Source organism: Enterococcus sp. LJL128, assembly GCF_056924295.1.
Genome location: NZ_JBXPBP010000002.1, coordinates 169,460 through 398,699 on the forward strand (window position 1 = coordinate 169,460; position 229,240 = coordinate 398,699).

A 229,240-nucleotide genomic window follows, 5' to 3' on the forward strand; every position below is an offset into this window, starting at 1 on the left:
TATGCTTGAAAAAGAAACTTAAAACAACTAAGACGTATTTTTGATTTCTTATGATAAATAAAAGCAATTATTAAATATGTTATTTAAAACAAAATGTTTTCAAAGATAAAATTATTAGTGAATGAATTTGACTAGTTAATTGAATAAAAAAGTATAGAAAAGGTCAAAAAAAAGACCCTAATCAGACACTTCTCCGACTAGGGCAAACAACTAATTGAGAGTAAAAATTTTTTCAAAAAAAAGGGGGGATTCCAGCTATTTTTCTTCATAAATATTTTTTTCTATTTCCGCTCGCTGGGATTCTAGAAATGGCGGGAGAGCAAAATGTTCACCTAGGCTTTCCAATGGCTCGTCAATGGTAAACCCAGGAGCGATAGTTGCAAACTCAACCCTGTTTCCTCCCGGCTCCCGAATGTACAAGCTTTTGAAATAACCGCGACTGATAATTTTTTCAATCAGCCAGCCTTGTTCCTTAGCTTTGTGATGTAAGACATCAAGAGCGGCATCGTCCTTCACTGCAAAGGCGACATGATCCATGCTGCCTCGTCCCATGCGCATTTTTTCCTGTCCTGAAGCTTGAAGAATATCGATGAAATCTGTCTCATTCAGCATAATCCGCTGATTCTCTGTGTGCCAGCCTAGTAGTTTTTCAAAGAAAGCAGTAGTTAGCTTCGGTTCCTGCACATGAAATTCAGTGGATAATAACCCTAAAATCTGATTTAAAGGGGGAATATCTCCAGCAGTTTGAAACTTTTCTGTTAGAGGCGGCTGATTGACCTCCACTAGACGGATAGCCACTTGGTCAGGATCATTAAAATGAAGTTCTTGTCCGAAATCCTTATAATCTATATGATGCTCTGTCAATCTGTTTTTCCAAAATGATAGGCTGTCCTTAGGAACTTTAAGTCCAATAGTGCTTAAATAATGGTCGTTGTCATAGCGCTGTCCAAGCAGTGGTACAAGAAAAAAAGTGATAACTGAACCAGGAGCACCGTAATAGTTCCCGTAATAATCATGAATCATTCGATGGTTATCCTGATTGACAGTGTGCTTCACAAAACGCAATCCCAGCAGTTTGATATAAAAGGCCTGATTTTCTTTACTGTGTCTAGTTAATAAAGAAACATGGTGGATGAAAGGTTTCATCATATTTTCCTCCTTTAATTACACTTACTAAAAATAAGTATATAGAAATTCCGACAAATAGCCAAGAGAATAGTCTTTTACTTTTGCAATGTTTAAATTAGTCTGTAATTTTGTTTTTTTTTAGGAAAATGTCCATGCATTATTTTTACTAAACGATCATAGCTTTATTTGGATTAAGTTAGGGAGATAGTATGTTTGAACCATAGTCCTAAGCTTTTCAATTTCTGCCGTTGTCAGTTGATTTTTTGGAACAGCTGTAATTACTTTTTCAGAGCGGAAGAAAAGGAAATGGTTATTTGTTTCATTAATTTTTGGAAATAATGACCAGTCTGAAAAGGAATGCGCAGTTTCCGCTCCACAGGTTACACCTGTCTCGTCAAGCGTCGTTTCCAATGGATTGAAAATATGCCTGTTTTCAGGATTATTATAGTAGTTCCCAGCTCTTTCCTTTGGTAAAAAAAGGCCGCAAATAGCAGAAGAGATGCAAGAGCCAGATAGCTTAGTGCTAAAATATAGTCCTGGTTCATTACGAAAACAAACATCATAAAAGTAATAATGATGATTAAAGCAAAACGAACCAGCATGGAGCGTTTATTTTTGGGGAAATTTTTTGAAAGACTGCACTAATTTTCAGCCAATCCTGCAGCTGTAAGTGATAGTTGATTTTCATTCACTCACTCCTTTTATAATAAGTATAAGCTATCTCGGTAAGGAGATGCAATAATGGTTTTGAGTTAGGAGTGAAAAGTAATAAAAGGTGATGTAAAAAGACTTGAAACGAGACTTCGTAGTTTTTGTACTTGGTGTGTCAGAGGAAAAATGATAGAATAGCGGAGGATATGTAAGAGAGTGAAGGTGAACATAATGCTTAGTACAGAAGATTTTGATTTTGAACTGCCGGAAGAGCTGATTGCTCAAACACCATTGGCAGATCGAACAAGCTCCCGGCTTTTAGTGTTGGATAAAGAAACGGGAGAAATTGAGGATAAACATTTTAATGAAATCATTGAAGAGCTGAATCCTGGCGATGCTTTAGTAATGAATGATACACGTGTGCTTCCAGCTCGTCTTTATGGCGAAAAGCCTGAAACTGGTGGACATTTAGAAGTGCTGCTGTTGACGAATAAAGAAGGGGATACTTGGGAAACGCTAATCAAACCAGCCCGTCGTGCTAAAAAAGGCACACAGATTAGCTTCGGCGATGGCCGGCTGAAGGCAACGGTTATTGAAGAGTTGGATCATGGCGGTCGGATTATCACCTTTGATTACGAAGGGATTTTTCTGGAAATTTTAGAGTCGCTGGGTGAGATGCCGCTGCCGCCGTATATCAAAGAACGGCTAGAAGATCCGGAACGCTATCAAACTGTTTATGCTAAAGAAAACGGTTCCGCTGCAGCACCAACGGCCGGTCTTCATTTCACGCGGGAACTATTGGATAAGATTGAAAAAAAAGGAGTAGTGCTTGTCTATTTGACACTTCATGTCGGATTGGGAACGTTCCGACCAGTCTCTGTAGAGAACGTGGAGGAGCATGAAATGCACAGCGAATTCTATCGCTTGACTGAAGAAGCAGCTGAAAAACTGAATGCTGTAAGAGCTGACGGCGGAAAAATTGTAGCTGTAGGAACAACGTCAATTCGTACACTGGAAACAATCGGCACAAAATTTGATGGAGCAATTAAAGCCGACAGCGGCTGGACAAGTATTTTTATTACACCAGGCTACGAGTTTAAAATTGTGCAGGCTTTTTCTACTAATTTTCATTTGCCAAAATCAACATTAGTTATGCTGGTCAGCGCATTTGCAGGGAGAGAACAGACCTTAGCGGCATATCAGCATGCGGTTAATGAACGATACCGCTTTTTCAGCTTTGGCGATGCTATGTTTGTAAAATAATGAATCAAAGCAGCCGTATAAAATTCTATTAAGCAATAAACCAAAGACGCTGTTCCGAAGAATGGTTAGGAGTATTTGCCGGAATAGTCAGTTTAAATAAGGAAAGTTTATCTAAGAAAAGGAAAAGCTCAACAGCTTTTCCTTTTCTTAGATTTTTTTATTCAGATAGGACTGAGCTGTATTGATATTAAATAGAATATAAAAAAATATATTGTATTTTTTAAAAAATAAACTTTACTATAAGACGAAGAACGTTTATACTTATTCTTATATGATTTTTGTTCTTTTATGAAAAATCTATAGTATGACTAGACACCTTATAAATGAATATAGATTTGATTGAGATAGCGCTGGGTAAAAGACCGAACAAAAAAGCGAAAAACCGGCTAAGGTTTTTCGCCTCTTTGTATCTCAGTTAGTTCAATTTCTTCAGTGTTACAATCATCAGTGCTTCTGTTGCAGAAACAAGAAGTATGATTGAATTGATTATCCAAAAGTAGGCCACCAAATTATGAGTAGCTATTTCATAAAAGACATTGCTAAGTGCGATTAGCAATATAATCGTTACAAAGAAATGAAACTAGCCGTTGAGATAATTTTCTTTCCCCGTTTATCTCGTCCTTCTTTACTGAAAAAGAAATAGATAGAGTAAACCAGAAAAGCAATTGATAATATTACCACTAATAAGCTAGACCAATGATTTACAGGTAAATTATCGAAAAAAGATTTTAAAGAATCGGTCATACCGTGCGAGTCCTTCCCGAAGGGAGGTGTTCTAGTTTGATTCTTCTTGTGACTGGTCTGTTAATCTTTTGAAAGTAAATATTTTTTCAATAGGAACTTCAAAGACTTCAGCAATGTCATGAGCTAATAGTAAAGAAGGGTTATATCTATTCCGCTCAAGTTGAATAATTGTTTGTCTTGATACGCCTACTTTATCAGCTAATTCCTGTTGGGTCATACGCTTCATAGCTCTGTAGACGTGGATGGAACTCTCAAATGATGAGTTCTTCTTTTTTGGCAATGCAAATCCCTCCAATATTTAGATTATGGTTAAATAATAGAAAGTGCATAGTCAATATACCATATCTTTGTTTTTGTTACAAATATAATATAGCAAAAAGCCAAGCTTCTCGAATAGCTTGGCTCATTTAACTGGAAGGATTCAACATATTGAATTGTTAAACTTCTGTTACACATGTAAAGCATTACTGAATTTCTTTTTGATTCAACAAAACTTAGCTTTTCGTTCAAGGTTTGAAACTTAAAACACTATCAAGTTTATCTTGATAAATAAACATACTTTCTAATAGTTTGCACTTTTGATACTCTACACATATAAACTGATTAAAAGGTGAATATTTTACTTCCAACAAACTTTCTTAATTCTTTGATATGATCTATTGAAACTCGAGAAATTCTTCAATATGTTGTAGTTCCTCCTTCCCTCATCTATATAATACCATTAAAAGAAAGCGTTTTCAATAAATTTATACCCTTTTTTTGAAAAAAATAAATAAACATCTATTTTACGAATTGTCCGAAAGAAAAGCGTATTTATTGATGTCTAAAAAATTTTCATGTTATAGTTAATGTATAGTACTACTATTTAAATAGGAAGAAATTGAAGTGGGGGATAGGATGGATATTTATCAGAAATCAATCGAAGATGTTGTAAAAGACAGTAAAACAGACGTGGAAAACGGGCTAACACAGAAAGAAGCAGAGCGCCGGCTGCAGGAAAACGGCGGAAACAAATTTGAGGAAGAAAAGAAGACCTCTATCGCTAAAAAATTCTTGCTTAGCTTGAAGGATTTTACAACAATTATTTTATTAGCTGCTGCAGCAATTTCGTTTTATACAGCAATTGCGACAGAGCACGGCGATTACTTTGAAGGTATTCTAATTATTGCAATTGTCATTATTAATTCCGTTTTGGCTATTGTCCAAGAAGGAAATGCTGAAAAATCCTTGGATGCATTGAAGGATATGAATAAGCAGACTAGTACGGTATTAAGAGATGGCAAAGTTGAAAGTGTGGATGCAGAGGACTTGGTAGTTGGGGACATTCTAGTATTAGAATCAGGCTCAATGATTACTGCAGATGCCCGCTTGCTGGAAGCCTCTCAAATGAGGGTGGAGGAATCTGCTTTGACAGGAGAAAGTGAACCTGTTGAGAAGGACGCAGCGTACATAGCCTCAGAAGAGGAATCTCTGGGCGATCAAATTAACATGGTATTTAAAGGCTGTACGGTTTCTAACGGCCGCGGTCGGGCAGTCGTTACCTCTACTGGTATGGATACGGAAATGGGTAAAATCGCTGGGCTTCTAAGCGGGAATGAGCAGCAGAAAACACCGCTGCAAAAGAGACTGAATCAGCTGGGAAAACGAATCAGCATTTTAGCTATAGGTGCGGCTGTTTTAGTTTTTATTATTGGTGAGCTTCAAGGGGAGCCGATGCTTGATATGTTTATGACTGCAGTTTCGCTAGCCGTTGCTGCGGTTCCAGAGACATTGACGGTCATTGTAACACTGACGCTTGCTTATGGTGTTCAGAAAATGGCGAAAAAGCATGCGATTATTCGGCAGCTGCCCGCAGTAGAAACTCTAGGTACAGCAAATGTTATTTGTTCAGACAAAACAGGAACCCTAACACAGAATAAAATGCGGGTCCGTCGTGTCTGGTCCCGTGGGGATGAAGTAACAGACACAGAAGATGCGATGACAAACGAGGCAATGGAAGTATTGAAAATGGCCGCCTTATGTACCGATGTTACTGTTGAGAGAGAAGACGATGATTTGACTATCAAAGGCAATCCAACAGAAGCTGCCATCGTTCGGGCAGTTGAAGAAAATTATCATACAAAGGATGAGCTGGAAGAAAAATATCCGAGAATTGCAGAGTTGCCTTTTGATTCCGAACGGAAAATGATGACGACTGTCCATAAAATGGGCAAGAAATACATTTCTATTACCAAAGGAGCCTTTGATGTCTTGCTGGCTCGTTTTCGCTATGGCGATGTAGATCAGGCAGCAATTGTTAATGACCGCTTTGGTAAACGAGCTTTACGGGTAATTGCAGTAGGTTATGCAATTTATGATGAAGAGCCTCAGGAAATCACTTCTGAAGCGTTGGAAAAGGGACTGCGTTTATCTGGTTTGATTGGGATGATTGATCCGCCGAGACCAGAGAGTAAAGGCGCTATTGAAAAAGCGAGAAAAGCGGGCATTAAAACAGTAATGATCACAGGAGATCATGTAGTAACCGCAGGAGCAATTGCAAAAGAATTAGGTATTCTAACAACTAAAAAGGAAGCAATGACAGGTGCAGAGCTTCGTAAGCTAAGCGATGATGAGCTGGATGAGCGAGTGAAGGATTTGTCTGTTTATGCTCGTGTGACTCCGGAAGATAAAATTCGAATCGTTAAATCCTGGCAGCGGACAGGCGCTGTAGTTGCGATGACTGGCGACGGGGTCAATGATGCTCCGGCACTTAAAGCTAGTGATGTCGGCTGTGCGATGGGAATTACTGGAACGGATGTGGCTCAGGGTGCTTCAGATATGATTCTTACTGATGACAACTTTGCAACCATTGTCGATGCAGTTGCTCAAGGACGTACAGTCTACCGGAACATTCGCAAGGCGATTAATTTTCTTTTGAGCTGTAATGTCTCAGAGATTTTCATTGTACTTATTGCGATGCTGTTAGGTTGGGGAGCGCCCTTTACAGCTGTTCAGCTGTTGTTTGTTAATGTGGTAGCGGATGGACTTCCTGGATTTGCGCTAGGAAGAGAGCCTGCTGAAAAAGATATTATGACAGAAGCGCCAATTCCTCGGCAAGAAGGGATTTTTGCCCGCGGCTTATGGAAGAAGATTGCGATTAATGCTGCGGCATTTACAGTAGTGACCCTGTTCGGTTTCTATCTAGGAGCATTTGTTGACGGTGTTTCTCATTGGGTGAGTGCCAGTCATGAAGTAGGTCAGACAGTCGCTTTTCTAGTCTTAGCTTACTCGTCTATCCTACATGTTTTCAATGTTAGAAGTACAAAATCAATCTTCCAAGTGAAGCTTTCTTCTAATAAATCATTGTTCGAAATGGCTGTTTTAGCAATTGTCATTACGACAGTTATCGCCTTACTGCCGATCACTCAGGAATTATTCTATTTAGTCCCAATCGGCTTAACTCACTGGGTACTAGTTGCAGCACTATCTATTGTTCCGATTTTTGTGAATGAAATGATTAAGTTCCACTTCTCGACAGAGGAAGAAGAGGACTAAAAAATCATGAGAAATTACTGTTGAATAATTGAAAATCAGATTATTTTTTCTACTTTTGATAATATAAGTTGCTAAATGACCTTAAGAGTATTATAGTTTAGTTCAAATGAACGTGATTGGCTGTTCCGGCTGTTACAAACAACGGCTAAAAACAGATAGTTCACAAGGTCTCAGCTTGATATTCAGCATGTTAAAAAGACCTGAATGAACGATTCTTTAGCGCGTTCATTCGGGTCTTTTATTTTGTTAGTCATTTAGTGAAACTGTTGTAGGAGGAGAAGAGTGTGAGCAAGGAGTTTAAAGCTTCAAACAATCACCGCAAGTTGACAGCTGCGGGAGTGTTGGTGGCGATGGGTGTCGTCTATGGAGATATCGGGACGAGTCCTTTGTACGTAATGAAAGCAATTGTTGGAGATAACGGCGGGATTACTGAGGTATCAGAAAACTTTATTATTGGTGCTGTCTCGTTGATTTTTTGGACATTGACGATTCTAACCACTGTAAAATATGTCATGATTGCTTTGAACGCAGATAATCATGGCGAGGGAGGAATTTTTTCTCTTTATACATTAGTAAGGAAGAGTGGTAAATATTTAATTATACCCGCAATGATTGGCGGGGCAGCACTGCTGGCTGATGGAGTATTGACACCAGCGGTAACCGTGACGACAGCTATCGAAGGCTTGCGGGGGATACCCATGTTTTTTGACCGTTTCGGTATGGATCAGAACATTATAGTCATTATCACATTAGTTATTATTTTGGTATTATTTTCTGTTCAGCGGTTCGGTACAGATGCGGTAGGAAAGGCCTTTGGTCCAATCATGTTTCTCTGGTTCACATTTTTAGGCTTAATGGGCTTAGTGAATTTCAGTCAGGATTTGACAGTGATTCGTGCATTAAATCCTTATTATGCTGTAGAGCTGCTTTTTAGCTCCGAAAATCATTTGGGGATATTTATCTTAGGAAATGTTTTTCTGGCAACAACAGGGGCGGAAGCATTGTATTCTGATTTAGGACACGTAGGCAAGAAGAATATCCGCTTTAGCTGGCCATATATAAAAGTTTGTTTGCTGCTTAATTATTTAGGTCAGGCTGCTTGGATTCTAAGTGCAAAAGAAGATCCAGCAATTGCTGCTTTGGAAAACCTTAATCCATTTTTTGAAATGATGCCCAATTCCTTAACGCTAGTGGGGGTTGTCTTTGCGACCATTGCGGCGATTATTGCTTCACAGGCGTTAATTTCCGGGTCATTTACACTAGTTTCAGAAGCGATTAAGCTAAAGCTTTTGCCTAGAATGAAAATTATCTATCCAGGAGCCAATATTGGTCAAATGTATATTCCTGCGTTGAATATGCTGCTGTGGCTGGCTTGTTCAGCTGTTGTTATCGGTTTTCGAACGTCCACTCATATGGAAGCAGCCTACGGTCTATCCATCACAGTAACCATGCTGATGACCACGATTCTGCTGATGTTCTTCTTAAAACAAAGAGGAGTTCCAAGACCCTTCGTTTATCTGATTACGTTGTTTTTTGCCAGCATTGAAACGGTCTTCTTTATTTCCAGTATTGTCAAATTCTTCCATGGCGGCTATGTAGCTGTAGCCATTGCCTTGCTGATTCTAGCGGTTATGACAATTTGGGAATGGGGCAACATTATCAAAGAGAAAACGGCTGATACTGTGCCGATTAGGGATTATATTGATCAGCTGGATCGGATGCGGGGAGATACGCGGATTCCGATGTATCAAACAAATGTAGTGTTTATGACGCCAGATTTAATCAGCGATGAAATCGGCCGGGCGGTCATGTACTCTATTCTAGATAAACGTCCGAAGCGGGCCAAAGTCTATTGGTTTGTGAATGTAGAAGTAACGGATGAGCCCTTTACCAAAGAATATTCTGTAGACATGCTGGGTACGGATTTTATCGTTCAGGTTCAACTATATCTAGGCTTTAGAGTAGCACAGGAGGTCAATGTTTATCTTCGTCAAATTGTTCATGATTTGATGAAGGAAGGACGTTTACCAAAACAGCCTCAGGAATATACGATTACTCCTGGCCGTGAAGTCGGCGATTTCCAATTCATTTTGATTCGGGAAGAGCTCTCAAAAGTGACAGAGCTGAAAAAATGGGACCGCCAGATTATGCAGCTGAAGCTGGCAATAAAAAAATTGACTATTCTACCAGAGAACTGGTTTGGTTTAGAGTACAGCGATGTTCGCTATGAGTCGGTTCCATTAATTATCGGAAATACGAGAAAAACACATTTAATTGAACGGTCAAGAAAAATAGAAAATCGTGATAATCGCGATTAATAAAAAAACAACTAGTAAGCTAAAAAATTATTTTGGCTTGCTAGTTGTTTTTTATTAGGGAAATTCGACTTTTCCCTGAGAAAGTCTGCTATCGATTAGCAGAGCATTATTGTATTTTTATCAAATGAGGCTGCTAGTTCGAATAGAATTTAACTGGAACAGAACTAGCAGCTGTTTGCATTTTACACGCTATTATCCCAGGTTTATTGAAGGAGGAAATCCTAGGAAAAAAAACAAATAGAGTAATATTTGGTCAAAATAAAAGCTTGCCGGCTGTTCAGTAAAGTTTGTTTTTTTATGAAGATAATAATTATTTTACTAATAAAAAACTTCTTGTTTCTAATGGTATCTTAATTTAGACTGTAATTTGAGAGGAGTAAACAAATGAATGGTCTAAATGTAAATTATACAGTTGCTGGCGTTGTTTCGCAGCGGTTAAGCCAAGCGGCCAGTGTGCTGGCAAATAGCTCGGCACCAACAGCTACTGCCAGTAAAACAAACGTATCTGGAAATAAGAATGCACAGCGATGCCTACAGCGAATGCCTGCATCAAGCCAGGCAGTTTCTAATGCACTGACGAGAGATGGGAACAATATCCATTCTGTTTCACAGGAATTCGCGGCAATCGATCAAAAGCTAAGTAAAGGCTTTGATGGTTTGAGTCAATTACCTAGACCAGGAAAGAGTGGTTTTTAGATGACAGATACTGAAGAAAAGATAGCACAGCAATTATCAGAGCTTGAACAACAACAGGATACACAAAGAAAAAAGCAAAGGCTGCTGGAGGAGCTAGAAGCAGACTATCAGAGACTTTCTACCGATCAGGAAGAATTTTTGCTAGATATTATTTATAGTAGTCACGGACGAACACAGCAGTTTGTACTAAATCTGGAAGACGAGTTTCTTCAGCTTCATCGAGCAAACCTGCTGACAATAGACACGAATAGAGAGGAGCTTCAACAAGAGCTTCAGCTGTTTGCGGCTAAAGAAGACGAATTAATTAATGTAAGGCGGCAACTGTATTCAGAAGAAAAAAAGGAGGGTGATGATGGGACTTAGTTTTTTTGTTGGAGAAGTAGAGGCGCAAACAAGTGCAGCAGTACAAATGGCACATGACTATTTACGAAATACAGGCACATTAAGGGATAGCATCAATGCCTATTTGAATGCACCGTTATCTGGGAAAACCTATAATTCCGCTCGGAACTATTTCAGAACTGTCTATCCGCCAATTGCTACAGCCATGGTTTTGGTAGGGGAGTCAATGATTGAGGCACAGACACAGTTTCCGGCAAAGTTTGAGGAAATTGTGGGCGGCGGCGATATTGAAGAGGATCGGATTAAACAGCAGATAGAAGCTGGTAGAGAGCTGCTGCGCTCCTATGCGGCAGCGATGAATAAAGAAGAAAAACCAAATTTCCGTATGGAAAAGGCATATATGATGAACCAAGACATAATAGGAAAGCTAGAGGAACGATTGGAGGATCTCTACTTGTTTAATAGTATTTCCCCTGCACTCTTTTCAGATGTAGAAACAAATATGGATAATCTGGACAGAGCCATTGCGGCCTTAAATAAAGGCGGTGCCTGGAATGCTGCTTCAGGAACCTTTGATATTACCAAACTGGATATGACTTGGGTCAGACCAATTAATGAAGCGTGGAAAAAACGTCAGGAAGAGCTGAGTAAGAGACCTGAGGTGCGTGAGGCGCTGGACAGTGTCAATTACGATGTAGAAATAACCGTAGACGAATTTGGTAATCCGAACTATTATGTTTATAAGAATGGTAAGCTGGATACAAAGCTGACTGCGGAATACGTCTATTTAATGGCAGAATTTCGCTTAGCAGAATATAAAAAGCTGATGGATAGTCCAGTTGGAAAAGTCTATACAACCATTACCAGTGTGTTGTTTATTGTAAATGGCACACAATATGTGATTAACGGCTTGAGAACTTTAGGGAACGGCTTATCTATTGGCTATGGAGTGAATGCTGTAACTGGCGAGCCAGCGACCTTGCTATTACGTGCAGATGGCAGTGTTGTCAGCGAAGCCTTAGCAACCGTATCAGTGGGAATTGTTGAATTACTTACTGGTGTGTCAATCAGTACAATAAATTGGGGCGAAAGCTCAGGCGGCGATAATCCTAAGGTTGTATCGAAGATTGATGAAAACGCAAGGTTGAGAAAAGAAGCAGAAGAGATGGGGAAAAACGAAGGAGTACAGAAAGAAGCAGATCAATTGATAGAAAAACTAGCAGCTGGCAATACAAATCCTGGTATTGGGTATAGAAATTTATTTAAAGATGTTATATACATCAGAGGGAAAAAAGGAGCACGAATTTTTTATCGAAAGGTTGATGGGGTAATCGAGATACTTGGAAAAGCATATAAAGGAAATGAAACAAAAGTTATTAATATTTTGATAGATTTATATAAATGATTTAATTGGAGGAAGCTATGGAATGAAGGTTATAAAAATTAGTTATCCAACAACCTTGGATAAAATAGAAGACATCACAGATGATAACATTGATGTGTTTGTAGAGTTAGAAGATGGCTTTTCCTATACTATTATTGTAGCGACTTTAAAGAACATAGAGACATTGATGAGAGGGAAAAAGTTTTTAGAACCAGGATTGGCACCACAATTTGTGATTGTGAAAGAATTAAATGAAGAAGTAATTGCAGAAGCTATCGAGGCACATGCAATCGAAGATGATGGGTATTGGATAAAATTGAGCCATGTATCAACAATGATAGATGCTGAACTTTTGGATAAGAGTCTTGAAGGTAAGCGTGAATTTTGTAGTGATGATGAAGAGTAACGTTATGAAAGTCTTAAATATTGAATACCCCACAACCTTAGATAAAATTAATGATCCAACGAATGATAACATTGATGTATTTGTAACATTAGAAGATGGTTTCTCTTATACAGTAGTTGTAGCAACAATTAAAAACATTGAACATATGATGGAGAACGGATATCTAGAGGAAGGACCACCTTTTATTATTGTAGATGAACTTCAAGAGGATACCATTCGAAGAGCAATCGAAGCTCATGCAAAAGGCAATGCTTACTGGCTAAAGCTCCATTACTTATCCAATTCAATTACTGACGATTTGTTTGTATCAATGCTTGAAGAAATTGAAAAGAGCAACAACAGTTATTGAAAAAAAGTTCTTTGGGTAGTAGAGATGCTGGTAAGACTACAGCAACTATAGAAAAATGAGAATATCGCTATTAATATTTAAGCAAGTATAGGTAAAGGGGGATGATTGAAATGAAGATAAAGGCTATACGCTACCCAACAACCTTGGATAAAATAGAAAACATCACAAATGACAACATTGATGTTTTTGTGGATTTAGAAGATGGTTTTACATACACTGTTATTGTATCTACTGTCCAAAATATTGCAAAATTTATGGAGGAAAAAGGGTACTTCAGTCCGGGATGGGTTCAGCAGTTAATCGTGGTAACGGAATTGAAAGAGGAGCTTATTAAAAAAGCAATAGAGGCCTATGCAGAAGAAAATGCTTATTGGCTAAAATTTACTCATTTATCCACTGGATACTATTTGGAAGATTTAGATAGAATGCTTGAAAAAGAGCGACGATTTTATGACGATGATGAAGCGTAAATAGATGTTCAAGAAATGAAAATAAGGTTATCAAAATATTGATAACTAAGCATCAATAGTTGGAGGAATGATTAAGTGAAAGTTCTTAATATTGAATACCCTACAACGCTAGACAAAATAGAAGACATCACAAATGATAATATTGACCTATTTGTTACATTAGACGATGGTTATACCTATACACTAGTAGTTTCTACCCTTAAAAATATAGGAACATTGATGGGGGATAAGGGTTATTCAGAACCCGGCTGGCCCCAGCAGTTAATTATTGTAGAAGAACTGACAGAAGAATTAGTAAAAAAAGCAATAGAGGCTTATGCGGAAGATGAAAACGGATTGTATTTAAAAGTATCAAACCTGGCAACAGGATTCAATGTAGACGAGTTAGATACTGTACTAGAAAGAAGGCGCATAATGTATAGCGATGATAAGGATTAGTGGTATGAAAGTCTCAAATATCGAAGCTTATATCCTTTATCAACATATTAAGCAGTAGATCAAGTAAATTTTGGTCTGCTGTTTTTAAAGTATTTTGTTGGATGTCATTGCTAATTACGTAGAAATCTTTTAATAGAGGATAAAAAGCTAAATGTAATAAATAACAGCGCAGAATAAAGAAGTAGAATTCGCGGTGCTTTCTTTTACAAAATTTATACATATATTAATATTTTTTAAATTAAATTCGCCAGATGTCAGGTTTATAAGTATAATAGGAATATGTGAAAAAGGGCTGTCCTTGGTATGGGATTTTAATAGAGACAGGTGGACATATATATGAAGAATAGGAATCGACGTTATCTTCAGTTAAGTGTGCTGGCTATCGCCCTTTTGCTGGTTTCGTTTTTCTACTATGAAAATAACCGCAAAAAGGTGGAGCAGTCAGTAAATACAGCCTATTCCTTATCTGTGGATAGTGAAGAGCGTTCAAGTGAGACAAAGGCAAGCCAGACGAAAGACACAACCGCTTCGACTGAAGTAGCTGAAAGCTCTGAAGAAGTGCTTTCTCCTCAAACAATAAAAGAACCGAAAATAGTGAAGGGAATTGTGGTTGTCAATAAGCGCTATCCACTACCCGAAAGCTATGATCCCGGGGAAAATTCAGAAGCGTTAGCAGCCTTTAAAAAAATGAATGAAGAAATGCGTAATCTTGGGCTAAATATTTCAGAAGAATACAGCGGCTATCGAAGCTACAAAGAGCAGGAAGAGCTGTATAAAAATTATGTTGAAGGGGATGGTCAGGAAACGGCAGAACGTTATTCCTCACGTCCAGGCTATTCTGAACATCAAACAGGTCTTGCATTTGATTTTATTGATACTGCTGGTGAATTAGCAAACACGGAAACAGAAGCTGCTTGGATTCGTGATAATGCTCATCGGTATGGGTTTATTGTCCGGTATAAAGAGGGACAGGAGTCGATTACCGGCTATATGGCTGAAGCTTGGCATGTTCGGTATGTAGGGGAAGAAGCCGCAGAGGAAATCCATGAAAAAAATCTGACGCTGGAGGAATATCTGGATGTTCAGGGCGGAGACTATGAAGAGGAACAATAAAGATGCTTAATATACTTGAAATTACTGAGAAAATGGCACCAAATCAAAAAATTAATTATGACCGTATACTGAAAAAGATGATTGAGGAATGGGAAAACGCTGCTGTTAAACCGACGATTTTACTCCATAGCTGTTGTGCGCCATGCAGCACGTATACGCTGGAATACCTAACCAGCTATGCAGACGTCACAATTTATTTTGCAAACTCGAATATTCATCCGCGGTCAGAATACAAGCGCAGAGAAATCGTTCAGCAGGAGTTTGTAGCTGCGTTCAATCAGCAGACTGGTAATCAGGTCAAATTTTTGGCAGCACCGTATGAACCAAATCAATTTATTCAAATGGTTCAGGAAAAAGGGTTGACGGAATCTCCCGAGGGAGGTAAGCGATGTGCTTCATGTTTTCAGATGCGTTTGGACATTGTTGCAGAAAAGGCACAGGAATTAGGCTACGATTATTTTGGCAGTGCGTTGACGCTGTCGCCTAAAAAAGATAGCCAGCTGATTAATTCAATTGGCATTGATATTCAAAAATTCTATCAAACCAATTATCTGCCTAGTGATTTTAAAAAGAATAATGGTTATAAACGTTCGATTGAATTGTGTAAAGAGTATGATATTTATCGACAGTGTTACTGCGGCTGTCTGTTTGCTGCCAAGCAGCAGGGAGTGGATTTAAAAGAGATAAATCAGGCTGCTCAGGGATTTTTGAAAGAAAAAGGGAAAGCTGAACAACTGGAGAAATCTCAACTAGAAGTAGAATAGCCGCCGGCTGAAAAATAAATTCGCTTTCCATAAAAAGAAAGGATGACAAAGATGAAAATTGCAATGATTGCCCATGATCGAAAAAAAGACTTGATGGTAAAATTTTCTTTGGCATATAAGCATATTTTAGCGGAGCATGAACTTTTTGCTACGGGGACTACCGGCGGTCGAATTGCTGAGGCTACAAAGCTTCCGGTTCACCGCTTTAAATCCGGTCCCCTTGGAGGAGACCAGCAGATTGGAGCAATGATTTCTGAGGATAATCTGGATATGGTGATTTTCTTTAGAGACCCGTTGGCTTCCCAGCCCCATGAACCAGATGTAAATGCGTTGATTCGTTTAAGCGATGTCTATGAAATTCCCCTTGCCACAAATATCGGTACTGCAGAGATATTAATTCGTGGACTGGAAGCAGGCTTTGCTGATTTTCGGGAAGTCATTCATGAAGGAGACAACCGTCCAATTTCCTTATAGAGAAATCGGCGGTTGGATTGCCTTTAAGCGCAGTCTATGCTATAGTCCTTTTAGGCTTTATGCCTAAAAATAAATACAGAGTAGAAGATAAAGCGTTAAGTGCTGCGGGGATGGGATGTCGCCCTGTGGACGAAGGATGGAAATCCGCGGTTTTATTTTCGCATTCGCTGCATTGATTTGTAGCAGCTCTTAAAGGAGATGCTAAGGATGAAGAAACGAGTTTTAGAAACAAGAAAGTTAACGGTACTGGCATTATTGATTGCATTGGTAGTCGTATTTACCCGTTTTCTTTCGTTTGAAAATCAAGATTTGAGGATTAGTGCGACCTTTATTCCGGAAACCTTGATGGGTATGCTTTTTGGCCCATTTTGGACGGGAATCGGCAGTGTAATTGCTGATACAGTAGGTATTCTGTTATTTCCAAAAACAGGAGCATATTTCCCGGGATTTACCTTGAATGCTTTTATTACTGGTGCGATTTATGGTTTCTTTTATTATAAAAAGGAAATCACCTGGCCCCGGGTTATTACAGCGACATTGCTGGTAACCGTGATTGTACATCTGATTTTAACGCCGTTGTGGCTAGGAATGCTTTACAATATTGATTTGAAAATTTTAGCCTGGTGGGTACCTAGAATTATTAAAAACCTTATATTTTTCCCAATACAGGTAGCAGCAACTTATTATATGGGAACCAGAATCTCATATAAGCAATTGATTGAACGAGTAACAGCTTCATATAATAAATAAAAAAACAGCTTTCCGCCATCCCCGGAAAGCTGTTTTTTTATGATTGTTTCGCGAATTGAGCATTATAAAGTGCTTGATAATGCCCATTTGGAATCGTCAGAAGTGTACGATGATCCCCAATTTCGACGATTTTTCCCTGCTCCATTACTAAAATCTTATCAGCATTTTTAATTGTAGATAATCGATGGGCAATCACGAAGCTAGTTCGCCCTTTCATGATTTCCAGAAAAGCGGACTGGATTTGCTTCTCGGTCAACGTATCTACAGAGCTTGTTGCCTCGTCTAAAATAAGCATTGGCGGATTGCTGATCATTGTTCTTGCAATAGTTAAAAGCTGCCGCTGCCCCTCTGAGATTTTAATTCCCTGGCTGCCGATTTCCGTTTCAAGTCCTTTGGGCAGACGTTGAATAAATTCAGCAGTATGTGTCTTTTCAAGCGCAGTCTTGATTTCGCTAGCTGTCGCCTGAGGATTCCCGTAGGTCAGATTCTCCCTCAACGTACCGTCAAACAGCCAGGTATCTTGTAGAACCATGCCAAAGCTTTTTCTAAGACTGTCTCTGGTAATCTCAGCGATGCTGTGTTCATCAACTGTAATGCTCCCCTGATCAACATCATAAAAGCGCATCAGCAAATTGACCAAAGTTGATTTCCCTGCACCAGTTTTCCCGACGATTGCTACTGTTTCTCCTTCCTGAACAGCGAGAGAGAAATCTTCTATCAATGGCTTGTCCGGAATATAGGAAAAGTATACATGGTTGAAGGATACATCTCCCTTGGCTTTTGTCAGCACGAAAGCATTCTTTTCATCTGGTTTTTCCGGCTGCTCCTCTAATAAATCAAAGGATCTGTCGATTCCTGCTATAGCTGTCTGAATTTGGGTAATCATGCCGGACAATTCAATGAATGGTTTTGAAAATTGAGCACTATAGATAGTGAAGCTGGAAATAACTCCGACAGAAACGGCTGTATTTCCGGAAAGAATCAGGAGTCCGCCTGTTAACCCAATTGCAATGTAGGATAAATGATCTACGAAGCGGGATAAAGGATTTGTTAAAGAAGAAGAGAACTGTGCTTTCTGTCCTTCAACATATAATTCTTGATTCAACTGCTCGAACTGTGTTTGTACGTGAGCTTCGCGGCGAAAGGCTTTAACAATTTTTTGATTCCCTACCATTTCGGAAACAAATCCGGAAATGGAGCCGACAATTTTCTGCTGTGCTGCAAAGTTTTTTTGAGACGCATTTGCAACCAGCCAGTTGACAATAAAAATAATTGGTGTGGTAACCAGCACAACAATTGTGAGGGTAACACTAAGACGAACCATAAACACCAGGGCAATAAGCACAACCGCTACTCCAGAAAAGAGTTGATTAAACACAACTGAGCAGGCGATGGAAATATTATCCATATCATTTGTGAAACGGCTGACTATATCACCATGTGCTTGTTGATCGTAATAGTTTAACGGCAGCTCGTTAAGCTTAGAAAAAGTGTCTTTTCTTAATCTAGCTACAGATAAATAGGAAACACGATTTCCTAAAAGCTGAATTAGCCATTGGCTGATGACAGTAACGATTAAAATACCTAAAAGCAGTCCCAGAATTGCATACAATTTGGAAAAATCAACATTTTCTTCGCCAATCATGGTATCAACAGCCTTTCCAAAGGCATCTGTCATCCAGACTGTAGCAAAGCCGCTGACAGCCCCCAGTAGAATCGATAAAATTAGCTCGCGGCGGTAATAAAGCAGGTAAGGAAGAAATTTTTTTAATGATTGAGTAGGTGTTTTTTTAGTCATCATGGTCATTTTCCTCCTGCGAAGTTACAATTTCCTGATAGTGTGGAGAATTGGTCATCAGCTGTTCATGTGTTCCCAGTCCGACCATTTTTCCTTCATCCAATACAAGAATCTGCTGAAACTGCCGAATAGAGCTGATTCTTTGAGAAATAATAATAAGAGTAGTTGCACTCATTTCCTTTTTTAATGATATGCGCAGGTTTAAATCAGTCTGATAATCCAATGCACTTAAAGAGTCATCGAGGATCAAAATAGCTGGTTTGGCAATTAACGCGCGTGCAATTGTCAGCCGCTGCCGCTGCCCGCCGGAGAAGTTTTTCCCACTTTCATAAACAGGTGTATCCAGACCAGCTTCAAGCTGTTCAACAAATTCACTGCATTGAGCAATAGCTAGAGCCTCCCAGCATTCTTGATCTGTAGCATCTTCTTTGCCCCACTGCAGATTTTCCCGGATTGTACCGCTGAATAAAACAGAGGTTTGAGGCACAACTGCAATGTTTCTGCGGAGCTCATCCAGCGACCAGTCACGAACATCTCGTCCTTGAACGACGACGCGTCCTTCGCTGACATCATAGAAGCGGGGGATAAGCTGAATCAAGGTACTTTTTCCACTGCCTGTGGCACCGGTTATGCCAAGTGTACCTCCCTTTGGAATCACTAAGTCAATAGCTGTTAATGCTAACCCGGCAGACTCATGATAACGAAAAGAGACCTGCTCAAAGGCAATTTCGTCATTCGTTGGTTGAGGCGCTGAGCTGGCATCTGTTTTTTCCCTGATGCTGGGATCAACAGTAAGTACTTCGTTGACCCGTGCGGCAGAAGCAGAGGCACGAGTGAAAATCAGTACAAGATTTGAAACCACGATTAAGGCCAGCAGCATTTGATTCATATAGTTGATTAGCGCCAAGACTTCTCCTTGCTGGAGATTCCCCACTGAGACTTTAAAGCCGCTGATATAAAGCAGGAGAATGATTCCCAAGTTCATAATCAGAGTTGTCGCAGGTGTGAGGAAAGCAGAAATTCTTGATACTCTTACATAGAGGGCTGCTAAATCATCTGTTGTTTGATCTACATGTTCAATTTCAGTCTCTTTTTGTGCGAATGCCCGAATTACACGAACACCGGTCAAATTTTGACTGATTTTTTGATTTAGGCTATCCAGCATTTCCTGAACTTGTCTATATAAAGGAACAGTTAGTCTGATAATAATAAATAAAATAATACAGAAAACAGGAAGCAGAAGTAAAAAAATCAATCCGGCGCTAAAATCAATGTAAAAAGCCATGATGACTGAGCCAATGCTTAAAAACGGTGCCCGGATAACTAAGCGGATTAGCATAGCCAGAGCCAGCTGGAGCTGATTAATATCGTTGGTCATGCGGGTAATCAATGTATCTGTTCCAAATAAGTTCAGCTCATTATGAGATAAACGATTGATTTTCTTCATCAGCTGATTTCTAAGCTCAGTACCAAATCCTTGGGAAGCAATGGAAGAATAGTATTGACAGATAATCACACAGATTAATCCAATCACAGACATAAGGACCATCCAGCCAGCCATCTTTATAACGTAGGCGGAATCATTATTCTGAATGCCGTTATCGACCAGCCGAGCCAGCATCAGCGGCAGAACCAATTCAAAACAGGCTTCTAAAAACTTAAAGAAAGGTCCTAAGATAATCTGTTTTTTATAGTTTTTTGCGTATCTTAATAATTGAATCATTTTCTTCCCCCTTTATCTGTTCTATTGTATCTCAACTTATCGGTCAAATAAAGTTGCTCGCTTTTAGCCCTGACAATTTGCTACAATGTTGAAGAGGAAGGTGGCAACGAAATGAATCAATGGATTGAATTAGTCTTGCTGTTTTTTATTTATTCATTTATCGGCTGGCTTTGGGAAACGGTGTACTGCTCGCTTCGGGCAGGGAAGTTTATGTATAGAGGATTTTTAACAGGGCCTTATTGTCCTATTTATGGATTTGGTATTTTAGGAGTACTTTATTTTTTAGAACCATTTAAAGGAAATTTGATTCTATTGTATTTTCTTTCAGCTCTACTAGTGACTGTCTTGGAGTATTTGACCAGCTTTGTTTTAGAAAAGCTCTTCCATGCTTCATGGTGGGATTACAAAGATGTGCCTTTAAACATCAACGGCAGGGTCGCACTGCCTGTTTCTGCATTCTGGGGATTGGCCTGTGTGCTGATTGTTAGAATTATTCATCCTAAAATTTTGCTGGCAACTGATTTTCTAACAGAAGCATTCGGCTGGATTTTACCAGCTGCTCTAACCGCAATGATCCTTATTGATCTTATCTACACAGTAACGAATATGCAGGCGTTCAAACATATTACAGATGAAATTAATACGGTACTAGAAACGAAAGCCAAGGAAATATCTGAAAGTATGAATGCTCGGGGAGAAGTCTTGTCAGAAGATGTGGCCGAACTGAAAAAATCTATTGAAAAAGGCTTTGCAGAAAGAACAGCGAAATCTCAAAGCTATTTTGAGGAGCTTAAAAAGAATAGTGAGATTACACAGCGGCTGCAGCGTTTAAACCTTAGCCAGCGCCGTTGGATTAAAAACTACCCTAATTTGAAACTGAAACGCATCGATAATTCCGAAACAGTAAAGCAGCTGATTACGTCTATTAAGAAGAGAACAAGAAAAATGTAACAGATAGCTTCAGGTGTACCAATGAAGTTAAGACTGGTGTGCAGGGATAGATTAAGCTCTTTTATGAGATTCACCAATTAAACTGGTAAAGCTCAATGTTACAGAGAATATTAAGTTTTCTTTAAAACGTAATAATTTGTAACACTGTTGAAACAATATCTACTTTCAAGATTAGTATAATGAATAGAGTTAGGATTTATTATAGGAAAGGTGTTGGATTCAGTGGGTATTAAAAAGCTGATGCCGTTTTTGTCGGCAATCATCTTATTAAATCTAGCCTTCCCTTCTGTTATGGTTACTGCGGAATCATTGGACTCTTTGCAACAGGAAGAAGAGCAAGCGACAGAAATGGGACAAATTCTTAATCAGGAAATAGATACAGCACTTACAGATGTAAACAAGAAATATGCTGAGATCGAAAATTTGAAGGCAGAAATCACCAATGCAGAAAAGACTCTCGAAGAATCTGAAGCAGAAATAGCGGCTACAGAATCAAGTATTGAGCGTCGCAAAGCTGCGGTCGGCGATCGTATGAAAACGATCCAGCTGAATGGTGAAACACGTACATGGCAAGTCTTGCTTGAATCTGAAAGTCTTTCGGATTTTTTCAATAGAGCATATGTGATGACAATTTTGCAAAATGCTGAAAATGAAAAAATTGAAAGTCTAGCAGAAGAAAAAGAGCGGCTGGCTGAACTTCAGGAAACTGTTAGAACGACTCAGGAACAGCTTCAGACAAACGAAGCAAAGCTTGAGGAAGAAGCGCAGGCAATGGACATTGAAGTCGTTGCACTGAAGCAGCAGTTATCTGAGAATGAAGGAACTATTCAACTGATTGCAAATAAGAAAATTACAGAACAAAATAGATTGGCAGAAGAAGCAAAAGCGGCTGAAGCGGCACAAGCTGCAGCAAAGGCAGCAGAAGAAGCACAAACTGCTGAAACTGCAAATTCTTCTACAGAATCGTCTGATCCATCAAGCGAAGCAAGTACAGAGCCTTCTACACCAGAAGTTCCTAATACTGGTGGAAATGAAACAGGCGGTACAGGTCGTGTCTTGTATGTGGAGTCTACTGCGTATTCGTATACGGAACCAGGTTCAGGCTTTATTACGGCTATCGGAATCGATTTACGCGTGCAAAGCAATGTGATTGCCGTTGATCCAAGTGTGATTCCCTTGGGATCATTAGTGGTGGTAGACGGTTACGGCTATGCAATCGCCGGAGATACCGGAGGCGCAATCAAAGGGAATATTATTGATGTGCATTTCAACTCAGTTGCCGAATGTGTGAACTGGGGACGCCGTCACAATATTCGTGTAGAAATTCAATAAAATTATCTGTTTGAATTAGACCATTTGAAAAGAGTTGGAACTTAAGTTGTTAAGTTTCAACTCTTTTTTCATTTTCAAAAATTTTATTTTAAGAATTACTGAAAGTAGATTACAATAGAAGCAAATGAAAAAATAGGGAGTGTTTTTGAATGATTGTTGGTGTGGAGTTGGTAATGGTATTGCTTATTGTTACTTATGGAGGTAACTTCTTTCTTTACAGATTGCTCAAAGCAAAGAAGCAGATACAAGGATTGGAAAAACTTGCCATTATTTGTGGCGTAAATATGCTGATTTTACTTTTTGATGGTGCTTTTATTGTTATTGCAGCACTGATTAGGCAAGGCTCTGCTCTTTCAAGCATTTAGACTAAGAAAACAGGTAGGAGAACAATGTTTAAAATTGGTGAATTTTCAAAATTAGCACAAGTATCGATTCGAATGCTGCGCTACTATGACGAACAGGGCCTGCTGCCGCCCGCAAAAATTGATCAGGAAAATGGCTATCGGCTGTATCACGTAAAGCAGCTGCCGCTACTCCAAAAAATCATCTTATTGAAAAATCTAAAATTTTCAACAGCTGAAATTAAATCACTGGTTGGAGAAGATTTAGGAGATAGCTATTTTCAAGAACAGTTAAAGAATAAATATGAACAAATTGAACAGGAAATCGCAGCAGAGCAGCGACGCTTACTGGAGCTTGCGAATACAATTGAACGAGTAAAGGAACCTCAAAAAAGGGATCTCCATGTCATTTTTCGAACACTGCCGCAGGAAAAAATTGTTAGTTTACGCAAAGTGATTCCTAGCTATTATCATGAAGGAGCTTTATGGCAGGAGTTTTTAGGACTGCTGAAGAAGGAACAGGTTGACGTTGTAAAGCAGTCTCCGGATAACTTTACTATTTTTCATGATGAGTGTTATAGAGAAGAAGGCGTCGAAATTGAAATTTGTCTAAAGATAAAAGGGCTAACTGAGGTAGAACCGCCCTTGAACTGTTATGAGACAAAAGAGATTCCTTTGGCTGCTTCAATCTTTGTCTTTGGTTCTTATGACAATATTAAGGGGGCATACCACCATTTTGCGCATTGGTTATCTGAGCATGAAGAGTATGAAATGCTGATTCCAACACGTCAGGTTTCCCATCGTGGACCAGATACCGAAGACAACCCGGATAATTATTTAACAGAAATTCAAATTCCAATTAGAAAAGCTGAACGAGCTCGTACAGCTATCGAGCAATAAGCGCGAGGCAGCCACATGATGCTCTTTATCATGAGGTGGCCTCGACTTATTGTTGAAGAAAGCTTGCTCGTGAAGCTAGACAGATTAGAAAAGCTGAACGAGCTCGTACAGCTATCGAGCAATAAGCGCGAGGCAGCCACATGATGCTCTTTATCATGAGGTAGTCACGACTTATTGTTGAAGAAAGCTTGCTAGAACTTGCCCCAATGCTTCCTTCGCTGTCACTTGATATTACAGAGCAGGCAACTGTAAAAATTTTATAATCTTTTTATCAAAAAAATCCTTGACCCTACCATTATGTGAGGGTCTATCCTGTAGGTACAGGAGGGATGATTATGGAACAGAAAACATTTACTGTACAGACAATTGGACACATCGAAAATGGTGAGCAGGGAGCGTTTATTCAGCTGTTGCCTAAGTATGCCGAGGCATTAGAAGGGCTTGAAGGTTTTGGACATTTAAACATCATTTATTGGTTGGATAAGCTGGATCAGCCGGAAATGAGAGAAATTTTACAGGTTGCTAGTCCGTATAAGAAAGCACCGGATGTTCTGGGAATATTTGCAACGCGTTCTCCAGTAAGGCCTAATTTGTTGGCTCTTTCTACTGTAGGAGTTCTTGAATTGGATAAGGTAAACGGACGGATAAGAGTTGACTATGTTGATGCTGAGGATGGCAGTCCATTGCTAGACATCAAGCCGTATACGCCAAGCGAGGATCGTGTAGAAACGCCCAGTGTACCAGAATGGAGTGCGCACTGGCCAAAAAATATTGAAACATCTGGGGATTTCGACTGGGCCGATGAATTCAATTTTTGATTCAATGGAAAACTTGGAGAAAATAGACTGGGTCATTTAACTTGAATACTCAGAGAGAGTCTGGAGCAAAAGTGTTTTGCTTCAAGAACCAGGGAGGTACTGTTCAACATCGGCTCGTCCTTCACTGTGTTTCTCAGCAATAAGCCAAACCATACGAAAATAGCTACATGAGGTGTGCCCCTATGTTAGACCAAAAAATCTAACTTAGGGGTTTTTTCAATGTGGATTAGGAGGATACATTTAGCTATATTCCAGTCTCTTTTTTTACTGATTTCTAAGAATCCTTTCAATAAAGCCCGCTATAAATGAAAAAATAAATTGGATAGGGTAAAATAAAAGGGAGAAGAATGATGGAGGGACAGGACATGGCTAAGATCATGATTGTTGAGGATGAAGCAACTATCCGCAGCTTAGTAATGAAAGAACTGGAAAAATGGCAGTTGGATGTCTTTGGTACAACTGATTTTCATCACGTACTTGAAGATTTTCAAAAAGAAGAGCCCCAGCTGCTGCTGCTGGATATTAACTTGCCGGTTTATGACGGATATTACTGGTGTCAAAAGATTAGGGAAGTATCTAAAGTACCAATTATTTTTATTTCCAGCAGAAATACTAATATGGATATGATTATGGCGATGAATATGGGAGCAGATGATTTTGTAACAAAGCCTTTTCAGATTGATGTTTTGGTTGCTAAGATTAATGCGTTGCTGCGCCGTTCGTATAATTATTCTGAACCAGGAAGTGAAATTCTTGAACATAACGGAATTAAACTGAATCTAGATAACGGGAATATGGATATCAACGGTGAAATGATTGATTTGAGCAAGAATGAGTATCGGCTACTATATATACTAATGAAGAAACACGGCAAAATTTTAACTAGAGAAAAACTGCTGCGGGCCTTGTGGGAAGATGAACGTTTTGTGGATGATAATACTTTGACTGTAAACATCAACCGTTTAAGAAAGAAGATTGAACAAGCTGGAATCAAGGATTATATTGAAACCAAAATTGGTCAGGGCTATATCGTCCCATAGTATGAATGGAGAAGACAATGACAGCTAGAAAGTATTTAAAGGACCATTGGTTATTTTTAATTGGCTGGCTGCTTTTCATTGGGGTAACCTGCCTGATTTTATGGTTAACACCTAGTGTAAAGCTAAGTACCGCCTCTATCAGTTATCTGATTTTGTTGGAATTTCTGGTACTGGTAGTTGTGCTGGCGATTGATTATTTGGTAAGAAGACGCTGGTGGAAAAAATTAGACATTACAGATCCCTCGCAAAGGCTGGAGGAATATCTGAAGGATGCCTCAAGAGAAGATGAGCGGCTTCAGCAGGAATATATCAACAGTATACTTACTGAGCATCAGAAGGTGATGGAGCAGGTCATTGACAATCAGCAGGAGCATAAAGAGTATATTGATTCCTGGGTTCATGAAATCAAAGTTCCTTTAGCTGCTGTCAACTTGCTGCTGGATTCACTGGAAGATGATATTTCTGAGGAAACGTATTCTCTATTGGAAAACGAGTTTTTGAAGATTGATGAGTATGTTGAGCAGGTGCTCTATTATTCCCGTCTGGACAGTTTTTCAAAAGATTATCTGATTCGTGAATACTCTGCTAAAAAGATTGTTCAGTCTGTTATTCGCTCTCAAGCCTATTACTTTATCCAGAAAAATATTCGTTTTTCAATAGAAGGAGAAGATCAGACTGTTTTAACTGATGGCAAATGGGTAGAATTTATCTTTCGCCAGTTAATCAGTAACGCAGTTAAATATACCCCTCAAGGCGGAGAAATTAAGGTTAAGATTAGTAGAAGCCGAGAGGGCATCACATTATTGCTGGAGGATTCTGGAATCGGTATTCCCCAAAATGATTTACAACGAATTTTTGACAAAGGCTTTACAGGGACTAACGGGCGTATGCTGAATCAGCATTCCACTGGTTTGGGTCTGTATCTTGCCAAAAAACTGGCCGATAAGCTGGGACATCAGCTAAGTATAGCTTCTGTAGAAGGGGCTGGAACCACTGCAGAAATATTTTTTCCGTTTGTTACGTATTATCATGAGATTCGCTAATCAAAAAGAGATTACTTTTTCTCATGTAAGGCTGATTAGTGACAGACAGGCATATGTTGATTTTAAATAAAAAGGCAGGAATAAATTTCCCGTTTTTTTATGTGTCAACCAGAAGTAGTTGCAAATCCCAAGCTTTATTCAAATACAGCAAATGGTAAATACGTATTTTTATCTGTGGTACAACTAGGGAATTATGATAAATCCTATAGATCAAGTATTTTCCTTTCATTTCTTAGCATATTTTTATTGTATATTCCTCCTTTTTCTTGTTAGACTGTTGAAGGAATGTTTTTCAGCAGGAGCTGTGCACTTTTCAAATGGTCTGTGAGGAACGAATGAACAGTCGATTTTCGTCACAACTGAGGCTGGAGGAAAGAATCAGCTGCTTTTGAACAGTATTTAGCTGTATAATTATGGAGTTTTTGGAGGATAGGTATGTCGATTTTTAGAAAGAAAACACTAACTGCTCAGCCGATACAGGAAACTGGCATGAAGCGGAATTTGAAAACAATGGATCTGATTATGCTGGGGATTGGAGCAATCGTAGGAACAGGGATTTTTGTTATCACCGGAGTCGCTGCTGAAGAAACAGCAGGACCGGCGCTGACGCTTTCTTTTCTAGTAGCAGCCGGAGCGATAGTTTTGTCTGGTTTATGCTATGCTGAGTTTGCTTCCAGGATACCAGTGCTGGGAGGACCATACGCATATATGTACGTAGTGTTTGGTGAATTCACTGCATGGATGACAGGCTGGCTTGTTATTTGTGAGTTTTTCTTAGCGGTTTCTTCGGTTGCCTCAGGCTGGTCTGGTTATGTTCAGGGATTTCTGAGTAGTTTGGGTATAGCATTACCTCAAGCCTTAAGCGGAGCTTATAATGCGGCAACAGGAAGCTACGTGGATTTGATTGCGGTACTAGTCCTTATTTTCGTCACTTTTTGGGTTTCATTGGAAGCGAAGACTGCTTTACGTTTAAATAATTTAATGGTTTTTGTAAAATTTGGTATTATTTTACTTTTCATTCTTGTGGGAATATTTTATGTAAAACCAGCAAACTGGCAGCCGTTTATGCCTTTTGGTTTTAATGGTGTGCTGGGAGGCGCAGCCATTGTATTCTTTGCTTTTCTAGGATTTGATGCAGTCAGTATGGCTGCAGAAGAAGTAGAAAATCCTCAAAGAGACATCCCAAGAGGGATTATTGGTTCGATTGTTATTGCTACAGTTCTTTATATCGTTGTAACATTGATCCTAACAGGAATCGTTCCTTATACTTCTTTAGGGGTGAAGGATCCGGTAGCTTTTGCAATGCGCTTTATTCAAAAGGATGCTGTAGCCGGGATTATTTCAGTCGGCGCGATTTTGACGCTGCTTACAGTAACCATTGCAATGATGTATAGTCTGGCTAGAATCGTTTATGCTATCAGTAAAGATGGACTATTGCCGAAGTTTATGGGAAAAATTGATAAGAAGCACCATACGCCTAAGAATGCGACCTATGTTTCCGGCGCAGCTGCGATGCTGTTTGCAGGTTTCTTTCCTTTGAGTCTGCTGGCTGAGCTGACCAACATTGTGACCTTGATGTACTTGATTTTTATGGGACTAGGTATTATTAAGCTGCGGCGTATGCTGGGGGAACCAAAAGAAGGGGAATTCCGCATACCTTTTGTTCCTGTGCTGCCGTTAATCTTGGTCGTAGTTAGTATTGGTTTAATGCTGAAGCTGCGGTATGCAACATGGCAGGTATTTGCCATTGCTTTGATAATCGGAGTGGCTATCTATTTCCTATATGGTTACAAGCATAGCAATATGAACAAGAACGTTGAATAGACAAGTGAAGCTGCATGTTTTAGCAACTGATTTTGACTGTTCTAAAGAACAGCTCATTGAAGAAAAGGGAGTTCCATTAACTTCTCATCAAGAACATTCGCCTGCTGTTCTGCTGGATGCCTCTTCATGTATCTGCGGGACAAACTGATGCATATCCGCTGAGGAAACTGATAAAACAGCGCTCAGGATAGAATCTTTTACAGGAATTATATAGTTCAGATATTGCTAAATATGTTATACTGTTTAGGAGCAAAAAGAGGGACTTTGGAAAAAAATAGAAGGAGGACGTTCCTAAATGACAAAAAAGGAAACATTTTATATTACAACACCTATATACTATCCGAGTGGACAGCTGCATATCGGAAATTCTTATACAACTATTGCCTGCGATGCGCTGGCACGCTACAAACGCTTGATGGGATTCGATGTTCTTTATCTAACAGGTTTGGATGAGCATGGACAAAAAATTGAACATAAAGCGAAGGAATTAGATGTAACCCCTAAAGAATATGTTGATAAAATGGCAGCAGATGTTCAAAAGCTTTGGAAAACCTTGGATATTAGCTATGATAAGTTTATTCGTACAACGGATGAGTATCATGTGAAAACCGTTCAGCAGATTTTTAATCAGCTGCTGGATCAGGGAGACATCTATCTTGGCGAATATGAGGGCTGGTATTCTGTTTCAGATGAAGAATACTTTACTGAAACACAATTAGCTGAGGTATATCGCAACGAAGATGGAAAAGTAATTGGCGGAAAAGCGCCAAGCGGTCATGAAGTAGAGCTGGTTAAAGAAGAATCTTACTTCTTCCGTATGAGTAAATATGCTGAACGACTGGTTGACTACTATAATGAGCATCCGGAATTTATTCAGCCGGAATCCCGTAAAAATGAAATGATTAACAATTTTATTAAACCAGGTTTGGAAGACCTTGCTGTTTCCCGGACAACCTTCTCCTGGGGAATTCCTTTAACAAGAGATCCAAAACATGTTGTATATGTTTGGATTGATGCACTATCCAACTATATTACGGCGTTAGGCTATGGTTCAGAGGATGATAGCTTGTTCCAGAAATATTGGCCGGCAGATGTTCAAATGGTCGGAAAAGAGATTGTCCGTTTCCATACAATTTATTGGCCGATAATGCTGATGGCATTGGATCTGCCATTACCTAAGAAGATTTTTGGTCATGGCTGGCTAATGATGAAAGATGGAAAAATGTCTAAGTCTAAAGGGAATGTTGTTTATCCTGACATGCTTGTAGAGCGTTATGGACTGGATGCTTTGCGCTACTATCTACTGCGGGCAATACCTTTTGGAAGCGATGGTATCTTTACACCAGAGGATTTTGTTTCCCGTTTGAATTATGATTTAGCTAACGATTTAGGCAACTTGTTAAACCGGACAATTGCGATGGTTAATAAGTATTGTGACGGTCAAGTACCAGCGTATAAATCTAAAGTGACGCCATTTGACAGTGAACTTTCGACAACTGCGGCAAATGTTATTGGCCGGTATCATGAAGCCATGGAGAAAATGGAATTCAATACAGCAATTGCTGAAGTCTGGACGCTGATTTCTCGTGCAAATAAATACATTGATGAGACTCAGCCATGGATATTGGCGAAGGATGAAGAGAAGAAAACTGAACTAGATAGTGTTATGGTTCATTTAGCGGAAACGCTGCGGATTGTAGCGATTCTTCTGCAGCCCGTGATGACGGAAACACCTAAGAAAATTTATGAGCAGCTGGGACTTGATCCTGAAACTATGAACATGGAATCTATTCATTTTGGTGAATTCCCTGCAGATGTAAGAGTAACTAGCCAAGGTACGCCAATTTTTCCTCGTTTGGATATCGAAACAGAGGTTGCTTATATCCAGAGAAAAATGTCTCAAGGCGCTAAGAAAGAAGCCGAAGAGATTAAATGGAACCCAGAGGAAACAACCTTAGAGTCTGTTAAAGAAAAGCAGATTAAATATGAGGATTTTGATAAAGTAGAAATTAAAGTAGCAGAGGTTATTGACTGTAAAAAAGTTAAAGGGGCTGATAAGCTGCTGCAGTTCCGCTTAGATGCTGGTGACAATCAGCACAGACAGATTCTCTCAGGGATTGCTGAGTTCTATCCAGATCCTGCTGCATTAATTGGTAAAAAGGTAACGATTGTTGCGAACTTGAAGCCTAGAAAGATGAGAGGCGAAATCAGCCAGGGAATGATTCTTTCAGCAGAGGACAAGGAAGGCAGACTTCAAATTGTTGAAGCACCAAAAGATATGCCGAACGGTTCAATCATCGCATAATAGAAACACGCGAAGAGCGGCATAGAAATTTGAGCCCGTAAACATGAAAAATCCCCTCAGTTTAGAAAATTTTTCAAACTGAGGGGATTTTTTATTGTAATCAGGGATTAGATATCTTCAAAAATTTTTTTATAGTTCACTACAATTTTGTAATTATACTTTTCTCTATTCTCTCTTGACAGCTCCTGACAGGCAGAGATATCCACTAGACAGCTATTTGTGTATTTTTTTGAAAGGATACCATGAATCGAAGAGTTGAATAGTTCAGAGTAAAAGGTTATCATTTGACCTTCCTTGTAATTCTGGTTTATGGAAGTTTCCTGATAAAGAGTAAATGGTGCATAACTTGTTTTAGAAAATGAACTCATTGCCGCTCTCCTTCTTTCTTTAATCGAATCAGCTGCTGCAGCTGTTCTGTATTATTAGAAAACTCTTTTTGCATTGCTGAAAATTTTTTACAATGGGTACAATCAGAAGCATCTCCAGCCTCATGGGCTAGGGTTTCTTTATGCAGCAAAATTAAATCTGAACAATGGCGAGCTAAAAGAATTTGTCGGGATCTAATCTTTTGCAGCATGGTTATTTGGGGCGCTGAAGGCATCATTTCAACATCTCCTTTTCTCTATTATACGACGAATATAAGAGTAGTGCTGATTAATCTTAATAAAAAATTAATATTTTCAGTGAGAACTCAATTTTTAATGGAAAATAGCTAGAAGGCTGATTATAAAAAAATTTATGAATTTGTCAAAATTTACAATATTTAGCAAAAAAAGTAGTGGGAAATTCTCAATAACAGGAAGGAATTAGAGTATAAGTGAGGATTTTGCTCGAAAACCAGTTTTTATAACTAACTGTAGTCCAGTATGAAAAAATGTTGGAAACTAAATTTTTCCAGATTTGCACCAAGTTACATTGATTGGTTGATGTTAAAATCAGGAGAGGCTAAAATAAAAAATTAATTAATTTATTTGCTCGAAAGCTAGTCCTGATTGCTTCGAAAATTGGCTCTCAAAAGTATTTAGTAGCAGTTAGAGATGGATTTGTAGGCATCAGTCGTTGATGACTGTGGGGGCGCTGACAGTCTTAATTAATAATCTGGCAAGAGATGCCCTATCAACCTTTGATGAACAATCTATTTGGCGGAGACAGCCTGTACAATTGCCAGGAATAGAAAAAATACAAAAGAAGGAAGGAAACGCATTCGTCATTTAAAAATCAAGGATATAGTTGACAAGGCAGATGTTTTAAATAAAATTGTTTCCCATTTATAAATGAAGACTTCAAGTTTATGCGCGAAGAGACAAAAAATAAAATAGCTCAAATCGTTAAAGAACCAATTATTTAGTTTCGAACCAATCATTATTTCATAAAATGATGACTGCGTTGAAATTTTTTGTGTAACTATAGAATCTCCTATAAACTCCGTTCAAAAGCAACAAGATTAAAAGAGTTTTGCTTCAAGAGCCAGTGGGGTACTGTTCAACATCAGCTTATACTTCACTGTATTTCTCAGCAATAAGCCGTACTATATTGAAAATGTGTGATGAAATCCATTTTCGTATAGTACGGCTTATTGCTGAACTTTTTATTTGTTGGTAAAATTTTTATAGTAGTACTATCGAAGGAAAGCACGGGTAGCTAGCAGTTAAGACCTCGTTCATGAGTAGTATTCTTATACCTATTGCTCAAGAACTGAATATGTTCGTTCAGTCTTTCCAATTAAAACCTGTTAAGAATTGATTTTTTTAGATTTGCGTAGACCGCGAATTTTCTTTGGTAAGAATACTAGGAATAGGGAGTAAGGCATGCTGATGATAGCGCCGGCCAGACTTCTGCTGATAAAGCTATATTGATACAGCCATTTCAACATAAAATGAAAAGCCGTGATACCGATTAAAACTAATACAAGTGTTAGCCAGCGTGAATCAAGCGACAGCAGCGCTTGCCCCAGACGAGCCATGAGAGGATACAGGTAAAAAAAGACTCCCACTAGAGTAATTCGCCAGTTTTTAATAGCAGCGCCAATATTTAGTATGAAAAAGAGGACCGACAGCAGTAATGCGATAGGCGGAAAAAAGGCAATCAATGCGGAATAAAGACTTCCCCAAATAAGCATCAGCGGTCCCTTAATAAATGCTGTTAGAGCGATTAAGAATAGAATCAATAGTACCTGATGGGTGATGCTGGCGTAGACGAGTAGCGTAAATAGCGTCAACAGTCCCCAATGCCAGATTGTTTGAGTCTGATCCTTTCTGCGGCTGATTACTTTTTGTTCAATAGACGATTTTAATAAGTCAGAAGAGAAAATGGTTTGCTTTATATGTTTCATAAACATCAACTCCTAACAATAATAGATGATTTCTGATAAAGAAGCGTAGCTGGCTATGCATTTTTGTCTATACTTTCCAAAAAGCTTCTTTTGACTAGATAGTCTGAGAAAAAAACAATTGGGCTGCATTGGCGGGGGAGCAGCCTGTTTTTTAAGGCAAGCTATCCTACTGGCTTGATACAGACAACCGTTTAAAAGATTTATCTAGTAGATGAAGTGTAACAGGAACTGAAGATATGTACATCAGACTAGGGACTGATAAGACAGCAGCTGTAAAATGGTTTGTTACTAATCTTGAATAGAACATTTTTTCTATTTCAAGTGTTTTATTCAGCTTTCTGGTAAAATATGATAGAGTAGAACAGGCAGGGAGGAAGAAAAATGATTTTTGATACACATACACATCTGAATGCAGAACAATTTGCAGAAGATATTCCGGAAACTGTTGCACGAGCAACAGAATTAGGTGTAACAGAAATGGCAGTTGTTGGTTTTGATACACCAACAATTACGAAATCGCTGGCTCTTAGTCAGGAATATCCAAATATACACAGTATCATTGGCTGGCACCCGACAGAAGCTGGGAGCTACACCAAAGAGATAGAAGCACAGCTTCAGCAGCAGCTGACTAAGCCAAAAGTTGTGGCTCTTGGCGAAATTGGCTTAGATTATTACTGGATGGAGGATCCAAAGGAGCTTCAGGCTAAGGTGTTCCGCCGTCAAATCGCTATTGCCAAAGAAATGAATTTGCCAATCAGCATCCATATGCGGGATGCTATTGAAGATACTTATCAGATATTAAAAGAAGAAGATGTTCGGGATATTGGCGGTATCATGCACAGCTATAGTGGAGATGATGAGTGGATGAAACGCTTTTTAGATTTGGGCATGCATATTTCTTTTAGCGGTGTAGTATCCTTCAAAAAGGCAACTGATGTACAGGAAGCAGCTGCTAACGCGCCAATTGACCGCTTATTGGTTGAAACGGATGCACCCTATTTGGCACCAGTTCCTTACCGCGGTAAAAGAAATGAGCCCGGCTATACCAGATATGTAGTAGAAAAAATAGCGGAATTAAGAAATATGGAGTGGGAAGAGCTTGCAAAGCAAACAACAAAAAATGCACACAAGCTGTTCAGAATAGCAGAATGATAGATAAATTGAAAATTGAAGAAATTATTGTTGTTGAAGGTAAGGACGATACAAGACGGTTACAAGAAGTCGTTGAGGTGGATACAATCGAAACAATAGGTTCAGCAATTAATGAAGACATCCTGACTCAGATTGAACATGCCCAAGAAACAAGGGGCGTGATTATTTTTACTGATCCGGATTATTCAGGAGAAAAGATTCGGAAAACCATTATGGAAGTGGTGCCGGACGCCAAGCACGCTTTTTTATCTCGAAGATTGGCTGAACCTAAGCGCCGGGGAAGTAGTCTGGGAGTAGAGCACGCCAGTGATGAAGCAATCATTGAGGCTCTTAAGTTAGTAGTTACACCAATTAATGAAGAAGATGATTATGAAGACATACCTAGACAAGTATTGCTTGACTATGGTTTAATAGCAGGAGCCAATGCAAAAGAACGCAGAGAAAAGCTGGGTGACGAGCTGCGGATTGGGTATACCAACAGCAAGCAGCTGATAAAAAGGCTGCAGATGTTCCGTATAACAGAAGACGAGCTGAAAGCAGCGATGGCTAAAGTGGAGGAATCACTGTGACCGATTATAAAGATATTGCGACCCCTTCCCGTACGAAGGAGATATTAAAAAAGCACGGCTTTTCATTTAAGAAAAGCCTAGGACAAAATTTTCTGACCGAACCCAACATATTAAGAAAAATCGTCGAGACTGCGGAAATTGATCGACAGACAAATGTGATTGAGGTTGGTCCTGGTATTGGTGCTCTCACAGAGCATTTAGCTCGTCATGGAGCAGAGGTTCTAGCCTTTGAAATTGATGATCGATTGATTCCTGTACTTAAGGATACGTTAAGTCCTTATGATAATGTAACTGTTGTTCATCAGGATGTGTTGAAAGCGGACTTAAGTACAGAGATAAAACGGGTTTTTAAGCAGGAGCTGCCCATAAAAGTCGTGGCAAATCTGCCGTATTACATTACGACACCGATTATGATGCACTTTCTGGAATCGGATTTAGAAATAGCCGAAATGATTGTGATGATGCAAAAAGAAGTAGCAGATCGAATCTCTGCAAAACCGGGAACCAAAGCCTATGGTTCGTTGTCCATCGCCGTTCAGTACTACATGGAAGCGGCAGTAGCTTTTATCGTGCCGAAAACAGTCTTTGTACCGCAGCCGAATGTTGATTCTGCGATTATTACATTGAAAAGACGGGCTCAACCGGCAGTTCAAGTAACGAATGAAAAAGAGTTTTTCAAACTGACAAAGGCATCATTCCAGCTGCGAAGAAAAACGCTATGGAATAATCTGACTCATTTTTACGGGAAAGATGAAAAAACAGTGACTTGGTTAAAAATCAGCTTGAACGAAGCTGAAATTGAACCTTCCCGCAGAGGTGAAACACTAAGCTTAGAAGAATTTGCCCGTCTCAGCAATACACTTGAAAAAAATAAATAGAAACAGCTGTTTCTTATTAAAAAACACATAAATAGATGAAGGAACGTACCGATTCAAAAAAGTTAGACCAAAAATCTAGCTTTTGGGAGTCGATACATCTTCAGAATGATTCGTGTGTTTTTTTATATTTAAAATAAAAGGGTTTTCAAAGCAACGTGTGTCTTGACACCTCTATTTTTTTTGATTAGAATAGGATTCATGATATGTGTCAAGACACATTTAGGAGGAAGAAAATGAGAAAAAACTCTGTCAGACAACTGACAATTTCAGCGTTATTAATTGCGATGGGAATTATTATTCCAATGGTAATGCCCCGAATTACTATTGGACCAGCATCATTTACACTAGCAAGTCACGTGCCATTATTTTTAGCTATGTTTATTTCACCTGAAGCAGCAGTAGCTGTGGCCTTGGGAACAGGTTTTGGTTTCTTTTTATCAGCCACACCAATCATTGCACTACGGGCATTGTCCCATATTGTTTTCGCAGTTATCGGCTCAGTTTACTTGAAAAAGCATCCAGAAGTAGCACTGCAATCTAAACAGTTTTCTTTATTAAACGGACGGTTTCAAGTGTTTAACCTAGTCATTGCCCTTATTCACTCTGCTGTTGAACTGGTAGTCATCACTGTTTTCTATACAATGGGGAATCTACCGGAAACCTATTACTCTGATGGATACATTTATTCTATTTTGCTGTTAATGGGAATCGGCGGAATCATTCACAGCCTTGTGGACTTCAATATCGCTTATTTTCTTGCGGGCAGTCTTAGTAAGGCTTTTGACATTCCAGTGTTTACGAATGCAAAAAAATATTTACAAAATAATTTATAACAAAAAAGACGAGACAACGTATTCATCTTATTCCTGCCAGTATAATTTCTGTAGCAACTTACTGTAAGCAAGTGAGGATAAGTCATGAATTTTGCACTGTTGTTTATATGAACTTGAAAAGTATTTGGTGAGTCTGTCTAAACTGGAATAATCGGCGGTTCAAAAGCTGCTTCTTCAAAAATAAGCCGTACTATATTGAAAATGTGTGGTAAGACCCATTTTCGTATAGTACGGCTTATTTCTGAGAAACACAGTGAGGTATGAGCTGATGTTGAACAGTACCTCACTGGTTCTTGAAGCAAAAGACTATTAGCCCTGCCTGTTTAATTAAACGTCAACTTTTCAATCCGGTCAAAGGCTTCTTTTAAAACGTCTAGACTTTGTGTTGCCGCTAGACGCACATGCTGATCTCCTGTTGTTTCACCAAAAGCTTTTCCGGGAATAACCAAAACATTTGTTTCTTTCAGCAGCTTTTCAGTAAAAGCGACTGAACCGAGCTGAGTCTGTTCAATATTAATAAAGGCGTACATAGTACCTTGGACTGGCAGCATCGATAAGAAAGGAATCTCCTGCACGCGTTTTTCTACATATTCCAAGCGCTCTTTAAAAACGGACACAACCTCTGGTATGAGAGTTTCTGCATGAGCTAGAGCATAAATGCCAGCTTGTTGGGAAGGTGAAGGTGCTGAATAAGTAACACTTTCATTAATTAGCTTAGCAGCTTGATTAATATAGGAAGGAGCAATCATATAGCCAATCCGCCAGCCAGTCATAGCAAAGGCTTTTGAAAAGCTGCTAAAGGTAATTGTATGCTCAGGGGCAAAGACTGCCATAGGAACAAAATCTTCATAGAAGGCAAAAGCTTCGTAGACTTCATCTGAAAGAATATAGAAATCATGAGCAATCGCCAGCTCAGCTATCTGTTTGAATGTTTCTGGAGCAAACACCGCACCTGTCGGATTGTTCGGCGAGTTAATAATAATAGCTTTCGTTTTATCCGTGATGGTCTGTTTTAAGCAATCAATATTGATTTGAAAACCATCTTCTTCAAAAGTAGGAAGAAAAACAGGTTTTCCTCCTGCAAACAGCACCTGATCCTTATAGGGAGAAAAATAAGGTTCATGGATAATCACCTCGTCGCCGGGATCAAGAATTACCTGTAAAGCGAGATACATGCCATGAAGAGCTCCAACTGTTGCTCGAACCTGATCAACCGAAAAATGGAGGTTGTACTGCTTTTGATAAAATTGGATAACAGCGTCTAAGAATTCGCTGCTGCCGCCGGAAGCAGTATATTTGGTGTGTCCTGCTTTGGCATCTGCAAATGCCGCATCAATAATCTTTTCAGAGGTGATTAAATCAGGATCTCCTATAGAAAGGTCAATTAAATTAGGTATTTGCTTTGCTAGTGTAGCAATATCCATTAAAATATTTTCAGCCGGCTGCTGATGCCGCTTTGCAATTTTGGAAGAATCCATCCAAACATCTCCTTACATATTCTTGAATTGAAATACAGTTTTTAGTTTAGCTGCTTATTGAAAAAGACGAAACAGAGATGCAGCAGACTAAAATGGTGCTAAGAAATAACAGAAGCATTTACTGCTGAAATCTGTCTTTTTCTATGTCTGACACTTCTGTTTCGACTTACTATCTGTTTTTGGTTGTTTTACAAAACTTTTCTCAAAAAGTCCTGTGTTCTAGGATTTTTTGGTTGACCAAAAATTTCTTCAGGCGTTCCTTCTTCTTGAATAACGCCTGCATCCATGAAGATGACGCGGTCTGCAACTTCACGAGCAAAGCCCATTTCATGAGTAACAACAACCATAGTCATTCCTTTTTCAGCCAGAGCTTTCATAACGGCTAGAACTTCTCCAACCATTTCCGGATCAAGAGCAGAGGTTGGTTCATCAAAAAGCATCACATCCGGATTCATGGCTAAGGCTCTAGCAATTGCTACACGCTGCTGCTGTCCGCCTGATAAGCTAGCTGGATAGCTGCTGCTTTTTTCTTCTAGCCCCACTTGTTCTAAAAGACTGAGTGCTTTTTGTTTCGCCTGTTCAGGGTCTTCTTTTTTTACCTTAATAGGGCTAATTGTCAGATTTTCAAGAACAGTCTTATGAGGAAACAGATTGAAGCTCTGAAAAACCATGCCCATTTTTTGCCGTAGTTCATCTATATTCGTATCTTTATCTAAAAGATTTTTACCTTCAAATTCAATTCGGCCTTTTGTCGGCTGTTCTAATAAGTTCAGACAGCGCAGAAAGGTACTTTTTCCACTTCCGGAAGGGCCGATAATTACAACCACTTCGCCAGCATTTACAGTTAAGTCAATTCCTTTAAGGACTTCATTTTTATCGAAGGATTTATATAAGTTCTCAATATTAATCACTAGTGCTCATTCTCCTTTCGGCTACACCCAACAGACGGGAAATTGTAAAGGTTAGGACAAAGTAAATCAGTGAAACGACCAGATACGGCAGGAATGGCTTGAAGCTTGCACCCTGAACATTCCCAGCTTGGAAGATTAGTTCGGAAACACCGATAACAGATACAACAGAAGATTCTTTAATAACTGTAACGAATTCATTTCCTAAGGCTGGTAAAATGTTTTTAATTGCCTGAGGCAGAATAATAAAGCGCATGGCTTGAGATTGATTCATACCTAATGAACGGGCCGCTTCCAGCTGTCCTTTATTCACCGCGTTAATTCCAGCACGAACAATTTCAGCAACATAGGCGCCGCTATTCAAAGTTAAGGCAATACAGCCGGCTGCCAGTTTTGATAAGTCCAGACCTAATACACCTGTACCAAAGTAAACAATAAAAATCTGAACTAGCAAAGGTGTTCCTCTAACGTATTCAATATAGATAATCGCTAAAGCACGTAAAATTTTGGATTTTGACAGCTTCATAAGTGCTAGTAGACCACCAAACAACGCACCGAACAACACACCGATAAAGGCTAGAAAAATAGTATAACCGGCACCGTTCAAGTAGAATTTGCCATATTTTTGAAGGAAGCCTTCGTTGTCGTCAAACATTAATTCAGCAGCTTCTTTTTTATAGCCATCCAAAAGATTATTGTCATTAATCGTTTTGATGGAAGCATTCACTTTTTCATTTAAGATAGGTGTGTTTTTAGCCATCGCAATCGCTGTTTGCTTTTCACCTTCAGTGAAAGATACATCAGCAAAGACTAAATCATCATTTCGATCAACATAAGCTTCGGCGACAGGACCTTCAAGTATAATTGCATCAACCTTTTTATTCTTCAGGTTCATCACTACATCAGGTACTTTTTGTAGAGAGGTTGGTATTGAACCAAGCAATTCATTTTTTGCAAGATCTTCCTGTGTGGTCTGTTTTTGAACACCGACTTTTACATCTTTAAAGTCACTCGTTGAATGAAACTTATCCTGATCTGTTTTACGGACGATAACCCGTTGCTGGACAGTCATATAAGGATCTGAGAAGTCGACTTCTTTTAGCCGTTCAGGAGTGGGAGCCATTCCTGAAATAATCAGATCGATTTTGCCGGTTTTTAAAGCACCTAACAGGGCATCAAAGCCAAGCTCTTCTATTTTTAGCTTAACACCCATATCGTCTGCGATTTTTTGGGCAATCGAAACATCAAAACCGACGATAGTATCTTTTCCATCAACATCTGTGTGGAACTCATAAGGGGCATAGTCAGCGGACAAGCCGACGATTAGTTCACCGCGTTGAATAATCCCGTCATAGATAGAATCTGTTTCTTCTGCTGCTGCCGTCTGAACAGTCAGCAAAGGAATGAATGCCATTAAAAGCGGCAGAATAAAAGCAATTATTTTCTTCCATTTTTTCATGTGCCGAACTCCTTTAGTTATTTAATAAATAATTATGCTGAAAAACTGAATAAATGTATAAAAATTTATTGTTTTTCGATGTGATTTATCATATCATAGTTTGTAATAAACGAAAAGATATAATGTTTAACTAATCAAAAAAATGAATAAAAAATTAGGTCGTATCTAAAAATATCGGCGGCATCCGGATTTTTCAGATACGTCTCAGCCAAGGAGTAGAATGTGCATGGAGCAATCATTAATTGTTAGAGGAGCACCGCAGGAGTATGAATGTCGTTCCGGAGCCTGGAAAGGACTGGAAAATCATTTACAGAGAAGGGGCATCGAACGGGTGCTGGTGCTGCATGGAAAGTTTTCTTGGGAAGCTGCAAAGCCTTTTTTCCCTAAACTAGTGAACACGTATACCAGCTTTATGACATACCGGGGAGAGTGTACGGATGACGAAGTTGAAACTGTTTCAACTCTCATTGAGGCTGAGGCTTTGACTGGTATTGTTGCTGTAGGCGGCGGCAAAGTTGCTGATTTAGGCAAAGCAGTTGGAAATAAATGCAGGATACCAGTTTTGATTCTACCGACGCTGGCTGCTACCTGTGCAGCCTATACTCCTTTAAGTGTTATGTACAATGAGGATGGTTCGATGGACCGTTATGATATCTTTCCAGTCAGCAACGCACTGGTATTAATTGAACCGGAAGTACTGCTGCATTCTCCAGTAGATCTAATGATTGCTGGAATCGGTGATACATTAGCAAAATGGTATGAAGCAGATACTATGATTTCTCAGCTAGATATACAGCCGATTGAGATTGGCGTAGCGGCTTATGCAGCTCGTCAGTGCCGTGATGTTTTGCTGAGAGATAGCCAAAAAGCTATAGAAGCAATGACAGGCGGACGTATAAATCAGCCCTTTCTAAATGTTGTCGAGACTAATATTCTTCTTGGGGGTATGGTCGGTGGCTTCGGTGATGATTACGGCCGAACCGCAGGTGCTCATTCCATCCATGATGCATTGACGATTTTGGCAGACAGCCACCATCAGCTTCATGGTAATAAAGTAGCTTACGGCGTTTTCGTTCAGCTTGTAATTGAAGAAAAATGGGAAGAAATAGAACAGCTACTACCTTTTTACCGCTCATTAGGTTTACCTGCTTCTTTGAAGGATATGGACTTTTCTCTGTCTGAAGAAGAGTACGATTTGGTCTCTACTCGAGCAGCAGCTCCCGATGAGACGATTCATTATATGAAGGAAGTTATTACTCCAGAAGTTGTGAAACAGGCTATGCTTAAATTAGAAGAGTATATGGCAGCAAAAAAATTAAGATAATTTCATAAAATAATTAAAAAAGACGACTGGTGATTCTAGAAAACGCAAGTCGTCTTTTTTATAAACTATACCTTAAATAGTTAGATATATCTCAATTAACTAAAAGACAACTGCTGCTGTAGCCTTTGAGATAAAGAGGAACTATAGCCTCTCCTTCCACTCCACTAGAGGTTCCTACACCAGTGGAACTGGCAAAATGCTTCCTATTAAGTGGACAAAGAGAAATCTTGCAAAGCGACTGGAAAAACAGTATTATGGGAAAGGACTAATTTTGTATAGAAAGTAGGGAAATGAATGACGGAACCAGCCATTCGTTATCGTTTAATAAAGAAAGAAAAGCATACAGGAGCTAGACTAGGTGAAATAATCACGCCCCATGGCACATTCCCGACACCAATGTTCATGCCTGTAGGAACTTTAGCAACAGTAAAGACCATGGCTCCGGAAGAATTAAAAGAGATGGGTGCCGGTATTATCTTAAGCAATACCTATCATTTGTGGCTTCGCCCCGGAGAAGACTTGGTAGAAGAAGCAGGGGGACTGCATAAATTTATGAACTGGGATCAGCCTATTCTGACAGATTCCGGCGGCTTTCAGGTATTCTCACTTAGTGATATGCGAAACATTACTGAAGAAGGGGTACATTTTAAGAACCATTTGAATGGTTCACCAATGTTCCTTTCACCGGAAAAAGCTATTGACATTCAAAATAAGCTGGGCTCAGATATCATGATGAGCTTTGATGAGTGTCCGCCATTTGATGAAAGCTACAGCTATGTGAAGGATTCAATCGAAAGAACCAGCCGCTGGGCGGAACGGGGATTGAAAGCACATAAAAATCCTGACCGCCAAGGCCTATTTGGTATTATTCAGGGAGCTGGTTATGAAGATCTTAGAAGACAAAGTGCAAAAGATTTAATCAGTATGGATTTTCCCGGCTATTCAATAGGAGGACTATCAGTAGGGGAACCTAAGGAAGAAATGAATCGTGTGCTTGAATTTACAACACCATTGATACCTGAGAATAAACCACGTTACTTAATGGGTGTCGGTACCGCTGATTCGCTGATTGACGGTGTCATTCGCGGCGTGGATATGTTTGATTGTGTATTGCCGACACGGATTGCCCGCAACGGAACTTGTATGACTTCTCAAGGACGCCTAGTTGTTAAGAATGCTCAGTATGCCAGAGACTTTCGACCGTTAGATGAGAAGTGTGATTGCTATACATGTAAAAACTATACGAGAGCGTATATTCGCCACTTAATTAAATGTGATGAAACCTTTGGTATCCGCTTAACTTCTTATCATAATCTATACTTCTTGCTGAATTTGATGAAGCAGGTTCGTCAGGCAATTATGGATGATCAGCTGCTGGAATTTAGGCAGGCATTTTTTGAAGAGTACGGCTTTAATAAAGAAAATGCGAAAAGTTTCTAAAAATTATGGTAAATCACTAGTGTTATCAACGTTTTTTTGTTACAGTTAAATGTGATTATATTAATTAATGAGGTGAAATGAATGGGCGGCGGATTTTCAATGATTTTAATGCTGGTAGTTCTTGGAGGAATGATGTTCTTTATGACACGTTCTCAAAAGAAACAGCAGAAGGAACGTCAGGATTTATTAGGTAGTATGAAAATCGGAGACAGTATTGTAACGATTGGCGGACTACATGGCGTAGTTTCAGAATTTGACGATGTGAACAGAACGGTTTTTGTCGACTGTGAAGGGATTATTTTAGAGTTTGACCGTCAGGCAATTCGTACTGTAAAACCAAACATCACTGCGGACGCACCAATGGTAGATGTTGTAGAAGAAACAACAGAAATTGATTTAGATAAACACGAACCTTCTGTTGACGAAGCACCAAAAGAAACAGAAACAAAAGAATAATGCTTAGGTAGAAAAGCCTGTTCATTGCTTGATCAGCTTTGAGAAAGCAAAAAAACTTAGAATTGACAAGGCTGGAACTTAATAACTTCCAGCCTTATTGTTTGCGGCCTATGTAGTGCAAGATTTTAGTGTTAGGCTTTTTTAGAAAGCTAAGGATGCTAAATGACCAAACTACTTTTAGGTGTAAATGATACGGAGAGGGGAACATGATGAAAAAGCTGTCTTGGCATCAGAAGATGCTTTTATCAAAAGAAATAAAAACTAAATGCCGTTCCTTTCATGAAGATGGCTATACGTCTGTAAATGAGCAGGAGCTGTTGAATTATCTGCTTTCTTATCGATGGAAGAGTAAACCAAAACTATCAATTAAAGAATGCAAAAATGATATTTTACATATTCAGCCAAATGATTTTTTTGATTACCAGCAGCTGATTGCACAAACCAGTCCCTTTCGTTTTAACGACTGGCATGATATCGAAGATTTACTATAGTAGTTTTTTAGCAACGAGTCAAAGGCTGGAAGATGCTGCTTGAAAACAAATAGTAGGAGTCAAAAGGAACTCACAGCAGTTCCTTTTTTTATTTAAATAATAGAAAGCAGGGGAGAACTTTGATGAATCAAAAGGTACAGCTAACGAATAAGAGACCCACACCCGAGCAATTTCAGCAATTACGAGTAAACGCCGGACTTTCACCGAGAAATATAGATTCTATTGCTAAAGGACTTGAAAACAGCTGGTGCTGCATAACACTTTGGAATCATCTGGATGAACTTGTTGGAATGGGACGATTGATTGGTGACGGGGGAACTGCCTTTCAAATTGTTGATATAGCGGTTAGACCTGATTATCAGGGACAGGGATTAGGAAAACAAATTATGAGTGCACTGAAAACCTACATAGATGAAAAAATCCCTTCAGCTGCCTATGTAAGCTTAATGGCTGATGGTCAGGCAAAAGAGTTATACCGGCAATATGGCTTTAGTGAAACATTACCCGAATCAGAGGGGATGTATTATAAAAGAAGAAAATGAAGGTTGTGTTTAATTGGACTGTCCAAACTTTTTAAAGGCTGGTGTGTGAAAATATACAGCTAATTGTACACTAATGAGCAAATTGAAAAGTCTTGGATAACAATTGCTTGACTGAATACCTTGCAAAGCAAAGAGGTTGTGACAGAAGTGTTCAGCTTCAAGCAATAATGCGGAAATTCCGAAAATTGTTCTACAAATTTTTGCGAATTTCCGCCTTATTATCGAAGAAGTTACTTCTGAAACACCGTTTATCCGGGTTTAAGGGACTGAGGCATACTAATGTCACAGCCCCTTTACTTTTATATTATTGCCTTTTCTAATGAAAACGATTTAAATAAAAAAACTGTGAAAAAAATCACAAAAAACTATTTACAAGAAAAAAAGAATGGTGTATGATGTGTATGTGAAATAGTTAACAAGTAAACTTTTGATAAATTATTTTAGGAGGATTACAATGGCGAAAACAAAGAAAAAAGAGGAAGCTAAGACTCTTGACGTTCAAACAATGATCGACGAGCTGGCTGCCAAAGCAAATGTTGCATTAAAAGAAATGGAAAGCTTCGATCAAGAAAAGGTTGACCATATTGTTCACGAAATGGCAATGGCTGCGCTAGATCAGCATATGCCTCTAGCTAAAATGGCAGTTGAAGAAACTGGCCGTGGAATTGTGGAAGATAAGGCAATTAAGAACATGTATGCTTCTGAATATATCTGGAACAGCATTAAACATGATAAAACTGTTGGTGTAATCAATAAAGATGACCAAACAGGTATAATTGAAATTGCTGGACCAGTCGGCGTTGTTTGTGGAGTAACTCCTACAACAAACCCAACTTCAACAACAATCTTTAAAGCAATGATCGCCTTAAAAACTGCTAATCCAATCATTTTTGCCTTCCACCCAAGTGCACAAAAATGTTCTGCTGAAGCAGCTCGTATCGTTCGTGATGCAGCTATCGCAGCAGGAGCTCCTGAAAACTGTGTACAATGGATTGAACAGCCGTCAATCGATGCAACTTCTATGCTGATGAATCATCCTGGCGTTGCAATCGTATTAGCAACTGGCGGTCCTGGAATGGTTAAATCTGCGTATTCAACTGGTAAACCAGCTTTAGGAGTTGGTGCCGGTAACGTACCAGCATACATTGAAAAATCAGCAAAAATCAAACGTGCGGTGAACGACTTAATCGTTTCTAAATCTTTCGATAACGGAATGATTTGTGCATCTGAGCAAGCTGTAATTGTAGATAAAGAAGTTTATGCAGCTGTAAAAGCTGAATTTGAAGCGCATCAAGTATACTTTGTAAAACCTAACGAATTACAAAAACTTGAAGATGCAGTAATGAACGAAGGTAAATACGCAGTAAATCCTGCAATTGTAGGTTATTCTGCTGAACATATTGCAAGCTTAGCTGGAATCAAAGTACCTGCTGGAACGAAGATTCTGATTGCTGAACTTGAGGGGGCTGGACCTGAGTATCCGCTATCACGCGAAAAACTTTCTCCAGTTCTAGCGATGATGAAAGCAAAAGATACAGACCACGCTCTTGATTTGTGTGAAGCAATGCTTGAATTGGGTGGATTAGGACATACTGCATGTATCCATACAGAAGATGAAGATTTACAGGTTAAATTTGGTATCCGCATGAAAGCTTGTCGTGTTTTGGTTAACACACCAACAGCTGAAGGTGGTATTGGTAATATCTACAACGAAATGATTCCATCATTGACATTAGGTTGTGGGTCTTACGGTAAAAACTCTGTCTCTAAAAACGTATCTGCAATCAATTTGATTAACATCAAAACTGTAGCGAAACGGAGAAATAATATGCAATGGTTTAAATTACCACCAAAGATTTTCTTTGAAAAGAACTCATTACAGTACCTGCAAAAAATGGAAAACGTTGAGCGCGTAATGCTGGTTTGTGACCCAGGCATGGTTCAATTCGGATATGCAGATACAGTTCGTAAAGAATTACTAAAACGTAAAAATGATGTAAAAATCGAAGTATTCTCTGACGTGGAACCTAACCCGTCAACAAATACAGTATACGCTGGAACAAAAGTAATGACAGACTTCCAACCAGATACAATCATCGCATTAGGCGGCGGTTCTGCAATGGATGCTGCGAAAGGTATGTGGATGTTCTATGAGCACCCAGATACATCATTCTTCGGCGCAAAACAAAAATTCCTGGATATCCGTAAACGTACGTATAAAATTGATAAAGCAGTTAAAACACAATTTGTATGTATTCCGACAACTTCAGGTACTGGTTCAGAAGTAACACCATTTGCGGTTATTACTGACAGCGACACACATGTGAAATATCCATTGGCTGATTACGCATTGACACCAGACGTTGCAATCGTTGACCCGCAATTCGTTATGTCAGTTCCTGCATCTGTAACAGCTGATACTGGTATGGACGTATTAACACATGCGATTGAGTCTTATGTATCCGTAATGGCATCTGACTACACACGTGGTTTGAGCTTACAAGCAATTAAATTGGTCTTTGACTATTTAGAAAAATCAGTGAAAACTCCTGATATGGAATCTCGTGAAAAAATGCATAACGCTTCTACAATGGCTGGTATGGCATTTGCGAATGCATTCTTGGGAATTTGTCACTCAGTAGCTCACAAAATTGGTGGAGAATATGGTATTCCTCACGGACGTACGAATGCAATTCTATTGCCTCATATTATCCGTTACAATGCCAAAGATCCTTCAAAACATGCAATGTTCCCTAAATATGACTACTTCCGTGCAGATACAGATTACGCGGATATTGCGAAATTCTTAGGTCTGAAAGGTAAAACGACTGCGGAATTAGTAGATGCTTTAGTTAAAGCAGTTGCTGATTTAGGTACTTCTGTAGGAATTGACATGAGCCTGAAAGCACAAGGTGTTACTCAGGAAACTCTTGATTCAACAGTTGACCGTATGGCTGAATTAGCTTATGAAGACCAATGTACAACTGCGAACCCTAAAGAGCCGTTGATTAGTGAACTGAAACAAATCATTATCGATGCTTACAACGGATAAGCTAAACTAATGAACAAGATGAACCGAAAGGATGAGAGATTCATTCTTTCGGTTTTTTTGTTATGCCAAAATTATGACTTCAAATTTTAATTTTTACACCAAATAATTTTGTCTAGGAAACAGTTGTTTCTATTTCTAGCTCTTTTAATTAAAGGAGAGAAACTTTGCCAATGTATTTGAATGACAGGGTGTCAATTTGACTCTAATAATCGCAGAGTCAGGATTAGTCTTATGATAATATCATAAGGAGTTTTAAACAATATAAAATAGTCTAGAACGATTTAATTGAGAAATACATAATATCTTAGCGTTTTAAAACTTACTCTTATTAAAAAATTTTTACCATATTATTTGCTTTTAAAAAAGGTAACTGCTATTCTCTTTGAGAAATTATTATTAACAAGGAGGAAAAGAAGTGAAGAAGTATGTAATTTTTAAGGGAATGGCAGCACTGCTGCTGGCCGCAGGTATTTTTAGACCATTAATCGTTTATGGGGAGACAGCTACGTATAAAGAGATAAGTCCCAATGTTTTTTCAGTAGATAAAGAAGCGGCTCAGGTTAAAGCAAATGGGTCTGAAAATGGATGGATGTCCAGTTACTTTTTAGATGGGAAGCAAAGTCTTACGCCGCAAGAGCAAGCGGTTGTGACGTATATCGAACAATACTTAACAAGCTATCTGTCAAAGCAGCCGACAAATCGGGGTTTGATTGGAGATGTGATTGATGGAGCAATAGTTGAACTAGCTTTTGATACGGCTTTTAAAAGAGAGAGTGTTCTCTTCACGCTGATTCAAAATCTAACTGGTTCTAATAATGAAGAAAAGCCTTATACAGACTGGTATAAGGCACTGACGAATACCTCGGAACGATATCAAACTGTGTACGATGAGCCTACGGGTCAAAACATTCAGCTTTATGCCCGTTACATCGACAATCATTCCGAAAAAACAGTCGTTGTGCACAGCGGATACAGAGACGGACAAAACTCTAATTTAACCCATGTAAAGCTGTTCTCTGATATGGGCTACAATGTACTAATTCCGGATACCCGCTCTCACGGAGATAGCGAGGGAGAATATATTACGTTTGGACACTATGAGAAAGAGGATTTGACTGGCTGGATTAATCAGGAGGTACAGAGCAGACCGGATCAGGAGATAATTCTTTTTGGAATATCTATGGGTGCAGCAACAACTATGCTCTCTCAAGCTACCCCCCATCCCAATGTGACGGCTTATATTGAAGACTGCGGTTACTATTCAACTGAGCAGCAATTCCACGATATTCTAAACCTGTTTACCCAATTTTTTAAATATATTCCATTAGTTAAGGATTACGATTGGACTGGAAAGGAAGGTCAGCTGATTAATAAGCTGAATGAAGAGAAAACTAAACCAATCCTGAAAATGGATATCTATCAAGTTGCTCCGATTAATGCTGTAGACAAAACGGGTGTACCAAAGCTATTTATTCATGGAGATGCGGACTGGTTTATTCCACCAGTGGCTCAAGAGGTTCTGTATGATAAAGCAATCGGCTACAAAGAAAAGCTAACCGTCGCAGGGGCGGAGCATGGTCAGTCGATTTATATTGATGAGGCTTTATATACCGCAACGGTTCATTCATTTTTAGAAACAGTTGATAATATGACTGTTAAAAATCCAGTAGTAGCTCTGGATGTGAACTTATTGAAAAATACTGATTTTGAAACGAATGAGACCCACCTTATTGATTGGGAAACCAGTACTGATAATCAAGCGTTTAGTAATGCTCCGCTCAGCAAGAACGGGTTAAACGAATTCGTTTTGAAAAAGCTTTTACTTACGGATATGGTTACTGTTTTTCGTGAGGAGGAAGGTTTGCGCTTTTTTAATAGGCAGTATAATAATATAGGAGCTATTGGTCAGTTGCTTGCAGTGAAAGCTGGTGAGACATATGAGCTCTCTTTTAATGTAAAAAATGATACAGAAGCCTTGGTGACCTACCCGAATGTTCTATATAGTTTGGGAAACCAGAGGATAGATGAAGGATTGAGTGCAACTCAGAAACAAAGTAAAAAACTGTTATACACAGCAGAAACAGATGGTGAGATTCGTGCCAGTATAGGAGCTAAACTAGGCTATAAAACACTCATTTCCAGAGATTATACCTTTACAACATTTTCCGGCATACAAGTTGTAAATGCAGATCGTACGCCACCAGAGGTACCAAGTATTACTTCAATCACCTTAGCTGGTGACAGCTATCAGATTGAAGGCACAGGTGAGGCCAACACAAAGCTTTTACTTGAAACTTCAGATGGAGTTGTCATAAGTACTTCTGTAGTAACTGAATCCGGCAGCTTCCAGCTCATGGTAGATAAGGAACAAAAGGAGCTGCTGCATTTAATCAGTCAGGACGATAAAGGCAATCAAAGTCAGTCGGTAGTGATTGTCTTCCAATAATTTAGAAGTGTTTAAAAGATGAACGTTCGTGCTGAGTAGGCATTGACGTTCATTTTTTGATAAAGAAATTACAAATTATTTTTGTTTGTTTGACAATAAAGGTAACTGGTTATATAATTATGTAACTAGTTATCTTTATTGAAGGAGTGTTTTGATGGATTATACAGCGATGGGTGAACAGGAATATATTTTTGCAGGGATATTTACTTTAGCTAACCGACTTCAAAGGCTAGGCGACAAGCTGGATGACCATATGACGATAAAGCAATGGATGTTGATTGCTGTAGTTACAAAAGCGGAAAATCAAATGCTGACAATTAGTGAAGCTGCAGCTGTTATTGGCAGCTCACATCAAAATATCAAAAAAATGGCAGTTATTTTGGAAAAACAAGGATTTTTAACGCTTTCCAAAGCACCAGAAGATGGCAGAGTGGTCAGGCTTAGTCTAACAGATTACTGCAAAAACTATTTTGCTGAACGAGATGAGAGTGAACAGACATTTTTAGCTGCTGTTTTTCAGGGGTTTGATGAAGAAGCGACAGCAGGTTTGTACAAGGGGCTTAGGCTTCTCCAACAAAATATTGAAGAGCTTGAAAAGAAAGATGATTTATGAGGAGGGACATTATGATAAAGATTGTAGGAGGACTTGGACTAGTCGTTGTGCTGCTCTGTATTTACTTGCTAATACCGGGAGGAAAGCTGTGGCAGAAGTATCTTGCAGACACAGAGCAGTCTTTTGCAGAGATAAGCGGCAGCCGTGAGCCTTCCGGAAAGTTTTCAAAGGATACTGTTGCTCAGCTGCCGCCGCTGCTTCAAAGACATATTACCAATGGCGGATATTTAGAGAAACCGCTAATGAGCAACATGTTTATCCAATTTATCAATACACAGTTTCGGTTATCACCAGATAAGAAAACAATGCCTATTCAATTTCAACAGCTGAACTTTGCCGGACGCCCTGATCGTCATGCTTTTCTAACAGCCAAAATGGCAGGTGTACTGCCGCTGCAGGCAAAAGACAGTGTGATTGCTGGCATTGGATCAATGACCGGAGTTTTGTCAAAGCATTTTCAGTTGTTTCGGTCTACTGGGGCAGAGATGGATCAGGGGCAGTTGATTACGGCCCTGGCAGATGCCGTTTATCTGCCGTCGTTGTTTGTACAAGATTTCGTTACTTGGAGAACCATTGATGAACAAACTGTAGAAGGCTGTATTACTTGGGAAAATATCTCAGCAGCCGGGCGTTTCAGCTTCGATGAGCAAGGGAATATCATACGATTTGATACCGACGACCGCTACATGGATGATAATGGAAAAGGTAGCAAGCTCGTGCCTTGGTATGTGCTTTATACGAATTATCAAAATCAAAATGGATTCTGGCAGCCGGGGAAGGTTCAGGTTAACTGGCAGCTGCCAGAGGGAGCTTATACGTATTTTGAAAGTAATCAAATAAAAATTGAGTATTCTGTTGAGAAATTTCCTGAAAGCTGAGGGTTCTATGACTGTTGAGGGATTAAACAAAGCAATGGAGCCTGAAAATAATTAGCAGAGTCTCAGCTGATAAAGTATAATTTTTATCAAGAGTAATTATTTTAGGAGGAGTATATGTCTCAAGAAGAACAGTTTAAACAGGAACAGGAAAAGTGGCAGCCTGGTATTTCTTTGCAAAATACATTTCAGCTAGAAAATCTAAAGCTGGTTGCAGGGGTGGACCTTGCCTATTGGGAACATGAAGGCAAGGAATACGGGGTCTGCTGTATCGTATTGATTGACTATCATACAAAGGAAGTTGTAGAAACAGTGGATCATTTTTCGAGGATAGAGGTTCCATATATATCTGGTTATTTAGCCTTTAGAGAGCTGCCGCTTATTTTAGAAGCAGTAAAAAAGCTGACGAAAAAACCAGACCTTTATATGTTTGACGGAAACGGTTACCTTCATTATCGACATATGGGGATTGCCACTCATGCTTCTTTTTATTTGAATACACCATGTATTGGTGTAGCGAAAACCTATTTAAAAATTGCTGGTACAGACTTTACAATGCCTGCAAATGAAGTAGGCGCAAAAACAAAGATTCTTATAAATAGTGAAGAATACGGAGCAGCAGTTCGCTCTAGAAAAGATGTCAAACCTATTTTTGTTTCTTGTGGAAATTGGATTGATTTAACAACCGCCTGTAAGATTACCATGCACTTTATTGAAAAAAACAGCAGACTACCGCTGCCGACTAGATATGCAGATCTTGAAACACATATAAAAAGGAGAAAATACCAGCAGTCACTTTAGCAGGAAAATGCGGATTATTCGATAAATCATCAGGCATAGCTGAAGAATTATAGACGAAGAAAAAATGTCGGATGAAGTGGTTATCAATTAAGTAAGACTTTATTGAAAGCACAGTAAATGAAACTGCTAATCTTGCCTTGGAGATTTTTCGTTGACTATCTGTATTTAGTAAAGGAGAGCTCCCACGATTTATTCAGATAGCAACGAAAAAAAGAGTTCAAGGCTTTGAGAAGGTCCTGAACTCTTTCATTTTGGATTTAAATAACTACTATGTTCACACGATTTACTGCATCATCAGAATCATTGCAATTGCTGAAATGGCATTATTGACGAAGTGAACCGCGATGGAAACTTCCAGCCGTTTCGTTTTATAATATGGGTAAGCCATAATCAGACCAAGTAAGGCATAGAGCATGAAATCAATAAACGTAGTCGCTGTATGAATCAATCCGAAAACAATTGAGCTGACAGCCATTCCGATAAATGGCTGATTTTTAAACAGCAGACCCATAATGCCGCCGCGAAAAACGATTTCCTCCATAATTGGTGCTGAAACTGCAATCAACAAAAATAACAGAACAGAGCTTTCACCGGAAAAGATAGAATCAATAATCGCATCATTAGCAGTAGTTTCCTGCCCATTTACAAGTTGCCCCAAATAAGTACCGCCAATCGCTACAATTCTTCCTGCAAAATACAGAACAGCAATCATTAATACATTTTTTTTGTTTATCCAGTCAAATGTAAACTCACATAGACCCAGTTTTTTTGCCAGCCACATCAATAAAACAATATTGGCAACTGTAATAAGAATAAGAATTAGCGTATTAACGCTGGACATTGCTGCCTGCCCGCTGGCTAGAGACATCCCCTTGAGCACACCAAAAACAGTCATACTCACCTGACTCAAAATAAATAAACCGACAACAATAAAAAAATTCTTTACATAGTTCATTTCTTCACTCCTTTATATAGCTATGCTAACTATTAATTCTAACAAAGCAGGTGGTTGGTTTTCAAGCATTAGAATAAGAAACTTACTTTTGCGGGAAACTGTAAGTCAGCGATTTTTTTAAAAGTAGAAAATGAAATTAATGTTGACAGAGGTAAAACTGACATGATAGTATAAAATAAATAACGTGCAGAGGAGGAGAGAGTATGATGACAACTACAGTAAGCAAATCAATGCGTCAAAAGACAAAAAATGATCGAGTATATGCTAGTGTTTTTGAGTTATCCGTATGTTGTTTTCATGCGCTCTCAAAAAACTAAAACAGGTATACAGCTGGTTTTTAGCTATCTATTGAGCTAGATAATTTATTTGTTCAATCGGTAAGTAGAGAAAACAAGACGAAGAATCGTCTCGTTATCAGTCTGTGTGTAGTTTTAGATTAGTAGACCTGACAATCATTTTTTGTGGTTGTCAGGTTTTTTGTATGCCCCAAAATTAGCGGAGGTGCTACCCATGAGTGGAAAAAAAGGAAAATTTAGAGAAAAATAACAGGAACGCAGGCATTCTGCGTTCTAATTTAAAAGAAAATGAGGAAACAGAATGTTAACAGTACAAGGAAAATACAACGAGGCAGTCATTTATACTGATCAGGTTAGTGATGGAACGATTGGTCAGATTATTGGCTTATGTAATCAAATAGCTGCTAAAGATAGTAAAATTAGAATTATGCCGGATACGCACAGTGGAACAGGCTGTGTAATCGGTACGACAATGCAGATTAGCGATAAGCTTATTCCTAATCTGGTTGGAGTGGATATTGGCTGCGGCTTGTATGCGGTAAAAATCAAAAAGAATATTAAACTGAATTTTGATAAGCTGGACCGAATCATTCGCTCTAGAATACCAAGTGGTAATCAGGCTCATAAACAACCAGTCAGTGATTTTGAATTAGGCGAGGTATTGGCGCCAATTCATAAAGGCTGGGTACTTAGAAGCTTAGGAACACTCGGCGGAGGTAATCATTTTATCGAAGTAAATGAAGGGCAAGACGGCTATTATCTCGTTATTCACAGCGGCAGCCGGATTTTAGGGAAAGAAATTGCCGAATATCACCAGGAAGCAGCATATCAGGAGCTGTCTACACTTAGAAAAGAGCTAAAGCTTCAAATGAAAACCGCAGAAAAAAATGGCGAAATTGAAGAAGTCCAAAAGCTGAAAGAAGAGCGGGAAAGAGCAAAAATACCTTACGAACTGTCCTACTTGTCTGGTCAAGGATTAACTGACTATTTGAACGATATGAAAATTGCCCAAGCCTACGCTGCTGAAAACCGCCGCTTAATGGCAGAAATCATCTTAAAAGGGATGAAGTGGAAAAAATCAGTAGTTGAACAATTTGATTGTCCACACAATTATATTGATTTGAAGCAGAGTATTTTGAGAAAGGGAGCAGTCTCTGCTCAAAAAGGAGAGCAGCTGATTATCCCTTTGAATATGAAGGACGGCAGTATCATCGGACGAGGTAAAGGAAATCCTGAGTGGAACTATTCAGGACCTCATGGAGCTGGCCGTCAGCTAAGCAGGTCGGAAGCGAAACGCCAGATTAGTCTGGAAAGCTATCAACATGTTATGAAAGGAATCTGGACAACCTCGGTTTCCAAAAAAACAATAGATGAAGCACCTAAAGCTTATAAGCCGGTGAAACAGTTATTGGCTGATATCGAACCGGCAGTGGAGGTACAGGAGATTATTCGCCCGCTATATAATTTTAAAGGATGAGGTAGAGAAATGACACAGACAAGAAACAGAAGCATCATGAAAAAGGATTTGTTGATGTTGGAAGCATCGGCTGAAAAAGCCGGGCTAAAATTGAATACAATGGTAAATCTGTCAAATGATAAAAAGCTGGAGTTAGGCAAGATGCTCTGGCAGGCATTTCAGGGAACAGAGGATGATCAGGGAGAAACGCTGGAAGAGATGAAGCAGGAAGTAGCAGAAACCTTTTCTGGAAAATACGGTGAGCTTCTCGAGGAGCATTCCTTTATAGTGATGGACGCTTCGGGGCATATTGAGGCAGCAGCAATGGTAACGGCTTTTCGTAAAAGACTGCCACTTCTGGTCTATCTGGCAACAGCTCCAGAGGCTCGGAAACAGGGATTAGCGGGCGTTTTACTAAAAACTGCAGCAGCATCTTTAGCTAGTATGAAATACGATGAACTCTATTTAGTGGTCAGCAACCAGAATTCCGCTGCTAGAAATATATATAAACATGCTGGTTTTGTAGATGTAGGTACAGATTGGGCAGAGGTACTGAAAAACAAAAAAATGGAAATGGGGAAATAGAATGAAAAATGTTCATTTAGAACCCATTAAACAGGAGAATATAGAAGCTGCGTTCCAATTAAACGTGGCAGAAGAGCAGCATAGATATGTTGCACCAATTGAAAAGAGTCTGGCGTATGCTTATGTAAACAGGGATCAAGTGCAGCCCTTTGGTATTTATGCAGAAGAGCAGATGGTCGGCTATGTATTAACAATTTATGATCCTTCCGACGGTATGTACTGTGTCTGGCATATGTTGATTGACTCAGCCCAACAGGGGCAAGGATATGGCTATGAAGGATTGAAGCTGGTGCTGGACTATTTCCGCTCGGAACCATTTGGCAAAGGAACAAGTATTGGACTTTCCTGTCATGAAGAAAATACACAGGCTTTGCAGTTATATCGTAGACTGGGATTCAAAGAGACTGGTGAAAAGGATGATGAAAACGAGCTGACTATGCTCAGGGATTTTAGCTGACTAAATGAGATTCTCAGATAGTTGAACCGTCAATCATCTTGCTTTAGCAGACTATAAATCAAGCAGTTTAGAAAAAATGGAGCCACCCAAAAAGTGTTATACGTTAACTTGTTTTGATAGGCAAAAAATAATAGGTATCGTAGAGTCTGGGAGATAAATAAATTCCCAGACTTTTAGTATACCTAAAATCGAATCAGCGGTGAGGCATAAATAACTCCTGCCAGGCTAAGCAAAATTGATGAGGTTATTTCAGTTATAAAAAGAACTTCTTTTTCCTTAGCTTCCGTATAATGCAGCATATCTTCGGGTAAAATAGTCAAAAAAGAATGTTAAAGGATATGTGCCAATCTGGACATAATTTTCTGTTGTGACATGAATTGTCTGACTAAACTGATTTGTCAGCATATTTTTGGTATTTTGAGTAATGAAAACCGATTTTGCAGGACTTTGACTAATCATTTGAACCAGTTCGGGGGATTTTGTCAGCAGCGTCCCGTATGAAGAAATGACAATAATAACCGATTGTTTATCAAGGGATGTAATCAGCTTCTGCTGCAAATCCTCTGTTTCACCTAAAAAAACAACTTTCTTACTAGATAAAAGTGAAGTTTGTATATCTTTGGCAAGCTCAAGTGTTGCACTATAGCCGATTAAAACAACGGTGGAGGCATTATGAATTTCCTGCAGCAGTTCATCAATGACACGAATATCTATCGTTTGCAAAACATCCTGCACAGCAGTGGTAATCTCTTCACTGTAATTTTTTAGATAGCTTTCGGGCTCTTCCTTCAACAGCTGAAATTGGACGGTATTCATCCGTAATGCGTTGTAGGGAGACAAAGAAATAAGGGCAGTGAGTGCTTTTCTCAATGAGGCAAAGGAATCAAACTGAAAATGGCGGCTAAAGCGAGTCAGCGTTGCCGGAGACACATAGCACTGTTGGGCAATTTCAGAAATTGTCAGTTTTGGTACTTCTTCTGTATGAGTCAATAGATAAAGAATGATTTTTGAATAGCTGGTTTCTCTTTCGTGGGTATTCAAGTAAGTCAGAAAATTATAGATATCAAACATCAGTGAAGCACTCCAATCACAAGTTCATTTTCATCATGGTGAAAATGACGGATAAATTTGAAAATAGAAAGACAAACAGGAAAATCCCGCGAGGTTTTCCTGTGCTATGATAACTAAGATGATTCAATTATACACTAGAACGGAAAAGAAAGGATGAAAACTATGAGTGGGTTTCCTCAAAACTTTTTATGGGGCGGTGCAACAGCTGCCAATCAATTTGAAGGTGCTTTTTTAGAAGATGGAAAAGGCTGGTCAACAGCTGACACAGCTCGCTATATCAAGGAGAATGGAACAGATATTCATGCTATTACTAAGCCAATGACAACAGCTGACGTTAAAGCAGCGATGGCTGATCAGGAAGGCGTGTACCCTAAACGCCATGGGATTGACTTTTATCATCGATACAAAGAAGATATCGCGTTATTTGCAGAAATGGGCTTCAAAACGTTTCGACTGTCTATTTCCTGGCCGCGGATTTTTCCAAATGGTGATGAAGCAGAACCGAACGAAGCCGGTTTGGCTTTTTATGATAGAGTCTTTGATGAACTGTTGAAATACGGAATCGAGCCTTTAGTAACAATCTCTCATTATGAATTTCCATTAGAATTAGCTTTCAAGCAAAATGGTTGGGAAAGTCGGAAAACAATAACTGCTTTTGAAAGATATGCCCGTGTTCTTTTCAATCGTTATAAAGATAAAGTGAAATATTGGCTAACATTTAATGAAATCAATATTATCGGTATGACAGGGTACTTGAGCGGCGGTCTTTTAGCTGATCAGACAGATAATATGTTACAAGCACAGTATCAGGCAGCCCACCATCAGTTTGTGGCTAGTGCACTGGCAGTAAAGGCTTGTCATGAGATTATCCCGGATGCAAAAATCGGTTGTATGCTTGCTAGAATGGAAGCTTACCCTGATACGAGTAATCCGCTTGATGTAATGGAGAGTATCAATAGTGACCATACAAACTTGTTTTATTCAGATGTACAGATTCGCGGTTATTACCCAAGCTATATGAAGAAATTTTTCCGGGACAATCAAATTACTATTAAGAAAGAAGCAGGAGATGATGCTCTGCTTCGCGAAGGAACAGTAGATTATATGTCCTTTAGCTACTATATGAGCAGCATCGCCACTCATGAAAAATCAGCAGATACAGTAGGTGGTAATTTGCTGGGCTCTAAGAAAAATCCATACCTTAAAGCCAGTGACTGGGGTTGGCAGATTGATCCAGTAGGATTACGCATTACAATGCATAAACTATATGACCGCTATCAAATCCCGTTGTTTATCGTTGAAAATGGACTGGGAGCGAAGGATGTTGTTGAGGCAGACGGCAGCATTCATGATTCTTACAGGATTGATTATTTAAGAGATCATATTAAAGAAATGGAAGCAGCCATTGATGAAGGTGTAGAGTTGATGGGCTACACACCTTGGGGCTGTATAGATTTAGTTAGTGCAAGCACTAGTGAAATGTCTAAACGTTACGGTTTTATTTATGTAGATTTGGATGATGAAGGGAACGGCACACTGGCACGCTCGAAAAAAGATTCTTTTGATTGGTACAAGAAGGTTATTTCAAGTAATGGAGCTGATTTAGCATAAGAAAAAGGATTTCGGAATTTTTCCGAAATCCTTTTTTATTGGTAAAGGGAATCTAGACTAGTTGTATTTATAGACTCAGTAATATCAAGAAATAGTAAGGGGGATACTTAGAGAGTGCTTATTTTCGAAGAAGTAGCTTTTGCGTCTACAGTTTCCCTATTCTTGTTCACCAACCTTAAAAGGACGAGCTTCGTTGACTGTAGTATTGGTAAGGAATACCCCGGCTTTCACACCAGTCAATTAGTGAACGGTCAAAAACAAGGTCGGTGGTCGTCAGTTCCTCAGTCGTACGTTTTCCAAGCAAGGTGTAAAGCAGTGTTAATTCTTCCTGCCATTGCCGGACAAGAGCGATAGCAGCATCCAGACCATTACTCATAAGATAAGTAAGAATAGTCCCCGAAATGCCTACGCCTTTAGCACCTAGACTTAGAGCTTTTATGATATCAAGAGAATTTCGAATGCCGCCGGAAGCCAAAATTGTCATTTTATCACGATGACCAGAAGACTCCAATAGAGAAATAACTGTAGACTGTCCCCAGTCGTTTAAGAAACTAAGTTCTCTTTTTTTTCTACGGGCATTTTCAATTTGTGTAAAGCTGGTTCCACCACGGCCGCTGACATCAACAGTTTGAATACCAATCGAAAATAGCTGTGCAAGAGTTTGACTGCTCATACCAAAGCCGACTTCTTTAACCATTAAAGGACAATCAAGCTGCTGATTAATTTCTTCAATCTGCTCAAGCCAGCTGGTAAAATCGCGGTCCCCTTCAGGCATAACTAGTTCCTGGGGGGCATTCAAGTGAATTTGCAGACCATCCGCTTTGAAAAGCTCTACAGCTCTCTTTGCATCGTCTAACGAAGTACCGGCTCCAATATTTGCAAGGATTTTCCCGTTAGGGTTCTCTTTGCGGACAATACTGTAGGAGTCTGACAGAGTCGGATCTTTCAATGCAGCACTGACAGAGCCTGTAGCCACCAACACTCCTGTTTCTCTGGCAATGATTCCTAGCTGCTGATTGATTTTCTTGGTTTTTTCACTCCCGCCAGTCATGGCATTGATATAAAAAGGTAGTGGAAGAGAAAAGCCGAGAAAATGCGTGGTTAAATCTACAGTCTCTGTACTCGCTTCTGGGAGTGAATGATGGACAAATCGTAAACGGTCGAAATCATTCTCTTGTTCTTTATGAAAAGCTTTAGCTAAAGATAAATGTTCATCTTTGCGGTTGTTCATATTCATGACCTCCATAAAAGTAAACATGTAATGGCAGTAAAGTAATTTCCTCTTTCTCCCAAGCACTGACTAAAGGCAGAATACCATTTTTTTGCTTGAAAAGAACAATCCCGCAATCGCCGCCGCCAGCTCCAGAAGATTTCGCTGCTCCGCCGAATTCCTCGGCTAAATCACACAGTTTTCTGAGTGCGGGAGTCTCAATGACTACACCTGTCAGAGAAGTCAGCTGTTGTAAGAGCAACCGGTTCTCTCTAAGAGCCGTCTGAATAGCAGTGAGATTATTTTCCTTGAAGCCTCGAATCATTTTTTCAACGCAGCGTTTGCTGCTGGAGAGAAAGGACTGATAAGAAGCTTCGCGTTCTTTCTTCGAATGATGTACCTGATCGACTAAATCAGAAGTAGAAGCAGGATTGCCTGTCCAGCCAATGAGCAGCCGCAGCTGCTCGGGAACCGGAAGAGGCTCAATCATTAAATTAGGCCATTGCTGATTCAACAGTTTAGAAAGAGAGGCTTGATGACTTTGTTCCCTCACCCAATGATGATCAAATGTAGAAAAAGCAATCCAGCCGCCGTAACAACTGGCGGCAATATCCCCACAGGAGCCGTTCCCCTGAACTTCCAGATGAGCTAATGCGGAAAGCTTGAATATTTCCTCATTAGCCAGCTTCAGCTGATAAAATTGGTTAAGAGCCTTCACTGTAGCTACAGTAACAGCACCGCTTGATCCCAGTCCATATTTTCTACCGCTGGCGCTGTCTAGCTCGCTGGTTACTTTTAGGTGGTAAAACGATAGTGAACGCTGTTGTTCCTGAGCATATTTTTCTGTTAAACGGATAGCTGCAAGAATATAGTGAAAGGGGTTCTCCCGAGTATCTAAAACCAGCTCGTTATCCTTTCTAGTCCAGCGCACAGGAATTGAACGATATTGTTCCGACTGAATGCTGCCATTCTCCGTTGACTCTTCCAGGCGAACGGTAACAAACTGATCAACCGCCACAATAACTGCTGGATGACCAGGTTCTACTACAGCATATTCTCCAGAAATAAATAACTTTCCGGGAGCAGATACTTCAATCATTGTCCATCAACCTTTCCGGTTTAAGTATTTCCAAACCAGGACCGGTATTGGCTAAAATCAACTGTTTTTCATTAAAATGCTCAGAAAAGAAATGATAAAGCTTTTCCTGATCCTTCTTCTGAACAAGTACTTTAACATTTGGTCCGGCATCCATTGTAAAGTAGCAAGGGATGCCCTGCATCCGGCAGCTTCTAACCAGATTCATCGCTTTGAGAGAATCTGGTGACCAGTAAGTAAAGGGAGGGACAGCACCTAGTGTTGTACCGTGCATCCTAAGCGCATTTGATTCAGCGACTTCACCTAGTGCGCTGAAATTATTTTCTGCAATCGCCTGTTTAGCCAGCTCCAAATCGTCAGCTGCCCCTGTTAGCCAGCCTTGATAAAAAATCGAGGTATCAACCGTTCGCTTCATTCCATCACGGCTGGAAACATCCTTTTGTGTGTCATTTACAAGAATAAACAGCATAGACAGTTCATTTTCCCACGAAGAAGCAGGAACTTGAACTGCGAAAGAGGTATCATCTGAATCACCTTTCCGCCATTCAGCAAATCCGCCGAAGATACTGCGGCAGGCGGAACCCGAACCTCTTCTTGCCAGCTTAGAAAGCTCTTGAGGAGATAGCTCCAAGGATAGAGCAGCGCTGCAGGCACCTGCTAAAGCTGCCAGACCACTTGCAGATGATGCTAAACCAGCCGCTGTAGGAACAAAATTACGGCTGTCGACTGAAGCATAGTGGCTGATAGAGTATTTCTTTCTAAAAATTGTCAAAAATTTACTGATTTTTTTTGTCTGCTCTTTATTTTGAAGACGATCATTTAAATAGAAGCAATCCTGTGAAAGGGCGGAGTCAAAGGTGACCTCTGTTTCTGTATAAAAAGCGTCCAATGTTAGGGATAGACTGCTGTTCATAGGTAGAATCAGCTGCTCATCTTTTTTCCCCCAGTACTTAATCAGGGCGATATTTGTATAGGCCCGTGCTTTTCCAATGTGTTTCATGCTAGATCCCCCAGTGTCTGTATCCAGGTATTTACAGCGCCATGCTGCTTCATTGCCGTAGCAATCTTTTCTGCAATAATTGGTGTCTCCGCTAGAGCGATAACACAGCCTCCGCGTCCGCCGCCAGTCAACTTGGCTCCAAGTGCCCCTTGTTTATGAGCAGCTTCCAGCAGCCGGTCAATCATTGGGTGGCTGACAGTCAAATCAGCCAACAACATTTGAGCTTGGTTCATAATAGTGCCAAGCCTGCGAACGTCATTAGCTAAAATTGCTTCTTTCGCTTCAATTGTCAGCTCTCCCAGCTGCTGAATTTTTGGGCTGATTTTTGCTTTATTAGTATCAAAGAGATGAGCGACGTCTTTGACAGCTTCTCTTGTCTGCCCTTTGATGCCAGTGTCTGCGACAATCAGGTAGGCATTTTCCAGCTTCATAGGAAAGGTTTCAAGCTCGCTACCCTTGACAAAAAACAGTGGCTGGGAGCCGCTGGTGGCGGCTCCGTCAATCCCGCTGGGATTCCCATGAGCAATTTTTTCCGCCCGATTAACTAAAACAGTTAGTTCCGCTTTGGTATAGCTATAGCTGTAGTAGTCAAACAAGCTGCGAATCACAGAAACTGCAACTGCGGCACTTGAGCCCATACCTCTTTCTGGTGGAATTGTACTATCTATAGTAAAAGTAAAAGACTCAGCTTTTTTTAAGTAATTTAGTGTTTGATAAATGCTTTCTTTAATATTTTTCAGTTTTGCCGGTGCATCCGCCAGCAGTCCTTTATAATAAGTGCAGTCAATTGTCATTTCTTTTGCAGGAACTGCTGTAGTTGTTACCTGCGCCGCTTGGAAGGGAAATGCAACAGCTGGTTCGCCATAGACGACAGAATGCTCGCCAATCAAAATGATTTTTCCAGTTGCATGACCTGTTCCGCTCGTTAGCTTATTCATTTATAAAAAACTTCCTTTATCTAAAATATCAAATGTGAGGTAATCCATGGTGCCGCATAGAGAATCATGAACTGGACACCATAGTTGACGCCCATCTTGTTTAACGTCCCACAGACAATCCCAACTAAAAGAACACCGAATATATTAACAAGTCCTGCATCCATAAAAGCCAACAGCAGGATAAAGCCGATGAATAATCCTAAAATTGCTTCATGAGGGATTTTCTTTAAAACAAAAGCAGTCATCTGCTGGGCGTAGTTCATTGCGATGAAATAGGTAATAACAGAAGCAATTACGGCAGCAAAAAGAATCGCAAAAACAAACTCTCCCTTTGTAAGCAGATGATGAATGTTTCTATCCAAAGTAAAGACTGGCGGGGCATTAAATAATGCATTTGCTGGTCCTACTGCAACTGGCGACAAAGGAATACCCAAGGCAATTAAAGGAATGATTACACCTGAAAGATACGTTGCATGAGATAAAGCACTCATCGAAGTAATTGCCATACTGGCTTTTTTTACAGGATCTTTTTCCTTGTTAGCAGCGATTTCTCCAAATAGAATGGTCAGACCCACTGGGCTTAGAAAGAACAGGAAGTTAGACAATAGAGAAACAACAGCACTTGTACCAGCTTCTTTTTTTGTAATTGTCTTAAGAGGATGCTTCAATGCAGCTTCTTCATCCACATGCTTAATGGTTATCTTCTTTTTAGCGTATTTCGGTAAGGCTGCCCGTTTTTGCTCATTTAATAGACCAAGCAGGGAGACGATCAGCGGTCCGATAGTAATACCTAAAAAGAAAGAAGTGGTAACGGTTTTTTCCTGTGGAACTGCACCAATTCCCCAATAAAGATAGCGCAAACCTTGAAATAGTAATGCCAGAGGAATAATGCTGATTAGAGCAAATAATTTATTTTTTCCGATAAGAGCTAAAAAAACAGCGCCAAACACGAATAGAAGTGCGGCATAGGATTTTACAGATTCGGAAAAAGGCGCAAGAATATTTGCCAGCAGCAAACTGACTGGAATAGCAATTACTGTTCCAATAATAGAGCCGGTTGCCATTTTTTTAATACTGGTAGCAGCCATTCCCTGATTTTTTAGAAAAAGTGCATGCTCAATCATTGGAGTGGACATTACACCACCCGGCAGTCCAACTAAAGCAGTCGGAATTGCATTCATCAGGTTTAGAGTCACGATTGCAGCGATAAAAAAAGTTAAGACTACGATAGGTTGTACCCCTGAAAGAACAAGGGCTAAGGTCACCGGCATTAAGACAGAAGTTTCATCTGTACCAGGAACAAAACCTATAAATGTATAGAGAACGACTGCTCCAAGAACTGCCAGCAGCATTTGAAGTAAGAGAGAAGCATCCATACTAATTTTCCTCCTCCACTATGCGCTTTGGCTTAATTAAAAAAGTCGATAGGAGGAAGCCCAGTACCGCACCGCCAAGACCGAAAAATAGTTGTTTTGTCTGGTCAGCAGCAGGGGCCAGGAAATAGCCGCCCATAGTTAAGCCGCTGCAGATTAGAACGGAAAGAATCAAGTCGCTGATTTTTACCAGATCTCCCCAAATCTCAATAAATTCTTTTTTCACTTTTTTCTCCTTTCGATAACCATAACAAAGGAAGTGTCTAAAAAATACAGACTTCGTTAAGAACCACTATCCTAAATTATTTAATCAGGCTGCTTACAAACTTGTAAGGTCAACCTTCATTAGTTTATCGAAAAAGGAATAGCAAGTAAAATTCTTACGCTCATTTCTAAAGAAAACGTTAAGCTGTTTTCTTCCTATATAAATGCTGCGTTGGTTTTATGGCAAGCTATTTAATTTTTACACCTAATGTTCCGGCAATAACTAAAGCCTGTTCGGCATTAATTATCAGTCCACGAATCGATTCTGGTGAAAAAGCAATGGCATCGAAACGGTTTTCCGACAAATCAAGCTTATTCAGCTTAGTATGGAACCATTGGCTTTGTGTTAGTTCACAGTCTGTCAGCTTTAAATGCTGCCAGTCAACTTCAGTAAAGTCACTTTGATTCAGACGATTCTTTTCAAAATGGGTAACTTTTAAGGTTGAGGCAGCAAAAGAAGCATAATCCAGCATGCAGTCGTCAAACAGACAGTCTTTAAAATAGCCTTCAGCAAAATTAATACCAGTTAGTTTGCACCCTCTAAACTCTACCTGATGGAAGCTCGACCCTATCCAGTCGGCATTTGAAAAATCACAGTTTTCAAAGACAACATTTACACATTCAAAATGTCGAAGTCGGCTGCCGGGAAGCAGCAGCTTTTTAAAATGACATTCTTTGAAAAAAAGGTGATGAAAATCAATCTCTGTTAACAATTGATTCTCAATAAAAGACGCTTCAACAATGCCTTCATCTTCTAGCTCAAGGTCGTGGCGTGGCAGCTTTGCCGGCAAAACTGGCAAAATTCGTTTCTTTTCTTTCATATTTGAACCTTCTTTCGAAAATAATTGTCTTTCTATTATATACTAAAATTATTTTTCTCATGGAACAGGAAAAAAGCCGTTGAAAAGGTTTCTAAGAATAAGATGAGTGAATAATAAGAGGGAGGGAGTTTATTGTCGACAGCAAGAAAAAAGTATTAAAAGTCATTTTTTTAGGGAAATATGCTGAAATACGAAAAAAATTAAAGGAATGAACGGTAATTTTCGATAGATGCGATAGAAAAGACAATAATTTATACTATCATTCGGGTTATTGGAAATAAGAAGGCTGAATAATATACGATAAAAAGTAAGTAAATAATAGCTGGAAGTATCACGTTTTTATAATTATTAGGAGAGAATAAGATTTTTCTTGATTTTTTAATGTTATGCGGGTAAACTATACCTCATAGCAATAAATAATTATTAAATTCTGAGTTTTCAGAAAAATGAGAACAGAATTTTCTAGGAGGACATGGGAATGAAGTTTAAAAAGTCATTTGCTTTAGGGACAGTAACTTTACTTAGCGCAGCAGTACTTACTGCGTGTGGCGGCGGTGGAACAACAGACGACTCTAAGTCTGCAGATTCATCATCAAAGGGTACAGCAAGCGGAGAACAAATCTATCGTGTGATTGAGCAGCAAGAAATGCCAAGTGCCGATTTATCTATCGCAACAGACGTAATTAGTTTTACTGCATTGAATAATGTATATGAAGGTATTTACCGGTTAGATTTAGATAATAAAGTTATTACAGCAGGTGCAGCAGAAATGGCTGAAGTCAGCGAAGATGGAACAGTTTACAAAGTGAAGCTGAATGAAGACTCAAAATGGACTGATGGCGAACCTGTAAAAGCAGAAGACTATGTATATGGCTGGCAACGTACGGTTGATCCGGCAACAGCTTCAGAATACGGCTATATGTTTGGTGCTGTTAAAAACGGAACTAAAATTGCTGAAGGTGATGCAAAACCTGAAGAACTGGGTATCAAAGCAGTTGGTGATTACGAGCTTGAGATTACATTAGAGCAAGCAACACCTTACTTTGACTATCTGTTAGCATTCCCATCATTCTTCCCACAAAGAAAAGACATCGTGGAAGAGTATGGCAAAGAGTACGCAACAACTAGCGATAAAGCAGTTTATAACGGACCTTTCGTATTAGATGGATTTGATGGACCAGGTACTGATACAGAATGGTCTTACAAGAAAAATGCAGACTACTGGGATGCAGACACTGTTAAGCTGGACGAAGTAAAAGTAAGTGTTGTTAAAGAAGCACCTACTTCATTAAACTTATTCCAAGATGGACAAGCTGATGATGTTATCTTGACTGGTGAGCTTGCACAGCAAATGGCAAGTGATCCTGAATATGTTATCCAAAAAGAAGCAAGTACACAATACATGGAGTTCAACCAAAGAGATGCGGATTCTCCATTCAAAAATGAAAACCTGAGAAAAGCGATTTCTTATTCAATCGACCGTGATGCATTGGTTAACCAAATCCTAGGTGACGGATCAGTTGCTCCTCAAGGATTGGTTCCAGCAGACATGTCTCATAACCCTGATACTGATGCTGACTTCGTTAAGGATGCAGGCGTGGAAATTGAATTTGATCAAGATAAAGCAAAAGAATATTGGGAAAAAGCGAAGAAAGAATTAGGGATTACTTCATTCGAGTTTGACATCCTTTCTTCTGATACTGATTCTTCTAAGAAAGTAACTGAATACATTCAGGGTGCTGTTACAGAAGCCTTGGACGGCGTGAAAGTAACATTAAGTCCAGTACCATTCTCTGTACGTCTTGACCGTTCAAACAAAGGCGACTTTGATGTAGTATTAAGCGGATGGGGCGCTGACTATGTTGATCCAAGTAGTTTCCTTGATTTGTTTATCACAGACAACTCATATAACCGTGGACGCTATAGCAATACAGAGTATGACAAATATGTGAACTCTGCTGCAACAACAAATGCCAACAATCCTGAAAAACGTTGGGATGACATGGTGAATGCAGAGAAGATTATCACTGGCGAGCTAGGTGTTATGCCAATTTACCAAAAAGCAGAAGGACACATGAGAGCTGCGAAAGTGAAAGATGTTGGCTTCCACCCTGCTGGAGCGCAATATGATTACAAATGGACATACATTTCAGAATAATCTGAAATGACCCGTTCATAGCAAAAGGACCCTTGCCATTTTTAGGAAAAGGCAACGGTCCTCTTGCTATCTTTGCTTAGAAAAAGTAAAATAGTAAGGAAACAATAGCTGGAATCAGCAGAAATCCTCCGGTAACGAGCCAGAAATACCGATGGGCAATGCCGATTTCTGAAAACGGGATGAATTCTTTCGGCTCGTTTTTCTTTCTTAAATGAAACGCGTTTTTCATAAAACGCTGAAAGTTATCAAAAAAGCCAGAGGACATAGTCCAAAGTGCGATTCCGATAATGAGAAAGAAAAGAGAGACGATAAAGAAGGAGTCCGATATTGATTGGGCAGTAACTGATTTTTTAGTTAAAAATAAATAGATAAATATACCAAAACTGGAAATGAGGAAAGTGGCAAATGGCCATTTTAAATTTTTCATGGGTTCATCCTTGTCTATATTAGTTTTATTGTCTATACTTTATCGAAAACAGCTGTTGAAGTCAAAATAATTTCGGAGGTGTCATTCTTGAACAGTTTTGGGAAGTATTTTCTTAAACGTGTCTTTTTCATGATAATCACATTGTGGTTAATCGCAACGATTACGTTTTTCTTAATGCAATTATTACCAGGTACTCCATATACCAACCAAGAAAAACTTAGTCCAGAAACCATTGCCATGTTGAACAAACAATCAGGACTGGATAAGCCGGTTCTCGTTCAATACGGAATCTATTTGAAAAACCTTGTAGTCGGTGATTTTGGGATTTCATTCCAATTTAAAAATCAGCCGGTAGCTAAATTATTAGTAAACCGGATTGGACCTTCAGTACAACTGGGGGGACAAGCCATTCTATTCGGAACATTAGTCGGTATTTTACTCGGTGTTATTGCAGCAATGCGTCAAAATACTTGGGTAGATACATTAGCGACTTTAATGGCCATCTTAGGCCGTTCAATTCCGAACTTCGTCTTTGCCGTACTGCTTCAATATGTATTTGCAATGAAGCTGGGCTGGCTGCCAATCGCAAAATGGGAAACCTTTGCGTCTACGATTTTACCGACACTTGCCTTAGCAATGAGTCCATTGGCTGACTCGGCCAGGTTTATTCGAACCGAAATGGTAGAGGTTCTTCATAGTGACTATGTAGAACTGGCGAGAGCAAAAGGGTTGAGCCGCTGGCAAGTAGCATTTAGACATGGATTAAGAAATAGTTTAATCCCATTGATTACATTATTAGGACCTTTAGCTGTCGGTTTGATGACAGGGTCGCTGGTTGTAGAGAACATTTTTGCAATACCGGGTATCGGTGAGCAGTTTGTTAAATCGATTATGACCAATGACTATCCAACAATTATGGCCGTAACAATTCTTTATTCTACAATGCTGGTTATTGTTATTCTTGTTGTTGACTTGCTTTATGGATTAATCGATCCAAGAATCCGTGTTTCAGGAGGTGACCGTAGCTAATGGAAACAATCAAAAGAAATGCAGTACCGGAATCAGTAAGCGGGATTCCTTCTGGAGAGTTTGAGCTTTTAGATGCGTCGACTTCCAAAGAAAGAGAACGAATTGCTGCGCCGTCGTTAAACTTTATTCAAGATTCATGGCGTCGTCTAAAGAAAAATAAAGCCGCTGTTATCTCAATGGTTATCTTGATTATAATCATCTTAATTTCAATCGGTTCTATCTGGATTTCCCCACAGGATCCGACAAAACAGAATGTGGCTTATATTAACCTGCCGCCGAAAATTCCAGGTTTGGAAAGTGTTGACGGTCTGAATGGTAAAGCCGTTGTAGCAGGTAAAATTGTTGATAAATATGAACAAGCAAAAGTTCCCGAAAATCTGAATTTCTATCTTGGAACTGATGGCTTGGGACGGGATGTTTTAAGCCGTCTGCTGATGGGAACACGAGTATCATTGCTGATTGCTTTCATCGCTGCTATTCTCGATATTACTATCGGGGTAACATATGGTCTGATATCGGGACTGTTTGGCGGCCGAGTAGATACTGTAATGCAGCGGATATTAGAAATTCTATCTGGTATCCCAAATCTGGTTGTAATGATTCTGATGCTGACAGTTTTTGATCCGGGAATTCTTTCCATTGTATTAGCGATGGTTGTAACGAACTGGATATCCATGGCCAGGATTGTCCGAGCCCAGACCTTGAAATTGAAGGATCAGGAATTTGTATTGGCTGCACAGACTTTAGGGGAATCCCGTCTGAAAATTGCAGTTAAACACATCCTGCCTAATATTTCAAGTATCATCATTGTGCAAATGATGTTTAGTATTCCGTCTGCTATTTTCTTCGAAGCCTTTCTGAGTTTCATTGGATTGGGCTTGAGACCGCCAACCGCTTCACTAGGTACACTGTTGAATGAAGGGTACAAAACGTTCCGCTTCCTGCCGTACCTGATGTGGATTCCGGCAGCAACACTATCTGTGATTATGATTTGTTTCAATTTACTGGCTGACGGTTTGCGTGACGCCTTAGATCCTAAGATGAAAGAGTAGAGTGAATGACTATGGAAAAAGTATTAGAAGTAAAAGATTTACACATCTCTTTTGATACATTCGCAGGAAAAGTTAAAGCTATTCGCGGCGTGAACTTTGACCTCCATAAAGGTGAGACACTAGCAATTGTTGGTGAATCAGGAAGTGGTAAGTCAGTAACGACAAGAACAATCATGCGCCTGCTGAGCAGTAATGCGAATATCGACAGTGGTGAAATCCTGTTCAAAGGATCAGATATTGTCCATAAAACAGAAAAAGAGATGCAGAAAATTAGAGGAAAAGAAATTGCAATGATCTTTCAGGATCCAATGACTTCTTTAGATCCGACAATGCCTATCGGCAGACAAGTTGCAGAGTCTTTGATTAAACATAATAAAGTATCAAAAGCTGAGGGCTTAGCTCAGGCATTGGAACTGCTTAAATTAGTAGGGATTCCTAATGCTGAAAAACGACTGAAAAACTACCCTCACCAGTTTTCAGGCGGGCAGCGCCAGCGGATTGTTATTGCAATTGCGTTGATTTGTTACCCGGAAGTCCTGATTGCAGATGAACCGACAACAGCTCTTGATGTAACTATTCAAGCGCAAATTCTTGAATTATTAAAAGATTTGCAGCAAAAAATCAGCACCTCAATCATTTTTATTACCCATGACTTAGGGGTGGTAGCAAATGTAGCTGACCGTGTAGCTGTTATGTACGGCGGTCGAATTATTGAAGTAGGTACCTCTGAAGAAATTTTCTACAATCCGCAGCACCCATATACCTGGGGATTGCTAGGCTCTATGCCGACTCTTGAAGGAACAGAGGATAAGCTGTATGCAATTCCAGGTTCACCTCCGGATTTACTGGACCCTCCAAAGGGAGATGCCTTCTATCCGCGGAATGAATTTGCGTTGAAAATTGATGCTGAGCAGGAGCCGCCATATTTTGAGGTTTCTCCAACGCATAAAGCAGCAACATGGCTGTTGGCACCGCAAGCGCCGAAAGTAACACCTCCGGCAGAAATTGAAAGACGCTGGGCTATCTATAAAGAGCGTCATAAAGAATCTGAAACAGGAGGGCTGAACAGTGAATCTTGAGAAACGTAAAAAACTGTTAGACGTTAAAGGATTAAAGCAGTATTTTAATATTGGACGTCCTGATGAAGTAAAAGCGGTTGACGATGTCAGCTTTCATATTTATGAAGGAGAAACGTTTGGACTGGTAGGAGAATCAGGAAGTGGTAAATCAACTACTGGACGAAGCGTAATCCGTTTATACAACCCAACCGGCGGAGAAATTATCTTCGATGGGGAAAATATTGCAGACATTCGTTCAAAAGAGAAGATGCAGTCCTTCCGCAGAGAAGTTCAAATGATTTTCCAGGATCCATATGCATCTCTTAATCCCAGAATGAAGGTTAATGATATTATTGCTGAAGGTATTGATATCAATAATTTGGCTAAAAATGATAAAGAACGCACAGAAAAAGTTGAAGAGCTGTTAAAAGTTGTAGGACTTGATCCAAGTCATGCTTCTCGTTATCCTCATGAGTTTTCAGGTGGACAGCGTCAGCGGATTGGTATCGCTCGTGCTTTAGCAGTAGATCCAAAATTCATTATCTGTGACGAACCAATTTCTGCCTTGGATGTATCGATTCAGGCACAGGTTGTAAACTTGCTGCAGGATTTACAAAAAGAAGCGGGATTAACTTACCTGTTTATTGCTCATGACCTTTCTATGGTAAAACACATCAGTGACCGTATTGGGGTTATGCATAGCGGTAAACTGCTGGAAATGGGTTCAAGTGATGACATTTATAATTTTGGTGTTCATCCATATACAGAAAGTCTGCTTTCTGCAATTCCGCTTCCGGATCCAGATTATGAGCGGTCACGTAAACGGATTGTTTACACACCGCAGAAAGAAGATGGAAAAGATCGTCAGCTGCGTGAAGTGGCTCCGGAGCACTACGTATATTGTTCAGAAGATGAAGTGGAACAATTCCGTGAAAAAATTGCAACCAAAAAAGCTCAGGCACGCCGTTAATCGGTATAGTTAGTGAGTCAATAATCTGGAGAAACGGATGGATGTGGGTCTGTTTCTTCAGATTTACTAATAGATAATTGCTGAAAACGGACAATACTAATTTTAGAAATAGAGAGATTCAGCCTATTTTCAAAATTGCTGTTTTTGTTTCAGCTATTGTTTGTATCTAAAGATGAAAAGGGAGTGGGCATTTGGTTGTCCCACTTACTTTTATATTCGGGCTTAATAAAGGAAAAAATGAAGAAGTGGTCTGACCAGGTGTTTATTAAGCAGCGGCCGCAACCAATGAAACAACTATAGCATGCGGATCGGTGTCGGACTGTTCGAACAGGACGGTGGACTGGTGAAGGTACTAAAAGCGTATAAATACAGAATTTATCCCACGCCGCCTCAAATCGATTTTTTTGAAAAAACTTTTTCTTGTGTCTGTATGGTTCATAACTTGCTGCTGCAGGATAGGATTCATTTTTACAAAGAATCAAAAACTGGGAATGGGAGTAAGTTCCAGAAAATTCCTACACCGGCAAAATATAAAAAACGATATCCATTGCTGAAGGAAGTGGACAGCTTAGCCTTGGCTAATGCTCAGATACATTTGGAAAGAACACTGAAGCAGTATTATAATGGAAAAAATATCGGTTTTCCCAAACTGAAAACTAAAAAAAATCCTGTGACCTCCTATACAACGAATAATCAAAATGGAACCATAAAATTTGTTGCTTTAAATTATTTGAAAATTCCAAAATTAAAGTCGTTGATAAAAGTGAAGGTTCACAGAGAGTTAAAGGGAAAAATAAAATCAGCAACAATTTCACGGTCAACCAGTGGAAAATACTTTGTATCAATCTTATGCGAGGAAACTATTGCCTGCAAAGAGAAAACTAATCAAGCTGTAGGAATCAGTCTAGGCTGTTCTCATTTTGCTGTCTTATCAAATGGGAAAAAAATAGATAATGATCAGCTGACAGAAGAAATCGAACGGAAAATTCGACGTGAGGAAAAGAAACTAGTCAGGAAAAAGAATCTGGCAGTTGCAAGAGGGCTGGATTTATTAAAGCAGAAGAACTATCTAAAGCAGAAAATAAAGGTTGCTAAGTTAAGAGAGAAGCTTTTGAATCAGCGTCATGATTTCCTCAATAAGGTTACGACAGAGCTGATTAACCAATATGACTTTATTTGTGTAGAGGATATTCATAAAGAAGATTTCTGCCGTAATGATAAGCTGAATAAACGAGTTTCTGATGTGTCATGGTCTTTATTTGTGTCCAAGCTTGAATACAAAGCATTGTGGCATGAAAAGCAATTGCTGAAGCTCAAAAAAAACGGGGAAGCAGTCACATCTAGTGAAACAATCAATCCTCATCTGATTTGTGATATTGATGAGGAGCGGGGTCTAGCAGACAGGGAGACTGCGGCCAGTATTCAGCTGTTGCGGCAGGGCTTGAGGAAATAAGTATGAAAAACTGTAGGGACTACAGGGTTAGCCCAGGGCATATAAGGTAGCAAAGACCTCTTTCTGGGAAGCTTTTGATTGGATTCAAGGCAGTTCACTAATTATTAAATGGGATATAGTCACTCATCTTTGGTAAAGGCTAAAGATGAGTTTTTTGTTATAAGAAAGAGTAATTTCAGGTGCTGAACATGATACAATAGATGAGAGCGGATTATTTGCTAAACATATTGGAGGTAGAGAATAATTATGACAGTTAAAATGATAGCAGTAGATATGGATGGAACGTTTTTGAATAGCATGCAGGATTATGATAGGGAACACTTTGCTGAGCTGTATAAAAAAATGAAGGAGCAAGGCATACGGTTCGTTGTTGCCAGCGGGAATCAATATTACCAGCTGAAATCTTTTTTTCCTGAGATTGAAAAGGAATTGTCCTTCGTTGCAGAAAATGGCGCATATGTAGTTAGTGAGAATCAGGAAATTTTCTATGGTGAAATGATGCAGGAAACAGTTGATGATGTGCTGGATGTACTTTATCATTTTAACGGCGCTCATACAATTCTTTGCGGGAGAACTAGCGCCTATGTTAGAGAGGATGAATCTGAAAGCTTTGTAGCCTATGGCAGTAAATACTATCATCGTTTGAAAAAGGTGCCGGATTTAAAAAAAGTAGAAAATGATGTATTTTTTAAGTTTGCGTTGAGTTTTCCAGTTGGTCAGGTTGAACAAGCAGTTGAAGAGTTGGAACAAGTGCTGGAGGGGAGATTAGTCCCTGTATCCAGTGGTCATGAGGATGTGGACTTGATTATTCAAGGCACGCACAAAGCCAGCGGACTTGAACGGCTGCAGCAGCTGTGGGGCATCAAGGCCGAAGAAATTGCCGCCTTTGGCGACAGCGGTAATGATATTGAAATGCTGAAGCACGCAGGCTATAGTTTTGCGATGGCCAACGCACATCCCAAAGTAAAGGAAGCGGCAAAAGAAGTAATTCTTTCAAACGATGAAAGCGGCGTGCTGAAAAAAATTGAAGAGCTGCTTGCAGCAAATTAATTTCCGATAGAATCAAAGCATGAGATAAATACTACTCAAAGAAAAAAGAGTGATAAACATTTGTTTGCATGTTTTATGTGGTTGCTGTGATTTTTACAAAGTAGTTATTGACAAGTTGAGGACTATCGTATATACTATTGAAGTTGAGAAAATAAAAGCAGAAGCACCCGCTTCTCGCCTTAGTTGAGAACATCACTGGGCTAGATAAGAGGATTCCTTATATCAGTTAGGATATGAGTCAGACTTTACGCGGGTTCTTATGGAGCCCGCTTTTTTATGCGATTATCTGCTGACTTAAGGAAATGATAAAGCTTTCCGCTATACTTTCTCTTAAAAAACTTGGAGGTGAATGACCATAGCAAAGGATATGATGGTGAACGACGGCATTCGTGCACGTGAGTTACGTTTGATCGGGCAAGATGGGGAACAATTAGGTGTAAAGACAAAGTCAGAAGCGCTGCAAATCGCTGAAACTGCAAACCTAGACCTAGTCCTTGTTGCACCAGGCGCTAAACCACCTGTGGCACGAATCATGGATTACGGAAAGTTCCGTTTTGAACAGCAGAAGAAAGAGCGCGAAGCTCGTAAAAAGCAAAAAGTGATCAGCGTAAAAGAAGTTCGTTTAAGTCCGACTATTGATGTCAATGACTTTAACACAAAACTTCGTAATGCACGTAAGTTTTTGGAAAAGGGAGACAAAGTGAAAGCTTCGATCCGTTTTAAAGGCCGTGCCATTACCCATAAAGAGATTGGTCAAAAAGTTCTTGATCGCCTGGCTGAAGAAACTGCAGATATTGCTACAGTGGAACAGAAAGCGAAAATGGATGGACGCAGCATGTTTCTAACGCTGGCACCTAAAAACGACAAGTAATTTGAGAAATATCGATGGATTTGTTCGAGAGAGCAAAAGATTTTGAGGAGGAAAATTAGTCATGCCAAAACAAAAAACACACCGCGGATCAGCAAAACGTTTCAAACGTACTGGTAAGGGCGGATTGAAAAGATTCCGTGCGTTTACAAGTCACCGTTTCCACGGCAAAACAAAAAAACAACGTCGTCAATTACGTAAAGCAGGAATGGTATCAGCAGGCGATTTCAAACGTATTCGCCAACAGTTAGCAGGGATGAAATAAATCGAGGTCGTGATAAAAGCGATTAGCTCTGAGAAATAAGCCAGTACAGCATATTTCCGAAAGAGCTGCTTTAGGAACACCGTTCATTTAAACTTTAAAAAGTTTAAAAGGCTGAACTTGATTTTCTAACCAGCCAATTCTTGTAACGAAAAATAAAATCCAAAAAGAAATGATAGATATTTAGGAGGAATTCAACATGGCACGTGTTAAAGGTGGAACAGTAACCCGTAAACGTCGTAAAAAAATCCTTAAGTTAGCGAAAGGCTACTACGGATCAAAACATACTTTATTTAGAACAGCTCAAGAACAGGTAATGAAATCTTACAGCTACGCATACAGAGATCGTCGTCAAAAGAAACGTGATTTCCGTAAATTATGGATTGCACGTATCAATGCGGCAGCTCGTATGAATGGTTTAAGCTATTCTAAATTGATGCACGGTTTGAAATTGGCTGAGATCGATATTAACCGTAAAATGCTTGCTGATTTAGCTGTTAATGATGCAGCTGCTTTCACTGCATTAGCTGAGCAGTCAAAAACTGCTTTAAGCAAATAATAACCAATCAATAAGTAGCGCCCTGCTCAATTCGAGCAGGACGCTTTTTTATGATTTTCAAAACATCATTAGATTCGGTTCTACGTCAAGTTGTGTTGGTAGGACAAAAACTGAATAAAATAGAAGGACTTGGAATGAAAAAACAGAGATTCTCTGATTTTGTTCCAAGTTTTTTTGAAAAAGCGAGAATAAAGCGAATGATTTTGGCAGCTAAGCCTATAAATTTATTATGCTTTGCCTCGAGTAATCGCAGAGGCAGGCTCCACAAGGTATATTCGTAGCTGGACAGCTAGCTCTAATATAAGGTATGAATGTTACACATTCATCTATCATTGTACGCATACCATCCCACTAAATGTTCCTACACAAGTGGAACTGGTAATTCCCGATTTACCTATAAAGCTGCGGAGATAGTCGCTTGTTTCTCTTTTTCATGCTCTGAAAAAATAAGGCCTTGAATACTATAGATACCTGAGCGAAAATGATAAAAATTGCGATAAGCATAGGCAACACGTTTGATGACTTTAATCTTGTTGTTTAGCCCTTCGGTCACACCATTGGAGAAAGAATAACGAAAAGCGTTAGTGATTCCTTGTTTGTGTTTTTTGAAGAAGGTCAAGCGCTCATTAAACACAGGAAGTTGAGCGTTGGTTAGATGATGATCATTCTTAATTATTTGCCCTTGATTTTTTACCCCACATTTCTCACAATGCATTGGGCGATAGGTAAGGGTAGCCTTAATTACCTGAGCCTGAACACTTTTCATTGATCTATATTCAAGCCAATCCTCTCCAAAGGAGAGGTGGTTATCTGTTAGTCCGAGCAATTTTCTGGTATTCTTATCCATGGGGAACAACCTTTCGGATGATTTGTGGTTTTGGACGATTTCATTTTATCAGTTTGTTGTTCCTTTTTTGTGTTTGAACACTCAAAAAAGTGTTGGCAGATTTTCCACCAACACAAAATATTATAGAACCTTAGATTCGGCTGTTTATTACTTTGGACTGTTGTTTTTTTCGAACGGAGACTTGAAAAACTAATACAGGAAGGGTTACACATAATAGGACAAAGACGAAGCCGATTATGGCTAATGGAACAATCGGGAGTAAAAAGTCCATCTGATAACTGTCTGTGATTTTGAAAACCAGCCAGGTAGTGAGAACACCAAGTGTAGCTGTTGTAGCTGATAGTCTGGGCTTCGGAATTCTTTGTATTCTTAGCTTCCAGCGATAGTCGAATTCCCCGGGATAGTGTTTGTTCATCTTCTAAGATTAATAGATTACGCATACTTTATTCCTCCTGACTAGAAGGTGTCGGAAAACTCTAGAGGTGAATCGTGATATAGACAGATAAGTGGAGCTGGTTTCTTTCAAAGAATATCTTATGAAGAGCCTCGCAATGGTTAGACAAGCAAAGCTAATCATTGTGAGGCAATTTAATAAAAATCCGATTTTCTTACTACTTATTTTTTGTAAAAGTGTCGTCCCAGCGGCAACTCTTCTTCAATCATTTTTGAAGAAGAACTAGTTGCCCCTGTCTCTTCAATGGGGGAGGCAGCTTCTGTTTCGGCAGTAGTAATTGTTTTTCCAGTGTGAGCTCCCAAAGCTAAAGCAATACCAAGCATGAGAAGGGTGACTACTAAATAGATAAAAGTGTCTCTCTTTTTCCGCTCATGTTTTGAAGCAATAGCTTCAAGGCGATTCTTTATTTCATTTGCATTCTCATAAAGAGTGACTGAAGCAACCTTCTCATTATAGGTACCAGAAGATTTCGTCATTTCGATTAAAGTTAAACCGTATTGATAGTGTTCCTCCTGATTCATTAGAGCAATAGCTCCTTCATCACAGGCATATTCACAGCTTTTATTTACTGTTTTGCTTAATTGATAAACCAGAGGATTAAACCAATGAACACAGATAGTGAATTGTACTAGCCACTTGTAGATAAGATCTTTGTTTTTATAATGGATCATTTCGTGCGATAAAATGGCATATAGCTGTCCTTCCGTTAAATCGTCTGTTGGAAGAACGATACAGCTTTTATTTATACCTAAAAGTAAAGGTGAGGAAATTAGAGGCGTGACATAAAGCTCAACAGCCCCTTTTATATTGTTCTGCTCACATACTGTACTTAGGATATCTAATACTTCCGGGCGTTCTACTGGGCGCCAGTCAGAACGAATATATTTTTTAAAGCTCTGATACTTTGTCCACTTTTGTACCAGCAGGAAGAAAGCAATGAGCAGCCAGCCATAGAGCAGGTATTGATCGTAGTTATTGCTTTCACGCCCCAAAACTATATTATCGCCAATCACCACATTATCGCCGACAATAATTGGGGGAGCCGGCTGGTTTGCCGGACCGCCTAAGATGGCTTCATAGGCAGAAGTTGATTGAATAAAAGAGTAGAGTGTACCTACGAAACTATACGCAGGCGTGATAGGTAATAAAAAGCGAAGAACGACAATAAGCAGCAATACATATTGAAAACGCCGCGAAAAACGCTTTTTCATGAATAGCTCTGCAGCTTTCCAAACTAAAAACAGGAGAGAGCCAGAAATACTGAGAGAAAAAAGGATACTTAAAAAACGTTCAGCTGTCATTTTTTCCTATTTTCCCAGTAGTCTTTCAACTCATCGATTTCTTTACTGGAAATCAGGTCATTTTGAACTAATGTTGCAATTAAGTCTTTTACTTCTCCCTCGTAAACTTTTCCTACAAACTCTTTTGTTGTTTCCCCTAAATAATCTTGTTCTGTCAACAAAGCAATATATTCATTTTTTCTACCCTTTTTTTTAATTTTTAAAAATTTTTTTTCAGTTAATCGGGATAGAAAAGTCAAAATCGTGTTATTTTTCCATTCAAAGCCTTTCTTATGAAGCTCTTCAACAATTTCAGCCAGCATCATCTTGCTGTCGTGTACCCATATAATTTTCATGATTTCTAATTCAGAATCAGAGATTTGAGAATTCATATTTTCCTCCTTATTATTACCGCAAGCTGAGATAGCTTTCAAAGCTGTATGTCAGCTTGTTTTCTTAAAATCATTATACCAGAGATAATTATTTAAAAGAAACCTGGATTTTAAAGTCAAGAAAAATGTATTTGAAGCGGTTGACAGAAAAGAAATACCTATGTTAGTATAACTACATGATGTAGGTGTTAAAAGATAGGAGGAGGATTGTGACAAAAAAGTACAGTGCTATTATTTTTGTAGCAGCTGTTTCCCTGCTTTTTTCAGGATGTGCTAAGAGTTGTATTGAGACAGAAGAAATGAACAAGTTATCTTCAGTCCAATCAGCAGAGACAACAGATGACGGGAAAATTTCAACGGAAAAAGATATGAATAAAGAAGCGATATATGAAAATTTGGCGAATTATGCAGGAATGCCCAAGATGATTGCTTATTCAGAAATTATAGATGAAACAATCACCTTTGTTGCTCAAATGAGAGGGGAACCTGAAGAGATTATATCAAGCGATGAGACCTTGAATGGTCAATGGTATATTCCTGTTTATTTAATGAGAAATCGTGATACACCCATTTATTTGAATATTTCGAATATTCAGAAAGAAAAATGGCCAAAAAATGGTGATATTCTACAGATTACAGGAAAGCCAGTTGGTTACTTGTTTACTGTGCACAACAATGAACGAGTAGATGTTTTAGACATTGAAGTAAGTGAACTAAAGGTTCATCTAACAGATTCAGAAAAGGCAGCGGACGGAAAAATTATTGAAACGGATACCTATAAAATAACACTGATTGACACAGCAGTAATCAATGACAGCTTTGAGCGGCTGACGTTAATCTTGTATTACAATTTTAAAAATAAAAAGGAAGTTAACGCCGTACCACCTATACGAACCTATTTTTTCTTTAAACAGGAAGAGGAATTAACTGCAAATTTTTTGGCTAGGGAACACGAATCCTTGAATCCTAGTGCATTAAATTATGAAGTGTTGGAACCAAATGTTGAGCTGCTATACTATACCGCTGTATTACTGTCCAATCAGAATGAACCGGTGGAATTAACCGTTTATGATGACGAATACAACTTATTGAGCAGAGTCGTTCTCCCAGTACCAACTTCAGAGGAACTAAGCAAAAGGTAAAAAGATTTGACGAAAAAGAGCTTTTCTCTTTTTTTATAAAAAGAAACGACAAGATTAGTTAAGATTGGGAGCGAATAAAGATGAAAAAAACAATAATTTTAGGTGCCGTTTTATTAAGTTTAACAGGTTTGGGATTAGCCGGCTGCGGATCAAATGAAAGTCAAAGCGGGAACAAGGCAGAGCAAAGTACTAAAGCGGATCAAAAGTCGAGGGAATTTGATGAGATTCAGGTAGGGCTTAGTAAAGATGATTTGACAAAAACATATGGAGCGCCAAAAGAAACAATAACAGATATGACAAAGGTTATGCAGGAATTTACTACAGACATGACTACGCTGCAAAGTGCTGCTGAAGACCAAAAAACACAGGAAAAGCTAGTTAATTTTTTTGGCGGCAGTCAAGAGAAAATGCAGGAAGAATTAACAAACATGCTGGCAAATGCTGATGAAGGACTTGAAATGCTGGTTTATGAAAACGCTGGAGAAACTATTCGGATTTATCTAACCGGAAGCAAGGTCTTATTAAGAACCTTCTAAGTAAATCATGAAGATAAATGGGGCTGTGATATCAGTATGCCTCAGTCCCTTAAAGCCAAATAAAGGGTGTTTCAGAAGTAACTTCTTCGACAATAAGGCGAACACTTCTGTCACAACCTCCTATAGATAGTAAAACAAAATTGAAATTATTAATGGAGTGTGAATCATGAAATTTATTATCAAGCAAAAATTGGTTGCTTTAAAACCAAGCTATGAAATTTTAGACGGCGCTGGAAATGCAGTCTATAAAGTGAAGGGGAGCTTTTTAGGCCGTGAGAACTTTGAGATTGTAGATATGGACAACCAAACCGTAGCTAAGTGTGGAACAGATGTCAATTTTATGAGTGTGCTAGGCTCATTCTTGAGATATAATTTTAAAAAATATCATATTACTGTAGAAGACCAAAAAGTTTTATCCATTGCCCGTTCATTGAATATCTTCTCTTATAAATTCAATATTGATTCTTCTTTGGGAGAAGTAAAAATGGGCTTTGGAGCCACCGGAAGTCACCAGCTTGTTTTAGATAAGGATATTCTATGTGATATCGACAAAAGAAAACTAACTATGGGGGGCGATGAATACCATATAGAAATCGATGATGCACATGATCATCGGGTCTTTCTTCTATCAACTATCGCTTTGGACCGGATTTATTATACGAAAAGATAGTTCGGCTGAAGCTCCAAGTACTGCTTACTTTGCTCTTTTCTGTGGAAGGCTGCCGAAAAAGCTAAATTCTTGAGATTATCAAATACAGGATTTGAAAAAACCTTACACTTCTTAACCGAAATTGTAAGGTTTTCTTTTTTTATGTTTGGTAAAGTTAAGACATCAAGAAATAAGGAGCGATTTATTATGGAATATAGAATTGAAGAATTAGGCGAGTTTAAATTAGCAGGTTATGTTAAGCATACAACAAATGCGTTAATGAAAGGGATGAGAGATTGTCCTTCATTCTGGAAAAAAATAATGAAAGAAGGTAAAAATGAACAATTATTACCATTGATTAATCAAGCACCATTTGGTTTGATTGGAGCAAGCGTGTATAATGTAGACAGTAAAAACAGTAAAAGATTTGATTATTATATCGCAGCTGCAACTACACATGAAACTCCAGAAGATATGAATGATTATATAGTGCCTGCAGCAACATGGGCTGTATTTCCCTGCACGCGAAAAACTTCTGGGAAGACACAAATGAACATTGTGAAAAAATGGGCGCCAAATTCAGGCTATGACTTATTAAACACTGGCTATGCTTCTGGAAAAATGACTTCTGTTGCACCAGATATGGAGGTTTACAGTGCTGGAGAAGAAGTGGAAATCTGGGTTCCAGTTAGAAAAAAGTAAATTAGAGAGGATGATAATAATGATAAATTGGCTGGACGGTATGAATAAAGTAGTGATGTATATTGAAAATCATTTGGATGAGGAAATTGATTATGAAGAGCTGGGGAAAATTCTTGGTTATTCCACCTATCACATGCAGCGGTTATTTTTAATGGTTGCTGGAGTATCCATTTCAGAATACATTCGCTGCCGCAGATTATCAAAAGCTGCTCATGAAATTATTAGCGGAAGCTCAGTGACTGATACAGCATATCGATATGGTTATAGCTCGCCAACTTCATTTAGCAGAGCCTTTAAAGCAATGCACGAAGTTACACCAAAGGATATAAAAAAAGGTGGTGTGATGGTCAAGGCATATCCACCGCTTTCCTTTGAACTATCTATCAAAGGAGCTAATACATTGAATTATCGAATTGTTCAGATGGATGGGTTTAAGGTTGTAGGGAAAAAAATTCATACAACGATGGAAAATGGCATGAGTTATCAGGAATTACCAAAGTTTTGGCAGCAGACACAACAAAGCGGCGAAGTCCCAGCTATTTTATCTTTGATGGATAGAGAACCAATGGGATTGCTAGGAATTAGTGACTATAACCCTAAGCTGGACGAAAGCACATTTGATTATTATATTGGTGCTGCTACTAGTAAAGAGACACCAGATGGATTCTTTGAATTAACGGTTCCAGCAGCGACATGGGCGGCGTTTCCTCATAAACTTAGTTTACCGGAGGAGGTACAGCAGTTTCAAAAGAAAATCGTAACAGAGTGGCTACCGACCAGCGGCTATCAATTTGCATTTGGTCCGGATATCGAAGTTTATGGAAAAGAAGGAGATATGGAGACCTGGATTCCAGTAACGCCTATTTAAAAGAACGCTTTATGGGATAGATAAAATAGACACACTTCAGCTTATTCTTAGCACCAAGGTCTGCTAAGAATAAGCTGAGGTGTGTTTTCTGTTGTAGCTTTTTAGCGGGCAAAGTATTTTTGCGATAAAACCGCTGATAAGAGTTGCCTTTATTTCAGTTTGAGTAGCATGTATTCATTATTTACGGAAGAACTATTTTTAAATTCTATAGACGAAGAATTTAATTTTGCTATAATAAAAGGTGCTGTTAAATATCTGAAAACTAATCTTAGCCGTATAGATTATAAGGTTGAATCAAATGTTATTTTTTTGATGGGTTGATAGTCGCTAGCTGTATCGAACAAAGACTTGATGCAGAAGGGCTAAGTCTTTGAGAGACACTTTGTGAGAGGTGCTAGTTATGAGGTCTTAACTATAGTATAATACGATTAAAGAAAAATGAGAGAAGAAATCAAAATAGAATGCTGCAGACAGAACGCCTCTTGCTAATCACTCAATACTAGCGGGAAATCCGACAGTATCTGCAGCATTAGCTAGGAAAAATGATTCCGATTTAGGAAACTTGAATAAAGTAATTAGAATAAAAGTAAAAAAGGATGATGATATTTTATGGACCCCCAGATAGGCATTATGTTGCCTGTGTTATTAGTACTACTTGTACTTTCAGCTTTTTTTTCATCAAGTGAAACTGCCTATTCCTCGTTAAACAGAATTCGAATTATGAAGATGGCAGAAGCTGGAGATAGGCGGGCAAAGGTTGTGCTGAATCTATTAAGTGATTTTGACCGGCTGTTGTCTGCAATTTTAATCGGAAATAATATTGTTAACATTGCCAGCTCATCTATTGCGACGGTTTTGTTTGTCGCGTATTTTGGAAACCTGGGCGTAACACTTTCTACGGTTATCATGACGATTGTTGTTTTGACTTTTGCAGAGATTTCACCAAAAGCAATTGCCAAAGAATCACCGGAATATTTTGCGCTGATGTTTGCCCGGCCGTTAAAGCTGTTGACAATGATTGTTTATCCTTTAACTATCTTTTTTTCAGGTATTAAGTCTGTTTTAATCTGGCTTTTGCCTAGTAAGGAAGTGGGACCTTCAATTACAGAAGAAGAGCTGCTGACTTTGGTAGAAGAAGCTGTACAGGAAGGATCAATTGATGAGGAAGACGAGATACTGATAAAAAATGTTGTGGAATTTAATGATTTAGAAGTTCAGGATATTTTTACACCTAGATTGGAAATTGTCTCTGTTAACTGTAAAAAAAGTATGGAAGAAATCGGTGAGCTGTTTAGAGAAACAGGTTTATCCCGATTGCCGTACTATGAACAGTCTATCGATGAAATTTTAGGCGTCATTAATCAGAAGGATTTCTATTATGAGGTGCTTGTAGATGGAAAGGAACTAGCAAGTATTGTCAAACCAGTCATTTTTATTCCGAAAAGTATGCGTATTTCTGAATTGATGAAAAAATTTCAGGAAGAGCATAATCATCTTGCGATTGTTGTAGATGAATACGGCGGAACGGAAGGGCTAGTGACCCTGGAGGATGTTGTTGAAGAGCTGGTTGGCGAGATATGGGATGAATTTGATGATAAGAAGCCGGATTTTCATCAGTTAAGTGAGAATCAATATGTGATGCAGGGCTCAACTGAATTTGAAATTCTTGAGGATCTTTTCGGGATAGTAAACAATACAACCTCATCCACATTGGGCGGCTACATTATGACGACTTTAGGACATGTACCGGTAGCAGGGGAAAAACTGAGTCTATCTTCGCTTGAATTAGAGATCAGAAAAATGCAGGATCATCGTATTGATGAGGTACTGATTACAAAGCAAGGATAAAGCTTTTTATTAAGTAGGCAAAGGAGTGGGACTGTTGGTTGAATTAATACTACTAGAAAATTCATCAGATCGGGTGGTTTATCGTTATCTTGTTGAAGGTAAAAATGAATTTACCGGAAGCATAGGATACAATCGTTTGACTGAGCAATATTATATAGAAGAGCTGGATCAGTCGAAAAGCGGCCATAGCTATGTTGGCCACGCAATAAGTCAGGTAAGAAAATACGTTGAAGCTGACTGTTTTCCAGAAAAAGATTTGCGGGCTTGGTATTAGTTTTTTTCAATAAAGCTTTAGTTTAGCAATATATGCGGAAAAATGAAATAGAGATTAGCATTTTAGGTTCATCATGCTAGTCTCTATTTTTATTGTCTCTGTACTGTTTTATGTTGATGGAAATGCTCAAACACACTAATGATTGTTCCAAGCTCTTCAATTCCATTTAGTTATTGATACGACCAACCTAATACAATGTTTTAGTCTAGGTCTGCTCCGTTTGTCGCAATCACTTTTTGGTACCAAGCAAAGCTGTCCTTTTTATAGCGTTTCAGGTCTTTCATATCAAAATCAGAGCGGTTAACATAGATAAAGCCGTAACGTTTTCTAATCCCTTCATGGGTACTAATCAAGTCAATCGCACTCCAAGGGCAGTAGCCGATAATTTCTGCACCATCTCCGATTGCCTGATTCATGGTTTGGATATGATCACGTAGATAACTGATTCGATAGGCATCATGAATCTTTCCATCCTCAGTTAGTTCATCTCGTCCGCCCAAACCGTTCTCAGTGACAATCATAGGTAAATGGTAACGGGAATAGATTTCATTGGCAGTTGTTCGGAAGCCCTCCGGATCAATTTCCCAGCCGAACTCCGTCACTGACAGGTGTTCGTTTTTTACTCCTTGGAAAAATCCCGGCAAATTCATCCCTTTCTGTTGATCATTCTTTTCAGAGGCAGTGGAGGCAACAGGACTAGCTTTAACTGTGCCGGTATTATAGTAGTTAAATGCAATAAAATCACAGGTTCCGCTCTTCATGATTGCCAAATCTTCATCTGTAATTTCCGGTTCGGCATTAATTGCTTTTAGCATAGTCATCACCTGATGATTATAAACACCATAAACGGCTGCATCAAGAAACAGCCAATTTCTTAGCGCATTGAAATTCTGGGCAGCACGCATATCCTCAGGATGGTCTGTTTCAGGATAAGCCAAGGCAATATTAGGTGCAGGACCAATCATTCCATTGTAGTTTTTATCATGATACTCTTTCATGACCATTGCCTGAGCAAGGAGCATATGATGATTTTCCTGAAAAAGCTCTTTAAAAGAGCGGTCGCCGGTTCCTACTGCTGCACCTGCCAGTACCATCATATTTTGTTCGTTGATCGTCAGCCAATACTTCACACGATCACCAAAATGCTCAAATAAAATGCCGCAGTAACGAACAAATGCATCGATAGTTTCACGATTTTTCCAACCGCCTTTTTCATCCAATGCTGCTGGAAGATCAAAGTGAAATACGGTTACAACAGGCTCAATGCCATACTTTAGACATTCATCAATCAAATCACTATAAAATTGCAGCCCTTTAGGATTAATTTCGCCGTCGCCATCTGGAATCACCCTAGTCCAGGCAATAGAGAAACGATAGGCCTTTAGCCCCAACTCTTTAAATAAAGCGATATCTTCCTTCATATGATGATAATGATCAGCTGCTACTTTAAAATCGCTGGTATTTTCGGGAAGGACCTTAACATCTTGGACAGATTTTCCCTTTCCGTCCTCATCCCAGGCGCCCTCTACTTGATAAGCACTAGTTGCTGCACCCCATAAGAAATCTTTTGGAAAATGATTTGTCATTCTGAAACATCCTTTCTTATTTTCTAACTAGATAAACAATAAGGTATGGGAATGTTCCCATGTCAAGGCTCTCCCATTATTTTATTCAGCTTCGGCAATTTCAGCTTCCATCTCTGCATCATAAGCAGTCTCGCCTTCGGCTTCAATTTTATAGGCTTTAAGGTCTTCCATCTTAAAGAATGGATAGTATAAACCAAAGCTCAATAAAATTTGAATTACCTGAAGAATCGCTCCCCGCCAGCCGCTTAACAGAAATCCAGCGACGACAGGCGGCGTGGTCCATGGGAGCAAAATACCATTGGTTATAGGTACGAGTCCGGTTGCCATTGCAGCATAAGCAATAATACACATTAATAGAGGAGCGATAATAAATGGAATCAGCATAACTGGATTTAATACAATAGGGATACCGAAGACCAAAGGCTCATTGATATTAAAAATAGCTGGAGCAAATGATAATTTTCCTAAAGTTTTAAACTGGGAAGACTTAGCAAAGAACAGACAAGCAATGGCCAGTCCAATTGTGGCACTAGATCCACCTAGTTTGATAAAGTTTCCATAAAATTGAGCATTAACAATGTTTGGCAAAACATCACCACGGGCAAAGGCTTCAGCATTCTCCACTGCCAAAGCAGTCCAGATAGGCGTCATCACTGCACCGATAATATTTGATCCATGAATACCGAAAGACCAAAGCAAAGCTTCAAACAGCAGAACAATCAAGGTTGCCGGCAGTGAGCTTCCAAGAGCAAGCAGAGGTGTCTGCAATACTTCAAAAATAAAGTTTTGCGCCGTTTCAAATGCTGTAAAGGTAAAGCCAATACGAATTAAATTGAATGCTACGATTACAAAGAAGCCTGGAATCAAGGCAGAAAATGATTTAGAGACATTAGAAGGCACAGATTCAGGCATTTTAATTGTCCAGCCCTTTTGTGTAACCCAGCGGAAAATTTCAACAGACAAAATTGCCGTAATCATTCCGACAAATAGACCGGAAGCGCCAAAATTTCCAAGGGGTAAAAACATCGCGCCGGTATCATCTGCTGTCAGTGGGGTCAGGACTAAAAAGGCAACAATCGCGATAGCCTGTGATGAACCTCGGTCCACTTCATAATGCTTTGCTAGTTCACTGGCAATTCCCAAAATAACAAAAATCGTCATGGCATTCATCGTCATATTGTTTACTTGTAAAAACAGATCCATCCAGCCCTCGCCGAATACAGAAGCCATAAAATCCAGATAGGCTTGGGAAGGGAGTTGTGTAACCAGCAGGAATAAAGAACCAATGATTAATAATGGCATAGCAACAAAGAATCCGTTTTTAATTGCTGAAAGGTAGCGGTTAGAATCAAGTTTGTAGGCGATAGGTCCTAGTCTGTCCTGCAAACCATCCATAAATTTATTCATTTTTTTGTCCTCCTTCTAATAATGACAGTGACATTTCTACAACTTTTTTTCCGTCCATTCGACCGTAGTCGATGATGGAGATTGTACTGACTATTAAATTTTTGTCTTTAAATTTCTCCTGATATTTTTCTTCCAGAAAAGAAATCTGAGGGCCTAACAGCAGGATATCTGTGTCAGCTAAATGCTTTTCAAACTGTTTTTCAGGAACAGCAATGATTCGCACATCAAGCTGTATAGAAGCCGCATATTTTTCCATCTTACTGACGAGCAGACTAGTGGACATTCCAGCAGCACAGGCAACTGTAATTCGAAGCATAAATCAAATTCCTCCTTTATCCAGACGTCGATAAAGGACAATCATTCGTTCAGCCATATCAATCATGTTGAGTGCATTCATCAAATGATCCTGTCCGTGCATCAACAATAGAGGAGAGGGAAGAATTGTTTCTTCCAAATTTTCCTCAATTAGATTGGCATGATAATCATGTGCCTTACTAATGGCTCTATGAGCCTGCTGCATTGATTTTTTAGATAAATCATACTTTCCTTCAGCTGCCTGATCGATAGCCTGTACTGCAAAACTTCTTGCATTTCCCCCCTGTAAAATTAGACCGATAATCAAATCCTCCTCTATAAGTTTATTTTCCATAATGCCCCTCCTTATTCAGCTGATTTTCTTTATAAAGAGCAAAAACCGTGCCAAAACACATATTCTACTTAAAACCCTTTTGCTAGGAACTTATGTAAGGATTAAAAAAAAGTGTTTTGATTTTAGTGAGAAAATAAAACACATAAATGCAGATAGCCTTTACTTTTTCAGAAAACGCTTTACAATAAAAAGAGAAAGAGGTGAAATGATGAAACGGATGGATATTATTTTTGAAGAATTGAAAGCGCTATATCAAGGGGAAGGAATAACAACGAATGAATTAGCAGAAAAGCTTCAGCTGTCGCGGGCAAATGTCAGCAGTGACTTAAACCAATTAGTTGTGCAGGGAGCAGCAAGAAAGGAAGTCGGAAAGCCGGTTTTGTATCATCCAGTTGTAAAGCTGACAGAACTAGAACAGTTTGTGCTGAAAAATCCTTCATTAAAAATGATTGTCAACCAGGCGCAGGCGGCTATTCTTTATCCACCAAATGGGCTGAATATGCTTTTTTATGGAGAAACAGGCGTGGGAAAATCCATGTTTGTCTCGTATATTTATGACTATGCTAAAACAGTAAAACGAAAAGAAAAGGAGTACCCGTTTATCCGTTTCAACTGTGCAGATTATGCTAACAACCCCCAGCTGTTGCTGGGCCAGTTGTTTGGTATCTCTAAAAGTGCATTTACAGGAGCGGATGAAGATCGAATAGGATTGATTGAAAAAGCAAACGGCGGTATTTTATTTCTAGATGAAATCCATCGTCTGCCGCCAGAAGGGCAAGAGATGCTGTTTACGTTTATTGATTATGGAACGTATAATCGTTTGGGAGAAACGGCTAAAGAAAGACGAGCGACTGTCCAGTTGATAGCAGCCACAACCGAAGCCCCTAATTCAGCTTTGCTGCAAACCTTTCAGCGGCGCATCCCAATGGTTTTAAAGATTCCCAGCTTAGCCGAACGCACATTGGAAGAACGGGCGGGATTGGTCTCTCTATTTTTACAGGAAGAGGCAAACCGGCTGAACGAACCCCTACAAATTACACAAAACAGTTTAAGGGCATTGATTAGCTACCACTGCCCAAACAATATCGGACAGCTGAAAACCGATATTCAGCTCTGTTGCGCTAAAGCATACGCTGATTTTCTACTCAATGGTCAGGATGATATTCGCATACATAGTCCGGAACTGCCTCCTCATATCTTGAATGGCCTTTATCAAGAGCCGGACAAGCGGATTATCTGGCAGAAAATGAAAACGACTGTGGGGAGGTATATTCTGTTTCAGCCGGAGAAATACTCTGTTGAAAAGCAATCTTCCTTTCAGAGCAACATATACAAGCTTCTGAATGAAAAGACAGATGATGTAAAGGCAGGGAAATTGAGCTATGAAGAGCTGGTTAAAATTGTAGAAAAAAATTACCTTTCCTTACAGTTTGAAGAAACGGGAGAACGTTCAATCAAAAAGCTAAGGACTGTTTTTTCAGAACCCTTGTATGAAACCTGTATTCAAACCATTCATTTAGCAGAAGAATTACTGAAGCGCAAGCTAAATGAAAAAATAAAAACCAGTTTGGCTATTCATTTGCTAAATACTTATGACCGTGTACGGCGGGGAGAGCAGCTTCAAACACATCCTGATTATCTTGAAATTGATTTAAAGTATCCGGATTACATTGGTATTGCAAAGGAGTGTCTGCTATTTTTAAATTGTTCATTAGATATTAATATTCCAGATGAAGAAGCTGTTTTTTTGGCAATGTTTTTTATCTACAACAGTGAGGAAATTACTGAAAAATCTGTGCAGGTTCAGGTAGTTGTTCTAGCCCATGGTGCCTCAACCGCTACTTCAATGACTACTTTTGTTAATCGTCTGTTGAATGTTGAACAGGGAGCTTGGGGGATAAATATGGACTTGGAGGAAAGTCCCAATGCGATGCTGCAACGGCTGAAACAGCTGTTGACTGAAAGTAATACAAAAGAAGATTTATTATTTTTAGTAGATATGGGTTCATTAAATAATATTGGTTACGAGATAGAGAAAGAATTGGGCAACCGCTGTGCTACAATTGGTTTGGTAAGCACATCTCATGTTCTTGAGGCAACCCGCAAGGCTGTACTTGGTATCTCACTGGAAGAAATTTATCGTTCAACCTTACAGGTCAATGATTACGCTGCCTCAATCGAGCCAGCAATTTGCGCATCAACCTGGAATGACGAAAAAAAATCGGTAATTCTAACTTTCTGTTTGACAGGGGAAGGAACAGCTGTAACGATGAAAAATATTCTGCTTAGCAAACTTTCTTTAGAAGAAACCGATTTGACTATCATTCCGGTTACGCTGCTTCACAACGAAAGTGTTGGTAATTATCTATCTGCTATGCAGAAAAAATATACGGTTCTATGTGTAGTTTCCTCTTTACCAATACAAACCAGTGTCCCACAGTTTCAGTTATATGATTTGTTCCAAAATGAGGCGCTGGTGAAGATACAGGAGATTATTGATATAGATAATACTTATCGGGCAATCGATCAAACCTTGGAAACCGAGTTGACAGAGATTAAGAGTACAGAAATTGTTAAAGATGTAAAAAATATTCTTCCCTGCCTTGAAAAAGAACTTCAGCGTCAATTTCATAAGCGAACAATTTTTGGCGCGATTTTTCATATTTGTTGTCTGGTTGATGGTTTAAAAAAGAACAAGCGGGGAACCTGCTTTCCAGAACAGAAAAAGTACGAAGCAGAATATTTAAAGGAGCATACAGTCATTAGAAAGGTGCTCAATGATCTGGAAAAAAAATATGAGGTTAAAATACCGGATGATGAAATCAGCTATATGGTAAGCCTTTTCATCACTTATCCTCAGGAAATCTTGAATTAAATGCGGGCGGAAACAAGTAGAATACTTTTAGAAAAAATAAAAAAATATTCAGCTTAAAGTTTGATTAAAAGATGGAAAAATAACAAAAGAAAAAATCAAAAACAATGAAATGACCTTGAAAAAGTGTTACACTCACTGAAGAAAGTGAGGGAAACAAATGATTCGTTTTGCAAAAAAAGAAGACGGACCAATGATTGCTCCGCTGGTTCTTGTGATTTTGAAAGATATGGAGCTGGATTTTTTAAAAGAAGTGCCGGAAACATTATTATTAACAATTCTGGAAGAAGCAGCTGCTAATCCGGACTATCGATATGGCTATAAAAGAGGGCTGGTCTATGAACTGGATAACAAAGTAGTGGGAATTGCCTTTGGCTATCCAGCTGAAGATGAGTCGGTTATTGATGAGCCGCTTAGACAGATATTGATCAAATATGGATTGGATATGAATCTTCAGTTATTCATAGATGAAGAAACACTGCCGGGTGAATGGTATCTGGATTCCATCGCAGTAGATGAAGCATACAGAGGCTATGGAATTGGCTCAAAGCTGTTGGACTCATTACCGGAAATGGCTGAAAAAGCTGGTAAATCAGTAATTGGTTTAAGCGTAGATAAAATGAATCCTGATGCAAGACGCTTATATGAACGTAAAGGGTTCAAAGATGTGGCAGAGCGTATGATCAGCGGACATTTGTATGACCATATGCAGAAGAAAATCTAGGCAATGTCTAGCTGCACAAAAAAGCTCTTTAAAAAAATAAGCACAAGTCAGCCTCCTGATACTCTTTGTCAGGAGGCTGATTTGTGCCTATAGATTAAGACTGAACGAACTCGTTCTAATTAGCAAGAACCCCAGCCAATTGTTGAGAGAGGGGAATTGCTGTCTTTCTTTTTATTGTATACCCAGTAATCCAAAACAGCTGCAATACAAATACATAAGGGAGCGTCTTCATCATTCTCTACTTCCAGACAGAAGTAGTTGCCTGAAAATAATGTGGCCTTACTCATTTCCATGATTTTATGATTGTTATGCTGGATTGAATAATAATGATTTTGTATGTCTCCAATTACTGTCCAATGCAGCTGATTGATATAGTAAAAATCAATGTTCAAATTTAAAATCTTTTTGAGCGTTCCAACTTTATCGAAGCCTTTATACAGATCAAAACGAGTTCCGAAAAATAGTGACAGCTGTTTGATACTGGCAACTAGCTCACCATTCATCGCATAAAGAGATAGGGCATCTCCTCTGGTTCCCCAGCGGCCCACCAATAAAAACAATGATTTTCCATCTGCATCTTTAACAATGGTTCGAGTCACGTTGCTCAGTTGCTGCTCCTGAATAAAATATTCAGACACAAAGCTTCACCTCTTTTCAGTTTCACTGACAACTATTACAAATCTTCGCGAATAGCCCGTAAAATTGCTTCACCAACACCGTTTTCCAAGTTCGTTGCGGTTGTATATTTTGCATAATCCTTCACTTCTACCTCAGCATTTCCCATGGCAAAGCTGACCCCAGCCCATTGCAGCATGCTCACATCGTTAAAGTTATCTCCGATGGTCATTACTTCATCCGCTGAAATGCCTTTTTTCTTGGCAATATTGGCAACAGCAATTCCTTTTTGAGCATTCTTATGGTTTACTTCAATATTATTCTGTGCTGAGGAGGTGACAACAACATCTGGAAGCTTGTCTAGCTTGAGACTGACGGGCCCCAAGACTTTTGGTCCCTCAATACTAAAGCCGATAATTTTAAGAACTTCAATATCTTCCCTGTCTATCAGCTCGCGCATATCCTTAACATAGGTAATCTCCAATAAAGACAAATGAGCGGCCGCCATAGCAATTGCTACCTTATAGGTAAGATGGGGCATCGTTGAAGCAATATGAGTCGCAAAATTTTCAATGCGTTTTTCTTGTTTCTCTGAAAAGATTCCTTCATTTGTAGAAATCTCATAATAAACTTCGTGTTGGTCCAGCATATCTAAAACCTCATGGACCGTGTCCTTCTCGATTCCGGCAACAAAAACAGAATTACCATCTTTATCAAAAACCTGTGCCCCATTCAAAGTAATCATAGCACATTCTATTCCAGCTTCTTCAAGAGGAGGCTTCGCCTCGGTGTAAGCGCGGCCGGTAGCCACCATAAATTCTACTCCTTGACGAGCTGCTTCGCGAATGGCAGAAGCATTGTCTTTAGAGACAGCCATTTTTGAATCTAATAAAGTACCATCCATATCTGAAGCAATCAACTTAATCATAAACTATTTCCACCTCATTCAATTTACTTATGTATAGTTTACCATGTTTTGCTATTTATCGTTATAATAAAATTCTCTTGTAAGTTTCTGAGAACTTGGTTATTCTAAATAGGTAAAGTGAAACAGACATTCCAGCAGCTTCAAATAGCGGGCAGAAATAAGCAGCTGTTTTCAGATTGATCTGAATCTAAAAACAGGCAATGATAAATAAAAAATGAATGAAAAATTAGAAAAAACACTTAAATACTAAAAAATCTAGCGAAAGAAGAAGGAGCGTATGAAATGAAAACAATTATTCATAATAGCTGGCAGGAGAAGTTGGAGGATCAGTTTAATCAGCCTTATTATAGTCAATTGAGAGAATTTTTGAAGCAGGAGTATACGACACAAACTATATTTCCAGATATGTATCATATTTATTCTGCTTTGGAGCTTACCCCTTATGAAAAGGTAAAGGTGGTAATATTGGGTCAAGATCCATACCATGGTCCCAATCAGGCACACGGATTGAGCTTCTCGGTGCAGCCGGGAGTAAAGACGCCGCCGTCGTTGGTTAATATCTATAAAGAGCTACAGACTGATTTGGGCTATCAGCCGGTGAATCATGGCTTTCTGGAAAGTTGGGCCAAACAAGGGGTTCTGCTGCTGAATACAGTATTGACTGTGCGTGCTGGTCAGGCATATTCTCATCGAGGACAGGGCTGGGAACAATTAACAGATGCTATTATTCAAAAGCTGAATGAAAGAGATCAGCCCATTGTATTTATCTTATGGGGAAAACCAGCTCAGGACAAAATTCGTATGATTGATACAAGTAAACATGTGATTATTAAGTCACCACATCCAAGTCCGTTGTCTGCGCATAGAGGCTTTTTTGGCTCGCGTCCTTTTTCAAAGGCAAACGATGCACTACTGGCATTAGGAGAAACACCGATTAATTGGCAATTACCGGAATCTGTGTCATAAGACAGATTGCAACTGTTGTAGTATAGGATAAGGACTTTGTGAAAATGTTATCAGAATAAGGGTTTTCCACTAGTACAGAAAGAAAAAACTGTTATTTTCTTTTCAAATAGTGTATGATTGAACAAGTAAAAACAATATTGGAGGGTGTATCGTGGATTTATTCGATAGCTTAAAAGCAAAAGTCACTAATAAGAATGTAAAAATTGTTTTCCCGGAAGCACTGGACCAAAGAATTTTAGGTGCTGCAGCTCGTTTGAAATCAGAAGAACTTCTAGAACCTGTATTGATTGGCAAGCCTGAGGAAATTGTAAAGGCTGCTCATGCACGCGGACTTACAACATCTAATTTTATGATTGTAGATCCAGATAACTTTGACCGTTGGGATGAAATGGTTGAATCTTTCGTAGAGCGGCGTAAAGGGAAGGTTTCAAAAGAAGATGCAGAAAAAATCCTTAAAGATGTAAACTATTTTGGTACAATGTTGACATACATGGGTATCACTGATGGTATGGTGAGTGGAGCAATTCATTCTACTAGCGACACAGTACGTCCAGCATTACAAATTATTAAAACTAAGCCAGGGGTTAGCCGTACAAGTGGAGCAATGATTATGTTCCGCGGTCGTGGCCAGGAAAGATATATTTTCGCTGATTGTGCGATTAATGTGAATCCTAATCCGGAAGAATTAGCAGGAATTGCTATTGAAAGTGCGAAAACAGCTAAGTTGTTTGATATCGAACCAAAGGTTGCTATGATGAGCTTTTCGACCAAAGGTTCAGCGAAAGCACCTGAAGTTGATAAGGTAGTTGAAGCAACGAAACTTGCGAAGGAAATGGCTCCAGAACTGGAAATTGATGGTGAATTGCAGTTTGATTCTTCCTATGCAGCGTCAGTAGCACAGCTGAAAGCGCCAGAATCAGAGGTAGCAGGTAAAGCAACAGTATTTGTATTCCCAGAGCTGCAGTCTGGCAATATTGGCTACAAAATTGCACAGCGCTTAGGTAATTTCGAAGCAATTGGTCCAATTTTGCAAGGGTTGAACAAACCCGTTTCAGATTTATCTCGTGGAGCAAATGAAGAAGATGTATACAAATTATCTATCATTACTGCTGCACAAGCAGTAATGGAAAAATAAATAAAAATTTATTGAGTTTGGGCCGTAAAAATAACAGCCCAAGCTCTTTTTTTGTATTAAATCTGAATATATGGTGTTCTAACGCCCATTTATCCTTTGAGGATTGAGGCAAAGTGAGAACCATAGATAATCTTGGAGGATACCAAAGCTTTGCAAAAAATACTTAGAATGGAAATTCTCGGAACTAAGGGCCTTTAGCCTTTTTTTTATTCAGATTTGGATACTCAATATTAAAGATATTTGTATAGATAGCTGCTATAGATAGTTATTTTGTGATATACTCACCAAAAAGAAAATACAGCTTAGCTCTAATATAAAAGAGCAGCTGCCAAAGCTTGCTGAGAGGAGAGACTATGAAACGAAAAATAGATGGTCTTCTGGAAATGGAGACTTTTGCAAAACAAGTCGGTGCTTTAGCCGAAGCTGGAGACGTAATTATCCTGTCAGGTGATTTAGGCGCAGGAAAAACAACGATGACAAAAGGAATTGCCTTGGGGCTGGAAATCGACCAGATGATTAAAAGTCCAACCTACACCATTGTGAGAGAATATCAAAACGGACGATTGCCGTTATATCACATGGATGTTTATCGTGTGGGCGGAGAAGGAGATGACTTAGCTCTGGATGAATATTTTGAAGGAGAAGGGCTTAGTGTTGTTGAATGGGGTGAACTGTTGGAAGACTATTTACCTGAGGAGTACCTGCTGATCAGACTGGACAAAGATGCTTTAAAAGAAGAACAGCGGCTGGCTGTTTTGACTGGAGTTGGTATGAAGGGAGAAGCTTATTTAGAACGGATAAAGAATGCGGAGGAAGCCAATGGGTAAAGAAGAAATAGAAATAATCATCCGTGAGGCCATACCGGATGATGCGGAGCAGTTAATTCAAGTGTTTTATAAAATCGGCAGTGAAACACCATATCTTGTTATGGATGAGAATGGTGCAGGGGTTGACACAGAAGAAATGGCTCACAACTTGGCTGAACTTTATGAGTCTTTGAATAATGTACTGATGGTGGCTGTCGCTGATGGACAAGTTATTGGAACTGCATCAGTTAAGGCGTCTTCAAAGCAGCGAATGGAACATATTGGTGAAATCGGAATTAGTATTTTAAAAGAATTTTGGGGACTGGGACTTGGCGGACTTATGATGGAAGAACTGATTGACTGGTCAAAAGACAGCGGTATTATTCGACGTCTGGAGCTAACCGTTCAAGATAGAAATCAGCGGGCAGTTCATCTGTATGAAAAGCTGGGCTTTAAAACTGAAGTAGTCATGGAACGAGGGGCAAAGACTGACGAAGGTGAGTTTCTCAAGGTCCGCCTAATGAGTATGCTCATAGACTGAAGGAGCTGAAAAAAGATTTTTTTATTTCGCAAAGTGTTATTGTTTGCAATTTTATTATGAGGGTAGTATTATAACCTCACAACAACTAACAACCCTTTTTATTTTTCATTTAACTCCTTTTCCATCCCTGTAAAAATTACAGGGATGGTATTTTTTTGTTAAAAATTTCTAATAGGATTAATTACTATCTTATGGTATAAAATTCATTCTTTATGTGATATCATTAAATGGTGAAATAAATTTTTAACAAAGGAAATGACGTTTGTAAGGAGAGAGAATAATGGAGCGGATGAGTAATCAACCCGAACTGGTAAAAGAGTTTGTCTCTACAATAGCTTCTTCCCTTGAATATATAAATGAGACAGCTGCAATTGAGCTGGATTATCAGACAACGGTGGCTGCCAGTTTTTCTGCTCAGTCTTCTGTTGAACAGCTGAACGAAATCAGCAAAGAAATCAATGCGCTTATTACACAAGATATTAAAAATCTCCTGAATGTATCATCTGAATTGGAAAAAGCTGACCAATCTATCCAAACAAGCGTCGAAAGAACGGGGATATGGCAATGAAGACAAAAGATGAACTATTATTTGAACTTGAACAGGAAGAAAACAGAGTCGCAAATGCACATTATAAAGCAGAGCAGACGGAACGTGAAATGAACCGTATTCAAGAAGGATATGAAGGGATTTTTCATCAATCCTCCCATTTATTTTTTAAGCTGGAGGAGATGTTTCATGAAAGTCGGTCGAAGCCAGTCTTTGATGAGATATGTACAGAAGTAAAGATGGAGCAGGAACGCATCTTTGAACGAATGGAAGAAGAAAAAGATATACTGATTCGAAGAAAAAAAGAGTTTGAGAGTCGGGAAAATGAGATTTACTACGAAAAGAGACGCATGATGGTTAGGCTGGAGGATATATAGATGAATGTTTCATTATACTTATCTTCTGTTGAACAGCAGTCACACCAGATTATTTCTTTTTGTGAGCGACAGCAGGCTGGGTATAGGGAGCTACAGGGGAATCTGCAGCAGTTTATCGCGGATAAAACACTTGAGGGAAACGTCTATACAGAGGCAAAAAACTATTTTGCTCAACTCTACCTACCATTAATTCACGGAATACTGTTGCTTACAGAAAAAAATGTAGCAGCAAATAAGCAATTTCCGGAAGAATACAAATTTTGTGTCGATTACTGCAGCTTACAATCTGAAGAATTATCAGATGGAATCAGAGAATGGGCAGAACGAATAGAAGACTTAAGAATTCAGCAAGAAAAAATTAGACACTCGGAGCTGAATCCTTTATTAAAAGTGTTTCAACTGGAAAGAGTGGAAATACTGATGGAGCTTTTTTATACTGCAAAAAAAGAAATGGAAGATAAGCTGGAACGTCTATTGTCGTTTCACGCATCATCTCCTCAGCTGTTTGGTGATATTAAAGAGCTGGAAGCGATTGTCTGCAAAGAAATCGAGAGAATCAAACAATTGAAGAAAATAAATAATGTATCTTTTCAAATGAGTCATGTAGAAAAAAGCTTCAAGAAAAATATTCAAAAGCAAAAATTTACACAAAATATTGAGAATTTTCAGAAAATATACAATTTGATAAAGCCTGAGCAGTGGTCTCAAAAAAGCTTTCTAGATTGTATAGCTGTTCTTGCAGTGAAGGAGAAGCGGTTAAAAGCTGTTCTTGGTTGGCAGACTAAAGAAATCAATGCCTACCTTAACGAGCTCATGACAGATTTTTCCAGCAAATCTGAGAAGGAGATTTTAACAAGTTTATTAGCTGAACGATTGAATAAATAGTGTGTGAAGTAAAAACAGATGGATAAGGAAGGCAGATGAGAAAAAACGCATCTGTCTTTTTTATGTGTAGATCGAGGTAATACAGTTAAAAAATTTTTTATTTACAGTAAAATTTTAGTATGATATTATAAATCGTAATCATTACTATTTGTTTTTTAGGAGGAATTTATTTGAAAAAAGGATTTGTTATTGCAGGTCTAGCTATTATTACAGTTATTTTTATCGCAGGATGCGGAGAAAAAATGACTTCCGACAAGGGGAACCTTTCTGAAGCGGAAGAAAGTAAAGCCAGCTCAGCTGGCAGCGTAAAGGAAAGTAGAGACAGCCATACTCATTCCCATAATGAGAGGGCCGCTTCGGGAATTTTTGATGATTCAGAAGTTGAAGACCGGTCGTTAACAGATTGGGAAGGTCAGTGGCAATCTGTATATCCTTATTTGGAAGCTGGAAAACTAAATCAGGTATTTGAGGACAAGGCAAAAGAAAACGTTGAAAAAACAGCAGAAGAATACAAAGAATACTATGCAGTCGGATACCAGACAGATGTTGAAAAAATTGATATCTATCAAAATCTAGTGTCATTTTATCAAAACGGAAACTGGAGCTCTGGGACTTATGAATATGCTGGCTATAGAATTTTAACGTATGAATCTGGTAAAAAGGGCGTCCGTTATTTATTTACAAAAATTGAAGGCGATAAAACTGCGCCTCAATCGATTCAATTTAGTGATCATATCATTGCATCTGAGCAATCTGCTCATTACCATCTGTATTTTGGTGACCAGTCTCATGAAGAGTTGTTAAAGGAACTGGATAACTGGCCAACTTATTATCCGCAGAAATTATCTGGAGAAGATATCGCTCATGAAATGCTGTATCATTAAAAGCTGGAGACTTAAGTAAATTACTTTAAAATTGACGCCATAACCAATCTCTGTTTTTGATTTTTACTTCAATAAATAGTATTAATCTATACAAGCTTACATATGGGGAAAATAGAAACTCACAGAAGCTGGGGAAACAAGAAATTCTTTTTTATCAATGTTTAGTTCGGATGAAATCAGTTCTATAATTGCTGCGCTTTCGTCTAAGGTGTTGATTCGATAGAGCTTGGAACCATAATCCTGCCATTCGCCTAATTCTAGAAGCGCTGTGGAAAAAGAGATATCAGGCTTTCCTTTATCAAAGAGAATCATATAGTCATGGATTGGTTTTCCATCCTCAGTTGTCAACAAATCGTTTGGATTTCGAGAGAGCGTCTTTCCAAATTTTTCATATAACTTCTTTTCAGAGCTTAAATATTTTTGATTAGATGCAGGAATAATTGATTATTTAAAATGCTGAGAATCCCTTTTGAACATGATAGCTAACTCCTTTAAGTAACCTTTTAGATGATTATAGTCCTTTCCCATGAAATTAGCTATAGCCTATAGATTAAGAGTCGACTATCAATGAACTGCTCAAAGGCTCTACTTGTTTGGTTTTTCAGAATATGAGAGAATTTGTATTGAAAAAGTCTGTGGTGGAATGAAGCAGCGGATTCATCATGGAGGAGGGAGTAGAAAATGTACATTTCTGATGAACTTTATGGAGAATACGAAATAGAAGAGGTTTTAACCGCCTTGATTTATAGTAAAGAGGTGCAGCGTCTAAAGGATATTCATATGATTGGTCCATCCTATTTATTGAATCCTGTTTGGAATGAGACGAGATATGAGCACTCTGTGGGTGTAATGCTTCTTGTCAGAAAGCTGGGTGGTTCCGTCGAGGAACAAATTGCAGGATTGCTTCATGATATTTCTCATACGATATTCTCTCATGTAATTGATTTAGTTATGGATAAACAACAGGAAGACTATCATGAGGAAATCAAACAGACATATTTAAGCGAAAGTTCAATTCCTGATATTTTGAGTAGTTATGGCTATAATTATGAGAAAATCCTTTTAGATGATTGTCAATGGACTCGATTGGAACAGGCGGCTCCTCTGCTTTGTGCAGACCGGATTGACTATACACTGCGGGAAGTTTACCGCTATTTTAAAACTGATTTAAATGAGATTCATGATTTTCTCTCAGAGATAGTATTCTTGGAAGACAGAATTGTGTTGAAAAGCGTTTCAGCTGGAGAGTGGTTTGTTAAGCAATATTATAAAATTGTATTAGATTTATTTTATGATCCTTTAAATATGTACGGCTATGAAATCATGAGCCAGCTGCTAAGCTATGCTTTAGAACAGGGTTGTTTATCCACAGAGGATCTCATGAAAACTGAAACTGAGGTTTTGAATAAACTTAAAGCACTTGGAGATCCAAAACTAGATGAACTTTTCTGTATATTTTACATGCAGGTTGCTTTTAAATTAGTTGATGAGAATGAACCCTTTGATATTTTTCAAAAAAAGAAGTTGCGGTTGATTGATCCCTTAGTTGCTGTCGAGGGTGATATTGTATATACATCAGCCTGCTCAATTGATGCCAAGCGGAGAACCGCAGAAGCAAAGAAAAAAAGTGACAAGGGTGTTTACTTACTTGTTATAACTCCAAGCGGATAATGCACATATAGAACCAACGTATTGTTGAGTAATCAATAAAAAAGTAAAAAATTTAGTTAAACGAGCGCTAAATCTTGTCCATAGGATTTAGTGCTCGTTTTTTATTAGGTCTATAATATTTTGTGTTGGTGGAAAATTTACCAACACAATTTTTATACGAAAGCTTCACTATCACTATGTATTAAAGTAAAAAAAGACTCCCCTCTCCCTCATAAAATTTAAACCTTAAAAATTTTATGAGAGCAATGAGTTTCGTTTGTTGTAAACTTCTTCCCGTAGCATCATATAGTAAATAATTCTAGTAATAAGATGAGCAACTGCAACTGTTGCACGTTTTCCCCTCTATTTTGGCTAATCCTTTGATGATAATCTCTGAATCATTGTATTATAGTTCTTATCTTTCATCCTTCAAGGAGAATGAGCTTAACGAATTCATGTGTGTTTGACGTAGAACCTTTTTTATTTTGATAACATACAAAATAAAAAAACGATTGAAGTGTTGACTTCAATCGGGTTAATTACGTGCCAGGAGGGATTCGAACCCCCGACCGCTCGCTTAGAAGGCGAGTGCTCTATCCAGCTGAGCTACTAGCACAAACATAATTTACTTTAAATTAAGTAGTTGCATCATGGTCTCTCTATAAATCAGCAACATCAATATGTTATCAGAAAACGGTGGGAGTTGCAAGAAGAAATTTTAGTTTAAAATAACTTATTTTTTTATGAATCATCCAACTGTATTTTAGACTGGGATTAGTCATTAAAATACTTAAAAGCACAAGCTAAACTTTATTAATTTTCAACTGTTGTGATCACTAGATTACAAGTAAATATTAGGAGCAAAGCTTCTCTAATATATGGAAAATGCATAAATGCGGAAAACATAGAATCAGAAGCTTTGTCCCAAACGCCATTAACTATTTTAATCTTAGTAGAACCTAGTATGGCTAACTTTCCATTGCTCCAGTTTAATCTGTACCCAGAAACCATAAATACCTAATGTAACGATTGTCAGCAGCAGCCATTTAATCCAGCTGCCGAACAGTCCAATAGCTGTTCCAGTAAACTGACAGCGCCGTCCCTCGATTACTGTGTGTTCAATCTTCCATTTGTACATCATGCAAATCCCCCACGGTGCGCAGATACCAAGTGTGAAGAAGCTTACAGCCCAAGCAAGAATACCAGTCAGAATATAGCTGCCGAGACCTCCATCAAAATATGACTCTTTCATTTTTACACCCCCTTAATAAATCAGGTAACATTTTATCACAGATATTTTTATAAAAATACAATTACTTTTTTTTAAAGGTTCCAAGAAAGTAGAGTCCATGCTTAATGAAATCTGAAAATCACAGTCTAAAACACAATTTTTGATTGACTGAACAGGTGTATTTTGATATGATATTAATGTTGTAATTGTGGACTCCACAGCTACAACCGCTCAGAACAAGTTTTTAAGTACGTTTTTGTCGCTTGGGATGGCGAGTCTAAGTCTAGAAGAAGGAGGTGCTGTATAGCATGTACGCAATTATCAAAACTGGTGGCAAACAAGTAAAAGTTGAGGTAGGTCAAGCAATCTATGTTGAAAAATTAAACGTAGAAGCTGGCGAAAAAGTTGTTTTTGACGAGGTTATCCTTGTTGGCGGCGAATCTACAAAAGTAGGTGCTCCAACTGTTGCAGGTGCAACTGTAGAAGGAACTGTTGAAAAACACGGTAAACAAAAGAAAGTGGTAACTTTCAAGTACAAACCGAAAAAACACACTCATCGCAAACAAGGTCATCGTCAACCATATACAAAAGTTGTTATTGATGCCATCAATGCTTAATTCCTGTTTATAGGAAAGAAGGAGAAAGAATGATTAAAGGTTCTTTCAAACGAGATGAAGCAGGTCAAATCGTTTCATTTGAGATTGCCGGACACGCAGAAGCCGCTGAATTCGGTGAAGATGTCATTTGTGCAGCTGTATCAGTTCTTGCTGTCAGCACAGTCAATGGGATTGAAGCCCTTGCAGGATTTGAACCAATTGTTGATGCGGATGAAGCAGAGGGCGGATATATGTATGTAGAAATGTTGTCCGATGTTAATCAAGAACAAACGAATATTTCTCAGATTTTGCTGGAAAATCTCTTACTGGGATTACAGGCAATTGAAGAAGAACATACTGAATTTATTACACTCATAACTCAAAATTAGGAGGTGCAGACATATGTTGAAAATGAATTTACAATTTTTTGCCCATAAAAAAGGTGGAGGTTCTACTTCCAACGGACGTGATTCAGAATCTAAACGTTTAGGCGCAAAGAGTGCTGATGGCCAAACAGTTACAGGTGGTTCTATTTTATACCGTCAACGCGGAACTAAAATTTACCCAGGTGTAAATGTTGGTATCGGGGGAGACGACACATTATTTGCAAAAGTTGACGGAGTTGTACGTTTCGAACGTAAAGGCCGCGACAAAAAGCAGGTTTCTGTTTATCCAGTAGCTAACTAATATTTTTTAATAGGCTAGAATCCTTGTTGTGTAAGGGTTCTAGCCTTTTTGTTTTGCTATTATAATTTTTACCTACGTTTTTACCTACGTTCTTCACAAATTAGCAAATCTTTCCAACTTTTCTGCAGTCTCTTTTCTAGTCTTTTTCGTAACATGAGTATATATGTCCATTGTCATACTTATAGAGCTATGACCAAGACGTTCTTGTGCTTCTTTCATGCTTGCACCAGCTTCAAATAGTAGTGAAGCGTGTGTATGCCTGAAACCGTGAGTACCAATATTTGGCAATCCAGCTTTTTTAGCAATCCGACTAGATCGTTGATAGAGACCTTGCCGAGTATTGTGCTGGCCATCAATTGTTGGAAATACAATTTCATTGTTATTGATTCGGTTAGCAAATAGCATTTCCTTTTGTCGAAGTTGCCAACTCTTAAGCATGCGAAGTGTTTTATCATCTATACTAATCGTTCTATATGAGCTCTTTGTTTTTGGTGATGAAACAGTAAATCCAGTTTTTGTTTGAGACATGGTTTTGTTGATAGTTACAGTCTTTTCGGTAAAGTTTATGTCATTCCACATCAAAGCCGAAGCTTCACCACCACGTAAGCCAGTGTATGTTAAGAACCTGTATAAGATGCGATCATACTCAGCAAAATACTTTAAAGAAGAACTGCTATCTGAGATACTATTTACTTTTTTGTCCAGATATCTAAATAGAATCTTTAGCTGTTCTAGATCATAAGTTTTTAGTTGCTTTTCTTTATTTTTCATTTTTTTTGCCGGTCGTATTACATGTTCAAATGGATTACTATTAATTAATTCTAAATTAATGGCGTAATTCATTATTTGAATGACGTATTGTAAAACAACGTTATATACTTGAAGTTTTTCAGCCCATTTATTAACAGCTGCTTGCGCTTGTTTAAGATTAATCTTGTCAATTGATTGATTTTTAAAGATAGGCAAGACGTGTATTTGCATATAACGCTCTGTCGCTATACTAGTCGCTTCTTTCACTGTACTTTTATAACTTACAAGCCATAGCTCGTACACTTCGTTAAAAGTCGTTGCAGTGGGTTTGCTGAAGCCATTCTCAATTACTTCGTTCTGAAGTCTTTTTTCAGCGAGCACAGCATCTTTTTTTCTTTTAAATTTCCCTCTTGTGGTACGGATTTGTTTTCCTGTTGATGGGTCAACACCTAAATAAGTGTGGAACCTCCATAATTTTTCACCATTCTTTTTTGTATATTCTTCAAAGCTTGCCATTATTATTATCCTTTCATCTTCAGTTAGGCGCTGCGAGATGTTTAAGGAAATAAAAGTAGCATCACTCCTTTCATTATTATTGTTCAATGATGTCTATTTTAAAAGCTTTCTTTATATTTTCAATATTGTATTCCTTGTTCATTAGATTTTCTTTAGAGCTGTATAGCCTTTTATTTTCAATTGTATTAATTGAAATCAATTTCCGTTTGTAACCATTTTCATCAAGAATATCTACAAGTATATAATTATCATCTAGTCTAGATATAATTCTAATAAGGGTTTCATTGTCAAAAAAATATACATGGTAAACAGTAATTGAGCGATATACCATAAATATTAGTAGTAACGAGTATAAAAATGCAACAAACGCGTCTCCTAATTTATTCTCATAAACGAAGTAAGCTGTCAGTATAAGGAAAATTAAAAATAAAATAAAAATGACAGTTGTCCTAATAAATAATGTCAAGATTTTTTCTTTCGTAGTCAGAAATGCGATTTCAATTGTTGAAAAATTAAGATGTGTAACAACGTTGTAAAGAATTGTTCCTCCTAGTGCGATAGCAGATATAATGACTCCCAAATGTTCAATGTCAAACAATGTTTTCCCTCTTTTCATGATATAATATATTTGTCAATACTCATGAAAATGAAGACATTAAGCTAATTGGCATTAGCGGTGCCGATTGGCTTTTTATAAGTAGTGTAATCGAATCTCCCGATAACACTACTTATTTTGTAACAGTGAATCTATTAAGTTTTCAACTATCTTTACTTCTTTATCACTAAGTTTTGATAACTTGTTCGTTATGGATACATAATTATTAATATCTTCACTAACAAGCTCAGTTACAATATCCTCTGTAGAATAATCATACGGAATTCTTTCCCTCGGAACATCATATCCCATTAACCAAGGCTCACTAACATTCAACGTTTTTGCTAATAAATATATTCTATGTTGATCTGGAGATTGGATACCATAAACATATTGTGATAATGCACTTTTTCCCATCTTGATTCCAAATTTTTCTTGATAAGATTTTGACAATTCTAAAATGTCTGTTTGTCTCAAGCATCGTTCATTCATAACTTGCCTTAATCTTTTTTGAGAATTAGATTCATTGTCTAATATTATTTTAAAAGAATTAGTTCCTGATATTTTAAATTGTTGCCCATAAACAAGTGAATAAATGGAGGTGTTGAAAATAGTAGTCATTTTTGATACATCCTTAAGGTATGGTAAACTTGAACCTTTGACCCATTTCGAGATGGTACTTTCTGTCTTGCCAAGTTTCTCTCCAAGTTGCTTCATAGTCATATTATTTTGATCTAAAAAAAAGCGAATCATTCTACCAATAACAATTTTCTCCAAATTATCAACTCCAAACTATTAATTAATGATCTTTGATGAAACTAATTTCTGGTTTCTTAAACTTATAAAGTAAAAAATTAACTTCTTCATTCAATAAATTTGCAATGTTCTCATCTCCGATTTCCTTTAGTAAATCGATATAACGAGATCAAAGATGGTGATGTTAAAAGTATCAAATATGTAAATAAAGATGCATATGATTCCCCACAAGAATTTCTGAAAGAAGAGGGATTAATGCTGAAAGGGCAGGAGGAGCAGGGATAGCTAAAAGCTATCTCTCAATCTTAATCACTGTCAGAAGAGCATCGAAAGTATCTAAATCACGTGATGAATGTAAATCAACAGACGAGTTGCTGGAAAGACACTATTCGATGTTCCGTTTTTATTAGCATCAACGGAAGTCTAGGAGGACTGACTAATGGCGAAACTTAATGAGAATCAAGAGAGCTTCTTATACGATCTAAGAGCAAATTTCAAAATAGATAAATCAGCAGAAACAGCAATTTATAATACTTTTGTTGATACAGAATCATTTCAGCTATCAAACAATGAGTTTGTAAAAGTTATGCAAATATTTTGTGGCTGGGTATTGGAACTGGAGGATAAACAATGACAGAACAGAAAGAACTGCTAAAGAAGATTAATGACTTAGCTTTTGACATTCAGCATGCAACGGCTGACGTGTATGTTTATAAAGCAGCTGAACAAATCTATCATTTGAGTTTGGTAAAGGAAGAAAGATGGATGAAATCAAAGCAGGTGATTTAATAGAATATGATAATCAATTCATTATCGCTGGTCATAATACTTCGTCTGGTTATGTGCGTGTAAAAATTTCTAATTTTAAGCGTACAATAGCAGAAATGGCAGAAGTTAACTTAATCATGACAGCCGAAGAACTTGAAGTGGTTGCTACAAAAATGTAATGATGTTAAATACGAAATATGCGAATAGTGAAAAAGTAGTTAGAGAAGTCGCAAAATAACGTAATTTTTCTTTATGTGTTAATCGATCATAATGAATAATTAGATAATATGTAGTCGTTAAAAATATCGAAAGCGAGATTGCGGCGAAAATACTAGTATAGTTACTATATCTTCCTCTTCTGGAGAAATAGAACAATGTTTTTGTTCTACTTATATTTAGAGCAAGATCAGAGATAAGCCCTAAAATGATGATTCCAATGAGAATCTTTATTTTAATATTCAATTTTCTTACATTTCGTTTTTCTTTTTTCATGCTACACCTCAACAATTCTTTGCTTAACATCAAGATTATAACATACAGAAAGGAGCTGGAGGTTTGCTGGCCAGCAGAAAGAGCTCTTTACTCCTTTCAAATATATGAAACGAATACTAAATTATAAAATAAAAAAAGTTCCCATAAGGGAACTAGACAAACTTAATTGTTAAATCAAAATTCGAATGGTGGATAATTCTCGAAGTACCATTCTTTAGTTTTAATTCTATGAGATTGCCATCAAATACACTACCAATAGAAGAAATTTGATTTCCAATTTCATCAAAAACAGACATCTTTAAACCACCATCCCGCTTGGCTCCTAAGTATCTGTTGAAATCATTTACAATAAACATACCACGATCATAATCGGACATAAAAATAAAAACCTCCTTTTCTTTTAATGATACCAAAGTGAGGATGCAAATACTATATTAATAGGAGAAAACGCAATGACACGAGACATCATATTAGCCGCTTTCCTGATAATCAGCATTGCGGCAGAGTTTATCTATTTAGCGTTTAGAGAGAAAGGACAGAAAAATGACTAACAACAAAATTCGTCAACTTTTGAAGTCTATAACAAAGTATTATTTATTATCTCAAGCGGCTTGCTTATGTTGATTGCTTTAATTACACTGCTATATTTAACAGACGGAAGCATTGTAGGGGGAGGCGTTACCTTGTTATTTTTTGTATTTGTCATAAGCGTGATAGGAATAGTGTATTTTATGGAGAAAGACTAATAAGAAAGAGGCGATTTGATGATGACTTTAGTACCAGAGCTGAACGAAGATGAAACAAAGGCTGAGGTTAGAAAAGTTCTAAAGAAATGCAGGAGCTTGCAGCGTATCACAGGGATCTCGGTTGATTCTATTAAATCGCCTGAGTTTTCAGATATGCCAAAGAGTTCAAATAATCGAAATAATACGGAAAACAAAATGATTCGAATGTTAGAGGATGTGAGCAGCTCAGATATAGGGGGAACGAATCGCTATGTACTAGAAATAATCGATATTGTAAAAGCGTTGAAATCACTATCTGATTTATCAAAGGATATTCTTTATTATTCCTATTGTGTGCCGAACAGACACAGCAACGTTAAGCTTACAAACACTATCAAAACTTTCCGAGAGGGAGAGCTAGGACAGTGGGAAGTGGTGTATTACAGTTTAAGTAGTATCGAAAAGTTAAAAGCGCAGGCGCTGCTTGAATTTGCTGAGGCATATAGACAAGGCGAGTTGCTAGTATATGAACCCTCTTAAAAATTACGGTTTTTTTACGGTTATTTTGCGGTTTTAATAAGGAAAAAGGGTATAAACTGGTATCATGCAACAAGTATAAAACAGTTCGTACATTACATTTCGCTGCTATGTATAGAGAGCCATTTGTAGTCTTGCGGCTGTTTTTCTTACATAGTTAATCATCACAGAGAAGGACACACAAAACAGGAAAGCTTCATGCTGATGTTTAACTTATTTTCGCTCATGGATTGCACCAAAAAAATAATGACTTGTTCAAAGGAGGCCTCATCAACCTCCCTTAATTAATCTACACTTTTACAACAATCCATGAGTGTAAAAAAAAGTGTATGACCACTTATATCAATAGTGACAAAGATGTTGTTGTAGAAAAACTTTCTAAATGTTAATATTAATATATCTTATAATAAGAAAGGAAGTTTTTTATGAAAAGAAAAGTTTTACTATTGGTTTTCAGTTTGTTTATTTTGTTTGTTGGTGGTAGTGAAGTGGCAAGTGCGAGTGAAATACTTAGACCAGAAGTAAGAGCCACACCTATGATTAAAGAAGTTACTTTAGCTTCAGGAGAATCTGATAAAATTAGTTTCTTTGCTATGAATAATGAAACTCACTGTTCTGTGTTTGTACTCAAGTATGCAACAGTATCTGGAGAGAAAGAATCTTTTAGTTATAGAAGACCTAAGGGGTTTGGACGATACGGGGAATACGAAGAAGATTTCACATACAGTTCAGATGGATATATACTAACTAACAGCAACTACATTAATTATTTTACAGGGTATTTAGAGTTTGAAATAACTAATTATTCAGCAGCACCAGTAACCTACCGATTTGGAGTAAATGCTGCAATTACAAAAAAAGGGACCAATCAGGTTACTTATGGAGATTTGGATTTCGAACTATAATTGATTTTAAGACCTCTTAACCGTGGTCTTTTTATAAACAGATTAGATCGCTTATGCGGTCTTTTTTTATTACATAGATTTAGAGGTGAAGAAGTTGAAACACATTGACGAAGTACAAAAAATAAGAGAAGAAAAAAACCTAGACCATATTGCTGCAGCTATAAAAGAGATTATTGGTCTATACGGTGTGACGGTTGAAGAAACAGCTGCTGTTCTTTTTTCAGTCATGAAGGATGTATTGAATGAACCACACAATCAGCAAAAGCTAAAAGAATTTAATGTAGATATCAATGTGACTAGTAAGACAGCGAATGGAGTAAAGACACCACTGGATAAGGTGACAGAAATTCAAAAGCTCTATATAAAGCACTATGCCAGTCAAACAGTATATAAGAATAGCAATGATTGATGTATCAACTAAGGCGGCAAGAGCAAAATTTTATGGTTCCTCTGAATGGAAAAAGCTAAGGCAGGAGAGATTGGCAGTTGATGATTTTGAATGTACATGGTGCAAAGAAGAAGGAAGGGTTACAACAGAAGCTATCTCTATTCTAGAAGTAGATTATATTAAAGAGTTGGATTCATATCCAGAGTTGGCATTGGATATAAACAACCTAAGAACATTATGCAAGGACTGTCACAATAAGCGGCATGGCCGATTCAATTACAGAGGGAACAACAAGAAAAAGAAATGGAGTGATGAATGGTGGTAGATGGAACAGAAGCAATCAAGTATACAGGAGAAGCCTGTGAACATTGTAATCGGGTTCGGGTTGAACTGTTGACAGATGGTGATTTAGTTTGTGAGAAATGCTTGTGGAGTCAAAAGAGCCACGAATACAGATTTGATTTGGATGACTGATACCCCCCACCAAATATTTTAGCTCGAAATTTTCGAATCGGGAAACCGGTGGATGGGGTTAATTCTTCAAATGCAACATGAAAAAGTTACCCTCCCCCCCTCCAGGGGGAGTAGAGAAGGAAGGTGATTGATTTGAACAAAAAGGAAATTGGCTCAAGAATGAGGAAAAAAAGAATTGCAAAAGGTTGGACACAGCTTGAGTTTGCTAAGAAATGTGGGCTTTCTAATAATTATTATTCGAGTATTGAAAATGGGAAAAATTCACCAAGTTTGGATAAATTAAGAGTCATTGCAGATAACTTGGATGTATCGTTAATTTATCTATTAAACGATACAATCGAGGATACTGAGAACCGAGTGGAAAAAGAAATTAGACGGATTGGAAATTTGTTCGAAGATATCCCTTCCCAATCTAGGGAACTGGTCCAAGGGTTAATCGTTCAGGCTGCCAGACTAAGAATTTTGCTAGATGATAATTGGAAAGATATTCTTGAAAATGGAGAATATGAAAAATTCAGTCAAAGTAAGGACCAAGAGCCTTATGACCGAAGAAGGCCAATTTCAGAAAACTATGACAATCGGGATAAAAGCTATCAACTTATCATTAAGCAGCTCACTGAACTTCTTCCAGCCAGTAAAGGAAAGAAAACAGATAATAAATCCAAGTTGCTGGGTAGATAGCCATGTTAAAAAATAAGTATGTAGAAGCATATATCTCCAAATGGAAGTCTGGAGAGATAATACTCAATAAAAAAAGAGAACAGCTAGTTAAATTAATAGAAGCCGAAATTTTACCAAGGGATGATCTTTTTTATTTTGATGATGAACAGATTTAAGACTATATTACCTTCAGTGAAAAATGGTATTTTGAATTAGATGAGTGGGAGACGTTTATTGCTCCATTCATCTTTTTGTTTTACAAAGAAGATGACGAAATAGTCTTTGATGAGTTCCTGATAACTATGGGGCGTGGTGGAGGTAAAAATGGTTTTATCTCCACATTAGCAAATTATTTTATCAGTCCACTACATGGCATCGATTATTATGATGTCTCCATTGTTGCTAACTCAGAAAAACAAGCGAAGAGAAGTTTTACAGAATGCTACCGAGTAATCACCAAAAAGGGTAACGAAGATTTAGCAGAAGAATTCGAAGCATATAAAAGTAGCATAACAAGTCGAACGACTCAGAGTGTTTTTGAATATAAAACAAGCAATGCAAGTTCTCAGGATGGAGGACGTGAGGGTGCAGTTATATATGATGAAATTCATGAGATGGAGAACACAGAAATTGTTGATGTATTTTCTGGCGGGCTAGGAAAAGTTGATTGTGGAAGACAATTCTTTATTGGAACAAAAGGATTTGTTAGAGAAGGCTACTTTGATATCAAATATAGAGAATGTGAGGATGTTCTTAATGGCTTAGTTCCATTTAGAGGGACATTCCCGTTTATTTGTGAGCTAGACAGCATTGAAGAAATGGATAATCCAAAAATTTGGGCAAAAGCAAACCCTGCTCTGCAGGAACCCATGAATAAACGTGGAAAACGACTTTTCACAAAAGTTTTAAAGCAATATAGAAAGCTGGCAACTGAGCCTTCTGGTCGTTCGTCTTTTGTTACGAAAAGAATGAATTTCCTTGAGGACAATATGGAAAATTCTGTTGCGACCAGGGAAGAGATGACTGCAACAAACAGAGAATTCTTTGACTTGAAAGGAGTTCCAATCGGGGCATTTGACTTTGGGAGTGTTCGAGATTTTACTACTTGCGGCTTGCTGTTCAAACAGAAAGATGAGTATGTGTTTAAATCATTAGAGATGCTGGTGCTGTTCCTTATGATTATCTTTATAGTACAGTAACCTTAGCTGGCTATTTACAAAAAAATGGATACAAACGAATTTCTGTAAATCAGGATTGGGATGCAGAAGCGGGAGATATCATTCTAATGAGCTGGGGAAATGATATGTCAACAAGCGGTGGCGCTGGTGGTCATGTTGGCGTTATGAAAGATTCAATTAGATTTATCAGTGTTGACTATTGGACTGGCGGCAATCCAGGTACTGCTGTTTCTGAGCACGTTTGGAATAACTACTATGCTGTACAACGTCCGAACTATATCGAGGTCTGGCGACTTGCTGCAGGAAGCACTAGCAACGGTTTTGCAGTAGGTCAAAAAGTAAAATTATTGAATCACGCTACACAATACCAAACTTTAGAACGTATTCCGTCTTGGGTTAAGAATAAGACCTATACTGTTCAGCAAGTGAAAACTGTAAATAATCCGAATTCTAAAAGAGCATATCTTCTAAAAGAGATTCACAGTTGGGTGCTTCAACAAGATCTTGAATAACGATTTTTTTACAGTGTTGATTCAGTTGGAAAAGTGAAAGTTAATCGGGAGTTTTTTGAGAGGTTGGATCAAAGAAAAAAAGGTATTATTTGATTGAGAACAGGTGGCAGACAGGAATGCGCTTGATGGTAATTCAAGAGAATATAGGTTCAAATCCTATCCTGTTCTTTTTGTACTTTCTTTTTAACTATTTTTGTTTTATATTTATGTTATAGGATTAGAATGATAGAAAGAAAGGAAATGTGTAGATGTTAAAAAACGTTGATATAAAAAATCTTTTTGGAGAAAAAAATGTTCATTTACAAATGGATAAGAACATTCTAATTATTACAGGAGATAATGGAAATGGTAAGACAACTATTTTGAATATTCTCTACAGTATCTTAGTGGGTGATATAAACGATTTATTCGATTTCGATTTCAAAACAGTAGATATAACATTTAAAAAAGAATATGAGTTGTTAGAAAAAATAACTGTTAAATGTGAAAAGAAAGCACCTTTTAAAAGTCTTTCTATTAAATATTATATGGAAGACAGAGAGGACATTTTATTTGTTTTTTCAAAAATGAATTCTTTTGATGAAAACCAAATCGCGTTATTACGTATAGAAGCTAATCAAAAAGTTTGGGACTTTGAGATGGAGGATTCACCGCTATATTTCGATACAGTCGAACAACTAAGTGATGTTGTTGACGGAATAGGAATGTTTGATATCTGGGATGTGCTACAAAAAATAAAAGAGTCAATTCTATATTTTCCAACATACAGGAGAGTGGATATAGATATGGAGGCGTATTTGGGATATCCAATAGAATCTATATTAGGACCGCATAATCATCAAAATCCCTATTCTATTGAAAGAAAAAGACCAAGAAATCGCAGGGTGGTTGGTATTTCTAATGACGACATAGTAAATAATTTGGAAACATACACACAAGAAATAAATGAGTTTGTATCAGAAAATTTAGATGACTTATTGAAAAGTTTTGTAAAAGAAGTTATAAAAATTATTATGGATAGCGATGGGACCATAGAATTGTTTCGATCTGCTCCAGAACGAGGAATTTTTGATATGTTGGCTAATTTAAATTCTACATTGGAATTGAAAATAGATGAAGATGCTATTCATAGTTTTTCAGTGGATTATCAAGAAAAGAATAATGAAGCAAGGGAAATAATGAAGGAATTGAAAGAAAAAAATCAAACTATAGAAGATGTAGATTTAGATGATATTGAAGTGAAAAGACTCATTTTTAGGCTAATGGACTTGCAAGATACTGGAACAACTTATCTATCTGTACTTGAAAGTCTGTATCAAAATTACCAAAATAGACTCACTAATAAGTTAAAAAATTACAAATATATATCTGATAATATATCTAAATTTAGCAATGGGAAATTGAGTTTGGATAGACATAAAAATAATGAATTTACAATTAGAAAAAACGGAAATAAAATAAATTTTGGGAAGCTTTCAACTGGAGAAAAACAATTATTTACTTTTTTCGTATACTGCGCACTCCATTTGCCAACCGATGAACCTTCTTTAGTCATTATAGATGAACCTGAACTATCGTTACATCCCAAATGGCAAAACACACTTCTCAATAGTCTAACAGAAAAGAGTAACATTTCAATACTAACGGCTACTCACTCACCATATGTTATTAATAAGTCTTTAAAGTCCAGTGTGTTTAAATTAGTGGAGGAACAGTTTTGATGAGTAAGCATGAAAATTTAATTCAAGAAGGAAGTTCTATACCACGAACTTTGGAAATTGATGAAATAGGCTTGGAATTTTTTGATATTCCTATTTCTCAAAATATTCTTTTAGTTGAAGGTGCAGATGATGAGACAGTTATTGAGACATATTACAGGTTATTATCAAAAACTCCGCCCTTTGAAATTAGAAGAGCATCAATACTGGATGAAGATATTGTTTTCGATGGTAAAAGAAATGCTATAGAAAGTTATAATAATATGAAAGATAAATTTGGAGTCAATATAAAAGTATTACTTGATAGGGACTATGATTTTCTCTTAAATGATAATTTAGTAGATGAAAATGTATTTTATTACGATTATTTCGAATTAGAAAATTATTTGTTTGATGATGAAATTTTTGAACAATTTCTAGTTTGTTCTTACCCAAAAAGAGAAAAGTATGAACTGAATGATATTTTGCAAAAAATTAATCAATTTGATATAAATGAAAACTTTATATACTTGTATCATCTTAATATATTTCGAGAACTTCATTTTAAGGGAGATACTAATACGAAATTGATTAAACCTCAAGAATATGCATTATTTTGTTCTAAAATAAATATAGAGCCTATAATAAATGGGAAGATACCAGAAGCAGTTGGTCGAACAATAGACGAGAGGTTGATTAATTACATTACTTCCAATTTAGATAAGATACAACAAAATCTTTTTCCAAATATAGTCTCAGAGGTATGCTCTCAATGTTTATTGCCCACAAATATTTTTGAACTATTTAGGTATTACTACAAAGGTAAAATTGTAAACAAAAGTGTTGAAGCAATATTTTCCATAGTTCTAAATTCAAAGTTAAAATGTATAGCTTCAGTAAAAGAGATTCTTTATAGACAATGGATACCAAAGTCAGAAAAATTCAATTTAAAATTAAAAATGATAGAAGAGTCTTTTTGATATCATTCTACTTGAGCTGAGGATACAGATAATAAAAATAATAAAGAAGGCTGATTTTTCAACCTTCTTTATTATTTTTTCAACTCCCGTTGCACCTCTTTTAGTCATTTTTGGCTTCCTCCATTATCTTTTTTAATTCTGTTAATGTTGTATCACGCTTTATTTCCTTTGTTGAAAAATCAGATAACTTATTCACTTTCTTAAAGAAATATTTAGTCACTTTTTCTTCAATCGTTAATTCAAAAATATGAAAGTGATCAGCTTGTTCAATAGGGAATGCAGTGATGTAATCCCGTGTACTTCTAGAGTTAAACGTCCAGATGTTATATACAATATTATCAATAAAAACTGGATTAGCCGATAATTTCCGAAACGGTTTTACATTCTTCTTATAGAAATACTGATAAGCAGAAGTTACTTCTTTTAAATGAACTGTTTTTACATATCTCATAACTATCACCTTGAAAAATATTATACGAACTCTTGTTCGTTTTGTCTAGCATGAGATATTTCACGAAATGAAAATAAAAAATATGTAATCTCGCAGCGCCTTTTTACCTACGTTTTTACCTACGTTTTCATTTATTCAGATTGAAACAGATTGATAGTCATTTACCAATAAGGCCAGTTATGACAGTATTATTTCGTATAATTTAAACAGATTTATACATATCAGATGTTTATCCAGTAGCTAACTAATAATATGCTGCAGCCCTTTTTTAAAAGGTCTGCAGTTTTTTATTTATTATGTAGATTAAGCTAAGTAAATAGGAGTGGCAGCCAAGTAACTGATGAAGAGGTAAAAATACGATGAAACAAGCTGTTTAAATAGTTCTATAGCTGAATGTAGCCCGCTTTAATAATTAAGAAAAGGGCATATTTTTATGAATAAACAGCTTAAATTTTTGAAGTTTCTATTATATTGGAAAAATATTTATTAATATGTCTAAGTTTGCTTCAAATGATGGAATCGAGAAAGGCAAAAGGATTGATTTTAAAAGAAAAAATGTGTATGCTCAAAAAAAGTAAGGAGGGATGTACATGTATGCGGTAAAGGTTTTCCATGGTTACATCTGTCATGACGGACATCGAACACGAAATAAAGAAGCGGCTCGAGTCTTTCAGGACATTAGTCAGGCAGAAAAATTTGCAAAAACTATCGGCGGACGAGTGAAGGAGCTAGTGAATACTGTTGAAAAATCGAATGTACAAGAAAGTATCTCAAATAAATCTTAAGCGAGTGAAAGCTCATCTAAATGAAAAGTTCCTTTAAGGCTAAGACATTCTTAATCTAAGAAATGTCTTGGTCTTTTTTATTTACATACACAGAAACTTTTTCAGAGTACTTAGAATTTGGTTGAAACTCAAAATTTTATGATATTATAATGTTAAAAAACTACTTTAATTTTGCTATATTTTTATTGAAAGCGCAGTCATGAAGTGGGAGATGCAAAAGGGGATGTATTAACAGCCTCAGCTTAGAGCCTGGATTTTACTGATGTAGGAATTTCGGTTATTGAACTTGATAAAGAAATGACATTCAAATTATATCTAAATATTGTCTTTCTCCGTATTGCAGAGAAATAGCTTTCTTCGTTTTTTTAACTTAAGAACAGAGAAGGTTGGAAAAAAGTGCCCCGTTCCGGGAAAAAAGCCGGAACGGGGCACTTTTGAAAGGTTGTTTTTTAGATTGGAATGTAGCTGACTTTGAGTGCCTTCCGGTCATTTTCTCTCATGCTAAGAGCAGCCGATTATTCATGGATTTCTAAAGGCAGACCATCTGGGTCAAAGAAGAAGGTCATCTTTTCTCCAGTAAAGTCGTCTATCCGAATAGGCTCGCAGAGAACGCCATGATTCGACAAATAAGCACATACAGCCTCTACATCATCTACTTTGAATGCTAAATGGCGCAAGCCTAATGCTTCAGGATAAGAAGGACGCTTTGGAAAGACGTCGCTGATAAATATCTCCAGCTCATACAATCCCAGCTTAAGGTCTAGTTTTATATCATTTTTCTCTGCTCTAATATTCTCCCGAATGATTGAGAAGCCAAGAATATCAACATAAAAATCTTTTGTTTTTTGATAATTAGAAGCATTAACAGCAATATGGTGAATTTTTTGGAAAAACATGAATGAATCCTCCTGAATCGGCATTTTTACAGAACATATCAATTATAGCAAAAGGTTGATACAATGATAAATAAAAGAGATATTTTTTATTATTGGTAAATTATTGGTATAATGAAAATATGTAAGGATTCTGAGGAGGGATAGCTTCATGGAGCTTCACGATCGTATCAACCATTTGCTAAGTTCAAGTACTGTCTTCTTAATTGCTTCGATTGACTACAGAGGGTTTCCATCAGTTATAACAGTCTCTAGACCGTTGTGGCGGGAAGGACTGCTGAAAATGCGTTTTTATCTTGATGGCGACGGGGAAACCGTTCAGAATCTGCTGCGCAATCCTAATGGGGCTGTTTGCTGCTATCAAGAGCTGGAGTATGAGAGTATGTCGTTGAAAGGAAGATTCTCGGTTGAGTATTTAGAGTCACTAAAGGATATTGAACACGAGTTAAGTGATTACCAAAGAGAACTTAAACATGAAAAACCAGTAATAGTTACCTTTGAAACGTGGACAGCGAAGATTCATTCTGAAAAACATACTCAGGAGATTATTGTCTGATTTGCTTTTTTAATTGGAAACTGTAATTTAAACAACTGAAAACAGCTAGCGTATGAACCGACCTCCAAAAGATAGACCGAAAAACCTAACTTTTGGAGGTCGGTATATTTATAGCTAAATCTAGCTTTAAATTCAAATTGATAATTGTTCAAGAATATCCTGAAGGGCAAGAGGGGAGCTTTTATCTTGCCAAAGAACACAGAATCAAAGCACATAAACAGATACAAGATTGAAGTAACACCAATCGAAAAATTGGTGGAATTCCTCTTCTCCAAATAAAAGGACTTGAAACAAAAACAGAAATTTTCTGATAATCGTTCCAAGTCTTACGAGTTCATTCAATTTTTTGTTCTACTATCATAATTTGGGATAAAACCAATTTTTTAGCCCTATTGCACCTTTAGATATATAGTTGAAAAAAAGAAATTTGCGGAGGGACCCTAAATCTAACCGGAATGGCAGTTGTACCTAGACCTGTATTGACATAGAGCTTTGTATTTTCCCCTAAGCTGTAAAAACCGCTGATATATTTTTCTGCTAGCCGAGTATTTACTGGTAAGAAGGGAATTCGTACCTGTCCGCCATGACTGTGTCCGCTCAGGACAAGAGAGGCACCGTAAGCGGCAGCAGGCTCAGTGACATCAGGCTCATGGCTGAGCAGGATAGTGTAGTCATCGCTAGTTTGTCCGTTAAACGCCGCTTCCATCGACGGTGCACCGAAAAGAGAGTCGTCGATTCCTGCTAAATATAAGCTGCTGTTTCCTTCGACGGGCAGTCTGACACCTTCATTTTCCAGTAGTTGAAAACCACTGTTAGCCATAACCGCTGCATAAACAGAAGCAGCGCCGCCGCCATAATCATGGTTGCCCCAAACAGCAAACTTACCCATAGGAGCTTGGATGCTATTCAAAAGCTCGATTGTCTCATCTACCGGACCATAAGCAGCAAAGTTATCAAATAAATCTCCAGTAAATACAACGATATCAGGTTCTTGTTCATTAACTTTTTCAACGATTTTTTTTAGTTGGTCAGTTGGATAGCTTTTTTGAAGGTGGATATCTGAAATCTGTAATAGCTTTACTGCGGTTTGGCTATTGCTGCTGCCTAAGGTATGGCGGTCAACTGTCAACATTTTTGGTTCTATAAAAAAGGCATAAAACGCCAGAGCAATTCCAGTTATGGTTAATGCGAAAAATCCTATAATCATTTTTTTCATCAGTCACCAGCTTTCTGATAGATTTGTACATAGAGTATACCGAAGAAATCTCGTTCATATGTAGATAAGCAAAAATCTTTAAACTAAATTAGAAAAGATATAGTTTTCAATAAATGAGGGGTTGTCTTAATTTTTCAGCTATTATTTAGCTGGAAAATTTTTTTAGGAAGTCCGACCTGCCTGTACGCGGAATAGCTGTTTTAATTCCTTCTATTATATACCGAAACGAGTAAGCCTATAGGTGTGTTTTTTTCTGTATTGCGTGTAGAAAGTAAAGAATACGGAAAGATAGTTTCACGGAACTTATATAGTTAATCAGTTGTTTCACAGATGAACTTTGTTATAATGTAAAGAAGCAACTAATCAAGGAAAGAAGGAACAATTGATGATGATAAGAGTGAATAAGCTGAGACAAGAAATGAAAAAAAATAATATTTCAGCATTTTTAGTAACTAGTGAATATAATCTGCGCTACTTAACGAATTTTACTGGAACTACAGGATTAGCGGTCATCACGTTGGACAAGGCATTTTTCATTACTGATTTTCGTTATACAGAACAAGCGGGACAGCAGGCTCAAGGATTCGAAATTATTAAAAATACTGGTCCGATTTTTGATGAGGTAATGAAGCTGGCTGAAGCTGAAAAGCTTGAGAATATTGCGTTTGAAGAAATGTTTGTCAGCTTTGCGGAGTATAGCGTGCTTGAAGAGATATTACCTTGTGATATGATTCCAGTTGCAGGAATGATTGAAGCATTAAGAGAAATCAAGGATGCAGAAGAAATCGCGATTATCGAAAAAGCTTGTGCCATTGCAGATTCAGCTTTTGAACACATTCTTAAAGTAATTAAACCTGGTATGTCGGAAATTGAAATAGCAAACCAGCTGGATTTTTATATGCGCTCATTAGGAGCATCCGGTGTTTCTTTTGAAACGATTGTAGCCAGCGGACTGCGTTCAGCAATGCCGCATGGTGTTGCCAGTGAAAAACTAATTGAAAAAGGCGACTTTGTGACTATCGATTTTGGCTGCTATTATCAGGGCTACGTTTCTGATATGACAAGAACATTTTCAGTAGGAGAGCCAGCACCAAAATTGAAAGAAATATATCAAGTTGTTTTGGAAGCGCAGTTGAAGGTTTTAGAAGCCGCAAAGCCGGGGCTTACCGGAATTCAGCTTGATGCAGTGGCACGTGATCATATTGCCTCTTACGGTTATGGTGATGCGTTTGGACACAGTACTGGTCATGGTATTGGTTTAGAAATACATGAAGGACCAAATGTTTCCTTTAAGGCAGAAAAACAGTTTGTCCCAGGAAATGTAATCACAGACGAACCGGGAATCTATCTGCCGGGAATCGGCGGTGTTCGGATTGAAGATGATTTGCTGATTACAGAAGAAGGAAATCGTGTTTTGACCCATTCACCAAAAGAGTTGATTATTTTATAAGGACTGCTTGATTTCCAGTTGGCTATAGTTGAAAACAGTTTGGAAAGACTGGCGGTTTGTTTTTCTTGTTCAAAATAGAGCAATTAGCTTGGTGGAATCTTCGCTTTTCTGGTGGCGTAAGCAACTGTTTAATGGTACACTAGGAACGTGTAAAAAGTCTGTCTTTTATGTATAAATCCTGCTAAATAGACGAGCTGATTCTTTTAACTCTTTGTATATTGCTGAAAGTAGAGGCGTATACAAATCGAGACCGGCTGATTCCTATTATGGAGATTTTCATAAGATTTATATAGAAATAACAGTACCTGCTGTATATAAGATAGAGGGGGAAACAAATGATTTCTGTGAATGATTTCAAAACGGGACTGACAATTGAAGTGGATGGCGCGATTTGGCGTGTTGTTGATTTTCAACATGTGAAACCTGGAAAAGGAGCTGCGTTTGTTCGTTCTAAATTAAAGAATCTTAGAACAGGCGGCGTTCAGGAAAAAACATTCCGGGCTGGCGAGAAGGTGGCAAAGGCTCAAATAGACAACCGCAAAATGCAGTATTTGTATGAGAGCGGTGGAAGCCATGTATTTATGGATTTGGAAACCTATGAGCAGATTGAAATTCCAGAAGAGCAAATTCAGGATGAGCTGAAATATATGCTGGAAAATATGGAATTGAACATCATTATGTTTGGCTCGGAGATTCTAGGTGTTGATTTACCAAATACAGTTACATTGGAAGTAGCTTCGACAGATCCGAATATCAAGGGAGATACTTCTTCCGGCGGTTCAAAACCGGCAACAATGGAAACTGGCGCAGTAGTCAATGTACCCTTTTTTGTCAATCAGGGAGATCGCCTGATTGTCAATACAGCAGATGGAACATACGTATCGAGAGCGTAAAGAAAAGGAGAACTTATCATGGCTGATGAAAAAAATCTTATTATCAACAATACAAGCGACGCACTTGGAGAAATTGTGATTGCTCCAGAGGTGATTGAAGTAATCATTGGGATAGCAACTTCCAAGGTGGACGGCGTTTATGGCATGAGAGGAACCTTTGCCAATAACGTAAACGAATTTCTAGGGCGTGCGGCTCATGGAAAAGGTGTTTACTTAAATAATGATGAAGACGGCCTAAAGGTAGATATTTACTGCTACCTGAATTATGGCGTATCTGTCCCCAAAGTGGCTTTGGAAATGCAGGAACGGGTAAAACAACAAGTGCTGTTCATGACAGATATCGATTTAGCTGAAGTCAATATCCATGTAGTTGCTGTTGTTCCGGAAAAGCTTCCAGAACCGGATTTCTCTGAACTTTTCCCAGAGGACGGAGAAGACAATGAGTAAAGAGGCGTTTACTCGTCACGAGATTAGAGAAAAAGCATTACAGGCGTTATTTCCGCTGGATTTCAATAGTGATTTGACTAAGCAGGATGCGATCACACATGCATTGGAACTGGACCATGGCGAAATAGTCAGTGAAGATGGAGAAGAATTTGTTCCGGTATATTTGGATGTCTTAGTTGGTGGCGTCTGTGACAAAAAAGCTGAGATGGACCAGATGATTGAAGCTCACTTAGGCAAAGGCTGGATAATTAACCGGATTGCTAAAATGGATTTAGTCATTATGCGGATTGCTATTTTTGAAATGCTGTACGTCAGTGATGTACCGAACACTGTTGCGTTGAATGAAGCAATTGAATTAACAAAGAAATATAGCGATGATCATTCAAGAAAATTCGTCAATGGCGTATTGTCGAATATCATGAAGGAAATAAGCGAATAAAGAACGGTAGATTCGGAACAGCAACAGGGTTCCGGATCTTTTTTTGTTAATTGAAGCGAACCGAGTGTCAGCTGCAGCCTGACTTATTTTGAGCACAGGCCACTTTTTATAGACGGCTATTTCGTTCATTTATTGTGAAAGCTTTATTTCTTATAGTGTAATGTAAGGGAAAATTATGCTAGAATAAAAGCATTGGAAAAATGATAGGGAGTGGCAGGATGGGACAATTAATTAATGGCAGAGAGCTGGCAGACAAGCTGCAGGCTGAAATGAAGGAAGAAGTTACCCGTTTACGAGAAGAGGGCATCCGTCCTGGGTTAGTTGTACTATTAGTTGGAGAAAACCAAGCAAGTCAGACCTATGTTAAAAATAAAGATTTAGCAGCTGAGCGCATTGGTATTTATTCGAAAGTAGAGCGTTTGCCGGAATCAATCAGTGAAAACGAATTGCTAGAACGAATTGCCTATTACAATCAATCGGCTGATTTTCATGGGATTTTAGTTCAGCTGCCGCTTCCGGCTCACATAGATGAAGAGAAGGTGTTGTTGGCGATTGATCCGGCAAAGGATGTAGATGGCTTTCATCCGATGAATCTAGGTCATTTATTTGTAGGAAATCCAGTGATGATTCCTTGTACGCCTTACGGTATTATGAAAATGTTTGAAGCATATAATATTAATCTTGAAGGAAAAAGAGCAGTTATTATCGGCAGAAGCAACATTGTAGGGAAACCTATGGCACAGCTGTTGTTAATGAAAAATGCGACAGTAACAATTGCTCATTCGAAAACAAAAAATCTTCCAGAGCTGGCAAAAGAAGCGGATATTTTAGTAGTGGCTATCGGCAGAGGTCACTTTGTGACAAAGGAGTTTGTGAAAGACGGCGCAGTAGTCATTGATGTTGGAATGAACCGTGATGAAAACGGCAAGCTTATCGGGGATGTAAAATTTGATGAAGTTGAGCCGTTAGCTAGCTTTATTACACCAGTTCCTAAAGGTGTAGGTCCGATGACGATTACGATGCTGATGTATCAGACAATTGAGGCCGCAAAAAAGTTGAAATAGGTGAATAGGATGAATCAGCAGTATTTAACAGTCACTGCCTTAACAAAATATTTAAAGCGTAAATTTGATGCAGACCCTTATTTAGGCAGAGTATACTTGACTGGAGAAATTTCTAATTTCCGGCTGCGGGCAAATGCCCACCAGTATTTCAGTTTGAAGGACGACAAGGCGAAGATTTCAGCAATTATGTTTAAATCAGCTTTTCAAAAACTAAAATTCCAGCCCAAAGAGGGGATGAAGGTTCTTGTTGTCGGTCGGATTTCATTATATGAAAATGGCGGTTCGTATCAGATTTATATTGAGCATATGGAGCCTGATGGTGTAGGAGCTTTGTATCAGGCACTTGCAGAGCTAAAAGAAAAGCTGGCAAAGGAAGGGCTTTTCAATGGAGTCAAGCAGCCGTTAGTTCGATATCCCAAGCGAATTGCAGTTATCACAAGTCCAAGCGGAGCTGTTATTAGGGATATCATAACGACCGTAAAAAGAAGATATCCTATTGCTCAGCTTGTGCTTTTCCCAACCTTGGTTCAAGGAGATCAGGCAGCTTCGGATATTGTAAAAAATATTCAAAAGGTAGAAGAATTAGGAAATTTTGATACGATAATCATCGGCCGGGGCGGTGGTTCAATTGAAGATTTATGGCCGTTCAATGAAGAGCAGGTTGCCCGGGCAATCTATCAGGCAAAGACACCAGTTATATCCTCAGTAGGACATGAAACAGACGTAACCATTGCTGATTTAGTTGCGGATGTCCGGGCGGCTACGCCAACCGCTGCGGCAGAACTGGCTGTTCCTGTACTATCTGAAGAGCTGTTGCGAATCAGGGAGAAGCAGAATCGTCTGGAGCAGGCATTTCTTTATCTTCTGCAGCAAAAAACAGATCGCTATACTCGTTTGAAAAATTCTTATGTTTTTCTTCAACCGGATCGTTTGTATGAAGGACAGAAAATCAAACTGGACCAGACAACCCAGCGTCTGGTGCAGGGCATGCAGACTATCTATCATGAAACCTATCAAGAGGCGCAGCGGATTATTAGTCGTCTGGAGCAGCAAAATCTTTCCGGGAGACTTAGAGAAGGTCGGCAGCAGCTGACTTTTATTGACCAGCGGTTGAAGGATCGGATGGAACAATACATGGAAAACAGACAGCAGCGGCTTCTTTCAGCTATTCAGCAGCTTGACCTGCTAAGCCCGTTGAAAATCATGGGCCGCGGCTACAGCTATACCACCAAAGAAGAGAACGTCGTCAAATCAGCACAAGAGCTGCAGACTGAGGAGCAGATTACAGTGCACTATATCGACGGAACGGTCCAGGCGACAGTGACGTCTATCGAATTGAAAGAAGAGGAGCAGTGAAATGCCTAAAAAGAATGAACCAACATTTGAAGAATCGCTAAATGAATTGGAAGAAATTGTTCAGCGCTTAGAACGGGGAGATGTTCCTCTTGAGGAAGCGCTGGACGCTTTTCAAAAGGGAATGGTTTTAAGTAAAAAATGTCAGGATACATTAGAAAAAGCTGAAACTACATTGACAAAAATGATGACAGAAAGCAATGAAGAAGTTGCTTTTGAAGCGAGTGAGAGCGAATGACGGTATACAACAACTTTTATTCGGTTCAAGTTCCTCTCATTGAACAGGAAATGATTGATTTTCTTGAAGAGCACACATCAAATAGCTATCTAAAAGAGAGTATGCTGTACTCTATTCAAGCTGGAGGAAAGCGCCTGCGACCTTTGCTGGTTCTAGCTACAGTCCTTTCTTTTGGCAGAGAGCTGGAGAAAAAGGACTATCAAACAGCTGCGGCATTGGAAATGATTCATACTTATTCGCTGATTCATGATGACCTTCCAGCGATGGACGATGATGATTTGCGCAGAGGTAAGCCGACAAATCATAAGGTTTATGGAGAAGCTCATGGGATTTTGGCAGGAGATGGTTTGCTGACTGCTGCTTTTCAACTGCTTAGTCTTAGTCAGATGGAGATGAACGAAAAGGTTTTGTTGCTGCAGCTGTTAACAAAAGCTGCTGGTACTGAAGGAATGGTTGCAGGACAAGCAGGAGATCTTCAGGGAGAGCAGCGTTCATTGAGCCTGGAGCAGCTGATGGATGTTCACAAAAAGAAGACAGGTGCATTAATTGAGTTTGCGCTATTAGCAGGTGGTATTTTATCGGAACAGGTAGAAGAAATTGTGGGGCTTCTTGGTGAATTTGCTCAGCATTTGGGATTAGCTTTTCAAATTAGAGACGACTTGCTGGATGTAATCAGCTCAGAAGAAGAGCTGGGAAAACAGGTAGGCAGAGATGAAACGCTGAATAAAAGCACGTATCCGGGGTTGTTGGGCGTTGAAGGAGCAAAGACTGCGTTTGAAGAGCAAATGGCTTCCGCTGAGTCGAAGCTGCTTGAGGTTCAAAAAAATAATGATGAATTTCAGCCTGAGCTGTTGAAAGAAATTTTGAAGCAGCTGGCGCTTCAATGAGGGAGACGAACACATGAAAAAGGAACGTGTAGATGTTCTGGCATTTAATCAGGGCTTGTTTGAAACGAGAGAAAAAGCGAAGCGGAGTGTTATGGCTGGCTTAGTATATAATGAAAAGAATGAGCGGCTTGATAAGCCGGGAGAAAAAATAGCTGTTGAAACAAAGCTGCAGATTAAAGGGCAGACATTGCCTTATGTTTCCCGAGGCGGCCTGAAGCTGGAAAAAGCATTAAAGGTTTTTGACATCGATGTGAATGGGAAGGTGATGCTTGATATTGGCTCATCTACTGGCGGATTCACGGATGTTGCTTTGCAAAATGGTGCCAAGATGAGCTATGCACTGGATGTAGGCTATAATCAGCTTGCGTGGAAAATTAGGCAGGATGAACGGGTAGTAGTGATGGAGCGAACCAATTTCCGTTATAGCAAACCTGAGGACTTTACTCATGGACAGCCTGAAGTTGCAACGATTGATGTCTCCTTTATTTCTTTGCGACTGATTCTGCCGCCGCTGCATGAGATTTTAACAGCGGGTGGAGATGTCGTAGCATTGATTAAGCCGCAGTTTGAAGCAGGGAAAGAACAGGTTGGGAAAAAGGGCATCGTCCGTGACCCGGCTGTTCATAAATCAGTGTTGGAGGATATTTTGAACTTTGCTGCTAGTAATCGCTATGAAGTAGCAGCTTTGGATTTTTCGCCAATTACTGGGGGAGAAGGAAATATCGAATTTCTCGTTCACCTTGTTTCAAGTGACGAAGTTGGAGGATCTCTATCAATTGATACGATTAATCAAATCGTCGAACAGGCACATCAGGAATTAAAGAATAAAGAATAGAATAGCAGAATATGAGAACTGGAAAGGGTTGTTTCAATCACTTCCAGCTTTTTTATACAAAGAGAGTCTGAAAGACTGTGGACAAGAAATTTTAAAGAGTATATAAAGTCTGAAAAAAGAATGAGCTGTAGTGAAGCTCTTTTGAGCATTCTCTGCTAGAATATCTAATAGTTTTAATTGGCGAATAAGAGTCAGAATGTATGCCACTTACTTTTCTATTTAACCGTAAATATCTCAAATAATAAAAGACGGATGTTTTGAAACGGGTAAGTACGACAGATAAACGTATAATGGATGAATAAATATGTAATAAAAAGCAGAAATTAATTTTTTATTACTTTAAAAATGGGTAGAAATACGCTATGATGAAATGGAAATGAACCTGAAAAGGAGTAAATTACTATGAGAAAGAAAGACCGGCATAGATTAATCACCCGTTTGCTCTCGGACAATGATATTCAAAAGCAGGAAGATTTTGTTGCTTTGCTAAATGAAAAAGGCGTGGAGGTAACACAAGCAACCATTTCAAGAGATATTAAAGAGATGAAGCTGATTAAGATACCTTCGGTAGATGGCGGCTACCGTTATAGCATTCCTATGGAAACAAATGAAGATACCGCTCATAAGCTGAACAAGCTGATGAAGGAAGCTTTTGTTTCTGTGGATCAAATGGAAAAATTTGTTGTATTACATACGATTCCCGGGAACGCCAAAGCGTCTGCTGACTTAATCGAAAAGCAATATAAAGAACAGCTTTTTTCAACGATTTGTGACGATGACAGTATTTTAATGATTACACGTACAGAAGCTGCCGCTGTTTTTTTAAGAGATGAGTTTTTTAACTATTTATAAACAATGAATTAGAGGTGAAGTAGTATGCTGCAGCAGCTTTCAATAAAGAACTTTGCAATTATTTCTTCTCTTGAATTGGAATTTCATGAAGGAATGACCGTTCTAACCGGAGAAACCGGGGCGGGGAAATCGATTATCATAGATGCAGTAGGTTTACTGACTGGCGGGCGCGGCTCTAGTGATTTTATTCGACAAGGAGCTTCCAAGTGTACTTTGGAAGGTGTTTTTGCTTTACCAGAGAATATAGAGCTTTATGCATTGCTGGATGAGCAGGGCATTGAACGGGAAGAAGAAATTTTGATTCTACAAAGAGACATTTTTACGTCTGGAAAAAATATCTGCCGAGTAAACGGACGGATAGTTACTATAGCTGCACTAAGACGTATTGGTGAATATTTGGTAGATATTCATGGGCAGAATGAGCATCAGGAATTGATGCATAATGACCGTCATTTAGGTATGCTGGATGATTTTGGCGGCAGTCGATTGCGACAGCTTAAAACCAATTATACCCAGATATATCTGGAATACAGGCAATTAGAAAAGCGCGTCAGAGACCTTCAGAAAAATGAAAAAGCTTTCGCTCAGCGAATCGACATGCTGCAGTTCCAAAGGAATGAGATTGAGGAAGCGAAGCTCCAGCCTGGTGAAGAAGAACGGCTGACGGAAGAACGAAATAAGCTGGCAAACTTCCAGAAGATTGCAGATGTTTTAGCAGAAAGCTACGAAGCGATTAACGGCGAAGAGAACAGCAGCTTAGACCGAGTGGCATATGCGATGAATGAGCTGGCAACAATTGAAACGCTGGATTCTGATTATCTGACTATTTCCGAGGCTGTTCAAAATGGCTACTATCAGTTACAGGAAGCTAGTGCTGATTTGTCCCGTCATTTAGGACAGCTGGAATTGGATGAAGGACGTTTGGATGAAGTAGAAAACCGGTTGGAACTGATTCGACAGTTAAAAAGAAAATATGGAGAATCAGTCACAGCTATCCTTGAGTATTATCAGGAAATAACAGCTGAGCTAGCTGAAAACGGTCAACTGAACGGTGAAGCCGGCGAGCTGGAAGAAGTTTTGACAGATAAGAAAAATCAGGTGCTGAAGTTAGGTGCACAGTTGAGCAGTGAACGGAAAAAAACGGCCGCTGTTTTAGAAAAAAGCATTTTAAAAGAGCTGAAGGAACTGTATATGGAAAGAACAGTTTTCCAAGTGAAGTTTCTGGAGCACGATGAACAGGCAATTACGGAAGACGGCTTGGATCAGGTTGAATTTTATATCACTACAAACCCTGGTGAACCGCTGAAGCCGCTGGTTAAAGTAGCATCAGGAGGAGAACTTTCCCGGGTAATGCTGGCGCTAAAAACGATTTTTTCAAAAACTCAGGGGATTACAAGTATTGTATTTGACGAAGTGGATACTGGAGTTAGCGGCCGGGTTGCCCAGGCAATCGCTGATAAAATTCATCAGATATCCAGCGACTCTCAGGTATTGTGTATCACTCACTTGCCTCAGGTTGCAGCGACAGCGGATTATCAATACTTTATCTCAAAAGAAATAGCGGATGATCGTACAGAGACAAACGTACGAATGCTGACTGGTAAAGAACGTGTGGATGAGATTGCACGAATGCTTGCCGGCAGCGAGATTACTCCGCTAACAGTGGAGCATGCAAAAGAGCTGCTTCAATTAGCAGAAAGAGAAAAAAAGCAGCAGTAAGTAGTATGACTGCTTAGGTTTATTTAGACAAAAAGACACTGGCGAAAAACTCGTCAGTGCCTTTTTGTGCTATTAAGCTGAATCAAAAATAGAGGTCTAGAGCAGTCTAAAAAACAAAATCCGGACCATCTGAATATTCGTCTATCTAAGGTATAAAATTGCAGTGAGTATCGTTGAACCGACAATGGCAATCAACATCAACCAGACGACTACTTTTGTGATTTTTGATAGCGTACTATCTTTCTTTTTTCCCATTTGTCCTCACATCCTTTGTCTTTTTATAGTTTACAACCTTTTGTGAGAAACAGCAATATAAAATTTAGAGGAGGTTCTTTTTTCTCAAATAATAGATAACAAGTCCGCAGAGACCGAAAGTTACTAAGAAAATCCAGAAGAAGGCATCTTCCCGATTTGCAAAGGGAAGCTTTACATTCATACCGTAAACACCGCCAATGATTGTTGGGATTGTCAGTACCACTGTTAAGGAAGTTAGCACCTTCATGACGATGTTCAGATTGTTTGAGACGATTGCTGAAAACGTACTGCTAATCTGATCCACCAGTTTTAGCTCAATTCGGGTTGTTGCTAATCCCTGCTTCATCTCCACCAGCACGTCGTGAAGGAAGGGCAGGTGGTCAATCATTTCAGAATGTTTGCGGTCATTATATAATTTGTTAACTACATTCAAATTTTCTGAGAGAGCAGATTCAAAATAAACCAGACTTTTTTGAATATCCATCATCTGATATAACTGTTTATTTTCAGTTGCTACTTTCAGTTCACCCTCAAGATGGTTGATTTCATCAATAATTTTTGTAAGAAAATTATTATAGTTTTTGGAAATATGCCAAAGAACCCGAAAAAGCAAATAGCTCTGAAAAGAAAGTTCATTTCCAGTATAAGGCTCTAACTTAATCTTGTTAATAAAATCTGCCGGTTTATCTGAAATCGTGATTATTTTATTGTTTGTTGTCCGAATCATTACAAAAGGATAAGTTTCCAGCTGCATATAGCCGCTGGGACTAACGGAGGCGAAGGGATACTCAATCAAAATTAGTGCTGCACGCTTTGTGCTATCGTGCCAGTTCCCTTCGGCACGCGCGTTCTCTTTCTCATCAAGTACACTGGTTAGATAATCCTTTGGCAGATCATAAGCTGAAAGCAGATATTTGATGTCCTCAGTGGTCGGCATCTCCACCATAAGCCAGTCAACTTCCTTGTTGTTCTCTGATTGGGGACTAAAACCTTCAGCAGTACTTTTAAAAAATGTAATCATACAATAGCACCTCTTTCTGTAATACTATAAACATGCAGATAAACTTACTGTATTAGATTGATAATTGGTATTTAGTTTTGCCTATCTACCATTCTACTAGCTTTTTTGAATAAGTGAAACATTCATACTATTAATCTGAAGGAGTATGGGCTCTTTACAGCCTATTTAACCTTTAGTTATCTTCCTTTTTTGTTAAAGAAGTCTGCACAAGCAACGGCTTAAAAGGAAGTAAAAGTATCCAGAATAGTATCGTTTTATTTTAGTTTTACTACTTATACTTATTATAAAGGATAAAACTCTTGTGCAGTAACGTAAGGACCTGTAAAATAGTATTATTTAGGCATGAATTTTTAAAGGAAATGAAACATGTATGTAAACTAAATAAAGTATAGTTAAATTAAGTGTTAGAAAGGAATTGTTTGGAATGGTCTCTTTTTCAATTGTTATGCTTCTTTGGTATGTTTTTCCTGTCGCTGTATTGTTTGCAGTGAATTATCTCATTTCACGACTTTCGCTTGCAGAAACTTATAAAATCAAGGCGCCGGATATTGCCATTCCATTTCTGTTGATTGGGCTTCATGTGCTGTCCAAGGATACCTATGGGCAGTCGATTATCCCGTATATGCTGATTTCGATTTTACTGTTGGGAATTTGCGTGGCAGTATTTCAAGCATATTACTATGGGGAACTGATTTATGGACGCTTTTTCAAGATGTTTTGGCGATTGAACTTCTTATTAATCTTAGTTGTTTATGTGCTGATGATTTTAGCCAATCTTGGACATTATCTATTTTAAATGATAAAAACTGGATAAAGCTTATCCTATAGAGTATGATGGCGTTTTCCTTCGAAAATTTAAATATTACAAACTTTTTAAATAACAATTAATTAGAGAAACTTTTCTGGTTTTAAGTGGTAGAAAGTGGGAGAATGTGGTAGACTGTTTCTATCAAGTGGAAAAGTGGGGAAAATCAGCTATGTTGATCGGTGAATTTCAACATAATATTGACGCCAAAGGAAGACTGATTGTACCAGCCAAACTTCGCGATGAGCTAGGAGAAACATTCATTGTGACGAGAGGAATGGACGGTTGTCTGTTTGGTTATCCATTATCAGAATGGGAAATATTAGAAGAAAAGCTTAAAAGCATGCCGTTAGCAAAGAAAGATGCCCGTACTTTCGTCCGCTTTTTTTATTCAGCAGCTACTGAGTGTGAGGTAGATAAGCAGGGGAGAATTAATATCCCTGCTGCTTTGAGAACTCATGCTGATTTGAAGAAGGGCTGTGTCATTATTGGCGTTTCCAATCGGATTGAAATTTGGGATGAGGAACGCTGGACAGCATTTTCTACAGAAGCTGAAGAGAATTTTGATGAAATCGCAGAAACGATGATTGATTTTGGTTTTTAAGGATGAGGAGCAATAGATGGTGGAGTTTCAGCATTATACTGTGATGTTAAAGGAAACAGTAGACGGATTAGCTGTGAAAAAGAATGGCATATATGTAGATTGTACCCTTGGCGGTGCTGGGCATAGTGAATATCTTTTGGCACAGTTGGATGAAACCGGACATCTGTATGCTTTTGATCAGGATCAAAAAGCCTTGGATCACGCAGCCGAACGATTGAAAGAATATGTAGATAAAGGTATGGTAACATTTGTTAAGTCTAATTTCCGTTATTTACAGGAAAGACTAGCTGATTATGGGGTTACTCGTGTCGATGGAGTTCTATATGATTTAGGTGTTTCTTCCCCGCAGCTGGATGAGGCGGAACGAGGATTCAGCTATCATAAAGATGCACCGCTGGATATGCGGATGGATCAGTCGGCAGCAGTTAGTGCCTACCATGTAGTAAATGACTATTCCTACCAAGAACTAATAAAGATTTTCTTTCGTTATGGAGAAGAAAAATTTTCGAAACAGATTGCTCGGGAAATCGAGCGTGTTCGAGAAAAACAGCCAATAGAAACAACAGGCGAATTGGTGGATATTATTAAAACAGCGATTCCGGCTCCAGCCAGACGCAGCGGCGGACATCCTGCTAAGAGAATTTTTCAGGCAGTACGCATTGCTGTAAATGACGAGCTAAGTGTAATCGAAGAATCATTAGAACAGGCGATTGCTCTTTTGGATAAGGGTGGAAGAATTAGTGTAATTACTTTCCATTCACTGGAAGATCGGATTGTTAAAACGATTTTTAGAGAGTATAGTTCGGTGAAGGATTTGCCACCAGGATTACCGGTGATTCCAGAAGAGTTTCAACCCGAACTTAAGGTGATAAACAGGAAACCGCTATTGCCGAGTGCGCAGGAGCTGGAAGAAAATAACCGTTCCCGCAGTGCAAAGCTGAGAATAGCTGAAAAAATCAAAGAATCTAATTGATTGTCTTATTCTTAATGATGAGAAATTGTACTTTATATAATAGAAGAAAAAGTTCAGGTATTTGTTCATAGAGCAGTAAAAGAATGAGATTCTTTTACCGGAACCTGAATTTGATAATTGATAGATGGAAAGGAGAGCGCAGCATGGCTGAGTTGAAAAAATACCAAGAAACATCTTATGACTTACCTGTAATTGACGAAGCTGTCATTGAAACAGAAAGTCCTGTAAAAAAAACTCAGACGCCAAGTGCTCTACCCTATTCTCCAAAGAAGCGTTTACGCAACGTTTCGTTGTTTGAAAAATTCTTAAGTGTTGTATTATTAGCCGCAGCTATCAGTATGGCTGTACTGACGATTCAAGTGAGAACGGCAATTGTTCAGACAACTAATGAAATCACTGATGCTCAAGCTGAAATCACAGAAAAAGAAGAAAAGGCCCTGAAGCTGGAACAGGAAAGAAATGAGCTTTCCAAAGCAGAAAGAATCAAGAAAATTGCTGAAGAGCAAGGTCTTTCAGAAAATGATGGAAACTTAAGGAAAGTGAACTGATTATGAGTAAAAGAAAAAGAATAAAAGCGTTTATTCAGAAAAAAAATTTAAATCCAATGAACAATCGTAAAAAAGTAGGCATTATTTTATTTGCTACAAGTATTGGGTTGTTCTTTTTGTTTGCTGTTAGATTGACCTATATCATTGGTGCAGGAAAAGTGGCAGGTGTTTCTCTTAAAGAAAAGACTGAAGCCTTATATACTGGCAGCAAAGTGATAAAAGCTAAACGCGGGTCTATTTTAGATAAGAACGGACAGGTCATTGCAGAAGATGCCACGTCTTATTCTCTTTATGTTGTCCTGTCGGAAGACTTTTTAGGTCAGGATAATAAAAAACTCTATGCTCAAAGAAAAGATTATGATGCGATTGCCGAGGTTTTGGACAAGTATACGAACCTGAGTAAAGAAGAGGCTTTGAAATATTTGAACAATGGAACAAAAGACGATGGTACAGTGCAGTTCCAGGTGGAATTTGGTACAAACGGCAAGGACCTTTCTCTGGAGACACGTCAGAATATTGAGAGTGATTTAGAAGCACGTAAAATAGAAGGTGTTTATTTTGAAGACCATCCGGCACGAATTTATCCAAATGGTGTCTTTTCTTCCCACTTTATCGGATATACAGATTTAGCAGATCCTGATGATGAATCAACAGGCTTGGTTGGGAAAATGGGGCTGGAAAAATCTTATAACAAACTGCTTAGCGGGAAAGACGGAAAAATTGAGTATCAAAAAGATGTCAACGGTAATCCAATTCCTGGTTCTGTAATAGAAGATGCTGAAGCTGAAGAAGGAAAAGATATCTATACAACATTAGATATCAGGTTACAGACGCGGCTTGAAGATCTGCTTAATCCGGTAGTAGAAAAATATGAACCGGAAAATATGACGGCTATGCTGATGGAAGCAAAAACCGGAAATATTGTTGCGATGGCTCAGCGGCCGTCATTTGATCCAGCAACAAAAGAAGGTTTGGGTGGTGACTCTGTCTGGCGGAATATTTTAGTAGAGGATGCTTTTGAACCAGGCTCAACAATGAAAATATTTACAGCAGCTGCTGCAATTCAGCAAGGAGTATTCGATCCAAATGCAACGTTTGTTTATCCGTACGGTGGTGTGGATCTTGATCCTGACCGTGGAGTTGTGGTTAATGACTGGGATAAGGGTGAAAAAGGAACGCTGACATTTCGTCAAGCCATTTCATGGTCCAGTAACGTAGGAATGCTTCGACTGGAAGAAATGATGGGCGGAGAAACTTGGAAGCAGTACTTGACAAATTTTGGATTTGGCAAAACGACTAATTCTGGATTAGAAAATGAATCAGAAGGAACTATTCCAGGGGATAATATTGTCGATCAGGCAATGTCTTCATTCGGACAAGCTGTTTCCGTAACAAATTTTCAAATGATGCAGGGCTATTCTGCGTTTGCAAATGATGGAACAATGCTTAAACCTCAATACATTAGTAAAATAGTAAATCCGGACACCGGAGAAGAAACAATAACACAAAGAGAAGAAGTTGGAACACCAGTGAGTGCACAGGCAGTAAATGATGTGCGGACATACATGGTAGATACGGTTGAAGATCCAACTTACGGAATTGCCTACGATGTATATACGGTACCGGACTATCACGTAGCTGCTAAAACAGGAACAGCTCAGATTACAGGGGAAAGCGGATATATGGAAGGCGACACAGATTATACGTATTCTGTTGTGGAGATGGTACCGGCAGAAAGCCCTGAATATATCTTGTATGTAACGATGAGAAGACCTCAGCATTATGTTAAAACAGCTATGGCTGAAATTGCTAATCCTTTGATGAAGCTGGCAATGGAAATCAAAGCAGCAGATGCAGAAGGAAATACAGTAGACGCAACAAACGTAACAGACGCAGCAGCTGCTGCTGGAAATTAATTATGAAGTTGAAGTGAATTAGGAGAGATAATATGGAGTGGACACAGATTTTTATTCCCATAGCAGTTAGTTTTGCATTGACGGTTTCCGCCATGCCAATGTTCATTGGGTATTTCCAGATGAAAAAGCAAGGGCAAGTGACTCGTGAAGAAGGTCCGACCTGGCACAACGTCAAAACCGGAACACCAACTATGGGCGGTGTAGTTTTTCTAGTAGCAGCCTTTGTTACAGCTTTATTGACCGGATTGTGGCTGCAGCAGCTGACAGCATCTGTGTTCGTTATGCTCTTCATTTTAGTATTATATGGCTTGCTTGGATTTTTAGATGATTTTATCAAAATCTTTAAGAAACGTAATATGGGATTAAACTCTCGTCAAAAACTGATTGGTCAAATTTTAGGTGGGATTGTCTTTTATTTGGTTTACCGAATGGAAGGACTACCAGATATTATCAATTTATTTGAAGTCGTAGAACTGCCCTTGGGCGTGTTGTACGGTGTATTCATTATTTTTTGGTTAGTAGGTTTTTCAAATGCAGTGAACTTGACGGATGGAATTGATGGTCTTGTTTCTGGGTTAGGAACGATTTCTTTTGGAACCTATGCGATTATCGCCTGGAAACAACAGCAATTCGATGTTGTAATTGTTTGTTTAAGTGTAATCGGTGGTTTGCTGGGATTCTTTCCTTATAATAAAAAGCCGGCTAAGATATTTATGGGCGATGTAGGCTCTTTAGCTTTGGGCGGATTATTGGCGGCTATTTCAATTATACTCAGACAGGAATGGACGCTTCTGCTGATTGGTTTTGTTTATGTTTGTGAAACAGCAAGCGTGATGCTGCAAGTTTTTTCTTTTAAAGTATTTGGTAAGCGAATCTTCAAGATGTCCCCGATTCATCATCATTTCGAGATGTGCGGCTGGTCTGAGTGGAAGATCGATATTATTTTTTGGTTAGTTGGTTTGATTGGGTCAGCACTCACACTTTGGATTTTGTTCTAGTGAAGGGGAAAAATGATGAAAAAAATTACGACATACGAAAATAAGAAAATTTTAGTTCTTGGTTTGGCAAAAAGTGGAGTTAGTGCGGCAAAACTGCTGCATGAGTTAGGTGCGCTGGTTACTGTAAATGATTTTGAACAATTTGATCAAAACCCTGATGCCCAAGATTTATTAAGCTTGGGTATTCGTGTTGTTACAGGAGGACATCCTATCGAGCTGATGGATGAAGATTTTTACATGGTAGTCAAGAATCCCGGTATCCCTTACAACAATACTTTAGTTGAACGAGCTGTTGAAAAAGGACTGCCCGTGCTTACCGAAGTGGAGCTAGCCTATCAGATTGCCGAGTGCCCGATAATTGGGATTACTGGTACGAATGGAAAAACAACGACGACCACGATGATTGGACTGCTGTTGAATGCTGATCGTGAAACAGGAACAGCTCGTTTGGCCGGTAATATCGGATTTCCAGCTAGTCAAGTAGCACAGGAAGCGGACAAGGCAGATGAACTGGTCATGGAGCTCTCCAGTTTTCAGTTAATGGGAATTGATTCATTTAAGCCGGAAATCGCAGTAATTACTAATTTATATGAAGCGCATTTAGATTATCATGGCTCACGTGAGGAATATGTTAAAGCGAAATGGCAGCTTCAAAAAAATATGACAGCCACTGAATATCTGATTCTAAACTGGGATCAGGAAGAACTGCGCAGAATGAGTGAGACGACGAAAGCAACGGTTATTCCATTTTCAGTAGAAGCCAAAGTTGATGGAGCCTATTGTTTAGACGGCGTTTTATACTACAAAGATGAAGCTGTTATGAAGGCTGCTGAATTAGGTGTTCCGGGAAGTCATAACATAGAAAATGCTTTAGCTGCCATTGCTGTAGCTAAGCTGAAAAAGGTTACGAATGAAGCAGTCAGAGCAACCTTAAAGAGCTTTACCGGCGTTCCCCATCGAACACAGTATGTTGGTGAGCTTCATGGAAGAAAATTTTATAATGATTCTAAGGCGACGAATATTTTAGCGACTGAAAAAGCGCTAAGCGGATTTGAAAATGAACAATTGATTCTTTTGGCCGGAGGATTGGATCGAGGCAATGAATTTGATGAATTGATTCCTTCACTTGTTGGACTGAAAGGGATGGTTTTATTTGGAGAAACCAAGGATAAATTATATCAGGCTGCTGTACAGGCTGGTGTTGGCAAGATCAAATTGACAGAGAATGTTGAAACTGCGGTTAAAGAAGCCTATGATTTTTCAGAAAAAAATGATACTATTTTACTGTCGCCTGCGTGTGCGAGCTGGGATCAGTACCCAAACTTTGAAATTCGCGGAGATAAGTTTATGCAGGCCTTTCAACAGCTAAAACAAATAGAAAAGTGAGAAGAGCGATGAAGATTTTAGTAACAGGTGGAGGAACAGGCGGTCATATCTATCCAGCACTGGCGTTTATTAAATATGTCCAGGAAGTGGAACCAACTGCTGAATTTATGTATGTTGGAACTGATAACGGACTGGAAAGTAAAATCGTACCGCCATATGGAATTCCCTTTAATACAATTAAAATTCAGGGGTTTCGTCGTTCCTTGAGTCCACAAAATTTTAAAACTGTGTATCTTTTTCTATCGAGTATAGGGAAAGCCAAGAAAATCATCCGTTCTTTTCAGCCAGATATAGTAATTGGAACCGGTGGTTATGTTTCTGGTTCGGTGGTTGCAGCCGCTAAGCAGCTGAAAATACCTACGATTGTTCATGAACAGAACAGTGTTCCAGGAGTGACGAATAAGTTTTTAAGCCGTTTTGCCTCAAAGGTAGCTATTTGTTTTCCCGATGTGGCAGACTACTTTCCGAGTGATAAGGTGGTCCTGACAGGAAACCCTCGTGCTCAGGAGGTTGCTGACACGAAACGCTCAGATGTCTTAACAGAATATGGACTATCTCCGAATAAGCCGACAGTTGTTATTTTTGGTGGAAGCCGCGGAGCTTTAAAAATTAATCAGGCTTTTGTAGAGGCTTTACCTTTTTTTGAAGAAAAAAATTATCAGGTATTGTATGCATCAGGAGATCGTTATTACGAAGAGCTTCAAGAAAAGTTAAATCTTTCTAAAAGAAAGCTGAAAAATGTGAGTATCCAGCCATATATTGATAAAATGGCAGAGGTTATGGGGAATATCCAGCTGATTGTAGGTAGAGCAGGCGCAACCTCAATCGCTGAAATAACTGCATTAGGGCTTCCTGCTATTCTGATTCCCAGTCCGTATGTTACGAATGATCATCAAACAAAGAACGCGCAAAGCCTGGTTAAGGCTGGTGCGGCCAAAATGATTCGTGATGAGGAATTGACTGGCGCGACATTGGTTGCAGCAGTTGACCGCATATTGCTGGACGAATCCGTTCATAAAAAAATGGCGGAAGCTTCTCAAAAAGAAGGAATTCCAGATGCTGGAAAACGCCTTTATGATGTAGTAAAAGAGCTTGTCCAATGACAGGAGGTGTAAAAGATTAGTAAGGAAGACGAAAAGAATAATGATTCAGTACCTCCGCAAACGGAAGAAGAGCTGACGCCTTGGCAGAGAGAAAACCTGGAGTATATGAAGAGTCAGGGAGAATCGCCAGTCTGGCATCCTGAGAATAGAAAGCCTTCCGAAGAGGAAGAGATAGAAGAACAAAATGAAACAGAAGAGAAAGTGGAAGAAGAAGTCTCGACTGAATCTGTTGAGCCGGAAGAATCGACGCCTTCTTATGAATCTTTTGCAGACCGTCTGCCCAATGTTAAGAAGGTGAGAAATACACGGCTGATTCGCCGGCTAACGCTCATTATTTCTATTGCTGCCGCTGCTATTTTGATTCTGGTTTATTTTATTTCTCCGTTAAGTAAGCTGTCGTCTGTCTCAGTGACTGGAAATAAGGATACTAAAACAGAAGATATTCTGGCAGACTCAAAGCTGGTACAGGGTGAGTCCTTATGGGAGCAGTACTGGAACCGTTCTGTTAACGAGAAGAATATTGAAAAAACGCTGCCACGTGTGAAGCGTGCATCAGTAACTTTAAATGGGATTAATTCTTTTAAAATTAGTATTGAGGAATACGAGGTAATGGCTTTAGAATCATTGGGGGGCAGCTATCATCCGATTCTGGAGAATGGTAAGGTCCTTCCTGATAAGCTGGAAAGCCCAGTGAGCGGTATGCCGGTATTCGAGAATTTCTCAGATGAAGCGCTGATAAGAGAGCTGATGGAATCGTATAATCAATTACCGAATGAGCTGAAGGAAGCTATATCTGAGATTAAATATGCGCCGTCAGACTCAAACAAAGAATTAGTCAGAATTTATATGAAGGATAATAATGAAGTAATTGTTAATATCTCTCAGTTGACTGAAAAAATGAAATACTATACACAGGTTGCAAGTCAGATGGAAGAACCTGGTGTTATTGATATGGAAGTGGGCATTTTCTCTTATCCGCACGGCAATGAAAACAAGACGAATCAAACAACCGAAAGTACAGTTGAAGACTCTGAAATACCTTTAGAAGGTTATTAAAAAAATAAACATGAAAAAAAATAGAATCTTCTTTCTAAAAAGCCTATATTTATGGTAGAATTGAAAGAAGTGAGTATTGATAAAAAAATAGATAAACGAGCTTTACAGGTTCGCTTACATATTGGATTAATTAGGAGGAGGAACCCCATTCATGGCAAAAACTGGAATGTATGTAGGCCTTGATATTGGCACAACATCAGTTAAAGTTGTAGTGGCTGAATTTATCGAAGGTCAAATGAATATAATTGGCGTGGGAAACGCAAAATCAGATGGATTAAACAGAGGGATCATTGTTGATATTGATAAAACTGTGAGTGCAATTCAGCGTGCAGTAAGACAGGCTGAAGAAAAAGCAGGGATTCAGATCAAAAGTGTGAACGTAGGTTTGCCAGCTAATATGTTGGAAGTAGAAAACTGCCAAGGAATGATAGCTGTAAGTAGTGAGTCAAAAGAAATCAATGACGAAGATGTAAGAAATGTCGCATCGGCAGCTTTGGTTCGTTCAACTCCTCCGGAACGTCAAATCGTTGCAATACTGCCTCAGGAATTTACTGTAGATGGATTTGAAGGAATTAAAGATCCGCGTGGTATGATTGGTGTGCGTCTGGAAATGATTGGTGTGGTATTTACTGGACCTAAAACAATCATTCACAACACAAGAAAGTGTGTAGAAAAGGCAGGTTTAGCCATAAATGAAATGGTTATCCTACCTCTGGCTCTGACTGAAACTATTCTATCGGATGGAGAGAAAGAGTTTGGAACGATTGTCATTGATATGGGCGGCGGTCAGACTACTACAGCAGTAATGCACGATAAACAGCTCAAGTTTAATCATGTAAATCAGGAAGGCGGAGAATTTGTAACTAAAGATATCTCCATCGTACTGAATACATCATTCAATAACGCAGAAGCGCTGAAGATTAATTATGGGGATGCTTTCCCTGAAAGAACATCCGTCAGCGAAGAATTCCCAGTGGATGTTATTGGGAAATCTGAACCTGTGAAAGTGGATGAACGCTATCTTTCTGAAGTTATCGAGGCAAGAGTAGAACAAATCTTTAAGAAATCAAAAGAAGTTCTGGATGAAATCGATGCATTGGAATTACCGGGAGGTATTATTCTTACCGGCGGCGGCGCTAGTCTGCCGGGCGTTGTAGATTTAGCACAAGATATTTTTGGCGTAAATGTGAAGCTCTATGTTCCAAATCACATGGGTCTGAGAAATCCTGTATTTACAAATGTAATTAGTATTGTTGAATATAGTGCTCAGCTGCCTGAAATTTACCATATTGCTAAAGGGGCTATTCCAGGAAACAAATCAACATCTTCTGTTTCTACAATCAGTGTACAGCAGCCGGAAGCAAGCTATGACAGTTATCCGGACGAACAAATGGAAATGAATTATGATGAACATGAAACACATGAATCAAACGAAAAAGTAACTGGAAAAATCAAAGATTTCTTTTCAAATATCTTTGATTAATCACTAAAACAGGAGGATACGATAATATGGAATTTTCTTTAGATAATAACATCAATAATGGCGCTGTCATTAAAGTCATCGGTGTCGGTGGCGGCGGCGGCAATGCTGTCAACCGTATGATTGAAGAAAATGTCAAGGGCGTAGAATTTATTGCAGCCAATACAGATGTCCAAGCATTGAAAAGCTCAAAAGCTGAAACAGTTATCCAGCTTGGACCTAAATATACTAGAGGGTTGGGTGCAGGTTCTCAACCTGAAGTTGGACAAAAAGCAGCAGAAGAAAGTGAACAAATAATCTCTGATTCACTTCAGGGTGCTGACATGATTTTCATTACTGCAGGTATGGGCGGCGGAACTGGTACAGGTGCTGCACCAGTTGTTGCAAGAATTGCTAAGGAACTAGGTGCGCTTACAGTTGGCGTAGTTACTCGCCCGTTTAGCTTTGAGGGTCCTAAAAGAGGTCGCTTTGCAGCAGAAGGTATCGCTTTACTAAAAGAAAATGTGGATACGCTGCTGATTATTTCCAACAACCGTTTACTAGAAGTTGTTGATAAAAAGACACCAATGCTTGAAGCCTTCCGTGAAGCAGACAATGTACTGCGCCAAGGTGTACAAGGTATTTCCGATTTAATTACAGCACCAGGCTATGTAAACTTGGACTTTGCGGATGTGAAGACTGTAATGGAAAATCAAGGAACTGCTTTGATGGGAATCGGTGTAGCCAGCGGTGAAGACCGTGTGATTGAAGCAACGAAGAAAGCTATTTCTTCTCCACTACTAGAAACTTCTATTGATGGCGCAGAGCAAGTACTGCTGAACATTACAGGCGGGCTTGATATGACATTGTTTGAAGCACAGGATGCATCTGACATTGTAACATCTGCTGCTACAGGAGATGTTAATATCATTTTAGGAACATCTATCAATGAAGACTTAGGCGATGAAATCCGTGTAACAGTGATTGCTACAGGAATCGACCCTTCTAAAAAAGAAAAACGTCCTCAGCGGACAATGAGAAACAACAATACAAATAATCAAATTCAGTCTGTACAGCAGGCACCTGTTCTTGATATGGAAAAGGCGCGTGGTTCTCAGCCTCAGCAACAGCAGGAAGAAGCAAGTGCGTTTGGCGACTGGGATATCCGTCGTGAACAAAACACGCGTCCAAAAGTTGAAGAGACAACAATTGAACATGTAGAGAAAAAAGACTTTGAAACATTCCATCGTGAAGAATCTGGACAAGGTGATGACGAGTTGAATACACCGCCATTCTTCCGCAGAAAAAGATAAGGGGATTTTTTGAACATGCTGATTGATAATATAAATGAAGTAAAAAAAACTATCGAGCAGGCATGTGAAACTGTCTCACGTCCAGCATCAGAGGTAACGCTGGTTGCTGTAACAAAATCTGTTGATATTAAAACCGCAGAAGCGCTGGCTGAATTGGGCGTGATGGATTTTGCTGAAAACCGTGTAGATAAATTATTGGAGAAAAAAGCTGCTTTAGAAAAATTTTCGTCTTTAAAGTGGCATTTGATTGGTAATTTACAGCGGAGAAAGGTAAAATTGATAATTGACAACGTCGATTATTTTCACGCCCTCGACAGTCTAAGCCTAGCGGAAGAAATACAAAAACGAGCGAGTAAAACCATTTCCTGTTTTGTAGAAATAAATGTCTCTGGAGAAGAGAGCAAACATGGAATAAAAAAAGAAGAAGCAGCGGATTTTATCTCTAAGTTACATGAAATGGATAAAATTCGGGTCATTGGTTTAATGACCATGGCACCTTTGAATGCTGAAGAACAGAAGCTTAGAGAGATATTCTCAGAGTTGAAGGACTTGCAGGTTGTGATACAAAAGTTGCAATTAGCACATGCACCTTGTACTGATTTAAGCATGGGAATGACAGATGATTATCCCATTGCAGTAGAAGAAGGTGCAACATTTGTACGTGTTGGCAGAGGATTATTTAGAGGTGCGTAAAGGAGGGGAATCTATGTCAATTTTTAATAAGAATGCTTTATCAAATTTTTTCGGATTGTCTGGTGAAGATGAATATGATACTTATGACAATTATCTGGAACAAGAGGCTGTTAATGAACAACCAAGACAGCAACAGGTAAGACAGCAGCAAGTAAGACAGCAACAGGCGGTTCCTCAACAGCAAACGATTCGGAAGCAGTCTTATGAGTCTGCGGCTGAACCTTTGAGGGAAAAACCGTCAGCTCGTTATCGTTCAACGGAAAAACATCAGAATCTGAATAATAATGATAGTCATCAGACAAGATCTGTTAATCAGAAGAAAGTTGTCTCCATGCACAATTCTAATACCTCAGCTGCCCAACAGGAGTTTGGTCAGTCTGGAAGATCTGTAAAAATATCGATTATTGAGCCTAGAGTTTATTCTGAGGCAATGAATATTGCGAAACATATTATTGTAGATGAAGCTGTGCTAATTAATTTCCATTTAATTGAAGAGAGTCAGGCAAGAAGAATTGTTGATTTCCTTACGGGAACAGTCTATGCTTTGGATGGCGACATTCAGCGTGTGGGAGACGAAATTTTCTTGTGTACACCATCAAATATGGAAATAGACAGTGCGACTGCACAGTCATTAGCTAAAAAGCAGATGTTTGATTTTTAGTGTAGGAGGTAATCATTATTATCGCGATTGTTCAGATTTTATATTACATTAATAAGGGAGTTCAAATCTACTCCGGTTTACTTGTTATTTATGCATTACTTTCATGGTTTCCGGGAGCGTATGATTCCTTTTTGGGGCGGTTGCTTTCTAGGATATGTGAACCATATCTAAGTTTGTTTGATCGGTTAAATCTGAATATTGGGATGATTAGTTTCAATATTATGATTGCTATTATTGTTTTAAATTTAGCCAGCGGCGGTTTGAATATGCTGGTTTGGTCTCTTATACGTTAATCGAGAAGGGTGGTTTATCTTGTGAATGAAAATGTGTATCAGCATTTCCGAAAAGATGAGCATCCTTTTATTGATTCAGTAGGGGATTGGCTTGAGAGAGTAGAAGATCAATATGCGCCTTATCTGACAGAATTTTTAGATCCAAGGCAAGCATATATTTTGGAGACCTTGATTCGTCAAGACAGTGATTTATCTTTTCGTTTTTATGGCGGATATGAGCAGGCTGAAAGGAAAAGATGTTTGATTTTTCCAGAGTACTATGAGCCAGCGACAGAAGATTTTAAAATCAATCTATTTGAAATTGTTTATCCAACGAAATTTGCGTCATTATCTCATGGAAAAATATTAGGTACACTAGTGAGTACGGGGATTAAACGTGAGTATTTTGGTGATATTATTTCTGATGGAGAAAGATGGCAACTATTCATTGCAGATGAGATGATGAATTTTGTCACTGCACAGATTGAAAAAATCGGGAAAATAGCTGTACGTTTAGAAGAAAAAAATTATACGGAAATCATTACTCCAAAGGACGAATGGATGACTGAGAAAACAACAGTCAGCTCTTTGCGTCTGGATAATTTGATTTCTACAGTGTATAATATTTCAAGACAGCGTTCGAAACAGCTGATAGAATCTGGAAAGGTCAAAATCAACTGGTCTGAAAATTTGCGGCCGGATTTTCCTTTAGAGTTGTTGGATATTATATCTGTAAGAGGATTTGGTAGAATACAGATACAGGAGTTAGAGGGAAAAACTAAAAAAGATAAATATCGTTTGTTATTGGGAGTACTACGAAAATAAATGGATGAGGTGAAGAATCATGGCGTTAACCCCGTTAGATATTCAAAATAAAGTTTTCTCAACTAAAATGAGAGGGTATAATCAAGATGAAGTTGATGATTTTTTAGATCAAGTCACTAAGGATTATGAAGATTCTCTGCAAAAAGTCCGTGAATTGGAAAAATCACTGAAGCATGCAGAGGAAAAACTGCAGTATTTCAATGAACTTAAAGATGCCTTGAACCAGTCGATCATTGTAGCCCAGGATACGGCTGATAAAGTAAAATCCAGCGCTACAAAAGAATCAGAAGTCATTGTTACATCTGCTGAAAATACAGCAAATGAAATGGTTGTGAATGCAGAGCGACGTTCCAATGCGCTGATTACTGCTGCGGAAGATAAAGCATCAGAAATTTTAACTGAAGCAACAGATCGAGCAAGACAGCTTGCTGCTGAAACTGACGACTTGAAGAAAAAATCCAGAGTATTCCATCAGCGCTTAACCTTAATGCTGGAATCTCAATTAGAGCAAGTTAAGAGTGAAGAATGGAATGAATTATTGAAGCCATTCTCAAGCTATGTTAGTGATAGCCACTCAGTAATTCAGGAAGTGTTATCTAAAGAATTAACTGAGGAACCTCAAGAGGAAGCTGTTGGGTCTACTGGCGCAGCTATGCCGGAAGTGAACACACATATTGAATCTCTGGAAGATGCAAAGAAGTTGAATGAGCAGTTAGCAGGTTCAATGGATTTTCTGAATAGTACACCATCTATAGACGAATAATTGAACGAATAAAAATAGAACAGAAAAGCTGGTACACAATCTTTACAGCGAGCTAATGACAGTGCAAGATTAGCAGACCCTGTTGCCGGAAAGATCCTCTATTTGTTTTCAAGTTTGAATATACAGTAAAGCTTGACGGCTGATTCCGTTACCAATCAACAGAGGGAACTGTTTTAAGTTTTTGTCATAAGAGACAGTTCTAAATTTGGGTGGTAACGCGAGCACTTTCGTCCCTTGGGATGAAGGTGCTTTTTGCTGTGAATCACAATGAACGAAGTGAATTGATGATGAACAGCAGTAGGCGACGATTGGAGCGTAGTAACCTCTGTAAGAATCACAATGAACGAAGTGAGTTGATGATGAACAGCAGTAGGCGGTTATAAAAAAGTTATTGTTTTCATTCTGCTAGGCTAGCCTTAGCAGCTGTTACCTAAACGATTGAGTAGTGAACCGATAATTGAAGTCATTTATAAAATTTTATACTTCTTACTAGGACGTATCTGAAAGCTCCAGATTTGATTGAAGCTTTCAGATACGCCCTAAAGAGATAAATTTTTACATATAGACAGCAGTAATACATTTGAAAGTGAGGAAGTAAAGATGAAAATGAAAGATACCTTACAGCTTGGAAAAACAGCTTTTCCAATGCGCGGCAATTTGCCAAACAGAGAAGTTGATTGGCAGAAGGATTGGGAAGAAAAAGAAATTTATGAAAAAAGACAACAACTGAACGAGGGAAAACCAACATTTATTCTTCATGATGGACCACCGTATGCAAATGGAAATATTCATCTGGGTCATGCGTTAAATAAAATCAGCAAGGACATCATTGTTCGTTCTAAATCAATGTCTGGTTACCGTTCTCCATATGTTCCCGGATGGGACACACATGGTTTGCCGATTGAACAAGTTCTGACTAATAAAGGAATTAAAAGAAAAGAAATGTCTTTAGCAGAATATCGGAAAAAATGTGAAGAATATGCACGTTCACAGGTAGATACACAACGGGCTGATTTTAAGCGTCTTGGAATTGGCGGCGACTGGGATCATCCTTATATCACATTAGAGCCTACCTATGAAGCAGCAGAAATCCGTGTGTTTGGAAAGATGGCAGAAAAAGGCTATATTTATAAGGGCTTGAAGCCAATTTATTGGTCTCCGTCCAGCGAATCATCCTTAGCGGAAGCCGAAATTGAATACAAAGATGTTAAATCTGCTTCAATTTATGTAGCATTTAAAATTGTAGATGGAAAAGGCCTGCTTGATACAGATACTTCATTAGTCATCTGGACGACAACTCCATGGACGTTGCCTGCAAATCTGGGTATTTCTGTAAACGCGGATTATAAATACGCTGTAGTTAAAGCCTATGGAAAAAAATATGTCGTAGCTAAAGATTTAGTAGAGCAAGTGAAAGAAGCTATCGGCTGGGATGAAATTGAAATTGTTGATACTATTGATGGAAAAGACATGGAATATATGACTGCTCAGCATCCATTTTATGACCGTACTTCATTGGTTATGCTAGGCGACCACGTTACATTGGAAGCTGGTACAGGTTTAGTTCATACTGCACCAGGGCATGGTGAAGATGACTATATTGTCAGTAAAAAATATAATCTTGATGTTTTATCACCTGTTGACAGCCGCGGTGTATTTACAGAAGAAGCACCAGGATTTGAAGGAGTTTTTTATGATAAAGCAAATCCGATGATTACAGCACTGCTAGACGAGAAGGATGCATTATTGAAGCTGGACTTCTTCACTCATAGCTATCCTCATGATTGGCGTACTAAAAAACCAGTTATTTACAGAGCTACTCCGCAATGGTTTGCTTCAATCGATAAATTCCGTCAGGACATTCTTGATGAAGTTGAAAAAGTAGACTGGATTATTCCATGGGGGAAAACACGTCTTTATAATATGATTCGTGATCGTGGTGATTGGGTTATCTCCCGTCAGCGTGCTTGGGGTGTTCCGCTTCCAATCTTTTATGCTGAAAACGGAGAAGCAATTATTACACCAGAAACGATTGAACACGTAGCTAATTTGTTTGCTGAGCACGGTTCAAATATTTGGTATGAAAAAGAAGCAGCAGATTTACTTCCAGAAGGCTTTACTCATGAAGGCTCCCCAAATGGAACCTTTACCAAAGAAACAGATATTATGGATGTTTGGTTTGATTCTGGTTCATCTCATGAGGCTGTATTGCGTCAGCGCCCAGAGCTAAGCTTCCCGGCAGATATGTATCTTGAAGGCTCGGATCAGTACCGTGGCTGGTTTAATTCAAGTATTACAACAAGTGTAGCAATTAATGGTGTTGCACCTTATAAAGCCGTTCTTTCTCAAGGATTTACCCTAGATGGTGAAGGACGCAAGATGAGTAAATCTCTTGGCAATACAATTTTACCTGAGAAAGTAATCAAGCAGATGGGTGCAGATATTCTGCGTCTTTGGGTGAGCAGTGTAGATACTGAATCAGATGTGCGGGTGTCAATGGATATCTTAAATCAGGTTTCAGAAGTTTATCGTAAAATTCGTAATACTATGCGCTTTCTGCTAGCTAATACCAGTGATTTTGATCCAGCTGAACATAGTGTTTCTTTTGAAGATCTTCGTTCAGTAGATAAATATATGACGGTTCGCTTAAATCAGGTAATCAAAGAAATCCGTGAAAAAGGTTATGAAAAATACAACTTTATGCAAATCTACCGTTCTGTTATGAATTTCCTAACAGTTGATCTATCTGCGTTCTATTTAGACTTTGCCAAAGATGTTGTTTACATTGAAGCGGAAAATGATTATCAACGACGTTGTATGCAGACTGTTTTCTATCAAACAGCTGTTGCGCTGACTAAATTATTAACGCCAATCATCCCTCATACCTCGGAAGAAATCTGGAGCTTCTTAAAAGAAGAGGAAGAGTATGTGCAATTAGCTGAATTCCCTGGCTACGAAGAATTTTCTAATCAAGATGAATTGATGGATGTCTGGGCTGCCTTTATGGACTTTAGAGATGAAGTTCTGAAAGCTTTGGAAGAAGCACGAAATTCTAAGCTGATTGGTAAATCATTAGAAGCCAAGGTAACGGTTTATCCGAATGAACAGGTACGTCAGCTTCTGACAGCGGTAGATGCAAATGTAGCACAGCTGCTGATTGTTTCTGAGTTTGAAATTGCGGAAGCTACAGCTGTAGCTCCTGAAACTGCTGTTGTCTTTGACGATATGCGTGTGGCTGTGGAAGCAGCAGCAGGAGAAACCTGTGAACGCTGCCGGTCTGTTAGAACAGATGTTGGTACAGATGAAAAACTACCGACACTGTGCGGACGTTGTGCCAAAATTGTAGAAGAAAACTATGAAGAAGCTGTTGCAGAAGGTTTTGAAGGATAATTACAAGCTTAAGTCTACTGAGAGAGAATCTTTACTTGTAGCGTATAGCTACAAATAATGGTGACTAATTTAGAGTAAAAGCGTAATGGTTGAAATACTCTTTCAAAAAAGTGTTTGTTCAAATTTAAGGAACTGTGACATAGTCATGTGACTAATGGCACAGTTCTTTTTTTATAAAAAGGAAGTGATCGGAATCTACTCTATCGGACAAGTAGCTGCTTTTCTTGGAATTTCAAAGGATCAGCTGCGTTATTATGAGAAGAAAAAAGTATTTGTTCCATCTCAAAATCGGAAAAATCTTTATCGGGAATACACATCGGAAGATATTGATAAAATTCTGGCAATTGATTTCTATCGTTCTCTCGATCTTGATTTTAAGACAATTACACAAATTAATAGTCAAACAGACTTAGAGGAGCTTGGATTTATCTTAGAAGAAAAGCAAAAGAAATTAGCAGCTGAAATTGAGAACTTAAGAGCCTCACAAAGGCAGATTGAAAAAATCCAGCAAAAGCTGGTGGATATAAAGCAGCACTTACATCGCTATTCGATTAAAAAATTTCCAGCTCAGAAAATAGTTGGAACATTTTCTGATTTTCGTGCCTATGAAGAATTTTCAATTGTTCGTGAAGTGGCTGAGGAAAGAGCAAAGCTTACACAGCTAAAGCGTTTTCTTTCCTTTGATGATACAGGTGTAACCGACTCTCAAATGCTGATTACGAAGCTTGCTGAGCACACAGATACAGTGGATGTTCTTTCTTTTAACGATTGTGTGTACACAATTATCGAAGATGGAGGAGAACAGTTGGATGTGATGGCTCAGATTTTTAGTAAGACGCAGAAGTATATGGCAGATAATGGCTTACGACCTATTGGGAAAGCAATTATTGGACTCTTGCTTCTGGCAAATGAAAACAATAAAACTAAATCTTATTTAGAAATATACGTTCCTTACCATTCTTAAAAAATTTTCTTGACCTTAGGACTGTCCCATAGTTTAAGGTTGAATTATAAGATTGGAGAGGATAAAAATGAATGATAATCAACAACTAAAAAATATTGGACACTTAATTTTCCTGCATCTTTTTCCAGGACTTCTGACAGTTCTGTGTCAGCTACTGCTGATTCGCTCAGGTCTTTTAAGAGGAATGCCCAATGTGTTTATACTTGCGACTGCTGGTATTATTGGAATTATCGGATGGGAAGGAGGATACCTTTGCTATCAGTCTAAAAAAGAGACTGGCAGCTGGAATTTTCTTAAGATTATGGGCTTTCGCACGGAGAAACGAAATAAAAAACTGATAGTCTACGGAGTAGGATTATTTATGTTTTTGGGAATTTGCTTCACTATCTTTAAACCCTTAAGCATTTTGCTTCTAGATACCATTTTCAATTTTATGCCAGCTGAATTTCAATTGAATCAATCATTGACAGGTTACTCAAAACCAGTAATTATTGCTGTACTGTTTGTTTATATCTTTGTTTTTGCAGTATTGTATCCAATAATTGAAGAGTTTTATTTTAGAGGATTTCTTCTGAATAGGATGAAATGGCTGGGAAATCGAGGTATAGTCTTAAACACTGTACTGTTTGCCTGCTATCATTTCTGGTCCCCATGGCTGATTATTACCCGGATTATCGGTCTGCTGCCGCTCTATTATACCGTTTCAAAGAAACATTCCTTGAAGCTGGGAATTATTGTTCATTGTTTGGCAAATACCACAGATATTTTTCCAATACTTAGTTTATTAGGACGTGTCTAAAAACTAAAAAATAGAACTTGAAATAAAATCAGAAATTCTCTGTTTTTTATTTCAAGTTCTTTACTCTTATTTAGTTTTTTGTATCGCTAGTACAATTTGCAGTTGAAGCAAAAGTTGAATAGGAAAACAGCTTTAAGGGCGCACATCATTCTGTCCCATCCCCGTGTTATTTACTTACTCTAATTTTCCACGCTCGCGATACCAGATATCCGGTTCCCAAATCCATTGGAAGCCGTCCGCTTTCAATAGGTCAAAGGCTGATTTTGGTCCCATTGTTCCAGCTGAATAATTTGGGAAGTCAACAGCTGTTTTATCCCAAGCTTGGCGAATTATATCCACAATCTTCCATGACTGTGCTACTTCATCCCAATGTGAAAAATTCGTTCCATCTCCATTTAAACCGTCTAATAAAAGTTTCTCATATGCTTCAGGGCTATTGCCGGTTACCTCAGCGCTATGACGAAAATCAAGCTTAACTGGATCAGTTTTGAATCCTTGGCCGATTTCCTTTCCATTTAGCGTCATTGAGAAGCCTTCGGTTGGCTGAATATAAATTGTTAAAACATTTGGTGGTAGGTCGTTCTTTTCTTCGCAGTGTTCAATATCATCCTTAAACACATTAATAGGTACTTGCTTGAAGACAATGTTTATGCGGGTACCCTTTTCAGTCAGTCGTTTTCCAGTCCGAATGTAGAAAGGAACGCCAGACCAACGGAAGTTATCAATATAGAATTTTCCAGCTGCGAAGGTTTCAGTCTGAGAGGCTTCTCCAACATTCGGTTCTTCCCGATAGCCGGCAAAGTCCTGATCGTCAAGGCTGCCAGGTCCATATTGCCCGCGGACAAAGTTTTTTAAAGCCTCTTCTTCATTATAAAGTCGGATTGCTTTCAGAGCTTTAACCTTTTCAGCACGTATTTCTGCTTCGGAAAAGGTAACGGGAGGTTCCATTGCAAGTAGCGCAAGGACTTGTAAAATATGGTTTTGAACCATATCCTTCAGAGCACCGCTGTCTTCATAATAGCCGCCGCGGTCTTCCACACCCAAGCTTTCTGCAAAAGTAATTTGAACATTATCAATATAGCGGTTGTTCCACTGCGCTTCAAAAATATTATTGGCAAAGCGGATAGCGGAAATATTTTGAATCATTTCTTTGCCGAGATAGTGGTCAATCCGAAAAATATCTTTTTCAGGAAAGACCGCACGAATTTCTTCGTTTAATTTATAGGCAGTTCCATAATCTGTACCAAAAGGCTTCTCAATAATTAGACGGTCAAAGCCGTTTTCGGTTAAGATTTTTTGTGATTTCAGATGTTTGACGATTGTTCCGAAAAACTGCGGCGCCATTGCTAAATAATAGATACGGTTGCCTTCCAGCTGATATTTCTGATCCAGTTCATCGGATAAACGCTTCAATGTATCATAATGCTCTGTATCGTTCACATTGTGTGATTGGTAATAAAAATGACTGGCGAAAGCATCTGCTTCTTCTTTTGTTGGCTCTAGAGCTTCGATTGTTTCCCGAACGATGTCCCGGTAATATTCATCAGACCATTCTCGGCGGGCGGTACCAATAACTGCAAAATGTTCACCAAGATTTCCTTTTTTATAGAGTCGAAAAAGAGAAGGGTACAGCTTTCTTTTGGCAAGATCTCCCGTCCCTCCAAATATTGTAAACAGTGCGACATTCTCGTTCATTATGTTCCTCCCTTTCTATAATGGATCAACAAAAATTGTACTGGCTGCTTTATAGCTGACAACCAGCGTTTTGTCTGAATTACTAATAGTGATTGGACCTTCGTATGCTGCAATTTCGTCAATCCTATATTCTTCGTGGATATTTAAATTGATAGAGACTAAATAGTCCAACAGCTCTTTTTCATCAAGAACCCGGGCAATTTGGATATGGGTGCCCACAGGATAATCAGTGAGTGTCTGATGCTTCGCTTCATGTACCGGCTGACCTGCTTCAGGAATTACGCCTCCATGAGGACAAAATTTTGGATGATTCAAGTAATCAGATAAGCGATCAGCCAAAGTTTTTGAAGTCACGTGTTCTAAAACTTCAGCATCATCATGGACTTCGTTCCATGAATAATTTAGGTGTTCAACCAGAAAAACCTCCCACAAACGATGTTTTCGAATGAGAGTGCTGGCTTTTGTCAGACCAAGCTCTGTCAGCTGTACACCCTGATAAGGTGAGTGATGAACCAAACCTTCTTTTACAAGCTTGGAAATCATTTCACTGACAGAGGCAGCTGATACATTTAAGCCGGAAACAATATGTTTATTGTTGATTTTATTTTCATCTCCGCCTAATTCGAAGATAAGTTTTAAATAATCTTCTCGATTTGGTGTCATATTTTTCATCCTTTCTCAGGAACCATCAAAAACAGTTTATCAGAAAAGCTTCTTTTTGACCATTTAATAAGATATTAATCTTGAAAAGTTCAGGAAAAGTTCTTCTCTTTTCAAAAATTCATTGAATTAATAAGGTTACTAGCGTTATTTTTTCTGAAATTTTCACTATACTATTGTAAAATCAAAAAGAAACGGTTAAACTATTAGGAAAAAATTAGAATTTTCAAACTATTTAAAAGGGATGATGTGAATGGGAAAAAATGCCATGGAAAAGAAGCGCTTGATGTATGATCCTGCTTTTGAAAAAGATGCTTGTGGAATGGGCTTCATTGCACAAATCGATGGAATTGCTTCCCATCAGCTAATTGACAATGCTCTGACAATGCTGGAGCGCATGAATCATCGGGGCGGTACAGGTGCAGAGCCTGATACAGGAGATGGTGCCGGAATTTTAATGGCTATGCCGGATACCTTCTTTCAAAAGAAAGCAGCTGCTGAACAAATTGCACTGCCGGATAGACAGGAATACGGAGTAGGTATGTTGTTTCTTCCGCAGGAGGAAACAGAAAAGCATGAACTGCTGCAGTCATTGAAACATGAAATTACAGCTGCTGGTTATCGTGTTGTTTGGGAGCGGGATGTTCCCTTTGCCTTTGAATACTGTGGTCCGGGTGCTCAAAAAGTTATGCCGGGCATTGTTCAGATTTTCATTGAAAAACCTATTGACGTTAAAACAGGAAGAGAATTTGAGGACCGTCTTTTCCTACTTCGCAGAGAGCTGGAAAAAATCTATTCATCTGACGAACTGGCAATCTGCAGCCTTTCTTCAAAAACAATTGTTTATAAGGGAATGCTTCATGCCTATCAGGTGCGTTTGTTTTATCCAGATTTACAGGATAAAACGTTGGAAAGCAGCATCGCCCTTATTCATTCCCGATTTTCTACCAATACATTTCCAAGCTGGGACCGGGCACAGCCTTTTAGATTCTTAGCTCATAATGGTGAAATCAACACTTTAAGAGGTGCAGAGAACTGGATGCACAGCCACCACATTGATGTTTATAATTCGGAAAATTCAGATTCTGCAAAATTAGAAAACTGTATGGAACACTTGTACCGAAATGGTCGGGATATTCCTCATGCTCTGATGATGATGATTCCAGAGGCGTGGTCAAAAGAAGCAAATTTGAAAGAAGAAATTGCTGCCTTTTATGAATATAACTCCAGTTTCACAGCACCATGGGATGGACCAGCAGCGCTGTGTTTTACGGATGGAGAAATGGTGGGGGCAGCACTTGACAGAAATGGTCTGCGGCCTTCCAGATACTCGATTACAAAAGATAATTATATTGTCGTAGCCTCTGAATCAGGGGTTGTTGATCTTGAGCCTTCAAGAGTTATTGAAAAAGGGGTTCTCGGACCAGCCAATATGATTCTAGTGGATACTATTGCTGGAAAGTTTTATCGTAATGATGAAATTAAGGAACGGTATGCAGGAAAGCATCCTTACCGGGAATGGCTTGACGAACAGCAGCTGACAATCGAACAGCTGACTGAAAGTGAAGAGGTCTTCAAACCGCTGTCGGAAAAAGAGTTGAATCGCTTGTGGAAGCTCAATGGCTATACCGATGAAATTATCCGGATGACGATTCTACCGATGGCTGAAAATGGAGAAGAACCCGTTATTTCTATGGGCTATGATTCTCCCCTTGCAGTCTTAAGCGAGAAGCCTCAGTCGTTGTTCACCTACTTCAAACAGCAGTTTGCTCAAGTGACCAATCCGCCTATTGATGCAATTCGGGAAAAACTAGTTATTGGAACAGAAATGTTCTTAGGACGAGATGGAAATCTTCTGGTTGATCATAAAGAAAATTGTAACAAGCTGAAGATTGAAAGTCCGGTTCTGTCTACAACTGATTTCCTGAAAATTCAAACATTGGATAGCCGAGGTCAAAAAAGTATGGTTCAATCCATCAATTACTCTTTAGCTCCAGAAGTTCCCAATCGTATACAGCGGGCATTGGAGACAATGTTTAAAGAAGTCGAGGAAAAAATAGATAATGGTGCTACAATCATTATTTTGTCTGATAGAGAATGGGGGAAAGGAAAGCTGGCCATTCCGATTCTGCTGGCGGTTTCTGGTCTGCACAACTATCTTGTAGAACAAGGAAAAAGAGGGCTAGCATCAATAATCGCTGATTCTGCTGAAGTAGCAGAGGTTCATCACTATGCTATGCTGATTGGCTACGGAGCAAGTGCTATTCATCCTTACGGAGCTTATGAAACGCTAAAGGACTATCACTTAACTGATAAAATTGAAAAATACCGGCAGGCAGCAGAAAAAGGAATTGTTAAAGTCATGTCCCGGATGGGAATTTCCACAGTTTCGGGGTATCATGGTGCGCAGCTTTTTGAAGCTGTAGGCTTGTCTGAAGATGTTATCAATCAATTTTTTACAGGAACAGTTACCCGAATTGGCGGCTTGTCTCTGAATCAGATTGAAAAGGAATATCTGGCTCGCCATGAAGCTGCATACGGAGAAAAAGAACAGGATTTTCTTCCTTCAGGAGGCAGTTTTCAATACAAGGCAGATGGAGAGCATCATTTGTTCAATCCTCAAACCATCTATAATTTTCAACAAGCAGTACGCTTGGGGGATTACAGTTTATATAAAAAATATGCAGCACAGCTTAATCAAGAGGAGATAGACACACCAACTACTCTGAGGTCAATGTGGACGTTTACAAGTGAGCGTGCTCCAGTAAAGCTATCAGAGGTTGAGCCAGCGGAAACAATTGTGAAACGATTTAAAGTGGGGGCGATGAGCTATGGCTCCTTGAGTCAGGAAGCTCATGAGTGTATTGCTGAAGCCATGAACCGAATTGGGGCAAAATCAAATAGCGGTGAAGGCGGTGAAAACCGTAATAGGTTTAAAGCAAAAGCAAATGGTGTAAATTTAAATAGTAAAATTAAGCAGGTTGCTTCAGGTCGTTTTGGAGTGAATGCCGAATATCTAATGAGTGCCGAAGAGCTTCAAATTAAGATTGCTCAAGGCGCAAAACCTGGAGAAGGCGGACAGCTGCCGGGAAATAAGGTATTTCCATGGGTAGCAGAAATTCGCGGTTCGACACCTGGCGTGCGGCTGATATCACCGCCGCCTCATCATGATATCTATTCAATCGAGGATTTGGCCCAGCTTATTTATGATTTGAAAGCGATAAATCCATATGCTCGAATTAATGTAAAATTGGTTTCCAGTACAGGTGTGGGAACGATTGCTACAGGAGTAGTAAAGGCAGGAGCAGATGTAGTTGTTATTTCAGGCTATGACGGTGGTACAGGAGCTTCACCAAGAAATTCTGTCAGAGATGCTGGACTGCCATGGGAGATGGGGCTTGCGGAAGCACATCAGACCTTGTCGTTAAATGAGCTGCGGCAGCGGATGACATTAGAAACAGACGGTAAGCTGATGACCGGACGCGATGTGGCAGTTGCTGCTTTATTGGGCGCTGAGGAATATAGCTTTGCTTCATTAGCGCTGGTAGCAGTCGGCTGTGTGATGATGCGTGTTTGCAGCCTCAACACATGTCCAGTAGGAGTTGCTACTCAAAATCCAGCATTACGGAAATTTTTTGCCGGCAAACCGGAGCATGTGATTAATGGGATGATGTTTATTGCTGAGGATCTGCGGGAACTGATGGCAGAACTAGGCTTTCGAACGATTGATGAAATGATTGGTCATACAGAAATATTAAAGCCAAAATTCGTAGCGAAAGGAAAAGCTAAATCTTTAGATTTTTCAAGAATCCTCGGAAATACAATGGGAATTGAAAGAAAATGCGAAGATCCATTTCAGGAAAAACGCCAGTGGAAAGAGCTGGATGCTTTTGCAGGAGCAGCAATCAAAAATAATCAAAAAATATATGTGGAAGAGACAATCAACAACGTCAATCGAACCGTAGGGGCTCGAATGGGTGGCTGGATTGCAGAGCGTTTTGGTAATTATGAGCTGGAGCCTGGGCTAATTACGTATCATTATAAAGGCATTGCCGGTCAGAGCTTTGGTGCATTTATCACTCAGGGCATGGTGCTGAAACTGACGGGAGAGGCTAATGATTATGTAGGTAAGGGTTTAAGCGGCGGACGGCTGATTATCGTACCGCCGGAGGATGCTGGCTATCAGGCTGAGCATTCACCGATTGTCGGAAATGTAGCATGCTTTGGCGCCAACCGCGGAGAAGCCTATTTCAGAGGAACAGGCGGCGAACGCTTCTGTGTTAGAAACAGTGGAGCCAAGGTTGTCGTTGAAGGTGTAGGGGATCATGGCTGTGAATATATGACTGGTGGTGTAGCCGTTATCCTTGGACAGACTGGCCGTAACTTTGGTGCAGGGATGTCCGGTGGTGTAGCTTATGTTTATGATCCAGAGCAGCAGTTTGCAGGAAAATGTAATATGGAAATGATTGAATTATTCCAGCTGGATGAATCAGGGGACGATAGTATATTGAAAGAGCTGATAGAAAAGCACAATGAGTATACGGAGTCTGAAAAAGCACAGACTATTCTGAATGACTGGGAAACTGAACGAAAGCATTTTGTTAAAGTGTATCCAAAAGAATACCATGAAATGGTTAACGTTACTGAAAAATTCCGTAATGAGGGATTATCTGGAGATGAGCTGCTGAAGACAGCATTTGAAGCAGTTGTTGGCGCTCAGACAGCTCCGCCAAAACCCACTGTAAAGGAGCGTGATTAGGATGGCTGATCCATTTGGATTTTTAAAATATTCTCGTAAAGAAAACCCTTATCGGCCTGTTGCCGAACGAATCAATGATTGGGAAGAACTACAAGTTCCACTGCCGGAAGATGAACGGCAGGAGCAGGCAGCACGATGTATGAATTGCGGTATTCCTTTTTGTCATACAGGTGTTTTCTATGGCGGCAAACGTGCGGTTTCCGGTTGCCCTAATGATAATTTAATTCCTGAATGGAATGATTTGGTTTACCGTGGAGAATACAAGAAAGCCTGGGAACGTCTAAGTAGAACAAATCCCATTCCGGAAATGACTGGCCGGGTTTGTCCAGCTCCCTGTGAAAAGTCTTGTACAGAAACGTTGAATGGTTCTGGTGTAGCCATTCATGATAATGAACGGTTTATCATTGATACAGCCTTTGAAAATGATTGGGTCAAACCTACTGGATTGCCGAAAGAAAAAACAGGCTTCAAAATTGCTGTTATCGGCAGTGGACCCGCTGGGTTATCCGCAGCATGGCGTTTAAATCAGTTAGGACATGAAGTAACTATTTATGAACGCTCAGACCGCTTTGGCGGCTTGCTGATGTATGGTATTCCCAATATGAAACTGGATAAGAAGGTCGTTCAGCGTCGGATTGATGTGATGAAAGAGGTGGGGATTGCCTTCATAGGAAATACAGAAATTGGGGTAGACCTTTCAGTTGAAGCCCTGTACCAAATCTTTGACCGCGTGATTGTAGCAACTGGCGCCAGTGTACCGAGAGATTTAAAGGTAGCAGGCCGAGAGTTTCAAGGAGTACAATTTGCTGTTGATTATTTAACAGAGGCAACAAAAGATGTTCTGAAATATGGTACCGAAGCAAACAGCAAAAAACTGGAAGGGAAGCATGTGATTGTTATTGGCGGCGGCGATACAGGAAATGACTGTATTGGCTCTGCGATTCGGCAAGGCTGCGCTTCTGTTAAGCAGCTTGAAATTACTCCTAGGATGCCCCATGACAGAACCGAAGCAAATCCTTGGCCTGAATATCCTTTTGTGGATAAGAAGGGCTACGGACAGGAAGAAGCCGAAGCGGTTCAGAAAGAAGCTCTGACTCTCTATCAGACCTCTACAACTGCCTTTATTGGTGCAGAAAGAGGACAGGTTATCGGTTTGGAAACAGTAGAAGTTGATCAGGCATTTCAGCCCATTGCTGGAACGGAAAAGACATTAAAGGCGGATTTAGTTCTGCTGGCAATGGGATTCACCGGACCTGAAAAAAGTCTGTTAGATCAGTTCAATATAAATGAAGTTTATGATGACTATACAACAAATAATGAACGAGTTTATGTCGCCGGTGATGCCAAACGCGGCCCGAGTCTGGTTATCTGGGCGATTCGTGAGGGTCGTCTGGCTGCTGAAAATGTGGATAAAACATTGCGGTCGTTAATTGCACAAGCTCAGTAAAAAACTGACAGAGAATAGAAGACAGTCAAGAATAAAATCAAGTAGGAGTCAACTATAGAAGTGGTTTGTACTGATAAATGAAAAGCAGCTTTCGTAAACTACTTTTCAATTTTATGGCTCTCAACTCATTTCTCAAAGCTCAATATTTTTGTTTCCATTCTGTTGTAAGTATTTCTATGCTGTTTTCTAGAGGGACAATAAAGGTTTTTATTATTATGGTTTTCGCTTGTAGCCTATTGACTATCGTTATGATTCATGGTAAAGTTTTTAGAAATAAATGAGAATATGATGAAAAAATGATGATCAGAATAGTAGATAGTATCAATGACTTTAGAGAGTTTCCGGTCGGTGAGAGGAAATAGTTGTTTACTATTGAACACGCCTGTAAATTATTTTTCTGAATCAATGTAGGAAAAATCGGGGATTGCCCGTTATCGCTTTTAGTCACTTGACTAACAGAGGTTTCTGCTGTGAAGCAGAAATGAATCTGAGGTGGAACCACGTGAAAAAACTTCTCGTCCTCTTGGCTTATTTGCCAAGAGGACTTTTTGTATACAGTAAGAATAGAAAGGATGTGGGTGCTGTGAAATGGAATAGAAGTCTCCCGTCAGGCACTAAAGACCGGTTGTTTCGGGAAGCAAATGGTGCATATCAGCTAGAGCAGCAGTTGAATCAAATTGTTCAGAGGAGAGGGTATCAACGTATAGAAACGCCCCTGATTGAGTTTGAAGATGTTTTTCAGGCTGATGATGGAGAAGGGCTGCTCTATCGCTTTTTTGACAAACAGGGGCGCCTGCTGGTATTACGTCCGGATATGACTATGCCGATTGGAAGAGTTGCTGCAACTGCAGGTATTCATCCGCCTTTGAAGCTTTCTTACAGCGGTAAGGTATTTCGCTTTAGCGATGAAATGTCTGGCGAGCAAAATGAACTGACGCAGGCTGGAATTGAGTTAATCGGCTTTGCTTCTTCAAAAGCTGAATTAGAATGTATTGCCTGTGCAGTCGATATTCTGAATACGTTACAAATTCCTAATTTCCATTTTGAATTAGGACATGCCGGAATCTTTAGAGAAACTGCTTCGTTTCTAAAATTAAATATTGAAGAAAAAAGAACATTAAAGGAATTACTAAACAATAAAAATTTAAGCGGTTTAAAAGAGTTTATCCAGCAGCATCCTAGCGAACTGAACGATTTTATTCAAAGACTGCCTAGGCTATTTGGAAATAGCGAAGAAGTATTTACTGAGGCACAGAGGCTATTGCCGGCGGATACAATCATTAGAGAAATAATTCTGGAAATTAAGCATATGGCACAGTTGATTCAGAAAAATCTTGGGATTGAAGTGACGGTTGATTTAGGCTCAGTTGCTTTGATGGATTACTACACAGGCATATTATTTAATGGATTCGCGGATATGATTCCAGATGCCTTTCTAAGAGGCGGACGTTATGATCATCTGGTTGAGCAGTTTGGCCATGATCGAATTCCGGCGGTGGGTTTAGGAATAAATTTGGATACATTGGCGGCTCTGCAATATCGGCTGGGCATTCTGGCAGAATTGAAGCAGCCAAGAATCTTAATTCATGCAGATTCGGAAGATTTCACTATGGCTGAGGAGCTGGTAAAAAAAGAACCAGATGCAGAGCTGTCTTTATTCGATACTTGGGAAGAGGCGCTGAGCTATGGAAAAATGTGGCACTACGAAGAGCTGATTCTTATCAAGGATAAAAAGCAAACCAGAGTGAGGATAGGTGATGCAGAAGATGAGTAACTTAACAATTGCCCTAACAAAAGGCCGATTGGAGCAGCAGACACTAACACTTTTTGACGAAGCGGGTATTGATGTATCCTTTATGCAGCAGAAACAGAGAAAGCTGGTTTTTAACAGTCCAGATGGTTCGTTAACCTTTCTCCTTGTAAAGGCTGTAGATGTCGGAACCTATGTGAGGCATGGTGTTGCTGACCTTGGCGTGGTTGGAAAGGATGTCTTGCTTGAGCACCCGTCCGGCTGCTATGAAATGCTGGATTTGGCTATTGGAAAATGCAAATTTTCTGTAGCCTCAACTGCTGATTATCAACCCTATGATCATAAAAGAAAAAGAATTGCGACTAAGTATCCAGTCATTGCCTCGAATCATTTTCGTTCAAAAGGTGAAGATGTTGAAATCATTAAAATAGAAGGATCTGTAGAAATAGCTCCAGTATTAGGACTAGCCGATGCGATTGTCGACATTGTTGAAACAGGTACAACATTGAAGGAGAATGGATTAGAAATTTTTGAAGATATTTGTTCGATATCTGCCCGCATGATTGTGAATAAAGCAATGCTTAAAAGAAAAAGACAAGAAATATTCCAGCTATTTCAGCAGCTGGAAGCAGTGATTGGAAAAGAGGGATGAACATGAAGTGGATTATCGGAACAAAAGAAACGGTCTTAGATGGACTGAAACAGGATAGTCAGACTAAACAATCCGCTGACCAGCAAATTGATCAGCAGGTCAAAGTGATTATTGATCAGGTAGCAGCTAGGGGGGATACTGCGCTAAAAGATTATTCTCGGCAGTTTGATCAAACCATAGTGACTGAACTGGAGGTTTCAAAAACAGCGTTGAAGAATGCTTATCAGGAGCTGGACACAGATGTGAAGAAAGCTTTGGAACGAGCGAAAGAGAATATTATCAGCTATCATAAGAAGCAGAAGCAGCATGATTTTATGGACACTGAAAAAACAGGTGTTTTTCGCGGGCAGCTTGTTCGTCCGTTGGATCGAGTAGGCGTATACGTTCCCGGTGGTACAGCAGCTTACCCGTCTTCGGTATTGATGAATGTTTTACCTGCTAAAATCGCTGGAGTAGAAGAAATCATCATGGTCACCCCGCCTTCTCCTGACGGCGTTCCGGCAATTATTCTGGCAGCGGCTGAGATTGCTGGAGTTGACCGGGTTTTTCAGGTAGGTGGTGCTCAGGCAGTTGCTGCTCTGGCTTATGGAACGGAAACAATTCCAAAGGTAGATAAAATCGTAGGACCTGGAAATGCCTATGTTGCCGCAGCGAAAAAACAGGTTTTTGGCACTGTAGGGATTGATATGATTGCCGGACCTTCTGAAATTGGTATTTTAGCAGATAATCAGGCTAATCCAGCCTTTATCGCAGCGGATTTACTTTCACAGGCAGAGCACGATTCATTAGCACGCACCTTTTTAGTAACTAATTGTGAACAGCTGGCAAAGAGTGTAGAAGAGGAGATAGCCGTTCAATTAGCTGACTTACCGCGAAAAGCAATTGCAGAGCAATCGATCACAGCGCATAGCTGGCTAATCGTAGTGACCTCAGTTGATGAAATGTTTGAGGTTATGAACGAAATCGCACCGGAGCATTTAGAAGTGCAAATGACAGACCCTATGCAGTATCTTCAAAAAATCAAACATGCCGGATCAATTTTTCTAGGTGCGTACACCTCAGAGCCTGTTGGCGATTATTTATCCGGAACGAATCATGTACTTCCAACCAGTGGTACAGCAAGATTTTACTCTCCCCTTGGTGTGTATGATTTTGTAAAATATAGTCAGGTAAGCTACTATACAAAGGATGCGTTGGCAGAGGTTAAAGATGATATTGCTTTACTGGCGCGAAAGGAAGGGCTAGAGGCTCATGCCCGTGCTGTAGAATACCGTTTCAAGGAGGAAAACAAATGAGAACAGCAAGTTTGAAACGTACAACGGCAGAAACACAAATTGAACTTACTTTAAATCTGGATCAGCAGGAGCCAGTGGTAATTGATACTGGAGTTGGCTTTTTTGACCATATGCTGACCCTGTTTGCCCGTCACAGCCGAATGTCGCTAGAGGTTAAAGCTGTCGGAGATCTTGATGTGGACAGTCATCATACAGTTGAAGATGTCGGGATTGTTTTGGGTCAGTGTTTAAGAGAAGCATTGGGAGACAAGGCGGGAATTAACCGATATGGAACCAGCTTTGTACCAATGGATGAGACACTGGGCATGGCTTCTTTGGACTTAAGCGGACGGTCTTTCTTGGTATTTGACGCAGAGTTTGATAACCCTAAGCTAGGAGCCTTTGATACAGAGCTGACAGAGGAATTTTTTCAGGCACTGGCATTTAATGTTCAGATGAATCTGCATCTAAAAATTCTGCATGGAAAAAATAGCCACCACAAAATTGAATCGCTATTCAAGGCAACAGGACGTGCCCTGCGGGAAGCTGTTACTTACAACGCAGAAATTCATGGTGTTAATTCAACGAAAGGAACGCTGTAAATGATTGTTATCATTGATTACGATACAGGAAATACCTTAAATGTTCAGAAGGCATTGAACTATGTAGGGCTGGAAAATAAGCTATCAGCCGATGCTGTTGAAATATTAGCAGCGGATGGACTAATCCTCCCAGGAGTTGGTGCATTTTCACTCGCAATGGCTGAATTGGAAAAACGGCAGCTGACAAGCGTTATTAAAGAGGCTGCAGCTAACGGAACGCCCATCCTAGGGGTTTGTCTAGGGATGCAGCTGCTGTTGGAAGGCAGTATGGAAAATGGCTATACTGCAGGATTAGGCCTAATCGAAGGGATTTGTGAAAAGATCCCTCAGGAAAAAGACTTTCCAGTTCCTCATATGGGATGGAATGAGCTGATGATTACAAAAGAAACACCCTTAACCAAGGAAATGTCTGGTGAATATGTCTATTTTGTTCATTCCTACTATGCAGATTGTGATCCGGATACGATTGATGCTTTGGTACAGTATTCTTTAAAAGTTCCGGCAATGATTTCACAAGGACACATTTACGGTACTCAATTTCATCCTGAGAAAAGTGGAGCGATTGGGTTGAAAATACTAAAAGGGTTTAAGGAGGTAGTGGATCATGTACGTTTTACCGGCAATTGATATTCGGGAAGGAGCAGCTGTCCGATTAGTCAAAGGTGATTTTTCTAAAAAGACAGTTGTAAATGAAGATCCCTTGGCCCAAGCAGAGATATTTAGAAAAGCTGGCTGTCAATTTCTTCATATTGTTGATTTGGATGGTGCTCTTGCAGGAAACACTACCAATGCTGCTCTGATTGAGAAGATAAAAAGGGAAACTGGATTACCAGTAGAAGTTGGCGGCGGTATTCGCTCAATCGAACAGGTGAAGAAGTACGCTGAGCTAGGTATTGATCGAATTATTATCGGTTCTGCAGCACTAAAAGACCCTGACCTCGTCAAGGAAGCAGTCCAAAAGTACGGAGAACAGATTGCTGTCGGAATTGATGCCAAGCATGGAAAAGTAGCTGTCAGCGGCTGGCTGGAGGTTAGTGAGACGGATTATCTGAGTATGGCACAGGAAATGGCGGCAATTGGTGTAAAGACACTTATTTATACCGATATATCGAAAGATGGAACGTTAACAGGTCCCAGCTTTGAGCACTATGAAAAGCTGTTGTCTGTAGTTCCTCAGGTGAATATAATCGCTTCAGGTGGTGTCAGCAGTAAAGCTGATTTAGAAAAGCTGGCAGCTATTGGTGTCTACGGAACAATAGTTGGAAAAGCCTACTATGAGGGACGAATTACGCTGGAAGAAATGCAGGAGGTGGCAACTGGATGCTGACAAAGCGAATCATCCCATGTCTGGATGTAACCGATGGGCAGGTGGTTAAGGGCGTCAATTTTGTTAACCTGCAGAGTATTGGCGATCCTGTAGAAATTGCCCGGGCATACAATGAACAGGGAGCGGATGAACTGGTCTTTCTGGACATCACTGCTACAAGCGACGAACGCGAGACGATGGTAGAGGTAGTTGAGCGGACTGCTGCGGAAGTCTTCATTCCTTTAACTGTCGGCGGAGGTATCCGCTCTATTGAAGACATGAAGCGAATGCTTCAGGCTGGTGCAGATAAAATATCGCTAAATTCTGCAGCTATCAATGAGCCCGATTTAATTAGACAAGGTGCTGAAAAATTTGGTTCTCAGTGTATCGTGACTGCAATTGATGGAAAAAAGGCGGCAGACGGCAGCTGGCATGTCTATACGAAGGGTGGAAGAGAAGATACTGGTTTGGATGTGGTGGCATGGGCTAAAGAAGCAGTTTCACTTGGTTCGGGAGAAATACTGCTGACAAGCATGGATGCAGATGGAACGAAAGAGGGCTATGATTTACCGATGCTTCAAGCGGTTTGCGAGGCTGTTACGGTTCCTGTAATTGCTTCGGGAGGCTGCGGCAGCAGTAGGGATATCTTGGAAGTTTTTGAAAAAACTGGTGTAACTGCTGCTCTAGCAGCCAGTATATTTCATTATGGAGAAGTAAAAATCCCTGATTTAAAAGCGTATTTAAGCAGTGAAGGAGTGAGTATTCGTTTATGAAACCAGATTTTTCTAAAGGACTAATCCCTACTATCATTATAGAAGAACAAACAAATGAGGTATTAATGTTGGCTTATATGAATGAAGAAAGCTTTAATAAAACACTGGAAACAAAAACCACATGGTTTTATTCCCGCTCAAGGCAATCATTATGGAATAAAGGCGAGACGAGCGGTCATACCCAGAAGGTAAAGAGTATTCAGACGGATTGCGACAAAGATACACTACTGATTAAGGTGGAGCAGATAGGTCCTGCCTGTCACACAGGAGCACATAGCTGTTTCTTCAATGTGATTCTTGAGGAGGAAAATGAATGATTGAAGAACTTTATGCCGAAATAATGGAACGAAAAGCACAACAAAAAAAAGGTTCATATACCAGCTACTTGTTTGAAAAGGGTTTAGATAAAATTTTGAAAAAAGTCGGAGAAGAAGCGACAGAAGTCATTATTGCTGCAAAAAATGAACCAGAGGAGCTGATTAGTGAAACGGCAGATTTGGTTTATCATATGTTGGTTTTATTGGCGGAGAAGGATATCCCTTTAGAAGCAGTAATGAAGGAGCTGGAGCAGCGTCAGGGGAAATTGAGTGTAGTGAAGGATCGAAAGACGATCGAAGATTTATAAGTTAATTTATAAGTTAAATAAAGAAACGGGTAAGAAGTGTTGAATATTGGAATCACGCAGGATATTCTTAAAATGATAGTGAAGGAGAATGTTTTTTGACTAGAACTTGAAATCTAATCGTTCATAACAGTTCTTCCTGTCACTTTTCATGATAAACTAAAAAAGAAAGTAGAGGGTAAATTCATTGACAGCCGAATTTACCCTCTACTCTTAGTATAATTATTTTTATAATTAATTTTCTTTTGAATCTGTTAATTTTTCCATAGAGGTGACCTTTTCTAATAGATATGTTCGGTCATCAGCTTCATCATAGAGCGTATAAGGCTGATTATTTCTTGTTTCAACAATTAAATGAAAACCATAGGTATCCTGAACAACTAAACGCTGTATATTCCATTCAACTAATGAATAAGTAACTGGTTTGCCGTCAATCATAATATTCAGTTTCTCGTCAATGGCTAGCTGATGCTGGGTAGCTTTGCCCTGATTAATAAACCACCACTTCCCTTGAAAGAGAGTGATCAAATCAGAAGCCGTTTGACTAGCCTCCTGTTTCTTCTTTTTATTTTTAAATAACAATGAGCTGGCAAGTCCAGTCACTACAGAAGCCCCCAATAGAAAAGACCAGTGTTTCTTCATTACCCAACCTCCCGTTTTCTTTTAATCATAGCATGAATTAAAAAAATTAGGGTTGGAAAGCACTGATTGTTATCGAAATTTAACGAAGGTTAACGAAGTTTAACATAGGTTAGGGAAAATTAAGTACGAAGAGCTTGTCAGATTACAGATTAAAACTGGCTTTACGAAATGAACAGTAAGAAATCACTGCGCAACGCTTAGAGTTGCGTTACTTTTTTTTGTCATTAGCATATGGTAAATGCAAGGAGGTAATACAAATGGAAATACATGAACAAATAAAAGAGAAGAGAAAAGAGCTGGGATTAACTCAGCAGGAAGTAGCTGACAAGGTATTTGTTACTCGTCAGACCATCTCAAAATGGGAGCTTGGCAAAAGCCGACCGGATTTAGTTTCTTTAAAACTACTCGGCGAACAGCTGCAAACTGATTTTCTAAAAAATGATTCAAAGGAAAAGGGGAAACAAGGGATGAAAATAACATGGAAAGATATTTTAATGACAGCAGTTTTTGGTATTTTCTTTTTACCGGTTCGCTTACTGATTACGTATCTGAAACCTAAAGTTACACAACCAATTGTAAAATACGCGCTGTTACCTTTTGTGATAACGGCTGGAGTACTATATATGCGTTCTTTAAACGAGACAGCATTTTTTGCAGTTGGAGGAATGCTTATCTGCCTGTATTATCCAATTGCCGGCTATTACTTTAAAGGCACAAAAGAAAGCTAGTTAAAAAAGGATATTATTGACTCCTGACTGCAAGTGTCTGGGTACTAAACCAAGTTCCCAGACTTTTAGTGTGCCTAAATTTAATTAAACGGCGGTACAGAAGTAATTTCTTCGGAAATAAGCCAAGCTTTTTTTTAAATTTGTAAAGCACTAGGCGAGAATCAGTCAACATCGAGGGTCTCACATTTGTGTTTCCTGTCGTTTTAAGAAAAACTTGCTTACTTGCTGAGAACAAGAGTAAGATACGAGCTGATGTTGAACAGTATCTACCTGGTTCTCAAGGCTCAAGAAACTTCTATTCGAGTCTGTTGTTGTGTCCTAATATCAGCTTATTAGATGCTTTTTGCAGACACAGAAATATGATATGCTTCGAAGGAGTGAAAAAAGAAAGGAAGCTGAAGATGAAAAAAACAGTCCATCACTTGTGTATTCAGACAAACAATTATCGAGAGTCGTTGGCATTCTATCAGACTCTGGGCTTTGAAGTGAAATTGGAAACACCTGATTTTCATGGGAGAGATTACAACAGCTGGCTGTGTTTGAATGACTTTTATATCGAGCTGCAAACTGGCAAAAAGGCAGAGCAGCTGCCTAAAAGTCAAAATTCGGAAGGCATTGCTCATTTTTGCCTATGGGTGGCGTCCCTTGAAGCAGCAGTAGACGAGCTCAGTAAGTATCAGGACTCGTTTATTCAAAAGGAAGGCTTGGTTATTTATCAGGTAGCCAAGACAAGATTGTGCAAACTTTATGCACCTGAAGGAACTATTATTGAGTTAAGAGATTCAAAAGGTATATAATAGGAGCATAAGATTAACTGAATGTCTTTAGATAGTTGATTTATATACTTGCTTAGTGAAGATCTGATAAGACTAATTTGTCTAAGGATTGCAAACTATGGTATTGTGGTGAAGAAGAGGTGTTTTGATGATAGTCTATCCAGATGTACATCTGGCGCGGTTTATTTGTCGGCCCAATCGCTTTATTGCTGAATGCCGCATGATCGAAACAGGCGAACAAGTGACGGTCCATGTTAAAAATACAGGACGGTGCCGCGAACTGTTTTTGCCTGAAGTGGAGGTAGCCTTAAGCTATCAGCCGTCTCCTAAAAGAAAAACAGCTTATGATTTGATTGCTGTAAAAAAGAATGGTCAGTGGTTTAATATTGACAGTCAGGTTCCTAATGCACTGGCGGCCCAAGGGCTAAAAGAGGGGATGATTCAGCTTCCTGGATTAACAGGACAAATGACTTTAGTGAAGCGTGAAAAAAAGTATGGCAATTCACAGTTTGATATTTATGTTGAAACAAGCACAGAGCAGAAAGCTTTCATTGAGGTGAAAGGGATGACTTTGGAAAACAGCCGATTAGGCTCCTTTCCCGATGCGCCTACTTTGAGAGGGCTGAAGCATGTAAATGAGCTGAATAGAGCAATTAGCGAAGGCTATCAATGCTATGTATTGTTTGTGATTCAATTTGAACAGGTTGACAAAGCAACGATTAACACAGAGATGCAGCCTGCGCTGACAGAAGCTATTGAAGCCGGTCAAAAGCTGGGATTAAATGTTTTAGCCTACAACTGTGAGGTTACACCCGAAACGATCCGTGTACTAAAGGAAATTCCTTTTGATCTATATGAATCCTTTTGACTATTCATTACAGGAAAAGTAATCTACAAAGCAAAGGGATGGAGTCAGCTTTCATGTATTTAATAGGATTCATATACATGAAGTATTTAAACAGCGAGAATAAAGAAAGGTGAGGAGAATATGATTCATTTAGGTGTTATCGGAACAAACTGGATTAGTGAACAATTTGTGCAGGCGGCATTGGAGACTGGAAAATATGATTTAACGGCGGTTTATTCCAGACGTTTGGAAACGGCACAAAAGTTTGGTGAGAAGTATGGTGATGTAGAATATGCCATAGATTTAGCTGCCTTTTTTGGCATTGAACACATGAGTACTGTATACATCGCATCCCCTAATTCTTTGCACTTTGAACAAGCAAAACAAGCAATTTTAGCTGGAAAGAATGTCATTGTGGAAAAACCGGCATTCACTACTCCTGCTGAAATGGAGGAAATTATTCATCTAGCCAACAAGCAAAAGGTGTTTTTCTTTGAAGCAGCAAGAAATATTCATGAGAAAAGCTTCAAAAAAATTGGCGAACTTCTACCTCTAAAAAATGAAATTATTGGTGCCAGCTTTACTTATATGAAATATTCCTCCCGCTATGACCAGGTATTGGATGGTGAAGAACCGAATATCTTTTCTCCTCATTTTTCGGGTGGAGCTTTAATGGATTTAGGTGTCTATCTGATTTATGCAGCTGTGGCGTGGTTTGGTATGCCTCAGGAAAGTCATTATTTTGCACGGAAAGTCGCAACTGGTGTAGATGGACTAGGCACAGCGATTTTAAGATATGACCGTTTTGATGTAACGATACAAGCAGGGAAAATTGGTGACTCCTTCCAAGGATCAGAAATCTACTTTGACAATGGTACGTTGTTGCTGGATGGAATCAATGCAATTTCCAAGGCTGAATTTCATGATAGAAATCAGAAAGAGCGGGAAGTTATTGCGCTGACAACAGAAGAAAATCCAATGGTAGAGGAAGCCTCTGATTTTGCTCATGTTATTGAGAATCCTGCTGATAAAAACTGGGGTGTTCAATACGAAGAATGGGTCGAGCTTTCCAGAAATGTCAATCAGGTTTTAACTGATTTAAGAAGTAGTGCAGGTATTGTATTTGATGCCGATAAAAAGTAAAATGGAAGATAGGAAGTAAAAGAACAGAAATTAACAATAGATAAGACTAATAGCAGTTTTGATTGCGACAACCTGGTTCCGAGGTACACAGTTTTAACAGTGATACGTAGAAATGAAACTGCGTTGACCGAGTGGAAATAAGTGATTGGAATCTGTGGTATTGAGGGAGTTGAATTTTTTGATTCGCTCCCTTGATATATGCACGCAGCTTGACTTCTATCTGACTGTTTATAAAGCAGCCATTGAAATTATTAAGGTCTTATTCTTGAAAGGGAAAATATGAATTTCGTAAAACAGTTACCAGAGGTTTGGCAAGAAAAATGGCAGGCTTCTGGTTTTGATGAACCTTCTGCTATTCAGAGTAAAAGCTTTAATCCTTTATCAGAAGGAAAAAACGTCCGGGGAATCTCTCCAACCGGAACAGGTAAAACATTAGCGTACCTGCTGCCGTTGTTATTGCAAATCAACAAGGGTGAAGGCAGTCAGCTGCTGATTCTGGCTCCTTCGCAGGAACTGGCTATGCAGATTGGTCAGGTTGCTCAGGAATGGGCTCAGCCCCTGCAGCTGAAAGTTCAGCGGCTGATAGGCGGAGCAAACGTGAACCGTCAAATCGAAAAGCTTAAAAAGAAGCCTGAAGTACTGGTTGGTACGCCAGGACGAATTATGGAGCTGATTCGTGCTAAAAAGATTAAGAGTCATCAGCTAAAAATGATTGTTATGGATGAAGCTGATTTGCTTTTACAAAAAAGCGAGCTGGATTTAACGAGACAAATTCTTCAAAGTGCGCCCGTTGATTATCAGCTGGCATTTTATTCAGCAACAGCTGATAAAATTGCTGAGGAGGTTAACGAGCTGGCGGCAGAGGTTCTGACAATCGATGTGATGGAAGAAGACCAATCGGCTGGAAAAGTTCAACATTACTACATAGAAGTACCTTTTAGAAAGAGAAAAGAGTTCTTACAAAAGATGCTTCATATACCAAACTTTTACGGTATGGTGTTTTTTAATCAGCTAACAGATTTAGGCGCAATAGAAGAAAAGCTTACCTATGAGGCTTTACCTGTAGCTGGCTTAGCTTCTGATCAGAACAAGCAGCTGCGCAAGCTGGCAGTTGGGCAGTTTGCACAGAAAAAGATACAGATGCTGTTAACGACAGACGTGGGTGCCCGCGGCTTGGATTTTCCTGCTGTGGACTACGTTGTCAATGTAGATGTCCCGCTGGATGCTGTAAGCTATGCTCATCGAGCCGGCCGCTCTGGTCGAATGGGAGCAACAGGTACAGTGATAACATTTGTTAATGAACGAACGAAACGGGATTACCAGCGCTTGTTGAAACAGATAGGTATTTCTGCAGCTGAATTGTTCATTTATGATGCTCAATTCCAGACTGAAAAAAAGGAGCAGGTAAAAGAGCAGAAACGTGTGAAAAAAAGCAAAAAGAAATAATTGTTTGATTGTTGTATATGGATTCATCAAGCATAAGGAGGCTAAGTATGAAATCCAGAAAAGAAGAAATACTAGCTCTGTTGGAAGAGAAAAAAATTGGTATGACTGCTGCCGACATCGCTGAGTCTTTAGAGATTGACCGAAGCAATGCTAGCAGATACCTGAGTGAGCTTTCCAAAGAAAAGAAAATCTTAAAAAAAGAAGGACGGCCAGTTGTCTATTCTTCTGTTTTTGAGGAAGAAAAAATTCATGTGGATAATTCCAGTGAGGTAACCTTTGAAAATCTGGTTGGTGCCAATGATTCACTAAAGGTTAGTATTCAACAGGCAAAAGCAGCTATTTTGTATCCGCCGCGCGGTCTTCATACAATCATTTTTGGAGAGACCGGAACAGGGAAATCTTTGTTTGCAGAGTGTATGTATCATTTTGCGGTGGAATCGCAGACTTTACCTGAAAATGCACCGTTTATTTCCTTTAATTGTGCAGACTATGCCCAGAATCCACAGCTCTTGTTTGGTCATATTTTTGGCGTGAAAAAGGGTGCTTATACAGGGGCGGAAAATGATAGTACTGGACTGATTTCAGAAGCTGACGGCGGGGTTCTATTCCTCGATGAAATTCATCGTTTACCGCCAGAAGGGCAGGAAATGCTGTTTACCTTTATTGATAAAGGCATTTATCGTCCTTTAGGCGAAAGCGGAAAAACCTATGATGCATCTGTGCAGATTATCGGAGCAACAACGGAATCTTCAGAAACATTTCTAACGACATTTAATCGACGAATACCTATGGCGATTACCCTGCCCAATTTGGAGGCACGTTCTCTGGATGAGCGTTATGATATCATTGGACTGTTTATCAAGCAGGAGGCAAACCGCTTAAATCAACGGATAAACATTGAAAGAGAAGCTGTTTTAGCGTTCATGCTATATGATGCTGAAGGAAATATTGGACAGGTTAAGCGAGACTTAAAACTGGTTTGTGCAAAGTCCTTCCTGCATTATCGGACACACAATACATCCAGTCTGATGATTCGGAAAAAGGACTTACCTCTTCAGGTACAAAAAGGACTATTGAAAATCAAGGAAGTTTCTGACCGTTTGGACCGGTTTGTGGATGCAAAAAACAATTATCTAACCTTTGAGCCGGGATCGAATGAGGTTGTCTGGTCTAGAGATCCAGCACGTGATATGCAGGTTTATAATGAAATTGAAGAAAAAGTTTCCACGTTGTCTACAAACGAACTGGAGAATATCGATCTTGAAGAACTAATTGCTAAAGATATGGATGCTTATTTCCAGACTTATGTGGAAGAGCTAACGCAAAGCTCCGTTCATAAAGAGCTGCTGCCGGAGAGCATCTGGAAGCTGACTAACAGACTCTATGATATAGCTGAAAAGCGCTTGGCACGAACCTATAATGAAAATGCCCGCTTTGCTTTTGCACTGCATTTACAGAGTACTATTGACCGAGTGCGTGAAGGACATATGATTGTCCACCCAAATTTGAATAATATAAGAAAACAAATGAAGGAAGAATTTCAGGTAGCCATTGACCTCTCGGCGATAATTGAAGAGGAAAACGATATTGAGATTCCTTTTGATGAAATTGGTTTTATCAGTATGTTTCTTTCAATTGATGTAGGCAACAAGGAAATGGTTGAGATTAACAATGTCGGTGTTGTCATACTGATGCATGGGAACTCTACTGCGTCCAGCATGCTGGAGACCGCACAAGAGCTTTTAGGTATTTCAACCGGAACAGCGATGAATATGCCTTTAACGATGGAAGTTCAGGCGATGTACGAGCATTTACGAGCTTATGTTGTGGAAAATCAGGAAACGTTAAGTAACGGCATGCTCCTTCTGACAGATATGGGCTCTCTGAATTCTTTTGGAAACCTGATTTTTGAAGAAACAGGCATTCGGACAAAAGCAATTTCCATGACAAGTACCATGATTGTTTTAGAAGCAATTCGAATGGCGAGTGTGGGAAGAAGTTTAGAAGATATTTATCAAAATATTCAAATGTCCTTTGAAGGAATCATTCGGGAACAGTTCCGCAGCAGTATGAAGAATCCAAATCAAGTCAAAAAAGCAGTAGTTGTAACCTGTTTTACTGGTGAAGGCGTAGCTGCCCGGCTATATCAAAGGATTTTACCTGTAATTGATGAGGACAAGGTAGAAATCATTCAAATGCAGTTTTTAGAGAGAGAAGCCTTTAAAAAGCATATTGATAGCTTAATGGAAGAATATGAAATAAAAGCAATTGCCGGCACGGTTGATGTTGAGTACCAAAATATTCCTTTCTTCTCGGCCTATGATATATTTGACGATGAAAAGCTGAATGTATTAAAACGGATTGCAGGCGATGAAGTGCCGACTGAAAAAATCGTTCGTTCTTTAACTGATACAATTACTACTGTGGATTCTTTGCAGAAGTTAATTGTAATGCTTCAAAAGACGGTTCATAAAATACAGACGGATATGCACATTATTGTAGAGCCAGGTGTTGATGCTGGTATTGTTATCCATCTAGCATTCTTGGTTGATTCAATCTTGAAGGGCGAGGAAACGAAAGCATTCACAGGACTTACAGATTTTGTGAAGAAAAACCGTTTGGAAACAGACGTTGTCAGAACGAACATGATGGTGATTGAAAAAGCTTATCGGCTCTCCATCCCTGAAACAGAGATTGCTCATCTGACCAAAATGTTTTTGGAAAACAAAATTAGAAAATAAAAGATTACACACAAAGAGTCACTGTGTACGATTCTAACAGAGTGTGCGTGTGAAAGTGTTATAGACCAAAGCCTTTGTTAGCAAGGATTTTGGTCTATACAATTTTGGCACGCTTCTTGCTTATATAACAGTGTAACCAAATATATTAGGGAGTGAAGAAAAATGGCTAAAAAAACAATTATGCTAGTATGTTCTGCTGGAATGAGTACGAGTTTATTAGTAACAAAAATGCAAAAAGCAGCTGAAGCAAGAGGAATGGACGCTGATATCTTTGCGGTATCTGCATCAGATGCAGACAATAACTTGGAAGCAAAAGATGTAAATGTTCTACTTTTAGGCCCGCAAGTTCGTTTCATGAAAGCACAATTCGAACAAAAACTTGCACCTAAAGGAATTCCATTTGACGTTATCAACATGGCTGACTATGGCATGATGAATGGTGAAAAAGTACTGGATCAAGCAATCGCTTTGATGGGTTAATCTCTCAAAGATATCAGGAATTGAAGGAGAAATGAAAATGGAAGAACAACAAAACTTAGAAGCCATCATGGGCTTAATCATGTTTGGCGGAAATGCAAAAAGCGATGCAATGGAAGCTATTGCAGCAGCGAAAGAAGGAAACTTTGAAGTAGCAGATCAAAAAATTGCTGACGCAGAAGCTTCGTTAGTTGAAGCACACCATTCACAAACTGGTTTGTTAACACAGGAAGCACAAGGCAACAACATGACAGTAACATTGCTAACTGTACACAGTCAGGACCATTTGATGACATCAATCGCTTTCACTGATTTGGCGAAAGAAATCATTGACGTATACCGTCGCATGGATGCAAAATAAATCTTATTCTTTTTGAACGGAGAATTTGAGGTAATTATCTTAAAACTTTTTGAACGGAGTTTTATTAATTGGGGTTTAAAGAGCGTTTGCTCTTTAGATAAATATTTTTATAGGAGGATACAAAAATGAACGCTTTAACAGCATGGTTGGAAAAGTACATTCTTCCTGTTGCCGGGAAGATTGGTGCTCAGAAACACCTAGTTGCACTTCGTGACGCTTTCATCGGTACGATGCCAGCAACGATGGCCGGTTCTGTTGCGCTAATGATCAACGCAATTATTCGTGATATGCCAAGGCAATTCTTTCCACCAACGTACAATGCTGACATGACTCAGGTATTATCTGGGTATGACGGTACAATGATTCCAGTAATCAAGGATATCATTGGAATTAATGGTTTTGTTTACAACGGGACCATATTGATTGCAGCTATAATATTCTCATTCTCATGGGGATACTATATTGCAAGAGCATACAATGTAAACGACTTAGCAGGGGGAATTGTTTCATTGATTTCTTTTGCAGCTGGATTCTCAGATTCATTCTCAGGAAGTTGGGCTATGGAATTGCCTAGTTCAGCAGTAGACGCTATTAATACTGCAAATGCAGGGCTGGTAGCAACCGCTGATGGAATTACTGGTTCAGCATATGGCTGGTTAAATATCTCCCATCTCAAAGGTGAAAGTTATTTTACAGCAATGATTATCGGGTTTGTAGCAACGATGATTTTCTGTCAGTTAATGAAGAGAAATATCACTATTAAGCTGCCGGATTCAGTTCCGCCAGCAGTATCAAAAGCTTTTGCGGCAATTATTCCTGCAACCGCAGCACTTTATGTGTGTTCAGCATTTTATTATTTCTTCAGAATGTTTACAGATCAATTGTTTACTGATTGGATTAGTGAAGCTATCGCGAAACCGTTGCTTGGTTTCTCTCAAGGATACTTCGCAGTATTCATTGTTACACTATTCGTTCAAGTCTTCTGGTTCTTCGGAATTCATGGACCTAACGTATTAGCACCAATTCTTGAAGGGGTATTCGGGGTTGCTCAATTAGAAAACCTTAGCTTATTCCAGGATGGTGGTATTGAATTAGTTAAATCTGAAGGATACAAATGGGTTCGTGGCTCATGGGATGCTTTCGGATGGTATGGTGGTTCAGGTGGAACGATTATACTAATTCTTGCAATTATTCTATTCTCTAAACGGGCAGATTACCGTGCCGTTGGTACGTTGTCATTAGGCCCTGGTTTATTCAACATTAATGAGCCTATTATGTTTGGTTTACCAATTGTATTGAATGCAATTATGTTTATTCCATTCTTATTAGCGCCTGTAGTATCAGTTTCTATCGGTTACTTTGCAACAATGGCAGACTTGGTAAATCCGGTCAGTCAACAGGTAACATGGGTAATGCCGCCGGTTCTGCTGGCATTTATGGCAACTGGATTTGACTGGAGAGCAATCATCGTGTCACTAGTATGTATGCTGTCATCCTTCATTATCTGGGTACCATTCGTTATTGCAGCGAATAAAGTAGATCCTGCATTAGGCGAGAAGGAATAAGTATTAATTATTTTTGCTGGATGATCTGCTTTATTGGATCATCCGGCATTCTTACATATAATAAACGAAAGGGGTAATTAACAATGATCGGAATTAGTTCAGCAATGCAGCAAGATGCAATTAAAGAGTTATTAAACACTTATGATGGAGGCGACTTCACTTATACTTTTAAAGAAAAACAAGGAATCAAGCTTGTTTTTGAAGTAACCGGCGATGCTGCCGCTGCCGCTGTGAAAGCGAAGGAAATGATTAAAGCACAGCCGTGGGGCAATGTGTTGTATTTCCAAGCCACAGCAGTATAATTTTTAGACGGGACTGGTAATAATGACAAAAAACGGCTTATTTGTAATCAGTATAGGATTGCTTATGTTTGTATATAGTGCAAATGCGCAGACGGGCGAATACAATATTGTAAATATTTTTTCTTCATTAGTTGTCATGGGAATCGGATTGTTTTTCTTCTTAAAGGGAAGAAAGCGCGATAAGCAGAATAAAGATAAGGATAATGAGGTGAAGAAGAATGGAAATCGTTAAAAAGATGAATGTGCCAGCTTCCTATTTTTATGGAAAAGTTGTTGAATCAGTATTATATGATGTGAATCGAAGTACTGGTAAACGATTAAAACCTATGCAGTTAAATAATTTTGAATATGTCAAAGAATTTTCTAAGAACAGCCGGGCGAAGATTAAGATTGAGAAGCTGGTGGAAAATGAAGAATATGCTTATAAAACCTCTACAGTGAAAAATCAGTATCATGCACAATATAAAATTAAAGCTGTGGACAATAATTCCTGTGAAGTTCATTATACAGAGAAAATGGAATCATTTGGGACGATGCAGAAATTAAATGATGCAGCGATTGGTTTTATATTAGGCTTTTTTAAAAAGAGACAATTCAAAAAAATGCTTGATCAGATAGAAAGTTCATATTAATGTGAGCTACTTCGAAAAAGAACAATGAGTGTAAAAAAATCAAATTACTAAAGGCTAGTATGTAATTTTACATACTAGTCTTTAGTGTGTATGAAACAATTCCTAGTGTGCACACTAAACAAATAAATTATAACCTTATATTAAAGGATATAAGGTTATTTTTTTTGGCATGTTTCTTGCTTATTACTTATGTGTAACTAAATTACTTTAAGGAGTGTAAAAAAATGGCGAAGAAAACAATTATGTTAGTATGTTCTGCAGGAATGAGTACAAGTTTATTAGTAACAAAAATGCAAAAAGCAGCTGAAGCAAGAGGAATGGATGCTGATATCTTTGCAGTATCTGCATCAGATGCAGACAATAACTTGGAAGCAAAAGATGTAAATGTTCTACTTTTAGGCCCGCAAGTTCGTTTCATGAAAGCACAGTTCGAACAAAAGCTAGCACCAATGGGTATTCCGCTGGATGTTATCAACATGGCTGACTATGGCATGATGAACGGTGAAAAAGTTCTGGATCAAGCTGTTGCGTTAATGGGCTAATCGAATAAAAATAAATATGATCGAAGGAGAAATTGGAATGGAAGAAAAAAATTTAGAAGCTATTATGGGTTTAATTATGTTTGGCGGAAATGCGAAAAGTGATGCAATGGAAGCTATTGCAGCAGCGAAAGAAGGAAACTTTGAAGTAGCAGATCAAAAAATTGCTGACGCAGAAGCTTCTTTAGTTGAAGCACACCACTCACAAACTGGTTTATTAACACAGGAAGCACAGGGCAATAACATGACAGTAACATTGTTGACTGTACACAGTCAGGACCATTTGATGACATCAATCGCTTTCACTGATTTGGCGAAAGAAATCATTGACGTTTACCGTCGCATGGATACAAAATAATTCCTATTCTTTTTGAACGGAGAAGTGGAAAATGATTTGGAAACTTTTTGAACGGAGTTTTTGATGAGTTGATTTAAAGAGTGCTGCTCTTTAGATAAATAGTATTTATAGGAGGATATAGAAATGAATGGATTAGTAAACTGGATGGAGAAGTACATCCTGCCTGTTGCTGCTAAAATTGGTGCAGAAAAGCATCTAGTAGCATTGCGTGATGCATTTATTGGCATGATGCCGGCAACAATGGCTGGGGCAGTTGCCGTACTTTTAAACGCATTCATGCGCGACTTCCCAAGAGATTATTTTCAGCCGGAAGTCTATAAAGATGCAGGATTGGTTAACCCGATTACCGAATTCTTTCAGCCGGTAATTGATGTTAACGGGTTGATTTGGAATGCAACATTAGCAATTATGGCCGTAGTCTTTTGTATTTCTTTTGGCTACAACCTGGCGAAAGCCTATGAGGTAGATACATTATCAGGCTCAATTGTCGCTTTGGTTGCGTTCTTCATGGGCTTGCCTGACACAGCAACAACAACATTAACTTTAGACGGTACACTTCCTAAAGATGTTGCCAGCATGATTACAGATGCAGGTGGTACTGTTACAACTGCAGATGGTGCATCAAGTATTGGAGCTAGTGCTTGGGGCTATTTCCCATTTAGTCCACATATGGGTGGATCTGGTTTGTTTACAGCAATGATTTTTGGTTTTATATCAGTTATTATTTTCGCTATTTTAATGAGAAAAAATATTGTTATTAAAATGCCGGATTCAGTTCCACCAGCAGTATCAAAAGCTTTTGCCGCAATTATTCCTGGTGTAGTAGCACTTTATGTGTGTGGTATCATTTATAAAGTATTCAAACAAGTAACTGGCATGCCGGTTATTGACTGGATTTCTGATACAATTCAAGCACCGTTATTGGGCTTATCACAGGGTTACTTCGCAGTATTTATCATTGTACTACTTGTACATGTTTTGTGGTTCTTTGGTCTTCACGGGACAAACATCATGGGGCCTGTACTGCAGTCCATCTATGGAGTGGCAATGGTAGAAAATACAAATGCTTATCAAAATGCTGAACCAATCCCTTATAAATGGGTTGCTGGTTCATTCGAAGCGTTTGTATGGCCAGGCGGAGCAGGTGTAACACTTGTTCTATTGATTACTATCCTTATGTTCTCAAAACGTGCGGATTACAAAACAGTTGGTCGATTAGGAATTGGACCTGGTTTATTCAATATTAATGAGCCTGTAATGTTCGGTCTGCCAGTAGTATTGAATCCAGTTCTCGTTGTGCCATTTATCGTAGCACCATTAGTAACGGCAACAATTGCTTTCTTTGCAACAGAAGCAGGGTTAGTTAAACCAGTTGTTGTAAATGTTATCTGGGTAATGCCGACTATTCTTAGCGGATTCCTGGCAACAGCTGGAGACTGGCGTGCAATTGTACTGTCACTTGTCAATTTAGCGGTTGCATTTGTCATCTGGGCACCATTTGTGATTGCAGCAAACAAGGTAGACCCTTCATTAGGGGAACCTGAATAAGTATCAAACAAAATTGTTACTGGATGATTCAGACAACTGTATCATCCAGTAATCTTACATAAAATGAAAGGGGAAAATACGATGATTGGAATCAGTTCAGCAATGCAGCAGGATGCAATTAAAGAGTTATTAAACACCTATGATGGAGGAGACTTCACATATAGCTTTAAAGAAAAACAAGGAATTAAACTAATTTTTGAAGTAACAGGGGATGCCGCAGCAGCAGCTACAAAAGCGAAAGAAATGATTAAGGCACAACCTTGGGGCAACGTACTTTATTTCCAAGCAGCAGCAGTATAATTTAGTAGATGGGACTGGTAAATATGACAAAGAACGGCTTATTCATAATCAGTATAGGATTGCTTATGTTTGTATATAGTGCAAATGCGCAGACTGGTTCATATAATTTTGCCAACATTATTACATCGCTGGTTGTTATGGCAACAGGTCTGTTTTTCTTTGTAACTGGAAGAAAGCGGGAAAAGCAGAATAAATAAGTTAAAGATACTGAGGTGAAAAGGCAGGAAATTGTCAAAAAGATGAATGTACCAGCAACCTATATCTATGAAAAAATTCTTGAATCAGTAATTTTTGATGTGCGTCATAATACAGGAGAGACACTGAATCGATTACAGCTGAGAAATTTCGAGTATATTAAAGAATATTCAAAAAACAGTAGAGCTAAAATAAAGATTGAAAAACTGGTTGATAATGAGTGTTATGCGTATAAGACATCAACTGCAAGAAATGATTTTTTTGCACAATATGAAATTAGACCAGTGGATGAGTACTCCTGTGAGCTTCATTATACCGAGAAAATGAACTCTTTTGGTACCCTACAAAAAATTAATGATACATTTGTTGGCATCCTAATGGGCTTTTTCAAAAAGAAACAATTTAAAAATATGCTTCAGCAAATAGAAAATTCTTATTAAATGTATCCTAAGTAGAGGTTGTGACAGAAGTGTTCAGCTTCAAGCAATAAGGCGGAAATTCCGAAAATTGTTCTACAAATTTTTGCGAATTTCCGCCTTATTGTCGAAGAAGTTACTTCTGAAACACCGTTTATCCGGGTTTAAGGGACTGAGGCATACTAATGTCACAGTCCCTTTTTTATCTTTTTTTAGTCTTTTTAACTTCTAAAGTGTGGTCATAGGTTTCGGTGATTCAATCCCTTTAGTGGAATAGAAAAGGAGTCAGAGACCGAATAAAGAAAATCAAAATTTAGTTTATTGATGGAATCTGTAGTATTAGCAGGACAAAAAAGTAGATATTCACTCAGAAAACAGTCAACACTTTTTCTGGAACGGATTGCCTGTTATACTGTCTGTATATCGATTCGATAAGAGTGAATACACGCTGTTGCCTTTACCAGATTGCAGAGAAACATGTTCTTGTTGGTCAGCCCACTCGTATTGAGGAAAGAGTTTGATTTTTTTAGCAATCCATTTTATTTTTGCTTTGTGTATAGGAGTTTAAGCGATATCAGCAATGAGTAGAAAGGCAATAGCGCAGTAGATTTATTTAATGATACATCTATAGCTGGAAGGAGCCGGATATAATGGGCGAAGTACGTAAAATCAAAAAGGATGAAATTCCTGCAATGCTCGAATTAGGAGCGTATGCGTTTAATGTTGAAATCTCTGAGCGTTGGAGAAAACGTTTTGACTGGATTGTGAAGCATTCAGATGGGTATGGCTATTTTGAAGGGGAGACGTTGACTAGTCAGCTATTGGCTACACCTTTTAAAGTAAATTTTCATGGAATCGAATTCAAAATGGCTGGAATTGGTTGTGTATCTTCATATCCTGAGTATAGAGGACAGGGAAGCATCACAGCGCTGATAAAAACGATGCTTGCAGAATCAGCGAGGAATAAGGTAGCGTTGTCCTATTTAGCGCCGTTTTCATATCCTTTTTATCGTCGCTATGGCTATGAACAAATCTTTGAACAGATTGAATATAAAGTTAATCCGCAAGACTGGCCGATTAGTAAGGCATCAAAAGGACGTATCCATCGTGTTACTTGGAAAGAAGCAAAGGCAGTGATTCAAAAAATATACATACAAAAAAAAGATAATCAACGTGGAGGCGTGATAAGATCAGACTGGTGGCTGGAGTATAAGTTTGACTTAGGAAATGAATACTTATTTGCCTTATACGAAAATGACTTAGGAGAAATAGACGGCTACCTGGTATATCAGGTGAGCGGAGAGCGCTTTACTATATACGAGTGGTCTTGCCTAACTGGTGAAGGCTATAGTATGTTGAGCCGTTTTATTGGCTCGCATAATGGAGCCACTCAGGAATTCTTTTATAAAAAAGGATTCTCTGGAGAGGATAACAGCTTTTTAATGCCGGCTCCTTTGCTTCAAATGCAGCTGACACCTTATATGATGGGAAGAATAGTGGATATTGAAACCTTCATTACCGATTACCCTTTTCAATACGCAGATGAAGAGTATACATTTTATTTGACTATTAAAGATGAGTATGCGAATTGGAATGAGGGAACTTGGAAACTAATTTTAAAGAACGGAAGGACATTTTTTGAAAAGGTAGCTAATTCAAAAGAAATAGATAAAGAGAAAATGATGAGTGCTGGGATTCAAGAATGGACACAGCTGTTTATGGGCTATCGCTCAGGTGAAGCATTAAGCTTTTATGGAAAGCTCATTGGTGAGTTAGAAGAAATTCGCCAGTTAGATCAGCTGCTGCCGAAAGGTAAACCGATTCTAGAAGATTATTTTTGATTATTATTTGGAAAAAACACCAGCGGAAAAGCTTTCCGGCTGGTGTTTCGGCAAATATAAAGTTAGATAAAGGTTATTTCTCTTTTTTATCCGCTTCTTTATCAGTTGCTTTTTGTTCTTTCAGAGCTTGCTTAAAGATTTCTTCCTTTTCCTGCTTATAATTGTCCTGTCGTTCCGCAAATACCTTCTCTTTTGGTTTGTCAGTCATACAATCAACTCTCCTTTTTCTCTTCTTACTATAATCTTAGCATTGACAGCGCTTGATTTCGATATATATGCCTACAATTACTGAGAAAAAGAAAATATTTTCCTTTTCCGAATAATGATTGACAGAAAAGGGGAAGAATCATAAAATGAAATGGTATGCTTTTATTACTGAGCTACTATATGTAGCTTTGATAAAGATAGAAACTCTGCCAAAGCTTGATAGGTTAAATATCAACTGAAAATAGGCTTCCTTAGTAAAATGGATATTACGTAAGGGCTTGTTGAACAAGTGCCAAATTGAATATGTCCCCGTACCTCAGTAGGATAGAGGGTTCGCCTCCTAAGCGAAACGTCGCTGGTTCGATTCCAGTCGGGGACGTCACGATTGACATGCTGAAAGCCTTTAATATCAGTGGTTTTCAGCTTTTTATATATTATAGTTTTATATGAAATTCAACTGTATGTATTCTCTGATTTTATTTAAACATAGTAGATAGATTTTTCTTGCCTTCGATTTTCAAGAGGTAAGAGAGTTTGCTAACACAATTTTTTTCGAGCTGATTTTTTATCAGTTTTTCATCAATTTGCTAACACTTTTTGTTAGCAAGAATCACAAGCCCCTAGCCGTTAGCAAGACTAAGCATATCTTGTAGACGCTGTCTATTAGTTTCATCAGACATAAATTCTACTAAATTAGTGAAGAAATCATCTTTGCTTGAAACAGATTTTTCTTTAGATTCATCAAGCGAACCGTAGAATTGTTCATCTAACTTCTTGGCATTCAAGCGTCTATCTTCATCAATTACTCTGGAATAAACGTCCATTACCATTTCAGCTTCGGGGTGACCTGTATCACCTTGAACAGATTTAATATCACCATTTGTCATTTTTAATTTATAGCCTGTACTTAGGTGGCGTAGGCTATGGAATACTACAATTTCAAGGTTGTTTGTTTCGCATAGTTCTTGAAATCTATCACGGATAATTCGACCCTCTACAGGATTTCCGTTGTCTAATGCAATGACTAGGTTGTAATCATTGTAAGCCGTTCCTAAGAACTCCTTTAATTCCATTTGCTCATCTTTATAACGACGTAGAAGCAGTGAAACAGTTTTAGGTAGCCATACAACACGATTTGATGGGCTTTAAGAAAAATTGTTTTGTTGTATCACTACCAAACATCATGCCATAACCAAGCTCACTCATGCGCCCAAGGGCAACACGGAAGTTAAACTGGTCACGAATCCCATCACCCAAATATTTTGCGTCTGGACGCTGACAAGCCAAGATTAGAAAGAATCCAGCTTGCCGACCTAGCATTACAATCTGTTTTAGCTTGCTTATCACTTCGGCACTTTCACGCCCCAGCATATCCATAAATGCGACATACTCATCAAAGATAAGGAAGTTAGCAGGTAAGTCAAGATAGGCATAGTTTTCACCTGTTTTATAGTTTGGGTGTTGCTTCATTTCTTCGCTACGAGTAATCATATCCTCATGAAATTGATTGATACACTGGAGCATATCATCTTTGCGATAGTAGACGTTATCCATAACAGTTTCTAAATCTGCAAGGTCACTATTTTTAGGGTCAAGAATATATAGTTTGGCATTGGTGTGAAGCAAGGCTTCAATAATAGTGAGAATGAAATAACTTTTCCCACCTCCAGTACCACCAGCGATTAACATATGCGGTAGGGAATCGTATTCCCAATAAACAGATTCCATTAGTTTCAATCTACCAGCACCAGCTACTGCTTCATCAATCTGAATACGACTAGCGATAGTATCATAAAGTAAGGTGTACTCAATATAAGAATCCTTTAATTCCTTATCCACAAGTTCGCAATACAAACCAGTTTCTAACTTGTTTTCAAGCTGTAAAAGTTGGTCTTGATACTTTCCCATAGTGATTTCAACATTGATGTGAATAAGACCATCTTTGAGATAATAGTACATCTTAGGAAAATGACTAATTCGCTCTTTTGTCTTTGAGCTGGGTAGGTCTTTAAAGAAGCCCTCAGATTGAACCTGTTCAGCTTCATACCAGCCATTTTGTAGAACCATCTTTGCCAGCTTTTGTCTATGTTCAAGCTGTTTGATGTTATCAATCTTATAGTAGTAATAAAGAAACCCAACAAGTAGGCATGCAAAAAGGGCAGTGATTACACTACCCAAGAAGTATGGCGTTTGTAGTTGATTGATAAAATCGTCAAGTGTTACCGTTTCCCAATCCACCGCCATGATAGCTCTTAAATGAAAAGGTATCATGACACAGGAGAATAGGGCAACCATTGAAACAGTAAAAAAGTGATAGACTAATTGTTTATCACTTGCTCGGATTCGTTTTCCTTTGTATTTAAAAATTATAATTTCTCCTTTCTGAATAAAGAAAGTGAAGTTATGCATTTTAGATTTCTTTTATAAAAAACATTTCCATAGGTTGTTTATATTTTGGAATATCAATAATCAATGCCCCAGCGTCATGGAATCCTATTTTTCTATAAAAGTGCTGTGCATTTTCATCAACTTGCGTAGAGGTCATGAGCATACCATAACCTAGTTCTTTCATTTCATTTTCCCAGAATTCCATTAAAAGTTTTCCATAACCTTTACTTTGGTATTTTGTATCTATATAGAGCATTGTACAAAAAGGGGTATTATCCCAAAATAAATTATATCGTAATAATCCTATTGGAATATCATTTTCCAATAACAAATACGCCATTTTATCACGTACTTTATTATCAAATTCTACTTTTGAAATATGTTCATCAAGTTTAAACCAAAATGCATTATCCTCTTTTTTAGCATATCTAATATATGGCATAATTTTACCCTCCATCAAATTTCATAACTTTCTCTTATTATATACTATTTCTTATAAGTAGAGAATCCTGTTATTTTTTATCGTGATTCTGCTTCTGGTCGGCTTGCTGGTTTTGTGTTAGTCTTTTCAATACGATATCTTCGGCTTTGATATACCAGTCTACGTCAGCACCTTGAAACGTAGCAGTAGCTACCGTGTCAGCAATGGGGTTAATGATTTCAACTTCGGCGTTGTAGTCAAAGTTTTTAACTCCAGCAGAAGCAGGGATACTAACTTGTATCATGCGTCCTTGTTCCTTACATTTTAGGTCAAAAGTACGTTCTTTGACCTGTTCGGTTACATTGCCCTCATCATCAACAATCTTGACCTCTCTACGCAGGGCGGAAAACTTCAATGCTCCAAATGTTTTTTCTTTTTCAATTACGATTCCTTCGGCTAATCTCATATTTAATTACCTGTCCTTTCTTACGCTTTGACGATATCGTCAGCATACATGATATAGTTTGTGAATCCACGAGTACCAATTTTGTAGCCCTCTGCTGTGATACATGGGTTTACTAATTTTACTTTTTGCTCGATTTCAAAGTGCTTTTCTCCAGCTTCGGCAGGAAGAATGACGATAATATCATCAGCTCTTTGAATGTTTGAGTAAAGATTATAGCTACGTGAGAGAATGGTAGGTTTACCATTAATTCTTCGCTGTTCAACCTTACCCTCTCCAGCATATTCTAATTGTCCAAATGTTTTTTCCATGTTGGGTATTACGTGTTTTAATTCCATATATTTTTACCTCATTTCTTTCTTGAATGTATTTTTGATTAAATTGTAATGTTTTGCTATTTCTTCTCTGGATGGAGAACGTATTGAGTGCATATGCAACCACCTCATTTCTAAATAAAGGGAACAAAAAAAGCAGATACTGTTTTTAGCACCTGCTTAGTAAACTTATAATTAATGTTAGACAATATTCTCTCCGAGTATTATTTTAGGCATAGTAGTTAAACACCTTGTCCATCTTTTATAAAATTGTTCAATTCCCAGTTTTGAAACTCTTGCATGAGTTTCTTCATCTTCTACAACCCAGTATAGTACATAAGTTACTTTACCAACATATCTTGTCAAAGGAACTGGGTTTTCGCCTGCTTTAACAGCGTTAAAGTCTTTTTGTCTATGGGTGCGTTTAATGTACTTCACTTCAACAACACCTTTTTGCTGTTTGTAAAATTCGGCAACTTCTTTCATAAGTTGCTCAATTTCATCTTGTTTATTGATTTTTGCTTCATATATACATATCTCATTAAACATTATTTTCCCTCCTGTCATTTTGTATGTTATTAAGTATATTATAAGGTGGCGGAAACCTTATAGCAATAGGGAAAGTATTGTCTTTTGTAAAAATGCAAGGTACGTCAATAACTTGTCGTAATCCTTGCGTCTATTTTCTATTATTCAGCTTTTGCTTTTTTACGGCGGAAGTATAGAACTCCTAATGCACTTACCGATAACACAAGACCTAATGCAAAGATAGCAGTATTTGTAGTGTCTCCAGTTTGTGGCATTGATTCATTTTTGTTAATCTTCTTGTTTGTCATTTCGCATTTCACAACCTCTCCGTTTTCAGTAATTTCAAATTGCATAGGGGTATCATCAAGCTGGTAACCCTCTGGAGCGTCATACTCTTGAAAATAGTAGATTCCCTTTGGTAACTGTTCAAAAGTATAGATACCTTTCTCATTGGTGCGACCCTCTGCAATCACTTCTTTTTTATCATCAAGGATTCGTACACTTGTATTTGGCAATAATTCACCAGTTGATACATCTTTTTTAGTTAATTCAGCCGTTCCTTTTTTCAAGTAGTTAGCTAATTTAAAAGTGATTGTGGCTTCGGTTTCCTCTGATGGTGCAGGAGTTTCACCAATTAGTTTGTTGTCTTTGTCATACGCTTTGATACCATCTTTGGTTGATTCAATACGAATAGCATCTTTTGATAAGACAAAATCATTTGATGATGGAGCTTGTTCTTTTAAGTAGAATGTTCCAACTGGTACATATTTGAATATTCCTAGACCATCTTTAGTGATAGTGACTTCTTGCATAACATCACCATCTTTAGTTTCGAGGGTAAATTTCGCTCCAGTTCCTAATGTATCATAAGTGAAAGTGACACCTGTTTCTTTGTCGAAAAAGGCTTTTTCATTCACTTTCTTCATGGTGAACTCGTTTAAATGTAGCTTGTTCAAAATTGGTTGGCGAACAATCTTTTGTAAGGTTTGTTTGCCGTAGGCTACCGTATCGCTGTAAATATGAATCGGGTAGGTAGCATGATTGTTTTCGGCAGTAAATTCAATATCATATTCCGTATCATTGGCAACATGACTTTCCCCAGCGTCAATCTCTTTTAAGTAATATTTGCCTTGTGGCAATTTCACTTCAAAGCTGGCAATTCCGTCATTCACCATTTGATAACCAACTAGAGCATTGGCAGGTACTTGTAATTCGTCAGTTAAATGTTGTTCCTCACGAGTGAAGATACCAAAGACTTTGCCGTTTCCTTTGATGATTTCAAGTTCGGGCTTGTTCTCATTCCAATCAGTGATAGATTCCTCATTTTTGAATAATTGAATATCTAAAGATTGGAAGTCATTTGTTGCTGTTAATGAAGTAGAGGTAAGCTCTACTAATTGTCCAGCGTATTTCAGTTCAAACGGAATTGGGGTAGGGTCAATAATAAATCCACTTGGTGCAGAGGCTTCAACGGCTTGGTATTTTCCAAGATATAGTTCTGGTGATTGCCATTCGCCCTTATCATCAGTAGTTAAAGTAGCAACGACTTTACCTTTTTTCGCACGAATTGTACCATCATTGGTCTTGATGTCCTCAACGGCTTCAATGTGGTAAGTTACACCAGCGATTGGCTTGTAGTCATATTGGAACTCGTATATTTGCCCGTATTCAGATTCTGTCACCTCAACACCAATTGGCGTTTGACCGGTTTTCGTGAAATCCACTACACCTTTTTGAGAATTATCTTTGAATCGGATTTCAATTAAGCCATCATTATGCTTGCCATCAACCTTGAATTTCGCTGGTTCTTTAGCTAATACATAGCCCTCTGGTGCTTGCACTTCGATTAACTCATATTCCCCATAAGATAGGGGTTCTGGTAAGATTGAGTAACCCTCGCTATTGGTGAAGAATGTATCAGTTTTACCATCTTCATTGAACTTTTGCATAGATACCAATTCGCCAGTTTGTAGGCTTTTGATTTGGAATCCAGCGTCAGATCGTGGAATCACTTTTTCTGTTTCAGCGTCCACTTTTACCACTTTTAACTTTTCTTCAATGACTTTGTTTTCTACAGCATAGTGGTGGGTTTCGTTTTGTTCACGAATTGTCACCTTGAAATCATCAGCAGGCTTGTAGCCCTCTGGCGTTTTAGTTTCTTTTACGGTGTAAGTATCGTAAGGTAGGTCAGTGAATTTCAAATAACCCTCTTTATCCGTATTGCCTTTAGCTACTAATTCACTAGTAGTATCACTGTAAACCGAGAACTCAACATCTTCTAATGGCTTAATTTCTTTATTGCCAAAGAGGTTAGTTAGCCAGTCATAGTTACCAAATTTAATCATATCGAATCCGCCAGTGATAACCGTTTCTTTGACAGTCGTTGTCTGCAAAGCCGTTTCAACGGTTTGTCCAGCGTATTCTAATTTGAATGAGTGTTTTTCTTCATCAATTAGGTAACCCTCTGGTGCTTTGGTTTCAACCCAATAATAATCATCAAGGTTGATTCCTTTTACAATCGCTTTGCCATCTTTGATGGTAACTTCTTTGATTAATTTATCATCAGAAGTACAGCGTAACTCGTAGATTGCTCCGTCAAGTTTTGCACCACCTTGTGGCTTTGCACCTGTTTTGGAATCTTCTTTGACAAGGGTAGCATTTCCTTTTTGTTCCACCTCAACTTGAGTAATAGAAGTGGTTGTGATTTCTACTGTCTGTCCTGCATATTTCAATTCAAATGGAATCTTTTCTTTGTTTAGCTGGTAGCCAGCAGGAGCTTTCGATTCTAAAGCATAGTATTTACCAAGCTTTAATGGAACTGATACAGCTTTCCCATAGTTATCTGTTGTCATGGTAGAAACTTTTGTACCATCAGCTTTGTAGATGTCATACACTGCACCACCTAATGAGTAGTAATTGTTTGGCATAGATGTACCAAAGTCTTTACCAGACTTTGAAAGGTAGACTTGTCCTAGCTGTTCTTTATTGCCTAAAGTAACGGCGATAGTGTCATTTGGATTGATGGTAACAGTCTTGATTTCACCTTTATTCACATAGCCATTAGGAGCGGTCACTTCACTAACAGTAACAACCGTACCCTCTGGAATATCTTTAATGGTAGCAAGTCCATTTGAATCCGTAACAACTTCTTTGGAAGTTCCATCATATTCAAACTTTAATTTTGCATTAGCTAAAGGCTTGCCAGTATCTTCATCAATTTTAGTAGCTTGAAGATTTCCAAGCTTAATCACATTCACTTTGATGCTGGCTTGTTTGGCACTTTCTAAGTGAAATTCAACCATTGATTGTTCATGTGGTTTGCGGTATACGATTGATGTACCAACTTCATTTTTCGGTACTTTACGATACGTGATAGAGCCATTATTGGAATCTTTACTGGGTGTAATCACAATCGTATTACCATTTTGTTGTAAGTTGGCATTGGTGTTATTTGATTCTAAGTTCATATCAGATAAGACACCATTAGAATCCGTAAGAGTAATTGAATCCCCAACTTTGATTGTCACTTCTTGCCCGTTCCAAGATGGTAGGGTATCGTGACGATTTACCATTGCAAGAATTTCATTTTTTCGTTGCTGGTAATTAGGAATGGTTGTAGATTGGTATTGGTCTCCTAATTCTTCCCAAATCATAACTTGTGTAACTGCGTAATCATAATGGCTCTGTCCTGTATTAGTGTAGCCGTAGTATGCAATCTTAGATAACTTATCCTTCTTGGCGTTGATATACGCTTCGGGAGTGTAACCCTCACCACTGTTGGCAACGATTCCCGATTCAATACAGAATACTTTCTTGCCATCCATCTTTAGGACGTAGATGTTTTGGGTCATGGCATAGCCAGTGTTTGGGCTAACACCCGTGTAATGGTATTTCGTTGGTTCATCTAAGTTTAGTGAACTGGCGAATACAGGAGGAGCAGAGGTAAAGAATGTGGTGACGATTGTTAAGACCGCTAGAAATCCACTGATGATTTTTCTGCTTAGTTTTTGTTTTGATTTCATATTTAATTTCCTTTCCGTTGATTGTTTCAACTTAATTCAAGATACAAAAAAAGACGCTCAACTATGAACGTCTTACAAATTAATTCTCTTAATATTCAGTTGTAATGCAAAATACGAGTATCTTTTCACTTTCGGTAGATATTTTCCAAAGCATTGGCGAAAGGTTCTTTGCTAACGATTGCTAACACTTTTAAGTGTAGTAAGGGATAGCAGAGGGAATTAGATTACACTTGTAATAGACCCTTTACCACCTTGTAATAACATTAGGTGGTATTTCAGACCATTCAATACCATTAGAGTAAATCCTGCATAGAGAATTCCTAAGCGAAACGTCGCTGGTTCGATTCCAGTCGGGGACGTCACGATTGACATGCTGAAAGCCTTTAGCAGTAAAGGCCTTCAGCTTTTTATTATAGTTCAGTATAAAAAAATTCCAAGTGAGTATGGTGGAGTATAATCGTTAACAATACTACCTTTTATCGTAACTTTATCTGAAATATCAAGTTCTAGAATTTTTGCACGACTGACCGTAATGTCTTGTTTGCATCCTCAAATTTTTTATTCCAGCACTTTCTTTCTATGAATATAGAAAAAAGGTATCCAGTTTCAAGAGTTTTTTCTATCAAAATGAAGTTCCTATTTAACGATATTTTATAGGATAAATGCTGCTGCAATTAATAGATAGCTCCATTTAAAATCTTTTTTGCAAAGTACATAAAGTATCCCTGCTAGAATAGAAAATGAAACTGTAAATAGGCCGCCACTAAATCCCTGTAATAGAAAGTGCATCAATCCCCAAGTTAATGCTAAAAAAACACCGCCGCTAGGAATATTATGATTCAGTAAAAATTGTTTTTCCGCAAATTGTTGACCAAATACGATAGTTAATACAATAAGTGCTGACTCGCCTAAGTAATAAAAAATCTGTAGCATATAAGTGAGAATACTTTTATTTGAACCATTAGTAAATTCTACGAATGGTTTGAACCCACCAAAGCCAAAAAAGGTTATTATTGTAATTAATATAATAAGCATGAATGCAATGGAAAATTCTTTGTTCGATAATTGATGTTTAAAGTGAAATACATTAAATTCAAATTTTCTTTTTGCATATTGTATTAATAAAATGGCGAAAGTAAACCAAAGAATCCCAGTTAAAACAGAATTTAAATTTTTATTTAATGGTGTAAAACCTAATGTATTTACCAAAAAACCAAGTAACAATTCCAAACTGAATCCTGTAAACCCATATAAGCCCAACCAAAGAAATTCAATAGGCTGTATTGTTTTCTGTTTTTGTGTCCCCGTCATTGTTAAATCTCCTTTTTTATATAGCATTAAATTACGTTATACAGGTGTTGATAAGTATACTTCAATATCTTTTGCTAGATAATAGTAAAAGACTGACGTAAAATATCTAAAAGTTAGTGTGACATAGCTCATTGAGTTGTAGCTCACTCACATGGAATCCAGATAAATTGTAGAAGTAGAGTGTACATATCGCTATTTTAACTGCGAAGAGTAATTGCAGGAGCAGCTATTTTGCTGCTTAGAAAGAATCGTAGCTTTCCATGATGAGTTCAGCGATTTAAGAATAAGGTGAATATTATTATAAAACTAATCTAAATAAGAAGACACTATGAGAAGAGCGAACGAGGTAGTCTGTTTTTTTGATTTTCTTTCATAAACAACAAAAAAAGTAAAAAAACAAAAGTTCAATATTTTAAGGATGTCAAATATGTTGTATCGAGAAATGTTTCTAGCCAAAATAGTGAATGAAGCATTCCTGCACTAAGTTTTTTCTATACACATTGGTTTAATGAAATCCATAATAACATAAAAGAAAAAAATTCTTTTTTTAAACAAATTAATGCATTAAATTGAAAATAAAAAAGTTAATTAAGTGATTTTATTAGTCTTTATGTATGATAAAATTATGTTATTCGAATGAAAGGAATGATTCAATGAAAAAGTTATTTGTGGGAAGTATGATGGTAATAGCTATGTTAGCGGCTGTGGGAAGCGGCGGTCCCGTCCATGGAGAAGAAAATGGCAATGATAAAGTATATATACCGGATTACAGTATTAGGGCCAATGTTTTTGGTGAGCTAGGAATACAGGAGCCGGAGGAGAGCTTTATACCCTCGATTAATCAATTGGGGACACTGAACTATATGACAGTTTTTGGTTCAGGAGACGGTTCATTTGGGAGTCTACATGGATTTCAGTATATGAATAATGTAAAAGAATTAGACGGAGGCTACAATGATAATATTCAGGATTTTCGTCCAATTAGCGGAATGACCTCCTTGGAAAGAATCAATATGAGTATGAATGTTTTCGAAGACAGAGATAGCGCAGTAGATATATCTTTTGCTCAGCACTTACCTAATCTAAAAGAGTTTGTATTTGAATACAATGTGCTTGATTTGACGCCGCTAAATGAAATAGAGAATCTAAAGAAAATTTCGGTTGGAAACTGGGGTGATCGGAATATTGTGAAAGGATCACAGCAAATTGTTTCTCGAAGTACTAAAGAATTTATGATGGTAAATCCTGTGACCTATTCAACTCAGTTCGAGGATATTGATTTGACAGTAACAGCAGTAGACACATCTGGCAACTTATTGGACGTATCTGTTAGTGAAGATGAAAAAGTTTTTACTATTAGCGATATTCCTGAAAATATGGAAAGCATTAAACTTCAGATTGAGAAAAGCAATTATGAAGTGGATTCAAATTATGTTCAACATATATCAATGTACAATGTTCCTTTGTATTGGAATTAATGAATAAATTTTATAAGCATTTTGGCTACTAAAACATACTAAGATTAGTGGGTAAGGTATTCCGTCGAATACCTTACCCACTATATTTTTAATTAAGCCCAGTCTCCATTGCGGAATACTGGTACGCGTGTTCCATCTTTTCTGATTCCATCAATATTCATTTGGTCAGAACCAACCATGAAATCAACGTGTGTCTGACTGCGGTTTAAGCCGGCTTCTGTCAGTTCTTCTTCGGTCATGCTTGTTCCATTTTTGATGCTGAAGGCATAGGCTGAACCTAAAGCAAGGTGATTCGAGGCATTTTCATCAAATAGCGTATTATAAAATGTAATCCCTGATTGAGAGATTGGTGACGGGTCAGGTACTAAGGCCACTTCACCCAAACGCTTGGCTCCTTCATCGATTTGCAAAAGTCCTTCCAGAGCTTTTTGTCCTTCTTCAGCAGAAAAATCGATGACCTGTCCGTCTTTGAAAGTAAATTTCATGCCGGAAATAGTTGTACCGGCGTAGCTTAATGGTTTTGTGCTGGAAATAAAGCCGTCCACACGACGAGCATCCGGCGCAGTAAATACTTCTTCAGTCGGCATATTTGCCATGAACTTTTCACCGCGGGCATTGTAGCTGCCGGGACCTTCCCAGAGATGATTTTCCGGTAAGCCAATCGTAATATCCGTTCCCGGTGCGGTATAGTGAAGGGCGGTAAACTGTTCTTTATTTAGTGCTTCTTTTTTTGCAGCAAGAGTTTGATCATGCTTGTTCCAAGCTGCAACGGGGTCTTCTTCGTAAATGCGCGTTGTTTTGAAAATCTCATTCCAGAGAGCATCAACTTGTTCATCTGTTGTTTTCAGGTCGGGAAAGACCTTCGCTGCCCATTCTTTGCCAGCAGCTGCAACAACTGTCCAACTGATTTTATTGGCCTGAGTGGCTTTTCTCAGTCCCAAAAGGGCTTTGCCAGCCGTACTTTGATAAGTCGCTACACGTTGAGAATCAACACCGGCTAAAGCATCTGGATTAGAAGAAACGACGCTGATTCTGCTAGCTTCCCGATCGATCCAGTCATTGACTTGATCTGCTTTATAAGCTGGATAATTTTCTAAATATTGTTCATCCGCATGAGTAAGAAAGCTCTTTTGAATTTGATCATCTGTCCATTGTACAATGACTTCAGCGGCCCCCATTTGATAGGCTTCCTCTGTAATAAGACGAGCTAAAGGAGCCTGATCAACATCAATATGCAGAACGATTGTATGACCCGGCTGGACATTGACTCCGGTTTCTACAATTAAATGAGCATATTTTTTTAATAAAGTTTCAAAATTTGATAAAGTCATGAAACATCCTCCTAAAATGCATTTACTAAACGTAAATATCATAACACGTAAAAACTGCAAACTCAATTGAATCACTCGAAGTTGAACCTGGAAAAAATGGGTATTTTCGTCCTATTTTAATGATTTTTCTAAAAAGAGAAGTTGTATTTTGCAGAAATCTGCAATCGTGTTACAATAACAGTAGATATGATATGGAAGCTTTGTTGAGGATAGGTAGAGAGGATTGAGAATATGGCAAGAAAAAAAACGATTACAAAAGACCAAATACTGAATGCTGCCTACGATGTAGTAGCAACCGAAGGATTCTCGAAATTTACAGCAAGAAATATCGCAGCAAAAATGAAGTGTTCTACTCAACCGATTTATTTGGAATTTGAAAATATGGATGACTTAAAAGAGGCGCTGTTTGCTAAGATTCACCGTTACCTTTCTACAGAAGTATTTCCTGTGGAGCATACTGGAAATACAATTATTGATTTGGCTTTGAACTATATTCATTTCGCAAAAAATGAAAGCAAGTTATACCGTGCTTTATATCTGGAAGAATATGGGGGCGGTCAGCGAATGCAGGAGTTTTCATATACGTACTTCTCAAATGCAGTCAAGCAGGATGCTGAGTATGCAGATTTGGATGAAGTTAAAATTAATTCATTACATATGGGAACTTGGATCGTTGCCACGGGGATTGCTGCACTTATGACCTCGGGAATCATTTCGGCTACAGACGAACAGATTGAAGATTTAATGAAAGAAAGCATCAATACCGTTTTAAAGCGTGAGAAGCCCATTGATATTCATTAGAAAATTATATGAAAGAAAAACTATTAAACAGCAGAGGATAATGCCGCTAACGGTGACATTATCCTCTGCTTTGGTTTTATTATAGTAAGGAATGAAAAAGAGTGTTGCCAAGGTCAGCTCATTGCTGAAAGCTAAACTTTTTCAGCTCTGACCTTAGTTCTTGAAACGCCTAGCCTCATTCAGCATAGGTTATCTCTTATTTACCTGTGGCAATAAATGGCGCAACCATTCCTGCCAAAGCTTCAACATTTCTTGTTTGAATAAGTACTGTACCCCGGCCATGGAATTCATTGACTAAACCTTCACCTGTAGTGAAGCCGAAAAGACCAGATGCTACTTTAATGTTGTAGTCTAATGATTCTGTCCAAGCAACTACGTGCTGATTGTCGATGACAAATGGTTGGCTGCCGTCAAGCTCTAATTCAACGATATCTCCATAAGCATTAACCAAAAGCGTTCCTTTGCCGGCTGTTTCCATTACGAAGAAACCGCCAGTACCGCCAAAGAAGGCAGTGCTTACTTTTTGACGTTTCATCTGATAAGAAACAGTTGAATCACAGGCTAGAAAAGCCCCGTCATTTAAGCGCCAGTGCTCCATTCCTACCTGTAGCTCACGAATAGCGCCAGGGGTTCCTGGAGCTAGTGCAATTTGTGCTCCGTCTGTTAAACCAGTTGCCTGAGTGATGAAGAAGCTTTCGCCGCTGCTCATTGAACGGCCTAATGCACGGATTGCTCCGCCAATTCCGGATTGCCCGTTACTGTTCATTTTTCCTTCCAGATTTACTTGCCCGTTGTGATAAACCATCGCTCCCCGTTCAAGTTGTATCATTTCCCCATTACGTAAAGTCACCTCTACTAATGGAAACAACGTGTTTTCTGTCATTGTATACTCCATCCAGTACATCTCCTTTAAAAAAAATTAATAAATTTAAAAATAGTAGCTGTAAATAATTATAACTTTATTCCTAGATAATTCAAAGAAAATTCGAAATTAAGAACGTTTTGTTCACAGTTCTTCAATAGATTCAGGATAGACTGAAAGAGAAAAGTTTGGGAGAAACACAGGCGTAAAGGAGAGAGAAGAACATGCAGGAAATTTTAAAGATAAAAGGACTGTCAAAAAGCTTTGGGCCGCAGCTGGTTCTAGAAGATGTTGACTTAACCATTGATACTCCTCAGATTATTGCTTTGGTCGCACCGAACGGTACGGGGAAAACTACTCTGTTGAATCTAATTACGGATATTGAAACACCTGATGAAGGGGAAATTACTATATTTGGCAGACCAAACAGCGATTATGAAATCTTTTATGATATGGCTTATTTACAGGATCCTTCAATTCTTTATCAGCAGCTGACCGGGTGGGATCATATGGAATTCATTCGACAGGAGCATAAAAAAACCAAAGGCGAGATGCAGGCACTTGTAGAAGAGCTGGGAATGACCAGCTATATGAAAAAAAAGGTCAAAAACTATTCTTTGGGAATGAAGCAGCATCTTCTGCTGGGAATTGCATTAATGGGAGAGCCTAAGCTTCTATTGATGGACGAACCGTTGAATGGACTGGACCCAGGCAGTATTGTTCAAGTTAGAGAAATCATGAATAAGTTATATAAAAAAGGGGTGACAATTATTGTATCCTCTCACAATCTGGAGGAAATAGAGCGGGTTACTGACAATGTTCTGTTTCTCCATGACGGGGAACTTATCTCCAAAGACAATGTAAACTTTGAAGAAACTGAGTATGAATTTATATTATTAGAGCAGGAGCTGGCAGCGAATTTTCTTGACCAAATCGATGTGTCTTATCAATTAGTTGATTCTTATAAAATTTGCGGTTCATTCTGTTCAGAACAGCTATTAGCCTTTAAAGCCTTTTGCTCTGAGCAGCAGCTGACAGTTTTTGATCAGCGGATGGCCAGAGGCACTTTGGAGACAATGTATTATCATTTATTTTCAAAGGCTCAGCGTGTGTAGTAGATGAAGTTTGAGTGGGTAAAATGGAAAAGAAATCCTAAAAATGGTTTATTGTTGGTCTTGTTGGTTCTGGTATTTAGTGTTCAGCTGGCAGAGCATTGGGACAGCAGCACTCGTTTAGGTGAGGGGGATTACACCGAACTAAAGGCTATGGGGGAAGAGATTCAGCCGCCTCAAAACTACACAGGATCGTCAGAGCCGTACAAAATGCTGCATCATTTGAATGAAGCAGGAGAGCCTCGCTCAGATAAAGATAAGGAACAATATCAGCGCGTAGTCTCTGTTCTTTATCTTTTAGAAGATGAAAATGCAGCCCGTAGAAATGGACAGGACGAACTGCGGCTGCAGCTACAAAGCGAGCGACTGGTACTGCAGATTGCCTATATGGAGGCAGGCGGAACAGAATGGCAACTGTTGTCGAGAAAGGATGCTGAGAAGCAGCTGGCCCGAAACCACTGGCTAATGGAAAGAGGGCTGACTATTGAAGAATTAACCACCAGTCCTAAAGGTGCGTATTTTCTCTACTCGTTTCTACAATGGTGGATGAGTATTGGCGGTGCAGTATTACTTGTCGGCTTTTTATTTTTTGATTATTTGACTAGTGAATATGAACGGAGTAATTATTTACTGCTGGCTGTCCAGCCGACTTCTAGACGAAAACGCTATTTTAATAAAATGCAGACCGCAGCTGTAATTCTAGTTGTTCTTGTTTTAGGCGGAGTGATTTTGAGTTATACAATAGCCAGTCTTCTCTTTGGTTCCGGCAGTATAAACTATCCGATTCTAATCGAATATGCATCAGGCTTTGGTTTTATACCCTTGGGAGAATATTTAGTAAAAGCAATTGTTCTACAGCTGCTGTATATGTTGTTCTTACTTCAGTTTTTATTCCTGCTTTCGGAAATCATCAGAAAGTCTTTGGAAGTTTTAGGCGTTTTTCTTTTTCTTCTGCTGGTACCGAATATCCTGCTGCCGTTTATTGCCGATACGGGTGCCGGACGCTGGATTCCCTTTCTATATATGGATGTTCATACTTATATTACTGAAACAAACGGCTTTTTCCACTCACCGTTATTTAGCATTATTGTGCTTCTTTTAGGTAATATTGTTCTATGGAAGCTAGGAGCTTGGGTGGTGAAAAAGAGATGAAAAAATTATGGTTGTTTGAAGAAAAGAAGCTTTGGCAAACTGGAAAAGTTTATCTTTTCCTAGCAGGTGGATTTCTGCTGCTGGTTACTTTGTTTGGTTTTAACAGCTATATGAGCCATCAGGAAAATGAAGCAATTCAGGAGGAAGGACAGCTTTCCAAGCCAGTTATGAATCAGAATGACTTTAATAAGGAACAGGCTGCCTATTTGGAGGGAGTAAATTTGTCCATTGAGCTTCAAGAGGCAGATTTTAGAGAGCGTGCAGATAAAGGACAAAATATCGATGATATCTTGACGCTGCCAACCTATCCCTATTATCGGACAGCACTGAACAAGGAACTGCTTTTAAAAGAGCTGCCGCCTCAATCCATGCGGTATGGAACCAAGAACAGTCTATTTGCTGCTGTTTTTCTGACCTATGCTGCGAGTATTCTAGGGATTATCTACGCTTTGTTTTTATTCGGAGACAGTTTTTCCGGTGAACTTGAAGCAGGAACAATGAGGTTGGGGTTAAGTCAGCCAATTCGCCGTAGAGATTTGTTTTTCAGTAAATATTTACTAGCAGTGCTGCACAGCTTTTTGACTAGTGCCGGATTGACTGGGATAGCATTTGTAGTGGGAAGTCTTTTCTCTGGCGGCAGTAGTATTTTCTACCCAGTAATCGTTTTTACAGAAATTTCAATGACGTTTATCCCAGTTATTCAATATATGCTTCAAGTACTACTGTTGCTTTTCTTTGTTCTATTATTCTGCTTCGCTCTGCATTTTCTAATTAGCACCATTGTCAGAAAAACGATAGTTTCTCTTACACTGACTGTATTTTTATTATTAGAGGGCTATCTAGTCAGCGTTTCTTCCGCAGATTTTTTACGAAAAATAGCTCATCTTAATCCATTTACGTATTTAAATGTAGGGAGAGTTTTCATTGGTTATGATTTTCGTTCCTATGGTCAATATAGCATCGAAAATCAGGAATACTATGCGAATTGGTGTCTGCCCAGAGTGCTGCACAATCCGTCGATCGGAATGTCTTCCGGAATGATTTGTCTAATAGCTGCAGCAGCGATTCTTTTGTTAATTGGCAACTATTGTTTTAAGCGGAATGTTTATTGGAAAAAATAAAGAAATCAGTAATGAAAAAGCAGCCTAAAGCACATTTGTTCTTTGGCTGCTTCTCTTGTTTTGTCGGGTGTAGTTCCAGCCATTTTATAATAAGTAATGGTTGTAAACTTAGTAATGGTAGGGGATGCTGTGAGAGTTCTTTACTAATAATGCCTCTCTTTAGTAAAGGAATGATTCTAATTAGGAAATTATAATGGAAACTTTACTTTTTAATGGTTAAAACATAAAATGATAAGGTATGTATTTTAATGTATATAAATTCCGCAGCCGTGCTGCCGTCCAGTTCTATCTCCTTTGCTTATCCTTATAAGAAAAGGTGCTTCATCTAGATAGAAACTTTTACAGGATTTATATAGAAGGAGATTTGTGTGAAAACTTTTTTAAATAAAATCAGCAGCCTTTTTAATTGGCTGAGAGATAAAAAAATTTTATTGAGTATCGGCTTGCTTCTGTTAATTCTTTTTAGTAATCTCTATCTTCAATGGTGTCAAAATAATTTGTCCTATGACCTAGCCTTTAAATTTGCCTTTTCCTGGCATTCTGAGAAATTCTTTTTAGGTTGTGCCGCAACAGCAGTATTTTTGCTGTTTTGGATTACTCTATCCGGTTCAGTGAAAGTGGGCAGCTTGATTTATGCGATTATTATTGGAGTCTTGGGATTTGCGGATTATCAGAAAATGTATTATCGGACAGAACCGATTTATCCGGATGATTTAAAGATGATTACCGAATTTGGACTTTTAAGAGAAATGGTTGGAACGCTCCCGTTTGTGTTTATTTTGCTGATTGCTGCAGCGGGGATTGGTTCCTTTGGCTGGGCTGTCTATAAGAGCTTTTTCAAACCAAAGAAATTTCAAATCATTCGAGGGGTGTTGCTTCTTTGCTCAGCAATACTACTCCTGTATATCAGCGACTTTAACAATCCGAATAACCTTCTGAGAAAAGGCTACAACCGAACAGCACTATGGATTCCTTATAGTCAAAAGATGAACTATTACAATACTGGATTTATCGGAGGCTTTCTTTATAATATGAAGGTTACAGCGATGGATGAGCCGGAAAATTATTCCAAAGAAGCTATTACAGACATTGTTGAAAAGTATAATAAGCAGGCTGAAAAGAGAAATCAAGAAGCAGTAGAAGAGCAGCCGAATATTATTTATGTAATGAGTGAGAGCTTCTCTGATCCATTGGCGCTGGAAGGCATTACTGCGAATAAAAACCCGCTGGCGGTTTATGATAAAATTGCTGAGCAAACCTACAGTGGCCAGATGTTGTCTCAGAACTACGGTGGTGGGACGGCGAATATCGAGTTCGAGGCACTAACAGGCTTGTCCATGGAACTGTTTAATGCACAGCTGACAACCCCCTATACGATGCTTCTTCCAAAGCTGGATGAACTGCCTTCAATTGTTTCGCTATTGAAAGGTGAGGGATATCAAGCAACAGCTATACACCCATATAATACATCGATGTATAAACGAAAAGATAACTATGATCTGCTGGGGTTCGATGAGTTTCTATATGAAGAGACGATGACGCACACGGATACACAGCAGAACAATCCATATATATCAGATGAAGCCGCTTATCAGGAGGTTATGGATTTGCTGGAGGAAAAGAATCAGCCGCAGTTTGTTCATCTAGTGACAATGCAGACCCATATGCCGTATTCTGATAAATATACTGATTTAGACTATTCGTCGCAAAGTCAGGGGAATAAAAAAACGATAGACAGTTATATGCAGGACGTTGCTTATAGTAGTCAGGCGCTTCAGGATTTTCTTACGGAGCTGAATCAGCTGAACCGTCGAACGCTGGTAGTTTTCTGGGGAGATCATCTGCCAAGTATCTACTCCGATGAAATTAAGGCGGAGAATGAAGAAGCTGCTATGCACAAAACAGAGTTTATGATGTACGATACAGAAGGGGAGCTTTCAGAACAAAAAAAACATGATGCAGTAACAAGTCCGTTTTATTTTGGTGCCTCTCTGTTTGAACAGAGTAACTTAAAAACAACTGGCTTTTATCAGCTGCTTTTAGATGTTCAGAGAGCAGTTCCGGCATTTGAAAAAGGTTTTTATTACAACACTAATGGAGAATGGACAAAAGAGTTGAGCTTAAATCAGACACAGAAAGAATGTTATGAGGCCTATCGGCTGATTCAGTATGATATTGTTTCTGGTGAAAAGTATAGTTTGAAGGCTGCTTTTTTTGATCCAGCATCTGAATAATAGCAATATTAGGATAGGGCTGCTGTTTATTTGCAGAGTCAGCAGTAAGTGTTTTATTAAAGGAGTATAAGTATGGGGTTCAAGAAAAAAGACAATCAAATCTATTACAACCCGATTCGTCGGGCAGTATTAAATCATCAAATGATTCAGCCGGGAGATAAGGTTGCTGTGGGAATGAGTGGAGGAAAAGACAGCACTAGTCTGCTTTATTTTCTGGACATGATTAAAAAGCAGGAACGACTGGGTTTTTCTTTCGATATCGTTCCGATTTCTCTCGATATGGCGTTTGATATGGATATTCAGCCGCTGACAGCATTTGTGGAGAACCTGGGCTATTCATTAGACGTTGTACCAACAAACATTGCCAAGGTTGTCTTTGATATTCGGGAAGAGCGTTCGCCGTGTTCGTTATGCGCGAAGCTGCGAAGAGGGATTTTATACAATCGAGCAAAGGAACTTGGGTGCAACAAGGTTGCTTTGGGTCATCATTTAGATGATGCAGTGGAAACCTATTTTATGAACTTTTTATTCCATGGAAAAATGGCCAGCTTTGAACCAATTAGCTATTTAACTAAAACGAATATTACATTGATTCGCCCGCTGCTTTATTTGCAGGAAAAAGAAATTATCCGTCTGGTTAAGCGGGAAGCGCTGCCGGTCATTTTCAATCCTTGTCCAGTGGATAAAAAGACAAAGCGTGAAGAAGTCAAACAGCTGATTGCTGGTCTTTCTGATAGTTATCCAGATATTCGGGAAAAATTTGTCATGGGAATGGAACAGGGAACAATAGAAGATTTTTGGACAAAAAGCATGAGTAAAAAAGAAGACTGAAAATCAAGAGTAAATCATCTATTTCTTATAAGCTGCAGCATGGTCAACTGATCAGTACTGCAGCTTTTTTTGGCTAATGAAAAAGGGGCTGCAATACGTTGGTTGGTCAAATATTTCGTAATGAATTTTTCCTGACATTTTAAGTAGAAAAACCTAAAAGACGGACAGCTGACAGATAAAATGAACTTGCGTTAATCCTAAACCATCAGAAGGAATGTTTTCTGTGATGACTAAGGTGAATAGAGCAGATACATCATAAATGACGCAAAAACTGTAATTATTTTCACTCAAAATGAACGGCGGTTTTTCTTGCGCTTCTTTCTGATATCGGGCATAATAATAGTGTTGATGTATGCGTAAGTGAAGGTCAGATAATCCATATGTCAACATAAACCCATGAGGGAGTAACTGGCGGTCATACATCGCGGCAGCATCACCATCACGGAAAATATTTTTCTGGTGTTGTCTTAAACAGTGAGACTTATGTGTGTACTTATTTTTGAGTACTATACAGAAGTCTATTTTTTTATATTTCTTTGAAAATTAGATAGAATAGGTGAGTAGTCAGGTGTACTAGCTAAGGAGGATGACATATGTCAGAGCAGAATAAGGAACAGGTGAATGAAACGTTCTATACACAATCAGAAGAAACCGTACTGGAGAAAATGGGCAGCAGCATGGAAGGGTTATCTGATGAAGAAGCCCAACAACGATTAGCCGATTACGGCGAAAATGCATTAGCTGAAGGAAAGAAAAAATCAATGTTGGTGAAATTCTTTGAACAATTCAAGGATTTTATGATTCTTGTCTTGCTGGCAGCTGCGGTTATCTCTGCATTTTTCTCTCACGATATTGTTGATTCTGTCATTATTTTATTAGTTGTCGTGTTAAATGCAGTATTTGGCGTATTACAGGAAGCGAAAGCTGAAGAGGCTATTGAAGCATTGAAGGAAATGTCTTCACCTAATGCGAATATACGCCGCGGCGGACATACTCGAACCGTCAAAAGTGATGAACTAGTTCCCGGCGACATTGTTCTTTTAGAAGCAGGAGATGTGGTTCCGGCAGATTTACGGATTTTGGAAGCGGCTAGTTTGAAAATTGAAGAAGCTGCCTTGACTGGAGAATCCGTGCCAGTTGAAAAGAAAACAGGGATATTGCCGCAGTCAGAGCAGGAAATCGGAATTGGTGATCGAATCAACATGGCTTACTCCAACAGCAATGTCACTTACGGACGGGGGACAGGTGTAGTAGTTGGAACTGGAATGAATACAGAAGTTGGTAAAATCGCCGGGATGCTCTCGGGAGAAAAAGAGCAGGAAACGCCATTAAAACAAAATTTAAATCAGCTGGGTAAAGTTTTGACTATTGCGATATTGATTATTGCTGTCGTAATGTTTGTCGTGGGCATGCTGAACGGCAGGGAATGGGTGGATATGCTTCTCACGTCCATCTCATTAGCTGTTGCTGCAATACCAGAAGGATTACCGGCGATTGTCACAATTATTCTGGCATTGGGCACACAGAAAATGGCGAAGAAAAAAGCTATCGTTCGAAAACTGCCTGCAGTAGAAACTCTAGGTAGTACAGATATTATTTGTTCGGATAAAACAGGAACACTGACCTTGAATCAGATGACGGTGGAAGCTCTATACACAAATGGTCGTTTGGCACCAGCAGCTGAAGAAGTTCCTTTAGACAATATGGCATTGAAGATTATGACTTATGCAAATGATACGAAAATCGCGGAAGACGGTACCTTGATTGGTGATCCCACAGAAACAGCACTCGTCCAGTTTGGTTTGGAGCATGATTTTAACGTGACAGAACGAGTTGAAGCGGAGCCTCGTATAGCTGAAATTCCTTTTGATTCGGACCGCAAGCTGATGACAACCGTTCATCAGCTGCCTGACGGAAGGTATTTAGTTGCCGTTAAAGGAGCACCTGACGAACTATTGAAGCGCTGCAGTAGTATTTTATTGGATAATCAGCCAACAGCAATGACTCCTCAGCACAGACAGGAAATTTTGAGCAATAATACTCAAATGGCCAAGCAGGCCCTCCGTGTATTGGGTATGGCATATAAACTAGCAGATGCTATTCCAGTGGATATGAGTTCTGAAAAGGTTGAGACAGAGTTGATATTTGCAGGGTTAGTAGGAATGATTGACCCAGAGCGGCAAGAAGCAGCACAGGCAGTGAAGGTGGCAAAAGAAGCTGGTATTCGTCCGATTATGATTACTGGAGATCATCGGGAAACTGCGGAAGCGATTGCCGGACGTTTAGGAATCATCCAGCCGGGTGATGACGGGGCAGTGATTACAGGTGCAGAACTGAATGAACTTTCAGATGAAGAATTTGCTAAAACGGTGGGCCGCTATTCTGTATACGCGCGAGTATCGCCAGAGCATAAGGTTCGAATTGTCAAAGCTTGGCAGAATGAGGGCAAGGTGGTGGCAATGACTGGTGATGGTGTGAACGATGCGCCAGCCTTGAAAGCAGCAGATATCGGTATTGGTATGGGAATTACCGGAACGGAAGTATCAAAAGGAGCTTCGGATATGGTACTGGCAGATGATAATTTTTCTACAATCATTGTTGCTGTAGAAGAAGGTCGAAAAGTCTTTTCTAATATTCAGAAGACGATTCAATATTTATTGTCTGCCAATTTAGCAGAGGTTCTGACCTTATTTATTGCAACTATGCTGAACTGGGACACATTATTACCCGTTCACCTGCTGTGGATTAATCTGGTTACGGATACCTTCCCAGCGATTGCTTTAGGTGTGGAGTCTGCCGAAAATGACGTGATGAAACAAAACCCGCGTGGGAAGAATTCTAATTTCTTTTCCGGCGGTGTACTCACCAATGTAATCTATCAGGGAGTTTTACAGGGTGGTCTGATTTTGTTTGTTTATCATCTGGCAATCACAAATCCAGCGCATACCGCAATAAATATGCCGCAGCTGTCAGCGCAAGCACTATATGATTTACAGCATGGCGACGCATTGACGATGGCCTTCGCTACATTGGGCCTGATTCAATTGCTTCATGCATTTAATGTGAAGTCCATTCATGAATCTATTTTCAAGGTTGGTGTGTTCCGCAACAAGACCTTTAACTGGGCGTTGTTGATTTCAGCGCTATTGCTGACGGCAACAATCATCATTCCCGGATTTAATGATTTATTTAGAGTAACGCCTTTGGATCCATATCAATGGCTGATTGTGGCGGTTGCCGCATTCTCAATTATACCAATTGTAGAGGTCGTGAAGCTTATTCAAAGGAGCTTAAAGAAGCAAGCAGTCTAGTTAGGCTGTAAAAAGGCGGAGAGACAAAGCAGCTCCAAGCTTTCGCTGCTTATCCGCCATTGGATAGATGACAAGTCCGTTGTTTAAGTAATGGTTCTCCGACCGCATGTGTTGGTAAAAAAACTGAATAAAATCGTAAAACTTGGAGCAAAAGCAGGAAAAATGGCTGCTTTTGCTCCAAGTTTTTTTGGGGATAATTTTCAGACACAACCTCAAATGAATGGAAAATCTGAAGAAATCTTAAGGATTTCTTTCTTTAGTTGTAGAGAGCAGTTTGCTACACTAAGGGAGGGAAGGGGGCAGAAAAGATGACGACGATTCTGCTTGTTGAAGATGAAAAAGAGATTGCCGATTTGATTGCCTATTATTTACAAAATGAAAACTATCAAACGATCCTCTGCCATACTGGAGCGGAAGCTCTAACGGCTCTTAATGAAAAACAGATCGATTTAGCGATTTTAGATGTTATGCTGCCGGACATGGACGGCTTTGAAATTTGTCGGAAAATCAGGGAGACACAAAAATACCCGATTATTATGCTGACCGCTAAAGGTGAGGAAATCGATAAAATTACTGGGTTGACTATTGGGGCAGATGACTACATGACAAAGCCCTTCAAGCCTTTAGAGCTGATTGCCAGAGTGAAGGCCCAGCTGCGGCGTTTCACTACCTATAATGGTGCTGGCGATACAGCCTTAACGATTCGGGGACTAACCATTGATTTAGAAAAGCGTAAGGTTTTATTGGACGGAGAAGAAATTTATTTAACACCACTGGAATTTTCTATTTTAAAGCTGTTGTGTGAACATCAGGGACAGGCAGTTAGTTCTGAAGAGATGTTTCATACGATTTGGGGCGAAAAGTACTATACCAATGCCAACAACACGATTATGGTGCATATCCGTCACTTAAGAGAAAAAATGTCAGACTCGGTTGAAAAACCTAAGTATATTCAAACAGTATGGGGGGTAGGCTATAAAATTGACTAAAAATATAAATCGTCAGCTCTTATTGAAGCTGGGAATCGCCTGCGCTAGCGTCATCCTTTTATTTTTCCTATTTATCCAAAGCGGGATAAGCCAGGTTTTTCGAACGATGCTTTATACTTTTTTAGCATACAGCAGCAGCTTTGAGGTGGATGGACAGGTATACCATGAAACACAGATTAATCTGGAAGCATTGAAGCTGCTGTTGATTTCTTTGTTTATTTTTATGATTGTGGTCATTGCTATTAGCAGCTACTTTATTTCAAAAAGCAGTATTAATAAAGAAGTGAAGCAGCTGACAACCAAAATACCCGTTTATTTGACTACAGATACTGCCCCTTCGACAGGCGACCTTGGTCTGGATAATGAGCTTTTGAAAATTAAGTCGGCGAATATGAAGAATGAGGAATTGTTGAAGAGGGAAACACAGCGGACCAAGGATTTAATTACTTATTTGGCTCATGATTTGAAGACACCGCTGGCTTCTGTGATAGGGTATTTAAATTTGCTGATCGACTCTCCAGATTTGTCGATGGCTCAGCGGGCAAAATTTCTGCAGATTACTCTTGATAAAGCCGGCCGCCTGGAAGAACTGATTAATGAATTCTTTGATATTACTCGATTTAGTCTACAGGATATTCACTTGAATAAAACGAAGATGGATTTGGTTTTATTAACTCAGCAGATGATTGAAGAATTTTATCCATTGTTAAGTGAAAAAGAACAAAAAATCGAATACTCAGGTCCAGATAGTCTCATTGGAGAAGCTGATGGTGATCAGCTGGCCAGAGTGTTGAATAATTTGTTTAAGAATGCTCTGTCTTACGGAAATCAGGGTTCAACAATAAAAATCAGCTTAGTGGAGTCAATAAAAACGATTCAGCTGTCTGTAGTCAACGAGGGACCAACAATTTCAGCACGTCAACTGGAACTGATTTTTGATAAATTTTATCGGCTGGACCATGCTCGTTCAACTAAAACAGGAGGCGCCGGGTTAGGCTTGGCTATCGCTAAAGAAATTGTTCAAGCGCATGATGGTGAAATACATGCGCAAAGCAAGGATGGAGTAACCACGTTTGAAGTGATACTGCCTAAGTCTTAAGAAAACTTAAGATGAAGCTAAGTAATAATTAAAATACTGCATCTCTTTTATTGGTTTAATAAAACCATAAAGGAGGTGCTTTTTTGATGAAAAAAAGATATCAGATGTTAATTCCAGTAGTTCTGGGTATTTCTGCCGCAGCTGTTTTTCTACAGAATCCAGCTGTTGACGAGAATCCTGCCCGCAATCCTCTTGTTTTATCATTGAATCAGGAGAAAAGCCTAGAGAATGACTGGCTTGAAGGAATAACTGCTAAACAAGTTTATCTACAGGAAAGAAGCGGAGCGGCAGTTTACCAAAAAGAAAGCAATCGGAAAGTTTCAATTGCTTCGCTGACTAAAATTATGACGACATTATGCTTGATAGAGCATCAGCAGAATTTTAGTGAGGTAGTTGAGATACCAGCAGGAATTTTCCCATTTATAGAAAAGGAGCAGCTGGCAACGGCAGGCTTTTTAGAAGGAGAAAGAGTACCCTTTGAGGAGCTTCTATATGCCATTATGCTGCCTTCGGGAGCAGAAGCAGCCTTGTCTGGGGCTATTCATCTATCAGGAACAGAGAAACGCTTTGTAGCACTGATGAATGATAAGGCCGCCGAATTAGGTCTGACAGGTACTCATTTCAACAATGTTACCGGTGTGGATGAAGGGAATCACTACTCTACAGCTGCAGATACTGCCTCTTTATTGGACTATGCTTTAGACAATCCGGTTTTTTATGAGATATTTACTACTTTTGAGTATCAGACTTCAGGGACAGTGCTTCATCCGGAAGGGATCTATCTAAGTAGTACGCTGCTAAAAAGCGGCGAGCTGCTGGATTGGGCAACAGGTCGGATTCAAGGTGGAAAGACTGGTTTTACTTATGATGCTGGACAATGCTTGGCAAGTCTGGCTGAGGTTGACGGTAAGGAATATCTTTTGGTGTTGATAGGGGCTTCAGGAAGTGGGGACTCGGAGCAGCGGAATATTAAGGAGAGTCGGCTGCTTTATCAGCGGCTTGGCAGTCTGGATTTGGGCAGCACTCAACTCTAAAAAACGCATAAGAAAGAATTAAGTGAATAGGAGGAAGAGCGATAGTGGAAGTTGAATTTTCGCCAAAAAGAGCAGCAGCATCGGCAGAATGAAGCTGTTGCTGTCATGCTCAAGCGGATTCTGCTAGTCGCATATTTAAATACAATTATTAAGAAAGAGGCGAAATTTAATGAAAAAGGTTGCAGTCTTATTTGGCGGTCGTTCCTCTGAATATGAGGTTTCTCTTAAATCAGCGGCTGCTGTATTGAAGGTCTTAAACCTTCAAAAGTATGAAATTATCCGAATCGGTATTACGAAAGAGGGTGAATGGTATCATTTTTCAGGGGATAATCAATTGATTGAACATGACGAGTGGCAGAAAAAAGCTGTTTGCCGGAAAATTCAGCCGGTAATTGGCGAAAGCTGGAAAGGATTTTGGTTAGTAGAAGAGGGACAGAAGCTACCAGTGGATATTCTTTTTCCGGTTATGCATGGAGAATATGTTGAAGATGGACGTCTTCAGGGATTGTTTACTTGGATGGATATTCCTTATGTCGGCTGTAATACAGCGGTTTCTGCTTTATGTATGGATAAGGGTTTAACGCACCGCTTTGCTAACAGTATTGGTATTGAGACAACCCCTTCGATTCAATGCCGGATAGACGAGGCAGGAAGCAAAGCTGTAGCGGATTTCATTGAAAAAAATGATTTTCCGATGTTTATCAAACCTTTGAGGGGCGGTTCTTCTAAAGGAATTAGGAAGATAACCAACTGGTCTGAGCTGCAGCAGGGAATTAAGGAGATAGAGAAAATGGATACCTGTTTTACCTTGGAGAAGGAAGTCGTAGGATTTGAGGTCGGCTGTGGTATCTTGGGAAATCAAGAACTGGTGATTGGTGAAATTGATGAAATTGAACTCCAGACAGATTTTTTTGACTATACAGAAAAATATCAGCTGCTGTCATCAACCATTCATCTCCCAGCCCGAATTTCTGCAGATTTGAAAAGAGAAATCTGTTATCAGGCAGAGCGTCTGTACCGATTGCTAGGCTGTTCAGGTCTGGCCCGCATCGATTTTTTCATTACTTGTCAGGGAGCAATTTTTCTCAACGAAATTAATACCATGCCGGGCTTTACAGAGAATTCCAGATATCCCAATATGTTAAAGAAAAAAGGTTTTTCTTATAGTGAAATTATTGAAGAATTGCTGAGGCTGGCTGAGGAGGAAAAAGGATGGTAGAACAATCAGCATTTTCTTATATTCAATTGGTGAATGACAAAAATCCTGTAGTGTTGTCAGTACCACCGATGGAACTAGTCACAGCCCCTTTTTCAAATGGACAGGAGCTGTTGGAAAAAGAGACAGCCCAACAGCTTCAGGCACTTGTGTCATTCATCAAAGCAGAAAAAAAACTCATTGTGACGAGCGGTTATCGCAGCCGTGATGAGCAGCAGCAGCTTTATAATCAGTGTCTAGCTGCGCGTGGTCAGGAGTATACGAATCAGTATGTTGCCCGACCGGGGCGAAGCGAACATCAGACAGGCTTAGCGGTTGATATAGGTTTGGCTAATCAGAAAAATGATAGTATCTGTCCAACCTTTGAAGGAGGGGAAACGGTAAGCCTTTTTCTGGAGAGCTGCGGGGCGTTTGGCTTTATTTTACGCTATCCGCCACATCGACAGGACCAGACAGGAATCGCATATGAACCTTGGCATTTCCGCTATGTCGGCTGTCCGCATAGCCAAATCATTCAGCAGCAGGACTGGGTACTAGAAGACTATCATGAATTTTTATCTAAATGGAGGTCCGCTTATGGATAAGCCAAAAAAGGGGCGAGCATGGGGAATTGATCAGTTCCGGTTATTGGCTGCTGTGATGGTTGTCGGTATTCATACATTTCCTTTTCATTCCATTTATCCATTATTGGATAATGTGCTGACATTGACTGTATTTCGGATAGCAGTCCCGTTCTTTTTCATGGTTACCGGCTACCATCTGTTAGGCCCCTATGGGGAACGACCTGTTTATCAAAAGTGGTGGCGGATTAAAAGAGGTGTTATTCAACTACTGAAGCTCTATGGAGCTGTTTGTCTGCTTTATTTACCACTTTCTTTTTATACCGGTGTCTTGTCGTTTTCAATGCCTGTATCTGCTTTACTAAAAGTGCTTCTTATTGAGGGACCTTTTTATCATCTCTGGTATTTTCCGGCGATAATTCTGGGCGTATTTCTTTGTGTCTGTCTGATAAAAAAATTGGGACTTTATCCTGCATTCCTAGTTAGCGGTTGTCTCTATTTTATTGGATTAGGAGGAGACAGTTATTATTTCTTGATAAAAAACAATAACTTTTTTCGCGGATTCTATGAGCTTCTTTTTCAAGCAACAGAGTATACACGAAATGGCTTGTTCTTTGCTCCAATTTTCCTACTATTAGGTGTATATGCTTATGTAAATAGAGAAAAACGAATACTAAATCTAACCCTAAAGCTTTTTATTTGTCTTCTCCTACTGGTTATTGAAGGTGCGCTGCTGCACAACGGAAACCGATTACGTCATGACAGCATGTATCTCTGCCTGCCGCTGGTTATGTATGTCTTGTTTCAGAGCGTCCTGAGATGGAAGCCCAGCATACATATAGCTAAAGCAAAAAGCTATTCCCTAGGTATTTATATTCTTCATCCTCTAAGTATTGCTGTCCTTGCTTATGTTGGAAAGGGGATTCCTTTTCTGCAAAATAGTCTGCTGCAGTTTTTATTAGTGTTGCTGCTAACTGTAATCATATGCATGATTCTGATGCCGTTATTTGAAAAAAAGAGAAAAAAAACAGGGGGCACACTGAGGCGTGCTGAAAAAAAGGTGGATAAACGGGCCCTTGCAGCCAATTTGAAACTGCTTCAAAAGCTGCTTTCTGAAAAAACACGGGTGATGGCTGTTCTTAAGGCAAATGCTTATGGTCATGGTGCAGTGAAATGTGGAAAAGAATTGGAGAAGCTGGGGGTTGATTTTTACGCTGTGGCAACGCTGGAGGAAGGGGTTCAGTTAAGAAAAGCAGGACTTCAAGGGGAAATCCTCATCCTCGGTTATACAGATCCTGACAGAATAAAAGAGCTCAACAAATATAATTTAATTCAAACTATTATCCATCAGCAATATGCTGTGTTGTTGAATAGGCGGAAAATTCCTATCCGTTGCCATTTGAAGATTGATACAGGTATGCACCGCCTAGGCTTTTCTCCAGACTTAATGGAGCTTTTGCCTACCTACAAGCTGCCTTTTCTGAAATGTGAAGGGATTTACTCTCATTTAGGTTCTGCAGATTCGCAGGACGATACATCACGGGAACGAACCAGACAACAGATTCACGTGTATGACCGCTTGCTGGAAGAATTGGAGCAGGCAGGTATTGACTACGGGATGACACATCTTCAAAGCAGTTATGGTGTGGTGAATTACCCAGAGCTTACCTATGATTACGCCAGAATCGGTCTTTTTCTTTATGGCGTACTTAGTCAAACGGATTACCAGCTAAAGGAACAGTTAACACTCAAGCCAGTGCTGTCGATTCAAGCCATTCTAATCTCGGTGAAATCCGTTGCGTATGGGCAGTATCTCGGCTATGGAACTGGTAGACAGGCGGTAAAAGGGCAGAAGGTTGGTGTTGTTTCGATAGGCTATGCCGATGGAATTTCTCGAAATTTATCGGAGACAGGTTATAGGCTAAGCTATGAAGATCAGGAGCTGCCTCAAATCGGTATGATTTGCATGGACATGCTGCTGGTGGATTTAACCGAAGCACCAGCTATTCAGCCAGGGGTAGTTATAACGGTGCTGGAGAATGGTGAAGAAGCCGCTAAAAAAAGTCAAACGATTACGAATGAGATTCTAAGCAGGATCGGTAGCCGGCTGGAAAATTGAAAACGAGGTCGAGACAAAAGTGTTTAGCTCCGAGAACCAAGTAGGTACTGTTCAACATCAGCTCATTCCTCGCTGTGTTTCACAGCAATAAGACGAATTATCCGAAAATTGTCAAGAAACACTACAAGGGAACCGAGTAGATGTTGATTGATACCTACCTGGAGCTTTTCATATTTTTGAGATAGTTCGGCTTATTTCCGAGAACTTCAACTCTTAGTGCTTTTAGCACTTAGAAGTTGATGCTATCGGAACGAAGTGTAGTGAGCTACTTTTGGAACGCCGTTTATTCGGATTTTAGAGAAAGAAGAGTTCGGGCATTTTCTTATGTCCCAAACTCGTTTTTTCAACAGGTTGAACTTTTAGCTATCCTTTAGTACAGAAACAATTGCTTCGTTAAAAGCCGGCAGGTCATCTGGATTCCGACTAGTTACAAGTTTCTTATCAATGACAACGGCCTGATCTTCAACCTCAGCGCCAGCGTAATGAATATCCGGCTGTACAGTTAGATAGGCAGTCATTTTACGTCCGCTAGTTAAACCAGTCTGGATAAATAATTGGGGACCATGGCAAATCGCAAATAACGGCAAGTCATTTTCCAAATAGTAGGCAGTGAAATCTACAAAACGTTGATCTGCACGTAGCTGGTCAGGTGAAAACCCTCCAGGAATTAGCAACGCAGAAAATTCCTCTGGGGAAACATCATCAATCGCTGCATCAATGACAAAGGTCTCTCCCTTTTTTCCAGTAATAGTTTTGCCAGCTTCTTTTTCAATTAGCGTCAAAGTGTAACCGGCACTTTCCAAGGCTTTTTTTGGTGAGGTCAATTCTACGTCTTCCACCATATCTGTAACTAATACTGCAACTTTTCCTGTGTTTGTCATCGAATCTCCTCTTTCCTGTTTGTTGTGGCTGAATGAATCAGCTTAACTTTATCCTAACGTGATTTTTTTAAGTATTCAAAAGATAGGCACTTCTTTGTTTGAACAATCCTGACTTTTTGGTAAAATAGAAGAGTGACCGGAATGGATAGTCATTCCTTACTGAAAAGCAGGAGGTATGTATAAATGTATCGTTTAGAAGAAGAAGAAAAAGAAAATACACCGAAAAATGATCAAAGTTTGATTATGAAGAAATTATGGGAAGAGCGGACAATTCTGATTTATGGTGAAGTAACACAGGATTTAGCCAGAGAGGTTTCTTCTCAGCTGCTTTTATTAGCAGCAATGGGTGATGAGCCTATTAAGATTTTTGTCAATAGTCCGGGAGGACATGTAGAATCTGGAGACACTATCCACGACATGATTCAGTTTGTTAAGCCAGAGGTTATCGTTGTAGGTACTGGCTGGGTGGCAAGTGCCGGTGTCACAATCTATCTTGCGGCAGATGCCAAGAATAGATACTGCCTGCCGAATACTCGGTTTATGATTCATCAGCCGGCTGGCGGAGTACAAGGTCAAGGAACAGAGATTCAAATTGAAGCGAAGGAAATTGTCCGTATGAGAGAACGTGTTAACCGGATGATTGCTGAAGCAACAGGTCAAACCTATGAACAGGTAGCTAAAGATACAGACCGCAATTTCTGGATGTCTGCAGAAGAAGCCAAAGAATATGGCATGGTATCTAAAATTATTAAATCCAGCGACGAAATTTAATAAGTCAAATGATGTGTCAAGTGGCTGACATCTAATGAGTAGAGCTAGAGGTGTTTAATTCTGGAAAGACATTTTTTAGAAAAAGACAGGAGTAGAGACAGAAGAGGCAGCATCGAGAAATAAAAAAGAGCTGCTCTGTCACAGTTTAGTGTTGATAAGTACTTCTATCTAGTTTTTTATTCAGGTTTAAAGAGCGAAATAAGCGGAGTGTCCGTTTTGTTTCGCTCTTTTATGTTTATAAGGCTTTAGAATTTCAAAAAAAATTTGAAAAATCCTAGAATATTTTACAAAAAATAACAGTAGTTATTTTTATAGAACTATAGGTTTTTATTCTGGGCTTGTCAGCAAGAGGGGAAAACGGTAAAATAAATTGATAATAAAAGAAAGTAGGAAGAAAAGTGAAACCAAATTTAGGCTATTATATTCAAAAGATTAACGATATTGTGCAGGAGACCGAAAAAATCGGCGAAAATATGAATGTTTATTACGAGGAGCTGCGTCAGGCAATCGACGATAAGAAGACAGCAGAGCTTTCTCCAGAGCGGATTACAGAGATTCAGGGAATCTTTAAAGAAGGTACGATGAAATATGAAGACTTGCTAAAATTAATTCTAGGTCTTCGTCCACCAGTAAAAGTAATTGGCGTTCATAAAAAATTAGAACGTTCTTATACAGAATATGTTGCGGGATGCAATGAAATGGTTCTCTCCTTGAATCCAGAAAAAGGGATGGATGTTGAACTTTTTGAAGCTTCAGAAGCAAAACAGGATTTGGCAACAGATGATATTTCTTTCTGTATTACAAAAATGAGCAATGTTTTATTAAAGAAATAAATATAAAATAACAAAAAAATCTCATTTTATTTTTAAGATGTTTTTACTAGACAAAGCTAGAGAAGTATTGTATTATTTAGACATACCAACAACAACCTTTTTATTTTTCATTTTACTCTTATTGAGTAATACTCCTTTTCCATCGGCTTGCCAAAGCCGATGGTTTTTTTTATCTCTTTTTTTTATTTTGTTTATTTAATTATTTAAAAATTTTATTTCGAACAAGATAGAAGGCGCCAATTAAACCAGCATCATTTTGATGCTGACAACGGTCCACTGGTGTTTTAAAAAGAGACCATTCGGGAAAATCTTTTAAGGGCTGCTCAATTAGGCTCAGCAAATTTGGATTTTGACTCACTCCGCCTCCAATCAGGACCTTCTCCGGATTCATCGTAACTATGACATTATAGATACACAGAGCAATATATTCACCCCAGCGTTTCAAAACAATTTTTTTCTCAAACGTATTTCCTTTGAAAATTTCTTCCCCAGTCACTGGAGTATCTGAAGTAATGCCCAGCCGCTGCCGATACAGATTTAATAAACCTTGTGTTGAGGCATACTTAGCAATAATTTCATTTTTGCCATGTTCATTGGGAATCAACATCATACCAAACTCTCCAGCGCTGAAGCCGGATCCTTTCACTAAGGTACCATTTTGAATGATACCGCCGCCGATACCTGTACCCAAGGTCATAACAACAAAATCCTTATGTCCCTGACCGTTGCCTGAGTACATTTCAGCTAAGGCCGCACAGTTTCCGTCATTTTCAATAAAGATCGGGTATTTATTGCCAGTTCGTTCCATTAGCATATGCACAAAGGGCTTCCCACGTAATGGATGGATGGCACCGGAAACAATCAAAGTACCGCTTTCACTATCAATCACTCCTGGAAAGCTAAAACCAATCCCTTTAATTTCATGGACTATCTCATATTCTAGAATCACTTCTTCAAGCAGCGAGAAGAAGGCTTCTTCTGTTTCTATTTCAGTTGGACGCTTTCCTTTTGCGACGAGGTTGCCTTCCAGGTCAAATAAGCCGTATTTTACAAAGATGCCGCCGACATCAAAACTAATAATCATTTTTCATCGCCTTTCTTATCTATATAAATCCTGTAAAAGTTTTATTGCGCAGGAAAGTATATGTACGAGAATTTCATAAATGCATTAAAACTCATTTTTTAACACGAGTCAGTTATTGAAAAAAATTTCAGTTTTATAAAAAAATAATAATTATAAATGCGTTTCTTTTACAGGATTTATAGTAATATTCCTTTTTTTAATTGAGGACAGAATAGAAACATTTATCTGGATTTAGGTACACTAAAAATATAGAAATAGATGATTGTTCAAGCCTCATAGTGAAGCGAGCTGAAATTAATCCCAAAAAAGAAAATAGCGTATAAACTGTTGATTACATGAATTATGGCTGCTTTTCTTTGTGATTTCTAAAGCAGAAGCCCGCTAGGATTGCATAAGAACAATCAAGCATCTTTGACAGGTTTTTAATAAGAAAGCTAGAGTCAGAGCTTTCAACTGCTCGTTCTTATGATAAAAAAACTCCAAGACTAGGTCTTTCTAGCCTTGGAGAGAAATGTTTTAATTTTCTACATTTCGTACATAATCATCGAAATACTGAATCAAATCGGATTTGATCTTCTGATACTCTTCCTCGGTATATTCTTTCTCTTCTATATTGCCATTGAAAAATGGAATTTTCAGTTCTTCCTTTAAACGTTCTAAAACTTCCGTATGATTCATGTCTGCACCTCTTTAATTATTATCATCTTTCATTATAAAACATTGAACCAATTCGTCAACTCTTCAAAGGTATTTTTCATGACGTCCAACTTGCTGTAAAGAACCGCAATGTCAGAGTCCTCTTGAAAGAAGACCTGTTTTAGCTCAAAATAAAAATCTTCAAAAGCATCGAAAAATGGTTCCGTTTTTTCTTGAAACAGCTCTTCATTGCTGTAATAGAAAATACGCACGCTATGATAATAAGTAAATACTTCATTAATATTTACTAGAATACGGACATCTGTTTCATCCGTTCTTGGCTGAATACTGATCAAATCATATAAAGCTAAGGATTTTGTATGAGTTTCCGATAAATAGGATAAGAATAGATCAATTTTTTCTGTTGATGCAGGCATTTCATCCACCTCCGTTTTTCTTTTTATTATAGTAAAAATCAGGGGGATTGAAAAATGATAACCCTGATGCTTGCCGCTAGTAAGAAAATATTTAGTAGAATTATTTTCTTTCAGGAAAGCTAAAATCGGCCAATGCTTTATTTAAATAGTCATTAAAGGGCTTCTTGGCTTTAAAGACCTGCTGACAGGTTATCAGTAACTCTTCTTCATCTAATCTAAAAGGAGTTGTAAGGGTAAGGAATACTCCAGATACCAGCTTTTATATTTAAGATAGTCGTCGATGGCTGTTCCAGTTTCTTCGTATCCTCTGGGAAAACGTTTTAGCTGTTCGCCGCGGACAGAAAAGTATTCTTTGAAATCTGGAGCTGCGATGATTGCTAGAAATTCTTGAGGGTGTTCCAGAAGATAGTTTTGAATGAGGGCAGTTGCTTCAGAAAACTGAGCAGCAAACAAACCACCACCGATAAAAGAATCTCTGTTTCTCGGCCCAAGCTGAATAAAATAACCGACTGGAATAAAAGGTTTGCCGTGAGGACCGATATGCGCTCTAAGCGTTGGATTGTAAGGTGATTTATCATGGCTGAACCGAATATCGCGATTTAGTCGAAAGCTTAACTTTTCAGGGTTCATCACTGGAATAGCTGAATCAAATCCTCTGACTTGTTCTTGGAGTTGTTCCGCAAAAGTATGGAAGAATGTGAACACCTGTTTTCTTTCAGCTGTATGCTCATGCATCCAAGAAAGAGAGTTGTTTTGGTTTAGCTCATCCAAAAAAGTAATCATTGTAGTTAATGACATGGAACAGCCTCCATTATCTGACAGTTATTAATTAAGCGCTACATACTCATTATTTCATAAAAGATAAGAGCTTACAATCCTCTAGTGAAAGAATTGCCGCACAGATATAATATAAAATAATAACGTGCAAAAAAATCTGCATGATTTGTTCAGTGACAAAAAACACAGATTTTTGAAAGCTACTTGATGAGCTGCGTTTGATTTCTTATAAAAATCAACTATTTAGGCATTAATTGACTTTCAGTATTCCTATTTTCAAAGTCTTCGTTTAGGCTTTTCAGACATGCTTTAGTAAGAAATCTTTTGCTGGTTTTAATTAAGCGCAGCTATAAGGATTCATCAGCAGCATTTTTCTTTTCAAACGCCCGAACTTTGTCTACCAAAAGGTCAAAGTCCTTTTTTAAATTTAGTACGGTTTCCTGAAAGTCATTTTTAGTCGATTCATAAGGATATGAAAGATAGAGTTTATTGAAGCGCTTGGTTAATAATTTATATTCAGGTTTTAGTATGTCTTTCTGTTCCTTGGGTAGATTGTTGAATAGCTCGGTTCCAAGACCGTAGGGGCCTGAAGACAAAAGAGCAAGCTCATTTAATACCTTGTCCGTATATACGGATTCAGAAAGCTCCTGCTGATAGACGGTTGCTTCAATAATCGCTTTACGTACGGCATATTTAATGACAAAGTAAAAAACAATGGCTAAAAGAATAATTGATCCAAAGCTGATACCGATAGATTGCATAATAGTTCTCACTCCTATTTGATTATTTTGTGTTGCCGATAGCTTAGTAGTTTCTTTCAAAAAGAATAAAGCCGGGCTTGGTTGGATGATCATAGATTTGTGTATGCCTGCTCTTTAAAGAATAAAGAACAATCATCAAATCGCCGCCAGCTAAAAGAACATTAAGCGCTGCCGCAAGAAAGGTATAATTTCCGGGAAAAAGAAGCAGCAGGAGTGTACAGCCGCCCCCTAACACAATGATTGGAAGCAGCGCACCAAACACATAATTTTTCCAAGAAAGAGATTCTTTGCAGTGACATAAAGGATTGGGAAAGCCGAAAGTAATCTTAATGCTGTGCCATTTATTTTGGCAGAATAATCCCCAGCCAAAACCATGAATGTACTCGTGGACGACAATCGAGCTGACCAGAATCAGCAAAAGCAGCAGATAATTTATATCAGCAGTTTCTTTTAGCGGTTGTGTATTAAGACTTCGATAAAGAAAAAATAAACCGATAATCAACGGTGCTGGAAGCAGCAGTCCCAAAACATTTACTTCTAGACCTGTAAATACCCGTTCCTTGATCCGATAGCCTTGGGCAGTCATTTCCTTACACAACTGATAAAAGTGTTGAGGTGCATCATTGTCTTGTTTCATTTTTATTTACTCCTCTCTTGTTTGGTTACCATCTAAATTTTGTAAAAGAGTTCGCAGCAGGGCAGCGACAATAGGGAAAATTTGGTTTCTTTTAACAGTTTCTATAGATAAAGACTATCGGATTTATCTATAGAATAAAGAAAATAGAAAGTATTTTTTCAAGAAAAAAGCTATAGCTGAGGATTCTTTGTTATAATAAAAATTAACTGTTATTTAAAAGAAACTATAGTTTCTTTTTTGAGGGGGAGTAGTATGCATTTAACGGGAAGTTTGTTTCGAAAATTTCGAGAGCGGAAAGGCGTTTCAGTTCCCGAAGCAGCGAAAGAAATTGTTTCGCCGCAGTTTTTACGAAAATACGAGCGGGGAGATAATGATGTTAGCTTAACGAATTTTTTGAATTTATTATATAAGGAAAACATTTCAGTGGTCGAGTTCTTCGGAGAATACCACGAGTTGACTGTGGATGTGGTATTGGATGAAGCAGAGCGTGAATTTGATTTAGTTATCAATGGTCATCGTTCACTGCTCGCACAAAAAATTAGCCAGAAATACCATAAAATTTATCAAGAAACGCAGGATCAGAAATTTCTTTACCTTGCGTTGACCTGTGAACAAATTAGCTATGTTCTATTTAAAAACAGACCAGAGGTTGACCGCTCGCCAATTTCAGAATATTTACGTTCTGTTGAAGAGTGGGGGCGTTTTGAGTTCTTTATTGCCCAGTATTCAATGTTTCCACTAGAGGATGAAGAAATCTATCGAATGACCGTTCATATTTTTCGTAAGAAAGCTCAAAATACAGTCAACTATTATTATCTTCATGACTTCTTCCTACAGGTTTGTCTGGAATTTATTCGTCGGGAAGAGCTGATTTATGCTGAAGAAATTTTAAACCTGTACTTATCAAAGCTGGAAGATGACCGGGAATTGAAGTATATGCCCTTTGACTCTTTTGCCCGCTTTTTAGGAGGTATCATCTTGGTTAAACGAAATGATCCGAAGGGGAAAAAACTCTGTGAAGCGGTTATTACTTATTTTGAAGACGTATTGGGCTATACCTATTACGCAAATCGTTTGAATTTATCCTATACAGCATTTCTGGAAAAATCAGAGCTTTCATAAAGCTGAAAAAATTGCTCACTGCTAAAATTAAAAATTTCTCATAAAAACAGTTGACATCCGATTGCTTTTTCTGTAAGATTTACATTAACTTCTAAATTGACAGAAAATTCAGCAAATAAAGGATGTTGATTGTTATGAGAAAAACAACATACAAACAAACATTTTTATTATTATTAGTTAAGGACTCGGCTATCTAATCATTAAGCAATCAGATTAGAACGGAAGAGTCCTGTTTCGCATTTGCATGAACGGGATGAACGATACGCATCCCAGCCATGGGATGCTTTTTTTGTTGGAACTCTTATACTAGCTACAAAGTAGAGTTCCAATACTTGGCGACTGCGAGGAGCGAAGTAACAATTCTATTCACTGCGATTGCTGATAAGCAGAGCAGATGATGAGCAATACAAGGCGAGCGTAGAGAGCGTTGTGACCTTTGACCAAATTAGAAAGGTTCCAATACTTGGTGACCAAGAGGAGCAAAGTAGTCTTTGAAGAATAGAGTTATTTATAATAGTCATAATATTCTGAATAATAAGAATAATGAGTAATCAGGAGGAAAAAACAATGAAAAACATTCAATTCTTTGACACCACTTTGAGGGATGGTGAGCAAACACCAGGCGTCAATTTTAATACAAAGGAAAAAGTTCAAATTGCACTGCAGCTGGAAAAATGGGGTATTGATACGATTGAGGCCGGCTTCCCGATTGCTTCAGAAGGAGATTTTGAAGCAGTTCAGGCGATTGCCGGAGCTGCTAAACGGATGACCGTGGCCGGCTTGGCCCGCTGTCAGACAAAAGACATCGACCGGGCTTATGAAGCGTTGAAGGATGCAGTACATCCGCAAATTCATATCTTTTTGGCAACTAGTCCCATTCATATGGAGTATAAGCTAAAAATGACGCCTAAAGAGGTAATCGCATCCATAGGTGAACATGTAAGCTATGCAAAAACGAAATTTGAAAAGGTTCAGTTTTCCCCAGAGGATGCCACAAGAACAGAAAAGGATTTTCTGCTGAAGGCAGTTCAGACAGCGATTGATGCTGGAGCAACAATTATTAATATCCCCGACACAGTGGGTTATTCGAATCCTACAGAGTACGGACAGCTGTTTAGCTATCTAATTGAAAATATTGAGAGTGAGCAGGAAATAATTTTTTCTTCCCATTGTCATGACGATTTGGGCATGGCTACTGCCAATGCCTTGGCAGCGATTGAAAATGGTGCTCGCCGGGTGGAAGGTACAGTGAACGGAATTGGTGAGCGGGCAGGAAATACAGCGTTGGAAGAAGTAGCGTTAGCACTGTATATCCGCAAAGATTTTTATCAGGCTGAAAGCAATATCGTTTTTAATGAAACCAAGCGCACCAGCGATTTGGTCAGCCGTCTCTCTGGTGTAGCAGTACCAAGAAATAAAGCAATTATCGGCGCTAACGCGTATGCACATGAATCTGGTATCCATCAGGACGGTGTGCTGAAAAATCCGGATACGTATGAAATTATTACCCCCTCACTTGTAGGCGTAAATACTAACTCATTGCCTCTAGGAAAATTATCAGGCCGTCATGCTTTTGCCACAAAAATGGAAGAGCTAGGCTATCAGTTTACTGAGGATGAGCTGAAAACAGCATTCAAGAGCTTTAAAGCATTAGCTGATAAAAAGAAACAGGTGACCGATGAAGACTTGATTGCCCTAATGGTTGGACAAACACAGGAGCTGGAGGAGTGCTGTCATCTCGAACGAGTTCAGCTTCAATATGTATCTGATGGCAGTCAGGGAGCAATTGTTTCGATGAAAACAGGAGAAACAGAAACTAAAATGGAATCAGCCATTGGTTCAGGCAGCATTCAAGCGATTTATAATTCCATTGACAAAATCATGGAACAAAAACCAGAGCTGAAGCAGTATTCGATTAAAGCCATTACTGGAGGAGAAGACGCGCAGGCAGAGGTTTATGTGACAGTACAGGATAGCCGGACTAAAAAGCAGTTCAACGGTACCGGAATTGATTTCGATGTGCTGCAGGCCTCTGCCAAAGCATATGTACAGGCAAGTGAACGATTTAAAAGAGAAACGGAGCAGATGAAATGACAAAAAAAATAGTTGCATTGCCGGGGGATGGAATCGGCAAAGAAATCATGGATAGTGCTTTGAAAATTATGGCAGAAATTATGGTACAGGAAGAGCTGGATTTTGATATTCAGGCATTTCCTTTTGGAGGAGCTGGGATAGACCAGGAAGGCGACCCGTTACCAGAGAAAACACTAACGGCTTGTAAAGAGGCAGATGCCATTCTATTGGGTGCTATCGGCGGTCCGAAATGGGATGCTGCACCAAAACGTCCAGAGCAAGGCCTGCTGGCATTGCGAAAAGCACTAGGCTTATTCGCAAATATTCGTCCCATCAGTGTTCCGGATGCGGTCATTCACTTATCCCCATTAAAAGAAGAAAATGTTAAAGGCGTCGATTTTATCGTGGTACGGGAATTGACAGGAGGAATCTATTTTGGAGAGAAAAAACGTGAAACAGATCAGGCTTCTGATTTGTGTACCTATACGAAAGCGGAAATTCAACGAATTATTCGAAAGGCATTTGAAATTGCTCGCACAAGAAATAAAAAAGTAACCTCTGTGGACAAGGCAAATGTGCTGGCGACCAGTAAGCTTTGGCGGGAAACAGCAGAAGAGGTGGCACAGGAATTCCCTGATTGTACATTGGAGCATCAGCTGGTTGATTCAGCGGCGATGGTTATGATTCAGCGGCCTAAGGATTTTGATGTACTTGTTACAGAAAATCTATTCGGCGATATTCTCAGCGATGAAGCGTCTGTGATTCCCGGATCTCTTGGGATGATGCCTAGTGCCAGCCATAGCGAAAGTGGCCCATCCCTTTACGAACCGATTCATGGGTCGGCTCCGGATATTGCCGGACAGGATATTGCTAATCCAATGTCGATGATTTTGTCGGCAGCCATGATGCTCCGACAATCATTTGGAATGGAAGCAACAGCGAAGCGTATCGAGAGAGCCTGCGACAAGGTGATGGCTGCAGGCGTTTTAACAAAAGATTTAGGGGGTACGGCAGGAACGCTGGAATTCACAGAAGCGGTTATTAAGGAATTGAGAATCTAAAGTTTCTAACGATGAAAATGTTCGGCGGACTTATGAAAGAGTGCCAAGATTTGCAGAGAAAAAATCAATTTTTATAGCAGATACATCGTGGGGAAGACGATAAGGCAGAAGAATTAAGCTGATTTTATGATGAAAATCAATAACTGAGGGAGCGAAAGTCAATGGGAAAAACATTGTTTGATAAACTATGGGAACGCCATGTCATCCATGGTGAGGAGGGAGAACCGCAGCTGTTGTATGTGGATCTTCATCTAATTCATGAGGTAACATCGCCACAGGCCTTTGAAGGCTTGCGGGAAGCAGGCAGAAAAGTCCGCCGCCCGGATAAAACCTTTGGTACGATGGATCATAATGTACCGACAAAGGATATTTTTAATATTACAGATTTGGTTGCAAAAAAACAGATTGAAGCGTTGAAAAAAAATTGTGATGAATTTGGTGTTACTTTGTGTGAAAACGGCAGCGAACGTCAGGGAATTGTACACATGGTTGGTCCAGAAACAGGACTGACGCAGCCTGGGAAAATTATTGTCTGCGGGGATTCTCATACGGCGACTCATGGTGCTTTTGGGGCATTGGCGTTTGGAATTGGAACCAGCGAAGTAGAGCACGTGTTTGCGACACAGACTATTTGGCAGCGCAAGCCGAAAAGTATGGGGGTAAAAATTACTGGTAAGCTGGCAAAGGGTGTCTACGCAAAGGATATTATTTTGGCATTGATTGCGAAATATGGTGTGGATTTTGGTGTTGGACATGCAGTGGAATTTTACGGAGATACGATTGAAGCACTTTCTATGGAAGAACGCATGACGATTTGCAATATGGCGATTGAAGGCGGAGCGAAAATGGGTATGATGGCTCCGGATGAAAAAACGTATGAGTATGTGCAGGGAAGAGAATACGCACCGGAAAATATGGAGAAGGCGATTGCTGACTGGCAGACACTGCCGAGCGATGCAGATGCGGTTTATGATGCTAACTTGGAGTTGAATGCTGATGAACTGCTACCATTCGTTACATGGGGAACCAATCCGGAAATGGGGATTCCAGTTACAGGAACCTTCCCGGAAATTAAAGATATGAACGATGAACGGGCATACAAATACATGGATCTTCAGCCGGGCCAACGACCATCAGATATTGAAGTGGGCTATGTGTTTATCGGTTCCTGTACCAACGGACGCCTTTCAGACCTAGAGGAAGCAGCAAATGTGGTACGAGGTAAGAAAATTAAAGAAGGTATCACTGCAATTGTTGTTCCCGGATCAAGACCGGTTCGTAAAGCAGCTGAAAAAATGGGACTGGATAAAATTTTTAAGGAAGCCGGCTTTGAATGGCGGGAACCAGGCTGCTCAATGTGTTTGGGAATGAACCCAGACCAAGTACCCTCAGGAGTACACTGTGCATCGACCTCTAACCGAAACTTTGAAGGACGTCAGGGAAAAGGCGCACGTACCCATCTATGCAGTCCAGCAATGGCTGCTGCTGCTGCATTGAATGGAACATTTATTGATATCAGAGAGGAGCTGGGTGCATAATGGAGGCTTTTACACAACATACAGGGACAACAGTCCCGTTGATGAACGATAATATTGATACGGATCAGATTATTCCTAAATCATTTCTCAAGCGAATTGAGAAAACCGGCTTTGGTGAATTTCTATTTGATGAATGGCGCTATCTGCCGGATCGCACGCCAAACCCTGAATTCATTTTGAATGAACCCCAGTATCAAGGCGCAACCATTCTAATCTCCGGCGACAACTTCGGTTCCGGTTCTTCCCGAGAACATGCTGCCTGGGCGTTGGATGACTATGGCTTTCGTGCAGTCATCGCCGGCAGCTTCAGCGACATCTTCTACATGAATGCCACGAAGAATGGTCTATTGCCAATCGTGCTTCCGTTGGAAGCACGCAAGAAGCTGGCAGTCCTGCCGGCAGACCAAACCATCACCATTGACCTGCCGAAACAGCAGGTTCTCGCTGATGGCGAAGCTTACAACTTCGATATCGACGCAACCTGGAAACATAAGCTGGTTAATGGCTTGGATGATATCGCGATTACTCTGGCTTATGAAAAAGAGATTGGAGAGTATGAGAGTAGGGAGAAAAATAAATAGTTAATTACTTGTTAAAAGAGATTCGAAATCCTGTACTTTTTGGAATTTTGAATCTTTTTTATCTGTAAAAAATTCCTAGAACACGTTATAATAACGATATATATAATGATTTGGGATGGGGTTGATACTATGAATTTGCTAGAAATACTTGTAAAAATAGATAATGAATATTATTTTGAAAGAAAAAACGGAGTATTTAAAAATAACGAAATTGGTTCGTTATTTAATAGAACTATAAAAGAAGTATTTCCTAAGTCGATTATTGGTGAAGAATATATAGTAAAAGG

Annotated in this window: 233 protein-coding genes, 3 tRNA genes, 1 pseudogene, 1 riboswitch and 3 other annotated features (1 of these 241 only partly in view); of the genes and pseudogenes, 173 read left to right on the forward strand and 64 right to left on the reverse strand. The window is 38.9% G+C overall.

What is annotated here, in order from left to right:
* Positions 1 to 255 precede the first annotated feature (255 nt).
* Both AC1Z3K_RS03735 and AC1Z3K_RS03740 read right to left on the reverse strand, forming a co-directional pair.
* Positions 256 to 1,146, reverse strand: coding sequence for a VOC family protein (locus AC1Z3K_RS03735; RefSeq protein WP_426081046.1), 891 nt, complete (start codon positions 1,144 to 1,146; stop codon positions 256 to 258).
* 156 nt (positions 1,147 to 1,302) lie between these two features.
* Entirely contained in the window at positions 1,303 to 1,539 is a 237-nt protein-coding gene (locus AC1Z3K_RS03740; RefSeq protein WP_461731908.1) for a YcxB family protein, read from the reverse strand.
* Between the two features lie 471 nt (positions 1,540 to 2,010).
* Between AC1Z3K_RS03740 and queA the strand changes: the two genes are divergently transcribed.
* Positions 2,011 to 3,042 carry a tRNA preQ1(34) S-adenosylmethionine ribosyltransferase-isomerase QueA gene (gene queA, locus AC1Z3K_RS03745; protein WP_461732060.1) on the forward strand — a complete coding sequence of 344 codons (1,032 nt, stop codon included), beginning with the start codon at positions 2,011 to 2,013 and terminating at the stop codon, positions 3,040 to 3,042.
* Between the two features lie 775 nt (positions 3,043 to 3,817).
* Here queA and AC1Z3K_RS03750 read toward each other — a convergent pair.
* Entirely contained in the window at positions 3,818 to 4,066 is a 249-nt protein-coding gene (locus AC1Z3K_RS03750) for a helix-turn-helix transcriptional regulator (protein WP_426081044.1), read from the reverse strand.
* 617 nt (positions 4,067 to 4,683) lie between these two features.
* On the opposite strand from AC1Z3K_RS03750, the gene AC1Z3K_RS03755 reads away from it, so the two are divergent.
* The 13 genes from AC1Z3K_RS03755 to AC1Z3K_RS03815 all read left to right on the forward strand — a co-directional run bounded on the left by AC1Z3K_RS03755 (position 4,684) and on the right by AC1Z3K_RS03815 (position 16,824).
* A complete protein-coding gene (locus tag AC1Z3K_RS03755) occupies positions 4,684 to 7,320 on the forward strand; it encodes a cation-translocating P-type ATPase (RefSeq protein WP_461731909.1) in 2,637 nt (878 codons plus the stop codon).
* 350 nt (positions 7,321 to 7,670) lie between these two features.
* Positions 7,671 to 9,638, forward strand: a complete 1,968-nt coding sequence (locus AC1Z3K_RS03760; protein WP_461732061.1) for a KUP/HAK/KT family potassium transporter — start codon at positions 7,671 to 7,673, stop codon at positions 9,636 to 9,638.
* A gap of 384 nt (positions 9,639 to 10,022) precedes the next feature.
* The gene (locus AC1Z3K_RS03765) at positions 10,023 to 10,334 is read left to right on the forward strand and encodes a TIGR04197 family type VII secretion effector (protein WP_426081041.1); all 312 of its coding nucleotides are present in this window, start codon (positions 10,023 to 10,025) and stop codon (positions 10,332 to 10,334) included.
* Positions 10,335 to 10,697: a hypothetical protein gene (locus AC1Z3K_RS03770; RefSeq protein WP_461731910.1), complete on the forward strand. Its 363-nt coding sequence runs from the start codon at positions 10,335 to 10,337 to the stop codon at positions 10,695 to 10,697. It begins immediately after the preceding gene.
* On the forward strand, positions 10,687 to 12,081 hold the full coding sequence (locus AC1Z3K_RS03775) for an LXG domain-containing protein (RefSeq protein ID WP_461731911.1): 1,395 nt from the start codon (positions 10,687 to 10,689) through the stop codon (positions 12,079 to 12,081). Before AC1Z3K_RS03770 ends, AC1Z3K_RS03775 begins: the two co-directional genes overlap by 11 nt.
* Positions 12,082 to 12,103: 22 nt before the next feature.
* Positions 12,104 to 12,466 (forward strand): hypothetical protein, encoded by a 363-nt coding sequence (locus AC1Z3K_RS03780; RefSeq protein ID WP_461731912.1) that lies wholly within the window; start codon positions 12,104 to 12,106, stop codon positions 12,464 to 12,466.
* Positions 12,467 to 12,470: 4 nt separating this feature from the next.
* Positions 12,471 to 12,815 carry a hypothetical protein gene (locus AC1Z3K_RS03785; protein ID WP_426081034.1) on the forward strand — a complete coding sequence of 115 codons (345 nt, stop codon included), beginning with the start codon at positions 12,471 to 12,473 and terminating at the stop codon, positions 12,813 to 12,815.
* A 110-nt stretch (positions 12,816 to 12,925) separates the two neighbouring features.
* Complete coding sequence (locus tag AC1Z3K_RS03790; RefSeq protein ID WP_461731913.1) at positions 12,926 to 13,285, forward strand: hypothetical protein; 360 nt, start codon at positions 12,926 to 12,928, stop codon at positions 13,283 to 13,285.
* A gap of 75 nt (positions 13,286 to 13,360) precedes the next feature.
* On the forward strand, positions 13,361 to 13,723 hold the full coding sequence (locus AC1Z3K_RS03795; protein WP_461731914.1) for a hypothetical protein: 363 nt from the start codon (positions 13,361 to 13,363) through the stop codon (positions 13,721 to 13,723).
* A 336-nt stretch (positions 13,724 to 14,059) separates the two neighbouring features.
* Entirely contained in the window at positions 14,060 to 14,836 is a 777-nt protein-coding gene (locus tag AC1Z3K_RS03800; protein WP_426081030.1) for a D-alanyl-D-alanine carboxypeptidase family protein, read from the forward strand.
* 2 nt (positions 14,837 to 14,838) lie between these two features.
* Positions 14,839 to 15,600, forward strand: a complete 762-nt coding sequence (locus tag AC1Z3K_RS03805; RefSeq protein ID WP_461731915.1) for an epoxyqueuosine reductase QueH — start codon at positions 14,839 to 14,841, stop codon at positions 15,598 to 15,600.
* A 51-nt stretch (positions 15,601 to 15,651) separates the two neighbouring features.
* Positions 15,652 to 16,074: a methylglyoxal synthase gene (locus AC1Z3K_RS03810; protein WP_461731916.1), complete on the forward strand. Its 423-nt coding sequence runs from the start codon at positions 15,652 to 15,654 to the stop codon at positions 16,072 to 16,074.
* A gap of 74 nt (positions 16,075 to 16,148) precedes the next feature.
* Positions 16,149 to 16,246, forward strand: a riboswitch (THF riboswitch).
* A gap of 26 nt (positions 16,247 to 16,272) precedes the next feature.
* Positions 16,273 to 16,824, forward strand: coding sequence for a folate family ECF transporter S component (locus AC1Z3K_RS03815; protein ID WP_426081027.1), 552 nt, complete (start codon positions 16,273 to 16,275; stop codon positions 16,822 to 16,824).
* Between the two features lie 37 nt (positions 16,825 to 16,861).
* On the opposite strand, the gene AC1Z3K_RS03820 is transcribed toward AC1Z3K_RS03815, so the two are convergent.
* Together AC1Z3K_RS03820 and AC1Z3K_RS03825 are read right to left on the reverse strand one after the other, a co-directional pair.
* Positions 16,862 to 18,625, reverse strand: coding sequence for an ABC transporter ATP-binding protein (locus tag AC1Z3K_RS03820; RefSeq protein WP_461731917.1), 1,764 nt, complete (start codon positions 18,623 to 18,625; stop codon positions 16,862 to 16,864).
* Positions 18,615 to 20,345: an ABC transporter ATP-binding protein gene (locus tag AC1Z3K_RS03825; protein ID WP_461731918.1), complete on the reverse strand. Its 1,731-nt coding sequence runs from the start codon at positions 20,343 to 20,345 to the stop codon at positions 18,615 to 18,617. Before AC1Z3K_RS03825 ends, AC1Z3K_RS03820 begins: the two co-directional genes overlap by 11 nt.
* A 111-nt stretch (positions 20,346 to 20,456) precedes the next feature.
* On the opposite strand from AC1Z3K_RS03825, the gene AC1Z3K_RS03830 reads away from it, so the two are divergent.
* The 10 genes from AC1Z3K_RS03830 to metG all read left to right on the forward strand — a co-directional run bounded on the left by AC1Z3K_RS03830 (position 20,457) and on the right by metG (position 30,899).
* Positions 20,457 to 21,296 carry a putative ABC transporter permease gene (locus AC1Z3K_RS03830; RefSeq protein WP_461731919.1) on the forward strand — a complete coding sequence of 280 codons (840 nt, stop codon included), beginning with the start codon at positions 20,457 to 20,459 and terminating at the stop codon, positions 21,294 to 21,296.
* 240 nt (positions 21,297 to 21,536) lie between these two features.
* A complete protein-coding gene (locus AC1Z3K_RS03835) occupies positions 21,537 to 22,628 on the forward strand; it encodes a 3D domain-containing protein (protein ID WP_426081159.1) in 1,092 nt (363 codons plus the stop codon).
* Between the two features lie 149 nt (positions 22,629 to 22,777).
* Positions 22,778 to 22,993 (forward strand): hypothetical protein, encoded by a 216-nt coding sequence (locus AC1Z3K_RS03840; protein ID WP_426081023.1) that lies wholly within the window; start codon positions 22,778 to 22,780, stop codon positions 22,991 to 22,993.
* Between the two features lie 24 nt (positions 22,994 to 23,017).
* On the forward strand, positions 23,018 to 23,869 hold the full coding sequence (locus AC1Z3K_RS03845; protein ID WP_461731920.1) for a MerR family transcriptional regulator: 852 nt from the start codon (positions 23,018 to 23,020) through the stop codon (positions 23,867 to 23,869).
* Between the two features lie 335 nt (positions 23,870 to 24,204).
* Positions 24,205 to 24,687 carry a tRNA (N6-threonylcarbamoyladenosine(37)-N6)-methyltransferase TrmO gene (gene tsaA, locus AC1Z3K_RS03850; RefSeq protein ID WP_461731921.1) on the forward strand — a complete coding sequence of 161 codons (483 nt, stop codon included), beginning with the start codon at positions 24,205 to 24,207 and terminating at the stop codon, positions 24,685 to 24,687.
* A gap of 365 nt (positions 24,688 to 25,052) precedes the next feature.
* Positions 25,053 to 25,727 carry a two-component system response regulator SapR gene (sapR, locus tag AC1Z3K_RS03855; protein WP_426081019.1) on the forward strand — a complete coding sequence of 225 codons (675 nt, stop codon included), beginning with the start codon at positions 25,053 to 25,055 and terminating at the stop codon, positions 25,725 to 25,727.
* Positions 25,728 to 25,744: 17 nt separating this feature from the next.
* Positions 25,745 to 26,770, forward strand: a complete 1,026-nt coding sequence (gene sapS / locus AC1Z3K_RS03860) for a two-component system sensor histidine kinase SapS (RefSeq protein ID WP_426081018.1) — start codon at positions 25,745 to 25,747, stop codon at positions 26,768 to 26,770.
* A gap of 435 nt (positions 26,771 to 27,205) precedes the next feature.
* Positions 27,206 to 28,594, forward strand: a complete 1,389-nt coding sequence (locus AC1Z3K_RS03865) for an amino acid permease (protein WP_426081017.1) — start codon at positions 27,206 to 27,208, stop codon at positions 28,592 to 28,594.
* The gene (locus AC1Z3K_RS03870; protein WP_426081016.1) at positions 28,587 to 28,742 is read left to right on the forward strand and encodes a hypothetical protein; all 156 of its coding nucleotides are present in this window, start codon (positions 28,587 to 28,589) and stop codon (positions 28,740 to 28,742) included. The genes AC1Z3K_RS03865 and AC1Z3K_RS03870 overlap by 8 nt, the downstream gene beginning before the upstream one ends.
* 147 nt (positions 28,743 to 28,889) lie before the next feature.
* Entirely contained in the window at positions 28,890 to 30,899 is a 2,010-nt protein-coding gene (gene metG / locus AC1Z3K_RS03875; protein WP_461731922.1) for a methionine--tRNA ligase, read from the forward strand.
* A 107-nt stretch (positions 30,900 to 31,006) separates the two neighbouring features.
* On the opposite strand, the gene AC1Z3K_RS03880 is transcribed toward metG, so the two are convergent.
* Together AC1Z3K_RS03880 and AC1Z3K_RS03885 are read right to left on the reverse strand one after the other, a co-directional pair.
* A complete protein-coding gene (locus AC1Z3K_RS03880) occupies positions 31,007 to 31,267 on the reverse strand; it encodes a DUF2187 family protein (protein WP_461731923.1) in 261 nt (86 codons plus the stop codon).
* On the reverse strand, positions 31,264 to 31,503 hold the full coding sequence (locus tag AC1Z3K_RS03885; RefSeq protein ID WP_426081013.1) for a hypothetical protein: 240 nt from the start codon (positions 31,501 to 31,503) through the stop codon (positions 31,264 to 31,266). Before AC1Z3K_RS03885 ends, AC1Z3K_RS03880 begins: the two co-directional genes overlap by 4 nt.
* A 455-nt stretch (positions 31,504 to 31,958) precedes the next feature.
* Here AC1Z3K_RS03885 and AC1Z3K_RS03890 point away from each other — a divergent pair, with 455 nt between their 5' ends.
* Positions 31,959 to 32,114: a hypothetical protein gene (locus AC1Z3K_RS03890; RefSeq protein ID WP_461731924.1), complete on the forward strand. Its 156-nt coding sequence runs from the start codon at positions 31,959 to 31,961 to the stop codon at positions 32,112 to 32,114.
* Positions 32,115 to 32,631: 517 nt separating this feature from the next.
* Here AC1Z3K_RS03890 and AC1Z3K_RS03895 read toward each other — a convergent pair.
* Positions 32,632 to 33,231 carry a hypothetical protein gene (locus tag AC1Z3K_RS03895; protein WP_426081012.1) on the reverse strand — a complete coding sequence of 200 codons (600 nt, stop codon included), beginning with the start codon at positions 33,229 to 33,231 and terminating at the stop codon, positions 32,632 to 32,634.
* Positions 33,232 to 33,612: 381 nt separating this feature from the next.
* On the opposite strand from AC1Z3K_RS03895, the gene AC1Z3K_RS03900 reads away from it, so the two are divergent.
* The 4 genes from AC1Z3K_RS03900 to AC1Z3K_RS03915 all read left to right on the forward strand — a co-directional run bounded on the left by AC1Z3K_RS03900 (position 33,613) and on the right by AC1Z3K_RS03915 (position 36,663).
* The gene (locus AC1Z3K_RS03900; RefSeq protein WP_461731925.1) at positions 33,613 to 34,383 is read left to right on the forward strand and encodes a TatD family hydrolase; all 771 of its coding nucleotides are present in this window, start codon (positions 33,613 to 33,615) and stop codon (positions 34,381 to 34,383) included.
* Positions 34,380 to 34,952, forward strand: a complete 573-nt coding sequence (rnmV, locus tag AC1Z3K_RS03905) for a ribonuclease M5 (RefSeq protein ID WP_426081010.1) — start codon at positions 34,380 to 34,382, stop codon at positions 34,950 to 34,952. Before AC1Z3K_RS03900 ends, rnmV begins: the two co-directional genes overlap by 4 nt.
* Entirely contained in the window at positions 34,949 to 35,830 is an 882-nt protein-coding gene (rsmA, locus tag AC1Z3K_RS03910; RefSeq protein ID WP_426081009.1) for a 16S rRNA (adenine(1518)-N(6)/adenine(1519)-N(6))-dimethyltransferase RsmA, read from the forward strand. Before rnmV ends, rsmA begins: the two co-directional genes overlap by 4 nt.
* Before the next feature lie 233 nt (positions 35,831 to 36,063).
* Positions 36,064 to 36,663, forward strand: coding sequence for a hypothetical protein (locus AC1Z3K_RS03915; protein WP_426081008.1), 600 nt, complete (start codon positions 36,064 to 36,066; stop codon positions 36,661 to 36,663).
* A gap of 323 nt (positions 36,664 to 36,986) precedes the next feature.
* Here AC1Z3K_RS03915 and AC1Z3K_RS03920 read toward each other — a convergent pair whose 3' ends face one another.
* The 3 genes from AC1Z3K_RS03920 to AC1Z3K_RS03930 form a co-directional block, all read right to left on the reverse strand.
* Positions 36,987 to 38,141, reverse strand: coding sequence for a pyridoxal phosphate-dependent aminotransferase (locus AC1Z3K_RS03920; RefSeq protein ID WP_461731926.1), 1,155 nt, complete (start codon positions 38,139 to 38,141; stop codon positions 36,987 to 36,989).
* 188 nt (positions 38,142 to 38,329) lie between these two features.
* Complete coding sequence (locus tag AC1Z3K_RS03925) at positions 38,330 to 39,052, reverse strand: amino acid ABC transporter ATP-binding protein (RefSeq protein WP_426081006.1); 723 nt, start codon at positions 39,050 to 39,052, stop codon at positions 38,330 to 38,332.
* The gene (locus tag AC1Z3K_RS03930; RefSeq protein WP_426081005.1) at positions 39,045 to 40,508 is read right to left on the reverse strand and encodes an ABC transporter substrate-binding protein/permease; all 1,464 of its coding nucleotides are present in this window, start codon (positions 40,506 to 40,508) and stop codon (positions 39,045 to 39,047) included. Before AC1Z3K_RS03930 ends, AC1Z3K_RS03925 begins: the two co-directional genes overlap by 8 nt.
* A gap of 226 nt (positions 40,509 to 40,734) precedes the next feature.
* Here AC1Z3K_RS03930 and AC1Z3K_RS03935 point away from each other — a divergent pair, with 226 nt between their 5' ends.
* The 10 genes from AC1Z3K_RS03935 to AC1Z3K_RS03980 all read left to right on the forward strand — a co-directional run bounded on the left by AC1Z3K_RS03935 (position 40,735) and on the right by AC1Z3K_RS03980 (position 52,548).
* A complete protein-coding gene (locus AC1Z3K_RS03935) occupies positions 40,735 to 41,832 on the forward strand; it encodes an iron-containing alcohol dehydrogenase family protein (RefSeq protein WP_426081003.1) in 1,098 nt (365 codons plus the stop codon).
* A 294-nt stretch (positions 41,833 to 42,126) separates the two neighbouring features.
* Complete coding sequence (tgt, locus tag AC1Z3K_RS03940) at positions 42,127 to 43,272, forward strand: tRNA guanosine(34) transglycosylase Tgt (protein WP_426081002.1); 1,146 nt, start codon at positions 42,127 to 42,129, stop codon at positions 43,270 to 43,272.
* A gap of 81 nt (positions 43,273 to 43,353) precedes the next feature.
* The gene (gene yajC / locus AC1Z3K_RS03945; RefSeq protein ID WP_426081001.1) at positions 43,354 to 43,728 is read left to right on the forward strand and encodes a preprotein translocase subunit YajC; all 375 of its coding nucleotides are present in this window, start codon (positions 43,354 to 43,356) and stop codon (positions 43,726 to 43,728) included.
* 206 nt (positions 43,729 to 43,934) lie between these two features.
* Positions 43,935 to 44,219 (forward strand): post-transcriptional regulator, encoded by a 285-nt coding sequence (locus tag AC1Z3K_RS03950; RefSeq protein WP_426081000.1) that lies wholly within the window; start codon positions 43,935 to 43,937, stop codon positions 44,217 to 44,219.
* Positions 44,220 to 44,341: 122 nt separating this feature from the next.
* Entirely contained in the window at positions 44,342 to 44,761 is a 420-nt protein-coding gene (locus AC1Z3K_RS03955) for a GNAT family N-acetyltransferase (protein WP_426080999.1), read from the forward strand.
* Positions 44,762 to 45,215: 454 nt separating this feature from the next.
* Entirely contained in the window at positions 45,216 to 47,813 is a 2,598-nt protein-coding gene (adhE, locus tag AC1Z3K_RS03960; protein WP_426080998.1) for a bifunctional acetaldehyde-CoA/alcohol dehydrogenase, read from the forward strand.
* A gap of 415 nt (positions 47,814 to 48,228) precedes the next feature.
* Complete coding sequence (locus AC1Z3K_RS03965) at positions 48,229 to 50,259, forward strand: alpha/beta hydrolase (RefSeq protein ID WP_461731927.1); 2,031 nt, start codon at positions 48,229 to 48,231, stop codon at positions 50,257 to 50,259.
* A 154-nt stretch (positions 50,260 to 50,413) separates the two neighbouring features.
* Positions 50,414 to 50,872: a MarR family winged helix-turn-helix transcriptional regulator gene (locus AC1Z3K_RS03970; protein ID WP_461731928.1), complete on the forward strand. Its 459-nt coding sequence runs from the start codon at positions 50,414 to 50,416 to the stop codon at positions 50,870 to 50,872.
* A gap of 11 nt (positions 50,873 to 50,883) precedes the next feature.
* Positions 50,884 to 51,750 carry a DUF6544 family protein gene (locus tag AC1Z3K_RS03975; RefSeq protein WP_461731929.1) on the forward strand — a complete coding sequence of 289 codons (867 nt, stop codon included), beginning with the start codon at positions 50,884 to 50,886 and terminating at the stop codon, positions 51,748 to 51,750.
* A 114-nt stretch (positions 51,751 to 51,864) separates the two neighbouring features.
* A complete protein-coding gene (locus AC1Z3K_RS03980; RefSeq protein ID WP_426080994.1) occupies positions 51,865 to 52,548 on the forward strand; it encodes an endonuclease V in 684 nt (227 codons plus the stop codon).
* 283 nt (positions 52,549 to 52,831) lie between these two features.
* Here the strand turns inward: AC1Z3K_RS03980 and AC1Z3K_RS03985 are convergent, their stop codons facing one another.
* A complete protein-coding gene (locus AC1Z3K_RS03985; protein WP_461731930.1) occupies positions 52,832 to 53,503 on the reverse strand; it encodes a CPBP family intramembrane glutamic endopeptidase in 672 nt (223 codons plus the stop codon).
* 597 nt (positions 53,504 to 54,100) lie between these two features.
* Here AC1Z3K_RS03985 and AC1Z3K_RS03990 point away from each other — a divergent pair.
* The 3 genes from AC1Z3K_RS03990 to AC1Z3K_RS04000 are packed head-to-tail and all read left to right on the forward strand — an operon-like array spanning position 54,101 to position 56,297.
* Complete coding sequence (locus AC1Z3K_RS03990; RefSeq protein ID WP_426080991.1) at positions 54,101 to 55,276, forward strand: RtcB family protein; 1,176 nt, start codon at positions 54,101 to 54,103, stop codon at positions 55,274 to 55,276.
* Positions 55,277 to 55,285: 9 nt separating this feature from the next.
* A complete protein-coding gene (locus tag AC1Z3K_RS03995) occupies positions 55,286 to 55,840 on the forward strand; it encodes a GNAT family N-acetyltransferase (RefSeq protein WP_426080990.1) in 555 nt (184 codons plus the stop codon).
* A 1-nt stretch (position 55,841) separates the two neighbouring features.
* The gene (locus tag AC1Z3K_RS04000) at positions 55,842 to 56,297 is read left to right on the forward strand and encodes a GNAT family N-acetyltransferase (protein ID WP_461731931.1); all 456 of its coding nucleotides are present in this window, start codon (positions 55,842 to 55,844) and stop codon (positions 56,295 to 56,297) included.
* Positions 56,298 to 56,573: 276 nt separating this feature from the next.
* On the opposite strand, the gene AC1Z3K_RS04005 is transcribed toward AC1Z3K_RS04000, so the two are convergent.
* Positions 56,574 to 57,368: a MurR/RpiR family transcriptional regulator gene (locus AC1Z3K_RS04005; RefSeq protein ID WP_426080988.1), complete on the reverse strand. Its 795-nt coding sequence runs from the start codon at positions 57,366 to 57,368 to the stop codon at positions 56,574 to 56,576.
* Positions 57,369 to 57,530: 162 nt separating this feature from the next.
* Between AC1Z3K_RS04005 and AC1Z3K_RS04010 the strand changes: the two genes are divergently transcribed.
* Complete coding sequence (locus AC1Z3K_RS04010; RefSeq protein ID WP_461732062.1) at positions 57,531 to 58,979, forward strand: glycoside hydrolase family 1 protein; 1,449 nt, start codon at positions 57,531 to 57,533, stop codon at positions 58,977 to 58,979.
* Between the two features lie 175 nt (positions 58,980 to 59,154).
* Here the strand turns inward: AC1Z3K_RS04010 and fni are convergent, their stop codons facing one another.
* The 7 genes from fni to AC1Z3K_RS04045 all read right to left on the reverse strand — a co-directional run bounded on the left by fni (position 59,155) and on the right by AC1Z3K_RS04045 (position 65,681).
* The gene (gene fni, locus AC1Z3K_RS04015; protein ID WP_461731932.1) at positions 59,155 to 60,210 is read right to left on the reverse strand and encodes a type 2 isopentenyl-diphosphate Delta-isomerase; all 1,056 of its coding nucleotides are present in this window, start codon (positions 60,208 to 60,210) and stop codon (positions 59,155 to 59,157) included.
* Entirely contained in the window at positions 60,191 to 61,288 is a 1,098-nt protein-coding gene (locus AC1Z3K_RS04020) for a phosphomevalonate kinase (protein WP_461731933.1), read from the reverse strand. Before AC1Z3K_RS04020 ends, fni begins: the two co-directional genes overlap by 20 nt.
* Positions 61,281 to 62,285: a diphosphomevalonate decarboxylase gene (gene mvaD / locus AC1Z3K_RS04025; RefSeq protein ID WP_461731934.1), complete on the reverse strand. Its 1,005-nt coding sequence runs from the start codon at positions 62,283 to 62,285 to the stop codon at positions 61,281 to 61,283. The genes AC1Z3K_RS04020 and mvaD overlap by 8 nt, the downstream gene beginning before the upstream one ends.
* The gene (mvk, locus tag AC1Z3K_RS04030; protein WP_461731935.1) at positions 62,282 to 63,223 is read right to left on the reverse strand and encodes a mevalonate kinase; all 942 of its coding nucleotides are present in this window, start codon (positions 63,221 to 63,223) and stop codon (positions 62,282 to 62,284) included. Before mvk ends, mvaD begins: the two co-directional genes overlap by 4 nt.
* A 20-nt stretch (positions 63,224 to 63,243) precedes the next feature.
* On the reverse strand, positions 63,244 to 64,599 hold the full coding sequence (locus tag AC1Z3K_RS04035) for a tripartite tricarboxylate transporter permease (protein WP_461731936.1): 1,356 nt from the start codon (positions 64,597 to 64,599) through the stop codon (positions 63,244 to 63,246).
* A gap of 1 nt (position 64,600) precedes the next feature.
* Positions 64,601 to 64,822, reverse strand: coding sequence for a hypothetical protein (locus tag AC1Z3K_RS04040; RefSeq protein ID WP_426080982.1), 222 nt, complete (start codon positions 64,820 to 64,822; stop codon positions 64,601 to 64,603).
* A 226-nt stretch (positions 64,823 to 65,048) separates the two neighbouring features.
* Positions 65,049 to 65,681 (reverse strand): pentapeptide repeat-containing protein, encoded by a 633-nt coding sequence (locus AC1Z3K_RS04045; RefSeq protein WP_461731937.1) that lies wholly within the window; start codon positions 65,679 to 65,681, stop codon positions 65,049 to 65,051.
* Between the two features lie 478 nt (positions 65,682 to 66,159).
* Here AC1Z3K_RS04045 and AC1Z3K_RS04050 point away from each other — a divergent pair, with 478 nt between their 5' ends.
* Positions 66,160 to 67,839, forward strand: coding sequence for a peptide ABC transporter substrate-binding protein (locus AC1Z3K_RS04050; protein ID WP_426080980.1), 1,680 nt, complete (start codon positions 66,160 to 66,162; stop codon positions 67,837 to 67,839).
* Between the two features lie 76 nt (positions 67,840 to 67,915).
* On the opposite strand, the gene AC1Z3K_RS04055 is transcribed toward AC1Z3K_RS04050, so the two are convergent.
* A complete protein-coding gene (locus tag AC1Z3K_RS04055) occupies positions 67,916 to 68,266 on the reverse strand; it encodes a DUF3899 domain-containing protein (protein ID WP_426080979.1) in 351 nt (116 codons plus the stop codon).
* Positions 68,267 to 68,353: 87 nt separating this feature from the next.
* Between AC1Z3K_RS04055 and opp3b the strand changes: the two genes are divergently transcribed.
* The 9 genes from opp3b to rplT all read left to right on the forward strand — a co-directional run bounded on the left by opp3b (position 68,354) and on the right by rplT (position 76,567).
* On the forward strand, positions 68,354 to 69,295 hold the full coding sequence (gene opp3b / locus AC1Z3K_RS04060; RefSeq protein WP_426080978.1) for an oligopeptide ABC transporter permease: 942 nt from the start codon (positions 68,354 to 68,356) through the stop codon (positions 69,293 to 69,295).
* Entirely contained in the window at positions 69,295 to 70,347 is a 1,053-nt protein-coding gene (gene opp3C / locus AC1Z3K_RS04065) for an oligopeptide ABC transporter permease (RefSeq protein ID WP_426080977.1), read from the forward strand. Before opp3b ends, opp3C begins: the two co-directional genes overlap by 1 nt.
* A gap of 5 nt (positions 70,348 to 70,352) precedes the next feature.
* Complete coding sequence (locus tag AC1Z3K_RS04070) at positions 70,353 to 71,426, forward strand: ABC transporter ATP-binding protein (protein ID WP_426080976.1); 1,074 nt, start codon at positions 70,353 to 70,355, stop codon at positions 71,424 to 71,426.
* Positions 71,416 to 72,375: an ABC transporter ATP-binding protein gene (locus AC1Z3K_RS04075; protein ID WP_426080975.1), complete on the forward strand. Its 960-nt coding sequence runs from the start codon at positions 71,416 to 71,418 to the stop codon at positions 72,373 to 72,375. Before AC1Z3K_RS04070 ends, AC1Z3K_RS04075 begins: the two co-directional genes overlap by 11 nt.
* A 343-nt stretch (positions 72,376 to 72,718) precedes the next feature.
* The gene (locus AC1Z3K_RS04080) at positions 72,719 to 73,828 is read left to right on the forward strand and encodes an RNA-guided endonuclease TnpB family protein (RefSeq protein WP_461731938.1); all 1,110 of its coding nucleotides are present in this window, start codon (positions 72,719 to 72,721) and stop codon (positions 73,826 to 73,828) included.
* Positions 73,829 to 74,074: 246 nt separating this feature from the next.
* Entirely contained in the window at positions 74,075 to 74,878 is an 804-nt protein-coding gene (locus AC1Z3K_RS04085; protein ID WP_461731939.1) for a Cof-type HAD-IIB family hydrolase, read from the forward strand.
* A 149-nt stretch (positions 74,879 to 75,027) separates the two neighbouring features.
* Positions 75,028 to 75,162: a sequence feature (ribosomal protein L20 leader region), on the forward strand.
* Between the two features lie 65 nt (positions 75,163 to 75,227).
* Positions 75,228 to 75,749, forward strand: coding sequence for a translation initiation factor IF-3 (gene infC, locus AC1Z3K_RS04090; protein ID WP_426080972.1), 522 nt, complete (start codon positions 75,228 to 75,230; stop codon positions 75,747 to 75,749).
* 61 nt (positions 75,750 to 75,810) lie between these two features.
* Complete coding sequence (gene rpmI, locus AC1Z3K_RS04095) at positions 75,811 to 76,011, forward strand: 50S ribosomal protein L35 (protein ID WP_426080971.1); 201 nt, start codon at positions 75,811 to 75,813, stop codon at positions 76,009 to 76,011.
* 196 nt (positions 76,012 to 76,207) lie between these two features.
* A complete protein-coding gene (gene rplT, locus AC1Z3K_RS04100; RefSeq protein ID WP_426080970.1) occupies positions 76,208 to 76,567 on the forward strand; it encodes a 50S ribosomal protein L20 in 360 nt (119 codons plus the stop codon).
* A 394-nt stretch (positions 76,568 to 76,961) separates the two neighbouring features.
* On the opposite strand, the gene AC1Z3K_RS04105 is transcribed toward rplT, so the two are convergent.
* The 3 genes from AC1Z3K_RS04105 to AC1Z3K_RS04115 form a co-directional block, all read right to left on the reverse strand.
* Entirely contained in the window at positions 76,962 to 77,414 is a 453-nt protein-coding gene (locus tag AC1Z3K_RS04105) for a transposase (protein WP_461731940.1), read from the reverse strand.
* Positions 77,415 to 78,029: 615 nt separating this feature from the next.
* Positions 78,030 to 79,169: a M56 family metallopeptidase gene (locus tag AC1Z3K_RS04110; RefSeq protein WP_461731941.1), complete on the reverse strand. Its 1,140-nt coding sequence runs from the start codon at positions 79,167 to 79,169 to the stop codon at positions 78,030 to 78,032.
* Positions 79,166 to 79,540 carry a BlaI/MecI/CopY family transcriptional regulator gene (locus tag AC1Z3K_RS04115; RefSeq protein WP_461731942.1) on the reverse strand — a complete coding sequence of 125 codons (375 nt, stop codon included), beginning with the start codon at positions 79,538 to 79,540 and terminating at the stop codon, positions 79,166 to 79,168. The genes AC1Z3K_RS04110 and AC1Z3K_RS04115 overlap by 4 nt, the downstream gene beginning before the upstream one ends.
* Before the next feature lie 209 nt (positions 79,541 to 79,749).
* Between AC1Z3K_RS04115 and AC1Z3K_RS04120 the strand changes: the two genes are divergently transcribed.
* The 7 genes from AC1Z3K_RS04120 to AC1Z3K_RS04150 all read left to right on the forward strand — a co-directional run bounded on the left by AC1Z3K_RS04120 (position 79,750) and on the right by AC1Z3K_RS04150 (position 85,559).
* Complete coding sequence (locus AC1Z3K_RS04120) at positions 79,750 to 80,682, forward strand: DUF4352 domain-containing protein (RefSeq protein WP_426080967.1); 933 nt, start codon at positions 79,750 to 79,752, stop codon at positions 80,680 to 80,682.
* An 80-nt stretch (positions 80,683 to 80,762) separates the two neighbouring features.
* On the forward strand, positions 80,763 to 81,218 hold the full coding sequence (locus tag AC1Z3K_RS04125) for a hypothetical protein (RefSeq protein ID WP_461731943.1): 456 nt from the start codon (positions 80,763 to 80,765) through the stop codon (positions 81,216 to 81,218).
* Between the two features lie 166 nt (positions 81,219 to 81,384).
* Positions 81,385 to 81,888 carry an LURP-one-related family protein gene (locus tag AC1Z3K_RS04130; protein ID WP_426080965.1) on the forward strand — a complete coding sequence of 168 codons (504 nt, stop codon included), beginning with the start codon at positions 81,385 to 81,387 and terminating at the stop codon, positions 81,886 to 81,888.
* A gap of 186 nt (positions 81,889 to 82,074) precedes the next feature.
* Positions 82,075 to 82,569, forward strand: coding sequence for a GyrI-like domain-containing protein (locus tag AC1Z3K_RS04135; RefSeq protein ID WP_426080964.1), 495 nt, complete (start codon positions 82,075 to 82,077; stop codon positions 82,567 to 82,569).
* A gap of 19 nt (positions 82,570 to 82,588) precedes the next feature.
* Complete coding sequence (locus AC1Z3K_RS04140; protein WP_461731944.1) at positions 82,589 to 83,437, forward strand: AraC family transcriptional regulator; 849 nt, start codon at positions 82,589 to 82,591, stop codon at positions 83,435 to 83,437.
* Positions 83,438 to 84,046: 609 nt separating this feature from the next.
* The gene (locus AC1Z3K_RS04145) at positions 84,047 to 85,285 is read left to right on the forward strand and encodes a hemolysin family protein (protein WP_426080962.1); all 1,239 of its coding nucleotides are present in this window, start codon (positions 84,047 to 84,049) and stop codon (positions 85,283 to 85,285) included.
* A 34-nt stretch (positions 85,286 to 85,319) separates the two neighbouring features.
* Positions 85,320 to 85,559: a hypothetical protein gene (locus AC1Z3K_RS04150; protein ID WP_426080961.1), complete on the forward strand. Its 240-nt coding sequence runs from the start codon at positions 85,320 to 85,322 to the stop codon at positions 85,557 to 85,559.
* A 200-nt stretch (positions 85,560 to 85,759) separates the two neighbouring features.
* Here AC1Z3K_RS04150 and AC1Z3K_RS04155 read toward each other — a convergent pair whose 3' ends face one another.
* The 4 genes from AC1Z3K_RS04155 to AC1Z3K_RS04170 form a co-directional block, all read right to left on the reverse strand.
* Complete coding sequence (locus AC1Z3K_RS04155) at positions 85,760 to 87,145, reverse strand: glycoside hydrolase family 1 protein (RefSeq protein WP_461731945.1); 1,386 nt, start codon at positions 87,143 to 87,145, stop codon at positions 85,760 to 85,762.
* Positions 87,146 to 87,226: 81 nt separating this feature from the next.
* Positions 87,227 to 88,552 carry a PTS cellobiose transporter subunit IIC gene (gene celB / locus AC1Z3K_RS04160; protein ID WP_426080958.1) on the reverse strand — a complete coding sequence of 442 codons (1,326 nt, stop codon included), beginning with the start codon at positions 88,550 to 88,552 and terminating at the stop codon, positions 87,227 to 87,229.
* Positions 88,545 to 88,868, reverse strand: a complete 324-nt coding sequence (locus AC1Z3K_RS04165) for a PTS sugar transporter subunit IIB (protein WP_426080957.1) — start codon at positions 88,866 to 88,868, stop codon at positions 88,545 to 88,547. The genes celB and AC1Z3K_RS04165 overlap by 8 nt, the downstream gene beginning before the upstream one ends.
* Positions 88,869 to 88,871: 3 nt before the next feature.
* Positions 88,872 to 89,201 carry a PTS lactose/cellobiose transporter subunit IIA gene (locus AC1Z3K_RS04170; protein ID WP_426080956.1) on the reverse strand — a complete coding sequence of 110 codons (330 nt, stop codon included), beginning with the start codon at positions 89,199 to 89,201 and terminating at the stop codon, positions 88,872 to 88,874.
* A gap of 208 nt (positions 89,202 to 89,409) precedes the next feature.
* On the opposite strand from AC1Z3K_RS04170, the gene AC1Z3K_RS04175 reads away from it, so the two are divergent.
* Positions 89,410 to 92,076: a sigma-54-dependent transcriptional regulator gene (locus AC1Z3K_RS04175; RefSeq protein WP_461731946.1), complete on the forward strand. Its 2,667-nt coding sequence runs from the start codon at positions 89,410 to 89,412 to the stop codon at positions 92,074 to 92,076.
* Between the two features lie 157 nt (positions 92,077 to 92,233).
* Positions 92,234 to 92,797, forward strand: a complete 564-nt coding sequence (locus AC1Z3K_RS04180; protein ID WP_426080954.1) for a GNAT family N-acetyltransferase — start codon at positions 92,234 to 92,236, stop codon at positions 92,795 to 92,797.
* Between the two features lie 119 nt (positions 92,798 to 92,916).
* On the opposite strand, the gene AC1Z3K_RS04185 is transcribed toward AC1Z3K_RS04180, so the two are convergent.
* Positions 92,917 to 93,435, reverse strand: coding sequence for an LURP-one-related/scramblase family protein (locus AC1Z3K_RS04185; RefSeq protein ID WP_426080953.1), 519 nt, complete (start codon positions 93,433 to 93,435; stop codon positions 92,917 to 92,919).
* A 35-nt stretch (positions 93,436 to 93,470) separates the two neighbouring features.
* A complete protein-coding gene (locus tag AC1Z3K_RS04190; protein ID WP_426080952.1) occupies positions 93,471 to 94,340 on the reverse strand; it encodes a Cof-type HAD-IIB family hydrolase in 870 nt (289 codons plus the stop codon).
* Positions 94,341 to 94,622: 282 nt separating this feature from the next.
* Between AC1Z3K_RS04190 and AC1Z3K_RS04195 the strand changes: the two genes are divergently transcribed.
* From AC1Z3K_RS04195 to AC1Z3K_RS04230, 8 genes are all read left to right on the forward strand, one after another.
* Entirely contained in the window at positions 94,623 to 95,306 is a 684-nt protein-coding gene (locus tag AC1Z3K_RS04195) for a uracil-DNA glycosylase (protein WP_426080951.1), read from the forward strand.
* Between the two features lie 151 nt (positions 95,307 to 95,457).
* Complete coding sequence (gene pta, locus AC1Z3K_RS04200) at positions 95,458 to 96,441, forward strand: phosphate acetyltransferase (protein WP_426080950.1); 984 nt, start codon at positions 95,458 to 95,460, stop codon at positions 96,439 to 96,441.
* Positions 96,442 to 96,794: 353 nt separating this feature from the next.
* Entirely contained in the window at positions 96,795 to 97,268 is a 474-nt protein-coding gene (gene tsaE / locus AC1Z3K_RS04205) for a tRNA (adenosine(37)-N6)-threonylcarbamoyltransferase complex ATPase subunit type 1 TsaE (protein ID WP_426080949.1), read from the forward strand.
* On the forward strand, positions 97,261 to 97,788 hold the full coding sequence (locus tag AC1Z3K_RS04210) for a GNAT family N-acetyltransferase (RefSeq protein ID WP_426080948.1): 528 nt from the start codon (positions 97,261 to 97,263) through the stop codon (positions 97,786 to 97,788). Before tsaE ends, AC1Z3K_RS04210 begins: the two co-directional genes overlap by 8 nt.
* Positions 97,789 to 98,068: 280 nt before the next feature.
* Positions 98,069 to 98,356: a TIGR04197 family type VII secretion effector gene (locus AC1Z3K_RS04215; RefSeq protein WP_461731947.1), complete on the forward strand. Its 288-nt coding sequence runs from the start codon at positions 98,069 to 98,071 to the stop codon at positions 98,354 to 98,356.
* Positions 98,353 to 98,712: a DUF3958 family protein gene (locus tag AC1Z3K_RS04220; RefSeq protein WP_426080946.1), complete on the forward strand. Its 360-nt coding sequence runs from the start codon at positions 98,353 to 98,355 to the stop codon at positions 98,710 to 98,712. The genes AC1Z3K_RS04215 and AC1Z3K_RS04220 overlap by 4 nt, the downstream gene beginning before the upstream one ends.
* Positions 98,713 to 99,597 (forward strand): hypothetical protein, encoded by an 885-nt coding sequence (locus AC1Z3K_RS04225; protein ID WP_461731948.1) that lies wholly within the window; start codon positions 98,713 to 98,715, stop codon positions 99,595 to 99,597.
* Positions 99,598 to 99,767: 170 nt separating this feature from the next.
* Positions 99,768 to 100,481, forward strand: a complete 714-nt coding sequence (locus tag AC1Z3K_RS04230; RefSeq protein WP_426080944.1) for a metal-binding protein ZinT — start codon at positions 99,768 to 99,770, stop codon at positions 100,479 to 100,481.
* A 96-nt stretch (positions 100,482 to 100,577) separates the two neighbouring features.
* On the opposite strand, the gene AC1Z3K_RS04235 is transcribed toward AC1Z3K_RS04230, so the two are convergent.
* Entirely contained in the window at positions 100,578 to 100,832 is a 255-nt protein-coding gene (locus tag AC1Z3K_RS04235; RefSeq protein ID WP_461731949.1) for a hypothetical protein, read from the reverse strand.
* A gap of 330 nt (positions 100,833 to 101,162) precedes the next feature.
* Here AC1Z3K_RS04235 and AC1Z3K_RS04240 point away from each other — a divergent pair, with 330 nt between their 5' ends.
* Complete coding sequence (locus AC1Z3K_RS04240; RefSeq protein ID WP_461731950.1) at positions 101,163 to 102,152, forward strand: HD domain-containing protein; 990 nt, start codon at positions 101,163 to 101,165, stop codon at positions 102,150 to 102,152.
* A gap of 521 nt (positions 102,153 to 102,673) precedes the next feature.
* Here AC1Z3K_RS04240 and AC1Z3K_RS04245 read toward each other — a convergent pair.
* Both AC1Z3K_RS04245 and AC1Z3K_RS04250 read right to left on the reverse strand, forming a co-directional pair.
* A tRNA-Arg gene (locus tag AC1Z3K_RS04245) sits at positions 102,674 to 102,747 on the reverse strand.
* A gap of 333 nt (positions 102,748 to 103,080) precedes the next feature.
* On the reverse strand, positions 103,081 to 103,383 hold the full coding sequence (locus tag AC1Z3K_RS04250; RefSeq protein WP_461731951.1) for a DUF898 family protein: 303 nt from the start codon (positions 103,381 to 103,383) through the stop codon (positions 103,081 to 103,083).
* 194 nt (positions 103,384 to 103,577) lie between these two features.
* Positions 103,578 to 103,651, forward strand: a sequence feature (ribosomal protein L21 leader region).
* Positions 103,652 to 103,670: 19 nt separating this feature from the next.
* On the opposite strand from AC1Z3K_RS04250, the gene rplU reads away from it, so the two are divergent.
* Genes rplU through rpmA form a run of 3 tightly spaced genes read left to right on the forward strand, consistent with a single transcriptional unit; the run spans position 103,671 to position 104,645 of the window.
* Positions 103,671 to 103,979 carry a 50S ribosomal protein L21 gene (gene rplU / locus AC1Z3K_RS04255; RefSeq protein WP_426080933.1) on the forward strand — a complete coding sequence of 103 codons (309 nt, stop codon included), beginning with the start codon at positions 103,671 to 103,673 and terminating at the stop codon, positions 103,977 to 103,979.
* 29 nt (positions 103,980 to 104,008) lie between these two features.
* The gene (locus tag AC1Z3K_RS04260) at positions 104,009 to 104,347 is read left to right on the forward strand and encodes a ribosomal-processing cysteine protease Prp (RefSeq protein ID WP_461731952.1); all 339 of its coding nucleotides are present in this window, start codon (positions 104,009 to 104,011) and stop codon (positions 104,345 to 104,347) included.
* Between the two features lie 13 nt (positions 104,348 to 104,360).
* A complete protein-coding gene (gene rpmA / locus AC1Z3K_RS04265) occupies positions 104,361 to 104,645 on the forward strand; it encodes a 50S ribosomal protein L27 (RefSeq protein WP_202064294.1) in 285 nt (94 codons plus the stop codon).
* 93 nt (positions 104,646 to 104,738) lie between these two features.
* Here the strand turns inward: rpmA and AC1Z3K_RS04270 are convergent, their stop codons facing one another.
* The 3 genes from AC1Z3K_RS04270 to AC1Z3K_RS04280 form a co-directional block, all read right to left on the reverse strand.
* Positions 104,739 to 105,911: a tyrosine-type recombinase/integrase gene (locus tag AC1Z3K_RS04270; protein ID WP_461731953.1), complete on the reverse strand. Its 1,173-nt coding sequence runs from the start codon at positions 105,909 to 105,911 to the stop codon at positions 104,739 to 104,741.
* A gap of 76 nt (positions 105,912 to 105,987) precedes the next feature.
* The gene (locus AC1Z3K_RS04275; RefSeq protein WP_461731954.1) at positions 105,988 to 106,509 is read right to left on the reverse strand and encodes a hypothetical protein; all 522 of its coding nucleotides are present in this window, start codon (positions 106,507 to 106,509) and stop codon (positions 105,988 to 105,990) included.
* Positions 106,510 to 106,635: 126 nt separating this feature from the next.
* Positions 106,636 to 107,283 carry a helix-turn-helix domain-containing protein gene (locus AC1Z3K_RS04280; RefSeq protein ID WP_461731955.1) on the reverse strand — a complete coding sequence of 216 codons (648 nt, stop codon included), beginning with the start codon at positions 107,281 to 107,283 and terminating at the stop codon, positions 106,636 to 106,638.
* A gap of 418 nt (positions 107,284 to 107,701) precedes the next feature.
* Between AC1Z3K_RS04280 and AC1Z3K_RS04285 the strand changes: the two genes are divergently transcribed.
* The 3 genes from AC1Z3K_RS04285 to AC1Z3K_RS04295 are packed head-to-tail and all read left to right on the forward strand — an operon-like array spanning position 107,702 to position 108,209.
* Positions 107,702 to 107,896 (forward strand): hypothetical protein, encoded by a 195-nt coding sequence (locus AC1Z3K_RS04285; RefSeq protein WP_461731956.1) that lies wholly within the window; start codon positions 107,702 to 107,704, stop codon positions 107,894 to 107,896.
* Positions 107,893 to 108,051, forward strand: coding sequence for a hypothetical protein (locus AC1Z3K_RS04290; RefSeq protein ID WP_461731957.1), 159 nt, complete (start codon positions 107,893 to 107,895; stop codon positions 108,049 to 108,051). Before AC1Z3K_RS04285 ends, AC1Z3K_RS04290 begins: the two co-directional genes overlap by 4 nt.
* On the forward strand, positions 108,024 to 108,209 hold the full coding sequence (locus AC1Z3K_RS04295; protein WP_461731958.1) for a hypothetical protein: 186 nt from the start codon (positions 108,024 to 108,026) through the stop codon (positions 108,207 to 108,209). The genes AC1Z3K_RS04290 and AC1Z3K_RS04295 overlap by 28 nt, the downstream gene beginning before the upstream one ends.
* A 465-nt stretch (positions 108,210 to 108,674) precedes the next feature.
* Here AC1Z3K_RS04295 and AC1Z3K_RS04300 read toward each other — a convergent pair whose 3' ends face one another.
* On the reverse strand, positions 108,675 to 108,899 hold the full coding sequence (locus AC1Z3K_RS04300) for a hypothetical protein (RefSeq protein ID WP_461731846.1): 225 nt from the start codon (positions 108,897 to 108,899) through the stop codon (positions 108,675 to 108,677).
* A 387-nt stretch (positions 108,900 to 109,286) separates the two neighbouring features.
* On the opposite strand from AC1Z3K_RS04300, the gene AC1Z3K_RS04305 reads away from it, so the two are divergent.
* From AC1Z3K_RS04305 to AC1Z3K_RS04355, 11 genes are all read left to right on the forward strand, one after another.
* A complete protein-coding gene (locus AC1Z3K_RS04305; RefSeq protein WP_461731959.1) occupies positions 109,287 to 109,787 on the forward strand; it encodes an ArpU family phage packaging/lysis transcriptional regulator in 501 nt (166 codons plus the stop codon).
* A 422-nt stretch (positions 109,788 to 110,209) separates the two neighbouring features.
* Positions 110,210 to 110,689 (forward strand): hypothetical protein, encoded by a 480-nt coding sequence (locus AC1Z3K_RS04310; protein ID WP_461731960.1) that lies wholly within the window; start codon positions 110,210 to 110,212, stop codon positions 110,687 to 110,689.
* Between the two features lie 94 nt (positions 110,690 to 110,783).
* Positions 110,784 to 111,098: a hypothetical protein gene (locus AC1Z3K_RS04315; protein ID WP_461731961.1), complete on the forward strand. Its 315-nt coding sequence runs from the start codon at positions 110,784 to 110,786 to the stop codon at positions 111,096 to 111,098.
* Positions 111,091 to 111,402 carry an HNH endonuclease gene (locus AC1Z3K_RS04320; RefSeq protein ID WP_461731962.1) on the forward strand — a complete coding sequence of 104 codons (312 nt, stop codon included), beginning with the start codon at positions 111,091 to 111,093 and terminating at the stop codon, positions 111,400 to 111,402. Before AC1Z3K_RS04315 ends, AC1Z3K_RS04320 begins: the two co-directional genes overlap by 8 nt.
* Positions 111,396 to 111,551, forward strand: coding sequence for a hypothetical protein (locus AC1Z3K_RS04325; protein WP_461731963.1), 156 nt, complete (start codon positions 111,396 to 111,398; stop codon positions 111,549 to 111,551). The genes AC1Z3K_RS04320 and AC1Z3K_RS04325 overlap by 7 nt, the downstream gene beginning before the upstream one ends.
* 123 nt (positions 111,552 to 111,674) lie before the next feature.
* On the forward strand, positions 111,675 to 112,232 hold the full coding sequence (locus AC1Z3K_RS04330; protein ID WP_461731964.1) for a helix-turn-helix domain-containing protein: 558 nt from the start codon (positions 111,675 to 111,677) through the stop codon (positions 112,230 to 112,232).
* A 161-nt stretch (positions 112,233 to 112,393) separates the two neighbouring features.
* Positions 112,394 to 113,410 carry a terminase large subunit domain-containing protein gene (locus tag AC1Z3K_RS04335; RefSeq protein WP_461732063.1) on the forward strand — a complete coding sequence of 339 codons (1,017 nt, stop codon included), beginning with the start codon at positions 112,394 to 112,396 and terminating at the stop codon, positions 113,408 to 113,410.
* Positions 113,362 to 113,901, forward strand: coding sequence for a peptidoglycan amidohydrolase family protein (locus AC1Z3K_RS04340; protein ID WP_461732064.1), 540 nt, complete (start codon positions 113,362 to 113,364; stop codon positions 113,899 to 113,901). The genes AC1Z3K_RS04335 and AC1Z3K_RS04340 overlap by 49 nt, the downstream gene beginning before the upstream one ends.
* A gap of 97 nt (positions 113,902 to 113,998) precedes the next feature.
* Positions 113,999 to 114,069, forward strand: a tRNA-Tyr gene (locus AC1Z3K_RS04345).
* Between the two features lie 80 nt (positions 114,070 to 114,149).
* Complete coding sequence (locus tag AC1Z3K_RS04350; RefSeq protein ID WP_426081309.1) at positions 114,150 to 115,622, forward strand: AAA family ATPase; 1,473 nt, start codon at positions 114,150 to 114,152, stop codon at positions 115,620 to 115,622.
* Positions 115,622 to 116,578, forward strand: coding sequence for a hypothetical protein (locus AC1Z3K_RS04355; RefSeq protein WP_426081310.1), 957 nt, complete (start codon positions 115,622 to 115,624; stop codon positions 116,576 to 116,578). The genes AC1Z3K_RS04350 and AC1Z3K_RS04355 overlap by 1 nt, the downstream gene beginning before the upstream one ends.
* A 100-nt stretch (positions 116,579 to 116,678) precedes the next feature.
* On the opposite strand, the gene AC1Z3K_RS04360 is transcribed toward AC1Z3K_RS04355, so the two are convergent.
* On the reverse strand, positions 116,679 to 117,029 hold the full coding sequence (locus AC1Z3K_RS04360; protein WP_461731965.1) for a hypothetical protein: 351 nt from the start codon (positions 117,027 to 117,029) through the stop codon (positions 116,679 to 116,681).
* A gap of 590 nt (positions 117,030 to 117,619) precedes the next feature.
* On the opposite strand from AC1Z3K_RS04360, the gene AC1Z3K_RS04365 reads away from it, so the two are divergent.
* Positions 117,620 to 117,814, forward strand: coding sequence for a hypothetical protein (locus tag AC1Z3K_RS04365; protein ID WP_426080931.1), 195 nt, complete (start codon positions 117,620 to 117,622; stop codon positions 117,812 to 117,814).
* A 515-nt stretch (positions 117,815 to 118,329) separates the two neighbouring features.
* On the opposite strand, the gene gloA2 is transcribed toward AC1Z3K_RS04365, so the two are convergent.
* The gene (gloA2, locus tag AC1Z3K_RS04370; RefSeq protein WP_461731966.1) at positions 118,330 to 118,710 is read right to left on the reverse strand and encodes an SMU1112c/YaeR family gloxylase I-like metalloprotein; all 381 of its coding nucleotides are present in this window, start codon (positions 118,708 to 118,710) and stop codon (positions 118,330 to 118,332) included.
* 148 nt (positions 118,711 to 118,858) lie between these two features.
* On the opposite strand from gloA2, the gene AC1Z3K_RS04375 reads away from it, so the two are divergent.
* The gene (locus tag AC1Z3K_RS04375) at positions 118,859 to 119,263 is read left to right on the forward strand and encodes a pyridoxamine 5'-phosphate oxidase family protein (protein ID WP_461731967.1); all 405 of its coding nucleotides are present in this window, start codon (positions 118,859 to 118,861) and stop codon (positions 119,261 to 119,263) included.
* 400 nt (positions 119,264 to 119,663) lie between these two features.
* Here the strand turns inward: AC1Z3K_RS04375 and AC1Z3K_RS04380 are convergent, their stop codons facing one another.
* Complete coding sequence (locus tag AC1Z3K_RS04380; protein ID WP_461731968.1) at positions 119,664 to 120,479, reverse strand: metallophosphoesterase; 816 nt, start codon at positions 120,477 to 120,479, stop codon at positions 119,664 to 119,666.
* Positions 120,480 to 120,864: 385 nt separating this feature from the next.
* On the opposite strand from AC1Z3K_RS04380, the gene AC1Z3K_RS04385 reads away from it, so the two are divergent.
* The 11 genes from AC1Z3K_RS04385 (at position 120,865) to recN (ending at position 130,656) form a co-directional block, all read left to right on the forward strand.
* The gene (locus tag AC1Z3K_RS04385; protein WP_461731969.1) at positions 120,865 to 121,929 is read left to right on the forward strand and encodes a M24 family metallopeptidase; all 1,065 of its coding nucleotides are present in this window, start codon (positions 120,865 to 120,867) and stop codon (positions 121,927 to 121,929) included.
* 335 nt (positions 121,930 to 122,264) lie between these two features.
* Positions 122,265 to 122,822: an elongation factor P gene (gene efp / locus AC1Z3K_RS04390; RefSeq protein WP_426080926.1), complete on the forward strand. Its 558-nt coding sequence runs from the start codon at positions 122,265 to 122,267 to the stop codon at positions 122,820 to 122,822.
* A gap of 18 nt (positions 122,823 to 122,840) precedes the next feature.
* The gene (locus tag AC1Z3K_RS04395; protein ID WP_461731970.1) at positions 122,841 to 123,269 is read left to right on the forward strand and encodes an Asp23/Gls24 family envelope stress response protein; all 429 of its coding nucleotides are present in this window, start codon (positions 122,841 to 122,843) and stop codon (positions 123,267 to 123,269) included.
* Entirely contained in the window at positions 123,262 to 123,708 is a 447-nt protein-coding gene (gene nusB / locus AC1Z3K_RS04400) for a transcription antitermination factor NusB (RefSeq protein WP_461731971.1), read from the forward strand. Before AC1Z3K_RS04395 ends, nusB begins: the two co-directional genes overlap by 8 nt.
* 218 nt (positions 123,709 to 123,926) lie before the next feature.
* Positions 123,927 to 124,772, forward strand: a complete 846-nt coding sequence (locus AC1Z3K_RS04405; protein WP_426080923.1) for a bifunctional methylenetetrahydrofolate dehydrogenase/methenyltetrahydrofolate cyclohydrolase — start codon at positions 123,927 to 123,929, stop codon at positions 124,770 to 124,772.
* A 9-nt stretch (positions 124,773 to 124,781) separates the two neighbouring features.
* Positions 124,782 to 126,128: an exodeoxyribonuclease VII large subunit gene (gene xseA / locus AC1Z3K_RS04410; protein WP_461731972.1), complete on the forward strand. Its 1,347-nt coding sequence runs from the start codon at positions 124,782 to 124,784 to the stop codon at positions 126,126 to 126,128.
* A 1-nt stretch (position 126,129) separates the two neighbouring features.
* Entirely contained in the window at positions 126,130 to 126,363 is a 234-nt protein-coding gene (locus AC1Z3K_RS04415; RefSeq protein ID WP_426080921.1) for an exodeoxyribonuclease VII small subunit, read from the forward strand.
* The gene (locus tag AC1Z3K_RS04420) at positions 126,360 to 127,250 is read left to right on the forward strand and encodes a polyprenyl synthetase family protein (protein ID WP_461731973.1); all 891 of its coding nucleotides are present in this window, start codon (positions 126,360 to 126,362) and stop codon (positions 127,248 to 127,250) included. Before AC1Z3K_RS04415 ends, AC1Z3K_RS04420 begins: the two co-directional genes overlap by 4 nt.
* A 13-nt stretch (positions 127,251 to 127,263) precedes the next feature.
* On the forward strand, positions 127,264 to 128,085 hold the full coding sequence (locus tag AC1Z3K_RS04425) for a TlyA family RNA methyltransferase (RefSeq protein ID WP_426080919.1): 822 nt from the start codon (positions 127,264 to 127,266) through the stop codon (positions 128,083 to 128,085).
* Between the two features lie 402 nt (positions 128,086 to 128,487).
* A complete protein-coding gene (gene argR, locus AC1Z3K_RS04430) occupies positions 128,488 to 128,937 on the forward strand; it encodes an arginine repressor (RefSeq protein ID WP_426080918.1) in 450 nt (149 codons plus the stop codon).
* A gap of 24 nt (positions 128,938 to 128,961) precedes the next feature.
* A complete protein-coding gene (recN, locus tag AC1Z3K_RS04435) occupies positions 128,962 to 130,656 on the forward strand; it encodes a DNA repair protein RecN (protein WP_426080917.1) in 1,695 nt (564 codons plus the stop codon).
* A gap of 141 nt (positions 130,657 to 130,797) precedes the next feature.
* Here the strand turns inward: recN and AC1Z3K_RS04440 are convergent, their stop codons facing one another.
* Positions 130,798 to 130,911: a DUF4044 domain-containing protein gene (locus tag AC1Z3K_RS04440; RefSeq protein ID WP_426080916.1), complete on the reverse strand. Its 114-nt coding sequence runs from the start codon at positions 130,909 to 130,911 to the stop codon at positions 130,798 to 130,800.
* Positions 130,912 to 130,975: 64 nt separating this feature from the next.
* On the reverse strand, positions 130,976 to 131,932 hold the full coding sequence (locus AC1Z3K_RS04445; protein WP_426080915.1) for a magnesium transporter CorA family protein: 957 nt from the start codon (positions 131,930 to 131,932) through the stop codon (positions 130,976 to 130,978).
* Between the two features lie 424 nt (positions 131,933 to 132,356).
* Between AC1Z3K_RS04445 and AC1Z3K_RS04450 the strand changes: the two genes are divergently transcribed.
* The 19 genes from AC1Z3K_RS04450 to AC1Z3K_RS04540 all read left to right on the forward strand — a co-directional run bounded on the left by AC1Z3K_RS04450 (position 132,357) and on the right by AC1Z3K_RS04540 (position 152,460).
* Positions 132,357 to 132,728, forward strand: a complete 372-nt coding sequence (locus AC1Z3K_RS04450; RefSeq protein ID WP_426080914.1) for a DUF3397 domain-containing protein — start codon at positions 132,357 to 132,359, stop codon at positions 132,726 to 132,728.
* Between the two features lie 181 nt (positions 132,729 to 132,909).
* The gene (gene mraZ, locus AC1Z3K_RS04455) at positions 132,910 to 133,341 is read left to right on the forward strand and encodes a division/cell wall cluster transcriptional repressor MraZ (protein ID WP_426080913.1); all 432 of its coding nucleotides are present in this window, start codon (positions 132,910 to 132,912) and stop codon (positions 133,339 to 133,341) included.
* A gap of 16 nt (positions 133,342 to 133,357) precedes the next feature.
* Positions 133,358 to 134,314: a 16S rRNA (cytosine(1402)-N(4))-methyltransferase RsmH gene (rsmH, locus tag AC1Z3K_RS04460; RefSeq protein ID WP_426080912.1), complete on the forward strand. Its 957-nt coding sequence runs from the start codon at positions 133,358 to 133,360 to the stop codon at positions 134,312 to 134,314.
* Positions 134,315 to 134,457: 143 nt separating this feature from the next.
* Positions 134,458 to 134,862, forward strand: a complete 405-nt coding sequence (ftsL, locus tag AC1Z3K_RS04465) for a cell division protein FtsL (RefSeq protein ID WP_426080911.1) — start codon at positions 134,458 to 134,460, stop codon at positions 134,860 to 134,862.
* Positions 134,863 to 134,864: 2 nt separating this feature from the next.
* The gene (locus tag AC1Z3K_RS04470) at positions 134,865 to 136,778 is read left to right on the forward strand and encodes a peptidoglycan D,D-transpeptidase FtsI family protein (RefSeq protein WP_461731974.1); all 1,914 of its coding nucleotides are present in this window, start codon (positions 134,865 to 134,867) and stop codon (positions 136,776 to 136,778) included.
* Positions 136,779 to 136,810: 32 nt separating this feature from the next.
* Positions 136,811 to 137,776, forward strand: coding sequence for a phospho-N-acetylmuramoyl-pentapeptide-transferase (gene mraY / locus AC1Z3K_RS04475; RefSeq protein ID WP_461731975.1), 966 nt, complete (start codon positions 136,811 to 136,813; stop codon positions 137,774 to 137,776).
* Positions 137,777 to 137,791: 15 nt separating this feature from the next.
* Positions 137,792 to 139,162, forward strand: a complete 1,371-nt coding sequence (gene murD / locus AC1Z3K_RS04480; protein WP_461732065.1) for a UDP-N-acetylmuramoyl-L-alanine--D-glutamate ligase — start codon at positions 137,792 to 137,794, stop codon at positions 139,160 to 139,162.
* 8 nt (positions 139,163 to 139,170) lie between these two features.
* On the forward strand, positions 139,171 to 140,265 hold the full coding sequence (gene murG / locus AC1Z3K_RS04485; RefSeq protein WP_426080908.1) for an undecaprenyldiphospho-muramoylpentapeptide beta-N-acetylglucosaminyltransferase: 1,095 nt from the start codon (positions 139,171 to 139,173) through the stop codon (positions 140,263 to 140,265).
* 105 nt (positions 140,266 to 140,370) lie between these two features.
* Positions 140,371 to 141,321: a cell division protein FtsQ/DivIB gene (locus AC1Z3K_RS04490; RefSeq protein WP_461731976.1), complete on the forward strand. Its 951-nt coding sequence runs from the start codon at positions 140,371 to 140,373 to the stop codon at positions 141,319 to 141,321.
* Between the two features lie 151 nt (positions 141,322 to 141,472).
* On the forward strand, positions 141,473 to 142,804 hold the full coding sequence (gene ftsA, locus AC1Z3K_RS04495; RefSeq protein ID WP_426080906.1) for a cell division protein FtsA: 1,332 nt from the start codon (positions 141,473 to 141,475) through the stop codon (positions 142,802 to 142,804).
* Positions 142,805 to 142,830: 26 nt separating this feature from the next.
* Positions 142,831 to 144,093, forward strand: coding sequence for a cell division protein FtsZ (ftsZ, locus tag AC1Z3K_RS04500; RefSeq protein ID WP_426080905.1), 1,263 nt, complete (start codon positions 142,831 to 142,833; stop codon positions 144,091 to 144,093).
* A 15-nt stretch (positions 144,094 to 144,108) separates the two neighbouring features.
* On the forward strand, positions 144,109 to 144,786 hold the full coding sequence (locus tag AC1Z3K_RS04505; protein WP_426080904.1) for a YggS family pyridoxal phosphate-dependent enzyme: 678 nt from the start codon (positions 144,109 to 144,111) through the stop codon (positions 144,784 to 144,786).
* Between the two features lie 13 nt (positions 144,787 to 144,799).
* Positions 144,800 to 145,447: a cell division protein SepF gene (locus tag AC1Z3K_RS04510; protein ID WP_426080902.1), complete on the forward strand. Its 648-nt coding sequence runs from the start codon at positions 144,800 to 144,802 to the stop codon at positions 145,445 to 145,447.
* A gap of 20 nt (positions 145,448 to 145,467) precedes the next feature.
* A complete protein-coding gene (locus tag AC1Z3K_RS04515) occupies positions 145,468 to 145,740 on the forward strand; it encodes a YggT family protein (RefSeq protein ID WP_426081152.1) in 273 nt (90 codons plus the stop codon).
* 21 nt (positions 145,741 to 145,761) lie between these two features.
* The gene (locus AC1Z3K_RS04520; RefSeq protein WP_426080901.1) at positions 145,762 to 146,544 is read left to right on the forward strand and encodes a YlmH family RNA-binding protein; all 783 of its coding nucleotides are present in this window, start codon (positions 145,762 to 145,764) and stop codon (positions 146,542 to 146,544) included.
* 19 nt (positions 146,545 to 146,563) lie between these two features.
* Entirely contained in the window at positions 146,564 to 147,307 is a 744-nt protein-coding gene (locus tag AC1Z3K_RS04525) for a DivIVA domain-containing protein (protein WP_426080900.1), read from the forward strand.
* A 600-nt stretch (positions 147,308 to 147,907) separates the two neighbouring features.
* Positions 147,908 to 150,697, forward strand: a complete 2,790-nt coding sequence (gene ileS / locus AC1Z3K_RS04530) for an isoleucine--tRNA ligase (protein WP_426080899.1) — start codon at positions 147,908 to 147,910, stop codon at positions 150,695 to 150,697.
* A gap of 184 nt (positions 150,698 to 150,881) precedes the next feature.
* Positions 150,882 to 151,661: a MerR family transcriptional regulator gene (locus AC1Z3K_RS04535; protein ID WP_461731977.1), complete on the forward strand. Its 780-nt coding sequence runs from the start codon at positions 150,882 to 150,884 to the stop codon at positions 151,659 to 151,661.
* A 67-nt stretch (positions 151,662 to 151,728) separates the two neighbouring features.
* On the forward strand, positions 151,729 to 152,460 hold the full coding sequence (locus AC1Z3K_RS04540; RefSeq protein ID WP_461731978.1) for a CPBP family intramembrane glutamic endopeptidase: 732 nt from the start codon (positions 151,729 to 151,731) through the stop codon (positions 152,458 to 152,460).
* Between the two features lie 174 nt (positions 152,461 to 152,634).
* Here AC1Z3K_RS04540 and zwf read toward each other — a convergent pair whose 3' ends face one another.
* A complete protein-coding gene (gene zwf, locus AC1Z3K_RS04545; protein ID WP_461731979.1) occupies positions 152,635 to 154,155 on the reverse strand; it encodes a glucose-6-phosphate dehydrogenase in 1,521 nt (506 codons plus the stop codon).
* Positions 154,156 to 154,170: 15 nt separating this feature from the next.
* Positions 154,171 to 154,818 (reverse strand): transcriptional regulator EfaR, encoded by a 648-nt coding sequence (gene efaR, locus AC1Z3K_RS04550; RefSeq protein ID WP_426080895.1) that lies wholly within the window; start codon positions 154,816 to 154,818, stop codon positions 154,171 to 154,173.
* A gap of 250 nt (positions 154,819 to 155,068) precedes the next feature.
* Here efaR and gltB point away from each other — a divergent pair, with 250 nt between their 5' ends.
* The 11 genes from gltB (at position 155,069) to hisE (ending at position 168,003) form a co-directional block, all read left to right on the forward strand.
* Positions 155,069 to 159,574 (forward strand): glutamate synthase large subunit, encoded by a 4,506-nt coding sequence (gltB, locus tag AC1Z3K_RS04555; RefSeq protein ID WP_461731980.1) that lies wholly within the window; start codon positions 155,069 to 155,071, stop codon positions 159,572 to 159,574.
* A 1-nt stretch (position 159,575) separates the two neighbouring features.
* Positions 159,576 to 161,021, forward strand: coding sequence for a glutamate synthase subunit beta (locus AC1Z3K_RS04560; protein WP_461731981.1), 1,446 nt, complete (start codon positions 159,576 to 159,578; stop codon positions 161,019 to 161,021).
* A 290-nt stretch (positions 161,022 to 161,311) separates the two neighbouring features.
* Positions 161,312 to 161,547: a binding site (T-box leader), on the forward strand.
* Positions 161,524 to 162,795, forward strand: a complete 1,272-nt coding sequence (gene hisZ / locus AC1Z3K_RS04565; RefSeq protein WP_461731982.1) for an ATP phosphoribosyltransferase regulatory subunit — start codon at positions 161,524 to 161,526, stop codon at positions 162,793 to 162,795. (Overlaps the previous feature by 24 nt.)
* Complete coding sequence (gene hisG, locus AC1Z3K_RS04570; RefSeq protein ID WP_426081151.1) at positions 162,788 to 163,423, forward strand: ATP phosphoribosyltransferase; 636 nt, start codon at positions 162,788 to 162,790, stop codon at positions 163,421 to 163,423. Before hisZ ends, hisG begins: the two co-directional genes overlap by 8 nt.
* Positions 163,424 to 163,425: 2 nt before the next feature.
* On the forward strand, positions 163,426 to 164,718 hold the full coding sequence (gene hisD / locus AC1Z3K_RS04575; protein WP_461731983.1) for a histidinol dehydrogenase: 1,293 nt from the start codon (positions 163,426 to 163,428) through the stop codon (positions 164,716 to 164,718).
* On the forward strand, positions 164,715 to 165,299 hold the full coding sequence (gene hisB / locus AC1Z3K_RS04580) for an imidazoleglycerol-phosphate dehydratase HisB (RefSeq protein ID WP_461731984.1): 585 nt from the start codon (positions 164,715 to 164,717) through the stop codon (positions 165,297 to 165,299). Before hisD ends, hisB begins: the two co-directional genes overlap by 4 nt.
* Positions 165,300 to 165,926 (forward strand): imidazole glycerol phosphate synthase subunit HisH, encoded by a 627-nt coding sequence (gene hisH / locus AC1Z3K_RS04585; RefSeq protein WP_426080889.1) that lies wholly within the window; start codon positions 165,300 to 165,302, stop codon positions 165,924 to 165,926.
* Entirely contained in the window at positions 165,904 to 166,626 is a 723-nt protein-coding gene (gene hisA / locus AC1Z3K_RS04590) for a 1-(5-phosphoribosyl)-5-[(5-phosphoribosylamino)methylideneamino]imidazole-4-carboxamide isomerase (RefSeq protein WP_461731985.1), read from the forward strand. Before hisH ends, hisA begins: the two co-directional genes overlap by 23 nt.
* On the forward strand, positions 166,620 to 167,378 hold the full coding sequence (hisF, locus tag AC1Z3K_RS04595; RefSeq protein WP_426080887.1) for an imidazole glycerol phosphate synthase subunit HisF: 759 nt from the start codon (positions 166,620 to 166,622) through the stop codon (positions 167,376 to 167,378). Before hisA ends, hisF begins: the two co-directional genes overlap by 7 nt.
* A complete protein-coding gene (gene hisI / locus AC1Z3K_RS04600) occupies positions 167,375 to 167,695 on the forward strand; it encodes a phosphoribosyl-AMP cyclohydrolase (RefSeq protein WP_426080886.1) in 321 nt (106 codons plus the stop codon). The genes hisF and hisI overlap by 4 nt, the downstream gene beginning before the upstream one ends.
* Entirely contained in the window at positions 167,692 to 168,003 is a 312-nt protein-coding gene (hisE, locus tag AC1Z3K_RS04605) for a phosphoribosyl-ATP diphosphatase (RefSeq protein WP_461731986.1), read from the forward strand. The genes hisI and hisE overlap by 4 nt, the downstream gene beginning before the upstream one ends.
* Before the next feature lie 231 nt (positions 168,004 to 168,234).
* Here hisE and AC1Z3K_RS04610 read toward each other — a convergent pair whose 3' ends face one another.
* Entirely contained in the window at positions 168,235 to 168,642 is a 408-nt protein-coding gene (locus tag AC1Z3K_RS04610) for a DUF4828 domain-containing protein (protein WP_426080884.1), read from the reverse strand.
* Between the two features lie 257 nt (positions 168,643 to 168,899).
* Here AC1Z3K_RS04610 and AC1Z3K_RS04615 point away from each other — a divergent pair, with 257 nt between their 5' ends.
* The 19 genes from AC1Z3K_RS04615 to AC1Z3K_RS04705 all read left to right on the forward strand — a co-directional run bounded on the left by AC1Z3K_RS04615 (position 168,900) and on the right by AC1Z3K_RS04705 (position 184,857).
* Entirely contained in the window at positions 168,900 to 169,370 is a 471-nt protein-coding gene (locus AC1Z3K_RS04615; protein WP_461731987.1) for a helix-turn-helix domain-containing protein, read from the forward strand.
* A 401-nt stretch (positions 169,371 to 169,771) separates the two neighbouring features.
* Complete coding sequence (locus AC1Z3K_RS04620) at positions 169,772 to 170,167, forward strand: VOC family protein (RefSeq protein ID WP_461731988.1); 396 nt, start codon at positions 169,772 to 169,774, stop codon at positions 170,165 to 170,167.
* 130 nt (positions 170,168 to 170,297) lie between these two features.
* Positions 170,298 to 171,014: a DNA/RNA nuclease SfsA gene (sfsA, locus tag AC1Z3K_RS04625; RefSeq protein ID WP_461732066.1), complete on the forward strand. Its 717-nt coding sequence runs from the start codon at positions 170,298 to 170,300 to the stop codon at positions 171,012 to 171,014.
* A 120-nt stretch (positions 171,015 to 171,134) separates the two neighbouring features.
* Positions 171,135 to 172,136, forward strand: a complete 1,002-nt coding sequence (locus AC1Z3K_RS04630) for a Gfo/Idh/MocA family protein (RefSeq protein WP_426080880.1) — start codon at positions 171,135 to 171,137, stop codon at positions 172,134 to 172,136.
* A gap of 279 nt (positions 172,137 to 172,415) precedes the next feature.
* Entirely contained in the window at positions 172,416 to 173,582 is a 1,167-nt protein-coding gene (locus tag AC1Z3K_RS04635) for a DEAD/DEAH box helicase (RefSeq protein WP_461731989.1), read from the forward strand.
* A 47-nt stretch (positions 173,583 to 173,629) separates the two neighbouring features.
* Complete coding sequence (locus AC1Z3K_RS04640) at positions 173,630 to 176,323, forward strand: sigma-54-dependent transcriptional regulator (RefSeq protein ID WP_426080878.1); 2,694 nt, start codon at positions 173,630 to 173,632, stop codon at positions 176,321 to 176,323.
* A gap of 162 nt (positions 176,324 to 176,485) precedes the next feature.
* Complete coding sequence (locus AC1Z3K_RS04645; protein WP_426080876.1) at positions 176,486 to 176,803, forward strand: PTS sugar transporter subunit IIB; 318 nt, start codon at positions 176,486 to 176,488, stop codon at positions 176,801 to 176,803.
* A 37-nt stretch (positions 176,804 to 176,840) separates the two neighbouring features.
* Positions 176,841 to 177,161 carry a PTS lactose/cellobiose transporter subunit IIA gene (locus AC1Z3K_RS04650; RefSeq protein ID WP_426080875.1) on the forward strand — a complete coding sequence of 107 codons (321 nt, stop codon included), beginning with the start codon at positions 176,841 to 176,843 and terminating at the stop codon, positions 177,159 to 177,161.
* Between the two features lie 125 nt (positions 177,162 to 177,286).
* Positions 177,287 to 178,726, forward strand: a complete 1,440-nt coding sequence (locus tag AC1Z3K_RS04655; RefSeq protein WP_426080874.1) for a PTS sugar transporter subunit IIC — start codon at positions 177,287 to 177,289, stop codon at positions 178,724 to 178,726.
* An 83-nt stretch (positions 178,727 to 178,809) separates the two neighbouring features.
* Positions 178,810 to 179,028, forward strand: coding sequence for a hypothetical protein (locus tag AC1Z3K_RS04660; RefSeq protein ID WP_426080873.1), 219 nt, complete (start codon positions 178,810 to 178,812; stop codon positions 179,026 to 179,028).
* 22 nt (positions 179,029 to 179,050) lie between these two features.
* Positions 179,051 to 179,260, forward strand: coding sequence for a hypothetical protein (locus AC1Z3K_RS04665; RefSeq protein WP_426080872.1), 210 nt, complete (start codon positions 179,051 to 179,053; stop codon positions 179,258 to 179,260).
* The gene (locus AC1Z3K_RS04670; RefSeq protein WP_426080871.1) at positions 179,247 to 179,660 is read left to right on the forward strand and encodes a DUF3284 domain-containing protein; all 414 of its coding nucleotides are present in this window, start codon (positions 179,247 to 179,249) and stop codon (positions 179,658 to 179,660) included. Before AC1Z3K_RS04665 ends, AC1Z3K_RS04670 begins: the two co-directional genes overlap by 14 nt.
* A gap of 224 nt (positions 179,661 to 179,884) precedes the next feature.
* Positions 179,885 to 180,202 (forward strand): PTS sugar transporter subunit IIB, encoded by a 318-nt coding sequence (locus AC1Z3K_RS04675; RefSeq protein WP_426080870.1) that lies wholly within the window; start codon positions 179,885 to 179,887, stop codon positions 180,200 to 180,202.
* 37 nt (positions 180,203 to 180,239) lie between these two features.
* Positions 180,240 to 180,557: a PTS lactose/cellobiose transporter subunit IIA gene (locus AC1Z3K_RS04680; protein ID WP_461731990.1), complete on the forward strand. Its 318-nt coding sequence runs from the start codon at positions 180,240 to 180,242 to the stop codon at positions 180,555 to 180,557.
* A gap of 123 nt (positions 180,558 to 180,680) precedes the next feature.
* Positions 180,681 to 182,105, forward strand: a complete 1,425-nt coding sequence (locus AC1Z3K_RS04685; RefSeq protein WP_426080868.1) for a PTS sugar transporter subunit IIC — start codon at positions 180,681 to 180,683, stop codon at positions 182,103 to 182,105.
* An 81-nt stretch (positions 182,106 to 182,186) separates the two neighbouring features.
* Positions 182,187 to 182,405 carry a hypothetical protein gene (locus AC1Z3K_RS04690; RefSeq protein WP_426080867.1) on the forward strand — a complete coding sequence of 73 codons (219 nt, stop codon included), beginning with the start codon at positions 182,187 to 182,189 and terminating at the stop codon, positions 182,403 to 182,405.
* Between the two features lie 23 nt (positions 182,406 to 182,428).
* On the forward strand, positions 182,429 to 182,602 hold the full coding sequence (locus tag AC1Z3K_RS04695; RefSeq protein ID WP_461731991.1) for a hypothetical protein: 174 nt from the start codon (positions 182,429 to 182,431) through the stop codon (positions 182,600 to 182,602).
* A gap of 15 nt (positions 182,603 to 182,617) precedes the next feature.
* On the forward strand, positions 182,618 to 183,040 hold the full coding sequence (locus AC1Z3K_RS04700) for a DUF3284 domain-containing protein (RefSeq protein ID WP_461731992.1): 423 nt from the start codon (positions 182,618 to 182,620) through the stop codon (positions 183,038 to 183,040).
* 626 nt (positions 183,041 to 183,666) lie between these two features.
* Positions 183,667 to 184,857, forward strand: a complete 1,191-nt coding sequence (locus tag AC1Z3K_RS04705; RefSeq protein ID WP_461731993.1) for a GNAT family N-acetyltransferase — start codon at positions 183,667 to 183,669, stop codon at positions 184,855 to 184,857.
* Positions 184,858 to 184,930: 73 nt separating this feature from the next.
* Here AC1Z3K_RS04705 and AC1Z3K_RS04710 read toward each other — a convergent pair whose 3' ends face one another.
* The gene (locus AC1Z3K_RS04710; RefSeq protein WP_426080864.1) at positions 184,931 to 185,065 is read right to left on the reverse strand and encodes a hypothetical protein; all 135 of its coding nucleotides are present in this window, start codon (positions 185,063 to 185,065) and stop codon (positions 184,931 to 184,933) included.
* Positions 185,066 to 185,369: 304 nt separating this feature from the next.
* On the opposite strand from AC1Z3K_RS04710, the gene AC1Z3K_RS04715 reads away from it, so the two are divergent.
* Positions 185,370 to 185,443 (forward strand) — tRNA-Arg (locus AC1Z3K_RS04715).
* 241 nt (positions 185,444 to 185,684) lie between these two features.
* On the opposite strand, the gene AC1Z3K_RS04720 is transcribed toward AC1Z3K_RS04715, so the two are convergent.
* From AC1Z3K_RS04720 to AC1Z3K_RS04760, 9 genes and pseudogenes are all read right to left on the reverse strand, one after another.
* Positions 185,685 to 186,137 carry a site-specific integrase gene (locus AC1Z3K_RS04720; protein WP_461731994.1) on the reverse strand — a complete coding sequence of 151 codons (453 nt, stop codon included), beginning with the start codon at positions 186,135 to 186,137 and terminating at the stop codon, positions 185,685 to 185,687.
* A 61-nt stretch (positions 186,138 to 186,198) separates the two neighbouring features.
* A pseudogene (locus AC1Z3K_RS04725) lies at positions 186,199 to 187,473 on the reverse strand (FtsK/SpoIIIE domain-containing protein); the annotation flags it as partial.
* 1 nt (position 187,474) lies between these two features.
* On the reverse strand, positions 187,475 to 187,894 hold the full coding sequence (locus AC1Z3K_RS04730; protein WP_461731995.1) for a GNAT family N-acetyltransferase: 420 nt from the start codon (positions 187,892 to 187,894) through the stop codon (positions 187,475 to 187,477).
* Between the two features lie 70 nt (positions 187,895 to 187,964).
* Positions 187,965 to 188,339 carry a YdcP family protein gene (locus AC1Z3K_RS04735; RefSeq protein ID WP_461731996.1) on the reverse strand — a complete coding sequence of 125 codons (375 nt, stop codon included), beginning with the start codon at positions 188,337 to 188,339 and terminating at the stop codon, positions 187,965 to 187,967.
* A gap of 20 nt (positions 188,340 to 188,359) precedes the next feature.
* On the reverse strand, positions 188,360 to 188,674 hold the full coding sequence (locus AC1Z3K_RS04740) for a YdcP family protein (protein WP_461731997.1): 315 nt from the start codon (positions 188,672 to 188,674) through the stop codon (positions 188,360 to 188,362).
* A gap of 177 nt (positions 188,675 to 188,851) precedes the next feature.
* Positions 188,852 to 189,199 carry a hypothetical protein gene (locus AC1Z3K_RS04745; RefSeq protein WP_461731998.1) on the reverse strand — a complete coding sequence of 116 codons (348 nt, stop codon included), beginning with the start codon at positions 189,197 to 189,199 and terminating at the stop codon, positions 188,852 to 188,854.
* A gap of 140 nt (positions 189,200 to 189,339) precedes the next feature.
* Positions 189,340 to 193,200, reverse strand: a complete 3,861-nt coding sequence (locus AC1Z3K_RS04750) for a SpaA isopeptide-forming pilin-related protein (protein ID WP_461731999.1) — start codon at positions 193,198 to 193,200, stop codon at positions 189,340 to 189,342.
* 219 nt (positions 193,201 to 193,419) lie between these two features.
* The gene (locus tag AC1Z3K_RS04755; RefSeq protein WP_461732000.1) at positions 193,420 to 193,572 is read right to left on the reverse strand and encodes a hypothetical protein; all 153 of its coding nucleotides are present in this window, start codon (positions 193,570 to 193,572) and stop codon (positions 193,420 to 193,422) included.
* 279 nt (positions 193,573 to 193,851) lie between these two features.
* Positions 193,852 to 194,511: a hypothetical protein gene (locus AC1Z3K_RS04760; protein ID WP_461732001.1), complete on the reverse strand. Its 660-nt coding sequence runs from the start codon at positions 194,509 to 194,511 to the stop codon at positions 193,852 to 193,854.
* A 653-nt stretch (positions 194,512 to 195,164) separates the two neighbouring features.
* On the opposite strand from AC1Z3K_RS04760, the gene AC1Z3K_RS04765 reads away from it, so the two are divergent.
* Positions 195,165 to 195,989, forward strand: coding sequence for a hypothetical protein (locus AC1Z3K_RS04765; protein ID WP_461732002.1), 825 nt, complete (start codon positions 195,165 to 195,167; stop codon positions 195,987 to 195,989).
* A gap of 92 nt (positions 195,990 to 196,081) precedes the next feature.
* On the opposite strand, the gene AC1Z3K_RS04770 is transcribed toward AC1Z3K_RS04765, so the two are convergent.
* The gene (locus AC1Z3K_RS04770; RefSeq protein ID WP_426080861.1) at positions 196,082 to 197,320 is read right to left on the reverse strand and encodes an aminopeptidase; all 1,239 of its coding nucleotides are present in this window, start codon (positions 197,318 to 197,320) and stop codon (positions 196,082 to 196,084) included.
* Positions 197,321 to 197,551: 231 nt separating this feature from the next.
* Between AC1Z3K_RS04770 and AC1Z3K_RS04775 the strand changes: the two genes are divergently transcribed.
* Positions 197,552 to 198,121, forward strand: coding sequence for a TetR/AcrR family transcriptional regulator (locus AC1Z3K_RS04775; protein ID WP_426080860.1), 570 nt, complete (start codon positions 197,552 to 197,554; stop codon positions 198,119 to 198,121).
* Positions 198,122 to 198,317: 196 nt separating this feature from the next.
* On the opposite strand, the gene AC1Z3K_RS04780 is transcribed toward AC1Z3K_RS04775, so the two are convergent.
* Entirely contained in the window at positions 198,318 to 199,016 is a 699-nt protein-coding gene (locus tag AC1Z3K_RS04780) for a TIGR00266 family protein (protein WP_461732003.1), read from the reverse strand.
* A 191-nt stretch (positions 199,017 to 199,207) separates the two neighbouring features.
* On the opposite strand from AC1Z3K_RS04780, the gene AC1Z3K_RS04785 reads away from it, so the two are divergent.
* The 12 genes from AC1Z3K_RS04785 (at position 199,208) to vanT (ending at position 215,761) form a co-directional block, all read left to right on the forward strand.
* A complete protein-coding gene (locus AC1Z3K_RS04785) occupies positions 199,208 to 200,098 on the forward strand; it encodes an ABC transporter ATP-binding protein (RefSeq protein WP_461732004.1) in 891 nt (296 codons plus the stop codon).
* Positions 200,099 to 200,101: 3 nt separating this feature from the next.
* Positions 200,102 to 201,247, forward strand: coding sequence for an ABC transporter permease subunit (locus AC1Z3K_RS04790; protein WP_461732005.1), 1,146 nt, complete (start codon positions 200,102 to 200,104; stop codon positions 201,245 to 201,247).
* Complete coding sequence (locus tag AC1Z3K_RS04795) at positions 201,244 to 202,368, forward strand: ABC transporter permease (protein WP_461732006.1); 1,125 nt, start codon at positions 201,244 to 201,246, stop codon at positions 202,366 to 202,368. The genes AC1Z3K_RS04790 and AC1Z3K_RS04795 overlap by 4 nt, the downstream gene beginning before the upstream one ends.
* Before the next feature lie 368 nt (positions 202,369 to 202,736).
* The gene (locus AC1Z3K_RS04800) at positions 202,737 to 204,602 is read left to right on the forward strand and encodes an LTA synthase family protein (RefSeq protein WP_461732007.1); all 1,866 of its coding nucleotides are present in this window, start codon (positions 202,737 to 202,739) and stop codon (positions 204,600 to 204,602) included.
* Positions 204,603 to 204,674: 72 nt separating this feature from the next.
* Positions 204,675 to 205,433, forward strand: a complete 759-nt coding sequence (locus tag AC1Z3K_RS04805) for a tRNA 2-thiocytidine biosynthesis TtcA family protein (RefSeq protein WP_461732008.1) — start codon at positions 204,675 to 204,677, stop codon at positions 205,431 to 205,433.
* A 593-nt stretch (positions 205,434 to 206,026) separates the two neighbouring features.
* On the forward strand, positions 206,027 to 208,744 hold the full coding sequence (locus AC1Z3K_RS04810) for a cation-translocating P-type ATPase (protein ID WP_461732009.1): 2,718 nt from the start codon (positions 206,027 to 206,029) through the stop codon (positions 208,742 to 208,744).
* Between the two features lie 308 nt (positions 208,745 to 209,052).
* Positions 209,053 to 209,733, forward strand: a complete 681-nt coding sequence (locus AC1Z3K_RS04815; protein ID WP_426080852.1) for a response regulator transcription factor — start codon at positions 209,053 to 209,055, stop codon at positions 209,731 to 209,733.
* Positions 209,726 to 210,832, forward strand: coding sequence for a sensor histidine kinase (locus tag AC1Z3K_RS04820; RefSeq protein WP_461732010.1), 1,107 nt, complete (start codon positions 209,726 to 209,728; stop codon positions 210,830 to 210,832). The genes AC1Z3K_RS04815 and AC1Z3K_RS04820 overlap by 8 nt, the downstream gene beginning before the upstream one ends.
* An 86-nt stretch (positions 210,833 to 210,918) precedes the next feature.
* A complete protein-coding gene (locus AC1Z3K_RS04825) occupies positions 210,919 to 211,866 on the forward strand; it encodes a D-alanyl-D-alanine carboxypeptidase family protein (protein ID WP_461732011.1) in 948 nt (315 codons plus the stop codon).
* A gap of 169 nt (positions 211,867 to 212,035) precedes the next feature.
* On the forward strand, positions 212,036 to 213,085 hold the full coding sequence (locus AC1Z3K_RS04830; protein WP_461732012.1) for a D-alanine--D-alanine ligase family protein: 1,050 nt from the start codon (positions 212,036 to 212,038) through the stop codon (positions 213,083 to 213,085).
* On the forward strand, positions 213,079 to 213,666 hold the full coding sequence (locus AC1Z3K_RS04835) for a D-alanyl-D-alanine carboxypeptidase family protein (protein ID WP_461732013.1): 588 nt from the start codon (positions 213,079 to 213,081) through the stop codon (positions 213,664 to 213,666). The genes AC1Z3K_RS04830 and AC1Z3K_RS04835 overlap by 7 nt, the downstream gene beginning before the upstream one ends.
* The gene (gene vanT / locus AC1Z3K_RS04840; protein WP_461732014.1) at positions 213,659 to 215,761 is read left to right on the forward strand and encodes a membrane-bound serine racemase VanT; all 2,103 of its coding nucleotides are present in this window, start codon (positions 213,659 to 213,661) and stop codon (positions 215,759 to 215,761) included. Before AC1Z3K_RS04835 ends, vanT begins: the two co-directional genes overlap by 8 nt.
* Before the next feature lie 359 nt (positions 215,762 to 216,120).
* Here the strand turns inward: vanT and AC1Z3K_RS04845 are convergent, their stop codons facing one another.
* Positions 216,121 to 216,642, reverse strand: a complete 522-nt coding sequence (locus tag AC1Z3K_RS04845) for a type 1 glutamine amidotransferase domain-containing protein (protein ID WP_426080846.1) — start codon at positions 216,640 to 216,642, stop codon at positions 216,121 to 216,123.
* 183 nt (positions 216,643 to 216,825) lie between these two features.
* On the opposite strand from AC1Z3K_RS04845, the gene AC1Z3K_RS04850 reads away from it, so the two are divergent.
* Positions 216,826 to 217,413, forward strand: coding sequence for an ATP-dependent Clp protease proteolytic subunit (locus AC1Z3K_RS04850; RefSeq protein ID WP_461732015.1), 588 nt, complete (start codon positions 216,826 to 216,828; stop codon positions 217,411 to 217,413).
* 398 nt (positions 217,414 to 217,811) lie between these two features.
* On the forward strand, positions 217,812 to 218,246 hold the full coding sequence (locus AC1Z3K_RS04855; RefSeq protein WP_426080844.1) for a hypothetical protein: 435 nt from the start codon (positions 217,812 to 217,814) through the stop codon (positions 218,244 to 218,246).
* 199 nt (positions 218,247 to 218,445) lie between these two features.
* Here AC1Z3K_RS04855 and AC1Z3K_RS04860 read toward each other — a convergent pair whose 3' ends face one another.
* From AC1Z3K_RS04860 to AC1Z3K_RS04885, 6 genes are all read right to left on the reverse strand, one after another.
* Positions 218,446 to 219,330: an ROK family protein gene (locus AC1Z3K_RS04860; protein ID WP_461732016.1), complete on the reverse strand. Its 885-nt coding sequence runs from the start codon at positions 219,328 to 219,330 to the stop codon at positions 218,446 to 218,448.
* Between the two features lie 516 nt (positions 219,331 to 219,846).
* Entirely contained in the window at positions 219,847 to 220,008 is a 162-nt protein-coding gene (locus AC1Z3K_RS04865; RefSeq protein WP_426080842.1) for a hypothetical protein, read from the reverse strand.
* Between the two features lie 32 nt (positions 220,009 to 220,040).
* Positions 220,041 to 220,403: a hypothetical protein gene (locus AC1Z3K_RS04870; RefSeq protein ID WP_426080841.1), complete on the reverse strand. Its 363-nt coding sequence runs from the start codon at positions 220,401 to 220,403 to the stop codon at positions 220,041 to 220,043.
* 210 nt (positions 220,404 to 220,613) lie between these two features.
* Positions 220,614 to 221,201 carry a DUF2461 domain-containing protein gene (locus tag AC1Z3K_RS04875; protein WP_461732017.1) on the reverse strand — a complete coding sequence of 196 codons (588 nt, stop codon included), beginning with the start codon at positions 221,199 to 221,201 and terminating at the stop codon, positions 220,614 to 220,616.
* A 326-nt stretch (positions 221,202 to 221,527) separates the two neighbouring features.
* Positions 221,528 to 221,941 (reverse strand): DUF6019 family protein, encoded by a 414-nt coding sequence (locus AC1Z3K_RS04880; RefSeq protein WP_461732018.1) that lies wholly within the window; start codon positions 221,939 to 221,941, stop codon positions 221,528 to 221,530.
* 43 nt (positions 221,942 to 221,984) lie between these two features.
* On the reverse strand, positions 221,985 to 222,578 hold the full coding sequence (locus AC1Z3K_RS04885; protein WP_426080838.1) for a DUF3267 domain-containing protein: 594 nt from the start codon (positions 222,576 to 222,578) through the stop codon (positions 221,985 to 221,987).
* Between the two features lie 252 nt (positions 222,579 to 222,830).
* On the opposite strand from AC1Z3K_RS04885, the gene AC1Z3K_RS04890 reads away from it, so the two are divergent.
* The 6 genes from AC1Z3K_RS04890 to AC1Z3K_RS04915 form a co-directional block, all read left to right on the forward strand.
* The gene (locus AC1Z3K_RS04890) at positions 222,831 to 223,700 is read left to right on the forward strand and encodes a helix-turn-helix domain-containing protein (protein WP_426080837.1); all 870 of its coding nucleotides are present in this window, start codon (positions 222,831 to 222,833) and stop codon (positions 223,698 to 223,700) included.
* A 567-nt stretch (positions 223,701 to 224,267) separates the two neighbouring features.
* Positions 224,268 to 225,794, forward strand: coding sequence for a 2-isopropylmalate synthase (locus AC1Z3K_RS04895; RefSeq protein ID WP_461732019.1), 1,527 nt, complete (start codon positions 224,268 to 224,270; stop codon positions 225,792 to 225,794).
* Positions 225,791 to 226,834: a 3-isopropylmalate dehydrogenase gene (gene leuB, locus AC1Z3K_RS04900; RefSeq protein ID WP_461732020.1), complete on the forward strand. Its 1,044-nt coding sequence runs from the start codon at positions 225,791 to 225,793 to the stop codon at positions 226,832 to 226,834. Before AC1Z3K_RS04895 ends, leuB begins: the two co-directional genes overlap by 4 nt.
* A 161-nt stretch (positions 226,835 to 226,995) precedes the next feature.
* Positions 226,996 to 228,372 (forward strand): 3-isopropylmalate dehydratase large subunit, encoded by a 1,377-nt coding sequence (gene leuC / locus AC1Z3K_RS04905; RefSeq protein ID WP_461732021.1) that lies wholly within the window; start codon positions 226,996 to 226,998, stop codon positions 228,370 to 228,372.
* Positions 228,372 to 228,953 (forward strand): 3-isopropylmalate dehydratase small subunit, encoded by a 582-nt coding sequence (leuD, locus tag AC1Z3K_RS04910; RefSeq protein ID WP_461732022.1) that lies wholly within the window; start codon positions 228,372 to 228,374, stop codon positions 228,951 to 228,953. The genes leuC and leuD overlap by 1 nt, the downstream gene beginning before the upstream one ends.
* Positions 228,954 to 229,082: 129 nt before the next feature.
* Positions 229,083 to 229,240, forward strand: the 5' portion of a protein-coding gene (locus tag AC1Z3K_RS04915; RefSeq protein WP_461732023.1) for an MrcB family domain-containing protein. It continues 1,066 nt past the right edge of the window; the window shows 158 of its 1,224 coding nt (coding positions 1–158); the start codon lies at positions 229,083 to 229,085; its stop codon lies off the right edge, out of view.

What these genes read in the sequence shown, in the direction of transcription:
- AC1Z3K_RS04415 (WP_426080921.1), top strand. Translation starts at nt 126,130, where the DNA reads ATGCCTAAAAAGAATGAACCAACATTTGAAGAATCGCTAAATGAATTG.
- AC1Z3K_RS03820 (WP_461731917.1), bottom strand. Translation starts at nt 18,625, where the DNA reads ATGATGACTAAAAAAACACCTACTCAATCATTAAAAAAATTTCTTCCT.
- rsmH (WP_426080912.1), top strand. Translation starts at nt 133,358, where the DNA reads ATGGTGGAGTTTCAGCATTATACTGTGATGTTAAAGGAAACAGTAGAC.
- AC1Z3K_RS03880 (WP_461731923.1), bottom strand. Translation starts at nt 31,267, where the DNA reads ATGAGTTCATTTTCTAAAACAAGTTATGCACCATTTACTCTTTATCAG.
- AC1Z3K_RS04260 (WP_461731952.1), top strand. Translation starts at nt 104,009, where the DNA reads ATGATTAAAGGTTCTTTCAAACGAGATGAAGCAGGTCAAATCGTTTCA.
- AC1Z3K_RS04865 (WP_426080842.1), bottom strand. Translation starts at nt 220,008, where the DNA reads ATGAATCATACGGAAGTTTTAGAACGTTTAAAGGAAGAACTGAAAATT.
- AC1Z3K_RS04110 (WP_461731941.1), bottom strand. Translation starts at nt 79,169, where the DNA reads ATGACAGCTGAACGTTTTTTAAGTATCCTTTTTTCTCTCAGTATTTCT.
- AC1Z3K_RS04250 (WP_461731951.1), bottom strand. Translation starts at nt 103,383, where the DNA reads ATGAAAGAGTCATATTTTGATGGAGGTCTCGGCAGCTATATTCTGACT.
- AC1Z3K_RS03785 (WP_426081034.1), top strand. Translation starts at nt 12,471, where the DNA reads ATGAAAGTCTTAAATATTGAATACCCCACAACCTTAGATAAAATTAAT.
- mvaD (WP_461731934.1), bottom strand. Translation starts at nt 62,285, where the DNA reads ATGAAACACATTGGAAAAGCACGGGCCTATACAAATATCGCCCTGATT.
- AC1Z3K_RS04505 (WP_426080904.1), top strand. Translation starts at nt 144,109, where the DNA reads ATGCTGATTGATAATATAAATGAAGTAAAAAAAACTATCGAGCAGGCA.
- tsaE (WP_426080949.1), top strand. Translation starts at nt 96,795, where the DNA reads ATGAAACGAAAAATAGATGGTCTTCTGGAAATGGAGACTTTTGCAAAA.
- efp (WP_426080926.1), top strand. Translation starts at nt 122,265, where the DNA reads ATGATTTCTGTGAATGATTTCAAAACGGGACTGACAATTGAAGTGGAT.
- AC1Z3K_RS04830 (WP_461732012.1), top strand. Translation starts at nt 212,036, where the DNA reads ATGAAAAAGGTTGCAGTCTTATTTGGCGGTCGTTCCTCTGAATATGAG.
- AC1Z3K_RS04735 (WP_461731996.1), bottom strand. Translation starts at nt 188,339, where the DNA reads ATGAGATTAGCCGAAGGAATCGTAATTGAAAAAGAAAAAACATTTGGA.
- AC1Z3K_RS03775 (WP_461731911.1), top strand. Translation starts at nt 10,687, where the DNA reads ATGGGACTTAGTTTTTTTGTTGGAGAAGTAGAGGCGCAAACAAGTGCA.
- AC1Z3K_RS04610 (WP_426080884.1), bottom strand. Translation starts at nt 168,642, where the DNA reads ATGAAGAAACACTGGTCTTTTCTATTGGGGGCTTCTGTAGTGACTGGA.
- AC1Z3K_RS03815 (WP_426081027.1), top strand. Translation starts at nt 16,273, where the DNA reads ATGCTAAGGATGAAGAAACGAGTTTTAGAAACAAGAAAGTTAACGGTA.
- tgt (WP_426081002.1), top strand. Translation starts at nt 42,127, where the DNA reads ATGACGGAACCAGCCATTCGTTATCGTTTAATAAAGAAAGAAAAGCAT.
- ftsZ (WP_426080905.1), top strand. Translation starts at nt 142,831, where the DNA reads ATGGAATTTTCTTTAGATAATAACATCAATAATGGCGCTGTCATTAAA.
- AC1Z3K_RS04710 (WP_426080864.1), bottom strand. Translation starts at nt 185,065, where the DNA reads ATGACTGACAAACCAAAAGAGAAGGTATTTGCGGAACGACAGGACAAT.
- AC1Z3K_RS04810 (WP_461732009.1), top strand. Translation starts at nt 206,027, where the DNA reads ATGTCAGAGCAGAATAAGGAACAGGTGAATGAAACGTTCTATACACAA.
- AC1Z3K_RS04350 (WP_426081309.1), top strand. Translation starts at nt 114,150, where the DNA reads ATGTTAAAAAACGTTGATATAAAAAATCTTTTTGGAGAAAAAAATGTT.
- AC1Z3K_RS04365 (WP_426080931.1), top strand. Translation starts at nt 117,620, where the DNA reads ATGTATGCGGTAAAGGTTTTCCATGGTTACATCTGTCATGACGGACAT.
- AC1Z3K_RS04785 (WP_461732004.1), top strand. Translation starts at nt 199,208, where the DNA reads ATGCAGGAAATTTTAAAGATAAAAGGACTGTCAAAAAGCTTTGGGCCG.
- AC1Z3K_RS04770 (WP_426080861.1), bottom strand. Translation starts at nt 197,320, where the DNA reads ATGACTTTATCAAATTTTGAAACTTTATTAAAAAAATATGCTCATTTA.
- AC1Z3K_RS04010 (WP_461732062.1), top strand. Translation starts at nt 57,531, where the DNA reads ATGAGTGGGTTTCCTCAAAACTTTTTATGGGGCGGTGCAACAGCTGCC.
- opp3C (WP_426080977.1), top strand. Translation starts at nt 69,295, where the DNA reads ATGGAAACAATCAAAAGAAATGCAGTACCGGAATCAGTAAGCGGGATT.
- leuB (WP_461732020.1), top strand. Translation starts at nt 225,791, where the DNA reads ATGACAAAAAAAATAGTTGCATTGCCGGGGGATGGAATCGGCAAAGAA.
- AC1Z3K_RS04105 (WP_461731940.1), bottom strand. Translation starts at nt 77,414, where the DNA reads ATGGATAAGAATACCAGAAAATTGCTCGGACTAACAGATAACCACCTC.
- AC1Z3K_RS03760 (WP_461732061.1), top strand. Translation starts at nt 7,671, where the DNA reads ATGGGTGTCGTCTATGGAGATATCGGGACGAGTCCTTTGTACGTAATG.
- AC1Z3K_RS04635 (WP_461731989.1), top strand. Translation starts at nt 172,416, where the DNA reads ATGAATTTCGTAAAACAGTTACCAGAGGTTTGGCAAGAAAAATGGCAG.
- queA (WP_461732060.1), top strand. Translation starts at nt 2,011, where the DNA reads ATGCTTAGTACAGAAGATTTTGATTTTGAACTGCCGGAAGAGCTGATT.
- rpmI (WP_426080971.1), top strand. Translation starts at nt 75,811, where the DNA reads ATGCCAAAACAAAAAACACACCGCGGATCAGCAAAACGTTTCAAACGT.
- AC1Z3K_RS03955 (WP_426080999.1), top strand. Translation starts at nt 44,342, where the DNA reads ATGAATCAAAAGGTACAGCTAACGAATAAGAGACCCACACCCGAGCAA.
- AC1Z3K_RS04805 (WP_461732008.1), top strand. Translation starts at nt 204,675, where the DNA reads ATGGGGTTCAAGAAAAAAGACAATCAAATCTATTACAACCCGATTCGT.
- AC1Z3K_RS04085 (WP_461731939.1), top strand. Translation starts at nt 74,075, where the DNA reads ATGACAGTTAAAATGATAGCAGTAGATATGGATGGAACGTTTTTGAAT.
- hisH (WP_426080889.1), top strand. Translation starts at nt 165,300, where the DNA reads ATGATTGTTATCATTGATTACGATACAGGAAATACCTTAAATGTTCAG.
- AC1Z3K_RS04225 (WP_461731948.1), top strand. Translation starts at nt 98,713, where the DNA reads ATGAATGTTTCATTATACTTATCTTCTGTTGAACAGCAGTCACACCAG.
- AC1Z3K_RS04750 (WP_461731999.1), bottom strand. Translation starts at nt 193,200, where the DNA reads ATGAAATCAAAACAAAAACTAAGCAGAAAAATCATCAGTGGATTTCTA.
- AC1Z3K_RS04755 (WP_461732000.1), bottom strand. Translation starts at nt 193,572, where the DNA reads ATGTCAATCGTGACGTCCCCGACTGGAATCGAACCAGCGACGTTTCGC.
- AC1Z3K_RS04170 (WP_426080956.1), bottom strand. Translation starts at nt 89,201, where the DNA reads ATGGAAAATAAACTTATAGAGGAGGATTTGATTATCGGTCTAATTTTA.
- AC1Z3K_RS04050 (WP_426080980.1), top strand. Translation starts at nt 66,160, where the DNA reads ATGAAGTTTAAAAAGTCATTTGCTTTAGGGACAGTAACTTTACTTAGC.
- leuC (WP_461732021.1), top strand. Translation starts at nt 226,996, where the DNA reads ATGGGAAAAACATTGTTTGATAAACTATGGGAACGCCATGTCATCCAT.
- AC1Z3K_RS04675 (WP_426080870.1), top strand. Translation starts at nt 179,885, where the DNA reads ATGGCGAAGAAAACAATTATGTTAGTATGTTCTGCAGGAATGAGTACA.
- AC1Z3K_RS04470 (WP_461731974.1), top strand. Translation starts at nt 134,865, where the DNA reads ATGAGTAAAAGAAAAAGAATAAAAGCGTTTATTCAGAAAAAAAATTTA.
- AC1Z3K_RS04395 (WP_461731970.1), top strand. Translation starts at nt 122,841, where the DNA reads ATGGCTGATGAAAAAAATCTTATTATCAACAATACAAGCGACGCACTT.
- murG (WP_426080908.1), top strand. Translation starts at nt 139,171, where the DNA reads ATGAAGATTTTAGTAACAGGTGGAGGAACAGGCGGTCATATCTATCCA.
- AC1Z3K_RS03845 (WP_461731920.1), top strand. Translation starts at nt 23,018, where the DNA reads ATGTTTAAAATTGGTGAATTTTCAAAATTAGCACAAGTATCGATTCGA.
- nusB (WP_461731971.1), top strand. Translation starts at nt 123,262, where the DNA reads ATGAGTAAAGAGGCGTTTACTCGTCACGAGATTAGAGAAAAAGCATTA.
- AC1Z3K_RS04765 (WP_461732002.1), top strand. Translation starts at nt 195,165, where the DNA reads ATGAAAAAGTTATTTGTGGGAAGTATGATGGTAATAGCTATGTTAGCG.
- hisD (WP_461731983.1), top strand. Translation starts at nt 163,426, where the DNA reads ATGAAGTGGATTATCGGAACAAAAGAAACGGTCTTAGATGGACTGAAA.
- AC1Z3K_RS04140 (WP_461731944.1), top strand. Translation starts at nt 82,589, where the DNA reads ATGATAAATTGGCTGGACGGTATGAATAAAGTAGTGATGTATATTGAA.
- gltB (WP_461731980.1), top strand. Translation starts at nt 155,069, where the DNA reads ATGGGAAAAAATGCCATGGAAAAGAAGCGCTTGATGTATGATCCTGCT.
- AC1Z3K_RS03915 (WP_426081008.1), top strand. Translation starts at nt 36,064, where the DNA reads ATGAGAAAAAACTCTGTCAGACAACTGACAATTTCAGCGTTATTAATT.
- AC1Z3K_RS04695 (WP_461731991.1), top strand. Translation starts at nt 182,429, where the DNA reads ATGACAAAGAACGGCTTATTCATAATCAGTATAGGATTGCTTATGTTT.
- AC1Z3K_RS04385 (WP_461731969.1), top strand. Translation starts at nt 120,865, where the DNA reads ATGATGATAAGAGTGAATAAGCTGAGACAAGAAATGAAAAAAAATAAT.
- AC1Z3K_RS04300 (WP_461731846.1), bottom strand. Translation starts at nt 108,899, where the DNA reads ATGTCCGATTATGATCGTGGTATGTTTATTGTAAATGATTTCAACAGA.
- AC1Z3K_RS03790 (WP_461731913.1), top strand. Translation starts at nt 12,926, where the DNA reads ATGAAGATAAAGGCTATACGCTACCCAACAACCTTGGATAAAATAGAA.
- tsaA (WP_461731921.1), top strand. Translation starts at nt 24,205, where the DNA reads ATGGAACAGAAAACATTTACTGTACAGACAATTGGACACATCGAAAAT.
- AC1Z3K_RS04005 (WP_426080988.1), bottom strand. Translation starts at nt 57,368, where the DNA reads ATGTTTGATATCTATAATTTTCTGACTTACTTGAATACCCACGAAAGA.
- AC1Z3K_RS04290 (WP_461731957.1), top strand. Translation starts at nt 107,893, where the DNA reads ATGACAGAACAGAAAGAACTGCTAAAGAAGATTAATGACTTAGCTTTT.
- AC1Z3K_RS04845 (WP_426080846.1), bottom strand. Translation starts at nt 216,642, where the DNA reads ATGACAAACACAGGAAAAGTTGCAGTATTAGTTACAGATATGGTGGAA.
- sapS (WP_426081018.1), top strand. Translation starts at nt 25,745, where the DNA reads ATGACAGCTAGAAAGTATTTAAAGGACCATTGGTTATTTTTAATTGGC.
- adhE (WP_426080998.1), top strand. Translation starts at nt 45,216, where the DNA reads ATGGCGAAAACAAAGAAAAAAGAGGAAGCTAAGACTCTTGACGTTCAA.
- AC1Z3K_RS04320 (WP_461731962.1), top strand. Translation starts at nt 111,091, where the DNA reads ATGATTGATGTATCAACTAAGGCGGCAAGAGCAAAATTTTATGGTTCC.
- AC1Z3K_RS04860 (WP_461732016.1), bottom strand. Translation starts at nt 219,330, where the DNA reads ATGATTATTAGTTTTGATGTCGGCGGCATCTTTGTAAAATACGGCTTA.
- rnmV (WP_426081010.1), top strand. Translation starts at nt 34,380, where the DNA reads ATGATAGATAAATTGAAAATTGAAGAAATTATTGTTGTTGAAGGTAAG.
- AC1Z3K_RS04180 (WP_426080954.1), top strand. Translation starts at nt 92,234, where the DNA reads ATGATTCGTTTTGCAAAAAAAGAAGACGGACCAATGATTGCTCCGCTG.
- AC1Z3K_RS03950 (WP_426081000.1), top strand. Translation starts at nt 43,935, where the DNA reads ATGATGAAAAAGCTGTCTTGGCATCAGAAGATGCTTTTATCAAAAGAA.
- AC1Z3K_RS04450 (WP_426080914.1), top strand. Translation starts at nt 132,357, where the DNA reads ATGGTCTCTTTTTCAATTGTTATGCTTCTTTGGTATGTTTTTCCTGTC.
- AC1Z3K_RS04210 (WP_426080948.1), top strand. Translation starts at nt 97,261, where the DNA reads ATGGGTAAAGAAGAAATAGAAATAATCATCCGTGAGGCCATACCGGAT.
- AC1Z3K_RS03865 (WP_426081017.1), top strand. Translation starts at nt 27,206, where the DNA reads ATGTCGATTTTTAGAAAGAAAACACTAACTGCTCAGCCGATACAGGAA.
- AC1Z3K_RS04445 (WP_426080915.1), bottom strand. Translation starts at nt 131,932, where the DNA reads ATGATTACATTTTTTAAAAGTACTGCTGAAGGTTTTAGTCCCCAATCA.
- AC1Z3K_RS04380 (WP_461731968.1), bottom strand. Translation starts at nt 120,479, where the DNA reads ATGAAAAAAATGATTATAGGATTTTTCGCATTAACCATAACTGGAATT.
- AC1Z3K_RS04680 (WP_461731990.1), top strand. Translation starts at nt 180,240, where the DNA reads ATGGAAGAAAAAAATTTAGAAGCTATTATGGGTTTAATTATGTTTGGC.
- AC1Z3K_RS04870 (WP_426080841.1), bottom strand. Translation starts at nt 220,403, where the DNA reads ATGCCTGCATCAACAGAAAAAATTGATCTATTCTTATCCTATTTATCG.
- AC1Z3K_RS04615 (WP_461731987.1), top strand. Translation starts at nt 168,900, where the DNA reads ATGGAAATACATGAACAAATAAAAGAGAAGAGAAAAGAGCTGGGATTA.
- AC1Z3K_RS03800 (WP_426081030.1), top strand. Translation starts at nt 14,060, where the DNA reads ATGAAGAATAGGAATCGACGTTATCTTCAGTTAAGTGTGCTGGCTATC.
- rplT (WP_426080970.1), top strand. Translation starts at nt 76,208, where the DNA reads ATGGCACGTGTTAAAGGTGGAACAGTAACCCGTAAACGTCGTAAAAAA.
- AC1Z3K_RS04895 (WP_461732019.1), top strand. Translation starts at nt 224,268, where the DNA reads ATGAAAAACATTCAATTCTTTGACACCACTTTGAGGGATGGTGAGCAA.
- efaR (WP_426080895.1), bottom strand. Translation starts at nt 154,818, where the DNA reads ATGACACCAAATCGAGAAGATTATTTAAAACTTATCTTCGAATTAGGC.
- vanT (WP_461732014.1), top strand. Translation starts at nt 213,659, where the DNA reads ATGGATAAGCCAAAAAAGGGGCGAGCATGGGGAATTGATCAGTTCCGG.
- recN (WP_426080917.1), top strand. Translation starts at nt 128,962, where the DNA reads ATGCTGCAGCAGCTTTCAATAAAGAACTTTGCAATTATTTCTTCTCTT.
- hisA (WP_461731985.1), top strand. Translation starts at nt 165,904, where the DNA reads ATGTACGTTTTACCGGCAATTGATATTCGGGAAGGAGCAGCTGTCCGA.
- AC1Z3K_RS03835 (WP_426081159.1), top strand. Translation starts at nt 21,537, where the DNA reads ATGCCGTTTTTGTCGGCAATCATCTTATTAAATCTAGCCTTCCCTTCT.
- yajC (WP_426081001.1), top strand. Translation starts at nt 43,354, where the DNA reads ATGGGCGGCGGATTTTCAATGATTTTAATGCTGGTAGTTCTTGGAGGA.
- mvk (WP_461731935.1), bottom strand. Translation starts at nt 63,223, where the DNA reads ATGAATAAGCTAACGAGCGGAACAGGTCATGCAACTGGAAAAATCATT.
- AC1Z3K_RS04760 (WP_461732001.1), bottom strand. Translation starts at nt 194,511, where the DNA reads ATGACGGGGACACAAAAACAGAAAACAATACAGCCTATTGAATTTCTT.
- AC1Z3K_RS04020 (WP_461731933.1), bottom strand. Translation starts at nt 61,288, where the DNA reads ATGATTGAAGTATCTGCTCCCGGAAAGTTATTTATTTCTGGAGAATAT.
- AC1Z3K_RS03920 (WP_461731926.1), bottom strand. Translation starts at nt 38,141, where the DNA reads ATGGATTCTTCCAAAATTGCAAAGCGGCATCAGCAGCCGGCTGAAAAT.
- AC1Z3K_RS04775 (WP_426080860.1), top strand. Translation starts at nt 197,552, where the DNA reads ATGGCAAGAAAAAAAACGATTACAAAAGACCAAATACTGAATGCTGCC.
- AC1Z3K_RS04790 (WP_461732005.1), top strand. Translation starts at nt 200,102, where the DNA reads ATGAAGTTTGAGTGGGTAAAATGGAAAAGAAATCCTAAAAATGGTTTA.
- AC1Z3K_RS04155 (WP_461731945.1), bottom strand. Translation starts at nt 87,145, where the DNA reads ATGACAAATCATTTTCCAAAAGATTTCTTATGGGGTGCAGCAACTAGT.
- AC1Z3K_RS04705 (WP_461731993.1), top strand. Translation starts at nt 183,667, where the DNA reads ATGGGCGAAGTACGTAAAATCAAAAAGGATGAAATTCCTGCAATGCTC.
- AC1Z3K_RS03985 (WP_461731930.1), bottom strand. Translation starts at nt 53,503, where the DNA reads ATGAACTATGTAAAGAATTTTTTTATTGTTGTCGGTTTATTTATTTTG.
- xseA (WP_461731972.1), top strand. Translation starts at nt 124,782, where the DNA reads ATGAATCAGCAGTATTTAACAGTCACTGCCTTAACAAAATATTTAAAG.
- argR (WP_426080918.1), top strand. Translation starts at nt 128,488, where the DNA reads ATGAGAAAGAAAGACCGGCATAGATTAATCACCCGTTTGCTCTCGGAC.
- mraZ (WP_426080913.1), top strand. Translation starts at nt 132,910, where the DNA reads ATGTTGATCGGTGAATTTCAACATAATATTGACGCCAAAGGAAGACTG.
- AC1Z3K_RS04240 (WP_461731950.1), top strand. Translation starts at nt 101,163, where the DNA reads ATGTACATTTCTGATGAACTTTATGGAGAATACGAAATAGAAGAGGTT.
- AC1Z3K_RS04145 (WP_426080962.1), top strand. Translation starts at nt 84,047, where the DNA reads ATGGACCCCCAGATAGGCATTATGTTGCCTGTGTTATTAGTACTACTT.
- hisB (WP_461731984.1), top strand. Translation starts at nt 164,715, where the DNA reads ATGAGAACAGCAAGTTTGAAACGTACAACGGCAGAAACACAAATTGAA.
- zwf (WP_461731979.1), bottom strand. Translation starts at nt 154,155, where the DNA reads ATGAACGAGAATGTCGCACTGTTTACAATATTTGGAGGGACGGGAGAT.
- AC1Z3K_RS03810 (WP_461731916.1), top strand. Translation starts at nt 15,652, where the DNA reads ATGAAAATTGCAATGATTGCCCATGATCGAAAAAAAGACTTGATGGTA.
- gloA2 (WP_461731966.1), bottom strand. Translation starts at nt 118,710, where the DNA reads ATGTTTTTCCAAAAAATTCACCATATTGCTGTTAATGCTTCTAATTAT.
- AC1Z3K_RS04630 (WP_426080880.1), top strand. Translation starts at nt 171,135, where the DNA reads ATGATTCATTTAGGTGTTATCGGAACAAACTGGATTAGTGAACAATTT.
- AC1Z3K_RS04835 (WP_461732013.1), top strand. Translation starts at nt 213,079, where the DNA reads ATGGTAGAACAATCAGCATTTTCTTATATTCAATTGGTGAATGACAAA.
- AC1Z3K_RS03990 (WP_426080991.1), top strand. Translation starts at nt 54,101, where the DNA reads ATGTTAACAGTACAAGGAAAATACAACGAGGCAGTCATTTATACTGAT.
- AC1Z3K_RS04670 (WP_426080871.1), top strand. Translation starts at nt 179,247, where the DNA reads ATGGAAATCGTTAAAAAGATGAATGTGCCAGCTTCCTATTTTTATGGA.
- AC1Z3K_RS03970 (WP_461731928.1), top strand. Translation starts at nt 50,414, where the DNA reads ATGGATTATACAGCGATGGGTGAACAGGAATATATTTTTGCAGGGATA.
- ftsA (WP_426080906.1), top strand. Translation starts at nt 141,473, where the DNA reads ATGGCAAAAACTGGAATGTATGTAGGCCTTGATATTGGCACAACATCA.
- AC1Z3K_RS04825 (WP_461732011.1), top strand. Translation starts at nt 210,919, where the DNA reads ATGAAAAAAAGATATCAGATGTTAATTCCAGTAGTTCTGGGTATTTCT.
- AC1Z3K_RS04295 (WP_461731958.1), top strand. Translation starts at nt 108,024, where the DNA reads ATGGATGAAATCAAAGCAGGTGATTTAATAGAATATGATAATCAATTC.
- AC1Z3K_RS04135 (WP_426080964.1), top strand. Translation starts at nt 82,075, where the DNA reads ATGGAATATAGAATTGAAGAATTAGGCGAGTTTAAATTAGCAGGTTAT.
- AC1Z3K_RS04195 (WP_426080951.1), top strand. Translation starts at nt 94,623, where the DNA reads ATGAAAACAATTATTCATAATAGCTGGCAGGAGAAGTTGGAGGATCAG.
- hisE (WP_461731986.1), top strand. Translation starts at nt 167,692, where the DNA reads ATGATTGAAGAACTTTATGCCGAAATAATGGAACGAAAAGCACAACAA.
- AC1Z3K_RS04650 (WP_426080875.1), top strand. Translation starts at nt 176,841, where the DNA reads ATGGAAGAACAACAAAACTTAGAAGCCATCATGGGCTTAATCATGTTT.
- AC1Z3K_RS04525 (WP_426080900.1), top strand. Translation starts at nt 146,564, where the DNA reads ATGGCGTTAACCCCGTTAGATATTCAAAATAAAGTTTTCTCAACTAAA.
- AC1Z3K_RS03805 (WP_461731915.1), top strand. Translation starts at nt 14,839, where the DNA reads ATGCTTAATATACTTGAAATTACTGAGAAAATGGCACCAAATCAAAAA.
- AC1Z3K_RS04795 (WP_461732006.1), top strand. Translation starts at nt 201,244, where the DNA reads ATGAAAAAATTATGGTTGTTTGAAGAAAAGAAGCTTTGGCAAACTGGA.
- AC1Z3K_RS04270 (WP_461731953.1), bottom strand. Translation starts at nt 105,911, where the DNA reads ATGGCAAGCTTTGAAGAATATACAAAAAAGAATGGTGAAAAATTATGG.
- AC1Z3K_RS04440 (WP_426080916.1), bottom strand. Translation starts at nt 130,911, where the DNA reads ATGGGAAAAAAGAAAGATAGTACGCTATCAAAAATCACAAAAGTAGTC.
- metG (WP_461731922.1), top strand. Translation starts at nt 28,890, where the DNA reads ATGACAAAAAAGGAAACATTTTATATTACAACACCTATATACTATCCG.
- AC1Z3K_RS04640 (WP_426080878.1), top strand. Translation starts at nt 173,630, where the DNA reads ATGAAATCCAGAAAAGAAGAAATACTAGCTCTGTTGGAAGAGAAAAAA.
- AC1Z3K_RS04175 (WP_461731946.1), top strand. Translation starts at nt 89,410, where the DNA reads ATGAAACGGATGGATATTATTTTTGAAGAATTGAAAGCGCTATATCAA.
- AC1Z3K_RS04035 (WP_461731936.1), bottom strand. Translation starts at nt 64,599, where the DNA reads ATGGATGCTTCTCTCTTACTTCAAATGCTGCTGGCAGTTCTTGGAGCA.
- fni (WP_461731932.1), bottom strand. Translation starts at nt 60,210, where the DNA reads ATGAACAACCGCAAAGATGAACATTTATCTTTAGCTAAAGCTTTTCAT.
- AC1Z3K_RS03755 (WP_461731909.1), top strand. Translation starts at nt 4,684, where the DNA reads ATGGATATTTATCAGAAATCAATCGAAGATGTTGTAAAAGACAGTAAA.
- AC1Z3K_RS04115 (WP_461731942.1), bottom strand. Translation starts at nt 79,540, where the DNA reads ATGAATTCTCAAATCTCTGATTCTGAATTAGAAATCATGAAAATTATA.
- AC1Z3K_RS03895 (WP_426081012.1), bottom strand. Translation starts at nt 33,231, where the DNA reads ATGAAACATATAAAGCAAACCATTTTCTCTTCTGACTTATTAAAATCG.
- AC1Z3K_RS04815 (WP_426080852.1), top strand. Translation starts at nt 209,053, where the DNA reads ATGACGACGATTCTGCTTGTTGAAGATGAAAAAGAGATTGCCGATTTG.
- hisI (WP_426080886.1), top strand. Translation starts at nt 167,375, where the DNA reads ATGAAACCAGATTTTTCTAAAGGACTAATCCCTACTATCATTATAGAA.
- AC1Z3K_RS03765 (WP_426081041.1), top strand. Translation starts at nt 10,023, where the DNA reads ATGAATGGTCTAAATGTAAATTATACAGTTGCTGGCGTTGTTTCGCAG.
- celB (WP_426080958.1), bottom strand. Translation starts at nt 88,552, where the DNA reads ATGAATAAATTTATGGATGGTTTGCAGGACAGACTAGGACCTATCGCC.
- AC1Z3K_RS03900 (WP_461731925.1), top strand. Translation starts at nt 33,613, where the DNA reads ATGATTTTTGATACACATACACATCTGAATGCAGAACAATTTGCAGAA.
- infC (WP_426080972.1), top strand. Translation starts at nt 75,228, where the DNA reads ATGACCATAGCAAAGGATATGATGGTGAACGACGGCATTCGTGCACGT.
- AC1Z3K_RS03825 (WP_461731918.1), bottom strand. Translation starts at nt 20,345, where the DNA reads ATGATTCAATTATTAAGATACGCAAAAAACTATAAAAAACAGATTATC.
- AC1Z3K_RS03930 (WP_426081005.1), bottom strand. Translation starts at nt 40,508, where the DNA reads ATGAAAAAATGGAAGAAAATAATTGCTTTTATTCTGCCGCTTTTAATG.
- leuD (WP_461732022.1), top strand. Translation starts at nt 228,372, where the DNA reads ATGGAGGCTTTTACACAACATACAGGGACAACAGTCCCGTTGATGAAC.
- AC1Z3K_RS04890 (WP_426080837.1), top strand. Translation starts at nt 222,831, where the DNA reads ATGCATTTAACGGGAAGTTTGTTTCGAAAATTTCGAGAGCGGAAAGGC.
- AC1Z3K_RS03780 (WP_461731912.1), top strand. Translation starts at nt 12,104, where the DNA reads ATGAAGGTTATAAAAATTAGTTATCCAACAACCTTGGATAAAATAGAA.
- AC1Z3K_RS04655 (WP_426080874.1), top strand. Translation starts at nt 177,287, where the DNA reads ATGAACGCTTTAACAGCATGGTTGGAAAAGTACATTCTTCCTGTTGCC.
- mraY (WP_461731975.1), top strand. Translation starts at nt 136,811, where the DNA reads ATGGAGTGGACACAGATTTTTATTCCCATAGCAGTTAGTTTTGCATTG.
- AC1Z3K_RS04355 (WP_426081310.1), top strand. Translation starts at nt 115,622, where the DNA reads ATGAGTAAGCATGAAAATTTAATTCAAGAAGGAAGTTCTATACCACGA.
- AC1Z3K_RS04690 (WP_426080867.1), top strand. Translation starts at nt 182,187, where the DNA reads ATGATTGGAATCAGTTCAGCAATGCAGCAGGATGCAATTAAAGAGTTA.
- AC1Z3K_RS03975 (WP_461731929.1), top strand. Translation starts at nt 50,884, where the DNA reads ATGATAAAGATTGTAGGAGGACTTGGACTAGTCGTTGTGCTGCTCTGT.
- AC1Z3K_RS04215 (WP_461731947.1), top strand. Translation starts at nt 98,069, where the DNA reads ATGGAGCGGATGAGTAATCAACCCGAACTGGTAAAAGAGTTTGTCTCT.
- AC1Z3K_RS04780 (WP_461732003.1), bottom strand. Translation starts at nt 199,016, where the DNA reads ATGGAGTATACAATGACAGAAAACACGTTGTTTCCATTAGTAGAGGTG.
- AC1Z3K_RS04660 (WP_426080873.1), top strand. Translation starts at nt 178,810, where the DNA reads ATGATCGGAATTAGTTCAGCAATGCAGCAAGATGCAATTAAAGAGTTA.
- AC1Z3K_RS04620 (WP_461731988.1), top strand. Translation starts at nt 169,772, where the DNA reads ATGAAAAAAACAGTCCATCACTTGTGTATTCAGACAAACAATTATCGA.
- ftsL (WP_426080911.1), top strand. Translation starts at nt 134,458, where the DNA reads ATGGCTGAGTTGAAAAAATACCAAGAAACATCTTATGACTTACCTGTA.
- AC1Z3K_RS04165 (WP_426080957.1), bottom strand. Translation starts at nt 88,868, where the DNA reads ATGCTTCGAATTACAGTTGCCTGTGCTGCTGGAATGTCCACTAGTCTG.
- AC1Z3K_RS03735 (WP_426081046.1), bottom strand. Translation starts at nt 1,146, where the DNA reads ATGAAACCTTTCATCCACCATGTTTCTTTATTAACTAGACACAGTAAA.
- hisG (WP_426081151.1), top strand. Translation starts at nt 162,788, where the DNA reads ATGAGTAACTTAACAATTGCCCTAACAAAAGGCCGATTGGAGCAGCAG.
- AC1Z3K_RS03980 (WP_426080994.1), top strand. Translation starts at nt 51,865, where the DNA reads ATGTCTCAAGAAGAACAGTTTAAACAGGAACAGGAAAAGTGGCAGCCT.
- AC1Z3K_RS04055 (WP_426080979.1), bottom strand. Translation starts at nt 68,266, where the DNA reads ATGAAAAATTTAAAATGGCCATTTGCCACTTTCCTCATTTCCAGTTTT.
- AC1Z3K_RS04850 (WP_461732015.1), top strand. Translation starts at nt 216,826, where the DNA reads ATGTATCGTTTAGAAGAAGAAGAAAAAGAAAATACACCGAAAAATGAT.
- hisF (WP_426080887.1), top strand. Translation starts at nt 166,620, where the DNA reads ATGCTGACAAAGCGAATCATCCCATGTCTGGATGTAACCGATGGGCAG.
- AC1Z3K_RS03840 (WP_426081023.1), top strand. Translation starts at nt 22,778, where the DNA reads ATGATTGTTGGTGTGGAGTTGGTAATGGTATTGCTTATTGTTACTTAT.
- AC1Z3K_RS04875 (WP_461732017.1), bottom strand. Translation starts at nt 221,201, where the DNA reads ATGTCATTAACTACAATGATTACTTTTTTGGATGAGCTAAACCAAAAC.
- AC1Z3K_RS03995 (WP_426080990.1), top strand. Translation starts at nt 55,286, where the DNA reads ATGACACAGACAAGAAACAGAAGCATCATGAAAAAGGATTTGTTGATG.
- AC1Z3K_RS04070 (WP_426080976.1), top strand. Translation starts at nt 70,353, where the DNA reads ATGACTATGGAAAAAGTATTAGAAGTAAAAGATTTACACATCTCTTTT.
- AC1Z3K_RS04885 (WP_426080838.1), bottom strand. Translation starts at nt 222,578, where the DNA reads ATGAAACAAGACAATGATGCACCTCAACACTTTTATCAGTTGTGTAAG.
- AC1Z3K_RS04730 (WP_461731995.1), bottom strand. Translation starts at nt 187,894, where the DNA reads ATGCCATATATTAGATATGCTAAAAAAGAGGATAATGCATTTTGGTTT.
- AC1Z3K_RS04540 (WP_461731978.1), top strand. Translation starts at nt 151,729, where the DNA reads ATGAATGATAATCAACAACTAAAAAATATTGGACACTTAATTTTCCTG.
- AC1Z3K_RS04560 (WP_461731981.1), top strand. Translation starts at nt 159,576, where the DNA reads ATGGCTGATCCATTTGGATTTTTAAAATATTCTCGTAAAGAAAACCCT.
- AC1Z3K_RS04880 (WP_461732018.1), bottom strand. Translation starts at nt 221,941, where the DNA reads ATGCAATCTATCGGTATCAGCTTTGGATCAATTATTCTTTTAGCCATT.
- AC1Z3K_RS04190 (WP_426080952.1), bottom strand. Translation starts at nt 94,340, where the DNA reads ATGATTAAGTTGATTGCTTCAGATATGGATGGTACTTTATTAGATTCA.
- rpmA (WP_202064294.1), top strand. Translation starts at nt 104,361, where the DNA reads ATGTTGAAAATGAATTTACAATTTTTTGCCCATAAAAAAGGTGGAGGT.
- AC1Z3K_RS04220 (WP_426080946.1), top strand. Translation starts at nt 98,353, where the DNA reads ATGAAGACAAAAGATGAACTATTATTTGAACTTGAACAGGAAGAAAAC.
- AC1Z3K_RS03935 (WP_426081003.1), top strand. Translation starts at nt 40,735, where the DNA reads ATGGAGCAATCATTAATTGTTAGAGGAGCACCGCAGGAGTATGAATGT.
- AC1Z3K_RS04745 (WP_461731998.1), bottom strand. Translation starts at nt 189,199, where the DNA reads ATGTTTAATGAGATATGTATATATGAAGCAAAAATCAATAAACAAGAT.
- murD (WP_461732065.1), top strand. Translation starts at nt 137,792, where the DNA reads ATGAAAAAAATTACGACATACGAAAATAAGAAAATTTTAGTTCTTGGT.
- AC1Z3K_RS04685 (WP_426080868.1), top strand. Translation starts at nt 180,681, where the DNA reads ATGAATGGATTAGTAAACTGGATGGAGAAGTACATCCTGCCTGTTGCT.
- AC1Z3K_RS04130 (WP_426080965.1), top strand. Translation starts at nt 81,385, where the DNA reads ATGAAATTTATTATCAAGCAAAAATTGGTTGCTTTAAAACCAAGCTAT.
- AC1Z3K_RS04045 (WP_461731937.1), bottom strand. Translation starts at nt 65,681, where the DNA reads ATGAAAGAAAAGAAACGAATTTTGCCAGTTTTGCCGGCAAAGCTGCCA.
- AC1Z3K_RS04645 (WP_426080876.1), top strand. Translation starts at nt 176,486, where the DNA reads ATGGCTAAAAAAACAATTATGCTAGTATGTTCTGCTGGAATGAGTACG.
- AC1Z3K_RS04425 (WP_426080919.1), top strand. Translation starts at nt 127,264, where the DNA reads ATGAAAAAGGAACGTGTAGATGTTCTGGCATTTAATCAGGGCTTGTTT.
- AC1Z3K_RS03885 (WP_426081013.1), bottom strand. Translation starts at nt 31,503, where the DNA reads ATGATGCCTTCAGCGCCCCAAATAACCATGCTGCAAAAGATTAGATCC.
- AC1Z3K_RS04665 (WP_426080872.1), top strand. Translation starts at nt 179,051, where the DNA reads ATGACAAAAAACGGCTTATTTGTAATCAGTATAGGATTGCTTATGTTT.
- AC1Z3K_RS04740 (WP_461731997.1), bottom strand. Translation starts at nt 188,674, where the DNA reads ATGGAATTAAAACACGTAATACCCAACATGGAAAAAACATTTGGACAA.
- AC1Z3K_RS04490 (WP_461731976.1), top strand. Translation starts at nt 140,371, where the DNA reads ATGAAGAGTCAGGGAGAATCGCCAGTCTGGCATCCTGAGAATAGAAAG.
- AC1Z3K_RS04375 (WP_461731967.1), top strand. Translation starts at nt 118,859, where the DNA reads ATGGAGCTTCACGATCGTATCAACCATTTGCTAAGTTCAAGTACTGTC.
- rplU (WP_426080933.1), top strand. Translation starts at nt 103,671, where the DNA reads ATGTACGCAATTATCAAAACTGGTGGCAAACAAGTAAAAGTTGAGGTA.
- AC1Z3K_RS04510 (WP_426080902.1), top strand. Translation starts at nt 144,800, where the DNA reads ATGTCAATTTTTAATAAGAATGCTTTATCAAATTTTTTCGGATTGTCT.
- AC1Z3K_RS04305 (WP_461731959.1), top strand. Translation starts at nt 109,287, where the DNA reads ATGATGACTTTAGTACCAGAGCTGAACGAAGATGAAACAAAGGCTGAG.
- AC1Z3K_RS03770 (WP_461731910.1), top strand. Translation starts at nt 10,335, where the DNA reads ATGACAGATACTGAAGAAAAGATAGCACAGCAATTATCAGAGCTTGAA.
- AC1Z3K_RS04000 (WP_461731931.1), top strand. Translation starts at nt 55,842, where the DNA reads ATGAAAAATGTTCATTTAGAACCCATTAAACAGGAGAATATAGAAGCT.
- sapR (WP_426081019.1), top strand. Translation starts at nt 25,053, where the DNA reads ATGGCTAAGATCATGATTGTTGAGGATGAAGCAACTATCCGCAGCTTA.
- AC1Z3K_RS04125 (WP_461731943.1), top strand. Translation starts at nt 80,763, where the DNA reads ATGAAAAAAACAATAATTTTAGGTGCCGTTTTATTAAGTTTAACAGGT.
- ileS (WP_426080899.1), top strand. Translation starts at nt 147,908, where the DNA reads ATGAAAATGAAAGATACCTTACAGCTTGGAAAAACAGCTTTTCCAATG.
- AC1Z3K_RS04420 (WP_461731973.1), top strand. Translation starts at nt 126,360, where the DNA reads ATGACGGTATACAACAACTTTTATTCGGTTCAAGTTCCTCTCATTGAA.
- AC1Z3K_RS04360 (WP_461731965.1), bottom strand. Translation starts at nt 117,029, where the DNA reads ATGAGATATGTAAAAACAGTTCATTTAAAAGAAGTAACTTCTGCTTAT.
- AC1Z3K_RS04720 (WP_461731994.1), bottom strand. Translation starts at nt 186,137, where the DNA reads ATGGAATTAAAGGAGTTCTTAGGAACGGCTTACAATGATTACAACCTA.
- AC1Z3K_RS04405 (WP_426080923.1), top strand. Translation starts at nt 123,927, where the DNA reads ATGGGACAATTAATTAATGGCAGAGAGCTGGCAGACAAGCTGCAGGCT.
- AC1Z3K_RS03830 (WP_461731919.1), top strand. Translation starts at nt 20,457, where the DNA reads ATGAATCAATGGATTGAATTAGTCTTGCTGTTTTTTATTTATTCATTT.
- AC1Z3K_RS04285 (WP_461731956.1), top strand. Translation starts at nt 107,702, where the DNA reads ATGGCGAAACTTAATGAGAATCAAGAGAGCTTCTTATACGATCTAAGA.
- AC1Z3K_RS04310 (WP_461731960.1), top strand. Translation starts at nt 110,210, where the DNA reads ATGAAAAGAAAAGTTTTACTATTGGTTTTCAGTTTGTTTATTTTGTTT.